We start from the raw sequence: 225,325 nt of genomic DNA on the forward strand, positions 1-225,325 counted from the left end.
CTTGATCGCGACGACCCGGTCCAGCGACGGCTGGCGACACCGGTAGACGACACCGAACCCACCGCGTCCGACGGGCTCGGCGCCGTAGAAGCCCTCGCCTTCGAGTTCCGCGACGATGCCGGTCGCGACGCCGCGTTGCGTTTCGTCGGGTTCTGACACGTCGGGGGCCTTCGGCTCGGTTGCTGTCGTCACCCTCAATTGTCGGCGCGGCAGGCCGGAATGGGGGCCACCCGCGGAAATTGATGTCCCTTTGTTCCTCAGAGACAACGATTCGGGGCGAGATCGCCAAAAGATTGTCTCGGCGGTACCTGGGTCGCCGCGCGCCCGCGCCGTACCGTTCTGGTATCAGCTTCCCGTTGCGAGAGCCCCAAATGCCAACGGAACAAATATCTTTCACCGACCACAGGAGTACTGCCATGTTCGAACCCAGCTTCATCATCGACGCTGTCGTCCTCTTCGCCATCGGCCTGTGGCCGCTGCTGCTGGTCGTCACCGCCGCGGGAGTCCGTTGGTTCAACGCCCGCCGCAGCGCCGCCGCTGCCGCCGTCCACTCGGCCGCGTTGCCGCACGTCGCGGTGCCGGCACGCGCGCGCACCCTGGCCTACGCCGCCGGCCAGTGACGAATTGACGATTCAGTCAGTCGCGGGTCGCACCCGCATTCGCAGATAGGCACGTCCGCGAAGCCATAGAGTCGGGCGATGTCGCGAAGCCACGACACCGGCACCCTCGCCACCGAAACCGCGGCCCTGATCATGGGCCGATTGAGCGACAAGCTGCCCGCCATGACCCGCTCCATCCAGGAGCTGCTCGCCCACGAGCGATCGGAAATGGCCGGCGACGGCGAGTTGATGGCCCTGCTCTACGACGCCGTGCAGGGCAATCTCGAAGCGTTCTTCCCCGCCATCCGCCACGGCATCCCCATCGAGCGCATCGCCCCACCCACGGCTGCGCTGGAGCACGCGCGCCGGATGGCCCAGCGCGGCACCGATGTCGACGAATTGGTGCGGGCGTACCGGCTCGGTCACCACAGTGTCCTCAAATTGGTCCTCGATGAGGTGCGGGCCGCAAAACTCGATGCTGAGCTGGGATTGCAGGTCTTCGAAGAGATCGCGGCCGGCTCATTCGCGTACATCGACCAGGTGTCGCACCAGGTGGTGACGGCCTACCAGGTCGAACGCGATCGATGGCTGTCCAACCGGAACCAGATGCGGGCACTGCGCGTGCGCGAGGTGCTCGACGGCGGCGATCTCGACATCGATGAGACGACCGACCTCATCCGCTACCCGCTCCGCCGGGTGCATCTCGCACTCATCGTGTGGTGCGCGGAGCATGCCGACGGCGACGAACTGGCCACCATGGAGCGGTTCGTCGCCGAGCTGGCAGTTGTTCTGGGCGCCCGTGAGCGCCCCTTGTTCGTCGCGTCGGACCGGACAACGGGATGGGCGTGGGTTCCGTTACCCGCTGACGCCGACGATCCTGTGGGCCGGATCCGTGCGGTCGTCCGGTCGCGCCGGGACGCGCCCTGGCTGGCCACGGGCAACCCGCTGGAGGGCCTCGCCGGATTCCGCGACTCACACCGCCAGGCCGTCACCGCCAGGGCGGTCGCGATGGCGCCGGGCGCACCGCCACGGCCGGTCACGGCCGCCAACGAACCGGGACTCATGGTCGCAGCACAGTTCGGCGCCGACCTCGAACATGCCCGCTCGTGGGTCGGCCAGGTCCTCGGCCCGCTGGCCGCCAACACCGACAACGACGAACGGCTACGGGAGACCCTGCGCGGGTTCCTGCGCAACAGCTCCAGCTTCAAATCCAGCGCCGACGAGCTGCACCTGCACGTCAACTCGGTGAAGTACCGCGTCCAGCGCGCCATCGAGCGCCGCGGCAGATCGATCGAAGAAGACCGCATCGACGTGGAAGTCGCACTGCTGCTTTGCCATTGGTTCGGCGCCGGCGTTCTCGCTCCTTAACGCAACCTGTGGATTCCGGCAAAGCCCGTACACCGGCGGGCTCGACAAGGGACGCTGTGGGGATAACGAGCAGCGCCACGGGGCGCTGCCGCAACCGAGGAGCGCTTGGTGTACGCACGCTCAACCACGTTTCAGGCCGAGCCGGCGTCGATCGACGCGGGCGTTGCGTACATGCGCGACACCGTGCTGCCGGCCCTGGAAGAACTAGGTGCGGCGGGGATGTCGCTGATGGTGGACCGGCGCCTGGGGCGGTGCATCGCCACCAGCGCCTGGGAGTCCGAAGCGGTGATGCACTTGACGGCGCACGCCGCGCGGCCGCTCGGGGAACGCGCCGCTGAGCTGCTGAACGGCACCCGCAAGGAGATCAACGAGTGGGAGGTCACGGCACTGCACCGCGACCACCGTTCGCCGGAAGGTGCCTGCCTCAGGGTCGCGTGGTTCTCGGTCGAACCGCATCAGGCCGACCTCCTCACCGACTTCTACCGCACGTTGGTGCTGCCGTCCCTGGAGAAGCTCGAGGGGTTCTGCAGTGCCAGCCTCCTGCTCGACAAGCCGTCCGGGCGTGCGGTGTCGTCCGTGACGTTCGACAACGCCGCGGCCCTGGACAACAACCGGGAACAGGCCAGCGCGCTACGCACCGAGAAGCTCGCCCAGCTGGGCGGCAGCTTGGTGGACATCTGCGAGTTCGAGCTGGCGATCGCTCACTTGAGGGTGCCCGAGCTGGTTTGATCGATCGCGCGATAGACCATCTGCTCGTACTCGTTGAAGACCCGGTTGAAGTCCTTGCGGGTCACCGGTGATCGCCACTGTTGTAACCCGACGAGCAGGGTGATGCCCATGATGGCGAGCGTCTCGGCATGCCGGCGGGTTGCGACGGCCGGTCGGTAGAGCTCCGTCAGGATTTCCACCCGTCGGGCATCGACGGCTTTCTGCGCCTCTGCGACTTGCGGATTCGCGTGCGCCCAGCCACGGATCGCCGCCTCGGCATCATGCGGCAGTTTGGCCGCGAGGGTTTTCAAGAGATGGACGCGCGCTGTCAGATCGCTTGGCACCTTGGACAATTCGGCGAGCCGTTCGGTCTGGGTGCGCTCCCAGAACACGAGGAACTCGGTCACGAAGCCGTCCATACTGCCGAAGTAACCGTAAAACGAACCCGACGTGACGTTGAGCGACTTGCACAGCGGCGCGATCTTCAGGCCGGACGGACCCGCGGAACCCAGGAGCTCCATGGCGGCGTTGAAGTAGTCATCGCGCGTCACCGACAGCCGCACTCGTTCCACCTTTCACTCGCCGGGCCACATCGTAATAGAACCTACATTTGGTAAACGTGAACCATGGTCGCGAACTCCTCGAACAGGCTGTCGCGCGCCGCTGCCCCGCCACCGGAGTACAGCTGTTGGTAGCCGATCAGCAGCGCCATCCCGACATCGGCGAGCCGGCCACAGTCATCGGCGGGCACGATCTTGTACAGGATCGATGCCAGCGCCGCTCCGCGTTCCTTGTCGAGCCGCCGCTGCAGCGCCGCGGCAGTGGCGCGACTGGAAGCCAAGGCGCGCAGCGCCGTCTCGGTGTCATGCGGGACGGCGTCGAGCAGCTCGCGTAGTCCGGCCAGGAGCGACTCCGGCGGCGCGTCGGAGTTCGCGAGTTCGAGCAGGCGCCGGTTCGGATGGGACAGACGGGAACTCAGAAGCCGGGCGACGAAGTCGTCCAGGCTGCCGAAGTAGCCGTAGAACGAGCCGGTGGTCACGCCGAGGGCAGCACACAATGCGCCGACCTTGATACCGCCGGGGCCTTGCGCCACCAGCAGCTTCAGCCCGGCGTCGAAGTAGTCTTCGACGCCGACGCGGCGTCTCATCGACGTCAGCCTGCCGGCGCCGCGGCATACTGCTGCACCAAGGTGCGCTTGACCAACTTGCCGGTCGGGGTGCGAGGGAGGCTGTCGACGAAGTCGACGGACTTGGGCGCCTTGAACGCCGCCACCTTCGTCCGGGCATGAGTGATGATCTGCTCGGCCAACTCCGCACTGGGTGCGACGCCATCACGAAGTTGGACAACGGCTTTCACCTGCTGACCCATGGCCGGGTCGGGAACGCCGATGACCGCGACGTCGAAAACCGCCGGGTGCAGGGCCAGGGCATCCTCCACTTCCTGTGGATAGATGTTGACGCCGCCGGCGATGATCATGAACGACTTCCGGTCCGTCAGAAAGAGATAACCGTCGGCATCGACGTAGCCGATGTCGCCGACCGTCGTCCAATTGCTGTGGTCCGGGTGCTCGGCTTCCTTGGTCTTCGCGGGGTCGTTGTGGTACTCGAAAGGCCGCACGTCGCGCTCGAAGTACACCAATCCTGCTTCACCGGTGGGCAATTCCGTGCCGTCGTCGCCGCAGATGTGCACCGGACCCAGCATGCTGCGACCCACCGAGCCGCGTTTGGTCAACCACTCCGCCGAGTTGATGACCGTGAACCCGCAGGCTTCCGTCGACGAGTAGTACTCGACGAGAATCGGTCCCCACCAGTCGATCATGGCCTGCTTCACATCGGGTGGGCAGGGTGCGGCGGCATGGATCGCCAAGCGCAGACTCGACACGTCGTAGGACGCCCGGGCCTCGGCCGACATCTGCAGCATCCGCACAAACATCGTGGGCACCACCTGAACGGCGGTGGCCCGATACTGCTGGATGGCATCGAGGGTGCTCTCGGCCTTGAATCGCTCGAGCACCACAACGGTGCCACCGATCGCCTGGACGGCACCGCACCACCGCAGGGGCGCGGCATGGTAGATCGGGGCGGGCGACAGGTATACGTCATCCGCCGTCATACCGAACGCCGTACCGAGCAATCCGGTGATGGGGTCACCGGGTTCGTCGACCTGGATCGGCAGCAGCGGTGGCTTGATCCCCTTGGGCCGGCCGGTCGTACCCGACGAGTACAGCATGTCACTGCCACGCGGTTGATCGGCCGGACGACGGTCCCCCGCGGAAGCCAAAAGGTCTGGGTACGAGGCGAATCCGTTCAGGACCGCACCAAAGCTGTAGGCATGCTCGACAGCGGGCACCCGAGCCCGCACCTGCTCTGCCAGTTCGCCCAGGCCGCCATCGGCGATCAGGACCTTGGCGCCGCAGTCGTCGACGATGTACGCGACTTCGGCAGCGGTGAGGTGGAAGTTCACCGCAGTCAGGTACAGACCCGACCGCAGTGCGGCCCAATAGATGACGAAACACTCCGCGTCGTTGTCGCTGAGCATCGCGATCACGTCGCCCTTGACCAGCCCGAGGTCCGCCAGCGCGACGGCGAGGCGCCGGGATCTGTCGTCGAGCTCACGGTAGGTCAGCTGCCGCCCCGAACCCGCCATGATGACGGCGGGTTTGTCGGGTGTGGTCAAGGCGTGGGTGCCAGGAAACATCTCAGTGCTCCACACTGCCGGGCGTGAAGGTGACCGGCATCGACGTCAGCTCGTTGGAAAAGCTGGACACCAGGCGAGTCACCGGACCGGTTATCTGCATGTCCGGAATCCGCCGGAGCAACTCTTCGAACAGCACCCGCAATTCCAGCCGGGCCAGCTGGTTTCCCAGGCAGAAGTGCGGGCCGCCACCACCGAAAGCCTGGTGTGCGGGCTTGCCGCGGGACACGTTGAACGTCTCGGGGTCGGCGTTCTTCTCCGGGTCACGCGAGCCGGCGCCGTACCACATGCACACGCGCTCACCTTCTTTCAGCGCGTGCCCGCCGACGACGGTGTCCGCGGTGACGGTGCGGGTGAAGTACGAGACGGGCGAGACCCAGCGCAGCATCTCCTCGACCGCGCCCGGAATGAGCTCCGGGTCGTCGATCAACTTCTGCCGTTCGGCCGGATTCTCGATGAGAGCCCGGAGGCCACCCGATGCGGTGTTGCGCGTGGTGTCGTTGCCGGCGAACATCAGAATCCCGAAGAAGAACGTGATCTCGGCTTCCGAGAGACGCTGTCCGTCCACCTCGGCCAGCAGCATGCGAGACAACAGGTCATCGCCGGGGTTCGCCTTGCGCTCGGCGGTCAGCCCGGTGAGATATCCGCCGATCTCCATCAGCGCGGCCAGACCCTGCTGGGTGTTGCCGGTTGCCGCCGCGTGGGACAGCTGGTTGGTCCACGCGAACAATTGCCGCCGCTCGTCCTGCGCCACGCCGAGCATGTCAGCGATGACGATCAGCGGCAGCTCGACGGCGATCTCATCGACGAAATCGCATGTCCCCCTCTCGATCACACTGTCGATCAGTGTGGTCACCGTCGCGCGGACGCCGTCCTCCATCTGCCGGATCATCCGCGGCGTGAAGACCGCCTGCACCACGCCGCGCTGATGGGTGTGCCGCGGCGGGTCCATGCCCAGGATGACTTCACGCAGCACCTCGACCGGCGCGGCGCCCATGGTGGCGGTGAAGAAGACCCCACCGCGGGCCGATGAAAACAGCTCCGGATTGCTGCTGATGGTCTGAATGTCATCGAATTTCGTGAAGGACCAGAAACCGGGCTCATCGGCGTCGGTCAGGGCATTCCAGTGCGGGCCCGGCGCTGTGCGCATGCGGGCGAAAATCTCGTGCGGCGGGCCGTCCTGGAAGTACGTCAGGTCGGTGAGATCGACGGTGGCCAGGTCGATGTCGGTGAAGCTCTCGGTGGTCATGGCGGACTCCTTTGTCTACTCGTGGGTCGATTGTTCGGTCACAGGTCCAGCACCAACTTCTCGGTTCGAGAGTGGGACACGCAGGGCAGAATCACGTCGCCGGATGCCCGTTCTTCGTCCGTCAGCAACGAATCACAGTGCGCCGGAATGCCTTCCAGCACCGTGGTACGGCAGGTGCCACAGACGCCCTCCCCGCAGGAGGACATGATCGGGATGCCTGCGTCCTCCAGGGCGTCCAGCATCGGCACGCCGCCTGCCACCTCGACGGTGACGCCCGAGCTTCGGCACACCACCTGGTAGCTGTCCAGCATCTCGGCGAGTTCCTCGGCACGGGGCGCCTTGGCGGCGAACCGCTCGATGTGCAGGCTGCCGTGCGGCCAATGGGCACAGGCGTTTTCGACGGCAGTCAGCAGCGGCTCCGGGCCACAGCTGTAGATCACGGTGCCGTCGATCGGCTCGGCGAGAACCGCGGTCAAGTCGAAGAAGCCGCCACGCTCGTCGTCGGCCCAGATCGTGACACGATCACCGAACGCGTCGGACAATTCCTGCTGGAACGCCATCGACGACCGGGTCCGGCCGAGGTAGACCATGCGCCATTCCCGGCCCGCACGCTCCGCGCTTTCGGCCATGGCCTTCATCGGGGTGATGCCGATGCCGCCGGCGATGAAGAGGTACTTGGTCGAGTCGACCAGCGGAAAGTTGTTGCGGGGGCCGCGAACCCGGACGGTTTCGCCTGTGCTCAGGTGTTCGTGCACGTGCCGTGAGCCACCGCGCGTGTTGGGATCCAGCAGCACACCGACGCGCCACATACCGCGGTCGCGCGGGTCGCCGCACAGCGAGTACTGCCGCACGAGGCCGTCGGCGAGCAGCAGGTCGATGTGGGCGCCCGGTTCCCAGGACGGCAGCGCACCGCCGGCCGGGTCGACCAGGTCGAGGGTTACCACGCCGTCGGCTGCGTCTCGGCGCCGCGCCACCACGAGGTCGGCGGTGAATTCAGTGACGACCGACATCAGTCAGTACTCCTTTCCATGTCAGCCAAGGCGGACAGCTCGTCCAGTTCCCGGCGGAAATCCGCCAACAGCTCCCACCCGTCCGGCAAAGCCTCTGCGTCGCCGACGATTCCGATGTCGAGGCCGTCCTGATAACTGACGACGGTGATGTTGAGGGCGAAGCCGTCGAACACGAGGCTCCCGGGGTACGTCGCCAGCAGCGGCGCACCGGAGCAGGCCATCTCGGTGGGCGAGCCCGGGACGTTCGAGATGACCACGTTGATCGGCGGCCGGGCGAATCGTGACGACGTCATCTCCATCAGGCCGCGGGCGGCGATGCCGAAGATCGGCACGGGGATCGGATCGTTGACATCGCTGAGCAGGGTGTCAGGCGCCGCGCTGGTACGGCGCTTGGCGTCCGCCATCGTCTGATGCGCAAATCGCAAGCGGTCAAGGGGTTTAGCCAGATGCGTCGGCACCGGCGCGATGATGGAGCTGATCGCGTTGCCGAAGCGATCCGGCGCGTCGGCCGACCGCTTCGAGACCGGGATATATGCCACCAGCGGACCGGCAGGAAGGTCTCCGGTCGCGGTCAGCCGGCGCCGCAGCGCACCTCCGCACAAGGCGATCACGACATCGTTGACCGTGATTCCATAGTGCGCCTTGAGCGCTTTGATGTCATCGAACGGAACCGTTCCGAAGGCCACCGTCCGCGCGCCGGATAGTTTCACGTTGAACCGCGTGCGCGGCGCCTTCAGCGGTTTCGCATCATTGTCGCGACGCACGGCCCGCGCCAAGGTGTGTACGCCCGGCAGCGCGCGGACGGCCGGTACCTGATCCAGGTGCGCCAGGGTTTGCGGGGCCGCCAGTAGGGCACGCGCGCCCCGGACCGGTAGGGCGGCAAGCCCACGCGCGGCCAGCCCCAACGGATTCGGCTCCGCGTCAACTCGAGCGGGCGTGGCCGCGTGCGGTTGAGAGCGATCGGTGTCGAGGATCGCGGCGAGGACTTCACTGGCCGCAATCCCGTCGGCGACAGCGTGATGCAGCGTGATGACCACCGCGGTCCGCCCCGGCAGCCCGTGGATCACGTCCAACCGCCACAAGGGCCTGTCGCGGTCCAGTCGCTTCGACAGGATGCCGGCCACTGCCTGCCCGAGCATGTCGTCGTCGGCCGGGGCCGGCAGCGTCGACTCGAAGATGTGATCATCGAGGTCGACCTCGGTTCGGACGAACACCGGATGGTCGAGCGACAGTGGTACCGTCACCACCTTCCAGTGCAGCGGTGGCAACCGGTCCACGCAGGCCGCCACCCGGCTGCGCATGGTCGCGGCGGTGATGGTGGTGCTGCCCTCGGTCTCGAACAGCGCCAGACCGCTGTAGTGCCCCCCGAAGTTGTCGTGTTCGGCCGCCAGGAACTGGGCATCAAGACTCGAAAGCCGCCGCATCAGAAGATCTTTCGCATCAGGGCGACCGCCAGGCGGGAGTACGGCGGGTAGAACAGCGTCGGGTCCGGCGTGGTGCGCTTGGCCAGCACCGCGCGGCGGTGGCTCAGCGCCTCGAACCCCCACCGGCCGTGGTAGGCGCCCATGCCGCTGGCGCCGACTCCCCCGAACGGCAGCTGAGCGACCAGGACGTGCATCGCGACGTGATTGACCACCGCGCCCCCGGACGGCACCACGTCGATGATGGCCCGCGCCAACTCGGTCGATTCGGTGAACACGTACAGCGCCAACGGCTTCGGTCCGGCGTTGACGTAGCGGATGGCGGCGTCGAGCGAGTCGACCGGGACCACCGGCAGGATGGGTCCGAAGATCTCCTGTGTCATGACCGGGTCGTCGGCTCCGGGGCCGACGATGACCGTGGGTTCCATGTGCAGCGTCGACCGGTCCGAGCCGCCACCGGCCACCACGGTGCCGGTGGTGGAGCTGATGAGCCCGGCCAGTCGGTCGAACTGGCGGTCGTTGACGATTCGTTGCGAAGCGGTCCGCTCGCCCGCACGGAAGCGCTCGAGGTTCTCGACGATTTTCGCCACGAGTGCGTCCGCGACGGCCCGGGCGGCGAGTACGTAGTCCGGGGCGATGCAGGTTTGGCCGGAATTCAGCAGTTTGACCCAAGCGATCCGGCGGGCGGCGACATCGAGGTCGGCATCCGCCGTCACGATGACCGGGCTCTTGCCGCCGAGTTCGAGGGTGACCGGGGTGAGCGTCGGGGCGGCGCCGGCCATGATCAACTTCCCGACCTCGGTGCCACCGGTGAACAGCGCGTGGTCGAACCCCTCGGCCAATAGCGCTTGCGTGGTGGCGCCGTCACCCTCGACGACCCGGACGGCCTCGGCGTCCAGGTATTGCGGCAGCAGGCGCGCCAGCAGCGACGAGGTCGCCGGAGCCAACTCGGATGGCTTCAGCACCGCACAGTTACCGGCGGCGAAGGCCGCAACCAGGGGCGCGACGCTGAGATAGAAGGGGTAGTTCCACGCACCGATGACCAGCACCACGCCGAGCGGGTCGTACTGCACCCAGCCCCGGGCCGGCCACTGGCTCAACGGCATTCCGATGCGCTTGCGACGCATCCACCGGTGCAGGTGCTTGCGGGCGTACGTGGCTTCGGCTTTCGTCGGGGCGACATCCGCCAGCCACGAGTCGAATGCCGGGCGTCCCAGATCCTGCGCAAGTGCGTCGGCGATCTCCCGCTCACGTTCGTCACACAGTCGTTCGATGCCGCGCAACTGTTCGAGCCGCCACTGCAGGTCGCGCGTGCGTCCGGTCGCGAACACGTCCCGGAGCCCGGCTGCCACGGCCGCTTCCCGTTGGGTTGTACCAGTCATGCGCTTCACCGTTTCCGTGTAATGAAAGGTCTTCGAGACTGCCGACGCGGCCGGCCCGTCATCGCGTGCCCTGATCGCCGCTGCGATTCAAACGTAACTTAGGTTATATCTGAGCGTCAAGGTCTCTTGCGGATCAAATGTATTTTGATCTACATTCGAAAATGCAACGAGGCATCCGAGGAGTCATATGAGCGCCCCCTCCCTACGCGGACAACGCATCGCCATCACCGGCGCCGGCCGAGGCATCGGCCTGGCCACCGCCATTGCGCTGCACCGCCGCGGCGCCACCGTCGTCATCGGCGACCTGGACATCGACTCCGCGACCGCAGCGGCCGCCACGGTCGGTCCCGGCACCGAGGCATACCCGGTCGACGTGTCCGACTACGAGTCCTTCGCCGCGTTCCACAAGGAAGCGACGGCCGCCGCCCCACTCGACGTCCTGATCAACAACGCGGGCATCATGCCCATCGGCCGGTTCCTCGACCAGCCGGCCGACAGACACCGCCGCGCCGTCGAGATCAACGTCATGGGGTGCATCTACGGAATGCACCTTGCGCTACCCGCAATGGTGGAACGCCGCCGCGGCCACGTCATCAACATCGCGTCGTCCGCCGGCAAGACTCCGGTGCCCGGCGGCCTCACCTACTGCGGCACCAAGGCTGCGGTCATCGCACTGACCGAGACTGCCCGCGTCGAATATGCCGACACCGGAGTGCACTTCACCTGCGTGATGCCGTCGTTCACCAACACCGAGCTCATCGCGGGGACCTCCGGCCTTCGGTTCATCCCGACAGCCCAGCCCGACGATGTCGCGCAGGCGATCGCGGACGCGGTGTCTCGTCCCACCGCAGATGTGTTCGTCCCCAAGATCATCGGGCCGATCCTGCGCACCCAACCCCTGATCGGGCGGCGACTGCGCGACGCCATCAACACACAGTTGGGCGCCTACAACACCTTCCTGAACTTCGACCCGCAAGCGCGCGCGGCATATCAACACCGCATCGACGAGTCGTAGCTGCCACGTCGACGGCATTGCCCCTGCGCCCACGGCACAAAACACCGAGTCGTGCAGGCCCCACCACAGAGTCAACGCAGGCCGGGGTCAACTCGCCGTCCGCCAGGCGGCACCGCGCAGCAGTCGCAGCCCGTTGAGCCCGACGATGATCGTCGAACCTTCGTGGCCCGCCACCCCCAACGGCAGCGGCAAGGTGCCGACCAGATCCCAGACCACCAGCACCGCAATGAAAGTCGCCGCGATCGCCAGGTTGGCCACCACCACGCGGCGGGCTCGTCGCGACAGCGCGATCACCGCGGGGATGGTGCGCAGGTCGTCACCGATGACGACGGCATCGGCAGTCTGCAGCGTGAGATCCGAACCGGCGCCGCCCATCGCGATACCCAGGTGCGCGGCCGCCAGCGCGGGTGCGTCGTTGATGCCGTCGCCGACCATGACCAGCCGACCGCCATCGACCTGCAGGTCCCGGACCGCAGCCACCTTGTCGTGCGGTAGCAGTGCGGCGCGCACCTCGGCGATACCCACCTGGTCGGCCAACTGCCTTGCCGCAGCGGCATTGTCACCCGTGAGCAGGACCGGGGCCTGCCCCGTCAGCATGGTGACGGCGGCGACCGCAGTGTCGGCATCGGGACGAAGTTGATCGGTCATGCCGAAAACTGCGACGACGCGACCGTCGACCGCCATGACGACGGCGGTGCAACCGCGCTGCTCCAGCTGCGCCGCGGCTTCGGCGCTCCCGGTCGACGGCGAGGACACGGTGACCGCGCGTCCTTCGACAGTGGCCCGCACACCGCGGCCGGGTTCGGCGACGAAGTCGGCGACGCGCGGCAGGGACAGTCGCCGCGCCTTCGCCGACCGAACGAGGGCCGCGCCCAGCGGGTGCTCGCTGGGGTGTTCGGCGGCCGCGGCCAGCGTCAGCGCCTGATCCTCTGTGAAATCGCCTGTCGGCAGCCGGATTCCCGCCAGTTCCGGGGTCCCGCGGGTCAATGTTCCGGTCTTGTCGAATGCCACGCGGGTGACGGCACCGAGCTGTTCCATCACCACTGCCGACTTGACGAGCACGCCGTGACGCCCGGCGTTCGCGATCGCCGCCAGCAACGGCGGCATCGTGGCAAGCACCACTGCGCACGGCGACGCGACGATCATGAACGTCATGGCCCGCAGCAGCGCCTCCCGCACGGAGTCGCCCGCGAGCAGCGGGATCACGAACACCGCGAGGGTGACGGCTACCATGCCGATCGAATAGCGCTGCTCGACCTTCTCGATGAACAGCTGTGTGCGGGCCTTGGTCTGCGACGCTTCTTCCACCAGCGCTGCGATGCGCGCCACGACCGAGTCGGCGGCCCGTCGGTCGACCCGGATCCGCAGTGCTCCGGTGCCGTTCAGCGTGCCGGCGAAGACCTCGTCGCCGACGGCCTTGGCGACCGGCAGCGGCTCCCCGGTGATTGTCGCCTGATCGACCTCACTGGCGCCGTCGATCACCGTGGCGTCCGCGGAGATGCGCTCGCCCGGCCGCACGAGCACGACGTCGCCGACCGCCAGCGCAGTGGCCGGCACCATGTGCTCGTCGCCGTCGGACAACCGCGTCGCGGTGTCGGGCGCCAGGTTCAGGAGCCCCCGCACCGAGTCCGCTGTCCGTGCGGTGGCCAGCGCTTCCAGCGCGCCGGAGGTCGCGAAGATGACGATCAACAGGGCACCGTCGGTGACCTGGCCGATCGAGGCCGCACCGATCGCGGCGACGACCATCAACAGATCCACGTCGAGCGTCTTCGCGCGCAGCGCCTGCAGCCCCGCCAGCGCCGGCCCCCAACCTCCGGTGACGTAGCACGCGAGGTACAGCGTCCACCATGCCCAGGCCGGTCCACCAGCCAGCTGCATCACCAATCCGGTCAGGAACAGCGCCAAAGCCGCTGCCGCCCAGCGCATCTCGGGCAGAGAGAACCACCCGCGGCGCGCTGGAGCCAGCGTCGCACCGGTCATCGCCGGCCGGGCGATTTGAGTCACCGTCGCCATGACGCACCTCCCAGACACATGCCGCCAACGTTATCAGAATAAATGAATACGTCTTCATGTGTATGCCCTAGTACACTAGGACCGTGGGACATGGTGTCGAGGGGCGTGACCGCCCCACCGGGCGGCTCGACGCTGACGCCGCGGCTCAGGTCGCCACAACTCTGCAGGCCCTCGCCACTCCGAGCCGGTTGATGATCCTCACCGAGCTACGCCAGGGCTCTCGCTCCGTCACCGACCTCGCCGACGCGATCGGACTGGAGCAGTCCCTCGTCTCCCACCAGCTCCGGCTGCTGCGCAATCTCGGACTGGTGACCGGCACCCGGAGCGGCCGCAGCATCGTCTACAGCCTGTACGACAACCACGTCGCCCAACTGCTCGACGAGGCCGTCTACCACAGCGAGCACCTCAGGCTGGGACTGGCGGACCGCACGGGCGACGTGGGCTAACCCTGCTTGACCGCCGTGAGGATCCGTGTCGCCGGCCGAATCAGGGCGGCCTCGATGTTCTGGAAGCCGCTGTCCGCCAGCATTTCCCGAAAAACAGCGCGGTCGTGATCCATGGCACACGCCAGATGGTCGCCGACATTCTCGCCGACGAACTGATGGACGAACCCGATGCAACGTTCCTATCGTGGGGATTGGTCGGGTTGCTCGGGGCGGTCGCCGAGGGGCGCATCACCGCCGATGCCGGCTACGCCGTCGTCCGATTGTCGTTGCGACGGCCGATGTAATCCGGAAAGGCGAGGTGAGCCAGTGTCCACGACACCCACGAGCACGAATGTCGCGACCTTCGAACGGTTCCACTGCAGTTGCAACAGCGGAGACATCGACGACATCGTGAGCACGATCGACGATGTCCTCCTGCCTGACGCCGTGGTCCACTCACCGCTCGCGGCAGGTTCGGGCCCCGACACCATGAAGCTCATCTGGACGCTGCTCCTGCGCGCCTTTCCCGACATCCATGTCATGGTCGATGACATGGTCGTCGACCATGACAAGATCGCCTCACGCCAGACGGTGACCGGGACGCATCTCGGCGAGTACCGCGGTCTGGCGCCGACCGGCAAAACCGTTGTGTACGAAGAGATTTTCATCATGCGCTTCGCCGATGGAAAGATCGCCGAAGTCTGGGGTGTGGTCGACACCCTGTCCCAGCTGCAGCAACTCGGCGCGGTCGGCAGGGTCTAGCGCGCAGGGTATGCGTGGATCAACGCGGTCGTCAGCTTGGGCACCGCGTGCACCAGATGATGCTCGGCGTCGTGGGCGATCTGATGGGCCTGCGCCAGGCTCAGCTCGGGATCGAGGTCGAGTTCGACATCGGCATGCAAGCGGTGTCCCATCCAGCGCATGCGCACACTGTGCACCGAGCGCACCCCCGGTTCGGCCGCCAGCGACTGCTCGGCGGTTTCGACGAGCGCCGGATCGACACCATCGAGCAAGCGGCGGAACACATCTCGCACCGCGGTGCGCAGCACCGCCAGGATCGCCACCGTGATGATCAACCCGACAATCGGATCGGCGAGCGGATATCCAAGGGCCACTCCCCCGGCGCCGAGCAATACCGCCAGTGACGTGAACCCGTCGGTGCGCGCGTGGACGCCGTCCGCGACCAACGCTGCCGACCCGATCTGCCGTCCCACGCGGATGCGGTAGACCGCCACCGTTTCGTTGCCGAGAAATCCGACCAGCCCGGCCAGCGCCACCCACCCCACGTGGTCGATGACGTGCGGGTGGACCAGCCGCTGCACCGCCTCGTATCCGGCGATGATCGCCGACAGCGTGATCATGCCGACCACGAACAACCCGGCCAGGTCTTCCACCCGGCCGAAGCCATAGGTGTAGCGGCGCGTTGCGGCCTTGGCGCCCATGGCAAAAGCGATCCACAGCGGCACCGCGGTCAGGGCGTCGGAGAAGTTGTGAATGGTGTCGGCCGCGAGGGCCACCGATCCGGACACCACCACGATGGCGATCTGCACCACCGTGGTGAGGCCCAGCACCAACAGGCTGATCTTCACCGCCCGGATACCGGCGGCGCTCGATTCGAGCGCGCCGTCCAGGCTGTCCGCCGCGTCATGAGAATGGGGAGCGAAAAGCCCTCTGACCGCGCCCCAGCCGCCGTGGGAGTGGCCGTGATCGTGCGCATGGCTGTGGTCGCCGTGGTGGTGGTGGTGGTGGTGCCCGCTCATCGCCGGCCGCCCTTGCTTACTGCGGTGTCGGCGTCGAGGCTCCGCACGCCCGGGTCCTGACGATGGTGAGCCGGCACCCCGGGACCCGCATGTTCAGCGTTGTGCACGGCGTCGACCACCAGCTGACGCACATGCTCGTTCTCGAGGCTGTAATAGATCGTCGTACCGGCACGGCGGGTCTGAACCAACCGCGCCATCCGTAGCTTCGCCAAATGCTGTGACACCGACGGCGCGGGCTTGCCGACGCGCTCGGCCAGTTCATTGACCGACAGCTCGCACGCGCTCAACGCCCACAACAGCTGGACGCGCGTCGGGTCGGCGAGCATCCGGAAGACTTCCACCACCAGACGCACCTGGTCGTCGGCGAGCGGTGCCGGCGCCTGGTTATCTGCATTCATACGCAGATAATAGACCGTCGGCCGCCGATCGATCTCGGGAGCGACGATCAGCTACCGCGGTCCACCATGTCGAAAACCTTGACCGCATGCGAAAAGGGCTGCGGGGTAACGCCTATCGGACCGAACGGATGGTCGAGGGTGTAGATGACGTACAGCAGCAGCGACAACAGGACGGCGACCGCGCCGACCAGGACCGCGTGGGCGCGGGCGTTCTCCAGCCGCATGAAGCAGGTCAACAGGATCAACACCGTCCCACCGAAGATCAGGGCACTCCACAGGAGCGCCGGGATGCGCTGGTGGGAATTGAGAATGCGCTCGCTGCGGTCCGAGGCGAGCACCGTCAGCTCACTGAGGAACTGCGAATCGATCGGGCTCGCGGTCGACGCCGAACTATGCGTTCCCACAATGCGATACATCTCGCTGAGCGCGGCGCGGCCGTTGTTGCCGATGTCGGCGAATTCGTCCGTGCCCCAGGCGGGCCCCTGCACCGCGGCGGCGTACTTGCGCAGTTGCTCGCGAACCTGCGCCTGCTCGGGTTGCGGCATCGCGACGGTCTGGCGGTACAGCGTCGTCAACGTCGACGCTTCGTTGGCGACGTTCGTCTCGGCACTGAGGAACTGCTGCCAGCCGACGACGACGGTGAATCCGAGGAGCGCCCCGTAGACCAGGCCGACCACGGTCAGGAACGGCGACAGGAAAGAGTTCTGTTCGGGGCGCGCATCGCGGGCGATCATGCGTCGCGTCACGAACACACAGCCGACCGCCACGCAGACCGCTCCGCCGACAACCATGGCCAGCAAGAGCCACGCGCCGAACACTCCGAGGTCACCCATAGTGGACCAAGCATGCCAATAGCCCCGAGCCGTTGCCAAGCATTCCGGCAAACTCCTTCGAGCACGAAACCGCACAACACCACTCGGTTGCCGGGTGCGCCGGCAACATCCGGCCCGGCCGGCACCACAGTCGACGCCGCAGCACAGAGCTGACGCCCCGTCGGCCCCAGCCTGAGCTACCCCAGAAAATGTCGGCGGGGTCAATCCGCCTGCTACAGTCCGGCTGTGTCCGATGGTCGATCGACCCGGATCCGGCACAGTGGAAAGGAATACGGCAATGGTCTTCACCAAATCGGTCGCCCAGCGGGCGGTCGTGGCTGCCGCAGGAGCCGCCGTGGCCGCCATGGCCGTCGCCCTGCCGACGTCAGGTCAGGCGCTGGCCGCCCCGGCGGCCCCCAACTGCACTCCCGCAGATCTGGCCGGCGTGGCTTCGGGTGTCGCCGCTGCCGCCTCGGCCTACCTGTTCACGCACCCGGACGTCAACGACTTCTACGGCAGCCTGCAGGGTAAGCCTCGCGATGAGGTCGCCAACGACGTGCGCACCTTCTTCGACGCAAACCCGCAGGCGCACAACGAACTTCGCGCGATCCGTCAGCCGATGACAGATTTCCGCGAGCGCTGTGGCCTCGAGCAGCCCGACCGTCCGCTGTTGGGCGACTGATGTCCGCCATCTCGCCACGCCCCCGCCGCCGGCTGCTCGCCGCCGCACTGGCCGCAGCCGCCGTACCCGGATTGATCGCGGTCGTTCCCGTCGGCACCGCAAACGCCGATGTCTGCTTCGGCGCCGGACGCCGCATCACGGTCAGCGGATGCACCGACTTCGGCGCAGTCGCGCCGTACGCTCCGCCGCCGGCCTACTACGCGCCACTGCCCGAGGACATGCCGCCGCCACCGCCGCCACCGCCGGTTCAGGGCTGCGTCGGCTGGAACGGCCGCTGGGTCAGCGCCAACACCTGCCGCTGAGCCCGCACCCGCCTCGGACCACGCCGGTCAGTACGCCCCTGCGGCGGCCGGCTGGTCCGCGGCGTCGGTGCGGCCACGCAAAGCCCAGTGCAAGCGCTTGGCCGCGGCCAGTGCGCCGCTGGGCGCGTGCGGCTGGCCGTAGTGAATGAGCAGCGTCACGCGCCGCTGACCCGAGGCGATCGGCATGTTGGCGTGCAGGCTCCGGTATCCCCAAAACAGGTACACGTCACCGACATTCATGTCGACGACGGTCGGGCCGCCGGCCCGGCCGAGGCTGTCCAGGATCCGCCGCCGGAACGTTGCGCTCTGGTGGACGATCTTGTCGAAGATGTTGACCAGCACCGAGCGGCGGAACGGCCGCTTGTTGAAGTACCCCACCAACTCTCCCGACCGGCCCGGTTCCGCTTCCGGGATGAACAGCGGGACCACCATCGTCACGACACTGGCGTCGTAGTGGAACCACCAGGCATCGCCGTCGGCATGCGGCCCGGCCACGATACGCACCGCGGTGCCGGCCATTTCATGCGCGCGGTCCGGGAACCGCCGGCGAACGACATTGTCGAGAAATGCGCGAACCGAATCGCTGGCCATGAAAGCGTGAATCGATTCCAGGTGCCCGTCCTGTGGCGCCAGGACGAAATGGTCTTGCTCGCCGTACTCGGCCAACCACCGGTCGATTTCGGCCCGGGAATCAATCACCCAATCCCATTGCAGAGCGTTTGCTACCCGAGCCACGCCGGTCGCGTCCAACTGCTGCGCCACATCGACGGGATCGCACGCGTTCATGTCAAATTCACACATTTGGACGGAAGTGTAGACAACCAGAGAACGTCATTACCACGATTGCTGCGATTTGACATTTGGCCGGTGATGGTCATGCAATTCGACCACCTCGACAAGGATTGGACAATTGCGTAAATATTGTTGATTTCTGCACTTCAGGAGCAGCCCCGAATCGATCTCATTCTCAGGAGTCCCTACGAATCTGCGGCGCCGCTCAACGGCGAGACCTGCCTACTCGATTGAATTCTTGCCACCTCCTGCCGCCACCCGCGGTTGCGAATCGCTGCGCTTGTGGCGTAGGACGGGCAAGTGACTGAAGCAGACCCAGCCCGACAACGTGCCACAACGGGAGCATCGTTGTTGGACGAGGACGGGCACGCAGCCACCGTTCTGCCACGTCACCGCCACGGACTCACCCGCGACGAGGTACGCCGGTCGCAGGAGACCCGGGTACGAGTGGCCACCGTGGAAGTGGTTGCCGAGCACGGATACGCCGGCGCCAGCGTTCGTCAAATCGCCTCGCGCGCAGGCATTTCCACCAAGACTTTCTACGAGCTGTACCCCGACAAGGAAGCCGCGTTCCTGGCCACCTACGCCGCGGTGGACCTGGTGGTCGAGTGGATGCGTGACGCCGCGGCCGGCGCCACCACTGCGGCAGAGGTGATCGAAGCGGGCGTGCGGACATACCTGGGAACACTCGCCTCCCAGCCCGCATTCACCCAGAGTCTGGTGATCGAGGCGGTCGCTTCCACGGACCGCGTCCGGGCGCGCCGGTCGCAGGGGCTGGCCGATTTCGCCGGCGTCATGGTGCAGCACCTGCGCCGCGTCCGAGGGGCGGCCGGCCCCGATCCCGTTCCGACGTCGTCCGACCACGCGCTCTTGGTCGGGGCGCTGGGCGGCGTCAACGAACTGGTCGTGCAACATCTCGGCGCAGCCCCGGCGGCCACCCTGCTCGACATCGTCGACCTGGCACGGACCCTGCTGGAGCGCATCGTCCTCACCTCTGCGGAGCGTTCGCCCTTCACCGCCTGAGAGCGGATCACTGCACTTCAATCCCCTTTTCGACCGCCGTGCGCCTCGGCAGGACTGGCCCGCAGCGCGCCGTCGTGTTAGCGTCCACCCAATTGAGAAGACGACCGTTTTCTCTATATTCGACGCCGACAAGGGAGTCCGTGCAATGACATCCACCCCCGCCGTTAGCACCGCGACCTCATCAGACGCCGCAGCCACAGCCGATCCGTTGGCGGCAGGCTCACTTGGACGCCATGTCGTCGGCCATCCGCTGGTGCTGCTGTATGCCAATGTGCCGGCGCTGATCATGCCGACCCTGCACCCGAAAATTGCCCACGTCCTCAGCGAGAAGGACCGCGCGCTCAACGGCAGCGAAGACCTGCCGACCCTGCAGGCCAACAGCCGCCGACTCATCAGCACCTACGAGATGGTGATGGGCATCGTGTTCGCCGGGCCGGAAGCCGACGAGGTCGCCCACGGCCTGTACGAACTGCACCGCCCCATCTCCGGTTCCATGCCCGACGGCAGCCCGTATCACGCGTGGAACAAGGACGTCTGGAACTGGACCTGGGGTTCCATCCTCAAGGGCGGACTCGACATCGCCGACGAGTTCGGCCTGTTCGCCGACGCCGACGAACGCGAACAGGCATACCGCGCCCTCAAGGAGATCGGCATCCGATACGGCGTCCGCGCCCTGCCCGACACCTATGCGGACTTCTGCGACTATTGGCAGCCGATCGTCGACGACACCCTCGAAGTCAATCCGCAGGTGCAGTTCATCGTCGACCATGCGCTGAACCTCGCGAAGCCGCGCGGCTGGGGACTGGTCCCGACGCCGCTGTGGCGACTGTTGTCACTACCGGTGACGCGCACCATCCGTGTCGGGGTACTTGCCGGCGTCCCGGAGAAGTTCCACGCCGGCCTCGGCCTGCGGACGACCGCAATCGATCGACTGGAGCGGCGCATCCACGCCGCCATCTGGCGTGCCATCCCCATGCCCATCGCGGGTCAGTTCGGGCCGGCCTACTTCGCGCTGCGCCGGCGCTTCGGACAGCCCGGCTGGCGCACCCACTATTCGCGCGCGCAGTTGGCGGCCAACCGCGCCGAGGCCGAGGCCAGCACCATCAACTCCACCGCCTAGCCACATATACCCCCTAGGGGTATGGTGAATGTTGACTCCGATCGAACTGAACGATGAGGAACGACACCATGGCCAACGAGTCCAACGACCATCACGCCAACCTCGGCGGACATGACCACAGCTCTCACATGGATCATGCGCATCACGGCGGCAACATCAACGCGATGGCAGTCAGCGCGACGCTGCATTGCCTCACCGGTTGCGCCATCGGCGAGATCGTCGGCCTGATCGTCGGCACCGCCCTTGGTTTGACGAATCTGGCCACCATCGGCCTGGCCATCGCGCTGGCCTTCGTCTTCGGCTACACCCTGTCGACACTGCCGCTGCTGAAAGCCGGCCTGGCAATAGGCACGGCGCTCAGCGTGGTGCTGGCCGCCGACACCCTCTCGATCGCGACCATGGAGATCGTCGACAACCTGGTCATGGCGGCGATCCCGGGCGCGATGAACGCGGGCCTGGTCAACCCGATCTTCTGGATCGGGATGATGATCGCGCTGACTGTCGCCTTCTTCGCCGCCTACCCGGTGAACCGCTACCTGCTGCAAAAAGGCAAAGGCCACGCACTGACGCACAAGTACCACGGGGGCGGCGGTCCCGACGTCGCGGGAGCTCGACGATTCATCCCCAGCCTGAGCACACCGACACTGACCGCGGCGATCACGGCGTTCATGCTCGGCGGCCTGGTTGTCGCCGTCGCAGATCAACTCGGCGCACCCGACACCGCGTCGCACAGTCAGACAGCACCGTCCGCACACGCGGCACCGTGACCGACATCAGAATCCCGATGCCACCGATAGGTCACCGACTCACTGCACGCCGCGCCGGCGGCGCCGATTTGACCTGACCTGACCCCGAAGACTCGGTCAAACATGTTCTGCAACAATGTTTTCAGCGGGACGTCGGTCTTCATTGCGGCGCGCGAGGATGGCAGCGGTTTGCGCATCGGCCGGCAGAAATGCTTCCAGGCGCAGTTCCGACACCGTGACATCGAGCGCGGTCACAAACGTCGCGATGGTCGCGATCAGCCGCACGTCACCGTCGGGCGAGGACAGGTGCAGTGGCACCGCGAAGCCAAGAGATTCGGCTGGCTGACTGCCCGACGCGGGCACGCCGTAGCTCTCCAGTTCCGCGATCAGCGCGTCGATTCGCGGGTGCGAGCCGCGCTCGCGTAGCGCGTGCAGGATGTGGCGCCGCCAATCGTCGAGATTCACGATCCGTGGTGCCATGCCCTCGGGATGCAAGGCCACCCGCAACACGTTCACCGCTGGTTCGAGCAACCAGTCCGCGACCTCGTCGGTCAGCAGGCCGAACGCGCTGTTGTTGGCGACCAGCTCGCCAATGCCGTTCATGACCAGGGCCGGGTACGGCAAGTGGCCGTCGAGAACATGCTGAAGTGCCTTGCGCACCGGTTCGAGCAGCGGCGCGTCAGGCGGTGACTCCGGATGCGACGGCGCGAAGCCGGCCACCGACAGCAGCGCATTGCGTTGCCGCAGCGTCAGTTTCAGCGAGTCGGCCAGTCGACTGACGATGTCGCGCCCGGGCGCTGAACGTCCCTGCTCCAGGAAACTCAGGTGTCGCTGGGTGGTGCCGGCATCGATCGCGAGGTCTATCTGGCTGAGCCGACGAAGATTGCGCCACTGTCGCAGCGTCGTACCGAAGTCACCGAGCGCGGAAGCGGTCATGCGACCAGTCAACCCAATTGCGGTGCCGGCCGCTATTCCCTGCGGGGAATTGTCGCGCAGCGACGCTGACGCGACGCTCGTGGCATGGATCAGTCAATCCGTCTTGGTGTCATGCCACCCCTGGCCGCCGAACCTTGGGCCGGCACCGATCTCCGCGAGCTCCTCGAGATGGCAAGGGCCGTCGAGGATTTGGGATTTGATTGGCTGTGGGCCAACGATTCGCTGGTGCGCCCACGGATCGAGGCGCTGACGTTCCTGTCGGCGGCCGCCGCTGTCACCGACCGGATCACGCTGGGTACCGCGGCGTTGCAGCCGGCGCTGCGTCGGCCTGTGCAGACGGCGCAGGTACTCGCGTCCATCGACCGGCTGTCGGGCGGACGCCTGACTGTGGCGGTGGGCGCAGGTTTTCCTGGACTGTCCGAGGTGGAGTACGCCGCCTCGGAGGTGCCCTGGCAGCGGCGTTTCGCACGCCTCGACGACACCGTCACACTGTGGCGTCAGCTCTGGAACTGTAAGGAACCCAGCTCATTTCACGGTTCAGTGCTGCACCTCGACGACATCCCGGCCGGCATCACGCCATTCAGCGAGTCAGGCCCGCCCGTGTGGCTCGCCGCCGACACCAGCGGCGCCCGGGCCCGCGCCGGCCGACTGTTCGACGGCTGGCTGCCGTATCCGCCGACGCCGCAGGTATATCGGTCAGGCCTGGCTGAGGTTCGGGCTGCGGCGCAGAGCGCCAGCCGTGCCGCCGACGCCGTCACGCCCGCGCTGTTTGTCACCGTGCTGGTCACCGACGACGCCGAGGGTGGCCGGGCCGCGCTGGATCATTTCGCCACCAACACCTACGGGGCCGGCATTGCTGTCCTCGAGCAGATCCAGACTTACGCGGCGGGGACGACCGATTCCGTCGCCGCCCAGTTGGCGAGCTTCATCGATGCCGGCGCGCAGCACCTGGTGTGCCGGATCGGCGTCCTCGGCCCCGACGGTTTCACCGAGCAACTGCGGCAATTGCAGGTAATCCATGCTCTGTTGCGATGAGGCGTTCGCCGTAGTGGGCATGCGGTCAGTAGATGAGATGTAGCAGACGATCCAGGCACCCGCGCCGCCCCGATACCGTCAGTCGGCCGATTGCCGATTACCATGAGGCGTCCCCGCCCCCGTAGCTCAGGGGATAGAGCACGGCTCTCCTAAAGCCGGTGTCGCAGGTTCGAATCCTGCCGGGGGCACTTTGCTGGTTGCGCATATGTGCATTTAGACAGCCATATTGGCGTTAGCTATGCAAATCAGTGTGCTTTGCACGTGCTTTCCGGTCCCCTGCTCTGACCTGGTGATCCGTTAGCCGTGCTGCCAGCTCCCCCGATTCATCTACCCTGTTTGGCCCGTAGCGCCCTCAACCCGTGCCATCTAGGCCAGGGACACCCCGAACCCCACAGAGCGGACGCTGGCCCGCTGTGTCCATTTTGACTAGATCGATCAATCTCGCTGATTCTCGCAATTGAGTAAAACTCGACACTTTAATTGAATTGGGCTAAAAGATAATTCGTGCCAGAGGGTGCAATTTCGTGTCAATACCTGTAATGTCGCTATTGCTCCCCCGTGAGTAGCGATATCACAATCACGCCATTGTCCGCCCGCGTGAGCCTGACAAGATATCAAATCACGCGCGAACGCTGGCAGCACCTAAAGCGTTCGTTATTCAAACATCACAAAACTACGCTCAAAAGGTTGAACCATGCCTCAAACTACCGCAACAGGATTCTTTGAACGTTCCACATGTTCACAACTTCGGAGCCTTGCTGATCATTTGGGTGTTGAAAAGCATTCACGATTGAGCAAGGCCGGTCTTATCAATGCAATTACCGCCGCCATGATTGACGTACTGATAGATCACGAGATTAGAGATTTCTTCAATGGCGATGGGCTCCAATTCAATGAAAACGAACTAAAGGTGATTGCTTTCGCGTTAGGTGACACGTACTACCAGCAAGATACAAAATCGTCTTTGGTCGAAGTCATCAAACAGTGTATCGAATCTGATTACGTCGTAACCAACGACGACGTAACTGCAAGGTGATCAAAATGCCTGAAAAACTAATGTCACTCAAGGAAACTGCCGAATATCTAGGCGTGTCTCCGAATTCCGTACGGAACTACATTGCCAAACAGGGGTTGAAATACCAGAGGGTCGGGCCAAAGCTGATCAAATTCCGCAAGTCTGATCTAGACAAGTTCATTGATCGGTAAATCCGACCGCGTAGGCGGCCATTCAGATTCCCAACCCGAATGGCCGCCCGCGTCCTACACTCCGAACATGGACACGGGATTTGAGGCGTGGCACCTCTACTCAGCGTGCAAGTTGACCATGAACTACCTTTACACGCATGGACAACAACGGAGCGAAGGTTTCGGCACTGGATTCATAGTTCAATTTCCACCAGGTGACCCCCGACTAGGGCTAGTGACCAATCGACATTTGGTTGATATCCCATGGAAAACGCCAAGTCGTGACGGAACAATTCTTGAATCTATACACGTAGAAGTGTGGCCGTACGACAGTCTCCGGGTTGAATTCACGATCCAGAATCCGCAAATTCTGCTTCACAATGACGATTCTATCGATGTTTCAGTTATACCGTTCGGTACAGACAAACCACTTGAACTAACCGGGTACCCATATGACAGGCTGGATAAAATCTTCAAGGAAGAAGACCCGTCGAAAATAAAGTTCACATTCGAACACGCGATGCCCTGGACATATCTTCTCGAATGCGAACAACTGTGGCCAGTCCTGCGCCCCGGTGAAATGGTGGTATTCCCTGGATACCCAATTTGGTACGACCGGCTCGAAACGAGGCCGATTTTCAGGTCGGGGGTAATCGCGAGCGATCCGCAGCGCGATTACCGTAAATACACCGGCCAAACCACGAACCAGGACGGTAACCAACAACTGCTGTTCGATGCTTTCTCGACCAACGGCAACTCGGGCAGTCCGGTTTTTGTCGCGCAGCGGGGCATCGCACCATTCAATCTAAAATTGAAACCGCAAAATGGCGGTCCAGCATCAGAGGTAGGCACCTTACTTCAATTCTCGCAATACCACAGGTCTTTTCTGATCGGCATCAATGCAGGTCACTTCAACGACACCGAAAGTGACAAGCCCCAAGATCATGCGGGTTTGTCCAGAATGCACAAGCTTTCGGCGATTCTGGACATACTGCGCTCTCACACGCGCCCATCAGAAGAAGCGCCCAACATGCAGATACGGATCAGTGCGGACCTCGTTGACGCGCTCGGAGGGCTCCCAGAGGGCCATCGCATAGCGGAGGGAGCCGACACACGTCCGCCGGAGACAGGGAATGCCCCCTGATCGGGCCACAGAGCCACGAACACCGCTGGCCGGTGCAAGTGCAGCGCGCCGAACCGCTATCGGCGCGCTGCTGAGCTGCGGTTTTGTTCTCGGGAGAACGATTCACCAAGTTGGCCGGCGATTGAGTAACCAACGCCGTTTTAGCAGGTCAGGCCGGTAAAATGGCCGTATGCAGTTCACGGGTCCAGAGGCCATGCCGACGTGTGAAGACAAACAGGCGTATTTCGAGCTGGCGCTAGCTGATGCCGTCGAACGCGGCCAGCGCCCCCGAAAGTCACAGATGCTCAGCATTGACGTTCTGTACGGGATGTTCGACATCTGCGACCGTTGGCCTGATGTAGACCCGAAGGCTGTTCAAGACATCAAAGAGCGCCAGGCCGTCCACATGGACTGGCTGACCACGCAGGAAGACAAAGACGGGTTCTTCGTCATGGCGTTCGCAGATGCGTACCAGCATGGCAAGCGTCCCAATGGCCCCCAGATGCTCGATGAAGGCGTCTTCCGCTTGATTCTGGACATGTGCGACCAATGGCCCAACTTGCACGATGACACGCTGTCAGCGGTTCTAGATGCCCAAGACGCCTACATGGAGAGAACAGCCCCCAAGCGCACCTAACCGCCCTGGCGAACCGTTCCAGTCCGTTCGCACGTGGTCTGAATCGCACGCATCTATAGTCAGCGCATGTTCAGCAAACGCACACCTAGGGCACAGCGCGCAGCCGGTTTGATTGTCGGGCTCGTTGCCACAGCCACCGCATTTGCCGGAACAGCCGGGGCCGACCAAACGGAGGTAGACCGGGAAATCCTCGTGAACGGTCAGAAGTTCGTCTGCGGGTTCTTTGACACCCAAGGGGTCAGTTCGGCCACTGTCAACCAAATCGGCAAGTACTACATCAACAAGGGCTACACCCCACAGGACGCGGGCACAATCGTCTACAAGTCCGTTCAGAACGGATGCAGCAAGTACCTGCCTGCGGTGCGTGTATCCGCCGAACCCAGCAACTCAGCGTCTAGCGGACTCAGCCCCAAAGTACAGCGATACATCAACGAGAACCGAGAAGGGGTGTGCTCGATCCTCACTGCTAACCCCGACGATCCCGAAATGCTCGGAATACTCGGGGCCGGGGCCGAAACATACGGTCTGACCCCAGATGAGAGGGTGCGGGCAATACTCATGATCGCGCGAGACAACTGCCCAAGCGTCTACCAGCACTGGCAGCAGACCCGTCAACTACCAACAGCGTGACACTAGATGCGGGAATCACGGCTTACGTGGATATGGGGAGTCTGTTCGGGCGTTTTTCCGTGGTGCTGCGTTGGGTCCACGTATCCGACGGGTAGACCAAACTCGCTCGCAACGTCGCACAACTCATCAGGCACGCGCCAATACGGGTCAACACCGGGAGGCGGTAGAGCGTCATACGGGCCGATACCTTGCGCACCGCTCACACCATGATTCGTCACGGTTGAACCCCTTCGTTCGTTCCCCTGTTCAAGATGATCAACCGATCAAGAGTGCTGGCCGTCTCACGGCTGCGTCGTTCTAGTGCTCTGGCACAACGGTATTCGTTGACCAGAACAATAACCACCGCGAGAACGGCCAACACTCCCAAGATGATCATTTTGCGTTAACTTAGCGGGCAATCTCAGGCGTGACGTATGGACCGGCTGCGCTCAGTTGCGTGCAAACACCCGCGCCCCTGTGTCTGACCCCAACACCAAAAGCACGGGAATAGAACGAATCCATAAGCGGGTAGTCAGGTTTCGTGCCAGGAATCTGGCGTAGACCTTGGTAGGCAGCAACGGGGTGCTGACGTACGCCGATGATATTTGACGTGTGTCCCGGTGCTGCGACCGAAACCACTGCAAAGTATCCGCTTGGGATAAAAGAACTTTCGACGATTGAAGCTGGCCCATAATCGCCCACACTCGGCAGAGTGCCAAAAACATTGCCCTCCGGTTGATTACCGACAAGTTGACCGCCACCCTGCAACACGAAGGTTGGTTGTGTCTTGGCCGGAATGAAGTCGTACTTTGCTTTGGCAGAGTTGAAGTTCTCTTGACCGGCGCGGAACGACTGAATCTTCTCGCTCTCAACTTCGTTGCACAGAACAACGATTCGCTCTTGGGAGTCGGTCAAACCGTAACCGTGAGAACGGATATCACGAATCGCGCTCTCAATGTCTTCGCTATCGATATCGGTATTGCCCGACACTCGGTAGTGCGAATGATTCGCAGGGAACGAATTGCCAAGAAATGAAGGCGGTTTCATGCCGTCAGTGCCGTTATAGAGGCCATACGCCGATTGGCCGTGCTCGTTCTCTTCGGCCACAGGATCGAACAGCCTCGAAAGTATGGTGCCAGTCACCAGCTTATTGTCGGCAGACAAAGCTTCGTCATGTGCGGCCAAAACTTGCCTTTGGTCCATGTCGCGCAACGCTTTCCAGGTGAATCGGGTTGCCCGGTCGTAATCCTCGAACGTGTAACCGGCAAGGAAATAGTTGTTTGGTACCCGAAGCGCTTCTGGCTCACCGTATTCAGAGGCCAGCTCGAAACCGCTAGGGTTGCCCGCTGCGGGAACTGCGTCTGCTGACACCGTATGCCAGTAAGAAATCAGGTCCACAAGGGCGGTTCGGTGGTCGTTCCACAGTTTGAGAGCTGCGCGCATCTGCTCAAATACAGTGTTTGGATCGGTTCCGTCCCCAAGAGTGATGATCCGATCGCCATCTGTGGCATAACCGCCCGAATCCGCGCCATAGATCGGGAAATCCAAGGCAGAGAGAAAAGTACGTGGTTGCGTGTAGATCGCAGTCATTCGACTACCTTTCGCGAGTATTGCGAGTCTGATGGAAAACCGTTTAGGCACTGGTGTTTTCAGATGGCACGGTACAAAGGTCGGAAAACACCAGTGCTACGGCGGCGCTCGCATGTCGCGGCTGGCCTTGGGGAGACTTACCCGGCCCACTGTCCGGTGCCCATCACTGCATTCTCGCTCAGGTGCTGTCAGCATGTCAACCAATGTCACGCGAGACACGTTGTTGCATAGTCACTTTCAGTGTATCGTGAGTGAGTCGGCGTGTATCGCCGCAGGTCAAGGGCGTTTCGCCCGTCTAACCCACTCAATTTGATTGGGTCATCTGCTATGCAAAAGGAATCGGGTCATGTCTACAGAAACCGTGGAAAAGATGAGCAAGCCACAAAAGCGTTTCTTCACCATGAAAGACGTTCTCGCACAGGTCGAATCAACAGGAATCGCAATCGATGAGAACACCTTTGACTATCACCTGTACACCACGCGCAAGATGCCGAAAGCCGCGAAAAAGGTTCAGCGCGAACGGTACTGGACACAGGACCAAATCGATCAGTTCATCGAAGCACTCTGATGCCCGACAACGTTCTGACCGTAGCTGTTCGATCGGTCACCTATAACGAGGATCAAAGCAGGACAGTCGAAATCTTATGCCCCGTATGCCGATCAGGCCATAAGCACAACTGGCCGCTGTCAGAGTCCGGAATCGGCTACAGAGCTGCCGGTTGCAATCCGTCAGTTGGTTACGTGGTCCAGATTCCAGAGTGGGCTAAGCACCGTGAGAACCGCCGTAGCTACGCGAAGTATGCAGACCGAACCATCGCGAAGGCCGGTTTGATTCGTTTGGATGACAACGCAATTGATGCTCCTGCAAACAACTGGGAGGAATGAGCACGTGACAACAGATTATGACCCGTTCGCCGGTTGGTCACCGAACCGTGAAGTACACCAACGGTTGAACCAAATCGCGAGCGTGATTGGTGCCCCTGCGATTCTGGACACCGCTGAGATTGATTTGATGGCAGAAGAGGCAGCTAACGCAGCGTTTTTGAAACTATCTGATCTTGACACGCTACCTATGGCGCAGGCCGTTGCTGCTGAGATGATTCAAGCCGCAAGTTGCCCAACGGAATTCGATGCATCAGACATCAGGACTGATACCCGATGGGCCGACGAATCGGCAACCTACAGAGCGTTGATTCGTGACGTGAACCTGAATCTCCCAGTATGGGTGCCACTTTCAAATCCGTGTCACTGGCGACAGGTCGCAGACGCCTACGCAGACCCCGAACAGAAGTGTGCTGCGCACAACCATCCTCTGTGCGAGTTCTACGACACTGACACCGTTTGGTCCGATCTTGCGTCGTATGCCATCAAGCGCGGCGAAATCATCTGCATTGTGCTCATGTGCGGTGTCTGCCGTGGTCGGCTCAATAACCGAGATTGGTACTCAGAGAGCTACATTCAGCACGGCGCGTTCCCATGGCACGACGACGGAAGGCGTTGGTTCAACGATGACGAATGGGACCGAAAGTGATTGATACACAGAGAAACCCCCGACGCTCTCGGTTCCCGCCGGGGGTTTCTCAGTTGTCCACTCGATGACTTCAACAGCGAAGGAACAGAACCGATGTTAACGCCGGAAAGTGCTGAACCGCAAGCCATTACGTCAGCGCAGTTCATCAAGCGTGCAAACTACCTGCTGGAACGCGGCTACTACCCGTTGCCAGTCGGCAAGCGTGTCGAAAAGCGCGACGGGTCAGTGAGCTACAAAGCACCCTGGCTTTCGGGTTGGAACGGCTATGACAGGCAGATTCCCACGGATGCGACGGTTTCGAGCTGGCTAGATGCAGTTGCCGCAGAACAGGCCAAAGGCAAGCAAGGGGTTCTTTCGCTAGGAATCGTGCTGCCTCCCAACGTGCTAGGCGTAGACGTTGACGACTACGGCGATAAGCACGGATTGCAGACCCTAGCCAGTTGGGCTGATCAGTTCGGCATGGAGCTGCCTGCAACGTGGACAATCACCGCCCGCCCCGGCGGGTCGGGAATTCGTTTGTACCGCAAGCATTCTCTTGACTACTACCCCAAAGAGATCAAAGGCTCAGACATTGAGTTCCTAGATTCAAACCACCGGTATGCCATGGCACCGGGTAGTTGGCACCATACAGCCGCTAGGTACTGCCTATACGGGCCAGATGGACAGCAGTGCAAGGAATTGCCCCTACCTGATCAGTTGCCGGCCTTTCCATCACAGTACGAAAGTAGCCTGCCATCAAACCCTTTCGGACACGAGGCAGGTTCAACGTCTGACGTTGAAGACTTCCTAGCCAATCACACCGCAGCGAACCGACCGGGCACGCTCAAGGGCGTTGAATCACTTTGGCGCAAAAAGCTTTCCGATGACGGACCACATGAAGCGCTCAAACACGCTGCATCAATGGGTTTCAACGATGCCGCTGCGGGTCTGCTCAATGCCAAGACGGTCTATGACGCTCTCAAATCACTATGGCGTGAAACGGGCAGAGCTAGAGCCGAATTCGATGATTTCGTCAAGTGGCAGGTAGTTCATTCGGAACGCAACGATCACGCCGTGACCATCACCAAGGCGGTTAGAGACTATGACAAGCCAATGAGTACAAGTGAATCGAATGATGACAGTTGGGCCGATGATGAAGCTACCGAACCATGGGAACGGTACCCGCTCACCTCTGCGCGAACGCTGGCAGCACCCATCAAACCGGTCAGATGGTTGGTGCAAGGTGTCTGGCCCGAACGGTCAGCCGGTGCCATAGCGGGCAAAAAGAAGACGTTCAAGACGTGGCAGATGCATTCACTTGCTGGCGCGGTATCGACGGGTTTGAGCTACCTAGACCGGTTCCCGGTCACTACGCCCGGTCCTGTGCTGTATCTGACCGGTGAAGGCGGGCAGGTTGAGTTTCAGAGCCGCCATCAGGCCATCATGAAGCGCTACAGCATGACACCACAGGACATGCAAGACGTGCCGTTTCACGCCATGTTCGACGTGGCACCGCTAGATGACAGAGAGGGTCTGCTGCACGAATAGGTGACATCTGAGTTGGCTTGCCCAGCATGGGCGGGCTGGAAGGATGTCCCCATGGCAAGGCCCTACCCCCGCGAGTTCCGCGACGACGTCGTCCGGGTCGCTCGCAACCGCGATGACGGTGTAACGATCGAGCAGATCGCCACCGATTTCGGAGTGCACCCGATGACGCTGCAGAAATGGCTCCGTCAGGCCGACATCGACGAAGGCACCAAGCCCGGCAAGAGCGCCAGCGAGTCCGGTGAGCTGCGCGAAGCCCGACGGCGGATCAAACTGCTAGAGCAAGAGAACGAGGTGCTGCGTCGGGCCGCAGCGTATTTATCGCAGGCCAATCTGCCGGGAAAAGGGTCTACCCGCTCGTGAAAGAGCTCGCCGCCGACGGGATCCCCGTCGCGGTGACGTGCCGGGTACTCAAGCTCTCCCGCCAACCGTATTACCGCTGGCTGGCCGACCCCATCACCGAGGCCGAACTCATCGAGGCCTACCGCGCCAATGCGCTGTTCGACGCGCACGCAGACGATCCGGAGTTCGGCTACCGCTACCTCGTGGAGGAGGCGCGCGATGCCGGCGAGCCGATGGCCGAGCGCACCGCATGGCGGATCTGCTCGCAGAATCGACTGTGGAGCGTGTTTGGTAAGAAACGCGGCAAGAACGGCAAAGTCGGGCCGCCGGTGCACGACGATCTTGTCGAGCGTGACTTCACCGCTGAAGGGCCAAATCAGTTGTGGCTCAGTGACATCACTGAGCACCGCACCGGTGAGGGCAAGCTCTACCTCTGTGCGATTAAGGACGTGTTCTCCAACCGGATCGTCGGCTACAGCATCGACTCCCGAATGAAGTCACAACTGGCCATCCGGGCACTACACAGCGCGGTAGCCCGACGCGGAGATGTCGCGGGGTGCATTCTGCACTCGGATCGCGGATCTCAGTTCCGGTCAAGGAAATTCGTACACGCCTTGAATCAACACGAGATGGTCGGCTCTATGGGCCGTGTCGGAGCCGCCGGCGACAACGCCGCCATGGAGAGCTTCTTTAGCCTGCTGCAGAAGAACGTGCTCGACCGCCGCCGCTGGGACACCCGAGAACAACTCCGCATCGCGATCGTCACCTGGATCGAGCGCACCTACCACCGGCGCCGCCGCCAGTCCGGCCTCGGGCGGTTGACCCCGATCGAATTCGAAGCAATCATGACCACACCGGCCAGTCAGGCCGCGTGACCGAAACTGTCACCTGATCGTGCAGCAGACCCAGATTTTCTCGATGCCCTACGGCACCATCTAGACGCAGTGCAGCCCGTTCTGACCGTGATTGACCCGCTGTACGCCTATCACCCGTCAGGCATGGACTCATCCAACCTGTATGAACGCGGCCAGATGTTGGCCCAAATCCGTAGCGAGATTGAGCCGTACGCTGCGTTGATCATTGGTGACCACATCAACAAATCTGCCGATGACAAGAACCTAGACCTAGATTTGATCGGCTACAGCGGTGTCAGTCAGTGGGCCGACTCTTGGAGCCTGCAGCGCCACAGGGAGCAGTTTTCCGGCACCCCAACATCAAGCACCGCCAAACTTGAAGTTGAGTTCGGCTCTCGGCGTGCGGGCTCCATGCGCTATGACATCGATTGGCACCTGGCGCGGGATATGTCGGACCCATCAGTCATCAAGTGGGCTAGCTGCAACTGGACCGTCTTGGAGCACAACAGTGCCGATGCACCCAATAATGCTGAAAAGAAACAGATTTCTAGCGCCGACGATGCTATCCGCGAGCTTCAGAACTACGTTGATGAACACCCGACCGCGAACAAGACCAACGTCATCAACGGCGTGCGAGATGTGTTCGATGGTTTCTCACGGGATCAATGGCGTGACTTGTGGGACAAGGCTATTCGCGATGAGAACATCATCGGCACGACCGTAGAGGTCGAAAAGGCTTGCGGCAAGTCCAAACGCCTGCACAGCGTAACGACATTCAAGCGTGGTGCCGAAGTGGGCAAGGTAGGCCAAAGGTGATGCCAGCAAACAGATTTGGCCTCAAATCCGCAGGTCAGCCGCACGGCATCCCGCAGCGCATCTTTCGGGTTTGCCAACATGCCGTGCGGGATAGTGTGCGGCCCGCACAGCATCTATCGGAAATGCCCATCTACCTGCGAAAAGATGCCGTGCGGCTTCCGCGGCGGATGTTTTTGGCGAGCATAGCTCAGCACAGCTGTATTGGCCGCCAGGCCATACAGTGCGAGTGCTTAGCCTCGATCCACCGATGAACTGACTGTTTGGTCGGGTGTCGTAACGAGGAAAGTGCCTTCTGAGCTGGGATGATGAGTGTTCTCTACGCACTTATCGGCACAACTCGGAAAGGCACTTCCAGTGCAAGTGTCCCACAGGTTCACCGCGTCGTCGGCGGTCTTTGATGATGAGCATCTCGTGTCGTGCGCGGGCCTGGTGCCGGTGATGACGTTGGCAGAGCAGAGTCGCCTTTCGGCGTTGTTGGAGCACAAGATTCGTTTCACCAGCGAGCGGATCAAGTCCGGGCGGCCAACCCGTCACCGAAGCTGGCGACGGTGATCGCCGGCATGTGCGTCGGCGCGGACAGTATCGATGACCTCGACGTGGTCCGCAGCGGTGGAATGAAAACACTCTTCGACGGGGTGTATGCGCCTTCGACGATCGGAACCCTGTTGCGGGAGTTCACCTTCGGGCATGCCCGTCAACTGGAGTCAGTTCTGGGTGCACATCTGGGTGCCCTGTGTGAACGCGTGCTGTTGCTGCCCGGCGCCGATCAGCGTGCGTTCATCGATATCGATTCGCTGCTGCGCCCGGTCTACGGACACGCCAAACAGGGCGCGAGCTACGGGCACACCAAGATCGCCGGCCGCCAGATCCTGCGCAAAGGTCTCTCGCCGCTGGTGACCACGATCAGCACCGAACACAGCGCCCCGGTGATCGCCGGAGCGCGGTTGCGCTCGGGCAAGGCCAACTCCGGCAAGGGAGCGGCCCGGATGATCGCGCAAGCGGTGGCTACCGCCCGTGCCGCCGGCGTCACTGGTCAGATCCTGGTGCGCGGCGACTCGGCCTATGGCAACAGCGCGGTGGTGTCCGCGTGCCGCCGTGCCGGGGCCCGGTTCTCGCTCGTGTTGACCAAGACCGCGGCGCTGACCGCCGCGATCGAGCAGATCGACCAGGACGCGTGGGTACCGGTGAACTATCCCGGTGCAGTGCGCGATCCCGATACCGGCGCGTGGATTTCTGATGCTGAAGTCGCCGAAACTACCTACACCGCTTTCACTTCCACGAAGACCCCGATCACCGCACGACTGGTGGTACGCCGGGTCAAAGATGCGCGCATGGCCGATGGGCTGTTTCCGGTGTGGCGGTATCACCCGTTCTTCACCGACATCGACCTACCGGTCGATCAAGCCGACATCACCCACCGTCGCCACGCGATCATCGAAACCGTGTTCGCCGACCTGATCGACGGACCCTGGCCCACATGCCCTCGGGGCGGTTCGGCGCCAACTCCGCCTGGATCCTCTGCGCGGCCATCGCCCACAACCTGCTGCGCGCCACCGGCGTCCTGGCCGGAGGCTCTCACGCCGTTGCCCGCGGTGCCACCCTGCGACGGCGCATCGTCAACATCGCGGCCCGACTGGCCCGACCACAACGCCGAGCAGTCCTGCACCTACCCGCCCACTGGCCCTGGGCCCGACACTGGCTTGCACTGTGGCACAACACGATCGGACGCCCACCCCCACAAACCGTGACATCCTGACCACCGCCGCAAGGCCCAACCCGAGGACACCACAGGAAAAGCTGGGCAGACCAGCAGCTAACTGCCGCCCACAGCAAAATGATCCCGACCAGAACCGAAAAGTCCTCACAGAATCAGTCAGTCCACGGATCGAGGCTTAGGGCACGGCATGTCCGCACGGCATGTCCGTAGCAAACGGGATCGGGCCGAAAGGCATAGTAAGGCAATGCAATTGAAGGAAGGAGATTGAACAATGAGTGAAGCCGTAGAGCAATCAAAAGCGAAGTGGCGCAAAGCTATATCGATCTTGCGTGATACTGGGATGACTGATGATGAGATTGCCGCTGAGCTAGGGTTGCCGGATTTGAAAGAGTTTGAAACGCAGCATGTTTCGACGTCTGCGGTTAGGCCGGCCAAATCAACCGCGATTGTGGTTCAACATGATTTATGCAGCGTGGATGACTCTGACGGGATTCTAGATGTAGAGGTGGTTGACCTATCGACGGATGGAGCCATGGGAGAGCCTCTGCCCCATCTACCGGTGCCGATCCCGGCTCGCGAATCCGATTCAAACCGCGAGCATGAACCGCGCGACTGGTCTAAATCGCCAGTACCCGAAAGACGCTGCAAGGCACACAAAAAGAACGGAGAGCGGTGCAAGAATGCCGCGATTGTCGGCGGCACTGTTTGCAGGTACCACGGCGGCGCATCTGCTCACGTACAACGCACCGCTAGAGCACGATTGGAGAATGCCGCCGACAGGATGGCAAAAGAGCTGTTAGGCATGGCAATTGACCCCAACGTTGCCGATTCAGTCAAGCTGGCCGCCATCAAAGACGCACTGGACCGGGGCGGTTTGAAAGCACCTAACCAAGTTGTTGTGTCCGCAGGTCAGACGACCGGATTCGATGAAATCTATACCGACGTGTTCACCGGTACCCGTGCAGAGTCGCGGAGAGCTAGAGGCATGGAACTTGGACCGAATGACGTTGATGCACTGGGCTATTCATCAAGCTCTAGCGAGCAATCAAGCGCGGCGGTCATTGATGCTGACGGTTTCGACGTGACCGATTCATTCCCGAATAATGAAGGGGTACAGCGGTTCTCCCCAGACACCGATATCTCTGCCGCTGCCAACCGCCCCGGCGGCGGGTTCGATCCGAGATACGGCGGCGTGGGTCCGAACAGCTATGCCGATTACGACCGGCTAGGCGCGACGGAGGAGCAATGATCAATACCTGTGGATGAGGCCCGAGGAGGCGGCCTGAAAGTGGGCGCACCTTCCCGAGGATGATCATCACGGAATCAGGTATTCGATCAAGACCGGCGTTGGCGCGCTGGTTGGGAAGGTACGCCCATGCTCACCGTAGTTCACGATGCCGAGGAGGCCAACGGCGGCGAGGCCGGCCGGTCGTTGTTGGACGAGATCGTCCGCGACGGAGCCCGGCAGATGTTGGCCGCTGCCCTGCAGGCCGAGGTCGCCGCGTACGTGGCCGCATTCGCTGATCAGCTCGACGAGAACGGTCACCGACTGGTGGTCCGCAACGGCTATCACCAGCCGCGTGAGGTGCTGACCGCGGCCGGTGCCGTGCAGGTGAAGGCGCCGCGGGTCAACGATCGCCGTGTCGACCCCGATTCTGGTGAGCGGCAGCGGTTTTCCTCGGCGATCCTGCCGGCCTGGGCACGCAAGTCCCCGCAGATGAGTGAGGTGCTGCCGCTGCTGTATCTGCACGGCCTATCGACCAGCGACTTCGGGCCCGCACTCGAGCAGTTCCTCGGCTCGGGTGCCGGGTTGTCGGCCACCACGATCACCCGTCTGACCGCGCAGTGGCAAGACGAAGCCCGTACGTTCGCTGCCCGGGACCTGTCCGGCAGCGACTACGTCTACCTGTGGGTCGACGGCATTCACCTCAAGGTCCGCCTGGACCAGGAGAAGCTGTGCCTGCTGGTGATGCTCGGCGTGCGCGCTGACGGCCGCAAAGAGCTCGTGGCGATCACCGACGGCTATCGGGAGTCATGCGAGTCGTGGGCGGATCTGCTGCGCGACTGCAAACGACGCGGCATGACCGCCCCAGTGCTGGCCGTCGGCGATGGCGCGCTCGGGTTCTGGAAGGCGGTGCGGGAGGTATTCCCGAAGACCCGAGAGCAGCGCTGCTGGTTCCACAAGCAGGCCAACGTCCTTTCCGCACTGCCGAAGTCAGCGCATCCGGCCGCGCTGGCGGCCATCAAGGACATCTACAACGCCGAAGACATCGACAAAGCTCAGGTCGCGGTCAAGGCCTTCGCGGTTGCCTTCGGCGCGAAGTACCCGAAAGTGGTCGCCAAGATCGTCGACGACCTCGATGTCCTGCTGGAGTTCTACCACTACCCCGCCGAGCACTGGATCCATCTGCGTACCACGAATCCGATCGAATCCACCTTCGCCACAGTGCGTTTGAGAACGAAGGTCACCAAGGGTCCGGGATCGCGGGCCGCTGGATTGGCCATGGCCTACAAGCTGATCGACGCCGCCCAAGCCCGTTGGCGGGCCGTCAACGCCCCACATCTGGTCGCCCTCGTCCGCGCCGGAGCGGTCTTCCACAAAGGCAAACTGCTCGAACGGCCCACCGACATCACCCCACCGACACCACCGTCAGACGGCGATCAACACACCGAAACGGAGGTCGCCTGAAACACCCCGATCCACAGGTATTGACAATTGCTCGCGACGGAGAGTCGCGAATACCCAACGGCTAGGCCAATACGCCACGTCACGGGAGAAGACGCCATAAGGATTGCCAGACAGCAGCGCGAGCTGACGGCGGGAGACTGACGCAAAGCACAGTGAAAGCACGCCAACACCTAAAAGCGCCGCTGATCAGGTATTACTGTCAGGTTGAATACCTGACACACCTATTCAGCGGTGCCTTTTGAACCAGGTCAGGCCGATTCGGCTAGTTCCGACATGCGCTGCGCTAGCAGCTCCCTACGTTCATCGGTGGCCGCTGTGTAGTGCAGGGCCATGTGCGGGTCAAGTCCAGGGACGTGGTGTATGACGTCGTCGTGTGATTCTTCGAGGTAGTTGGGTCAGGCGGGCAGTGCCGCGGGGGTAGCCTCCTGTTCGGTTGGGGTGTCGTTGACGGTGCGTGATTTGCTCAGAACGTCGAGGCCGAGGTAGCGCCGCGACTCGGCCCATTCGTCGTGTTGTTCGGCCAGCACTGCTCCGACGAGACGGATCAGGGCCGCGCGGTCGGGGAAGATGCCCACGACGTCGGTGCGCCGGCGGATCTCCTTGTTGAGTCGTTCCTGGGGATTGTTGCTCCAGATCTGGCGCCAGATCTGCTTGGGGAACGCGGTGAACGCCAGCAGATCCGGCCGCGCCGCTTCGAGGTGATCGGCGACATTGGGCAGCTTGTCGGACAATGCGTCGATGATCCGATCATATTGAGCAGCAACGGATTCAGCGTCAGGTTGGTCGAACACCGAGTGCAGCAGGGTGCGCACCCAGGGCCACGAACTCTTGGGAGTGACGGACATCAGGTTGGTCGTGTAGTGGGTTCTGCAGCGCTGCCACGCCGCTCCGGGCAGGGTGGCCCCGATGGCGGCGACCAGCCCGGCGTGGGCGTCGCTGGTGACCAGTTTGACCCCGGACAGGCCGCGGGCGGTCAACGACCGCCAGAACGTCAACCAGCCCGCCCCGTCCTCAGCGGTCGTGACATCGATTCCCAGGATCTCGCGGTAGCCCTCGGCGTTGACCCCGACGGCGATCAGGGCGTGCACGTTGACCACCCGGCCGGCTTCACGCACCTTGAGCACCAGAGCGTCCGCAGCGACGAACGTATACGGGCCGGCATCGAGCGGCCGGGTCCGGAACGCCTCCACGGCGGCGTCGAGTTCCTTGGCCATCACCGACACCTGCGACTTCGACAACGACGTGATGCCCAGGGTCTCGACCAGCTTGTCCATCCGCCGCGTCGAGACACCAAGCAGGTAACACGTCGCCACCACCGTGGTCAGGGCCCGCTCGGCGCGTTTACGGCGCTCCAGCAGCCAGTCCGGGAAGTAGGATCCTTGCCGCAGCTTCGGGATCGCAAGATCCAAAGTCCCTGCACGGGTGTCGAATTGACGGTGTCGGTAGCCGTTGCGGGAATTGGTGCGCTCAGCCGAGCGTTCGCCGTAGCCGGCACCGCATAGGGCGTCGGCTTCGGCGCCCATCAGGGTGTGGATGAACGTGGCCAGCAGCTCGCGCAGCACGTCGGGATGGGCAGTGGTGAGTCGTTCGGCCAGCACAGTGGGCAGATCGATATTGTGGGCAGTGGTCATCGCGTCGATTCCTTTGCTCGAGTGACTTTGGACGGTCTCTCGAAGAATCACGCGATGACCTTCAATCACTCGGCTACGACACGCCGGTACCGCTGATCAGGTCCGACTCGTACACCACCTTGATGGACGCAACCCATGTGCGGCGTGGCGTGGCCCAAGAATGCCTGTACCTCTGCGGTGGTTGCACCAACCTGTGAGAGCCAAGTTGCACCGGTATGGCGCAGGTCATGGAAATGGACGCCAGGACGATTGGCTTTCGAAAGCGCAGGCTTGTACCAGGTCTCAGCGAAAACCTGGTCATTCAGATGGCAACCGCCCTGTACAGGCACGAATAGCTGGCCCTTGCGTTCTGGGTCATCGCTGGCCCACAGGTTCAAATGCTCGCGAATCACAGGCCGAATCAGCTTCGGCACATTGAGCTTTCGAGTCTTGTCCGATTTGGTAGAGGTCACGCGGCAAATCGGCTTGTGAGTCACGCCGCGAGAGACAGTGAGAACGGACAGGTCAGCATTGAAATCGGTGCTCCGCAGCTCCGACACTTCTCCCCATCGCAGACCGCAGTACACCGCGAGCAGTACAACCACCTTCAAACGCTCCGGCATGGCGTCCACCACGGTATTCAGTTCTGCGAGCGTCAGAATCTCAGGCTCACGTTTCCGTCGCGTGGTCATCGCGCCGTTGATTTGGCACGGGTTGCGCTCTATCAGTTCATCTTTGAGGGCAGTTTTCACGATGGCGTGCAGCAATGCGTATGCGTGCTTGCGCTTGGTTTCCTGCTGTGCGTCAAAATCCGCGTACCAGCTCCGCACCGCTTGCGCCGACAGTTCTGCCAAGGCCACTTTGCCTAGCTTCGGTTCAATGTGGTTGGTCCATAGTCCGGTGTAGAGGTTGCGCGTTGATTCCTTGAGCTTTCGCTCCGCAATCCATTGCTTGCCGTAGTCACGGAGTAGCAGAACCGTCGCTCTACTCTCTTCGGCCCGCTGTGACGGCGATTTCCACACTTCGCCGGTCATCCGGCAACGGTCGGCATACGCCTTTTCGTTGGCTAACCAACCCTCTGCGTTGATTTTGTTGTCAAACGTGCTGTCTGCCTTGTGCCGTACCAAATCCTTGCCGATGTAGCTCGCTTGGTACTTACCGCTTGGCAGCTTCCGAACCGTTCCCCAAGCGCGATGGCCCTTTTTCGCGCCCTTGTAGTTGGGGTTCCGAACCTTGCCGGTTGAACCACTCCCTCCAACCGCCTTGGTGGCGAGTATTGCGCCGTCATCGTCCAGATTTTGAACAGTGCTGAATTCCAACACCTTTCGCCCCCATTTCTGTTGTCGCACCCTTTCGAGCGCGCAACTATTCAAATCCTGCATTTTGTTCCTGACACACTGCGTGCTGACCAGCGGGTTAGCTACCCGCGTGCTCTTAACGTGCTTTCCAGCCTAGCAGTAGGCGGCATCAGTTGAGCGTGTTGGTACCAAACGAAATGGGGTTAATCCGCTGTGCCACAACGTATTTGCTGGTCACCGGCGCGGTTGGCGTTCTCCACGCATCGCAGGTTCGAATCCTGCCGGGGGCACTTTTTCCGGGTCGCTGCGTCGAACGTGTCGCTTGCCGGGATTCCGCGTCGCGTGTCGCCTCGTCAACCGCCACGTTCGACGTAGGACGCTAGCCCGGTAGGTAGATCAGCCGAGCCATGACCACCGTGATCACCATGGTCAGCGCCAGCAGCGGCACACCGACTTTCGCGTAGTCCGAGAACCGGTAGCCGCCGGGCTCCATCACCAGCATGTTCGTCGGCGACGACACGGGCGTGACGAACGCGGCGGAGCAGGCGATGGCGACCGTCATCGCGAACCCCTGCGGCGAGACGTGCAATGCCTGGGCCGCTTCGATGGCCACCGGCGCGATGAGCACGGCGGTCGCGGAGTTCGAGATGAACAGGGCAACCACCGCGGTCACCAGGAACACCACCGCGAGCATGCCGGTCGGGCCGAGATCACCCAGCGTGTCGACGAGGTGACGGGCGATCAGCGTCGTCGTCCCGGTCTTGGCCAGCGCCGTGGCCAACGGCAACATCCCAGCGATCAGGACCAAGGTGCTCCAGCTGATCAGCCGGTAGATGCTGTCGACGCGGACGCACCCCGCGCCGACCATGGCGAGCGCACCGAGCAGCGCGGCGTCGGCGCTGGGCAGCCAGCCGAACGCCATGCACGTGACCATGGCGATGAGGATGAGCACCGCGGCACGGCCCCGTCCCGGCGCCACCAACCGCTGTTCGTATTCGGCGGGCAGGTTCAGCAGGATGAAGTTCCGGCGCGAATCACTGAGCCGCTCGATGTCGTCCCAGTTGCCGCCCACCAGCATCGCGTCGCCGAAGTCGAGCGTGCGGCTCGCAAGGTTCTCGGTGATGTTCTGACCGCGGTGCCGGACCGCCAGCACGGTCACGTTGTGGGCGGTCGCCAGATCGAGGTCGCCGAGCGTCATGCCGATCGACTTCGACTCCGGCGCCAGCATCACCTCGGCCACCCCGACGTTCTGCAGTACTTCGCGGCGCTCATCGTCGGCGCGCGGCCCGGTCACCTGGCACCGCAGGTCGACCGCCACCGCGGCGGTCTGCTGTTCGTCTACGAGCGTGAAGACCAGATCGCCCGCCTCGAATACGGCTTCCGGCCGCGCCGAGAGGTACTGCGCGGCGCCACGCGTGTGCTTCTCGAAGCCGAGAAGCTCGAGGCCGTAGCGGTCGCGCAGCGGTTGTCGTTGCGCGGCAACCGATTGCCCGACCAGTGGCGAGTCGGCGGACACGTGCAACAGGTGCCAGCGCGGCCGCAGACCGTAGGACGCGATGACGTCGAAGGTGGACAGCTCCTGCGCGTCGGCCGCGCCGGTCCGGTTGCGGCTCAACAGGTTACGTCCGATCACGAGCATGAACACGACGCTCACCGCGAGCGTGACGACACCGAACGGGGTGAAGCCGAAGAAGCCGAGCGTCGGTGTGATGCCGCGCTGGCTGAGGATGCCCTCGATGATGATGTTCGGCGATGACGCGATCGACGTCATCATGCCGCTGATCATCACCGCTACGCACAACGGCATCAGCATGCGCTTACGGTTCAAACCCGTTGCGGCCGTGACGGTGAGCACCACCGGAATGAGCATCGAGACGATCGCCGACGAGTTCATGACCGAGCCGATGCCGGCCGACAGCACCATGACCAACGCGATGAGCCGCGCTTCGCTACGGCCACCGACCCTGACGACGAATTCCCCGAGCCGCTGCGTGATCCCGGTGTTGACCAGACCCGCGCTGACGATGAATATGCCGGCCAGCAGAATCACCACCGGCGAGCCGAACCCCGCCAACGCTTCCGTGGGCGTCAGCACTCCGGTGCTCATCAACGCGACGACCACCAGCACCCCGACGATGTCGGCGCGCGGACGCCCCCACACGAACAGGCCGATGGCACCGGCCAGGATGCCGACGACGATCCACATCTGATGAGTCACTGGCGAACCTGAACGACGCCGACCGATACGAGCACCCTTGATCAATAACATTCGGCGCCGCGGATCGGTCGGAGATGCCCCGAATCCGGAGCGCACGTCGCCCGTGCGCCAATTGCCGCAGCACGCGTTCAAGCGTCGAAAAACTACGCATTGTTCAGGAATTTCCGCGGTCGTACAGTCAATCTGGCAACCACATTTCTGGAGGTCCAGACATGCCTGTGGATGAAGACAAGCTCAACGAGTTTCTCGGCATGGCGATCGGGGACATGGGTGCCGCGATGAGCGCCAGTCTGATCCTGTTGGGCGACCGCCTGGGGCTGTACAAAGCCCTGGCAGCCCAACCGCTCACGTCCACGCAGCTGGCCGAGAAGACCGGCACGGTGGAGCGCTACGTCCGCGAGTGGCTGGCCAACCAGGCGGCCGGTGGTTACGTCCAGTTCGACGCGGACGACGGCACCTGGTCCCTGAGCCCGGAACAGGCCGCGTGCCTCGCCGACCCGAACGGACCCGTCGACATCCCGGGCGCCTACAACATCATCGAGGCGGTGTTCCATGTCCTCGACCGCACGACCGAGAACTTCAGGACCGGCGCCGGCCTGGAATGGGGCGACCACCACCCGTGCCTGTTCGCCGGCACCGAGCGGTTCTTCCGCGCCGGCTACAACGCCAACCTCGTCGGCTCATGGCTACCGGCGCTCGACGGCGCGGTCGAGCGCCTCGAAGCCGGAGCCAAGGTCGCCGATGTCGGCTGCGGCCACGGTGCCAGCACCGTCCTGATGGCCCAGACCTACCCGAACTCGACGTTCATCGGCTACGACTATCACGCAGAGTCGGTCCGCGTCGCCGCAGAACGGGCTGCGGAGGCGGGCGTGCCCAACGCCAAGTTCGAGGTCGCCGACGCGACAAGCTACGCGGACAAGGATTTCGACCTGATCGCGTTCTTCGACTGCCTGCACGACATGGCTGATCCCGTCGGCGTCATGCAGCACACCCGCGCGGCGCTCACACCCGACGGCATCGCGATGATCGTCGAGCCCTTCGCCGGGGATCGGTTGCAGGACAACCTGAATCCGATCGGCCGCATGATGTACGGCGCCTCGTCGCAGATCTGCGTGCCGGTGTCACTCGCCCGCAATGGGCCGGCGCTCGGCGCGCAGGCCGGGGAGGCCAGGCTGCGCGACGTCGTCGTCGACGAAGGCGGTTTCACCCGGTTCCGGCGCGCCACCGAGACGCCGTTCAACCTCGTCTTCGAAGCGCGGCCGTAACGGCGTCAGGGAATCAGGATGTAGCTCATCCCGGGGATGTGCTGGGTGTCGCGGGTCCACCAGGCGAACGGCCCGCCGTGGGACTCGTTGTTCATCTCGGTGATGTTGATCCACCGGCCGGACACCGAATTCACCCAGGCCACATGGCCGTACTGGCTCACCCCGGGCAGTTCGGCCGGGTACACCGCGATGGACCGGGCCTGCGGTTCGTCCACGACGGTCCAGCCACGAGACCGGGCGGCGTCAGCCCAGACCCTGGCATTGCCGTGGATGTCCGGGTAGTAGCCCACGTTCTGGAAGGCCATTTGCAGCGCACCCCACGTGCACTGGCCCGGCCAGCCGGAGTTCGAGGCCTGGACCGCGCCCATGGTCCGGGCGGGGCCGGCGTACTGCTGACCGGCAGGCTGACCGGTCTGCTGACCGTAGGACATCGGGTCGACGTACGACGCCGAATCAGCGTTGCTCGCGGGCGCCGTCATCATCCCGCCGGCGGCGATCAACGCGGCCGCGAGCGCGACACCCGCATACGACTTGAAGCTCATTGCGTACATCCGTCCCCCCGATCAAGCGAACGAACCGATGCTTGGATCAAATCACAATTCGGTCACGATTAGACACGAATTCAAAAACATAGCTTGGCAAACTGTCAAGTTTTGCTCAAGAGATGCTGATCACCGGGGTGGGCGAAGTTACCGGTTCAGACGGAATTGCAGGTTGTTGCGCACTGCGGGCCATTCGACGTCGAGGATCGAATACACCACGGTGTCCCGGCGAGAACCGTCACTGAGCAACTGATGCGAGCGCAGCACCCCGTCGAGCTTGGCTCCGAGCCGCTCAATTGCCGCGCGACTCGCCGAGTTGAAGAAGTGGGTTCTGAACTCGACTGCTATACAGTCGAGCGCTTCAAAAGCGTGCCGGAGCAGCAGCAGCTTGGTTTCAGTGTTCACCCCGGTCCGCCGAACGGACTCCACATACCAGGTGGCACCGATCTCGAGGCGCCGGTTGGAGCCGTCCACATTGAGGTAGCTGGACGAGCCGATGAGCCGGCCGTCGAGCGCGCGCACGACGAACGTCAACCCGGTATCCGGGCGCTGCACCGCCAACCGGGCCTGCACCCACTCTGCCGCCGTCGTCGGCGAGGGCGCGGAGGTGAACCACAACCGGCCCGGGTCACCGTCGGCCGCCGCCTCGGCGATCTCTGGAATGTGATCGGTGGTCAGCGGTTCCAGCGTCACCCACCGCTGCCCCGTCAGCACGACGGGTTCGACGAACCCCATCACGACCGCCAGGCGACGACGGAGGCCAGCACCGACAGCACGATCGCCAGCGCAGCCGCCACCAGCCCGACATACAACCCGTACGACGCGACCACCGGGCTGTGCACGTACAGCACGTGATACCAGACGCCGAGCGCCGTCAGCCCGGCCGAAAGCACCAGGGCCACAACGGAAGCGACGCGCGACGACAGCCGGCGCGCGGCCATCGTGGCCGCCACGAGCAGGCATGAGGCCAGCAGCACCATCAGCTGCCCCACCCCGAAACCCGGTGGCGGAACAGTGATGTGCCCGACCTTGCCGCCGATGGCGTTCGCATGCCCCGCCGGGCTCGACAGCCACGGCAACCAGGCACTGACCAACAGCACCAGCGCGCACAGCGCGACGATCCAGGCGGGCCGCAACCGTTCCATGCCACGAGCGTATAGACCGTCCGGCAGGCCGACACAGCTGATCAGCCGTAGCCTCAAGTGCCATGACCGATCTCCCTGATTGGGCACAGCAGCTGGACCTGTCGCCGCATCCGGAAGGCGGCTGGTACCGCGAGACCTGGCGCAGCGACCTGACCGTCCCCCAATCCGCGCTGCCCGCGCAGTATTCCGGCCCGCGCAGCGCCGGGACCGCGATCCTGTTCCTGCTGATGCCCGGGCAGCAGTCCGCCTGGCACACCGTGCACAGCGCCGAACTGTGGTTCTTCCACCGCGGCAGTCCGCTGCTGCTGGAGGTCGGGGCCGACCGCGACACCGCCGGCACCGTCCTGCTCGGCGCCGACGTCGCGGCGGGCGAACAGCCGCAGGCGCTGGTGCCACCGGGGCACTGGCAGCGGGCGCGTCCCCGGGATGACGAGCCCACCCTGGTGAGCTGTGTCGTGGTGCCCGGCTTCGACTTCGCCGACTTCGCGCTGGTTGGTCGGTAGGGCACATGCAGGGGCACGTCATCGTCTGCGGCACCGACGCGCTGGCCAGCCGGATCACCGAGGGGCTGCAGGCGGCGGGTGCGACGGTGGTGACGATCCATGAACCGGCCGGCCTCAAGGCGGCCATCGTCACCAGCGCCGCGGCCATCGTGTGTGCCGGTGACGACGATGCCGTCAACCTCGAAATCGCCCTGTTGGCAAGGGAGCTCAACCCGACCGTCCGGGTGGTGACCCGGCTGGCCAACAGTGTGCTGCGCGCTGCGGTAGCCGAGGACAACGGCCCCGGCGCGGTCCTGGACGTCGCCGACCTGGCCGCGCCGTCGGTCGTCGAGGCCTGCCTGGCCCGCACCACCCACGCCATCTCGGTGGCCGGCGTGGACTACGTCATCTCCGGCACCGACGCCCCGCGTGACGCCACGCTGCGCGAGATGTTCGGCGATCTGGCGCCCGTCGCCGTCGTCCGTGGCGAGAACTCGGAGACACCCGGCGCGGTGACACCTTGTCCCGGTAGGGATTTCGAGGTTCGCGCCGGCGACTGGACCGCCATGATCGGCACCGCCGACGAACTCGCCGAAGCCGGCATCACGGTGCCGCGTCCGTTGAGCAACCGAACCCACCGCCCCTGGCCGCGGCGCGTGATCGACACGCTGCGCGTCATGCGCGACGACATCAACCCCATCTTCTGGTGGGCCCTCGGCACGTCGATGTCGCTACTGCTCGGGTCGACGGTGCTGCTGCGCTTCGCGTATCACAACCCGGCCGGCATGAGCTGGATCGATGCGCTGTACTTCTCCACCGAGACCATCGCCACGGTCGGCTACGGCGACTTCAGCTTCATGCATCAACCAACGTGGTTGCGGCTGTGGGGCATTGGACTCATGTTCGCCGGCGTCACCACCACCGCGATCCTGGTCGCGTTCGTCGCCGACGCGCTGCTGTCGCGTCGTCTGGGCAATTCTTCCGGACGCCGGCGCGTGCAACATCTGCGCAACCACATCGTCGTGGTGGGCCTCGGCTCATTCGGTATCCGCGTGGTCAGCGATCTGGCGGCGGCCGGCTACGACGTCGCCGTCATCGAACGTGACGAGTCCAACCGGTTCCTGGCGCAGGCCGCCCAGTTGGACGTCCCGGTGATCTTCGGCGACGCGACCCTGCGGCAGACGCTGGAGCTGGCGCGGCTGGACCGGGCGCGCGCCGTCGCCGTGCTGACCCAGGACGACATGGTCAACATCGAGACCGGCATCGTGCTGCGCGAGATGCTCAGCCCCCGGGTGCTGCCGGAGATCGACCGGCCCGACGTGCCACTGGTGTTGCGCATCTACGACCGCACGCTCGGAGCCGCGGTCGCGGGGCGCTTCGGCTTCGCCCACGTCCGGTCGACGGTCGAACTGGCCGCCCCGTGGTTCGTCGGCGCGGCGATGGGATTACAGGTGCTGGGCACCTTTTCGGTGGGACAGCAGTCGTTCACGGTGGGCGCCGTCCACGTCGACGCCGGCAGCGCCCTCGACGGCATGCAGATGGCAGAGGTGCGGACCCAGATCCGGGTCATCGCCTTCACCCGGGCAGGCACCACCCATCGGCGGCCGCGGCGCGACGCCCGGCTCTGTGCGGGCGACACCGCGTACCTGGTCGGCCCGTACCGCGAGCTGATCGAGACGCTGCTGACCGGTCAGCGGACGGCGTAGGGGCATCGTCACGCCGCGATCATGAGGTCGATCGACAGCTGATCGCAGATGGTGTGGGTGGTTGGCCAGTCGCCGCGCTGCGTCGCGCGGGCCAGTTCGTCGGTCAACGGGCTCTGCACATCCAGTTCGGCGAGCCAGCCGGCGACCGTCGCCGCCACGCGGTCTGCCGTGACGCCCACGGCGTGGCGATCGTGGAGCTGGTCGACGATCTCGTAGGTCGTCGTTGCCCGGTGCTGGTGCCGCCAATGGATGTTCATATCGGTAGGAGCACCGCGCCGGTCTGATCGGGACACTTTTTCGGGATCGAAAATGAGCTTGTGGCCGAAACCCCGCGCGACGTTCGGCCACAAGCTCGGGTCGGCGGTCAGCCCTTGATCGACGACAGGTTGAACGCGGCGCCCGTCGGATCGGTGACGGCCGCCAGCCGGCCGTAGGGCGTGTCCTCGGCGGCGCGCACGACAGAGCCGCCGTTGGCGGTGATCAGTTCGATGGTCTTGTCGACATCGTCGCTGCCGAGGAAGACGTTCCACGTGGAACGGTCCAGGCCGGGGATGACGGAGCCGTCCATCACGCCGATCAGCGGCTCGCCGTCGAAGATGGCGTTGCTGTAGCGGAACTCGGGGCTGTCGGCCTCGACCTGCAGCTGCCAGCCGAACACCGTCGTGTAGAACTCGGTGGCCTTGGCGAAGTCGGTTGTGGTCAGCTGGAACCACACCGGGGCACCCGCCTCTTCGTACGCCTCGAAGCCCTGGTGGCCGGTCGGCTGCCACAGGCCGAAGAACGCGCCCGTCGGGTCGGTCAGCATGGCCATCCAGCCCTTGTCGGGCACCTCCATGGCCGGAATGCAGGTGGTGGCGCCGGCGGCGACCGCGGCGTCGATCGTGGCCTGGATGTCAGCGGTGTGCAGATACACGGTCCAGGCGTCGGGGGCGTTCCACGCCGGGTCGCTCGCCATCATGCCGCCTACGTAGCGGCCGTCGCGCCGGGCGTTGAGGTAGCCGCCGTAACCGGGCCCGGGGTTTTCGTAGTCCCAGCCCAGCACTGTGCGGTAAAACGCCTGGGCGCCGGCCACATCCGAGGTGGCGAGGTCGATCCAGACGGGCGCGCCCAGCGGGGTTGCGGTACGAGTGGCCATGATGTTCTCCCTAGACGAGTGACGGAGTGGTCACCGGTACAGACAACGGCGCGGCCGAAAACTCATCGCGGCTTGGTCGACAGGAAAAAGGTGGCGAGAATCCGAAGATTCTCGCCACCTTGTGGCTGTTGCTTTTTCGGTGACTGATCAATCGCCTGCTATGTCCCTATTTGATGTGTCAGGCGATTGGTGGTCTGTACAGCACCCAGCTGGCCCTAGATGGCCGGTTGGGTGTTGTACAGACGATGGATGTTGATGACGGTGGCGGCGAGGTTAAGTTCAGCGGTCACCGCAGCCAGTCCGCGGCGGGCGAAGCGGCGGAGTTTGATCTGTTCTTTGAGGTGGGCGAAGACGGGCTCGACGGTAGCGCTGCGGCGTTTGTAGCGTTCGGCGTTGGCGGGATTGCGTAACCGGTAGCGCATCGCGTCTTGAGGATCGAGGTCCGGTGGTGGCTCCCCGCTGGTGGGGTCCTCACGTACGTCGGCGTACAGGTCACGGTTCTTGCCCGGGGCGATGAGCCGTTCGGGTCCAGTGGCGGTCAGGTTCTCGTCGGTGAAATAGCCCGAATCCATCAGCACCAGGCCGATCTTCTTGCCCAGCCCATCAGCCTGTGTGGTGGCTTCGGCGATGGCCGGCAGATAGCAGTGGGTGTCGTTGGCGTCCTGGCTGGTGTGTACGCCCAGCACGTAATGATCGTCGGTGACAATGAATTGGGCGTTGTAGGCCTGCACCGATCCGCCGCCGCTGCCTTCGGTCATCAACCGGGAGTCGGGGTCGGTGATGTTCACCGGATCGGCTACGGCACCGCGGGCATGCGCCCGGTCCGCACGCCGATCACGTGCTCGAGCGGCTTTACCGCGCAGGTCAGGCTGATGCCCGGCGGCGATGTCCGCCTGGACCTTGGCCAAGTCCTTCTGCGCGGCCTTGATCTTGCATCGGGCATCGCCGCGGGTCTTGGCCGCGGCAGCTCCTGGGACGCCTTCGACCTGATCAATATTGTTGCGGGCACGCTGAATTCGTGCCTGGTGGTAGCGCACCGGGTCCACATTGCCCGGGGGCCGCCCGACCGGGCCGCCAGCGGCGACCCGGGCCAGGTACTCCTCGGCGGCCTTCTGATCGTGCGCATCGGCTGCAGCGTCGGCGTCGCGGCGGCGCTGCAACTCAGAGACGGCTTTGGCGATGTTGGCCGCCCGGCCACTGTGACGGGCGAACTGCTCGGGCAGCCCCTGACCGCCGCCTGGCCCGTCGCCGGACTCGGCGTCTTCGGCGGCATCAGTGGCCACCGCCTCGTCGACCACGGTCTGCGCGATCTGGGCGCTGATCCGCTCGACCTCGCGTTGCACCGATTCCGATGACCGGTTGGCTCCTCGGGACGCGTTCGCGGCGATCTTGCTGCCGTCGATGGATACCACCCCGACCTTGACCATCCCCTGCGCCGAGCACAACGCCAACACCTGGGCGAACAGGCTTGTGAACGCGTCCTGATGCGTGGCGCGGAACCGGGCGATCGCGCTGTGATCGGGAGCGTCCTGGGCGCACAGCACCCGAAAAGCCACATGGTCGACACACAACTGCTCGATACGCCGCGATGAGCGTTCCCCACTGGCATAGGCATAGATCAGCAATGCCAGCAGCATGTCTGGGTCATACGCCCGCCGGCCGGCACCGCCCAGCTTGCGGTTAGCGTGGAACGCCGCGGTATCCAGCGCCTTCACGACCTCGATCACGAACCAGACCAGATGATCTTCCGGCAACCAGTCAATCATGTTGGGCGGCAACAGAAACTGCTGGTCACGTACCACCGGACGATACCCACGAGCCACACCCAAGTATCGCGAGAATGGCACCCTCAGTCACGCACCGCGGCCCGCGATTCTGCAACAGCCACCTTTTCTGACGGGTCTACACCGACGCGAACAGCTCCTTGAACTTGTCCAGCGAGCGGTGGATGTCGGACCGCAGCGCGGCCGCCACCACCATGCCGATGGGCCCGAACAGGGCCGGACCGCCGAGGTGGATGTCGAACGCCACGTTCGAACCCGCTTCGGCCGGCGTGATCTTGGCCATCAACTTGACCCGGACCCCACCCTTGCCGACACCGTTGAGAGTCAACGATCCCGGCGGGTTGTAGTGCACGATGGTCCAGTCGACCCGGTTCAGCATGCCCTTGACCTCGACGACGGACGAGATCTGCGTGCCCTTCCCCAAGGTCTCGGGCAACGGGCTGCGCCACATCCGGTGGATGGACAGCCAGTCGTCATACCGGGAGAGGTCCGACGCTGCCTCCCAGGCCTTTTCGGGCGACAGCGGTACTTCGATGGAACTTGCGAGTTTTGCCATGGCTACTGCTGTTCTTGCGTCCCCTCGGCAGGAGCCTCAGCGGCAGGCTGGTCCCCTGCGACGGCCTTCTTCGCCGCCTCCTGAGCGCTGTCGACAACGCCCTTGAACTTGCCTTCGGTCTTCTCGTCGACGATGTCGCCGACCTTCTCGATAGCGGCCTCGACCTTGTCGGCGTTCTGCGCCGCCAGGTCCTTCACCTTGTCCAGAAATCCCATGATTCCCACCCTATCTATTGCCGGATTGTCCGGTGAACGTGCTCATTCTTCATTGCTCATCGGTTCGCCACAACCGTCGCGGCTCGCCCAGCCAGCGACCCTGCAGCCACCACAGCACCTCGATCGCACCCGCGCCCACCAGCCCGATTCCGACGGCCGCCGAGGTCAGCGCCAGGTTCGACGGATCGAGCATGAACTGTTGCTGCGCCCAGGGAATCGAAAAAATCACCACATACGCCAACGCCGACGCCGCGACCAGCACAACGCGCCACCACTGGTACGGCCGTGCCACCACCGCCAGCACCCACACCGCCGACACCAGCAGCGTGATCAGCGCGGCGGTGGACGCCTGGTTCTGCTCGACCGCGTCCGCGTACTTCCCGTGATAGGCCAGCAGGTACGAGGCGAACGTCGCGGCACCCACCACCAGGCCCGACGGCAGCGCGGCCGTCATCACCCGGCGCACGAAACCGTGGTGGGCCCGTTCATTGTTCGGCGCCAGCGACAGGATGAATGCCGGAATGCCGATGGTGAACCACGCCGCGATGGTGACGTGAATGGGCTGGAACGGATAGAGCACCGGCTCGGTGCCGAAGAACCTGGCGGACAGGCCCGCCAGCCCCACGAGCACGGCGAGCAGCACCGAGTACACGGTCTTGGTGAGGAACAGGTTCGAGACCCGCTCGATATTGCCGATGACCCGGCGGCCCTCCCCCACCACGTAGGGCAGCGTGGCGAACTTGTTGTCCAGCAAGACGATCTGCGCGACAGCCCGCGTCGCCGAGCTGCCCGATCCCATCGCGACCCCGATGTCGGCGTCCTTGAGGGCCAGCACGTCGTTGACGCCGTCGCCCGTCATCGCGACGGTGTGGCCGCGGGACTGCAGGGCATGCACCATGGCACGCTTCTGGTCGGGCCGAACGCGGCCGAAAGTGGTGTATTCGCTGACGGTTTCGGCCAGCTGCTCGGGATCGTCGGGAAGCCGGCGGGCGTCCAGCGTCTCGCCATTGAGGCCGAGCGACCCGGCCACGGCGCCCACCGACACCGCGTTGTCACCGGAGATCACCTTGACCGAGACATGTTGCTGCGCAAAGTAGTCCAGCGTCTCGCCGGCATCGGGGCGGACGCGCTGCTCGAGGGTCACCAGTGCCGCGGGGGTCACTTCCCCGGGTGCGTCGGGGGCGTCGACGGGACGGTCCGAGGAACCGAGCAGCAGCACCCGCAGGCCCTGGGCGCCGATCTGTTCGGCTTGCTCGGCCTCGGGTGAACCGGCCGCGAGCAGGACGTCGGGCGCGCCGAGCACCCAGTTGCCGTGCTCGCCATAGGACACCCCGCTCCACTTGGTCGCCGATTTGAACGGCGCGTTCGCGGTCTGGGTCCAGCCCGGTGGCAGCTTGTAGGCCTCGGCGATGGCGGCCATGCTGGCGTTGGGCCGGACGTCGTCGGCCGCCATCTGGGCCAGCACCGCCGCGGCGTCGTCAGAGGTAAAGGTGCTCAGATTGCTTACCCGCATGCCGTTTTCGGTCAGCGTGCCGGTCTTGTCGGCGCACACCACGTCGACGCGGGCCAGGCCCTCGATGGCCGGCAGCTCCTGCACCAGGCATTGCCGCCGGCCCAGCCGGACCACCCCGACGGCGAATGCCAGCGACGTCATGAGCACCAGGCCTTCGGGCACCATCGGCACCAGCGCACCAACCGTCCGCAGTACCGACTCTTTCCAGCCCACGCCGGTGACGGTGAACAGCTGGGTGTAGATGATGAGCGCCCCGGCCGGCCAGAGCAGGTAGGTGATGAACCGCAGAATGGTGTTGATACCGCTGCGCAGCTCGGACTTCACCAGGGTGAATTTGCTTGCCTCGGCAGCCAATTGGGCCGCGTATGCCGCGCGACCCACTTTCGTGGCGCGGTAGGAACCGCTCCCGGCGACGACGAAGCTGCCCGACATCACGGTGTCGCCGACGGCCTTGTCGATGGCGTCGGCCTCACCGGTGAGCAGTGACTCGTCGACCTCGAGGTTGGCGGCTTCCAGCACGACGCCGTCGACCACGATCTGGTCGCCCGGGCCGAGCTCGATGACATCGTCGAGCACGACCTCGCCGGCGGGCCGCTCCTTCGTGCCGGACTGCCTGCGCACCAACGGTTTTGCCTGCCCGACGATGGCCAGCCGGTCCAGTGTCTGCTTGGCCCGCAGCTCCTGGATGATGCCGATGGCGCTGTTGGCGACGATCAGCAGCCCGAACAGTCCGTTGATCACCGAGCCCGTCGCCAGCACGATCAGGAACAGCGCCCCGAGGATCGCGTTGATCCGCGTGAAGACGTTGGCGCGGATGATCTCCGAGACGCTGCGGGCCGCCCGCGTCGGGACGTCGTTGGTGTGGCCGGCGGCGACGCGCTGGGCGACCTCGTCATCCGACAGTCCGCTGAGATCCGTCGTACGTTCCGGATCGTCGACAGTCACCCGTCATTCCCCCACCGAGTCGGGATTTGTGCACGAAAATCCGCGGCAGGCGCGGAAAATCGTGCACAAATCGCTATTGAGACGGCCGCCACCACTCATCCAGCCCCGGCAGCCGCGCCGGTTCCAGCCGTTGGCCCGGCATGGGCACGGCCACGTCCACCGATTCGTCGCGCGCGGCGACGATCATCCGCTCGACCGGCTCGGACCACGGGTGCGGCGCCAGCCGGAACGTCGCCCAGTGGATCGGCACCAGCAGGCCGCTGTCGGTCACATCACGATGCGCCCGGACCGCGAACTCCGGGTTCATGTGGATGTCCGGCCAGCCCGGGTGGTACGCGCCGATGGGCATGAGGGTCAGGTCGAACGGGCCGTAGTCGGCGCCGATGTCGCCGAAGCTCTTGGTGTAGCCGGTGTCGCCGCCGAAGAACGCGCGGTGCTGCGGGCCGATCAACGCCCACGACGCCCACAGGGTGGTGTTGCGGGTCAGGAAGCGTCCCGAGAAATGCCGGGCCGGGGTGCAGACCAGGGTCAGCTCGCCGAGCTTGGCGCTCTGGTTCCAGTCGAGTTCGACGATGCGCTCGGCCGGGATGCCCCACCAGCGCAGGTGCGCGCCGATACCCAGCGGCACGAAGAACTTGGCCCGCTGCATGCTCGCCAGCTGCGTGACGGTGTCGATGTCGAGGTGGTCGTAGTGATCGTGGCTGATGATCACCGCGTCGACGGCCGGCAGCGCCTCCAGCGGCGCCGGCACCTCGTGGAGCCGCTGCGGTCCGACCCGCCGGGACGGGGAGCATCGTCGGCTCCACACCGGGTCGGCCAGCACGCGGTAGCCGTCGATCTCGATCAGCGCCGAGGAGTGCCCGAACCAGGTGACCGCGAGGTCGCCCGCCGGGAGGCCCGGATCGGGCACCACCAGCGGGATGGGCATCGGCGGGCGCTGCAGCGCGCTGCTGGCCAGCAGGTCACGCACCAGCCCGGCCTGCTGTTCGCGGCTCAGTTCGGTGCCCGACGGCGGCTCGAGGTTGACGAACAACCCGTCGTGATAGTTGGGCGAGTTCGCCGCCACCGCGTTGATGTCCACGGGGCCGGCGCCGAGTGCGGCGGGCGCGCCATTGAGCGCCCGCAACACCCAGCCGCCGGCTGCCAGCGCCGCCGTTCCCCACATCAGCCGCAGTGCCCGTCGCAGCATCAGGCGCCCTGGAACCTCGGCGCCCGCTTCTCGAATCGGGCCACCTGCGCCTCGATCACGTCGGGGCTGGCCCAGGCCTTGTTGAACATGCGGGTGTGTTCGCCGCGGACGGTGTCGTAGGCACCGTCGTCGTTGAGGACGCGCTTCGAGTGCGCCAGCGACAGCGGCGCGTAGCCCGCGATCTCGGCGGCCCAGGCCTGCGCGTCGGCCAGCGTGCCGGTGCGGTTGATCATGCCGGTCTGCAGGGCGGTATCGAAGTCGAGGCGCTCGGCGGCGAGCAGCATGGCGCGGGCCCGGCCGTGGCCGACCAGCGACGTCAGCCGGCGGATGCTCCAGTTGTCCAGCGCCAGTCCGTATTTGGCGATCGGGAACTGGAAGTACACGCCCGGTGCGGCGACCCGCAGGTCGCAGATCATGGCCAGGATGACGCCCGCGCCGATCGCGGGACCGTTGAGCGCCGCGATGATCGGGATCGGGCTGGCGTCGATGGCCAGGTTCAGGGCCAGCGCCTTGTCCGGCAGTTCCCTGGCCACCCCCTCGGCGTCGGACAGGTCGGCGCCCGCGCTGAACACGGTGCCCTGCCCGGTCAGCACGATGGCGCGGGTGTCCGCCGGCGAGGCCTTCTCGATTTCTTCACGTACGCCGTCGACGAGCGCGGCGTTGAGCGCGTTGCGCCGCTCGGGGCGCTGCATTTCCAGGGTCAGGACATTGCCGTCCCGGGTCACTCCGATCATTGGGCCAGCCTAGGCGGTGCGCCGATCGAGCGCCGAGCCGCGTTGCGGAGTAGCGCCGGTGTTCAGGTGCGACGATTGGCGCGTGCCGCCCAGTCCACCCGAGCAACCCCGGGCGAATCAGTTCGCCCATCTGTTGACGCTGGTCGCGGCCAACGCGATCCCCGCGGTCGGCTGGTTCACGCAGGAGTGGTCCGCGGCGACGACGTTGATCGTCTACTGGTTCGAGACCGTCGCCGGATTGCTGTTCATCTACGCCCGCGGCGTCCTGCAGCAGCGGTGGAACCCGCGCCGCGGGCATTTCCGGTACGAAGCGCCGCAGTCGAAGGGGCCCCAAGGCAAGCCCGGTTCCTTCATCAAGGGGTTCTTCTTCATCAACGCGGTGTTCTGCGCGGCGCACGGCGTCTTCATCGCGGTGATCCTGCTGATCCTCACGCACAACGGGAACGCCGAGCTGGTCGGCCTGGACTGGCGCGCCGCGGGCATCGGCTGCCTGCAGATGCTCGTCATCGTCGCGGTCGATTTCCTGGTGGATGTGCCGTACCTGCGCCGCTGGTCGTTCGGGCTGCTCGAGCAGACCGCCAACCGGAGCTTCGGGCGGGTCGGCGTGGTGCATCTCGCGCTGATCTTCGGCATCTTCGCTGCCGCGGTGACCAATTCCCCCGCCCGGATGTTCGGGGTGTTCGTCGTGCTCAAGACGCTGTACTCCCTCGCCTCGGCGCTGCCGATGTACGAGCCGGCCACCCCGCCGAAGTGGCTGAGCCGGGCGATGAACCGCATTCGCCGCGAGCCGGAGGGGCAGCGGTTCGAAGACATGTGGGTGAAGGATCAGGCCGCCGAGGTCAGACGCCGGACGCGAAACGACGAAGTGTGGACCGGGGCGGGGCGGTAGCCGATTAGCCTGTCCGGGTGAGTCGGACCGGAGCCCGTCAGTTCTTCGACGCCATCCTCGACGACGGATCGTTCCGCAGCTGGGACGGCCCGCCACTGGAGGTGGCCGTCAGCGACGATTACCGCGCCGAGCTGGCCGACGCGACGTTGCGCACCGGGCTGGACGAGTCGGTCCTGACCGGTGAGGGCACCGTCTCCGGTCGGCGCGTGGCCGTGCTGGCCTGCGAGTTCGACTTCCTGGCCGGCTCGATCGGGGTGGCCGCCGCCGAGCGGATCACCGCTTCCGTGCAGCGCGCGACGGCCCTCGGCTTGCCGCTGATCGCGTCGCCATCCTCGGGCGGGACGCGCATGCAGGAGGGCACCGTCGCGTTCCTGCAGATGGTGAAGATCGCCGCGGCCGTCGAGCTGCACAAGAAGGCGCACCTGCCGTACCTGGTGTATCTGCGGCATCCGACGACCGGCGGGGTGTTTGCGTCGTGGGGATCGCTCGGGCACCTCACCGCGGCCGAACCGGGCGCGCTGATCGGGTTCCTCGGGCCGCGTGTCTACGAGCACCTGTACGGCGAGCCGTTCCCTGACGGCGTGCAGACCGCCGAGCACCTGTTCGCCCATGGCGTGATCGACAGCGTCGTCCCGCTCGACAAGCTGCGCGGCGTCGTGAATCGGGTTTTGACGGTGGTCGCGGACCCGCCCGACCCAGGGATTTGTGCACGAAAATCCGCGGTGGGCGCGGAAAATCGTGCACAAATCCCTGAAGTGCCGGCGTGGGAGTCGGTGGAGGCGTCGCGGCGCGCGGACCGGCCAGGGGTGGACTACCTGCTGGCGCACGGGGCGACGGACCGGGTGCTGCTGTCCGGGACCGGGCGCGGCGAATCGGGAACGACGCTGCTGGCGCTGGCCCGGTTCGGCGGGCAGCCCGCCGTGGTGGTCGGTCAGCGCCGCGTGATCGGCGGCCTCGTCGGGCCGCGCGCGTTGCGGGAGGCCCGTCGCGGCATGGCGCTGGCGGCCGGCTTGCAGCTGCCGCTGGTGCTGGTGATCGACACCGCCGGGCCCGCGCTGTCGCAGCAGGCCGAGGAGGACGGGCTCGCCGGGGAGATCGCGCTGTGCCTCGCCGAACTCGTCACGCTCGATACGCCGACGGTGTCGGTGCTGTTGGGTCAGGGCAGCGGCGGCCCGGCGCTGGCGATGGTCCCGGCCGACCGCGTGCTGGCCGCCCAGAACGGCTGGCTGGCTCCGCTGCCACCGGAAGGCGCCAGCGCCATCGTCTACCGCGACGTCGACCATGCCCCGGAACTTGCTGCCGCCCAAGGTGTTCGGTCGCTCGATCTACTCAAGGCCGGCATCGTCGACGTCATCGTGCCCGAGGAACCGGACGCCGCTGACAATCCCGCCGGGTTCACCGAGCGGCTGTCGGCCACCATCGCCGCCGAGCTGCACACGTTGCACACCGTCCCCGCGGCACAGCGGCTCGGGGTGCGGCTGCAGCGCTACCGGCGGATCGGCGTCCCCGACAGCTGATCACGCCTTGTCGAGATAGCGCTGCAGCGTCGGCGCGAGCCAGTGGACGAGGTCGTCGTCGCTCATCGCGACGATGGGCGGGAGCTTCAGCACGAACCGGCACATCGCCATCCCGAGCACCTGAGTGGCGATCAGCCCGGCGCACCGCGCGGGGTCGGCGGGCTCGAGCCGGGCGATGGCGGGCCCCAACTGCTCGGCGAAGATGCTCTGCATACGCCCCGCGGCGTCGGCATTCGTGGTCGACGAGCGCAGCAGCACGATCAGTCCGTCGTCCTGCGTCCAGCGGTCGAGGAAATGTGCGACCAGTGTGGCACCGACCTCTGCCTTCGGGACGCCGGACAGATCAGGGAAGCGCAGGTCGAATTCGGCTGCCGCGGCGAACAATTGGTCCTTGTTGCCGAAGTACCGCATCACCATCGACGGGTCGATGTGCGCGTCCGCGGCGATGGCCCTGATGGTGGCCGCCTGGTAGCCGGTCGTCGCGAACCGCTCCCGGGCGGCGGCGAGGATCACGGCCTTGGTCTCTTCTGACGATCTACGCATGCCAACAACTGTATGCCAACACTTGTTGACTTCAGCGCCGAAAGGCGCAACCATTGTTATGCCAACAACTGTTGGCATACGCGGAAGGAGACGCAGATGACCGACACCGATGTCCTGATCGTCGGAGCAGGCCCCACCGGATTGGCCCTCGCCGCCGCGCTACAGGCCCGCGGCGTCGACGCCCTGGTGGTCGACCGCCTGGCCGCGGGCGCCAACACCTCACGCGCGGCGGTGGTGAACGCCCGCACGCTGGAGGTGCTGGAAGACCTGGGCGTGTCCGAACGCCTGGTGGAACTCGGCATCGAGGCGCCCCGATTCACCATCCGCGATGGCCACAGGACCCTGATCCCGGTCGACTTCAGCACGCTGCCGACCCGCTACCCCTACAGCCTGATGGTGCCGCAGTGCACCACTGAGCAGGTGCTGCTCGACCGCCTGGCCGAGCTCGGCGGCAAGGTCATCCGGCCGAAGACCCTGACCGGCGTCACGCAGGACGACCACGGCGTCACGGCCCAGTTCGAGGATGGTGAGGTCATTCGGGCGCGGTACCTTGTCGGCGCCGACGGCATGCACAGCGTCGTGCGGGAGCAGGCCGGCATCGGGTTCAGCGGCGGGCAGTACGGGCAGTCGTTCGCGCTCGCCGATGTCCGCCTCAGTGGCGACGTCACCGATGACGAGGTGATCCTGTTCTGGGCGTCCACCGGGCTGACGGTCGTCGCGCCCCTACCCGGCGGCACCTACCGGATCGTGGCACCCGTCGACTCGGCGCCCGAGGAGCCGTCCGCCGCCTTCGTCCAGAATCTGCTCGACACCCGCGCCTTCGGGCCCGGCCGGGTGACGGTGACCGGCGTCGAGTGGGGCTCCCGGTTCCGGGTTCACCACCGGGTCGCCGACAGCTATCGCGCCGGACGGGTACTACTCGCCGGCGACGCCGCCCATGTCCACAGCCCCGCCGGCGGACAGGGCATGAACCTGGGCATCCAAGACGCCCTCGCGTTGAGTCAGGCGCTGGCAACGGCTTTGACGACGGGACGCGACGGCGTGCTCGACGAATACAGCGCGACCCGACGTCCCCTGGCACAGCAAGTGGTGGCCCTGACGGACCGGCTGACGCGGCTGGCCACCTTGCCGGCGCCGGTCCGCCCGATCCGCAACCTGGCGATCGGATTGGCGGGCCGCGTTCCCGCCGTGCGAAATCAGTTGGCGTGGCGGCTCTCCGGGCTGTCCAACCGCTGAGCAGTCGTCGACAGCGGAAAGCCGGGCCTGGTCTTCGGGGGTAACCAGGCCCGGCGGCTCATTTCCCGCTCAGCCGTTGCAGCAGTGCGACTTCTTTGGCGACGGCGGCACATTCAGCGCCGGGTTGCGATCGAAGAAGCTGACCGGCTTGAGCTTGAATCCGGCGTAATCCACCGGCATCACGGGCCAGTCCTCGGGCCGCGGGAAGTGCGTCAGCCCGAAGGTGTGCCAGACCACGATGTCCTCGCCCTCGATGTTGCGGTCCTGCGCGACGTACGACGGCAGGCCGGCATCCCCTGGGTGCTGGTTGACGAACTGGCCCGCCGGATACCGTTCGGCCGGATCGTATTTCGTCACCCACAGGTGCTTGGTCGCGAAGGCGGCGCGCTTGGCGATGGAGCTCGACGGGTCGGCCAGCAAGGTGGGCTGGCCCTCCGGGTGCAGCGCGTAGCCGACGTTCTGGCCCAGCCGGTTCTGCTTGGTGGGATTGGTGATGTGCCACACCCGGGCCTTGAGGTTGTCGGCGGTCCGCATGCCTTCGAGCTCGTGGGTCAGCTTGGTCTTCTGCGGGCGGAATGCGTTGCCCCACGGGTCCTCCGGGCCCATCGGGACACCGACGGCGTCGACTTCCTCGACGGTGTTGGTCAGCCCGTCGACCGCCATGTCCAGCCGCGCGGAGAACATGTGCTGGTGGAACGGCGCACCCAGGCCCGGCGCCATCTCGGTGGAAAAGCCTTCCGGCCCACGGTAGGCCGAGGCGAACACGATGCCGGTGGCCTTGGCTTCCAGCTCGATGGTGCCGTCGAGGTAGAGGTACCAGTAGAAGCCGTAGTCGTAGTTGCCGATGGTCAAGAAGAAGGAGATGACGAGTCGTCTTGACCGGCGCACCTCGGCCATGCCGTTGAACATGTCGGTGTGCTTCCACAGCACGCCGAAGTCCTCCTCGTGCAGGCAGATTGCGTTCTTCATCAGTTTGGGCTCGCCGTTCTCGTCGGCGATGGTGACGTCGAAGTACTTGATCTCACCGAGGCAGTCACAGCCCAGCTCGAGGGCGTTGGTGTACCGGCCGAACAGGTACTCCCCCTGGTCGAAGTAGTTCTGCCAGTAGCGCACCGGCGACGGATCGGCGTAGGGCACCACCATCTCGGCGATCGACGCGCGGTACACCACCGGCCGCCCGTCGATCGACAGCTGGTGCAGGGTGAGGCCCTCGCGGACGTCGAAGCCGAAGCGGAAAGACCAGTCGGCCCAGGTGATCTGGTTGCCGTCGACGGTGAAGCTCGCGCCCTCGGGCTGGGTGATCTCGATGGGCTTGAGGTCGGTGCGGGCCGGGACGGCATGCGGCGCGGCATCCCACTCACCGCGTTCGGTGGGCAGCGGCAGCTCGATCTCGTCGATCACCTTCACGACTTTGCGGCCCGTCAGGTCGACGTAGGCGACCACACCGTCGATCGGGTGCGCCCACGGCAGGTCCGCGGCGTCGTACTGGTAGAACGCCAGCACCCGGACGATGCGGCGGCCCACCTCGTCCTCGTGGCCGAACACGCCGGCCGACAGCGGAACCGCCCGCACGTCAGTCGGATTCAGCTTGCGCTTGGTCATGGCCTCGATCCATTCGGGGCAGTCGAGCAGGAACGCTTCGATGTCCTCGAACTCCTGGTCCAGGATCGGCACGTGGCCGTCGCGGGTGCTGTCGATCGTCACCTCGCTGACGACACGGCCCTCGGTCACGGACACCACCAGGTCGGAGCCCTGGCCGGTCGCCCGGTTCAGCAGCAGCACCCGGGCCCGGCGGTCCATGGCGTCGCCGGGACGGAAGGCCAGCACGTCACTCTTGTGCGGTTCCTCCAGCGCGACGAACACGAAGCGGACACTGTCGCCGAGCAGGCCGTGCGCGTCGACGATGCGGCGTGCCGCGCGAATCTCGTCGGCGCTCAGTGGGGTGAGCGGGTGGTCCGGGACTGTGGTCACCTGGGGTTCAATGGTGGCGGTCATCGTGCGATCTCCTTTGCGATATCAGGGTTTTCGTTCTGCCCCGCTCCGGCGTGCGGTCGCATCACCGCGACCGCGATGCCGCCGGCGAAGGCACCGACCAGCAGGACGCCGATGATCGCCGCCAGGGTTCCGGAGCCACCGACCAGCAGTGGCAGGTTGACCGCGGTCATCACCGACAGCACTGCCAGACCGGCGAAGCCGAGGCTCGGCGCGATGACGGTGTGCCACGGCCGGGTGTCGAGGCGGGTCCGGCGGAAGTAGACGACGACGGCCGCGGACGTCAGCGTCATCAGCACCACGATGCCCACCGACGCGGCGCCGACGAACCACGTGAACACCTGGGTCACGGGGTCCAGGCCGGCCAGGACCGCCGCCGCGACCAGCACCAGCGCCGAGAGGGTCTGGGCGAACGACGCGATGTGCGGGGAGTCGTGCCGCGGGTGCGAGCGGCCGCAGCGCTCGGGCAGCGCCCGGCTGTTGCCGAGGGAGAAGATGTAGCGGGCCAGCACGTTGTGGAAGGACAGCAGTGCCGCGAAAAGGCTTGTGATCAAGAAGATCTGGACCAGATCACCGGCCACCGCGCCGACGTAGCGGGTGGCGGTCTCGGTCAGCATGGTCGCGGGGTTCTTCGTCGCCTCGTCGACCGCGCCGGCGTCACCCCACGCGCTGACCAGCGCCCAGCTGCTGAGCGCGTAGAAGCCACCGATCAGCAACAGCGCGGCGTACGTCGCCCGCGGGATGGTCCGCACGGGGTCGCGGGCCTCGTCGCGGAACACCGCCGTCGCCTCGAAACCGATGTAGCCGGCCAGCGCGAAGATCAGGGCGATGCCCGGCGCGCCGGAGAAGAAGTTGCCCGAGTGCAGGACCGCCGTCGAGAGTCCTTGTGCGCCACCACGTCCGATGACGGCGGCGTTGATCACCAGCACGATGCCGACCTCGCAGACCAGCAGGACCCCGAGCACCTTGCCCGACAGCTCGATGTGCCGGTAACCCAGGAATCCGGTGACCGCCATCATCAGCAGCGCGTAGAGGTACCACGGCACGGCGGGTCCGCCGTGCGCGGTGACGAGCTCGTTGATGGACGCGCCGATGTAGCCGTACACCCCGACCTGGACGGCGGTGTAGGACAGCAGCGCCAGGTACGCGGCGCCGAGCCCGGCATGCCGGCCGAAGCCGTGCGCGATGTAGGTGTAGAACGCGCCGGCCCCCGTGATGTGCCGGGCCATGGCGGTGAAGCCGACCGCGAACAGCAGCAGCACCGCGGTGCAGACGACGTACGACCCCGGGTAGGCCGCCCCGTTGCCGGCGGCGATGCCGATCGGGAAGGTGCCGGCGACGACGGTCAGTGGAGCGGCGGCGGCGACGACCATGAACACGATGGCCACCGGGCCGAGCCGACCCGTCAATCGGTTGGGCTGAGCGCCGGTGCGTCGACCGGCATCGAGAACTGCGTCAGTTGTCATGACAGCACCTTCGCTGGAATTGAATGTGAATTGGTTGCGGTGCGGTAAGGCTTCGGTGAGTCCAAATGAGAATTGCCGAATCCGCGAATTCTCATTTGACGACGGAATTCACAGCGCGATGTTGATGGCTTTCGTCTGGGTGTATTCGGCAATGGCGCCCTCACCGAGTTCACGGCCCCAGCCCGATTGTTTGTAGCCGCCGAACGGCAGCGCGGTATCGAACGCGTTGTGGCAGTTGACCCACACCGTGCCGGCCTTGATCTGTTGCGCCGCCCGGTGCGCCGTCGAGACGTCGCGCGTCCACACGCTGGCGGCCAGTCCGTAGGGCGTGTCGTTGGCGGCTTCACGCACGCCGCGGTCGCGGTTGAACGGCACGGCCACGGCGACGGGCCCGAAGATCTCCTCCTGGTACACGGTGAAGTCGCGGTTCACGTCGACCAGCAGCGTGGGCTGCACGTAGAAGCCGCTGTCGCCGTGCCGGCCACCCCCGGCCAGGACCCGCGCGCCCTGCGCGATGCCGTCGTCGAGGTAGCCGGTGACCTTGGCGAGCTGCTCACGCGAGACCAGCGGGCCGATGTCGTTGGCGGGGTCCAGCCCGGGGCCGATCCGCAGGCCGGCGGCGTGCTCGGCGACGCCCTGGGTGAACTCGTCGAAGATGGTGTCCTCGACCAGCAGCCGGGTGCCGGCCGTGCAGGTCTGGCCGTGGTTGAAGAGGAATCCGCCGGCCACGCCCGGAATGGCGGCCTCGAGGTCGGCGTCGGCGAAGACCACTTGCGGGCTCTTGCCACCCAGTTCCAGCGAGACCTTCTTGAGGTTGCCCGACGCGGCGTTGACGATCTTCTTGCCCACCTCGGTGGACCCGGTGAAGGCGACCTTGTCGACGCCGTCGTGCGCCGACAGCGCGGCGCCGACGTCACCGAAACCGGTCAACAGGTTGAACACCCCGGCCGGGACGCCGGCTTCGGCGATGACCTCGGCGAGCAGCACCGCGGTCAGCGGTGTCTGCTCGGCGGGCTTGAGGATGACGGTGTTCCCGCAGGCCAGGGCCGGTGCGACTTTGAACGCGGCCATGACCAGCGGGAAGTTCCAGGGGGTGATCTGGGCGCAGACGCCGACGGGCTCACGCAGCGTGAAGGCGTGGAACTTGGCCCCCGGGGCCCACGGCACCGACACCGGGACGGTGCGGCCCTCGATCTTGGTGGCCCAGCCCGCGTAGTAATAGAAGATTTCCGCGGCCCAGGTGACGTCGACGGCCTTGGCGACCGCGACCGACTTGCCGTTGTCGATGCTTTCCAGCTCGGCGAACTGATCGGCCCGGGCCGTGATGCCCTCCGCGATGCGCCAGATCATGCGCTGCCGCTCGGCGGGCGTCATGGCCGGCCATGGGCCGTCCTCGAAAGCGCGGCGAGCTGCCCGCACCGCACGCTCGACGTCTTCGGCGTCGCTGTGCGGGACCGTCGTGATGACCTGTTCGGTGGCGGGTCGACGGTGTCGAACCGCCGGCCCGTCGCCGACTCGACCCACTGTCCGTCGACGTACATCTGCTGCGGGCGGGCGATGAATTCGGTGGTCCGCGGGTCCAGATCGGCGCTGAGCGTGGCTGTCATGGAAATCATGTCTACGCCTTGATGTGGTGCGCGTCACCACTAATTCGGAATGGGTATTTCGCGAATTCCGATTCTCATTTGAAATGGCTTCGGCATTCTCATTCGGGACCGTTGATAATCGCAGCTCGTCTCGATTTCCGGACGTGCCCTGGGCGCCACCGCGGCCCGCCGGGTCGCGGATTCTCATTTGAAGATTCTCGATGTTTACCCGACAACGCCGCCGAGGCCGGGGGCGATCGGCTACCTTCCGACAAATGGGCCACACCCGAACCATCCGGAGCCGCTCGCCGGTCGCCGGGCTTCAGCGCGCGCAGCTGACGTTCACCCAGGTTCTCGGGCAGTCTGTCTCGGCGGTGGCGCCGTCGGCGGTCATGGTCACGCTGCCCGCGCTGGTCCTGCCGGCGGCCGGACACACCACGATCGCCGTGTTCATCCTGACCGCGCTCATGATGACCGCGGTCGGGTACTGCATCACGCAGTTCTCCACCCGCATGGTCGCGGTGAGCGGGCTGTACAGCTACACCGTCAAGGGCCTCGGCCCGGTTCCGGGGATCGCGGCGGGCTGGTCGCTGGTCATCGGCTACGCCGCCGCCGCGATGGCGAGCGCGCTCGGCGCGGCCAGTTACCTCGCGACGCTGTTGGGCCGCGTCGGGGTGCCGGCAGGCAAACCCGTCATCGCCGGCCTGTCCGTGCTGGTCGGCGGTGCCGCGCTGATCCTCATGACGCGCGGCATCAGGCTGTCGGCGCGCATCTCGCTGGCCGTCGAACTGTTCGCGATCGTGGTGGCCGGGGTGGTGCTGATGATCGCCTTCGGCGGAGCCGTGACCGGTAGCGCCGCATCATCGAAAACCGTTGCGGATGCGCCACATTCCGCGCTGGGCTTCGCTCTGCTGCTCGCCATCACCTCGTACGTGGGCTTCGAGAGCGCCAGCACTGTGGCCCGCGAGGCGCAACGCCCGTTCGTCACCGTCACCCGGGCCATCCGCTGGACGCCGCTGGCGCTGGGAGCGCTGTACACCTTCGCCGCCGTCCTGCAGACCACGGGCACGATCCAGACCCGAACCGGGTCGACGCCGATCGTGCTCTCGCTCCCCGACTCTGCCGACACCTTGGCCGGCGCACTGTCCCTCGCAATGGAAGTCGGCATCACCGCGTCCTGGATCGCGTGCGTGATCGGTTCCACCACCGCCTTGTCCCGGACGCTGTTCGCGATGGGACGCGAGGGGCTGCTGCCGGCTGCCCTGGGCCATGCTCACCCGCGCTATCGCACACCGCACGTCGCACTCAGCGTCGCGATGCCGGTGATCGTCGCGGTGCCGGTCGCCTACCTGTTCGCCGCGGAGTCCAGCCGCGACGTCCTCATCGGGCTGCTGGCGGTGTCGGCCCACGGCTACATCGTGGCGTATCTACTGGTGTGCCTGGCCACGCCGGCATTCCTGCGCCGGATCGGCGAGCTGACCACGGTGCCCCTGATCGTCGGGCTGGCCACGGCCGCCACCATGATCGCGATCATCATCTGGGCCGCACTGTCGGTGGCGTCACCGGTGTGGATCGCCACCGCGGTCTACTCCGCGCTGCTGGCACTGGGGTTGGCGGCATTCCTGGTTCGCCGCCGCCGGGTGCCCGACCTCGCCGAACGGGTCGGGGTGTTCGACGAGACCGTCGCCGGCGACGTTTTCGCCGACTACAACCCGTGGGAGGTGCGCCGGTGAGCCCCGCCGACGGCGCGCTGTCGGGCCGGCAGCCCAAAGCTGTACAGAGCGCCCTCCAGGTGCTCGAGGCCGTGGCGCTGGCCGGCACGGGCGTCACCGCGAAGGACATCGCCGAGCACCTGTCCATGCCGTCGGCCACCACCTACCGGCTGCTGAATCTCCTTGTCGCCGATGGCTACATCGTGCGGCTGCCGGACCTGTCGGGGTTCGCGCTGGGCCCGCGGATGGGCCTGCTGATCGACGCCGCGGTCTCGCCCACCGTATGTACCAAGGCTCGCGAGACGCTGGCCGAGCTGCGGCTGTCGGTGCGCTTCGGGGTGCACCTGTTCTACTTCACCAACACCTCGGTGCGCCTTGCCGACGCCGACGGCGAATACCCGCCGCCCGCGGACGAATCGGTACTCAACCGCCACCTACACGCCAGTGCCGTCGGCAAGCTGCTGCTCGCCGAGAAGCGTGATGCCGACACGCTGCTGGCCTTGAGCCCGGCGGCGCTCACCGACCGCACCATCATCTCGAAATCCGCTCTGGCCGAACAGCTCGCCGAAGTCCGGGAGCGCGGCTACGCCACCCAGACCGGGGAGCTCCGGGCCGATTCGGCGTGCGTCGCGGTGCCGATCCGGTCCGCCGCCGCGACTCTGGTGGCCGCGGTGGCGATGTCCGCACGGGCCGAACAGGAACAGCTTCTGCAAAAGCAGGTTCCGGCGTTGCGGGACTGCGCGAGCCAGCTCGCGCCGCTGCTGGCGTGATGCCGCTCAGAAGGGAATCGAAGCGATCATCGCCCCGGCACCGGTGACCAGGCTCTCCCTCTTCAGCGTCGTGCCGAAGTACTTCGCGTGCGGGTCGACCACCACCCGCTGATCGTCGTGATGGAGCGCCAGCACCTCCCTGGCCAGCCTCGAAAACGGGAACTTCTCGGGTCCGCCGATGTTGATCACGTGGTTGCGCGGTGGCTCTATCGCGACCTCAGCCAGGTACGCCGCCACCTCGTCGGCCGCGATCGGCTGGATCAAGGCATCCGGCACCCGCACATCGTGCTCGTCACCTTCGTCGGTGTCGGCCTCGACCACCATCGAATCGACGATGGCGCTTGCGAACTCATGGAACTGCGTGGCACGCACGATCGTGTAGGGCAGCCCCGACGACGCGATGATCCGCTCTTGCGCGACCTTGGCCCGCAGGTAGCCGCTGTCCGGCAGCTCGTCGACGCCCACGATCGACAGTGCGACGTAATGGCCCACCCCGGCCGCCCGGGCCGCGGCCACCAGATTGGTAGTCGCCCCGACGAAGAAATCCATCACCTCTTCGTCTTCGAAGGACGGCGAGTTGGTGACGTCGACGAGGGCGTCCGCGCCCGCCAGGGCTTTGGCGAGGCCCACGCCGCTGCGCACGTCGACACCGGAGCGCCGGGACGCAGCGACCACGTCCTCGCCCTCCCGCGTCAAGAGGTCGACCAGTAGCTTTCCGATGAGGCCAGTGGCCCCCATAACTGTCACATTCACTGTGCCAACACCTTTCGCCGTCGCCACGCCGACTCGGGAGTCGGACACTCAGCCTATGTCGCCCGGCACGCCGAGGGGCGCGAATCCGACGGCCGCGGCGGAACATCCCGCACTGGCGAACCGCTGTCGCCAGGCGCCTCGACCCGGGACACACCGTTTGCGGTATTGACGCTCGCGTCGGTACTGTGCGACAGTCGGCGAGGACGAATCGGGATACGCACAGCAATGCAATGCATCGGACGGTCAGCGTGCTAAATCGGCTGCTTACAGTGCATCAATTGGTCCTTCTGCTGCAGTCCGCAAATCAAGTCGAGTTGCTGCTCACCGCAGCAGCGGGGACGGCCTCGATCGTCACTGCCGTGCGAGGCCCGGCAGCCGACGTTGCTGGCATCGATCCGGAGCGCCGGCACACGAACCTGTGCACCTGCGGGGACGGCGACCCCTCGCACTGTCCGGCACGCGACTCCCTGTGAAGGGTGCCGAAGGGGGCGCGGAGCCACCGGCACCGCGCCCCCTTTTCTTCAGCCGCTGATCGCCTCGGCGACCTTCACCCCGACCAGCACCACTGCCACCAGCAGGTAGCCACGCAGTGCGACCATGCCGGCCACCCGCAGCGGTGACCAGGCGGGCCGATCGAGCGTCTCCAGCGCCGGCGTGCGGAAGCTGTCGCGCTCCTGGCTCCGCAGCGCCTTGCGGACCTTGCGGTCGTCTGGCTCTTCGTCCAGATCCGCCACCTGCTCGGGATCCAGGCCACCCAACTCGGCGGCCACCTGGACAGCGTCCTGCTTCCGCTCCTGCCGCCGAGACCGCAGCGTCGCCCCCGCGATGGCGCCACCACCGAGCACGCCAACGGCAACCCCGGCCCCGAAACCCCATTCCAGCTGTCCGGCAGTCAGATTCGGGAAGAACGTCGCGGCCGTCAGCGCCAGCGACAACAGCACCAGGGCCCAGACGATCACGCCCGCCATGATGTTCTGCCGCATGGTGTTGACCCACGGCCCCAACACCGCCTTGTCGTTGCACAGCAGCACCAGGAACACCGTCGCCGACGGCAGCAGCACCCCGGCCAGCGCCTGCACGCCCTGGGTGAGCAGCCCCAGCACGTGGTCCGGGCTGAACGACACCGCGGCCGCCACCGCCAACAACGCGGCGTAACCCAGGTAGAAAGCGGGCGCCTCACTGACCTTCCAGTGCAACGAGTGCCGCTTGCCCAAAGTGTCACCCAGCGCGTACGTGGTGGCGAGGCCGACGGCGTTGGCCCCGATGAGCGAGGCGTCCAGCAGCAGGATGGCGAACAGCGCACCCGCAGTGGGCGAAACGTGCCGGCCCAGCTGGGTCGCCACGTCACCGGCATCGGTGAAGTTGCCGGCCGCCGCGGTGCCGCCCAGCCCGAACGCGGCGGCGGCCATGATCGCGACCGCGCCGACCATCACCACGACGATGCCGATCCACAGATCGATCCGCTCGTAACGAATCCACTTGGGGGTCAACCGCTTGTCGACGATGTTGGACTGCTGGAAGAACAATTGCCACGGCGCGACCGTGGTGCCGACGATGGCCACGATCAGTAGCAACAGCGTCGAGTTCAGGCCGCCCGGGAACGACGGGATCAATCCCTTCGCCGTTTCCGTCGCGGACGGGTGCACGATGAACGCCAGCGGGAAGATCACGATGTTGATCGCGATCAGCGCGAAAATGAAACGCTCCCAACGACGGAACGAACCGCCGGCCACGACGGCGAACAGCAGCACTGCCGCGAGCGGCACCGAGATCGCCTTGGGCAGCCCGAAGTAGTTCAACGCCATTGACACACCGACGAATTCGGTGACGATGGTCAGCGCATTGACGATGAACAGGTCGCCGACGCTGAAGGCGCCCCAGAACTTGCCGAATCGGGCGAAGATCAGGCGGGCGTGCCCCACTCCGGCGACGGCACCGAGCCGGACCACCATCTCCTGGTTGACGTACAGCACCGGAATCAGCAGTGCCAGTGTCCACATGAGCGCCATGCCGTAGTTCTGGCCGGCCTGCGCGTAGGTCGCGACACCGCCGGCGTCGTTGTCCCCGACCATGACGATGAGGCCGGGCCCCATCACCACGAGCAGCATCTTCAGTCGCTGCCACCGGTTGCGTCCCGTGGTGGTCTCGTCGGTGCAGATGGTGCCGAGCGCGCCGACGATGTCGCCGACGTGCGCGGAGTCGAGCACCGCGGTGCTCGGTGAATCATGTTGCCGTGCTGATGTTTCGCCGGCGGGGCGCGGGGTACGAGCGAACAGGGCCATGTCGAGATTCCTCTCGGGAGAAGGGCAGCGCAGCGGGGGTCCGCCCACCGGGATCGGTGGGCGGACCGTGCGGCCGGGCGGGTCAGAAGTGGGGATGCGCCCCGAGAGAGGCCGAGATCACCGCGAGCGGCGTCTGCGACATCCGAAGGTTGTGCCGTTCCTGCGGCGTCAGGTGCGTGCGGGTGTGCACCAGCCGAGCCAGACGGCGTACTGGGATAGCGCGGAATACGGTCATGACAGAGCTCCTGTCGGGTTCGGTCCCGCGGGCCTGCCTTGGGCAGCGTCGGTCAGACGGCCAAACCGCCAACAGATCGGCAGGGCAGCGGAGACTTCACGAAATGCTGAATGTTCTTGAAATGAAGACGTTCTCGTTCCGGGATGGAACTCGGACTATCGCCAGGTTTCATGTGTGTCCCTCACCTCCTTGCCGCCGGGCCTCCGCAGAGGCATCGCTGTCAATGACAACACAAAAGGGAGAAGGCGAGTACCCGCCAGGCCATCAAGAACCTGTCACGATTCGGCACCGCTCACACCCCTCTCGTCAGAGCTTCGGCACTGGACGACGTAATCCGCGGGCGGATAGCCACTTTGGGTAACCCCTTAATCCGGGGAGACCTGTCCTGACCCTGGGCGTCTCTCGACGTCGTCGGATCAGTGGCTTCTGTTCGTTCAGGAGCCTCGCCTAGCGAGGTGCTGACTTTTGGAAGATAGACCCGGCCATCGGGACTCGTCAAGTTGAATGATGGCCCCGGTGGCAGGGGACGACGGTCCGGATCAGTGACCGAGGTGCGCGCCGAGCGATGCCGAGATCACGGCAAGGGGCGTTTGCGACAGTTCGAGATTGTGGCGTTCCTGCGGGGTCAGATGGGCACGACGGCGGACGAATTTGGCTACTCGGCGGACGGCGCCGGTACGAAAGACGGTCATAGTGCGCTCCTGTCAGCTCCCGCCGGCCGGGGTGTGCGGCCGATGGTGAGACGCTTACCCACCCATGACAGCACGTAAACGTGGTCAGAGCACCTGATCAGGCCGTCAACACCGTGTTAAGAAATTCGGGATCGCGACAGCCGCACCCCCGCGAGGGGAGGTATCGCGCTAGGGCTGCTCCAGCCCGAAGATGCGGATGCTCTCGGCGCGCATGTCGACCTTGCGGACCTTGCCCGTGATCGTCATCGGGAACTCGTCGACGACGTGCACGTAGCGCGGAATCTTGAAGTGCGCCAGCCGATCCGCGGTGAATTCCCGGATGGCGGCGGCGTCCAGCGGTGCTGCACCCGGCCGCATCCGCAACCAGGCGCAGATCTCTTCGCCGTAGCGGGCGTCGGGCACGCCGATCACCTGGGCGTCTTCGATGTCCGGGTGGGTGTACAGGAACTCCTCGATCTCGCGCGGGTACACGTTCTCCCCGCCGCGGATCACCATGTCCTTGATGCGCCCGACGATGGCGCAGTAACCGTCCGACCGCATCACCGCGAGATCGCCGGTATGCATCCAGCCCTCGGAATCGATGGCCTCCCGGGTCTTTTCGTCGTTGTCCCAATAGCCCAACATCACCGAGTAACCACGAGTACAGAACTCCCCCGGCTCGCCACGCTCCACCGTCTCGCCGGTCTCCGGGTTGATGACCTTGACCTCCAGGTGCGGATGCGCCCGTCCGATGGTCGCGGTGCGGCGGTCCAGGTCGTCATCGATCAGCGTCTGGCAGGACACCGGTGACGTCTCCGTCATGCCGTACGCGATGGCCACCTCGGCCATGTGCATGTCGGAGACGCAGTGCTTCATCACCTCGACGGGGCATACCGAGCCGGCCATGATGCCGGTGCGCAGGCTCGACAGGTCCCGCCCGGCGAACGACGGGTGGTGCTGCATCGCGATGAACATCGTCGGCACCCCGTAGACGCCGGCGCACTGCTCGGCTTCGACGGCGTCGAGCGTCGCTGCCGGGTCGAATCCGGGAGCCGGAATCACCACGGCCGCACCATGAGCCATGCAGCCGAGCACGCCCATCACCATGCCGAAACAGTGGTAGAACGGCACCGGAACACACAACCGCTCGCCCGCTCGGAGGTTGATGCCTTCCGTCGTGAAGTAGCCGTTGTTCAGGATGTTGCGGTGCGACAGCGTCGCACCTTTCGGGAATCCGGTTGTGCCCGAGGTGTATTGGATGTTGATCGGGTCGGTGTTGGCCAGCGTGGCCTGCCGGGCCGCCAGGGCATCGGCGCCGACGGCCGCACTGTCCGCTCGCAACCGGTCCCAGTCCGCGCCGTCCAGGAAGACGACGTCACTCAGGCTGGGAACCTGCGGACGCACCTCGGCGATCATCGCCGCATAGTCGGATGTCTTGAACGACGTCGCCGAGACCAACACACGCATCCCGGATTGGTTGAGCGCGTAGGCAAGTTCGTGCACCCGGTACGCCGGATTCACGTTGACCAGGATGGCGCCGATCTTGGCCGTCGCGAGCTGCGTGACGATCCACTGCGCGCAGTTCGGTGACCAGACCCCGACACGGTCACCCTTGTCGACGCCGCGGGCCATCAGGCCGCGCGCGATCAGGTCGACCTCGGCGTTCAACTCGGCATACGTGTACCGCAGTCCCTGCCCGCGGTCGACCAACGCGAGAGTATCCGGATGGGCCGCGACGGTGCGCTCGAAGTTGGCCCCGATGGTCTCTTCGAGGATCGGGGTGTCGGTGGGCCCCGCGTCGTAGCTCAGCATCAGTTCACCAGGTCCTCATAGCGGTATTCCGATGCGATCGGGGTGCCGGCCGCATGCGCTTGATCTTCGCGCTTGCGCAGGTCAACGCGCCGGATCTTGCCGGAAATCGTCTTGGGGAGGTCACCGAACTCCACCCGGCGCACCTTGAGGTACGGCGCCAGGTGGTCACGGGCGAATTCCATGATGGACCGCGCCGTGTCCGCGTCGGCGTCCCAGCCCGTGGCCAGACAGACGTACGCCTTCGGCACGGCGAGCCGGGTGTCGTCGGGCTGCGGCACCACCGCGGCTTCCACCACCGCGGGATGCTCGATGAGCACGCTCTCCAGCTCGAACGGCGACACCTTGTAATCCGACGACTTGAACACGTCATCGGTGCGGCCGATGTACGTGATGTAGCCGTCGCTGTCACGGGAGGCGACGTCGCCGGTGTGGTAGTAACCGCCCGCCATGACGGCCGCATTGCGTTGCGGGTCAGCAAGATAACCGGTCATCAGGTTGAGCGGCTCGGCGTTCAGGTCCAGGCAGATCTCGCCTTCGTCGGTGCGCTCACCGGTCACCGGGTCGACCAGCACCACCGGCACGCCCGGCATCGGCCGGCCCATCGAGCCGGCCTTGACGGGCTGTCCCGGGGCGTTGCCGACCAGCAGGGTGGTCTCGGTCTGGCCGAAGCCATCGCGGATGGTCAGCCCCCAGGCGTCCTGCACCTTGGCGATGACATCGGGGTTCAGCGGTTCGCCGGCGCCCAGAATCTCGCGCAGCCCTTCGGGTTTGGCGCCGAGGTCGGCCTGGATCAGCATCCGCCACACGGTCGGTGGCGCGCAGAACGTGTTGACGCCGGCGCGACGCAATTGGCCCAGCAGCGCAGCGGCGTCGAAGCGGCTGTAGTTGTAGACGAAGATCGTCGCCTCGGCGATCCACGGCGCGAACACACAACTCCAGGCGTGCTTGGCCCAGCCCGGCGAGCTGATCGCCAGATGGACGTCGCCGGGCGTCACCCCGATCCAGGCCATCGTGGACAGATGGCCGACGGGGTACGAAATCTGCGAGTGCTCAACGAGTTTGGGCTTGCTGGTGGTGCCCGAGGTGAAGTAGACCAGCAGCGGGTCGTCTACCTCGGTGACCGCGGCGAACGGTCCCGCCGAAACCACGTCGTACGCGTCGGCGTAGCGGTGCCAGCCCGGTACCGGATCCCCGACGACGATCCCGACGTACTGCCCGTCCACGGACGCGAACTTGTCCGCATCGGCCGCATTGGTCACCACGAAGCCCGCCCCGCCACGGGTGATCCGGTCGGCCAGATCGGCCGAACCCAGCGCCCCGGTCGTCGGCATCACCACCGCGCCGAGCTTGGCGACCGCCAGCATCGACTCCCACAGCTCGACCTGGTTGCCCAGCATGACGATGACGCGGTCGCCCTTGCCCACGCCCAGCGCTCGCAGCCACGTCGCCACCTGGTCGGACCGGTCGGCCATCTCCGCGAAGGTGTACCGCTGCTCGTCGCCGCCTTCTTCGGTGATCCACAACGCCGCCTGCCCGGCCCGTTCGGGGCTGCGCGCGATGACGTCGAACCAGTCGGTGGCCCAGTTGAAGGCCCCGGTCAGCCGCGGCCAGCTGAACGAATCGACGGCCTGCGCGTAGTCACCGATCGATGCCACGAGGCGGTCCCGCGCCGCTCGGTACTGCTCGGTGTTGGTGGTGATCCCAGCGTCTGTCGCCATGAACGTAGGATCTACGTCACACCCCTCCGCCCGCTACCCCCGAAAGAGGGTACTGACCGTGACCACCGGCCCATCCGTGCTGCGCCCGCGCGACACCGACGCGGTGCGCGCTGAGCTGCGCCGTCTGGGCTCCGAGGGTGCGGTACCCGTGATGTTCGGCGGCGAGGTGCACGACGACGCGCTGCTGATCACCGAGTTCTACGGCACCCGCGGCGGTGGCCTCCGGGGGCTGACGGTGCGCTCGATGTGCGGGCTCGGCGGCGCCAGCATGGTCTCGGGTCAGCCGCTCGCGGTGGCCGACTACCGGCACGCGCCGTCCATCACGCACGACTACGACATGCCTGTGCTCTCTGAAGGCATCCGGTCGGTGCTGGCGGTGCCCGTCGTGGTCGACGGCCGCGCCCGGGCCGTGTTGTACGGCGCCTACCGGTCCAGCGCACCGTTCGGCGGCCGGGCCGTGGACCTGATGCTGGCCTCGGCGCAACGGCTGTCGGACGAGCTGACGATCCGCGACGAGGTGGACCGCCGGCTGCGGCTGCAACAGGCCCCCGCCGCCGACACCGCGGTGAACGCCGAACACATCCGCCAGGTGCACGCCGAGCTGCGCCGGCTGGCGGCCGGGGGCTCGCCCGTGGCGCCCGGCGATCTGGGCGGCCTCGCCGACCGGCTGGCAGAGGCCCTGGCCGGCGGGCCCGCGCCGGCCGGTCCGCTGAGCCCGCGCGAAGTCGACGTCCTCGCGCAGATCGCGCTGGGGTGCACCAATACCGAAGCCGCCCAGCGGCTTTCGCTGAAACCCGAGACCGTCAAGAGCTATCTGCGCAGTGCCGCAATGAAACTCGGCACCCACAGCCGGCGCGAGGCCGTGTCGAAGGCACGGCAGCTGCGGCTTATCCCCTGACCCGTCAGGCCAGCGAGTCGACCCAGGCGCGGTGCAGCGCCGCATACCGACCGTTCTGCGCGACCAGATCGTCGGGCGCGCCGTCCTCGACGATGCGCCCGCCGTCGAGCACCAGGACCCGGTCCGCGGACTGCACCGTGGAGAGTCGGTGCGCGATCACGAGCGCGGTCCGCCCGGCCAGCACGGTGGCCAGCGCGCGCTGCACCAGCCGCTCGGTCGGGATGTCCAGCGACGACGTCGCCTCGTCCAGGATCAGCACTTTGGGATCGGCCAGGAAGGCACGCGCGAACGCGACCAACTGGCGTTGGCCTGCCGACAACCGTCCGCCCCGGTTCGCGACGTCGGTGTCGTAGCCGTCCGGCAGGTTGTCGATGAACCGGTCCGCGCCAACGGCTTCCGCGGCCGCGCGGATCTCGGCGTCGGTGGCGCCGGGCCGCCCGAACCGGATGTTGTCGGCGACGGTGCCGGCGAACATGAAGTTCTCCTGCGTCACCATCACGACGTGCTGGCGCAGCTCGGTTTGGCCGATGGACCGCAGGTCGATGCCGTCGAGGGTGACCGTGCCGGTGACCGGGTCATAGAAGCGCGCGATGAGCTTGGCGATGGTCGTCTTGCCCGCACCGGTGGCACCGACGAGGGCGACGGTCTGCCCCGCGGGCACCGTCAGATTCAGTTCGGGCAGCACCGGACGGTCCGGGGTGTAGCCGAAGCTGACGCCGTGAAAAGCGATGTCGCCCTTGACCGTCGTCAGCTCGACCGGGTCGGTGGGGTCCATGATCGCCGGCTGCTGACCCAGCACGCCGGCCAGCTTCTCCAGCGCCGACGCCGCGGACTGGAAGCTGTTGAAGAACTGCGAAATCTCCTGCATCGGTTCGAAGAACATGCGCAGGTACAGCAGGAAGGCCGTCAGCGTGCCGATCGTCATCTGCCCGTGCAGCACCAGGTAGCCGCCGTACAGCAGCACCACCGCGGTGGTGACGTTGCCGACGAGTTTGACGCCGGGCATGAACACCGCGAGCAGGGTCATGGTGCGTTCGTTGATGACGCGGTAGTCGTCGACGACGTCGTCGAAGATCTCCTGATTGCGCGGCTCGCGCCGGTAGGCCTGCACGGCCTTGATGCCCGTCATGGTTTCGACGAACTGCACGATGACCAGCGCCGCGCGTTCCCGGACGGTGCGGTACGTCTTGGACGACTCGCGCCGGAACCAGGCGACCAGCAACACCAGGAGCGGGAATGCGGCCAGGCACATCAGCCCGAGGCGCACATCGAGCGTGACGAGCAGGACCGCGGTGCCGCCCAGGGTGAGGATTGCGGTGATGAGGCTGTCGAAACCCGTCGACAGCATGGTCTGGATGGCTTCGATGTCGTTGGTGGACCGGCTCACCACGCGGCCCGACGTGTAGCGGTCGTGGAAGGCGACGTCGAGCCGCTGGAACTGTCGATACACCCGGCGGCGCAGTTCGAGCAGCACCTTCTGCCCGATCCGGCCCGAACGGTTCAGGAAGAACAACCGGAAGGTGGCCTGCAGCACCACGACACCGCACAGGGCGGCGACGATCTGCAGCAGTTCGCGGGCCGGGCCACCCTGCACGATCGGTGGGATGCCGCGGTCGATGCCGCGCTGGACGAGCAGCGGAACAGACAGCCGCGCACCGTTTTCCACCACCACGACCAGGCCCAGCAGCAGGACTGCGAGCCGGTACGGCTTCAACAATGAACCCAGCAGCGCCCGCGCTTCACGGCGACGCGAGACGCTCTCGTCGATGGGCAGGTCCTCGGCCTTGTCGACCGTCTGGCCGCGCCAGCTCTCGGTGCTCATCGGCGGCGCACCTCTTCGGACTCATCGGTCTGCTCGAGATACAGCTGCTCGAGCCGCTCGCGTTCGGCGTCCTGCTCCCAATCGCAGCTGCGCTCGCAGCCGTCGTCGAGCTCGTCGTCGGCCGACAACAGATAGCGGTATTCGGGTGCCTCCGCCAGCAACTCGGCGTGCGTGCCGATGCGGGTGATCGTGCCGTCCTGGAGCAGTGCCACCCGATCGGCCAGCAGGACAGTCGACGCCCGGTGCGCCACCACGATGCCCGTCACCGACGTCAGCACCCGCCGGAGCGCGACGGTGACCTCCGCTTCGGTGTGCATGTCCAGGGCCGACAGGGTGTCATCGAGCACCAGCAGCGACGGCGCGGCGAGGATCGCGCGGGCCAGCGAAAGGCGTTGCCGCTGACCGCCGGACAGGCTCATCCCCTGCTCGCCGATGCGGGTGTCCAGCCCGAACGGCAGGTCGTAGACGAACTGGGCGGCGGCGATGTCGATGGCTTCGCGAATCTCGTCGTAGGTGGCGGGATTGTCGGCGCCACGACCGAGGGCGAGGTTCTCGGCGACGGACATCGAGAACAGCGTCGGATCTTCGAACGCGGTGGCCACGGCGGTCCGCAGGGCGGGCAGCGACAGCTCGCGGATGTCCCGGCCGTCGAGCAGGATCGCGCCCTCGGTGACGTCGTACAGCCGTGAGAACAACGCGGCCAGAACCGATTTCCCGGAGCCGGTGGCGCCGACCAACGCCAATGTCTGCCCGGGTTCGACCGTCACCGACACGTGGCGCAGCGCCCAGTCGTCGGGTGCGGCGTCGGGGAACCGGAAGCCGACGTCACGCAATTCGAGGTGTCCGCCGCGCGGCACGGTGGTGACCGGGCCGTCGGTGACATCCACTGGCGCGTCGAAGATCTCGGCGACGCGATCGGCCGCGGTCATCGACTCCTGCATCATCGACAGCAGGAAGCCCAGCGACGCGATGGGCCACACCAGCGACAGCATCATGGTGATGAACGCGACGAGCGTGCCCATGGTGACCAGGTCGTGGCCGACCGCGTACGCGCCGAATCCGAGCACCAGGATGAGCGTGAGATTCGGGATGACCTCGAGCAGCGTCCAGAACCGGGCCGATACCGCCACCTTGCCGACCTCGGCGTCGTAGAGGTCCGTCGCCCGCTCGTCGAACCGCTGGTAGACGTAGTCCTCCCGGCCGAACGACTTGATCACGCGCAGGCCCAGCGCCGACTCCTCGACATGCGTTGCGACATGGCCGGATTGGTCCTGCGCCAGCCGCGACAGCCGGCTGAACTGCCGTTCGAATCTGAAGACCGTCACCGACACCGGCACCACAGAGGCCAGGACCACCACACCCAGCGGCCAGTACATGGCGAGCAGGATGGCCGTGACCACGACGATCTGAATCGAGTTGAGCACCAGGAACAGCAGGCCGAACCCGAGAAATTGGCGAATGGTGCCAAGGTCGTTCATCACCCGGGACAGCAATTGCCCGGACTGCCACTGCCGGTGGAACGACATGGGCAGGATCTGCAGCCGCGCGTAGAGCTCTTTGCGGATGTCGGCCTCGACGCCCATGGTCGCCCGCGCCCCGAGCCAGCGCCGGATGAACCACAGCACCGCCTCGAGGAGGCCCAATGCGAGCGCCGCCGAACCGAGAACCCACAGGCCGTGCTGATCCTGATGCCGCACCGGACCGTCGATCACGGCCTTGGTCATCAGCGGAATCGCGACCGTCACGCCCAGACCGGCGCACGCGGTGAGCAGCATGGCGCCCCAGCGACCGCGGTAGGGGCCGAGGTACGGCAGCAGGCGCAGCAGGTCCGTCGACGCACGCCGACGCTGCGGCACCGGAGCGATCGCCGGGGCCGAGTGCAGGGGCTGGGCTACATCAGACACAACAACTTCAATGCTCGCACGTGCCACCGACAATCACCCGGCGCGACGGCGCGACCAGGTCAGATGAAGCCCAGGTACCCGACCAGACCGGCCGCGGCGACCACGATCAGCGGGTTGAGCTTGGTGAGCATGAAGATCACCGTGCAGACCGCCGTGACGGTGTAGGCCCGCCAGTCGTGGTCGGCGGCCCGGCTCATGACCAACGATGCCGCCAGGATCAGGCCCACCGTCAGCGGGGCGAAACCCTTTTCGACAGCGCGGCGGAGTTTGGAGCGTTCGGCCTTCTGCCAGATCAGCGTGATGACGTAGACGAAGCCCGCGGCCGGCACCACCATCGCGACCATCGAGACGACGCCGCCGATGATCGCGCCGGGAATGCCGCCCTCTTTCAGCCCGGCGCCGTAGCCGACCATCGACACGATGAGGATGCTCGGCCCCGGCGCGGTCTGCGAGATCGAGAACAGGTCGGCGAACTGGTTGTCGGTGAGCCAGTGCCTGCCGTTGACGGCGTTGATGTGCATCTCCGGCAGCACCACGTTGCCGCCGCCGATGGACAGCAGCGACAGCATGCCGAACAGCCCGATGAGTTGGATGTACGTCGAGAGCGCCGCTGTGCTCATGCGCGATCCGCCTCCGGCTTCTCGCTGACGCTCATGTCGACGCCGCGGTGCGCTCCCGCGGCCACGCCCAGATCAGACTGAGCGGGGCCAGAATCGCGAGCGTCCCCAGCAGCGGGAACCGCAGCACGCCGTTCAGCACGAAGGCGCCGGCGAACAGCAGCACCGGCACGACGCCCGTCAGGCACTTCTGGCCCGTCTTGAGCACCATCGTCAGGGTCAGGGCCACCGCGGCCGCCGACGCGCCGTGCAACACGCCCTTGACCGCGGGCACTTCCTTGAACCGGAAGTAGGCGAACGACAGCACCAGCACGATGACCAGAGGCATGGCGCACAAGCCGAATACCGCGGCGGCGGCACCGGGAAAGCCACGCATCTTGGTGCCGGCGAACACCGCCATGTTCACCTGGTTGGCGCCGGGCAGGATGCGGCACATCGTTGTGGCCGAGAGGAACTCGGCGTCCCCGAGCCAGCCCTTCTCGACGACCAGCACCTCGCGCGACCAGGCCGACAGCCCGCCGCCGAACGACGCCAGCGCGATGTGGTTGAACGTCAGGACCAACTCGAACAACGAAACCCGTTGGGCCGTCGAGTCGATCTGCTCACTCATGGACGAGCTCGGGGTCATGCGGGAAGTCGTCTTCGTGGTGCTGCGACGAATCCAGCGGATCCGGCGGCTCGTAGTGGTGCGAGGTCTCCCAGTCGGCGTCGAACACCTGCGACAGCTGCGCGACGGCGTCCGGGTCCTTGACCATCACGCCCAGCTCGCGGCGCAGGTCGAAGGCGCTGCGGTCGATGTTCATCGAGCCCACGAGGGCCTCATGGTCGTCGACGATGACCAACTTGGCGTGTACCCGCAGGTTCTTCTGCTTGCGCACCTTCGCGCCGAACCGGCGCAGGGTCCGCAGCGAGGCGAACGTGTCGAGGATGTCCCAGTCGCTGATGCCGTGCTTGCCACCGCACAGCACATGGACGTTCACGCCCCGGCCCACCGCCGCCGCGATGTGGTCGAGGATGACGGCGTCGACGTACTTCGGGTGCTGGATGCGCAGCCGGTGTTCGGCGGTGTCGATGAATTTCGCCATGTGGTAGCGGGAATTCGAGTTGCTCCACAACAGCCCGTGGTACTGCGACGGCTCCCAATCGGTGTGGGACCAGTCGGCGTCGAACACCTCGACGATCTGCGCGACGTGCTCCGCGTCGGTGGTGATGACGCCGTAGTCACGGGTGAGGGTGAAGTACTTCTCGCACAGGTTGAACGTGGCCACGAGTGCAGCCGTCTCGTCGACCACGATCGACTTCTCGTGCGTCACGTAGAACGTCGGATTGGACCACTGGACGTTGACACCGGCAGCCGAGAATTGTTCGAACGTCTCGTCATTGGCGCGGTCCCCGCCCGAGCGGGCCGGGTTCAGCATGACGCGCACCGCGACGCCCGCCCGATGCCGGTCGATCACCGCCGCCACGAGGGACGGCTCGGTGAACGTGAATTGCTTGATGAGCAACGACTTCTGCGCCGATGCGAGGAAATCCCGCACCGGCTGCACGCCATCATCGGGTTGGACGATGACTCGCGGCGACACAGGCCCCATAAGCGCCGGATGCTAGCACCGAATAGTGGCTGCCAGACGTGCCTCCGTCAATAACAGTGGGCCATCGGGCAAGATGAGGCACATGGATAGCGGAAGCGCCTCCCCCCGCCTGCTCGTAGTCGACGACGACCCGGACGTGCTGGCCTCACTGGAGCGTGGCCTGCGGCTGTCCGGCTTCGAGGTCTCGACCGCGGTCGACGGCGCCGAAGCCCTGCGCAGTGCCACCGAATTCCGGCCGGATGCCATCATTCTGGACATCAACATGCCGGTGCTCGACGGCGTCAGCGTCGTCACCGCGCTACGCGCCATGGACAACGACGTGCCGGTGTGTGTGCTCTCGGCCCGCAGCTCGGTCGACGACCGGGTGGCGGGCCTGGAAGCCGGCGCCGACGACTACCTGGTCAAGCCATTCGTGCTGGCCGAGCTGGTGGCGCGCGTCAAGGCGCTGTTGCGCCGCCGCGGCGCGACGGCGACGTTCTCGTCGGAGACCATCTCCGTCGGGCCGCTCGAAGTCGACATCCCGGGCCGGCGGGCCCGCGTCAACGGCGCCGACGTCGACCTCACCAAGCGCGAGTTCGACCTGCTGGCCGTGCTCGCCGAGCACAAGACCGCCGTGCTGTCCCGCGCCCAGCTGCTCGAGCTGGTGTGGGGCTACGACTTCGCCGCCGACACCAACGTCGTCGACGTGTTCATCGGCTACCTGCGCCGCAAGCTGGAGGCCAACGGTGCGCCGCGACTGTTGCACACGGTCCGCGGTGTGGGGTTCGTACTCAGGCAGCAGTAGCCCGTGAACATCCTGGCGCGCGTCTTCCGTCGCACCCCGTCGCTGCAGTCGCGCGTCGCGTTCGCCACCGGTATCGCCGCGGCCATCGTGGTCGGGATCGTCGGCACCATCGTGTGGATCGGCATCACCAACGACCGCAAGGAACGGCTGGACCGCCGCCTCGACGAGGCCGCCGGCTTCGCGATCCCGTTCCTGCCGCGCGGGCTGGACGAGATTCCGCGGCCACCGCACGACGAGAACGTCGTCATCACGGCCCGCCGCAGCGGCCAGGTCAGCTCGAACTCGAACGTCGTGCTGCCGGAGCTGCCGGTCGGTTACGCCGACACCGACGTCAACGGCGTCCGCTACCGGGTGCGCACGGTGCAGATCCACATGCCGGACCCGATGCTGGTGGCGGTCGGTGCCACGTATGACGCGACGATCATCGACACCAACAACCTGCATCGCCGGGTGATCGCGTTGTGCGCGTTCGCCATTGGCGCGGCCGCCGTCGCGGGCTGGGCGCTGGCCGCGTTCGCGGTGCGTCCGCTCAAACGGCTGGCGCAGCAGACGCGCGATATCGACCCCGAAGGCGACGCCCCGCACATCGACGTCCGCGGTGCCACCGAGGCCGTCGAAATCGCCGACGCGGTCAAAGGTCTGGTGGACCGCGTGTGGGAAGAGAAGGGCCGGACGAAGGCCGCGCTGGCGTCGGCGCGTGACTTCGCGGCGGTGTCGGCGCACGAGCTGCGCACGCCGCTGACGGCGATGCGCACCAACGTCGAAATCCTGAGCACGCTCGACCTTCCCGATGAGCAGCGCAAGGAAGTGCTGAGCGACGTGGTGCGCACCCAGTCGCGCATCGAGACCACGCTATGGGCACTGGAGCGCCTGGCACAGGGTGAGCTGTCCACCGTCGATGACCATGTGCCCGTGGACATCACCGAACTCCTGGATCGCGCCGCGCACGACGCCATGCGCGTGTACCCGGACCTGGAGGTTTCACTGGTACCGGCGCCGACCATCATCATCGTCGGACTGCCTGCCGGGCTGCGGCTTTCGGTCGACAACGCGATCGCCAACGCCGTCAAGCACGGCGGTGCGTCGAAAGTTCAGCTGTCCGCGGTCAGTTCGCGCGCCGGGGTCGAGATCGCCGTCGACGACGACGGCTGCGGCGTACCCGAAGACGAACGCCTGAAGGTCTTCGGCCGATTCAACCGGGGCTCCACGGCATCACACTCGGGCTCCGGGCTGGGCCTCGCGCTGGTGGCCCAGCAGGCCGAATTGCACGGCGGCACCGCGACATTGGAGACCAGCCCCCTTGGCGGGACGCGGCTGTTGCTGCGGCTGCCCGGACATCGCTGAGCCCGGCGCCGCCTCCACCGCGACTGTGCACACAGATGGCAAGATTCGCGGATCCCGGGCTCTCATTGCACACTCGCGGATGCATAGCCCGACGTCCTCACCACGAATGTGCAGTCAGATCGCAATTCTCCGAAAATTGCCGATCTGTGTGCACGCTCGCGGCGGCTCGGAGAGTTGCCGGCGCTACCGCTCAGCCGACGGTGATCTCGACCCGGCGGTTCTTCGCGCGGCCTTCCTCGGTGCTGTTGTCGGCGATCGGGTTGGCCGAACCGGCACCGCGGGCCGTCATCTTCGCCGCCAGCACGCCGTTCGAAACCAGCGCGGCGGCAACGGCTTTGGCCCGGGTGTCGCTCAGCTTGAGGTTGACGGCGTCGCTGCCCTGGTTGTCGGTGTAGCCGGTCACGGTGACCGCACCATTCGGGCAGCCCTTGATCTTGTCGGCGATCTGGACCAGCAGCCGGCGGGACTCCCCCGTCATCTGCGAGCCGCCGGTGACAAAACTGATCGGGGTCCGCAGCAGCTCTGTGACGTCCGTCTGCACCTTCGCGCAGGGGCCACCGGCCGGAGCAGGTGCGGGCCCGGGAGCGGGAGCTGACGAGGGTTCCGGCGCGGGCGGCGCCACGGGACCGCCAGGCGCCGGGATCTGAATGTTGTTGGCCAGCTTCGCACCCGGGAACGACAGGGCCGCGGCGCTCTGCACCTCACCGGCCACGTCGAGGTTGGGCGCCGTGCCCATCAGCGTGACGGTGGCGCCGTCGATGGACAGCCCGAAATCCGGGATGGCATCGGCCGCGGAGAACACGTTGCCGATGGCCGCCATGTCCGGAGTGCCGGCACCGTCAACGACGGTCGTCTTGTCGTCGAGGGTGGCATTCAGCCACTGCGCCTTGACCGCAGCGGCCAGTTCGGACTTCGACCGGGTGTTGGCCAGGCTGCCCGTCAGGGTGACGGTGTTGCCGTCGCGGGTCAGCGCGAACGGCGCGGAGGTCAGCTCGGGTTGCGCCTGCGTCGGTACCGCCGAGGCCGCGATGGAACTCGGAGCCCGGTGCTCGTCCGAGGTGCCGAACACCACCCAGCCGACGGCGGCGACGACGGCCACCACGACACCGACCGCAGCCACGATGCCGCGCGTGCCCAGCCGGCGCACGATGCCGGACGGCTCGGTGGTGACGTCAGCTGTGTCCGGCATGCAAAACCCTCCTGAAAACAATTCGAGCCTAGGGCCCGACGGCTGTGGAGACGGCACGTTGCCGCCATGACACGCCACAACCGCCGGGCCCTAAGCCCGACAAAAGTCGATCCGGGTCAGCGCACGCCGACGAGGTCGATGACGAAGATCAGCGTCTTGCCGGACAGGCGATGCCCACCACCGGCGGGGCCGTAGGCCTGTGCGGGCGGAATGGTCAGCTTGCGCCGGCCGCCCACGCGCATCCCGGGGATGCCGTCCTGCCAGCCCTGGATCAGGCCGCGCAGGGGGAATTCGATGGTCTCGCCGCGGTTCCAGGAGCTGTCGAACTCCTCACCGGTGTCGTACTCGACGCCGACGTAGTGCACCGTGACGTTGCCGCCGGGCACCGCCTCGGCACCGTCGCCGACGATGACGTCCTCGATCACCAGCGAGTCAGGTGCCGGGCCGTCCGGAAATTCGATCTCAGGTTTGGTGTTAGCCACGGGGACCACCGTAGTCGGGCACCCGACGCGGGTGGACAGGAACCGCACCCCTAGTGGCGGCGCAGCCGCCTCAGCAGGTCACGGAGCGTGGCGAGCTCGTCGGCGTCCAGCGTGGCAAACACGGGCGGGGCCGGGTCGTCGAGCTGGCCGATACCGCGCAGCACTGCGCCACCGGCGTCCGTCAGGGACACCAGTTTGCAGCGCCGGTTCTCCGGATCTGGTTGGCGCACAACCAATCCACGCTCTTCCAGATCGTTGATCGCGACGGTGGTGGCCGGCGCGTCCATGCCGGTCGCGGCGGCGATCTCTTTGGCCGTCATGGCCTTGGCATCGAGCCGGCGCAGAATCCGGGCACGGCTGAAGGGCAAGCCCGTCTGCTCGACCACCGCGCGTTTCCAGCTGTCACGGTTCTCGACCACGACGGCGGCCATGGTCTGCCAGACCTCGTCGGCCAGCGAATCAGAGGACACCGGCAGGCTCCGGCTTGCGGGAACCCGCGATGAGTGGAGCCAGCTGTTCGGCGGAACGCAGCGCCCGCGGCGAGGTCGAGACGAAGCCCAGCGTGGCGACCGCCACGCCGATCCCGACGCACATCCACCACAGCGGCCGCGCCTGCGTGGCGAAGTCGACGCCGCTGCCGGCCAGTGCCGAGCCGGCGATCGAACCGCACAGTGCCACACCGATACTCACGCCGACCTGGCGGCTGGTGGAGGTCACAGCCGCCGCGGCACCGGCACGGTCCACCGGCATGCCGCTCACGGCGGCGTTGGTCACTGGCGCATTCATCATCGCGAACCCTATGCCGTACACCGCGAATATGACGACTACTCGCCACATCGGCGTCGTCGCCGTCAGCGTCGTCAGCATCAGTGCCGCCGAGGCCATCAGAACGCCGGCGGCCATCAGTGACGGCCGGGCGCCGTAGCGCCCGACGATTCGTCCGGACAACGGTGAAAAGACAAGGGCACCAATGGCAATGGGCAGATAGATGATGCCGGTGTGCATCGCCGAGTAGTGCCGCTCGTTCTGCAGGTAGAACGACATCATGAACAGGAAGGCGCCCCAGCCTGTCAGCGCCATCACGGCGGTGACAGTGGCGCCGGCGAACGGGATGCTGCGGAAGAAGCGCAGATCGATGAACGGGTCGTGGCGCCGGCGCTCGTAGCGCAGGAAAGCCACGAGGGCCACCACGGCCAGCGCCGCAATGGCCAGTGTGCGGGGATGGGTCCAGCCCATACCGGGCCCCTCGATGAGGGTGAAGACCAGGCTGAACAGGAACAGCACTCCCAGGCCCTGACCGATCGGGTCGACGTCGCGCATGGTGCCCGACTTGCTCTCCGGGACGAAGATCGCGGTCAGCACGATGGCGGCCAGGCAGATCGGCAGGTTGATCCAAAACACCGACCGCCAGCCGACGGCCTGGATCAGCAGGCCACCGACCGTCGGTCCGAGTGCCATCGAGATACCGACCACGCCGCCCCAGAAACCGAGCGCGCGCGCACGTTCCACCCTTCCGGTGAATACCTGCGAAATGATCGACAGCGCAACAGGATTGAGCATGGAGCCGCCGATGCCCTGCACCAGGCGCGCACCGATCAACGCATCGGCGGTCGGCGCGAGGCTGCAGAGCAGCGAGCCGGACGCGAAGATCGTCAACCCGATCTGGAACACCCGCCGGCGGCCGAAGCGGTCACCGGCGGCGCCGGAGAGCATCAGCAGCGAGGCCAGCACCAGCGTGTAGACGTCGACGACCCACTGCATCTGGGTGGCGCTCGCGCCGAGGTCGCGGCGGATCGACGGGATGGCGACGTTGACGATGGTGGAGTCCATCGACACGATCAGCAGACTCAGGCAGCAGGAGATCAGGATGATCGTCTTGCGCCGCGAGTCGAGCGCGTCGATAGTTGTATTCACACAACCATTGTGAAACTACAACTGTCTTTGACGCAACGTCGTACCGGAGTGACATTGGCGACATGAGCAGAACGCGCGCGCTCGGCGCCCGCGAGCGGCCCCGAAGTGCACGTGAAAAGCGGCGTGTTGCCGTACAGACACGGCCACTCGCGGGAAAAGAGAAAGCCCCTCGCGCACAGTGCGCAAGGGGCCGTCTCGGTGAAACTCAGTGGTTGGGGTAGTCCCGCTCGGTGTAGCCGGTGTAGATCTGGCGCGGGCGGCCGATCTTGGTGCTCGGGTCGGCGCTCATCTCGCGCCAGTGCGCGATCCAGCCCGGCAGGCGGCCGAGCGCGAACAGCACCGTGAACATGCGGGTCGGGAAGCCCATGGCCCGGTAGATCACGCCGGTGTAGTAGTCGACGTTCGGGTACAGCTTGCGCTCGACGAAGAAGTCGTCGGTGAGGGCGATCTCCTCCAGCGACTTCGCGATGTCCAGCAGCTCGTCGTCGCCGCCGAGCTTGCCGAGGATCTTGTCGGCCTGCTCCTTGACGATGCGCGCACGCGGGTCGTAGTTCTTGTAGACCCGGTGGCCGAAGCCCATGAGCTTCACGCCGTCTTCGCGGTTCTTGACCTTCTTGACGAAGTCGCGGACGTCGCTGTGCTCGGTGCGGATCTTCTCCAGCATCTCCAGCACGGCCTGGTTGGCGCCGCCGTGCAGCGGGCCCCACAGCGCGTTGATGCCGCCGGAGATCGAGGTGAACAGGTTGGCCTGCGACGAGCCGACCAGGCGCACCGTCGACGTCGAGCAGTTCTGCTCGTGGTCGGCGTGCAGGATGAACAGCATGTCCAGGGCGCGGACCAGCTCGGGGTCCACCTGGTACGGCTCGGCCGGCAGACCGAACGTCATGCGCAGGAAGTTCTCGACCAGGTTCAGCGAGTTGTCCGGGTACAGGAACGGCTGCCCGACCGACTTCTTGTAGGCGTAGGCCGCGATGGTCGGCAGCTTGGCCAGCAGGCGGATGGTCGACAGCTCGACCTGCTCGGGATCCTTAGGGTCGAGCGAGTCCTGGTAGTAGGCGCTCAGCGCGTTGGCCGCCGACGACAGCACCGGCATCGGGTGCGCGTTGCGCGGGAAGCCGTCGAAGAACCGCTTCAGGTCCTCGTGCAGCAGGGTGTGCCGCTGAATCTTGGTGGTGAACGCCTCGAGTTCGGCGGCCGTCGGCAGCTCACCGTAGATCAGCAGGTAGCTGACCTCGATGAAGTTCGACTTCTCGGCGAGCTGCTCGATCGGGTACCCGCGGTAGCGCAGGATGCCCGCGTCACCGTCGATGTAGGTGATGGCGCTCTTGGTGGCCGAGGTATTGACGAAACCACCGTCGTACGTGGTGTAGCCGGTCTTGGCCAGCAGCGAGCCGAGCTCGATGCCGTCCGATCCCTCGGTGGCGCGCACGATCTTGAGATCGACCTCGCCCCCGGGATACCGGAGGTTGGCTACGTCGTCAGAGCTGGAGGTGTCGGCCACTTGAACCCCTTTTGCGGTGTCGACTTGCAGTGTCGGCAGGTGAAACGTCCGGGACTAGACGGTAGTCGTTAAGAGAACTATGTGCTTGCTCGGGTCGCCATAACCCCGCTGCCAAGCATCATTTGCGAGCCACCTGATAGCGCACGAACGCCGGTACCACCAGAACCGAGACGACGACGCCGACCACCACCAGGACGCCGCCGCCGGCCGCGGCCACCGTCGTCCCCACGACCGCGGCCGCCGCGCCGTGCACAGCGTCAGCAATCCGCGGCCCGCCCGCGACCACCACCGTGAACACGCCCTGCAAACGGCCACGCAGCTCGTCGGACGCGGCTTCCTGCAGGATCGTGCTCCGGAACACCGCCGAGACCATGTCCGCGGCGCCGCCGACGGCCAGCAGCACCAGGGCGATCCAGAGGAATCCGTCGGGCCGGCCGGTGGCGTGGCCGACCGCCAGCCCGAAACCGGCCATGGCCGCACCCCACACCACGATCGAGACCACGACCGCCAACCCCTGCCTGCGGACCCGGGGCAACCACCCCGAGAACACCCCGCCGGCCACCGCGCCGACCGCCATGGCCGCCGACAGCAGCGCCATCGCCGTCCCGCCCGCGACCGGTCCGCCGAAGTTCTCGTGGGCCATCTGCGGGAACAGCGCGCGCGGCATGCCGAGGATCATCGCGATGAGGTCGACCACAAAGGACATCAGGACGACGCGGTTGCCCGACAGATAGCGAAAACCGTCCAGCACGGCCGCGAAGCCCCAGCGTGAGGTGTCGTCGTCGGGCGAGTGCTCGGGTGGCATCGGGGTGAGCCGGAACGTGGCCCAGATCGGCGCGATCGTGGTGAGGGCGTCGATGAAATACAGCGTCGACAGGTCGACCCACCGCAGCAGCACACCGGCGAGCAGTGGGCCGATGATCGCGCCTGCCTGGAACACCGTCATGTTGAGCGAGTTGGCGGCGGGCAGTTGCTCGGCCGGCAGCATCCGCGGGATCGCAGCCGAGCGCGTCGGTGAGTTGATCGCGTAGAACGCCTGCTGCACCGACAGCAGGCACAGCACCAGCCAGACATTGTTGAGCCCGGCCGCGGCCTGCACCCACAACAGCACCGACGCGACTGCCAGCCCGCACGAGGCGATGATCAGCAGCCGCCGGCGGTCCATCGCGTCGGCCCAGGCGCCGCCCCACAGGCCGAACACGATGAGCGGCACCACGCTGAACACACCCGCCAACCCGACGTAGGCCGAGTTCTGCGTCAGCGCGTACAGCTGCACCGGCACCGCGAAGATCGTCAGGTTGGCCCCGATCACCGTGACGACGCTGGACCCCCACAAGCGGCGGTAGTCGGGGTTGCGCAGCGGTGTGGTGTCGGCGATCAGGCCTCTCATCGGCGGGCGAGCGAAGCGACGGGGAAATTCACGGCTGGAGCCGTTCGATGCGGTCGCCCGTGACGCGAATCCTGTTGTGCACCCGGTTCTCTCGGCCCTGCCAGAACTCGATCACTTCCGGGGCGATGAGGTAGCCGCCCCAGTTCGGCGGCACCGGCACCTCCGGCACGTCGGCGAATCGCTCGGTCACGTCACGCAACTGTTCCAGCAGCGCCGCCCGCGAGGCAATCGATTTTGACTGGTGCGACGCCCATGCCCCCAGCTGCGAACCCCGCGGCCGTTTGGACCAGTACTCGGCGGTGTGCTCGGCGTCGACCCTGGTCACCGCACCGCGGATATGGATCTGACGGCCCAGCAGGTACCAGGGGAACGTCGCCGACGCGTAGGGCACCGCCGCCAGCTGCTCACCCTTGTCGGAGTCGTAGTTGGTGTAGAAGGAGACGCCCGTCTCTTCGATCGATTTGCACAGCACCGAGCGCGTGACGGGATGGCCCTGCGCATCGACGGTGCCCAGCACCATGGCGTTGGGTTCGGAGACGCCGGCCTGCACGGCCTCGGCCATCCAGTCGCGGAACAGCGCCAGCCAGCCCCGGTTGAGCCAGTCGACGTCGAGGTCGACACTGCCGTCCTTCTCCGTCGAGCCGTATTCGACCCGCATCCGGGCGAGATGATCACTGTGGTCGGACACCATGATCGGCGACGGTACGCCCATACGGTGACACAATGCAGACATGGCGTCGGACGCACCGCGGGACCATTCAGTATTCGTCTCGGCGGCAACAGCTTTCGCGGACCTGGTGGCACTGATCCCGGCCACGGCATGGGACGGTCCCGGGCTGGGAGACTGGGACCTGCGGGCGCTGGTCGGGCACACCTCGCGGTCACTGATCACCGTCAGCAGCTACCTGCGCACGCCCGCCGACCGGGAGGACGTGACCGGACCGGCGCACTACTACGCGCTGATGCGCGGCTACGCGGCCGGCAGCCCCGATATCGTCGAGCGCGGCCGGGAAGCCGGACGCAATCTCGGGACGGACCCCGCTGCCACGGTCGCCGATCTCCTCCGCCAGGTGCTGACCGACCTGGACGGAGCGGGCGACCCGCTGATCGCCGTGATCGGCGGCCTGGGCATCCGGCTGAGCAACTACCTGCCGACCCGGGTGTTCGAGCTGACGGTGCACAGCCTCGACATCGCGCGCGCCACCGGAACCGATGTTGCCCTGCCTGACGAAGCGCTACGCGATGCCACCGTCCTGGCCGCGCAGATCGCGGCGCTGACCGGTCAGGCCGCAGAAGTGCTGCCGGCGCTCACTGGACGCGGTGGTCTACCTGCCGGTTTCTCCGTCGTCTGACCGCTTGTTACCGGCCGGTAGGCCCCGGCCCATCGGCTAGTGGAACAATTTCGGCATGACAGAGGCAACGTCAGTGTCGACGCCACAGGTCCCCGAGAACTTCGTCGCAGGCCTCGAAGGCGTCGTGGCCTTCACGACCGAGATCGCCGAACCGGACAAGGACGGCGGCGCCCTGCGCTACCGCGGCGTCGACATCGAGGATCTGGTGAGCCACCGCGTCACGTTCGGTGACGTCTGGGCGCTGTTGGTGGACGGCGAGTTCGGCCGCGGCCTGCCGGCCGCCGAGCCCTTCCCGCTGCACGTGCACTCGGGCGACGTCCGCGTCGACGTCCAGGCCGCGCTGCCCACGCTGGCCCCGATGTGGGGTTTCCAGCCGCTGCTCGACATCGACGACGACACCGCCCGCGACCAGCTGGCCCAGACGTCGGTGACGGCGCTGTCGTTCGTCGCGCAGTCGGCCCGCGGCATCTACCAGCCCGCGGTGCCGCAGCGCATCATCGACGAATGCCCCACTGTGACAGCACGTTTCATGACCCGCTGGCAGGGTGAGCCGGACCCGCGGCACATCGAGGCCATCGACGCCTACTGGGTGAGCGCCGCCGAGCACGGCATGAATGCGTCCACCTTCACCGCGCGCGTCATCGCGTCCACCGGGGCCGACGTGCCCGCGTCGCTGTCCGGCGCGATCGGCGCGATGAGCGGCCCGCTGCACGGCGGGGCCCCGGCCCGCGTGCTGCCGATGATCGAGGAGACCGAGCGCACCGGCGATGCCCGGGGCGTCGTCAAGGGCATCCTCGACCGCAAGGAAAAGCTCATGGGCTTCGGACACCGCGTGTACCGCGCCGAGGACCCACGCGCCCGCGTGCTGCGCGCCACCGCCAAGCGCCTCGCCGCCCCGCGCTTCGAGGCCGCCGCCGCGCTGGAGCAGGCCGCCCTCGCCGAGCTGCGCGAGCGCCGCCCCGACCGGGCCATCGAGACCAACGTCGAGTTCTGGGCCGCGGTGATCCTGGACTTCGCCCAGGTGCCCAGCGCGATGATGCCCGCGATGTTCACCTGCGGCCGCACCGCGGGCTGGTGCGCCCACATCCTGGAGCAGAAGCGCCTCGGCAAGCTGGTCCGTCCGGCCGCCATCTACGTCGGCCCGCAGCCCCGTAGCGCGGACTCGGTCGCCGGCTGGGACAGCATCACGCACAGCTGACACTTCGGGCTCGATTTCTTGTCACCGATGAGAAGTAGCGTTGGAGATGGTCATAACGAATGACCCCAATCCACGCAGTACCGCTCTGAGGAGAACACGATGACCGAGTCCCAGACCTTCCTCGCCCCGCACCTCGTCGTCGGCGACGGCGCCGCTGCAATCGACTTCTACGTCAAGGCTTTTGGCGCCACCGAGCTCGGCCGGGTGCCCGGCCCCGACGGCAAGCTCATGCACGCCGCACTGACCATCAACGGGTCCAACGTCTACCTCAACGACGACTTCCCGGAGATGTGTGGCGGCAAGTCGCAGACCCCGACGGCCTTCGGCGGCACCCCGGTGACCATCCACCTGCAGGTACCCGACGTCGATGCCGCCTACCAGCGCGCCATCGACGCCGGCGCGCGCGAACTGATGGCCCCGCAGGGCATGTTCTGGGGTGACCGCTACAGCCAGGTGGAAGACCCGTTCGGGCACCACTGGTCGCTGGCGCAGACCGTGCGCGTGGTCAGCCCCGAGGAGATCGCCGAGGCGATGGCGGCGCAGCAGGGCTGACGATTCAGCGGTCTACTGAGCCCCGGATGGTGTCATCGACCAGAATGTCGACGACACGATCCGGGAGAACCGCATGCTGCAATCGCTGACGACGCCGCTGTTCACGCTGGGCAACGACGCCGTCACCTGGGCCGAGCTGCTCGGGTTCATCACCGGCGGGCTGTGCGTCTTTCTCACCGTTCGCCGGCACGTGGCCAACTTCCCCGTCGGGATCGCGAATTCCGCCTTCTTCCTGGTGCTCTTTGTGTCCAGTCGGCTGTGGGCGGACGCCGGGCTGCAGGTCCTGTTCATCACGCTGGGCTTCATCGGGTGGTGGCAGTGGCTGTACGGGAATGCCGGGCGCACTCCGCTGACCGTCACGCGGGCTGGGCACCGCGAGATCGCCGGTTGTCTGGTGTTCGTGGTCGTCGGTACCGGAGCCCTGTTCGCGTTGCTGCGCGTCACGCACGACTCGGCACCGTTCCTGGATGCGCTCACCACCTGTCTGTCACTCGCGGCGCAATGGCTGCTCAATGCCAAACGTCTTGAGAATTGGTACTTCTGGATCGTGGCGGACTGCATCTACATACCGATGTACATCAGCAAGGGACTGAATCTCACCGCCATCATCTACGTCTTGTTCCTGGGCTTGTGCGTGGCCGGCTGGCGTTCGTGGCGGCGCAGTCTCGCACCCGAGACGCCTGCACTGGCGGCCGTGTGAACAAGCACGGACTGTTCATCGGCAAGTTCTATCCACCGCACCGGGGTCATCATGCGGTCATCCGGAGCGCGGCCACACAGTGCGAGCAAGTCACCGTTCTGGTGATGGCCGCCGCGGTGGAGACGCTGTCACTGGACGACCGTGTCGGCTGGCTGCAGGCGGAGCATGCGGCCGACGAGAACGTCCTGGTCACCGGAATCCGTTGCGACGCACCGATGGACCTGAACGACCACAACGTATGGGCCGCCCAGATCGCGGCGATGCGTGCGGGCATTCGCGCTGCCGGCGCACCATCCGGCGTCGACGTGGTGTTCTCCAACGACGACTACGGCTCCGAACTGGCCCGGTGGTTCGATGCGAAACATGTCCGGACGGCACGGGACGGATTCAACTCCACTGCGATCCGACAAGACTTGGCGGCGCACTGGGACTGGCTCGCGCCCGCAACCCGCGCTGGACTGACCACTCGAGTCGTCGTACTGGGTGCCGAATCAACCGGCACCACAACGGTTTCCACCCTGCTTGCGAAGCACTATGCGCAGCGCTGGCCGGCAACCGCGGTCGTGCCCGAATACGGGCGCGATTACACCTCGCTGAAATGGGCGCGCCATCCCGAGCTACCACTCGACGAATTGACCTGGACTGCCGAGGATTTCGATGCCGTCGCGGCCGAGCAGACCAGGCTGGAAGAGGCTGCGGCGGCAACGGGGTCGCCGGTTCTGATCTGCGACACCGATGCGTTCGCCACTGCGATTTGGGAACGTCGCTATCTCGGCGATGCGGCTCGCACTGCCCAGCCCTGGATCAGCGTGCCGCCCCGTGCCGTCTACCTTCTCACCGACCATGCCGGGGTGCCCTGGCATGACGACGGCATGCGCGAGGGCGATCTGACCGTGCGTGGGGAAATGACCGGATGGTTCGCGGACGCGCTCACGGCCGCCGGCCACTCCTGGGTGCTACTCACCGGCCCACTCGATGCGCGGGTCGACATCGCAGTCCGAACCGTCGACGCGCTCCTCACACATCGGATGACGTTCGGAGAACCCTTGACCGGACCGGGATTTGTGCACGATTTTCCGCGGTGAGCGCGGAAAATCGTGCACAAAACGCTGTCAGGAGAAGGCGCTGAGGAGCCGCTGACGGAGCGTCGGCTTGGGTGCGTTGGCGGCCGCGGCCAGCATGTCGGACACGTCGATGAACTTGTCCCTCGGCCGCTCGGCGCCGCCCCGCGCGATCTCGGCCGCGTCGATGGCCCGCCACCCCGCCATGTCGACCACGTCGGGTCGCCGGTCGCGGATGAGCTGATGCAGCGCACCGGCTTTCGCGGTCGGCTCACGCAGACGGCTGGCGTTGTAGTCCGCGACCAGCCGGTCGACGGTGTGCGCGGCGCACGACTTGTTGGTGCCGATGAAGCCCGTCGGCCCACGCTTGATCCAGCCCGCGACATAGCTGCCGCGGACCGGGTTGCCGGTGGCCGGATCGATGACGCGGCCCTCGTCGTTGGGGACCACGCCGGCCGCATCGTCGAACGGCAGACCACGAATTGCCTTGCCGTGGTAGCCGATTGACGTCAGCACCAGGCCCGCGTCGAGCTGACGGACCTCGTCGGTGCCGGTCACGGTGAACTCGATGCCGGTGACCTTGTCCGAGCCGAGCACCCGGGAAGGGGTCAGCTCATAGGCCAGCCGGATCCGCGGCCGGGTGGCCGGTGCGGAACTGTCGGGCAGCTTGGCGAGGATCTCGAGCTTGTGGCGCGTCAGCGCGTCCGCCTCTGCTTCGAGGTCCCGGCGGACCAGCTCGTGGTCGGCGACGTCGAGCACCACGTCGCACGTCGACGTCAGGCCGATCAGCTCCGGCAGGGTGAACGCCGAGTGAATCGGGCCACGACGGGCCACGACGACCACCTCGCGCACCTTCGAGGCGCGCAATGCGGTCAGCGCGTGATCCGAAATGTCGGTGCGCGCCAACACATCCGGGTCGGCGGTCAGGATGCGGGCCACGTCGAAGGCGACGTTGCCATTACCGATGATCACCGCCCGCTCGTGGCTCAGATCGACCGGCAGGTGCGAGAACTCGGGGTGCCCGTTGTACCAGGCCACCACCTCGGTGGCGGTTCCGGTTCCGGGCAGCTCCATGCCCTCGATGTCGAGACGCTTGTCGTTGGGCGCACCGACCGCGTACAGCACGGCATGGTGGTGCTCCAGCAGCTCGGCGTGCGTGACGTCCCGACCCACCTCGACATTGAGGTAGAAGTCGAGCCCGCGGCGCTTCGTGATCTGGTCGAACAACCGCGTCACACCCTTGGTGCTCTGGTGGTCGGGGGCAACCCCGGCACGCACCAGGCCGTAGGGCGTCGGCAGCTTCTCGAAGATGTTGACCCGGACCCCGCGCTGGGTCAACAACTCGTCAGCGGCATACATCGCGGCAGGCCCGGAGCCGACGATCGCGACGCGCAGCGGGCCGTGCGGCCGCTGGTCGACCGCCGGGGCATCGGGCACCGGCGCCAGCTTGGACGTCGGCGGCAGCTTGCCCTCGTACTTCGGATAGAAGGACGCGTTGAGCTCGATGAACGGCAGCTGCGCTTCGGTCAGCTTGGTGTCGGGCTTGATCGCGCCGACCGGGCAGGCCGTGATGCAGGCACCACAGTCCACACAGGCGGCGGGATCGATGAACAGCATTTCGGCGGTAGCGAAACCCGGCTCGTCCGGGGACGGGTGAATACAGTTCACCGGGCATGCGAAAACGCATGAACCATCGCTACAGCACGACTGGGTGATGACGTGCGGCATGAGTTACCTAAATGTTCAGGCGGCGACCACGACGTGCTGACGCTGCGGCTCGCTGCGGTACCGGCTCGGCGGGCCGTCGATCTTGCAGATCTTCCACATGAGCTTGGCCAGCGGGTTCATCAGACCGGTGTCGTACGCCAGCATGCGGACGTCGGAGAACATGTTGCGCAGGAACATGCGCGACTCGGGAGCGTCGAAGAACAGTTCGTCGCGCACCGAGCGCGGGATGTCGAAGGTCTTCCAGAAGACACGCGGCGGCACGATGATCGCCGAGCACAGGATGCGCATGGTCAGCGGCACGAACAGCGAGAGCCAGAACTTCTTCCAGCGGCTCAGTTCGGGGACGCGCTTGTGCAGGTACTCGTGCGCGAACGAGATGTGCCGGGCTTCCTCGGCCACGTGGATGGCCATGACCCGCTCCATGATCGGGTGCAGCTCCGAGCCCTCACGCAGGATGTTCTTCTGGGTGTGGTCGATGGGCTCCTCACCGGCGAGCACGCCGAAGAAGAACGGGATGGGCGCCGGGCCGGCGGCCAGCGGGATCAGCGGCTGAATCCACTTCAGCAGCTTGGGCATGCCCGGGACGTCAACCCCCATGTGGTTGACCATCTCCTGGAACATCAGGGTGTGGTTGCCCTCTTCGATGGCCTCGTGAGTGCAGTAGCGGAACTCGGGCGAGCCGTTCGGAACCCAGAACGCGTACTCCATCAGGCCGCGGATCAGGATGTTCTCGAAGTGCAGGCCGACCTTGGCAACGTTGGCCTGACGCCACATGCCGATTTCGATCTTGCGTTCCTCCGACTGCGCCTGGTACCACGGGTGGCCACCGAGAGGATCGGTGTCGGGGAGGATCCAGCGCGGGTCGTTGGGCACGACCGCGAACTCGGGAGAATCCCAGGCGATGTCCTGATACGGGTTGAAGTTGCGCCGCACCGACCCCTCGGACAGCGTGGCAAGCTTCTCCACGTAGACAGTGTCATCCAGCACGTCCATGTTCCGGCGCCAACGACGGATCATCCGGGTACGAGCCATTTTCGAGCCTCCCAAGGCTTTTCTGTCAGCTTTACATTCGGCTGTCTTGTGTCGAACGGTACCGGAGGTACCACCTAAAAACTAGTGCCCGTCGTCACACATCTACACACCTATTGTGACGGTGATCACACCTATGTGCAGAATCATCGGGCGGGCAGCCGGATCCCCACGACACCGGCCCGTCGACCTGCAACTACGCTGACACCCATGGCTGAGCTCACCATCCCCGCCGACATCAAGCCCGCCGACGGACGCTTCGGCTGCGGACCGTCCAAGGTTCGCCCCGAGCAGCTGACCGCGCTGGCCGCCGCCGGCGACCTGTTCGGCACCTCGCATCGCCAGGCCCCGGTCAAGAATCTGGTCGGCCGCGTGCGCGACGGCGTCAAGCAACTGTTCTCCACTCCGGACGGCTACGAGGTCATCCTCGGCAACGGCGGCTCGACCGCGTTCTGGGACGCCGCCGCGTTCGGCCTGATCGACAAGCGCTCGCTGCACCTCACCTACGGCGAATTCAGTAGCAAGTTCGCGTCGTGCGTCGCCAAGAACCCGTTCGTCGGCGACCCCATCATCATCAAGGCCGACGCCGGCAGTGCCCCTGCCGTGCAGTCGGACCCCGACGTCGACGTCGTGGCCTGGGCCCACAACGAGACCTCGACGGGTGTCGCGGTGCCGATCCAGCGTCCCGCCGGTGATGCCCTGGTCGCGATCGACGCCACCTCGGCCGCCGGCGGTCTGCCCGTCAACATCGCCGACACCGACGCCTACTACTTCGCACCGCAGAAGAACTTCGCCTCCGACGGCGGTCTCTGGCTCGCCGTGATGAGCCCCGCCGCGCTGGCCCGCGTCGAGCAGATCGCGGCCACCGACCGCTGGGTGCCCGACTTCCTGTCGCTGCCCATCGCGGTGGAGAACAGCCTCAAGAACCAGACCTACAACACGCCGGCGATCGCGACCCTGATCCTGCTCGCGGAGCAGCTGGACTGGCTCAACGGCAACGGCGGCCTGGACTGGGCCGTGAAGCGCACCGCCGACTCGTCGCAGCGGCTGTACTCGTGGGCCGAGTCGCGTCCGTTCACCACGCCGTTCGTCGCCGATCCGGCACTGCGGTCCCAGGTGGTCGGCACCATCGACTTCAACGACGACGTGGATGCCGCCGCGGTCGCAAAGGTGTTGCGCGCCAACGGCATCGTCGACACAGAGCCGTACCGCAAGCTGGGCCGCAACCAGCTGCGTGTGGCCATGTTCCCGGCCGTCGACCCCGACGACATCAGCGCGTTGACGGCGTGTGTCGACTGGGTCGTGGAACGCCTCTGACCGGCAACCTGAACGCAATCCGAGGCGCGCAGCTCACGAAGGGCTGTGCGCCTCGGTGTGTCAGAAGGGTTACGAGTCGATAACGCGCTAGGGTGAGCCGTTAAGCCGCGTCCTAGGAGGTCACCAATGAGGGAACTCAAGGTCGTCGGACTCGACGCCGACGGCAAGCGCATCATCTGCGAAGCCCCCAACGGTTCGACCACCGCAGACAAGTTTGTCCTGCGCGTCGATGATCGACTGAAGGCCGCCGTCCGTGGCGACCGGGCCGCCAGCAACCAGACGCAGATCGAAGTCGAGGTCGAGGTGCCCAACTCTTTGCGCCCCCGTGACATCCAGTCCCGCATCCGGGCCGGCGCCTCCGTCGAGCAGCTCGCCGCAGCCTCGGGTGTGAGCCCGGAGCGCATCATGCGCTTCGCCCACCCGGTGCTGCTGGAGCGGTCCCGCGCCGCCGAGCTCGCCAGCGCGTCGCACCCCATCCTGCCCGACGGCCCGTCGGTGCTGACCCTGCTCGAGACGGTGACCGGCGCCCTGATCTCCCGTGGCCTCGACCCCGAGGCCACCAAGTGGGACGCCTGGCGCAACGAGGACAGCCGGTGGACCGTGCAGTTCGGCTGGAAGGCCGGACGTTCGGACAACGTCGCGCACTTCCGGTTCAGCCCCGGCGCCCACGGCGGCACCACCACGGCATTCGACGACGCCGCGACCGAACTGATCGACCCGAACTACACCCGTCCGGCGCTGCGGTCGGTGGCGCCGCTCGCGCAACTGCACTTCGAGGAATCGGTCGCCGAGATCCCGATGCCCGCTCACCAGCCGGCACCCGAGCCCGCCCCGGAGCCTGCGCCCGCCCCGGTCGTCGTCATGACGCCGGCCCCGGCAGCTCCCCCTGTGCCCGCGGCGCCTGTTGCCCCGCCGGCACCCGAGCCCATCCCGGCGCCGGAGCCTGCGGCTGTCGTCGAGACCCCCGAGCCGGCTGGGCCCGCAGCGCGGCCGCGCAAGAAGAAGAAGGCCGAGATTCCGGCGTGGGAAGACGTCCTGCTGGGTGTGCGGGCCAACGGCCAGCGCTGACCCTGCGGTTCTCGACGGTTCTTGAGTTGACCCTGCCCTGAGGGCCTCGGCCACTCGCACTTCTGCGCGGTAGCCGCAGGGTCAACGGCGGTCGGGTCTACCGGCCAAGCGCAATCGCGAGCGTCGCGATCCAGCCGAGCGCCACGCCGACACCGGCGCCCCAGACGAACCACCGCCACACCGGGCGCACGCGCCAGGCCCACACCGTCGGGGCCAGACCGCCGACCGCGACCGCGTTCAACCCGACCGCCAGCAGCGGATGCACCCGCAGCAACCCGAGGGACAGGACGATGATGGCGGCGGCCGTCACGGCGGCGACGAACCCGGACACCGTCAGTCCGGTGCCCCAGGGCGTCTGCGACGGTGTCGTCATCTGAGCCAATCTAGCCCGCCGATCGGGCGCGTTCGTAGAACGCCAGCGCGGCGGCGGTGGCGACGTTCAGCGAGTCGGTACCCCGGGACATCGGGATGCGCGCCCGCACCTCGCAGGCCCGCATGGTGTGTTCGGTGAGCCCCGGGCCTTCCGCCCCGACCAGTACCCCGACCTTCTGCCCGGCCAGGGGCGCGAGGGCGTCGGCCAGCGGCACCGAGCCCTCCCCCGGCGTCATGGCGATCAAGTGAAAGCCGTTGTCCTGCATCAACTTCAGGTCGCCGGGCCAGGACTCCGCGCGGGCATACGGCACCAGCAGGGCATGGCCCATCGACACCCGGACCGCGCGTCGGTACAGCGGGTCGGCGCAGCCGGCGCCGAACACCACCGCGTCGACGTTCAGGCCGGCGGCGTTGCGGAAGATCGAGCCGAGGTTCTCGTGGTCGTTGACGCCCTCGAGCACCGCGACGGTCCGCGCCCCGTGCAGCACGTCGGGCACCGACAGTTCGGCGGGCCGGGGTGCCGCGGCCAGCACGCCGCGGTTGAGATGGAAGCCGACGACCTCGGCCATCACCTCGGCACTGGCGCGGTAATAGGGCACACCGCAGCCGGCCAGGTCGTCGGACAGTTCGCGAAGCCGGCGATCGGTGCCGAGGAACGCGCGCGGGCTGAACCGCGAAGCCAGCATGCGCTGCGCCACCAACACGCCTTCGGCGATCACCAGCCCCTTGCCCGACGGCAGATCGGGCCGGCGGTCCACGCTGTTGAGGTCGCGAAAATCGTCGAGCCGCGGATCGGCGGGGTCGGTGACGTCGACGACGATCAGATCGTCCTGCACATCGTCGAGGTCCGTCGCGGCGCTCACTGCGCTTCGTCGATGATCGCGAACATCAGGTCCGCCGCGGCCAGCAAGGTCGCGCGGTCCTCCTGCTTCAGCTTCTCGAGCCGGCCCTGCAGCCATTCCATGCCGGCGCGGCGCTCGGCCTCGAACAGCTCCTCGCCGGCGGGCGACACCGCGACCAGCACCTGGCGCCGGTCGTCCGGATGCGAGCTGCGTTCCACCAGCCCCAATTCGACCAGGGACGCGATGACGCGCGTCATCGACGGGGGCCGCACCCGCTCCCGGGTGGCCAGCGCACCGGGCGTCATGGGGCCGTCCTTCGCGAGCGTGGCCAGGGCCGACAGCTGCGTCAGGGACACCGGGGAATCGGGACGACGGAATCGCAACTGCCGCGCCAGCCGCACGACGGCCAGCGACAGGTCATTGGCCAAGCGGTCATCGGCGTCCGTCACGAGCAGATAGCGTACCGATGGATCGACTAGCGTTAGAGGAGATGGCCACGCCCGCGCACGAACATCCGGCGGAACCCGTTCCGCCGGACCTCCCCGACCGACTCCTCGACCCGGTTCCGGTGATCGTGGTGATCGCCATCGGCTGGCTGGTGGCGGTGGCGCTGGCCTTCACCGTCGCGGCCCTGCACACCTGGCGGCCGGTGACCGTCGCGGGCCTCGGCGTCGGCGTACTGGGCACCTCTATATTTCTGTGGCAACGCAGCGCGGCCCGTCGCGGCGCACGAGGCGCCCAACGCGGCCTGCGCTGACCATTCACATCTCGACAAGGAGAGCCCGATGGCTGGAGAAGCACCTCTGCTGCAGGCAGACGTCACCATCAACGCGCCGGTGGCCAAGGTCTGGGCCCTGGTCTCCGATCTCGGCAACATGCCCAAGTGGAGCCCGCAGTGTCGGGTGATGAAGGCGCTCGGCGCCGTCAAGGTCGGCGCCAAGACCGTCAACGTCAACCGTCGTGGTGTGCTCTTCTGGCCGACGACCTCGACCATCACCGCGCTCGACGCGCAGAAGAAGCTGTCGTTCCGGGTCAACACCAACAACACCGAGTGGACCTATGACCTCGAGCCTGCAGGCACCGGCACGAAGCTGACGGTGAGCCGGCACGCGGAGAACGGCGTCAAACCCATCTCGGGCGCGCTCGTCGACCGCTTCATGGGCGGCGTGCCCAACTTCGAAGTGGAACTGGTCGAGGGCATGAAGACCTCGCTCAGCCGCATCAAGGCCGCCGCCGAAGGCGCTTAGCCGAGGTCGAGCACGCCGTCGTCGAAGGGCTCGAAGGCCGGTGAGCCGATGGGCTCCGGCGGCGGCGTGTCCGAGTGGGCGCCACAGCCGTACTCCGCCGACACCACACGGCCGTCGGCGGACAACTCGTTGGCACACACGCCGAACACCAGGCCGAGCGACCCGGACAGCGGCACGTAGAAACCGCAGCCACGGCAGGTCCGGCGGGTGGCCCGAGCCATGGCGGCGTTCGGCCCGTAGTCGCCGTCCTGCCAGCGCTGCGCGGCATCCGTCCGGCCCCAGTCGCTGAGCACCTGCTTGCGGCCGAACCCGACCTCGGCAGCCACCTCGTCCCACTCGGGGTCACCGGAGGCCAGATAGCCCGGCACCAGCCGGGGGTCGTTGGGTGGCGGCGCCAGCAGATCGCCCGGACTCAGATCGCCCGGCTGCACGCGCTCGTTCCACGGCACCCACTGGGGGGCCAACAGCGCATCCGGTCCCGGCACGAGGACCACTTCGCTGACGGTGGTGTGGTCGGCGCCCGGGTAGGTCGCCAGGACCACTGCCCACTGCCAGCCGTGGTAGCCGGACATCGAAGCGAGGAATCGATGGGTCACCGACGCCGGGTCGTCGAAGCTGGCGCCCAGGTAGTCGCCGACGACGCCCTCGCCACTGAACTCGACGATCGCGGCGCGGGCCTGATCGACCGCACCCATCAGGATCGGGGTCAGGTCGGGCAGCTCGGCCTCTTCTTCGACAACCGTCTCGGCCGCAGGGGCCGCTTCGGCCTCTGGCGCGTCGTCGGTCTCGGCAGCCGGGGACTCGGCGGCGGCCTGCGGCTCGTCGACGGTCTCGGGCACTTCGGCCGATTCCGGTGCCTCGGCGGGAGCTTCGACGGCGTCGACGGATTCCGCGGCTGCTTCAGGGGTCGGCACCTCGACCGGCCCCTCGGTCGGCGTCGACTCGTCCGGCGTCACGGCTGCCGATTCGGTGTCATTGGGCATGTCCATCGTGATCAATACTGCCTGACCACCCAGGACAAGGCCACACCGCCTGCCTGCGCGCCGCCGTCGGCAGCATGGGGAACAATCGTGCCCATGAGTGGACCGCGGGATGCCGGGAGGTCGGGGGATCCCCGTTACTACCCGCCGCGCCCACCGCGCCGCGAGGACGAAGAGCATCCGGGCATGGCCAATTACCCGAGCGATCCTGGTCAAGCCCGCCGCAGGCCGCCGCCGCGGGGGTCCTCGTCGCACAGCGACAACCGCTGGCTGCCGCCGCTCGATGACGATCACCACGACGGCCATGGCTACGACCGTGGATACGACGACGGCTACGACGACCGGCGCCGCGATGACGACGACCGGCGCCGCGGTCCCGCGGGCGGCGAGAAGATCACCGTCACCCGTGCCGCCGCGCAGCGCAGCCGTGAGATGGGCACCAAGGTGTACGGGCTGGTGCACCGGGCCGCGACGGCCGACGGCGCCGACAAATCCGGTCTGACGGCACTGACGTGGCCTGTCGTCGCGAACAACGCGCTCGATGCGGCGATGGGCATCGCGCTGGCCAACACGCTGTTCTTCGCGGCGGCCTCGGGCGAGTCCAAGAGCAAGGTGGCGCTGTACCTGCTCATCACCATCGCGCCGTTCGCGGTGATCGCGCCGCTCATCGGGCCGGCGCTGGACCGCGTGCAGCACGGCCGGCGCGTCGCCCTGGCGGTGTCGTTCGCGCTGCGCGTGGTGCTGGCGCTGGTGCTGATCGGCAACTACGACGGCGCCACGGGCAGCTATCCACCGTGGGTGCTCTACCCCTGCGCGCTGGGCATGATGGTGCTGTCCAAGTCGTTCAGCGTGCTGCGCAGCGCCGTGACGCCACGTGTGCTGCCACCGACGATCGACCTGGTCCGGGTCAATTCCCGGCTCACCATGTTCGGCCTGCTCGGCGGAACCGGGCTGGGCGGTGGCGTCGCGGCCGCGTTCGAGTACACCTTCGGCCTGATGCATCTGCCGGGCGCGCTCTACGTCGTCGCCGTCGTGGCGGTCGCGGGCGCCGTCCTGACGATGCGCATCCCCAAGTGGGTCGAGGTCACCGAGGGTGAGGTGCCGGCGACGCTGTCGTATCACGCGCCGACCGAGCAGCTACGGCATCCGCATCACGACAAATCCCCGCGACAGCCGTTGGGCCGCAACATCATCACGTCGCTGTGGGGCAACTGCACCATCAAGGTGCTCGTCGGCTTCCTGTTCCTGTACCCCGCGTTCGTCGCCAAGTCGCATGACGCGGGTGCGTGGGAACAGCTGAAGATCCTCGGTCTCATCGGCGCCGCCGCGGGCATCGGGAACTTCGCCGGCAACATCGCCAGTGCCCGGCTCAAACTGGGACATCCCGCGCAGGTGGTCGTGCGCGCAACCGTCATCGTCACCGCTTCCGCCATCGCCGCCGCGGTGGCCGGCAATCTCATGGTGGCCGCGGCCGCCGCGCTGATTACCTCGGCCGCCACGGCGATCTCCAAGGCGTCGCTGGACGCGTCGCTTCAGCACGACCTGCCCGAGGCCTCCCGGGCGTCGGCGTTCGGCCGGTCCGAGTCGGTGCTGCAGTTGGCCTGGGTGGTCGGCGGCGCCGTCGGTGTGCTGATCTATACCGACCTCTGGGTCGGGTTCACCGCGGTCAGCGCCCTGCTGATCCCCGGGCTGGCCCAGACCCTCGTGAGCTACAACGGTGGCTCACTGATCCCGGGCTTCGGCGGCAACCGGCCCGTACTAGCCGAGCAGGAGGGCCCCGTGCCTCAACGACAGACCGATCCCACAGTGCCCCGCGGGGCGCGTCAAGGATGGATATGAAACGAGTTTTCGCGCTGTTGGCAGTGGTCGCGGTGCTGTCGGCGACGGCCACGGGTGTCCTGGTCTGGCGGCTGACGCGGCACCAGGGCCCCGACTTCCCCGAGATCAGCGCCTTCACCGACGGCCAGCTGACCCGCATCGGGCCGTACCGCTACTGCGACGTCCATCTGAAGGCGTGCGACGTCCCCGCGACGACGGGCGAACTGCACGTCACGGCGCGGCACCCCATTCAGCTGTCCGTGCCGCAGCCTGTGGCGCGGGCGCCGTGGGTGCTGCTGCTCGCCTATGAGGACGGCGGTTCCACGGTCAGCGAGTTCCGGCCGAACCAGCGGCTGGCCGTGACCATCCCGACCGTCGACCCCCATCACGGCAAGCTGCTCGGACTCGCCGTCCAACTGCCCACGCTGGCAAGGGATTCCGACGGCAACGAGTTCCCGCTGCCGCACGCCGAATGGTCCGTGCGGACCGTCTGGCCCTGACCTACTCAGCGCCGTGACCGGCCGGCACCCGCTCGCCTTCGCGAACCGGCCCGGGCGGCGTGCCGTCACCGAAAGGCCTGCCGCCCAACGCTTCCCGGCCGTGCGGCGTCAGCCAATTGGCCAACACGGGACCCTTCGGCACGATCTGCGTCGGATTGATGTCGGCGTGCACGATGTAGTAATGCTGCTTGATCTGCACGAAGTCGACGGTGTCACCGAAGCCGGGCGTCTGGAACAGGTCCCGGGCGTATGCCCACAGCACCGGCATCTCGGCGAGCTTGGACCGATTGCACTTGAAGTGCCCGTGATAGACGGGGTCGAACCGGGCCAGCGTGGTGAACAGCCGCACGTCGGCCTCGGTGATGGTGTCCCCCACCAGATACCTTTGGCCGCTGAGCCTTTCGGTCAGCCAGTCCAGCGCGGTGAACAGCCGGTCGTAGGCGGCGTCGTACGCCTCCTGTGACCCCGCGAACCCGCAACGGTAGACGCCGTTGTTGACCTCGGTGTAGACGCGCTTGGCAACGCTGTCGATCTCGTCGCGCAGGTGCTCCGGATACAGCTGCGGCGCACCTTCGCGGTGGTACTCCGTCCACTCGGTGGACAGATCCAGCGTCATCTGCGCGAAGTCGTTGGTCACGACGGCACCGGTGGGCACGTCGACGATCGCGGGCACCGTGATGCCCTTGGGGTAGTCCGGGTCGCGCTTGAAGTACGCGTCCTGCAGCCGCGGGATTTTCAGCACCGGGTCGACACCACCGGGGTCCAGGTCGAACGTCCAGCTGCGCTGATCGTGCGTCGGGCCGCAAAAGCCAATGGAGAGAACATCTTCCAGGCCCAGCAACCGGCGCACAATGATGGCGCGATTGGCCCAGGGACACGCCCTGGCGACGATCAACCGGTACCGGCCGGGTTCCACGGGAAACCCGTCACGGCCGTCGGCCGTTATCCGGGTGCTGATGTAGTTCGTGTCGCGGGTGAACTCAGAACCTGGGTTGACGTAGGTCACGTCCCCAGTCTGCCCGCCCAGAGTTGGCTTGTGTGCGAGAAATCAGCCGGCTCTCGAACACAAGCCAACGTTCGGCGCGTGGATCAGGCGTCGAGTTCGCGGGCGACGGCCTTGACCACCTCGGACACCTTGCGGGCGGTCTTGCGGTCGGGGTAACGACCCCGGCGCAGCTCGGACTGCACGACGTCCTCGAGGAGGGTGATCATGTCCGACACCATGCCGTGCAGCTCGTCGGGCGTGTGCTTGTGCTCCGGCGCCGCGGCCTCGCGACGGGTGCGCGACAGGCTCGGCGGCGGGTCGATCAGCTTGAGGCTCAGCGCCTGCGGACCGCGACGTCCGGCCGCGACACCGAACTCGACGCGCTGTCCGGCCTTGAGACCTTCAACCCCGGCGGGCAGCGCCGAAGACCGGACGTAGACGTCCTCGCCCTCTTCCTGGGAGAGGAAGCCGAAGCCCTTCTCCGTGTCGTACCACTTAACCCGGCCGCTTGGCACTGGTCTCACCTGCTCGTTCTCAACATACGGTTACATAACGAAAGCGCCCCACCTCCGCAGGACGCGTTGCCGTTGATTCTACTCGGCCACCTCAGATCGCAGCATCCCCATTACTCGGTAGGCTGAAGGTTCTATGTAGAGGAGGTGACATGCGCCTGATCCTGAACATCATCTGGCTGGTTTTCGGCGGCTTCTGGCTGGCGCTCGGCTACTTCCTTGCAGCCCTGATCTGCTTCGTTCTCATCGTCACCATCCCGTTCGGTGTCGCGGCGGCCCGCATCGGCGTCTACGCGCTGTGGCCGTTCGGCCAGACCGTCGTCGACAAGCCCGGCCCGCGCCCCGGGGCCTTGGTCGGCAACGTCATCTGGCTGGTGTTGTGCGGCTGGTGGCTGGTGCTCGGCCACATCGCCACCGCCATCGCGCAGGCCATCACCATCGTAGGTATCCCGCTAGCGCTGGCCAACCTCAAGCTGATCCCGGTGTCGCTGCTGCCCTTGGGCAAGCAGATCGTCCCGGTCGATCAGACGCACCCCGCACCAGCCTGGCAGCAATGACCCTCACGCCACTCGGCCTGCCCACCGTCACGCGGCCCGTCGGCCCGGCCCCGGCATCCGGGCCGCTGATCGACACGTACGGCCGCGTTGCCGCCGATCTGCGGGTATCGCTCACCGACCGCTGCAACCTGCGTTGCACCTATTGCATGCCGGCCGAGGGCCTGGACTGGTTGCCCGGCGCCGACCTGCTCACTCCCGAAGAGCTCACCCGGCTGATCCGGGTGGCCGTGACGCGCCTGGGCATCACGGGCGTGCGGTTCACCGGCGGTGAGCCGCTGCTGGTTCCACATCTGGAGGAAGTGGTCGCGGCGACAGCCGCGTTGCAGCCGCGGCCGGCCATGGCCGTGACGACCAACGGCATCGGACTCGCCAAACGCGCCGCAGCGCTGAAGAAGGCCGGCCTGAATCGCGTCAACGTCTCCCTCGACACCCTGGACCCGGACCGCTTCGCGGCCATCACGCGACGTCGGCGACTGCCCGAGGTGCTCGACGGCCTGGCCGCCGCGAAGGCGGCGGGGCTGAGTCCGGTCAAGGTCAACGCGGTGCTCGATCCGGAAACCGGCTTGGACGACGCCCCGGCGCTGTTGCGCTTCTGCCTCGAGCACGGATACCAGCTGCGCATCATCGAGCAGATGCCGCTCGACGCCGGGCATCACTGGCAGCGGGGTTCGGTCCTGCAGGCCGACCAGATTCTGGCGGCGCTGCGGCGCGAATTCAGCTTGCGCCCGGACCCGGCGCCGCGGGGTTCCGCCCCGGCCGAGCTGTGGCAGGTGCACGACAACGGCGCGGTGCTCGGCACCGTCGGCGTCATCGCGTCCGTCTCGGCCGCATTCTGCGGCACATGCGACCGCACCCGGCTCACGGCCGACGGTCAGGTGCGCAGCTGTCTGTTCTCACAGCAGGAGACGGATCTGCGGGCGTTGCTGCGCGGCGGCGCGGACGACGATGCGGTGGAGGCCGCCTGGCGGGCCGCGATGTGGGCCAAGCCGGCGGGCCATGGAATAAACGATCCGGGTTTCGTCCAGCCGGACCGCCCGATGAGCGCGATCGGCGGCTGACGGTGGCGGATTTGGTGGTGACGGTGCGCTATTTCGCCGCCGCGAAGGCCGCAACCGGAATCGAGACCGAAACGTTGCAGCTCAATGAGGGTGTAACCGTCCGCGATCTGGTGAACTCCATTGGTACACGTGGGGCAGATGTGGCAAAAGTGCTCTCACGCTGCTCATTTCTGCGCGACGGCGTCGCCGTGCGCGATCTGGACACCGCGCTCGCCACGGGCGGGACGCTCGATGTCCTACCCCCCTTCGCCGGCGGCTAATTGTGAAATGCCTCACATAACGAAACGGTAACGACCTGGCTGCGGCGCCCCTGACCGGCATCGATACCTGCGAAAACGCCGAATCAGCCAGCGGCTTTAAAGTCCTCTCATAATTTGCTCGGGCCCGAAACGCCCGAAATCGGTCGAGGTGACGGAACCCACCTGACCCGATACCGTCGTCTCTCAAGCCAGAGCGACCCTTTGGCACCCGCACTTGAAACGCCTAGCTCCATCCATCAGGTGCGGCCGACGACAACCCGTGGATGGAGGCGGGGGACCCAACCGGTCCACCGAGGAAATCAGGACCAGGAGCCTCGGCTCCTTGGGGTGAAGCCTGCTCTGCAGGCCGGGCAACCTCTCCAGCCCGAACCCGACAGCTGACCTCGCAGGCGTTGACGAGAGGACTGCTTTTTTCATGAGTGGACGCCACCGCAAACCGACCACGTCCAGCGTCTCTGTCGCCAAGATCGCCTTCACCGGCGCGGTTCTTGGTGGCGGCAGCATCGCCCTCGCCGCACAGGCCGCCGCCGCGACCGACGGCGAATGGGACAAGGTAGCCCGCTGCGAATCCGGCGGGAACTGGGCCATCAACACCGGCAACGGCTACCAGGGCGGGCTGCAGTTCTCGCCCAGCACCTGGAGCGCCCACGGCGGTGGCGAGTACGCGCCCGCCGCCAACATGGCCAGCAAGGACCAGCAGATCGCCGTCGCCGAGCGCGTCCTGGCGAGCCAGGGCCGTGGCGCCTGGCCGGTCTGCGGCACCGGCCTGTCCGGTTCCACCCCGCGCAACGTCGTGAAGAACAACCCGGCGCCGGCCCCGGCCGCCACGCTGGACAACCCCGAACTCAACGCCCCGGCCGATCCGGCTCCGGTGCAAGAGGCCGCCGCTCCGCTCGACGCGCCGCTGCCGGAGGCCCCCGAGGGCCCCGCGATCGTCAACGTCTCCAACGAGATCCCCGCCCCCGAGGCCCCCGTCCTGGACGCGCCCGAGGCTCCCGCGCCCGCCCCCGAGGCCCCCGCCCCGGCCCCTGAGGCTCCTGCCCCGGCTCCCGAGGCACCCGTCGTCGAAGCGCCCGCCCCGGAAGCTCCGGTCGAGGCCCCGGCGCCCGTGATCCAGGCCGCCAACTGGGACACCAGCGAGGCCCCCGCCGAGAACGGCGCGTGGGCCCTGCACGCGAAGCAGGACCTGCCGGCCGACCCGGCCCCCGTCGTCGACGCCCCGGCGCCGGCCCCCGCTCCGGTTGCCGATGCCGCGGCTCCCGCCCCGGCCGCCCCGGTCGCGCTGCAGACCCCGCCGGACGGCACGCCGCACCTCGCCAGCCCGACCAACCTGCCCCCGGGTTCGACCATGGATGCGCCCGAGACGGGTGACAGCGCCAACATGAGCTACCTGAAGCAGCTGTGGCACGCGGTCCAGAACAACGACATCTCCGGTCGTGACGCCCTGCTCGCCGTCGCCTCGACGCGGACCGGCGCACCGGGCGGCAGCATCTCGGCCCCGCCGAACGCTCCGGCGCCCGGCCCGGCCCCGATCGTCGACGCCCCTCCGGCTCCGTAATACGTACATAGAGAAATCGCCCCGGTCATTCGACCGGGGCGATTTTTTTCGTGGCCAGTCAGTGCAGGGCGCCGGCGAAAGTACGTGAGTGCAATCGGGGAGCGGTCAGACGGCGGTCATTGCGCTCAGGGACCGCCGACGGCCGAAACACGTACCTGGCTTCAGTCACGGCAGCTGCGCGCGCCTGGTGATTGAAGCCAGGTACTTGCGCGCCAGCCTTTCCTCGGCGAGCGAAGAGCAGGCCTCGGGGCTCAGGCCGAGCCGACCCATTCGTCGGTGCCGTCGGTGAAGAACTGGTGCTTCCAGACGGGCAGCCGCTCCTTGACGGTGTCGACCAGCAGCGCGCAGGTACGGAATGCCGCGGCGCGGTGATCGGCCGATACCGCCGCGACAAGGGCGGCGTCGCCGATGTTGAGCACCCCGATCCGGTGGCTGACCGCGATGGCGCGCACGCCTTCGGAGGCGGCGGCGACGTCGGCGGCGACCTCGGCCAGCACCGCCGCGGCCGACGGGTGCGCCGAGTACTCCAGCCGCGTCACCCCGCGGCCGCCGTCGTGGTTGCGCACGACACCCGCGAAGCTCACGACGGCTCCCGCGGCGCTGTGGTCGACCAGGGCCTCGTGGGACGCGACGTCGATCGGCGATTCACTGAGGTCGGCGCGCAGCACGCTCATCCGGCATGGTCCTTTCCGCCGAGCTGGTCGAGCGCGTGGTCCAGTACCCCGGCCAGCACCCCCAGCCCGTCCTTCACTCCTCCGGACGAACCCGGCAGGTTGACGATCAGCGTCCGGCCGGCGACGCCGCACACCCCGCGGGACAGCACCGAGGTCGGGACGTGCGGCAGCCCGGACCGACGGATCGCGTCGGCGAGCCCGGGGATCTGGTAGTCCAGCACCTCGAGCGTCGCCTGCGGCGTGGCGTCGGTCGGGGAGATTCCCGTACCGCCCGAGGTGAGGACGACGTCCACGTCGTCGGCGATGGCGCGGCGCAGTTCGGCGCCGACCGGCTCGCCGTCGGTGACGACGACCGGTGCGGGCACGTCGAACCCGCGTTCCGCGAACCAGGCGACGATGAGCGGGCCGGTGCGGTCCGCGTAGACGCCGGCAGCGGCGCGGGTGGAGGCGATGACGACGCGGGCGGTGCGGCTCACGACTGTTCCCGCTCCCAGAGGCCGGTCTTGCCGCCTTCCTTGCGCAGCACCCGGATGTCGTCGATGCGCGCGGCCGGGTCGACGGCCTTGATCATGTCGTACAGCGTCAGCGCCGCGACGCTGACCGCCGTGAGGGCTTCCATCTCGACGCCGGTGCGGTCGGTGGTGCGCACGGTCGCGGTGATGCCGATGGCGTCGCCGTCCGCACCGGTCTCGAAGGCCACCTCGACCTTGGTCAGTGCCAGCTGGTGGCACAGCGGGATCAGGTCGCTGGTGCGCTTGGCGGCCATGATGCCGGCGACGCGGGCGGTCGCGAGCGCGTCACCTTTGGGCAGTCCACCGCTGGTGATGAGGTCGACGACGTCAGCGCGGGTGCGCAGGACGCCCGCCGCGACGGCGGTGCGCCGGGTGGCGTCCTTGGCGGACACGTCCACCATGTGGGCCGCACCCGATTCGTCCAGGTGCGAGAGCTCCACGGCTACTTGTTGACGACGGTGACCGGGTGCATGTACGGCAGCTTCTCGGCCGGCAGCGGGAACTCCAGATCGCCGAACGGCGAGAGCGCGCCGGTACGGTCGGTTGCCAGCTCGCTCACGGCGTGGTCGTCGCCGGACACCTCGGGCCAGCCATTGTCGACGTACTGGTTCTTCTTCTTCTCAGCCACGGAGACATTGTGGCAGGCCCCGCGCCCGCTGGCGAGGCCGGGAGGCTGCTTTACGCTGGTCAGCAATGATCGACGATTCCCCGGGTGTGCCGCTGGGCTCCTGGCTGGCCGACATGTCGGACGCGCAGCTGGTGCAGCTGCTCAGCGTCCGGCCCGACCTCACGCAACCGCCGCCGGCGACCCTGTCCGCGCTGGCGGCCCGCGCCCAGTCCCGGCAATCGGTCAAGGCCGCGACCGACGATCTCGATTTTCTGCAGCTCGCCGTGCTGGACGCGCTGCTGACGCTGCAGGCCACCACCATCGCCGTGCCGACCGGCGCGCTGTTCCAGTTGCTGGCTGGGCGCGCCAACAAGAAGGTCGTCACCTCGGCGCTCGACGAGCTGCGCACCCGCGGGCTGGTGTGGGGCGCCGACACGGTGCGGGTGGTCTCGGAGGCGGCGTCGGTGCTGCCCTGGTATCCGGGGCAGGTCACCGTCGAGGACCCAGACGCCGACGGCATCGCCGCGAAGCTGGCCGCCATCGATACGCCGCAGCGGGACCTGCTCGAGCGGCTGGCCGACGGGTCGCCGATCGGCCGGACCAAGGATGCGGCGCCGGGGACCGCACCCGACCGTCCGGTGCCGCAGCTGATCGCGGCCGGACTGCTGCGCCCGATCGACGACGAGACGGTGATCCTGCCACGGCTCGTCGGCCAGGTCCTGCGGGGACAGGCGCCGGGGCCGACGACGCTGACGCCGCCGACACCCTCGACTCCGGTCTTGGCCGAGAAGGATGTCGACGCGGCCGCGGCCGGCTCGGCCATCGACCTGCTGCGTGAAGTCGAACTGGTTCTCGAAACCCTCTCGGCGACACCGGTTCCCGAGCTGCGCAGCGGCGGCCTCGGGGTGCGCGACGCCAAGCGGCTGACCAAGGTCACCGGGATCGACGAAGGCCGGCTCTCGCTGATCCTGGAACTGTGCGCGTCGGCGACGCTGATCGCATCGGGCATCCCCGACTCGGACGACTACGACGACGGCCCCTACTGGGCGCCGACCGTCGCCGCGGACCGATTCATCGAATCGAGTGCCGCCACGCGCTGGCACCTGCTGGCCACCACCTGGCTGGACCTGCCTTGCCGTCCCGGGCTGGTGGGTAAGCGCGGGCCCGACGGCAAGCCGTATGCCGCCCTGACCAATGCGCTGTATTCGTCGGCCGCGCCGCTGGACCGCCGGCTGCTGCTGACGGTGCTCGCCGAACTGCCGCCGGGCGGCACCATGGACACCGCCACCGCCTCGGCAGCGATGCTGTGGCGCCGGCCGCGCTGGACCGCCCGTCTGCAACCCGAGCCGACCGACGAATTGCTCACCGAGGCACACGCTTTGGGCATGGTCGGCCGCGGCGCGCTCGCCGGGCCGATCCGGATGCTGCTGGCCGGCGCACCCGAAGAGGACGTCGTTGCCGCGATGGCGGCGGCACTGCCCGACCCGATCGACCATTTCCTGCTGCAGGCCGATCTGACAGTCGTCGTCCCCGGGCCGCTCGAACGCGACCTCGCCGACCAGCTGGCGACCGTCGCCGACATCGAATCCGCCGGGGCCGCAACGGTTTACCGCATCAGCGAGCAGTCCATCCGGCGTGCCCTCGATACCGGCAGGACCGCCAGCGAGATCCACACCCTGTTCGCCCGGCACTCCAAGACGCCGGTGCCGCAGGGCCTCACCTATCTGATCGACGACGTCGCCCGCCGGCACGGACAGCTGCGGGTCGGCATGGCGTCGTCGTTCATCCGGTGTGAGGACCCGGCGCTGCTGGCACAGGCGCTGGCCTCCCCCACGCTCGAGCAGTTGAGCCTGCGGGCCCTGGCCCCCACCGTCGCGGTGTCACCAGCGCCGATCGCCGACGTGCTGGCCGGACTGCGCACCGCCGGCTTCGCGCCGGCCGCCGAGGACTGGTCGGGCACCATCGTCGACCTGCGCCCGCTCGGCGCGCGGGTGTCCACGCCGATCCACCGGCGCACCTTCCGGCACCCGCAGGCACCGAACGAGAAGACTCTCGGCGCCATCGTCGCCGTCCTGCGCCAGACCGGCCGCGGCGGCAACGGGGAGCGACTGGACCCGGCGGCCGCGATCTCGCTGCTGACCGACGCCGCGGTGACCCAGTCGTCGGTGGTGATCGGGTACGTCGACGCCGCCGGGGTGGCCACGCAGCGCGTGGTGGCGCCGGTGAACGTGCGCGGCGGCCAGCTGACTGCCTACGACCCGGCCGCCGGCCGGGTCCGCGAATTCGCGATCCACCGGGTGACCTCGGTGGTCGCGCCGGAATAGGGAGTTTCGGGTTCGCGTTTCCCTCGCGAGCGGTGGAAATGGACCACTCGCGCGCGTCTGGATAATGGATCGGATGGCCTGCGAGCAATTGATGGAGTGGATGGCGCATGACTGACGGACCCCTGATCGTCCAGTCGGACAAGACCGTGCTGCTCGAGGTCGACCACGAGCAGGCCGGGGCGGCACGCGCGGCGATCGCGCCGTTCGCCGAACTGGAGCGCGCGCCCGAGCACGTGCACACCTACCGCATCACGCCGCTGGCGCTGTGGAACGCGCGCGCCGCGGGCCACGACGCCGAGCAGGTGGTCGACGCGCTGGTGTCGCACTCGCGGTACGCGGTGCCGCAGCCGCTGCTGGTCGACATCGTCGACACGATGGGCCGCTACGGGCGGCTGCAGCTGGTGAAGCACCCGGCGCACGGGTTGACGCTCGTGAGCCTGGACCGGGCCGTGCTGGCCGAGGTGCTGCGCAACAAGAAGATCACCCCGATGCTGGGCGCCCAGATCGACGACGACACCGTCATCGTCCACCCGTCCGAGCGCGGCCGCGTCAAGCAGATGCTGCTCAAGATCGGTTGGCCCGCAGAGGATTTGGCGGGTTACGTCAACGGCGAGGCGCACCCGATCACGCTGGAGCAGGACACCTGGAAGCTGCGCGACTACCAGGAGCTGGCCGCGGATTCGTTCTGGGCCGGTGGGTCGGGCGTCGTGGTGCTCCCCTGTGGCGCGGGCAAGACGATGGTCGGCGCTGCGGCCATGGCCAAGGCGGGTGCGACGACGCTGATCCTGGTGACCAACACCGTCGCCGGACGCCAGTGGAAGCGCGAGCTGATCGCGCGCACCTCGTTGACCGAAGAGGAGATCGGCGAATACTCCGGCGAGCGCAAGGAGATTCGGCCCGTCACCATCGCGACGTATCAGGTGATCACCCGGCGCACCAAGGGTGAGTACAAGCACCTGGAGCTGTTCGACAGCCGCGACTGGGGGCTGATCATCTACGACGAGGTGCACCTGCTGCCCGCCCCGGTGTTCCGGATGACGGCCGATCTGCAGTCCCGCCGCCGACTCGGCTTGACCGCCACACTGATTCGCGAAGACGGTCGCGAGGGCGACGTGTTCTCACTCATCGGGCCAAAGCGGTACGACGCCCCGTGGAAGGACATCGAGGCACAGGGCTGGATCGCGCCGGCCGAGTGCGTCGAGGTCCGGGTCACCATGACCGAGAACGAGCGCATGACGTACGCGACGGCCGAGCCCGAGGAGCGCTACAAGCTGTGCTCGACGGCGCACACCAAGATCGCGGTGGTGAAGTCGATCCTGGCCCGGCATCCCGACGAGCCGACGCTGGTGATCGGCGCCTACCTGGACCAGCTGGAAGAGCTCGGCCAGGAGTTGGACGCCCCGGTGATCCAGGGCTCGACCAAGAACGCCGAACGCGAGGCACTGTTCGACCAGTTCCGGTCGGGCGAGATCCGCACCCTGGTGGTGTCGAAGGTCGCCAACTTCTCCATCGACCTGCCGGAAGCCTCTGTTGCCGTTCAGGTTTCGGGCACATTCGGATCGCGTCAGGAAGAGGCCCAGCGCCTGGGCCGGCTGCTGCGCCCGAAGGCCGACGGTGGCGGCGCGGTGTTCTACTCGGTGGTCTCGCGCGACAGCCTCGACGCCGAGTACGCCGCGCACCGGCAGCGCTTCCTGGCCGAGCAAGGCTACGGCTACGTCATCAAGGACGCCGACGACCTGTTGGGGCCGGCTATTTAGCCAGTCCCAGCAATCGGATGCGGCCGTGACCGCCGGGACATACGCTCTTCGCAGTTCGCCCACCTGCGGAGGTCACTGATGACGTACGACTATGACTGGCTGGTCATCGGCTCCGGCTTCGGCGGCAGCGTCTCGGCGCTGCGGCTGGCCGAAAAGGGTTATCGCGTAGCGGTTCTCGAATGCGGCCGCCGATTCGAGGACGCCGACTTCGCGGATGAGACCAAGGATGCCAAGAACTACTACTGGGCACCGCAGGTCGGGATGCGCGGCATCCTCCGGCTGACGCTGTTCAAGGACATCTTCATCGGCTCCGGCTGCGGTGTCGGCGGTGGCAGCCTGGGCTATGCGAACACGCTGTACCGGGCGTTCCCGAATTTCTACGAGAGCCCGCAGTGGAAGGGGCTGGCCGACTGGGAGACCGAACTAGCGCCGCACTACGACGAAGCCGAACGGATGCTCGGCGTCACCGAGTACGACGACGACGGCCCCGCGGACCTGCTGTTGAAGGAGTACAGCGAGTCGATCGGCGTCGGCGACACCTACCGCCGTACGCGGGTGGGGGTGTTCCTCGGCCAGCCCGGCAAGACGGTGGCCGACCCGTACTTCGACGGCGACGGACCCGACCGAACGGGCTGCATCAAGTGCGGGTCGTGCATGGTCGGCTGCCGCCACGGCGCCAAAAACACCCTGCGCAAGAACTACCTGTGGTTCGCCGAGAAGCTCGGCGTGAAGATTTTCAGCGAACGGTCGGTGACCGACATCAAGCCGCTCGACGCCCGTGGTGCCACGGGATACGAAGTGACACACCAGAAGAGCGGCGCGCTCGGCAAGCGGTCGGCCGAGAAACTGCGCGCCCGCGGGGTCGTCGTCGCAGCCGGGGCGCTGGGCACCAACCGCCTCCTGCAGCGCTGCAAGCTCGGCGGTTCGCTACCGAACATCTCCGACCGCCTCGGGTACGTGGTGCGCACCAACAGCGAATCGATCATGGCGGTGATGGCACCCAAGGACTACCCCGACGACTTCACCCACTCGATCGCGATCACGTCGAGCATCTACACCGACCCCGCCACCCACATCGAGGTCGTCACATACGGCAAGGGCGGCGACAGCCAGTCGCTGCTGTTCAACCTGATGATCGAGGCGGGCAAGCGCGGCACCCGGCCGCTTCACTTCCTGGCCGCCGCCGCGAAGAACCCGAAGGCAGCGCTGGCGGCCTGGAAGATCAAGGACACTTCGCGCCGCGTGATCATCCTGCTGGTCATGCAGTCCATCGACAATGCGATGCGCCTGAAGGTCAAGATGCGGCTCCCGAACGGCAACGTCGCCCTGACCACCGAGCAGGATCCCGACAACCCCAACCCGGACTTCGTGCCCGCCGCCTACGACGCGGCGAAATGGTTCGCGCGCCGCATGGGCGGCGTCGCCTATTCCGGTGTGACAGAAGGCATTTTCGCGATCCCGTCGACGGCGCACATCCTCGGCGGCGCGGTGATCGGCGCCTCTCCTGAGACCGGTGTCGTCGACAGCCGGAGCCACGTCTTCGGCTACGAGAACCTGCTGGTCACCGATGGCGCGGCAGTCCCGGCCAACGTCGGAGCCAATCCGAGCCTGACGATCACCGCGCTCGCCGAGCGCGCGATGACCTTCATTCCGGCTAACGCGCCGGCTGTTTGACCACGGTCAGCAGCACCACCGAGTCGGCGAGCGCCTTCAGGCTGTGCCGAGTGGGCGGGATGATGATGTGGTCGCCGGCCATGCCGTCCCAGCTGGCCTGTTCGGCGACGAGGCGCACCCGCCCCTGCAGCACCTGAAGCGTGGCCTCGCCGGGGCTCTCGTGTTCGCCCAACTCATTGCCGTCGGCGAGAGCGATCAGCGTCTGCCGCAACGCGTGCTCGTGGCCGCCGAAGACCGTGTGCGCGCTGCGCCCGCCATTCCCGTTCTTCGCGGCGTCCAGATGCTGACGGGCGAGCGCGGTCAAAGAGATCTTCTCCATGATCTGACTATCCGCCTCAGCAATGCCCGTGGCGACCCTTTGGCGGTTTAAATCACGCGCAGCGAATCCCCCTCGCCCGGGAAGCGACGACGCAGTGCGTCGAGCATCCGCTGCACCTCCAGGACCCTGCGGCGCAGCGCCAGCAGCGTCTCCGACGGGAGTTCGGCCGCCGACCCCGTGGCGGCTTGGGCGCGCCGGGATCGCCGCTCCGCCAACGTCATCTGGTCCTCCAGATCGGCGATCTCGTCCAGCAGCAGGGCCGCGAACAGGCGCGATTGCGCCAGGTCGGCCCGGTGCGCGGGAGCGGGACCGGCACTGACCCGCGGCCGGCCACTCACGACGCCGGGGCGCACCGTGCGCCGACTGGACACGGCGTTGGAAGGGATCGGCACCGCACCGGCTCGGAGTCCGGAATCACGCATCGTCGGCAACATGGCGCAATGATCAGCGAGACTGCACCTTTGCGCTACCAGCCGTTCATCTTCCGGACCGGAATCGGACACCTTCGAGTAAAGGCTCAACGAAGCGCGGTCGGCCGCCCGAAACGGGCCAGCACGCCCGGCGAGAACAGCGCGCGCAACGGCGGACCCACCGGCACCACCCCGCTGGCCGGCACCAGATCGTCGGTCAGCTCGACCACCTCGGCCTGTTGCAGCGGCCAGGTGGGATGTTCGTTGGGCACCCACCACGTCCGGCCGGCCTTGCGGGTGTGCGCGCCCCACCGAGCCGTCAGCCACACCTCCAAGGGCGAGGGTTCGACGGGCGCACCGATCGCGACGTCGGCCAGGGTGCGCAGGCCCCGCTCGGGCCACCGGCGCGTGCCCGAGTAGGTGATCCGGTCACCGGTGCGGGTGACGCGCAGTTTGGCCCAGGTGTAGGGCACACCCATGCCGAGCCGCGTCGCCCCCACGACCGCCAGCCGCGTCGTCTCCAGCGACCGGAACAGCACGCCGTGCCGGCCGGCGGCGTCGACCGAGTACAGCCGCACGTTGGTTTCGGCGAAGGTGCCGAAGTACGGCAACGGCACACCGCCGGCCACCGCCGAGCGGTGCATGACGAACGGCACCAGGCCGACGTACGTCAGCCCGTCGGAGAAGATGTCCGGCGCGGTGCCGGGCGGATACAGGTGCGCGACGCTCGCCGGGTCGACGGGCCAGTGCAGGAACGTGAGGTCACCCCAGAACTGCTGCACCCACACCGGCGGCCGCAGCGGCGGTGCGTCGACCAGAAATCCGTCCACGGTGGCTAGTCACTGAGCGCGGGAATGACCTCGCGCTCGAAAGCCTCGATGCTCGACCTGTCGTATGCGGCCTCAGGGAAGTACAGGATCGCGTACGCGCAGCCGAGATCCTTGATCTTCTGCAGCTTCGCGATGACCTGTTCGGTTGTGCCGCAAGCAGAATCGGGCGATGTCAGGTTTTTCACCATCGCGTCGACGGCGGCTTCGTGCGCGACGGTGACCTGGCGATCCCGGATGCGCGCGATGCGGGCCGCGACGTCGTCCTCGGACTCACCGATCACCACGTTGAAGTTGGCCGAGCGGACGATGCCGTCGTAGTCGGTGCCGACCTCACGGCAGTGCTGTTGCAGCACTTCGGATTTGTGCGCGAAGCCGTCGGGCTCAGAGGTGAAGTTGGTGTACTGCGCGTACTTCGCGGCGATCTTCAGCGTCACCTTCTCGCCGCCGCCCGCGATCCACAGCGGAATGCCGTTGTCCTGCAACGGCCTCGGTTGCACGATGGCGCCGTCGACCTGGTAGTGCCTGCCGTCGAAGCTCACCACCCCGTCGCGCCAGGCGGTGCGCATGATCTGTACGCCTTCGTCGAGCCGGGCCAGCCGCACACCGGCCGACGGGAAGCCGTAACCGTAAGCGCGCCATTCGTGTTCGTACCAGCCGCCACCGATGCCCATCTGGACCCGGCCACCGGAGATGATGTCGGTGGTCGCCGCGACCTTCGCCAGATACGCGGGGTTGCGGTAGCTGATCGCGGTACACATCTGACCGAGCTTGATCCGCGAGGTCGTCGCCGCGTAGGCCGCCATCAGCGTCCACGCCTCGTGCGTGGCCTCCGCGGTCGGCATCGGCACGGTGTGGAAATGGTCGTAGACCCACAGCGAATCCCAGGGTCCGCCGTCGGCGTGCGCGGCCAGATCGCGCATCACCTGCCAGTGGTCCTGCGGGGCGATCCCCACCAGATCGAGACGCCAACCTTGCGGGATGAACAATCCGAAGCGCATGGCCCCGACTTTAGGCCGAACGGCGATCGCACGGCCAGGCCCGAGCACGCCGCTCCACGAAACAGCGTCGGGAACCGTCGCGGTACGGGCTTAGGCTGAAGTCCATGGCCCCCGAATTGCACGTCGATCCGCAGGTGCTGACTGCCGCGGCGAGCACCATGACCTCGTGCGGCTCGGCCGTCGGCGAAGCCAAGCCGGGAGAACCCCTGAACTCGGCCGCGGCCGGCATGTCGGGGCTCGCCTCCGGCGCCGCCTGCCAGCGCGTCGCCCCGGTGCTGAACACCGACTGCCAGAACCTGGGCAAGGCCATCACGGGCTTCGCCGACTCACTGCGCACCGCGGCCACCAAGTACCAGAGCACCGACGCCGCGGCGGGCAACGCCATCGGCAAGACCATGCCGGGACGCTAAGGCGTCAACAGCATCTTGTACTGCGCCGCCGTCTCCTGGCGTGCACCGGTGGCATCGGCGTTGTGCACTGCGATGACGGTGTCGTTCAGCGCCGCAAAGCAATAGAACATCGAACCGTTGGTCATCGTCGGATCCATCTCGGATTGGACGCAGCGGCTGCCCGGCAGGAAGTCGACGGCATTGGCCGGCCGCGTCGACACCTCGGTGCGCCCGGTGAGATCGGCCAGGTCGTCAACCAACTTCTTGGCGGCCGCCGCGTCTTTCACGCGATAGAGGATCGTCTGGTCATACGTCATCTCCCGCAGCCCTGCGGCCTCCAACAGCGGTGCGGCCCCGGCCGGATCGTCCTGAAAATGGAGCGCGGCCCGCGGCAGGTAACCGCCGACCTTGGCGTCGGGCAGCCGGGAAGACGGCGGATCGGGAAAAGTCGGGGGCGGCATGGTGTGCGACAACATGCCCGACGGATCCACCGCCAGCGCCGCGAACTTCGCCGGATCGGTCGGCACGAATTGGTCGATGCGCGGCATCTGCGCGGTCAGCGCGGCGGCGACGGCCGTTGCCGCGGCGTCCTGGTCCGGCGCGTAGACCAACTGTGTCAGCACATACGGACCGTGCGGCGTGAACGCGTAGAGCGTGACCGGCTGATCCGGCCCGGCGTCAAGGTTCGAGCCGAGCGTGACGGCTCGCGCGTCCGGGTGCCCACTGATCGGCACCGGGTGATCCAAGGTCGGCGTCAGCCCGGCGACCGCGCCTGCCAGATCCGCGGCGGCCGCGCCTGCCGCGGCTGCGTCGGGGAACCGTAGGACGGCGTTCATCAACCGCCACCGGTCGGGGTCCTGCCGGTCGGACGCGAAGCCGTAGAGCATGTTGTGGGCGCCGGCGGTGCTCGCCACCGCGGCGGGCAGGATCGTGCCGAGGGCCGGCGCGCCGGGGATCACGACGGCCCGGGATTGGCCGGGCACCACCATCTGCGGATCGATCTCCCAGGGCCCCACGACGTCGTCGGCCAACCGGCGCGCATCGATCAAGGCCCCGGTCGACATGACACCCGCCGTGCCCAAGGGCGGCGTCGGAGTCACCGGGAAGTTCCCGCTGCCGAGCAGGCTCGCGTCAACGACGGACGACGGCGGCCCACCGGCCGGTTTCTCGGCCTGTCCCGGCTCGGAGTTGGCACAGCCGCCCACGACCACCGCTGCGAGTAGCACCGCGAGGTGCCGCCGGGACATGCGTCAGCCCGGCAGGCGGTTGTTGATCTTCAGGCCCGCGAACAGGGCCAGGACCAGCACGAAGAATCCGACGCGGGTCCAGCTGCCGCTGGCGTCGCCGCGGATGGTCTGGTAGCCGATCTGCTCCTGCAGGTTGGCGTACACGCGGGTCAGCTGGTCGAGGGTCTCGGCGCGGAACGACTCACCGCCGGTCACCTTCGCGATCTTCTGCAGCGACAGGTCATCGGTCGGGACCGGCACTTCCTGCCCCTCGTAGGTGATGACACCCGACGGCGTACCGAACGAGATGGTCGAGATCACGACGTCCTGGTCCTTGGCCGCGCGCGCCGCCGTCAGTGCGCCGCGCGGGTCGTTCGGATCCGCAGGCACGGTTTCCTTACCGTCCGACATCAGCACGATGTGCGCGGGCGGCGGACCGTCACCGCCGCCCATGACGGCGTCGAGGGTGGCGATGGCCTGCAGCGCCGTGAAGATGCCTTCGCCCGTCGCGGTGCGCGGGGACGGCTCCAGGGTGTCGATGGTCCGCGCGACGACGTCGTGGTCGCTCGTCGGCGCCACCAGCATCGTTGCGCTGGAAGAGAATTGGACCAGGCCGACGCTGATCCCGTTGGTCAGGCCCTTGACGAACGTCTTGCCGGCGCTCTTCGCCGCCTCGATGCGGCTGGGCTTGACGTCGGTGGCGATCATCGATTCGGAGACGTCGATGACGAGCATGACGACGGCGCGGTTACGCGGAATCCGGATGTCGTGGGTCGGTCCGGCCATTGCGGTGGTGAGAAAGACCAGCGAGACCACCAGCAGCACCGCAGGCAGGTGACGCCACCGCGACCGCGTCTTCGGACGAGCTGCGACAACCTGCTCCAGGAGCTCGGTGTTGGCGAACCGCAGGACGCGCTTGCGACGGGCCTTGCGCAGCAGCAGATAGATCGCGACGGCACCGACGACGGCAATCAGATACAGGAAGAACCAACCGCTCGAGAACCCGGACAGCGTCAGTGGCCCGATAAAGGGGATCTCCAACAGGCACTCTCCGTTGCGTTCGGCGTCTAGCGCTCAGACCGATATGCGGCAATCGTACCGACGCGGACGGGTGCGGCACCGGATGCGGCTGGTTCGGGACGCGAACGGCCCGTCACTCCGGCAGCCCGAGCGCGGCCATCGCACCGTCGACCGTCGCGCGTCTGAGTTGGTCGACCGGCACGTCCGGGAACTGCAGGCAGCAGTCCTGGAGACCACCGAACGCGATGACGGCCCGGGTGGACTGTTCGAGGGTGGGCCCGCGCCCGAAGACCAGCTTGCCGAGCCGCTCGCGCCAGGCCAGCATCCTGTCGATCAGCCCCAGGTCTGCCAGCGTGGTCAGCTCGGTGACGATCAGCAGCAGGTCGGCGCGGTGCCGGTAGTGGAAGTCGAAGTAGCCCTGCAGCAGCTCGCGCGGAGTGGCCCGCGCTGCGCCGCGCAACCGTTCCTGGGCAGCGACGAATTCCTCGCCTTCGTCGATCAACGGCTGCAGGATGCTGCGCACGAGGTCTTCACGCGAGCTGAAGTGGTAGTAGAGCGCGGGTTTACTGATGCCGAGCTCATCGGCGATGTCCTGCAGGCTCGTCCGCTGCACGCCCTTCTGGCTGAATAGCTCGCGCGCCACATTCTGGATGCGCGATCGAGTCTCGGACGGGGTTCTCGCCACGTAGCCACCCTAACTTACTTAACGGACGGTAAGCTGACCACACATCCACTTACCGACCGTTAAGTAAATGCGGAGGAATCCATGAAGGTGCTCATCTCCGGCGCCAGCATCGCCGGCCCGGTCCTGGCCTACTGGCTGTCCCGCAATGAATTCGACGTGACGGTGGTCGAACGCGCACCCGCCCTGCGCAAGACCGGCGGCCATGCCGTCGACCTGTTCCGTCCGGCCATGGAGATCTCCGAACGCATGGGCGTGTTGGACCGCATCGAGGCCCGGGCCACCGGAACGACCGCCCTCACCCTCAACCGTCCGCCCCGCACCCGATGGACCCACATCGACTACGTCAAGCTCATCGGGGCCATGTCCGACCGGCACGTCGAGATCATGCGTGACGACCTCAGCCAGGCGTACTACGACGCCGTACGCGACGACGCCGAGTTCCGCTTCGGGGACCAACTCACGTCGATCACCGACGCCGGTGAGGTGACGTTCGAGACCGGCGCCCCAGAGCGCTACGACCTGGTGATCGGCGCCGACGGCCTGCACTCGGGGGTCCGGCAACTGACCTTCGGCGACCAGGCCCGGGAACATTTCCTCGGTGGCTACCTGGCGGTGGTGTCGGTGCCGAAAATGCTTGCGCCCAAAGGTGAGATGAGCGGATACCTGGCACCGCGGAAGATCGCCATGGTGTACAGCGCCGACCACCTCGACGATGCCCGCGCGGTGTTCATGTTCCGCACCGATGAGCCCCTCGACTACCACTACCGCGACATCGACGCGCAAAAGCGCCACCTACGCGCGGCGTTCGAGGGCGTCGGTCCCGAGATCGACCACTGGCTCGGGGAACTCGACGACACCCCGTCGTTCTATTTCGACGCCATCACCCAACTGGAGATGAGCACCTGGTCCCGGGGCCGGGTGACGCTGGTCGGTGACGCCGGGTACTGCCCTGGCCCCGGCGTCGGCGGCAGCACCAGCCTGGCGGTATACGGCGCCTACGTGCTGGCGCATGCCTTGACGGCGCACCGCGGCGATCACACTGCCGCGTTCGCCGCCTACGAACGGACCATGGCCGCACCGGTGGACGGCAGCCGCGCCATGGCACGGTTCAACGCCAAGACCATCGTGCCCGAGTCTGCTTGGGGCGCAAGAACACTTCTCGGCGTCGGGCGGGCCATATCGGTGTTGCCACGTGGCCTGACCGGGCGACTGGCGCGGCTCAACGCGAAGGGCGTCCGGCTCTACGACACCATGCCGCTGCCCGACTGACGTCTGCGCGTGTGGCCGAAGCCGCTGCGGTGTCACCCTTTTTCGCTACGTTGGATTCATGGCCCTTTCCAAGGATGAACGCGAACAATTTCTGGCCGAACCACACATCGGGGCACTGTCCGTCAACGCCGGGCCGGACCGCGGTCCCCTGACGCTGCCGATCTGGTACCAGTACACCCCCGGCGGCAAACTGTGGCTGCTGACCGGTCTCGGCTCCCGTAAACACAAGCTGATCGAGGCGGCCGGACACCTGTCGCTGATGGCCGAGCGGCTGGAGCCGTCGGTCCGCTACGTCGCCGTCGACGGTCCGGTGCTCAGCATCGAGACGGGCACCGACGAGCAGCTGGTCGAGATGGCCGAGCGGTACCTCGGCAAAGAGAAGGCCCCGGCGTACCTCGAGATGGCCCGGCGCGAGCACGGCCCCAGCGTGACCGTCACCGTCGACCCGAAGCACTGGCTGTCGGCCGACCTCGGGGCGCTGTGATGCCATGTCGTCCCGACAACGCTTGTTCCGGGCCTTCTACCGGCTCGGCTTCACCCCGTGGGACGGGCATCCGCTAGCCACCAGCCTGCGTGAATTGGTCGAGGGCGACGGTGCCCTGACACCGGGGACCGCGCTCGACATCGGTTGCGGCACCGGCGACAACGCGTTGTACCTGGCCGGGCTCGGCTGGGACGTCACCGGCATCGACTACGTCGCGAAGGCAGTCGAGAAGGCGCGCGCCAAAGCCGCCAAGCGCGACGCCGCGGCGCCGGGCTCGGTGCGATTCGACCAGGCCGACGCCACCCGGCTCACCGGGCAGGGCATCGGCGCGGACTTCGCGCTCATCGTCGACAACGGCTGCCTGCACGGCATGAGTGCCGACGACCGCGACGCCTACGTGGGCGAGGTGACGGCGGTCGCGGCGCCGGACGCGCGTCTGCTGATCGTCGCGTTCGTCCCGGGTGCCTCGTTCGGCGTGCCCGGAATCGATCCGGCCGAGGTGGAGCGGCGCTTCGCGCTCGGGTGGACGCTGCTCGCCAGCGGTGACGAACCGGGGCTGGACCACAACGGCAAGAACCCGGCGCGCTACTACCTGTTCGCGCGGCGGCGCACCTGAGGCGTCGCGGTCAGTGACCGTCATCTGCTGGGCACTTGACAAGCAATCACCTTGCGCGCGTTGACATTGCGCCTACGCACACAAAGTGCGAGTAGACAAGTGCGTGGTTGCACAGTCAACGAGGGCCGCACATCGATCGTGCGGCTACGCACACAAAACCCGAGTACAGGTCTGCCTGGCCGCAGGTTCAATGGTGGGCAACGTCCACGCATGCGGGCGTAGCGTGGCCACATGGGCGAACTTTCAGACGACGTGATCGCATTTCTCTCCGAAGGCACGCGTACCGCCGTGCTCGGCTGGACAGCTGCCGACGGCCGGCCGCTGGCCGCGCCCGTGTGGTTCGTGGTGGATGACGGCGCGCTGGTGTTCAACACCGGCAAGGACACCGCCAAAGGACGGGCCCTGGCCCGTGATCCCCGGGTGGTGTTGTGCGTCGACGACACCACCCCGCCCTATGGGTTTGTCCAAGTTCAGGGAGTCGCCGAACTGAGCGAGGATCCCACCGAGCTTCTCGACATCGCCACGCGCACCGGCGGCCGCTACATGGGCGCCGACCGCGCCGAGGAATACGGTCGCCGCAACGGTGTTCCCGGCGAACTCGTGGTCCGGGTGAAACCGACGAAAGTCATTGCCGCATTTGACGTGGCGGAGTGAGAAAACATGACCGACCTTTCCGCATTCGCCGAGTTGTCCGCCCGCGATCACGGGCTGGTCGTGCTGAACACCCTGCGTGGTGACGGCAGCATCCAGTCCTCGGTGGTCAATGCCGGTGTGATGCCGCATCCGGAAACCGGGGAGCCGGTCGTCGCGCTGGTCGCGATCGGGTCCACCCGCAAGTTGCGCAATCTGCGAGCCGACCCGCGCACCTCGGTCGTCGCGCACGCGGGGTGGCAGTGGCTGACGACCGAGGGCACGGCCGAGGTCATCGGCCCCGACGACACTGACGCCGAGACACTGCGGGTGTTGTTGCGCAACGTCTTCACCGCTGCCGGCGGCACGCACGACGACTGGGACACCTATGACCGCGTCATGCGCGAAGAAGGTCGGGTGGCGGTGCTGATCTCACCCACGCGGGTGTACTCGAACCCGGCGCGCTGATCTCAGTACCCGCTCGTCGGGAGCGGCCCGTCGACGGCGCCGCGAGCTTGGGCCAGCAGCTGCCGACCGCCGCCGGCAAGCAGTCCGATATCAGTACCGACCGCGATGAAGCTGCACCCGTACTCCTCGGCGGACCGGGCAAGCGCCGGGCCGGCAGCAAGGGTCCCAACGGGTTTGCCGGCGCGACGGGCGCGGGCGACCACGTGGGCGAACGCATCCTGAACCTCAGGATGCGCGGGCTGACCGAGATGACCCATGGTGGCCGCGAGATCTGACAGGCCGACGAAGACGGCGTCGATCCCGTCGGTCCCGGCGATGGCGTCGACAGCAGCGACTGCCTCGGGAGTCTCGATCTGCGCGATCAGGCGAATGCCCGCATTCGCTGTCTCGAGGTAGTCGGCCCGCGTGCCCCACTGCGATGCGCGGGCCAGAGCGCTTCCCACGCCACGGGTGCCGTGCGGTGGGTATCGCGAGGCGGCGACGGCGTCGCGCGCCTGGTGGGCGCTCTCGATCATCGGCAGCAGCAGGTGCTGCGCACCGATGTCGAGGTAGCGCTTGATGGTGTCGGTATCGGTGGTCGACGGTCGCACCACGGCGGTGCTCGCGCTACCGGAGATGGCCTGCAACTGGTGCAGGACGGTCCGCACGGTGTTGGGCGCGTGCTCGGCGTCGATGAGCAGCCAGTCGAAACCGAGGGTTGCGCACAGCTCGGCGCTGTAGGCGTTGGCAAGCCCCAGCCACAAACCGATGGCCGGTCCCCCGTCGGCGTCACCGGTGAACCAATCAGCTTGCATGGCCTGCACTTTCGTCGAGCCGACCGAATCGGCAGGAGATCGATCCGAGCGGTCCGTAGTCGACGTGGAAGGTGTCGCCGGGGCGGGCTTGCACGGGACGAGTGAACGAACCGGAGAGGATGACATCGCCGGGTTGCAGGGTCACACCACGTGCCCCCAGCCGGTTGGCCAGCCAGGCAACCCCGACCGCCGGGTGGTTCAGGACGGCCGCGGCGACGCCGCTCTCCTCGATCACCGCGTTGCGATAGCACAGGGCACTGACCCAGCGCAGATCGATAGCGTTGGGGCGCACCGGCTTTCCACCGAGTACGACGGCCGCATTGGCGGCATTGTCGGAAATGGTGTCGAACACCGTCCGGGTGCGGCCGGTTTCGGGATCGACTTGTTCGATGCGGGCGTCGATGATCTCGAGTGCCGGCATGACATAGCGGGTGGCGTCCAGCACGTCGACGACGGAGCAACGCGGCCCGGAGAGCGCGCGATCGAGGATGAAGGCGAGTTCCACCTCGACGCGGGGGACGATGAAGCGGTCGGCCGGCAGCTCGGCGCCGTCGTGGAAGAACATGTCGTCGAGGAGCACACCGTAGTCGGGCTCGTCGATGTTCGACGAGCGTTGCATGGCCCGCGAGGTCAGACCGATCTTGTGCCCGCGTACCTCGCGGCCGGCGGCGATCTTGTGCCGCATCCAGGCCTGTTGAATGGCATACGCGTCGTCGAGATCCATCTGTGGGTAGACGCGGGACACCTGCGATATCTGTTGGCGGTTCACCTGGGCAGCCTCGAGTTGGGCTGCCACGGCCGCCACGGTATCGGTGTTCAGCATATGGAGCGCTTCCTCTGGTCGATTGTCGTGATGCCGCGTCGGCGATTCAGTTCGGTTGCCTTACTGTCTGGCTCATAGACTGTCGTCATGAGCCCGTCGTCGATCGGCAATGCCCGCGTCAAACTCACTGCGCTCGAGGCCATGCGGCCCGTGCTCAGCCTCATGAAGGGTGCCGATCCGTCGAAGGACGTCAGCGCCGCCCGGCTGGGACTGTCGCTGCTGTGGTTGGCCGACGACGTCATCGCCGCGGTCAATCGCAAGCTCGAACGCGTCAACATCTCGGAAGCCAAACTCGATGTGCTGATGATCTTCGCGGCACAGCTGGGCCGGCCCGAAGAGGAATGGGCCGTCCGCCAAACTCCCAGCGGACTTTCCGAGTACTTCGGCATCACGAAGGCCAGCGCCACGGGGCTCATCGACTGGCTGGAGAACCGCAAGCTCGTCACCCGGACCCGCCATGCCACCGACCGCCGCAGCACGCCGGTGCGGATCACCCCCGAAGGGGAAAAGCTGGTGGCCGAGGCCGTCCCGGTTTTCGAGCAGGCGTGTGGCGAGCTGGTCGACGTGCTCAGCGAGCGTGACCGCCGGGACCTGCAGCGCATCCTCGACAAACTGTGGATTCACGTCAAGGCGCCCGTGGCTCCAGCAGACGACTGAGACCTGCTGTCCGCCAGAGTGATCCGGTCGAGGCGAAACGGGGAGACCGTGGTGTACCAGCCACCACCGTGCATCCGCGCGACGACGTCCAGCCGGCTCGCGTCGACATGCCCGCGATGTTCCTCGATGACGACGTCGTCGCGGACATGCGCGTAGGAAACGGCGCCGACCACCATATTTCGGCCCTGCCCCAGGGGTACCGTTTGAGTGAAGTTGCACTCCAACGCCACTGGGCTCGCCGCGATCCGGGGTGGCGCCACGGCATGCGACGCCACCGTTTCCAGACCGGCCTCGCCGATTTCGTCGACGCCCGCGTCGAAGTCGATTGCGGTGATGTTCATGGCATCGAGCAGTTCGGCGGTCACGAGATTGATCACGAATTCACCTGTGGCGGCGATGTTCCGGGCAGTGTCCTTCGGTGCGCCATCCCGGTTGCCGATGCCGAGGACCACCACCGGCGGCGTTCCGGACATGAGATTGAAGAACGAGAACGGCGCGGCGTTGACGCGGCCGGCGGCGTCAACAGTGGTGACCCAGGCGATCGGACGCGGGACGATCAGCGACGACAGTAGGTTGTACCGCGGCTTCACGTCCATGGCGTCGATGTCGAACAGCATGTCGGTCTCCTGGCCTTTCTCGTAATCCCTTGGTGCCCAACCGGACTTGCTACCGCTGACTCTTGCGGCACCGGCAGTGGCCGATCTGATGGATCTCCACCAGGTTGTTCGCCGGGTCGCGCAGGAAGAGCTGCTTGAGCTCAGGGGCCGCGACGTTGTCGAGCACGAAATAGTCCACGCCCAAACGGTTCAGCTCCATCTCGGCTTCGGCGACGTCGTCCACCGCGAGGGCGATGTGGTTCTCGACAGGATCCTTGCCGGGCCCCTGGCTGTAGGGCGACGGCCCGTCGCTCCCCAGCAGATGAATCTGGACGTCGCTCGGGATATCCAGGAAGTAGCCGTGGATGCCCGGGATGTGCCACCGGCCGCCGTCCTGGGTCAGGTTCAGCACATCGCGGTAGTAGTCCTTGGCCTCGTCGGCCTTGGCACTACCCATGCCGAGGCCGATGTGGTGCAGTTCGCGGATCTGGACAGCCATCAGGTTAACTCCATATCAGTTTTAGTATGCCTGCCTTACTATCAGGCAGGCGTAACTATGCCCCTACTGAAGTCACGGTGTCAAGGTCGGGCGTCACCCACCAACGCAAAAACCCCCAAATCCCTTGGGATTTGGGGGTTTTTGTTGACGCTGGAAGGTCAGCTCTCCAGCGAGGCCGGCGGCAGGAAGCGGTCGCCGTACTTGGCGGCCAGTTCCTTGGCACGGGCCACGAAGGCCTCCTTGCCGACGCCGAGCTCGCCCTGGTAACCGACGATGAACTGCGCCGAACCACCGGTGTACGGCGGGAAGCCGATACCCATGATCGAGCCGATGTTCGCGTCCGCGGTCGAGGTCAGCACGCCCTCGTCGAGGCACTTCTGCGTCTCGAGCGCCTCAGCGAACAGCATGCGGTCGATCATGTCCTGCAGCGGCAGTTCGGTCGTACCCGAGTTGAAGGCTTCCTTCAGCCCCGGCCACAGCTGGGTGCGCTTGCCGTCGACGTACTCGTAGAAGCCCGCGCCCTTCAGACGCGACGGGCGACCGAGCTCGATCATCTTCTCGACGACAGCCTCGGCCGGGTGCGCGACGTGGGTGCCACCGGCAGCCTCGACGCCTTCCTTGGTGGCGACAGCGATCTTGTGCATGAGCTCCAGGTTGAGCTCATCCGAAAGCTGCAGCGGCGCAGCCGGGTAACCGGCCTGCGAACCGGCCTGCTCGATGGAGGCGGGCGCAACGCCCTCGCCCAGCATGGCCAGCGCCTCGTTGACGAAGGTGCCGATCACGCGCGAGGTGAAGAAGCCACGGCTGTCGTTGACGACGATCGGGGTCTTCTTGATGGCCAGGGTGTAGTCGAACACCCGGGCCAGCGCCTCGTCAGAGGTCTTCTCGCCCTTGATGATCTCGACCAGCGGCATCTTGTCGACAGGCGAGAAGAAGTGGATACCGATGAAGTCCTCCTGGCGCTTCACGCCGGTCGCCAGACCGGTGATCGGCAGCGTGGAGGTGTTCGAGCCGAGCAGCGCGTTGGGCTCGACGATGTCCTCGATCTCCTGGAACACCTTGTGCTTGAGTTCCTGGTTCTCGAACACGGCCTCGATGACGAAGTCGACGCCCTTGAGGTCCTGCGGATCGGCCGTCGGGGTGATCCGGGCCAGCAGCGCGTCGGACTTCTCCTGCGTGGTCTTGCCACGCTCGAGGGCCTTCGCCTCGATCTTCTCGGAGTAGTTCTTGCCCTTGTCGGCAGCTTCCTGCGTGACGTCCTTGAGGACAACCTCGTAGCCGGCCTTGGCCGAGACGTAGGCGATACCGGCGCCCATCATGCCCGCGCCCAGCACACCGATCTTCTTGATGTCCTGCTTGGCGATGCCCTCGGGACGCGAGGCGCCACCGTTGATGGCCTGCAGGTCCAGGAAGAACGCCTGGATCATGTTCTTCGCGGTCTGGCCGGTGACCAGGCTGGTGAAGTAGCGGCTCTCGATGCGCGACGCGGTGTCGAAGTCGACCTGCGCACCCTCGACGGCGGCATCCAGGATGGCGCGCGGCGCGGGCATCGGGGCGCCCTTGAGCTGCTTCTTCAGCAGTGCCGGGAACGACGGCAGGATGCCGGCCAGGCCCGGGCTCGACGGAGTGCCACCGGGCATCTTGTAGCCCTTGACGTCCCACGGCTGCACGCCACCCTCGGGGTTGGCCTTGATCCACGCCTTGGCGGCCGGGATCAGTTCCTCGACGGTGTCGACGAGCTCGTCGACCAGGCCGGTGGCCTGCGCCTTGGCCGGGGTGAAGCGGGTGCCCTGGCTCAGGACCTCCATGAAGGCCTTCTGGATGCCGAACATGCGCACGGTGCGGGCGACGCCGCCACCGCCGGGCAGCAGGCCCAGGGTGACCTCGGGCAGGCCGATCTGGCTGCCGCGGACGTCGGCCGCGATGCGGTGATGGCACGCGAGGGCGATCTCCAGGCCACCGCCGAGGGCGGCGCCGTTGATGGCGGCGACGACGGGCTTGCCCAGGGTCTCCAGGGCGCGCAGGTCGGCCTTGATGTCCTCGACCATGGCGAACGCCTCGCCGGCGTCGTCGGGGCCGATCTGCATCATGCCCTTGAGGTCACCGCCGGCGAAGAAGGTCTTCTTCGCGCTGGTGATGACGACACCGGTGATGGAGTCCTTCTCGGCAAGCAGGCTCTGCACCGCGTAGTGCATCGACTCCTTGTAGTGCTCGTTCATCACGTTGGCCGAACCCGTGGGGTCGTCCATGGTGAGGGTGACGATGCCGTCGGCATCCTTGTCCCACTGAATTGTCTTCTCAGCCATGTTCTTTCAATCTCCCTAGACGCGCTCGATGATGGTGGCCACGCCCATGCCGCCGCCGATACACAGCGTGACCAGCGCACGCTTCGCACCGCGGCGCTCGAGCTCGTCGACCATGGTTCCGGTGATCATGGCGCCGGTGGCGCCCAGCGGGTGGCCCATCGCGATGGCGCCACCGTTGACGTTCAGCTTCTCGTCCGGGATGTTCAGGTCCTTCTGGAACTTCAGGACGACCGAGGCGAAGGCCTCGTTGATCTCGAACAGGTCGATGTCGTCGACCGTCAGGCCGGCGCGGTCCAGCACCTTCTTGGTGGCCGGGGTCGGGCCGGTCAGCATGATGACCGGGTCGGCACCGCTGGTGGCGGTGGCCACGATGCGGGCGCGCGGGGTCAGGTTCTGCGACTTGCCGGCGGCCTCGCTACCGATCAGCACCAGCGCGGCGCCGTCGACGATGCCCGAGCTGTTGCCACCGTGGTGGACGTGGTCGATCTTCTCGACGTAGTGGTACTTCTGCAGCGCCACGTCGTCGAAGCCGCCCATGGCGCCCAGGCCCGCGAACGCCGAGTTCAGCTTGGCCAGGCTCTCCAGGGTGGTGCCCGGACGCATGTGCTCGTCGTGGTCCAGGATGGTCAGGCCGTTCTGGTCCTTGACCGGGATGACCGACTTGGCGAAGTAACCGCCCGACCACGCTGCGGCGGCCTTCTCCTGCGAGCGCACGGCGTAGGCGTCGACGTCCTCGCGCGAGAAGCCCTCGATGGTGGCGATCAGGTCGGCGCCGATGCCCTGCGGGACGAAGCCGATGCGGTAGTTGGTCTCGGGGTCACCGGCCCACGCGCCGCCGTCCGAACCCATCGGGACGCGGCTCATGGACTCGACACCACCGGCGTACACCAGGTCGTCCCAGCCGGAACGGACCTTCTGGGCCGCCAGGTTCACGGCCTCCAGTCCGGAAGCGCAGAAACGGTTGAGCTGGAAACCACCGGTGGTCTCGGGCAGCTTGGCCACGAGCGCGGCGGTGCGGGCGATGTCGCCGCCCTGGTCACCGACGGGCGAGACGACGCCCATGATGACGTCGCTGATCAGGTTCTCGTCCAGATCGGGATTGCGACGACGCATTTCGTCGATCAGGCCGACGATCAGGTTGACCGGCTTGACCTCGTTCAGTGCACCGTTGCGCTGCTTGCCACGGGGCGTGCGAATGGCCTCATAGATGAAGGCTTCTTCGGACATGTGTTTGCTCCAGGTCCTATTGAGATGGGGTTGTGGGTGCATCCACCGGCAGGTAGACGGTCCCCTGCCCGGAAGCGTAACAGGCCCTCCCAACCAGGTGGTTGGGAGGGTGCGGCCCATCACTCGCGAGCGGCCGCGTCTGTACGGCAACACGCCGTCTGCGGCGTGCAATATGCGCACGCTCGCGGGCCACGAAGGTGCGTTGAACTGGTAATTCTTCCGATTCGGCCGGCGTCGACCGGTACGCCCGCGCCAGTTCAGGGCCAGGTCTGTCACCGGGCGTCGACGCAAACCAGCGCCCGAACAGCGCCCTCAGTGCAGAGTCAACGCCGGCGCCGACCGGAACTCGTCGACCCTGAAACCAGGGCGCATTTGTGCGAGTAGGTACCGCCCAGATTGCAGAGTCAACGCCGGCGCCGACCGGAAACTCATTGACTCTGAAACCAGGGCGCATTTGTGCGAGAAGGTACCGCCCAGATTGCAGAGTCAACGCCGGCGCCGACCGGAATCCCGTTCACCCTGAAACCACGGCGAACTTTCGCGAGTAGAGAGCGCCCAGATTGCAGAGTCAACGCCGGCGCCGACCGGAAACTCGTTCACCCTGGAACCACGGCGAACTTTCGCGAGAAGGTACCGCCCAGGTTGCAGAGTCAACGCCACCGCCGACCGGGAACCCGTTGACCCTCATATGGGGGTAACCCTGTCAAGTGGCAGGGCGAAGCGGCGGCCGTAACCGTCGTTAGGGCCGCCGCTTCGTTGTTGCCAGCACGCACCCGTTCGGTTGGTGCGGCGTGTCGATGGTGTGGGTCGACGCGAGGGGGTCAAGTCTCATATGCGCGGGTTGGTTACCGCAGGACGGGACTTTCGGCAGAAGTGGACGCAAGTCTGAAAAGTACGAGCGTCAACCACAATTGCATAGCAATCATGTTGCGCAGCAATATGATTGGCTCAACAGGGTCATCGCGTGTCACTGGTGTCTTTCGCGTGCCGTGCACCATGATCGGGTGCGTGCTGGACGTGTTATCCGGCGATGGGCTTTAGTCGAGCACCGCCAGCGACCAGCACCAGGCGGCCAGCTCCCGGGCCACCGCTGCGTTGGCGATCACCGGCCGCTTCTTACGCTGATCGAAGCCCATCCACCGCTTGTGCAACCGCTGGTTGCCTTCGTGGCCCCGCGCCCGCGCCGCCGGGCTGGCCGCATCCCAGCGCCGACGCAACGTCACCCCGGGCCGGTAGGGCTTGCGGTGCTGCCAGGCCGCCTCGATCAGCAGCCGGCGCACATGGGTGTTGCCGGTGCGGGTGATCCCGCCCTGGCTGCGGCTGGCGCCTGAGGAGTATTCGGTGGGCACCAGGCCCAGGTAGTTGCCGATCGACCGGCCCGTCAAGCGGTGCCAGTCCCCGATCTCGGTGGCCATCCCGAATGCGGTCAGCGTGGAGATGCCCCGCAGGCATCCGAGCCGGGTGATCACCGGGGTGAACTCACAATCGGCGGCCATCGCCGCGATCGCGTCATCGAAGCGGTCCCGGCGGGCGGCGGCCACCAGCACCGCGTCGAACGCCTCATCGAAGGTGGTCTGCAGCGCCGGACGATCGAAGTGCTGTTGCCGAAGCCATATCCGGTGGTCACCGGTCCACGGGTGTCCGCCGTAATAGACGATGCCGCGGCGCAGCAACAGGTGCGTCAACCGGTGCTGGGCGGCCATCAAATCCCCACGACAGTCATCGCGGGCCCGCACCAGATCCCGGGCCGCTTCCTGACCCAGGCTCGGGACCGTCACCTCGACAATCTCGCCCAGATGCAGCAACCGGGCCAGATGACGGGCATCACGGGCATCGGTTTTGACCCGATCCCCGCTGGGGCGCACCAACTTTGACGGTGCCGCGACCACACACTCCACGCCGGCCGCGAGAAGAAACCGGGCCAGGGCATACCCGGTCGGGCCGGCCTCGTACACCACCTTCACCGGGCCCGGCAACGAAGCTATCCAGGCGGCGACCTCCCCGGGATCAGGGGTCAACCGCCGCTCACACAACTCACCGGTCTCGCTATCGAATCCACACCCGAACACCGATCGTGCGTGCACATCCAAACCAACACTCGTACGCTGACGTAACACTGGGGCCTCCCACATGGTTGTGGCTCTGCCGACCAGGACCACCCTGTCGGTAACCCACGTTCACATGCGAGCGAGGCCCCAGTCCCCCATACCGTCTGAAACCAGGGCGCATTTGTGCGAGAACACCGCGCCCTCACCACAGAGTCAACGCCGGCGACTGATCAACACCGGAGTCAACGCCTGAGTCAGGCGACGGCCTTCACGAACTCCGCGACCTCACCGACCGCACGACGGGCGTCGGGGTTCGAGAAGGCGAAGGCCTGGAAGACGTGGACGGCGCGGTCGAAGACCTGCAGCCGCACCGGCACTCCCGCTGCCGCGAGCCGCTCGGCCAGCAGCTCCGAGTCGGGGCGCAGCGCCTCTTCCGAACCCACCTGCAGCAGGAACGGGCCGAGGCCGCGCAGGTCGGCGTCGACGGGCGACGGGGTCGCCTCGCGCCCGCCGTTACGCAGCAGGAAGACCTCGTTGATCATCCGAAGGAAGTCGACCGGGAACATGGCGTCCGGAACGCGTGCGGCTGCTTCGTATTTCGGCGTCATGTTGCTGTCGGTGGCGGCGGACAGGAGCACACAGCCGGCGGGCGGCGCCATGCCCAGATCGCGCACGGTGACGGCTGTCATGGCCGCGATGAAGCCGCCGGCCGAATCGCCGGCCAACACGATGTTCTCGGGTTTCACGCCCTGCGCCAGCACGTAGCGGTAGGCGTCGACGCCGTCCTCGACCGCGTCCTCGACGAGGTTGCGCGGGCACAGCCGATACCCCACGCTCAGGGCCCGCGCGCGGCTGTCGCGGGCGATGTGGCTGACGAGTGGCCGGTGGCTGTTGATGCCGAGCGCGATGAACGCCGAGCCGTGGAAGTAGATGATGACGCGGCCGTCGACCGGCGGGGTGGTCTCGTTCCAGACCCATTCGGCCGGGCAGTTCGGCAGCTCGATCTTTTCGGTGCGCGATCCACGCACTGCGGGCATCCAGTTCGTCACCCGCTCGGAGCCGTCGTACGCGCGGCCCAGCAGGACCTGCGGGAATCGCGTGTTGATGGCCAGCATGAGCTTGGTCAGCAGGTACAGCAGCGGCTTCACAGCCCGCAGCAGGTAGGACTCGGCGACCGAGTGCCAGTTGGCCTTACCCATCCATTCCGGGCCCGCGTAGGTGACGGGCTCGGGCACAGAGTTATCGGCGGGATCGTCGATCCGTTCGGCACTGGTCATCGGGACTCCTTTTGCGACGTTGCAGTGCCAACACTAGATCAGCTAACCAAAACCGGCTCAGGCTCGACGTGCTGAGATCGAGTCAGCACGGCACGATAGGCAGGTGTCGGACCCCCACCATCGCATCCCGGCAGATGCCCTCGAGCGCATCGACACCCTGTTGTCCCGCGTCGACGCCGACCTCGCGGCACGGTTCCCGGGTGACGGCCCCGCCGCCCAGCCGATTCACACCGTCTATGTCAGCGCCGCTGACGCGACGCCCGATACTCCCGCGCAGTGGGGGCAGGCGGCGCTCGAGCTGCTGGACCGACACCCGGAGGTCTTCGCCGAACTGGGCGACCCGACCACGGTGGCGTTGGTGCGCGACCAGCTCACCGCCGCGCCGATAGCCGACCTGCGGCTGGATTTCGAGGACGGCTACGGCCACCGCGGTGACGACGTGGAGGACGACGACGCAGCGCGGGCCGCGGTGACACTGCCCGCACTCGGGTTGAGCCACAGCGGGATTCGGATCAAGGGGCTGACCACCGCCGAGCGCCGTCGCGCCCTGCGCACCCTCGAATTGGTACTCGACGCCGGCGCCATCGACGGATTCGTCTTCACGGTGCCCAAACTGCGTGCGGCAGAACAGGTCACGGCGGCGGTCTGGCTGTGCGAGGCGTTGGAGGCCGCACACGGCCTGGCCGATCACACGCTGCGCTTCGAGCTGCAGATCGAGAGCCCGCAGGCGGTCCTGGGCCCCGACGGCACCGCGACCCTCGCCCGCGCGATCCACCTGGCCGACGGTCGATGCAGCGGATTGCATTACGGCACCTACGATTACAGCGCCGCCTGCGGTATCGCGCCGCAGCATCAGGCACTCGATCACCCGGTGGCCGACCACGCCAAGTCGGTGATGCAGGCCGCCGCCGCGCAGACCGGCGTCTGGATCGCCGACGGCTCGACGCAGGTGGCGCCGGTCGGCACCGAAGATCAAGTGGTGCAGGCGATCCGGCGCCATCACCGGCTCGTCATCCGGTCCCTCGAGCGCGGTTTCTACCAGGGGTGGGACATGCACCCCGGCCATCTCGTGACGCGCTGGCTGGCCACGTTCACCTTCTTCCGGGCCGCCATGGCCGCCGCGGCGCCACGGCTGCAGGCTTACCTCGACCGCACCGGCGGTCCGATCGTCGACGAACCCGCGACCGCAGAGGCGTTGGCAGCCGTGGTGCTTCGCGGGCTGGACTGCGGCGCGTTCGGCGCCGAAGACGTCCTCGACGTCGCGCCTGGTGCCACCATCGACGTACTACGAAACCTCAAGAACCGAAAGCTGTCATGACTGAATCACTGCCCGACTTCACCTGGTTGCCGGACCTCGCGCTGCGGAGCCTCGGCGGCGCGGTCATCTGGGCGAACGACGAAGTGTTCGCCGAGAAGGAGAACCTCATCTCCCCCGGCCCCTCGCAATATCGGCCGGCATCGTTCGGACACAAGGGCCAGATCTACGACGGGTGGGAGACCCGGCGACGCCGCGACGCCGGCCACGACACTGCCATCGTGCGGCTCGGGGTGCCGGGTGTCATCCGCGGCGTCGTCGTCGACACCGCATGGTTCAAGGGCAACTACCCGCCGGCCATCTCGGTCGACGCCATCGAGGTCGACGGCTATCCCACAGCCGAACAACTGGCCGCGGACCCCGGCTGGGTTCCACTCATCGAGCGCTCGCGCGTGTATGGCGACACCCGCAACAATTTCGAGGTGTCCTCGGAACAGCGCTGGACGCATGTGCGGCTCAACATCTTTCCCGACGGCGGGGTGGCGCGACTCCGCGTGCACGGAGAAGGCCGCCCGGACAAGCGATTCCTCGGCGTCGGCCCCGTCGACCTGGCGGCGCTGGAGAACGGCGGTCTGGTGCTCGACGCCTCGAATCGGTTCTACAGTTCGCCGCAGAATCTGATCTTCCCCGGGCAGGCGCAGGTGATGGGCGATGGCTGGGAGACCGCGCGCCGTCGCGATGACGCCAACGACTGGGTACGCATCCGGCTGGCCGGGCCGGGCCGGGTGCGGCTCGCCGAGATCGACACGTCGTACTTCATCGGCAACAGCCCCGGGGCCGCGGCGCTGACCGGATTGCGCGCCGACGGGCAGTGGATCGATCTGCTGCCCCGCACCGAACTGCTGCCCGACACGCGGCACCGTTTCCTCATCGACTCCGCTGACGTGGTGTCCGAGGCGCGGCTGGACATCTACCCGGACGGCGGGCTGGCCCGGCTGCGGCTGTTCGGGGACCTCGCGTGAGTTACCCACGCGACCTGGTGGGTTATGGCCGCACCCCGCCGGACCCGCAGTGGCCGGGCGGCGCAGCCATTGCCGTGCAGTTCGTCCTCAATTACGAAGAGGGCGGTGAGAACAACGTGCTCGACGGGGATCCGGCCTCGGAGACGTTCCTGTCCGAGATGACGCCGGCCGAGGCGTTCCCCAACCGGCATATGAGCATGGAGTCGCTCTACGAGTACGGCTCGCGCGCCGGATTGTGGCGGATACTCCGGATTTTCGAGCGACGAGGTATCCCGCTGACCATCTTCGCGGTGGCGCGGGCACTGCAGCGCAACCCGGAGGCGCTGGCCGCGTTCGGTGAACTCGGGCACGAGATCGCCTGTCACGGGCTGCGGTGGAAGTCCTATCAGCTGATCGACCGCGACACCGAACGTGCACACATGGCGGAGGCGGTGCGCATCCTGACCGAGCTCACGGGCGCCCCGCCGCTGGGCTGGTACACCGGCCGGGACTCACCGCACACGCGGGAGCTGGTGGTCGAGCACGGCGGGTTCGTGTACGACTCGGACTCCTACGCCGACGATCTGCCGTACTGGGTGCGGGTGGCCGACACCGACCATCTGGTGGTGCCGTACACGCTCGACACCAACGACATGCGATTCGCTTCTCCCGCAGGCTTTTCCAACGGCGAGGAGTTCTTCGCCCATCTGCGTGACGCGTTCGACGTCCTCTATGCCGAGGGTCTGGGCGACAGCCCGAAGATGCTCTCGGTCGGGTTGCACTGCCGCCTGGTCGGTCGCCCGGCCCGCAGTGCGGCGCTGGAACGATTCCTGGACCACGTGCAGCGTCATGACCGGGTGTGGCTGGCCCGGCGCATCGACATCGCCGAGCATTGGCGCGCCGTGCACCCGGCCGGTTAGCCGTCGCGCCGGGCGGTGTACTGCTTGGCGGGCGGCGTCGCGAACTCGCCACGTTTGCCGGTGCGCAGACCCATCCGCACCAATGCCTGCACCGTCAACGTCGCGGCGCTCACCCCGTCGACCACCGGCACCCCGAGTTCTGCGGTGATCGCCGCGCACATCTCGGCCATGCCCGCGCACCCCAGGACGATGGCATCGGAGCCGTCGGACTCCAACGCATCCCGGCATGCCTCGGTGATGACCTTGCGTGCCGTCGGGTCTGTCTCGAGGTCGAGCACCGGAATGTCGCAGGCATGGATACCCAGGCAGAACCGTTGCATCCCATAGCGTTCCGCCAGATCGGCGGCGCGGCCCATGGTGCGCGACAACGTCGTCACCACCGAGAAACCCCGGCCGAGATGACTGGCGGTGTGCATGGCGGCCTCGGCGATGCCGATGACGGGCCCGGCCGCGACCTCCCGCGCCGCGTCCAGTCCCGGATCGCCGAAACACGCGATCACATATCCGTCGACCCCGGCCTGTTCGCCGCGCCGGATCGCCTCCAGCAGACCCGGCACGCTCATGGCCTCGTCGTAGTGGCTTTCGATCGAGGGCGGGCCGTGTTCGGACGTCACGGCAACCACATCGACGCCGGGACCGGCCACTGCCTGTGCGCAGCGGCCGATCCCAGCGGTCATCGATTCTGTGGTGTTGGGATTGATGACCCAGATCTGGCTCATCCCAAGGACTCCCGTGCGGTCACGACACCGACTCGGCGACGAACCGGTCGCGGACGGCCAGTAACCGGTAGATACCGAGGGCGACGCCGCAGCCGATGAACCAGCTGTACTGGGCCGCGGTGTGCATGCCGTACACGCTGCCCGCCAGTAGCACCGGCAGTGCCGCGAGCACCGCGCCGGCCACGGTCGCGATGACCGCGACCTTGTTGTAGCCCTTGGTGTACCAGTACTTTCCGGACTCGGCCATGGTGAACAGGTCGTCGACGACCACCTTCTGCTTACGCACCAGGTAGAAGTCGGCGAGCAGCACACCGAACAGCGGTCCGATGAAGGCGCCCAGGGTCTCCAGCGTGTAGTGGATCACCTCCGGGTTGTTGTAGAGGTTCCACGGCGTGATCAGCACCGAGCCGACCGCGGCGATCATGCCGCCGGCGCGCCAGCTGATGCGCTGCGGGCTGACGTTGGAGAAGTCGAACGCCGGGCTGATGAAGTTGGCGACGATGTTGATGCCGATGGTGGCGATGGTGAAGGTCAACGCGCCCAACACGATTGCGAAGGTGCTGTCGATGCGGGCCACGGTCTGCACGGGGTCGGTGAGCAGTTCGCCGAACACCGGCAGCGTCAGCGACGCGGTGACCACCACCAGCACGGAGAACACCAGGAAGTTGACCGGCAGCCCGAGGAAGTTGCCCTTCTTGACCGCGGCGAACGACTTGCCGTAGCGGGAGAAGTCGCCGAAGTTCAGCATCGGACCGGAGAAGTAGGACACCACCAGCGCGATGGCGCCGAGCATCACCGGAATCGAATCCAGGCCGGTGTACTTGACCTCGCCGAGGTTGAGATCGATTGCGCCCCAGCCGGCTTTGTAGATGAGGTAACCGCACAGGACGAACATGACGACGTAGACGGCGGGGCCGCAGAAGTCGATGAACCTGCGGATCGCCTCCATGCCGCGCCAGAAGACGCAGGCCTGCAACACCCACAGCAGCAGGAAGCTGGCCCAGCCCAGCACCGGCAGACCGAGGAAGCCGTGAGTGGCGAGATCCGCGTACGGGGCGAGCCCCGGAAACAGCTTGAGCAGCACGACATCCAGGGCGGCCGACGCCAGGTAGGTCTGAATGCCGTACCAGGCCACCGCGATCAGTCCACGGATGACGGCCGGGATGTTCGCCCCCAGCACGCCGAACGCGGTGCGACAGATCACCGGATAGGGCACGCCGGAAGCCTGGCTCGGCTTGGCGACCAGGTTGCACAGGAAGTAGACGAGCGTGATGCCGATCAGCAGCGCCACCAGAACCTGCCAACTGGCCAGCCCGAGGGCGAACAGGCTGCCCGCGGTCACATAGCCGCCGACGCTGTGCACGTCGGACATCCAGAACGCGAAGATGTTGTAGGAGCCCCAGCTCTGCTTGCCCAGCGGAGCCAGGTCCTCGTTGGTCAGTCGAGGGTCGTAATCCGGTTTGATGACGCCGCCACCGACGGGGTGGCCGGCGGCCTCGACGATGTCACCTGCGCCGATCACCGCGCCCGGTGGGGTCAGGTCCTTGGGAACGAGGGTGTCAGTCATGCTCGAAAACGCTAAAAAAGCAACGTTTCCCTGCTGTTTCCCCCGAGATATGCCGCAATTGCGGAAAAGATATATGTTCGCCGCTACGCCAGCAGCCCGGTGTCCGTGGGCAGTTTGGCGATCACCGCGTTGAGCCGAACGGCGTGATTCTCCGCGACAGTGATCAGACGCTCGGCGTCACCGGCGACGAAAGCGTCGACCATCGCGCAATGATCCGCATGCAGTTCCGCCCGGTCGTCACGGCTGACATGCAGCATCGACTGCACGGGTTCGGTGACATTCCACGCCGCCTCCAGCATGTGCAGCAGCCGATACATGCGCGACGGTCGGGTGAGCGCGGCATGCAGCTCCCGGCTCTGCCGGTGGTAAGCGCCCGCGTCATCGTCGCGAATCGCCTGCTGCAGACTGACATTGACCGCGACCGCGGCCGCGCGGTCGGCATCGGTGGCGTTGGCCACGGCAACGCCCAGCGACGCCGACTCCAGAGCCTCACGCACGATGTACATTTCGCGGAGTTCCTGCGGCGTCAACAGGGCCACGGTGTAACCGAAGTTGAGCCGGTGCTCCACCAGCCCCTCCCCGATGAGCGTCTTCAGCGCCTCCCGTACCGGAATCTGACTGACGCCGAACACGTCCGCCACGTCGGCCAAGGGGATCGGCGTACCGGGCGGCACGCCGCCGTCGAGGACAGCACGGCGCAGTTCGTTCAGCACCCCCTGCTGTGACGGCGCGGCCCGATCCGCCACCAGCTGTCCGAGCAGGACAGAACGCCGGTGGGGCCGCATACCCGCACACTAGGTCGGCGTTGTTGCCGAACCGGTTTCGGCGACGTTTCGGCGCGGTTAGCGAATCATGTGTTCAACACGGCGTGGGCGGCGTTGTAGCCCGGGATGAAGTTGACGGCCGGGCCACCGTGGCAGCCGGCGCCACCCAGGTAGACGCCCTCGACGGGCAGCTCCTGGTCGAGGTAGCCGCGCGGGCCGGGCCGGTTGGGCCCCATCTGTTCGGGGTGGATCAGCCCGTGGCAGTAGTCGCCGCCGGGAGCGCCGAACATCCGGTCCATGTGCCGCGGCGTGAACGTCGTGTGCCGCAGGATGAGCTTCTCGAAATTGGGTGCCACGCGGGTGATCTTGTCGATGACGCGTTGTCCCATCTCGCGTTTCATCGAGCCGTAGTCACCGCCACCTTCGACCGGGAACCACTGCGCGAACGCCGACGACGCGTGCTTGCCGGGCGGTGCCAGCTCGGGATCCAGCACCGAGGGAATCTGCCAGGCGATGGACGGATCGGCCGGCACGATACCCCGGCGGCTGTCCTCCCACTGCTGCTGCAATTCCTCGGGCGTGCTGAAAAGACCGATCGTGCCCTGCAATTCGGGATTGTTCAGGATTTCGTAGGGCTCGGCGAACTCCGGGGTGCCGTCGAGCGCGAAGTGCATCTGCAGGTAGCTGCCGCGGTGGTCGACGCGGGTGTACCGGGCCCGGACATCGTCGGGCACGGCGGCGCCGAGCAGCCGGTCCACGGTCAATGACGGTGCGAGTGACGAAACCACCACGGGTGCAGTGATTTCGGTGCCGTCGTCCAGACGTACGCCGGTGACCCGGCCGTCGGCGACCGTGATGGCCGCGACCGCACTGCGCAACCGGACCTCACCGCCATGAGCGACGAACGCGTCCTCGAGGTGCTTGGCCAGCGCACCGATGCCGCCCTTGAGCTTTCGCATCAACGACGCCCCATCGGTCGGGACGGCGAGGCCGAAGGCCAGCGCGGCGGCGCTGCCCGGGGTGGCGGGACCGCGGTACGTGGAGTTGCACGCCAGCACCGACAGCATCCCGCGGATGGCGCCGTACTTGTCCTTGTCCGGCAGGTAGCGGTCGAGGACGTCGGTCACCGAGCCGAACAGCATGTCGGTGATGGCCGACCGCTCGAATTCGTTTGTGGCGCAGGCATACATCTCGTCATAGGTCTTGGGCGGCAGCCCCGCGTCGAACCGGCCGAGGGCCCGCGCCGGCGCCATGCTCCAGGCCATCAGGCCGGCCATGCCGTTGACGGCTTCGGCGCCGTGCACCTCGTTCATGTGGGTGAGCAGCTTCATGGGGTCCGAGTAGAAGAGCAACGGCTCGTCGCCGATCCCCCGCATGTTGACCGACATGACTTCCTGCTCGACGCTCGGCACCTCGTCGAGGCCCAGCTCCTGACTCACCTTGAGCGCCGTCGGGAACTGCTCGGACCCGGCGATCTCGAACTTGAACCCGTCGAACAGCTCGACGGTCGAGGCCATGCCGCCGGAGTAGAGCTTGGCCTCCAGACACAGCGTGCGCAGGCCGGCCTTCTGCAGCATCACCGCCGAGGCCAACCCGTTGTGCCCTGCTCCCACCACGATCGCGTCGAATTGCGCCATTTCCGCAGAGTCGCACCCGTACATAGTTTTGTCAATAGTGACAAAACTATACCGACGAGGATCAGACGGGTCCGGCCGCCAGCTGGTCCAGCGCCTGGTGGCACATGCGCGCGAGATCGGCCAGCGACCGCTCGGCGCCCAGCATCCACACCTCCATGGCGCCGAACACCGCGGCAGCGATGGTCCGCGACGTCACCGCGACGCGCAGCCGGTCGTCAGGCCCGCCCCGCCGCTCGAGATACTCGGCGATGGCATCGGCGAAGTCGGCCTCGACCTGCCGGATATGACTGACGATCCGCTCGGCGTCGAGTTCCTGTTCGCGCAGCGCGGCGATCTTGGTGACCGCACCAAAGTCGTACGGAAAGGCGAAGATCGCGGCCTGTACCGCCGCCAGCACCGGTTCGTCGGCGGGCCGTCCGGCCAGCGCGGTGCGGAACCAGTGCAGACCCGCGTCGTAGTCGGCGAACAGCAGCTCATGCTTGGACGTGAAGTGCCGGTAGAACGTGCGCAGCGAGACCCCGGCGTCGGCGGCGATCTCCTCCGCCGTGGTGCCCTCGACACCCTGCGCCAGGAAACGGACCAGCGCCGCCTGTTGCAGCGCCTCGCGTGTGCGCTCACTACGTACGGTCTGCGGCGGCCGGGGCATCCCAGTACGGTACCGCAGAATGTTTTGTCATGATTGACAAAACATTTCGCGGCGAGCAGACTCCGCTGACATGGTCTCGCTCATCGTCCACGCCGTCCTCGGACTGATCGTCATCGCGTTCATCGTCAAGCTCAACCCCGCGGTCTTCCGCAAGCCGGCCGACGGACCCGCGTTCTCGGCACTCGAATCGGCCTACTACGTGATCGGCATCGCCTCGATAGCGCTCGGCTACTACTTCAACACCAAGTTCGTCATGGATTACCAACCGCCCGACGGCAATCCGATCACCGGGCCGGGCAGCTGGTCGGACTACATCCGCCTGATGTTCGTCAACCCCGCGGCGTCGTCGGCGGGCCAGGACTACACCATCATCAACGTCATCCTGCTACCGCTGTTCAGCATCGCCGACGGCCTGCGGCGCGGCATCCGGCACCCCTGGCTGTTCTTCGTCAGCAGCCTGTTCACCAGTTGCGCTTTCGCGCTGGCGTTCTACTTCGCCGTCGTCGCGCGGCAGCAGCGGCACGAGCGCGCCGTCGACCACGTCAGGAGTTCTGCGACAATCCAGGGGTGACGCCACCGAGGATGGTCGCCCGCCTGCGGCCTTACGCCTCCACCATCTTCGCCGAGATGTCGGCGCTGGCCGCACGGGTCGGCGCCGTCAACCTCGGCCAGGGCTTTCCCGACGAGGACGGCCCGGCACCGATGCTGGCGGTGGCGCAGCAGGCCATCGCGGACGGCGTCAACCAGTACCCGCCCGGCCCGGGCATCCCCGCGCTGCGCCAGGCCATCGCGGCCCAGCGCACACGGCACTACGGCATCGACTACGACCCGGACACCGAGGTGCTCGTCACCGTCGGCGGCACCGAGGCCATCGCCGCGGCCGTGATCGGCCTGGTCGAGCCGGGCAGTGACGTGCTGATCATCGCGCCGTTCTACGACTCCTACTCCCCGGTGATCGCCATGGCCGGCTGCCGGCGCGTCGTCGTCCCCCTCGCGCCGGACAACCACGGCTTCGCCATCGACATCGACCGGCTCCGCGCCGCAATCACGCCGCAAACCCGTGCGCTGATCCTCAACTCGCCGCACAACCCGACCGGCATGGTCGCGAGCCACGACGAGCTGACGGCCATCGCCGCCCTCGCCATCGAGCATGACCTGCTGGTCATCACCGACGAGGTCTACGAGCAGCTGACGTTCGACGGTCATCAGCACCGGCCGCTCGCCGGGTACCCCGGCATGGCCGAGCGCACCGTCACCATCTCCAGCGCCGCCAAGATGTTCAACTGCACCGGCTGGAAGATCGGTTGGGCATGTGGGCCGGCTGACCTGATCGCCGGGGTGCGCGCCGCCAAGCAGTACCTGACGTACGTCGGCGGCGCGCCGTTCCAGCCGGCCGTCGCGCACGCGCTGGACCACGAGGACGCCTGGGTCGCGGCGCTACGAAAGTCCTACCGCGGCAAGCGGGATCGATTGGCCGGCGCCCTCACCGACATCGGCTTCGACGTGCACGACAGCTTCGGCACCTACTTCCTGTGCGCCGATCCCCGCCCGCTGGGATATGACGACAGCACCGCGTTCTGCGCCGGCCTGCCAGAGCGGGTGGGCGTCGCCGCCATCCCGATGTCGGCGTTCCTGGATCCACACTCGCCTGACTCGGCCGGCTGGAACCACCTGGTGCGGTTCGCCTTCTGCAAGCGCGACGACACCCTCGACGAGGCGATCAGCCGGCTCCGCACCCTGTGATTTGTGCACGAAAATCCGCGCCCACCGCGGAAAATCGTGCACAAATCGCTAGGAATCCTGCGTGAGCAGCCCGGTGTCGGTGGGCAGGGTCCCGATCGCGACGTCGACGCTGTCGTTGTGGCGCTGCGCGATCGCACTGAGCCGCGCGGTGTCCCGGGCCAGGAACGCCTCGAGCATCTCCTCGTGGTCGCCGTTGAGCTTGGCCCGGTCGTCCGGCGTCACGTGCATCATGGCCTGCACGGGTTCGATCATGTTCCAGGACATTTCGAGGATGTGCAGCAGCCGATGCATGCCGGACGGGCGCACCAGCGCCATGTGGAAGTTGCGGCTCTCCCGCTGGAACGCCGCGCCGTCGGAGTCCCGAATCGCTTGCGCCATCCGGTCATTGGCCTCGATCGCGACGGCCCGCTCGTAGTCGGTGGCCTTTTCCGCGGCGATCGTGAGCGCCGCGCCCTCCAGCGCCGCGCGCACGACGTACATCTCGTGCAGTTCCTGCTTCGTCATCCGGGCGACGGTGTAGCCCGAGTTGGGCCGGTGTGTCACCAGGCCCTCGCTGATGAGCGTCTTGAGTGCCTCGCGGACGGGAATGTGGCTCACGCCGAACAGTTCGGCGACCTCGGTCAGCGGCACCGGGGTTCCGGGTGGCGCGTCACCGCGCAGGATCACCCGGCGCAACTCGGTCACCACGGTCTGCTGCGGCCCGCCGTTCCGCACCACCACCAGCTTCTCCAACAGCGGAGAAGGTGGGCGGTCGGTCATACGAACTCTCCCTGTCGACAGAGTGTGGACTAGCCGTAGAGACGAGTCACCCGGGCCCGCAGCCGGTCGACCGCAGCATCGAGCACCAGTTTGCGGGCTCGGCGCAACAGGAACTCGGGAATGGGGGCGACGAGGTCCACGATGATGTCGAATCGCACCCTGGTGTGGTCGCCCTCGCGAGTCAGTTTGTACTCGGCATGTTGCCCACGCTGTTGGAAGGTGTCGGCCGCGTCCCACACCATCCAGTCATCACCCCAGTGGTACTCCAGGAGTTCTTTGTCGGTGATGCCCATGATCTTCACGGTCGCTTTGACATGGTGCGGACGACCGTCGGGATACCGATCCAGTACCTGTAATTCCCGGTGCAAGCTGCGCCATTGCGACGCCTCGTCCATGTCGGCCAGCGCATCCATGATGGCTTCGGGCGAGGCGTCGATCACCAGCTCTCGGGACGCCATAACTGCCATAAGGGCAAATTTAGTCCTCTCCACCGGCCTCGGGTAGAGAATGCGTCAGCTAACTTCCAAAACCGCTACCAACCGACTTCGCCGATCGGCGTGGTCTGCTGCGGCGGAGCGCCGACGGGGCCCGACGGGGTCCGCGAGAAACGCGGTGCGGGCGCCGCCTGGTCGACGCCGTCGACGGTGACGATCGTCGACCTGGCCCGGAGGTGTTCGCCGGCGGCGGCCTCGGTCCAGGTGAGCACGGGAGTGACGCAGGCGTCGGTCCCGGCGAACGTCCCGGTCCACTCGACGCGGGTCCGGCTCGCGAACCGGGCAGCAAAGATGTCGCGCATTTCGTCGTAGCGCGCGAGGTCGAACTGGTTGGGCACCTCGGCGGGATCCAGGCCAAGGCCCACAAGTAGCTGAGCGAAGAACTGCGGTTCGATCGAGCCGACCGCCATGTAGCCGCCGTCGGAGGTCTCGTACACGCGGTAATACGGGGCGCCGCCGTCCAGGAGGAAGGACTCGCGCTGGTCCTTCATCACGCCGGTGGACTTCATGGTCCACATCATCTGGGCGAGCATGCTGACACCGTCGACCATCGCCGCGTCGACCACCTGGCCGCGGCCGGACTGTTCGCGTTCGTACAGCGCCGTGACGATGCCGATGAGCGTCAGCATCGACCCGCCGCCGAAGTCGGCGACCAGGTTCAGCGGCGCCACCGGCGGCCGGTCGCGGTAGCCGATGGCCGACAGCGCGCCGGTCTGCGACAGGTAGTTGATGTCGTGGCCCGCGGTCTGGGCGAGCGGGCCGTCCTGGCCCCAGCCGGTGATCCGGGCGAAGATCAGCCGCGGGTTGACGGCCTCGCACTCGGCCGGCCCGATGCCGAGGCGCTCGCAGGTGCCGGGACGGAAACAGTCAAGCAGCACATCGGCTTTCGCGGCCAGCGCGAGCAGCGCGGCCGGGTCGGACTTGACGTCCAGGTCGACGATCCGCTTGCCGCGGTGCAGCAGGTCGACGTTCTCGGCGGGCATCGTCAGCCCGCCGGGACGACGCACCCGCACCACATCGGCGCCGAGGTCCGCCAGCATCATGGCGGTGTGCGGCCCGGGGCCGATTCCGCCGAGTTCGATCACCTTGACTCCGGCCAGTGGCCCCGCATTCGTCATCCCGCGACGTTAGCCCATGGGTTGATGCGGCTGAATCCCGGTGTGCGTCAGCCCTTCTTGTTCTTGGCCATGAACTTTTTCAGCCCCTCGGTGGCAGTCTCAGCGCCACCGCTGACGCTGCGCTTGAGCAGGAAGCCTGGGATCGGCACCACGGGGTCGACGGTGATCTCGAACTTCACCTTGGTCTTGTTGCCGGCCGGGGTCAGCGTGTACTTGGCTTCCTGCTTCTTCAGCGACGACGACCTGATCAGCACCCAGCTGCCCGTGAGGTCGGTCCAGGTGTATTCGAGGATCTGGTCGTCGGCCATGCCGGCGGCCTTGATCGTCATCTTGGCCTGCTTCGGCCGGCCGTTCTCGTAGGTGTCCAGGACCTCGGCCTTGGTGTACTGCGGCGACCACACGGGTGTCTGCGCAAGGTCTGCGATGACATCCATGATCTCTTCAGGGGTTGCCTCGATGGTCACTTCGTGCGACGCGCTGACTGCCATGGCGCGACCATAGACCACGGGACCACGCGCCGTGAGCAGATGGTGCAACCAGCGGGACGACCCGTCAGTGGATGTTCGACTGGATCTTCGTGGCGATGTCGGCGGCCGCCGTCACCGGCGCCTTGGGGGTGCAGGCTTCGACATCGATGATCAGGTTCTCGACGCGCTGCAGAACGTGTTGGCACCAACGGGTTTCGGGCCCGGTGCCGCGCATGATGGGCATCGCGAGTTTGGTGTCGGAGCGCTCCAGATCTCCCGACAGCCACTTCGGTAGCGGCTTGTCGTTGAGCCGGATGTTGACATGGTGGTTGGTGCACTTGGCCCACCGCGCGGCCGACAGGTTGAAGAAGTTCCGGGCCGCATCGGATGTCGGGTAGTAGACGACCGACTGCGCTGCCAGATAGTCCCATTGGTCGCTGTCAGGGACCTGCAGCGTCTGCTGCCGCACGGCCTTCCAGTCCTGGCCGCTCTTGAGGTCCTTGCCATCCTTGGAGTAGATGACGGACTCGTCGATCTGCCAGACGCCGAGGCAGTTCAGGTTCGGCAGCAGGTTGCGGTGGTCGTCCATCCCGTCTTTCGGCGGACGGCCCACCATGCCGGTGACGCCCATCGTCTTGTTCATCTCGTCCGGCGTCAGCAGCAGGCTGTCAATGCTGGACTCGGCAACGACGGACGGGGTCGCGGGTGTCGGCGTACCGGTCTTGCCGCCGCAGGCGGCCAGCGCCAGGCACAGCACGGCGACGCCGAAGGCGTGTCGCTTCACGTGTTCCCTATATACCGGCGCGCTCAGGCGTGGGTACCGGCCGCGGCGCACTCGCGCTGGACGGCCTCGGCGTTGGTGTTGACCTGGGTTGCCGTGTCGTCGAGGCTGCCGCCCGTCATGCCGATGCCCATCTTCACCAGCAGCTTGGTCGCGCCGAATGACCAGGACCGCATGGGGTCGGCAATAGCCGGGTTCAAGCCGGGGGTGTTCGCGGCGTCCATCGCGACGGCGGCGGACTGCCGCAGGGTGGTGCGGCCGGCCACATTGCTCTGATGGACGTAGGGGTCGTTGGCGTCGAGGCTGTCGGCGAAGCCCTCGTAGCCGGAGGCGGCGCTGTCGAGCGCGTTGGCGAACTGCGAGCATGCCTGCACGGCGGCGGGGTCCGCGTTCGACGACGTGACACCCGTCGACTGCACGCCGGCACCGGCGTCGATCGGGCCGACCGGCCCGGCTTCATCGTCGGCCGCAGCGGTGGGCAGGTACATCGCCCCCGCGCCGAAGACAGCAGCAGATGCGACAACCAGACGTACCCAGGTGCGTGAAGACTTCACCGTTTTCCTCCAAGTCATTCGGTGCGATTGCCGCGTCCACCGGGCGTGGGACACCCGGCAATGACGGACGCTCGGCGTTCGACCCTCTCACGGTCAGGCGTGTACATGGCCAATTGGTGAACACAAGACAAACCGGCGCTTTCCAATCTCCGTCGGTTGTATGGCACCACCGGATGAATGACCCAGATCACACTCGCTGAACTGGGCATTCAATAGTCTGCTACCACGACAAATGACTCCAGCAATACACGCATATTCCTGTGTTGCCCACTGGTTGATAACGCAAGGGCAAGTTTTGCAGTCCGTTAACCGTCTGGCAACCCGGCCAGTAGATGCTCCGCAGCGACACAAATTCAGCAACGCACAGCGATCCGCAGCACTGCTGATTACCCGATACGAGAGGCGCACTCATCACCATGTCGAACCGTTATGCCATGTTGGCAGCCCTTTGCGTGGTGCTCCCGGTCGGCACCGCGCCGCTGGCACTCGCTGACCCGCCCGCCGATCCGGCTGTGCTGCCGGCCGGCAACCCGGCCCCGCCGCCTCCTGGCGAGGGCGCCGTGCCGTCGGGCCCCGCCGGCGTCCTGGACACCCCCGACGGCTGGCACATCGAGGTCACCGGCAGCAACGAGACCCAGCTTCCCGTCGCCCCCCTGACCACCGCGATCTCCTCGCGTGAGTACTGGGTCGCCGGTACCTTCACCGGCAAGATCACCGGTAGCGGAAAGACCAAACTGGCTGGTGGAACGCTGGAAGCCGGCGAGCAGATCGGTTGCGGCATCATCTCCGACGAGGCCGAGATCAACCCCGGTATCAGCTTCACGCCGGGTATCAGGATCCCGTTCGCGGGCACTGACCCCAGCCTCGGTACCGGCATCAGCCTGCAGGGCAAGGTCTACCTGAAGCCCGGCACCGTGACCACCGTCGCGATCGACAAGAAGTCGTTCAAGGGCACCACCGCCCGCGTGACCATCACGGGTGTTCGGATCAAGACCGACCAGTGCGCCGGTCAGTCGTTCATCCGGTCGTACGCCACCCTGACGAGCTCGACCGACAACACCGACGACGTCATCACCTACCTGGGTGTGACGAAGTCCGTCTGACCTGATGCCCGGTGCGGGCGAACAAGCTCTCCACGAGCCCGCCCGCACCGGCCACGGACACCGGCCGTGAATTTAATCAGTCAGACGAAAAATATTGTCACTGAATAAAGAATTTGATCCATCCACAAAACAAAGCCAGTTCCGAGTAATTGGCCAGCCGTTCACCAATTCGAAATCCGAATATTGAATGCTCCGAGAATCGAAAACAGTCTCATTCTCGGATTCCAACCCACGAGAGGCGCCGTAACCCCATGTTGAACCGACTTGCCACATTGGCTGCCGCAGCGGGCGTGCTGCTGTCGGCGACCGTTACGCCGCTCGCCCTGGCCGACCCGGTCGATCCCGCCGGCTTCGACGGCCCGCCGCCGGACAACGGCGTCGTGGCCTCCGACGAGCCGGCCCGCATCACCAGCCCGGACGGCTGGGTCCTCGAGGTCGTGGCCAAGAACGAGACCCAGCTGCCCGTCGCCCCGCTGACCACCGCGGTCAGCTCCCGCGAATACCTGGTGGGCGGCACGTTCACCGGCACCGTCACGGGCAACGGCAAGACCAAACTGAACGGCGGCACGCTGGAGGCCGGCTACCAGATCGGTTGCGGCATCGAGCTCGGCCAGGTGCGTCTGATCGGCCAGATCGGTCTGAGCACCTCGGGCTCCACCCTCGCCGGCCTGATCCCCACCGGTGTCAGCATGCCGATGTCGGGCACGCTGGAAATCCACGCCAAGCCGGGCACCGTGACCCAGGTGCCGGTCGACAAGAAGACCTTCAAGTCGGCTCCGGTCCGCGTGACGCTCAAGGACACCCACATCAAGATCGACGGTTGCGTCGGCCAGTCCTTCCTGCGGTCGTACGCGGTGCTGACCAGCTCCACCACCGACACCGACGACATCGTGGCCTACTACGGCATCACCAAGTCGGTCTGATGCATCGGGTTACCCGCGGAATTGTCACCGCCGCAGCGGTTTTCGCTGCGGCGGCGGCAATGACGCAAACTGACATCGCATCTGCCGATCCGGTCGTGCCCACGCCGGTTCCGGCACCTGGCCCCGCTCTGCCGCCACCGGCCCCGGTTGCGGCCGACGGTCCGGGCGCGAACCTGGCGGTCCCGATCGCGGGCGCCAATTTGGGTCCGCAAGGTCTGAACGTCCTGGGACAGACCAACGACGTCAATCCGCTGGCCGCCGCCCTCGGCGCGCCGTCGGACCTGACCGGTCTGGACCGCGGCTCCGTTCTCGGCCAGTACGCCGCGCCCTCGGCACCCGGTGCGGGTGGTCCGGTCACGGCACCCAATCTGCGCGCATTCAACAACGCCTACGGCCCGCAGCAGTGCATCAAGCCGTCGGCGCCCGGTAAGTGCGAGCAGTTCGGCGTCGAAGCCGGCCAGGAGAACGAGGACGTCACCGGCCGGCAGTGGCTGGGTCGCTACATCGACATGTACCGCGACGGTCGTCTGAAGGGCGGACTGCTCGGGCAGATGCCGCGCGAACAGCTCGGTGAATCCCTGCCCGGCACGGCACCGCCTCCCGGAACCAACATCCCGCCGGGCCTGGTGGAGTTCCGTCCGGACCCCGCCGATGTCCCGCCCCCGCCTGGGGCACCGGTTCCGCCGGTGCCGCCGGCACCCGCCAACTGAACACCTGATACGGGCCCGTCAACTCCGGTTGGCGGGTCCGAATCGTCTGCGCCGGTTGGTCGCCGGTCATGCTGAATTCAGACAGCCGCGCCATTTTGACCGCAGCGCATGGGCCCGTCACGTATACACAAGCAATGACGGTAAGCGCCGGCTGGTACGGCGTCGGCGGACTCGCGGCGGCCATCATCGGGGCAGCACTCACCACCGGGACCGCCGTCGCATGGGCCGACAACGAGTCCGGGCACGACGGCTCCGGCAGTCCCGCCGCCTCGGCGGCCAGTGCCGCGGCGCACGCCGGCAGCGACAGTTCAGCCCCGCCCACCGGTCGGCCGGCGCGTTCGGCACCGCCCCGATCGAGCGGCACCCGCTCCCCCGCCCGCACCAAACCTGCGGCGAGTTCGGCCGGTGAACGGTCGCACCGCACGGCCGCGCCGACCACCGGCGCGACGTCGCGACCCCAGACCCCGTCGAATCCCGTTGTCCCCAAGCCGAAGTCAGCAGCCAAGGCGGGGGCCGCAGCGCCTGCGGCGACCCCGCAAGCCACCAGCGCCAGCGCCACGACTGTCGCCGCGACGCTCCCCTCCGCGGCGACACAGGCGGCGCCGAGCGCCGTGCCGGCCCTACCCAACAATGCGGCCGGGTGGTTCCAGGCGGTGATCTACAACCCGCTGCACACCGGCATCCAAGGCTGGATCAACAGTCCGCTCGGGCAGGGCGTGGACGGCGTCATCAACAGGCTGGCCGGCACCTACGTGATCGGCAACGGCCGCACCGGCACCGCGACCGCACCCAATGGCACTGCGGGCGGGTGGCTGTTCGGCGACGGCGGCGCCGGCTGGGACAGCACCGAGGCCGCGGTCCGCGGCGGCAACGGCGGCGCGGCGGGCATGGTCGGCAACGGCGGGCGCGGCGGTTCCGGCGGTGCCGGGGCCTCAGGCGGCACCGGTGGCCCCGGCGGCGTGCTGATGGGCATCGGCGGCCATGGCGGTGCGGGCGGCGCCCAGGCCGGCGGCACCGGCGGGCCGGGCGGCAAGGGCGGAAACGGGCGCGGTCTGCTGTTCGGCGCCGGCGGCGGTGGTGGCCGCGGCGGCGACGGGGCCGACGGCGGACGCGGCGGGAACGGCGGTTCCGGCGCGTTCATCATGGGCATCGGCGGCGCCGGCGGGGATGCGGGAAACAGTGGCGTCGGCGGCGGCTCCACCGAACTGCCCGCGCTCGGTGGCGCGGGCGGCAACGCGGGTCTGCTGGGCAATCACGGCGCGGTCGGTAAGTCCGGGACGGGCACCACCCTCATCCAGACCGGCGCGAACACCTCCATGCTGTCCGTCACGCCGACCGGCGTCTGGCTCACCAACAGCGACGGGCAGGTCGTCCTGCTGCACGGCTTCAACGAGGTGTACAAGCTGGCGCCGTATGAACCGTCGGCGAGCGGATTCAGCGAGGACGACGCCGCATTCCTGGCGGCCAACGGTTTCAACGTGGTGCGGCTCGGGGTGATCTGGGCCGGCGTCGAGCCGCAGCCCGGTGTGTACGACGCCGCCTATGTCGACTCGATCCGGCAGACCGTCGACATGCTTGCGGCGCACGGCATCTACACCATCATCGACATGCACCAGGACCTGTACAGCGCATCGCTCGGCGGCGAGGGCGCGCCCGAGTGGGCCACCAAGACCGGCGGGCTGCCCAACCGCAGCTTCGGCTTCCCCGGCAGCTACTACCTGAACCCCGCCGAAACCGCGGCGTGGGATGGCTTCTGGAACAACGCCGAGGCCGCCAACGGAATCGGGCTCGAGGACAACTACGCCAAGGCCTGGGAGACGGTCGCCGCCGCGGTCGCGGGCAACAACAGCGTCATCGGCTACGACATCATGAACGAACCCTTCCCGGGCACCTCGTGGTTGCCGACGCTGCTGGGCAGCCCGTTCTACGCGACGCAACAGCTGACGCCGATGTACAACCAGGTGGCGGCTGCCATCCGGGCCGTCGATCCGAACACCGCGCTGTTCGTCGAACCCGCCAACCCCGCGGTGTCGGAGGTGCCCGCGATCCTCGGCCTACCTGTTCAGCTGGGCACCATCGACGACGCGAAAGTCGTTCTGGCGTTTCATGACTACTGCGCCGGTTCGGCCACCAGCAGCATCTGCGGGTGGCTGGCGATGCAGCAGGCCAGCACGGCACACGCCTACGGCAAGGCCAACAACATCCCGGTGTTCATGGACGAGTTCGGCGCCTCCCACCTGCCCTCGGATCTGAGAGCCGAGATGAACGCCGCAGACCGGTACCTGATGAGCTGGTCCGTATGGGCCTACTCCGGTGTCGGTGACATCACCACCAGCGGCAGCACCGACGGCGAGTCCGTCGTCTACGACCCGGCCCTGCCGCCCACTGGCGACAACGTCAACACCGGGAACCTTCAGGTGCTGGCCGGGCCGTACCCACAGGCGGTATCGGGCACACCACTCAAACTCTCAAATACCGACGGCGCCTTCACCTTCAACTACTCGACGGCCAAGGCCGACGGTTCGGGCAACTTCGCGGCCGGTTCGTTGAGCAGCGTGTCGGTGCCCGCCGTCGCCTACCCGAACGGGTACACGGTGACCGTCACCGGCGGCCACGTGGTCTCGGCCGCGAACGCACCGACATTGGTGATCGCATCAGACACCGACACCGGCGTCGTTCAGGTCGTGGTGACCGCCGCGCCGTAGCCCGAGGCCGGGCGTAGCGTGATCGACGTGTCGAACGAGCCGAACAACCACTATCACCACCTGGCATTCGGCCCTGACGCACTGAATCGTCAGCAGCGCAACGGCAGCTACCTGGCCTACGGTCGGCACACCGAACGGGCCGACGACGGCCCGCAGCGCCTCGACGACCGCGAGCTGCTGATGATCCGACGCGCCGATCAGTTCTGCCTGGCCACGGTCACGCCCAACGGTTGGCCCTACCTCCAATACCGCAGCGGCCCAGCCGGATTCGTCCGATACCTACCCGAGACCGACCGGCTGCGGTTCATCGATCTGCCGGGCAACAACCAGTTCGTCACCCTGGGCAATCTGGCCGCCGACGACCGGCTGGCGATGTTCTTCGTCGACTACCCGCGACGCACGCGCCTCAAGGTCTTCGGCCGCGGGACTGTCATCGAGGACGGGCCGCAGCGCGAGATCGAGATCGCGGTCGAGGCCTTCGACTGGAACTGCTCGCGCTCCATCATTCCGCGCTTCGACCGCGAGTACCTGCGCGAACTCGGCGAGGCGTACCAGGCCAAGTTCGACGGCCGCGAGGCCGAGCTGCAGGCCGAGATCGACGCACTCAAGGCACGGGTGGCGGAGTTGGAGAGGCGCTGACGGGGTCATTTCCGTTTGTCTACTCGGAGCCCGGGTACCCGCTCGTCATGACCCAACCAACGCCCCTCCGCGCGACCGCACTGATCTGCACTCTCAAGCCGGGCCCGGCACCGTCGAGCAGTGACCTCATCGCCGAGAATGTCCTGGCCGTGTTGCGGGATCAGGGCGTCGCGTGCGAAACCGTCCGGTGCGTCGACTTCAACATCGCTCCCGGAGTCGAGGCCGACATGGGCGACAGCGATCAGTGGCCACAGATCCGGGCCCAGGTCCTCGAGTCCGACATCCTGCTGATCAGCACGCCCATCTGGCTGGGGCACCCGTCATCGGTCGCGCAGCGGGTTCTCGAGCGCCTCGACGCTGAGCTGTCCAACAAGGACGATCAGGGCCGACCGGCCGTCTCGCAGAAAGTCGCGATCGTCAGCGTCGTCGGCAACGAGGACGGCGCCCACAAGACCGTCGCCGATATCTTCCAGGGGCTCAACATCTTCCAGGGGCTCAACGACATTGGCTTCAACATCCCCGCCCAGGGGTGCACGTACTGGAACGGCGCCGCGATGGAGTCGACGGACTACAACGACCTCGACGAGGTACCCGAAGCCGTGGCGTCGGCCACCGCGGCCGCGGCCCGCAACGCCGCACACCTGGCCCGCGTGCTGCACTCGGCGCCGTATCCGCCGTACAAGTAGTCAGTTGAAGACGCCGACGAGCTTCAGGATGAACAGGATCGCGATGGTGAGGAAGACGAGGACGTAGATCGCGATCACCACCGTCGGCGCGATCAGCTTTTTCGGGCCGCCGGCCGGTGGGGTCGGATCGGGATTGCTCGTCGCCGATTCCTGTCCGGAGTCGGGCGGCGTATCACCGGGTTCACTGCCGCCGCCGGGTGCCAGGCCCGGCGTCGTCGTCGGATCCGGGTCCGGTGGTGCCTGGTTCGGCTGTCTTTCGGAAGCCATGGCGGGTGGTTACCCGGGTGCCGCGCCGCCAAACGGTTCAGTGGCCCGCCACGGCCTGCCGGAACTCATCCGAGAGGTAGAACGGGATGAGCCGACGACGCAGGACCGACTCCAGATAGCCGCGCTCGTCGAGCAGTGCGATCACCGGAGGGCCGAAGCGCAGGGCCTCCTCGATCATGTCCTCACGGCCCACGCCGAGATCGAGCAGCAGATCGTAAAGGCTGACATCGCCGTATTTTTCGAAGACGTGGTCGATGCCCTCGTCGAGAAGCGTGCGGAAGTAGTCGGTGTCCCGGAATGTGCGCCAGAACTCGTAGATCGGCACGACCGCGTCCTCGACGTCGTCGGCGGAGATCACCGAAACCGCCGACGACAGCGGGCTGTCGAGGTTGCTGCGCCACAGCTCGTTGAGCGCCGCGGCGAGCACGTCTTCGTCCGCGTGCGTGTGGGCGAGCAGAAAGCGGGCGCCACGGCGCGCTAGATCTTCGGCGCGCAGCTCCAACCGTTCGACCGGGCCCTGCGGCATCCGGGCACCGACTGCGCCGAACACGCGGCCCAGTCGGCCACGGGCCAGCGACCTGCCGCCCTGCGTGACGGATTCGGCGAGCGAGTGCTGCACCAGAGTCACGCAGAATTCGGTGAACGCCTCGCTGTTCAGAATGCGTTCCAGGAGCCGCTGGGTGACGCCCATCTCGACCACCATCGCACTGAGCTCGCTGAACCGCCGGCCGTCGATGACGTCGCCGAAACGGGTATCCGAGGCGGCGGTGAGCCGAAACAGCCGGGTGGCGATCTCACTGACCAGTTCCGCGATGCCGCCCTCCACCGGCACCTGCACGGCGTACTTCGCGGCGACGTTCTTGATCATGGTGGGGGTCACCGCGTCGGACAGCGTGATCTCCGACGCCTCCAGCAGCGCGTGCTCGATCTCATCGAGGACCAGGCTGTGGTAGTTCTCGCCGCGCAGCTGCTGCATGGCGAACGCCACCTGCGCATCGAGGAGCCGGGCGGCGACCGGTTCGAGCTGCGGCTCGAGGTCGTCGGCCGGCTCCGGGAAATTGGTCATTGCGAGCACCTTACCCAGCGGGACTCATCGGCCGCGGGTTGTGCGTTTGGGCAGCTCGCAGCTCAGCGGCGCACCGTCGGACTGTGGCCCACACCGGACTGCGGCACCGACGTGGGCGGACGGTTCTGCGTCATGCTCAGGCAAGCACCCAGGCCGCCGCCGACACAGGGCACCCCATTGACCGTCGGTACCGGCCCACCTGATCGGTTCCCGGTCGGGTCGAAAGCAGCGTCGGCGCCGGCTGCCGGCGACAGGCCGATGGCCATAGCCCCGCACGCCGCCAGGTACGTGTCCATCCGAAGGAGACCGGCCATCATCGCCACGCTTTCACGCGTTCAATGGCCAACATAGCCCGATGCCCGCGGTTAGAAGTACACCCGCGAGTTGGCGGAGTGAGTGCGCGTGTTCCGTCCCGCGATCACCGCAGCGGGAGACGCCCAAATGTCCGCGGGAACCATGCCGGTGATCGCCTTATCCTTGGTTTCGGGGGCAGGGGGATGCGATGGACTACTTGGCGGGACAGCTGGTTTTCTTGGCGATCGTCGCGGGGCTGATCGGCGGCGTGATCTGGGCAGTGGTCGTGATGCTCAAGCCACGCCCGCGGCTTGAAGACGAAGACGACGAACTATGACTCGCTGCTTCATGCCGGCGCCACAGATCGGCCCGAACGGCGCGCCGGTATTCGGATGAGCTGCGTTGAACTCCACGGTCGGCGCTTCGTTACGGCTCGGATCGCTCACGTCACCGGGGCTGTGTCGTGGTGGGTGTTCGTCGTCGCTCGTCTCATGACAGAGATGAATTCAGCGCCAATGAACTTCGGCCTGCCGCGGCGGTACGCCGACTACGACGAGTCGATATTCGGAGTCGGGTTGGGGCACAAAGACTTTGGCTGGACAGCGTACGAGCCGCTGACCGGCCATCCGCCCTCGTCGCTGAACGATGGGTTCTTCATCATGAACGTCCTCTCGACCGTCGCGGTCGTGGCGCTGGCCATCACCGCGATAGCCGCCGTGGTCGAAGCGATATCCGTCGCGAGATGGCCGACAGGCATTGCCACGATTCTCGCGCCGATCACCGGCGGGGCCATCATCCTCAGTGCGCTCTACCACGGCACCGGATTCGGCGGTGGTCTCAAGTTGAACTTGCTGATCGTGTTCGCGCTGGTGCTGGTCGGCATTGCGATTCGTGAATTGTGGAGCCGGGTGTGGGCGCCTCGCCCGACCCGGGCCGAATGACCTCATCTGGAGAGCCCGGGCGCGGAGCGCAGGACACGTTGCGCGGCGAGATCCTGGACGCCGCAGCGTACGACTGGGTGCCCATGATCGAGGTCGATCAGATCGTGACCCAACAGCAGCTCGCGGCGAACGACGGCGAACGGTTCGACTTGGTGACGAGTGTGGTGCGCGCGCTACTCGAAGAGGGTCTGGTCAGCGTGGGGGATCTGCCGGGCGACGGAGCCGAGACCCCGGACTGGGGTCTATCCGCTGACGCCAGCGCCGAGCGAATCCGGGGCATGTACGTCGATCGCCACGGTGAGCCTGAGGAGTGGCAGTACCGCATCTGGTTCGGGCTCGCTCTGGGTGGTGATGCGCGAGCCATGTCCGCCGGCTGACGGCGATGAAGGTACGCGGCGGCCACGACACCGGAGTTGGGATCGGTAGCGCCGCGGTGATGGTCCGCTTCGTCCCGTAAGACGTACACGTGCGGAAGGACGCGATCATGTGGTGGACGATTCCGGTGGTGGTCATCGCGTTCGACGCGGCGATCATTTTGTTCTTCGCAGCCGTCAAGCGACGGGGGCTTCAGCGCCTTGGAACTACCCGCGGCGGAAGCTTCGGGCCTGGCGCCGACGCCGGAGCTGCCGGCTGGGCGGTCGGTGCCGACTTCTCCGGCTGCGGCGACGGAGGCCACGGGGCGCACTCAGGCTGCGGTGGTGGGCACAGCGGCTGCGGGGGTGGCGGTTGCGGCGGTGGGGGCGGCTGTGGCGGGGCTGCTGACGATCACGCTTGCTCGGGTCGATCACGACGGGCAAGAAGAAGGGCGCGTTGGGTGTGTCAGATTCGAGTCCGCGCGGCAGCACCCTAGAAACGAGAAAAACCACCCGTCAGCAGGTGGTTCTTGAAGTGGCCAGGGCCGGGATCGAACCGGCGACCTTCCGCTTTTCAGGCGGACGGGATAGCCGCTGACCTGCGGTTTATCTCCGTCTGTGCGTCATATGCGCGGCATTGAGCTGCGCTGACGTATTCGCTCTGTCCGACGAACGGACATAAACCGGACACGGTGCTTGCACTCCTGACCAGGAGCTTCGGCGCTGCCGCTTGCGTTGTGGGCAGCCTCCGGCTCCGGGGAGCAGGCATCCCGATGCCCAGATTCGCAACTCAAGCCACCGACTCGACATCACCGGCGGGCGGCTCGTCGGCACCTGATGGACCGCCATTCGGGCTCGGTTCAGCGGGTGCCGCGGTGGACGGGAGATCGCGAGCGCCCGAGGCCGCCAGGCCGCAGGGCGGGAGAGCGCCAGCGGTCGGCCGTACGTCCACCGCGGCACCCGGCCTCAACCCAGCCGCGGCCAGCGGGCTTGTTATATGTGCCGAAAATGTCCGCGACCCGGTTGTCGACGGGCTCGCGAACGGTGAGCTGCGGGCGTTCGACGCATTGGGGCTGCGGTTCCCGAGCCCCGAGATGGTCACCGCGGCTGCGGCATTGTTCGAACCAGCTTTGTCGTGGGCGAGCGGTCCCGGGCGTCGAGGTGTCGAGCCGGAGTCCGGACAGTTCCGCATCACCATCGGCCCTGGCGTCGTGCGGCTCGGATGGACGAACCCTGTCCGGGCCGAGAAAGCCGCTGAACGGGCCGTTGGCCATCACCAGCGCGACGTTGATGACGAGAAGCTGCGTGTCAAAACTGACCTCGAACTTGAAGCCAAGCACAGTAATCAGGCCGTCGCGTCTTCGACGCGGCGGAGCCCTACGTCAAGCGATGGGCACAGCACTGGCGGTGTCATCACCGAGTGGTCGCGCAAGTCTCGGTCGTCGATGTGCCGTACGTTCGCCGAACTCGACTACAGCCCGCTGGTGGAATCCGGCCGAATACCAGCGATGGTTACACTCACCTACCCCGGCGACTGGGAAGCCGTCGCACCCACCGGGACTAGCGCAAAACGACATATAATGCTGTGGCGCAAGCGCTTTCAACGCGAGTATGGCGAACCGGCCCGCTACATCTGGAAGTTGGAATTTCAACGACGGGGCGCGCCGCATGTTCATCTGTGGATGGCACCACCGATGTCACCCGGCCGCTCGGGTCTCAGCTTCGCCCAATGGCTTTCCGACACATGGGCTCAGGTCGTCGACCATCCCGACTCTGCGCAGAAGGCCCGACACCGACTGGCCGGCACCGCGATCGACGTGCTCAGCGGACTTAAAGCCTGTGACCCAAAGCGACTGGCAATCTACTTCACCAAACATTCGTCACCAAATATGCACGGCGACAAGGAATACCAGCACATTGTGCCCGAACTCTGGCAGCGGCCGGGGAACGGACCCGGCAGGTTCTGGGGCGTGTTCGGGCTCAAGAAAGCCCTCGTCGTAGTCGAGGTCGCACAAGATGCGTACGTGGCGGCTCGTCGTATCGTGCGGCGGTGGTCACGGAGTCAGGCTGTGTACGGCGATTCGGGCAGCCGCTTCCCCACTGCAGTGGCACCACGAATGGCAGTGCGGCTGGTTGCGCGCGTCGATCATGAGACCGGCGTGATCGCCCATCGGCGAGTTCGGCGACGACGAGCTCTCTGCAACCAAGGCGGCCTGGCCGGTGGGTACGCACTTGTTAACGACGGGCCGGCGTTCGCAGCTCAGCTTGCCCGTGCGATCTCGTAAACCTCACTTGCCCTGGCCAACTCGCTGCATTTCATCAGCCAACTCCTCGGCAAGTTCTCGATCGACCCGTCTGATTTCGTCGGGGATTTCGTCGACCATGCACCACCTCAGATCGTCGATTTTCGAGCGACGCGCCAAGTCGACGTGAGCGCTGATGTCTTCGGAGTGCAAGCCATATCCATGCAAATGGCAATGCCAGCGCAGAGATTCAGCCACGGTGTCAGCGAGATCATCAAAGCTGGTGGCCATCTCGTCGGCATCCCGGGATGCTCGGTCCTCGATGAACTCATTGCGCTGGCTCTCCGTCCATGCGCACGGAAACTCCAATCGGGACCCATACAGGGTTGCGATCGCCGCTTCCAGCTCCTGGTATCCGTATTCTGCGCCACACCGTCCCCACGAAGCGACAGCTTCGTCAGCAAATGCCTCGAACTCAGTGTCACTGGACATCATTCACGCTCCTCGTCGTTGGGTGCCGGCGGGTGTACCTATGCGGTCATCATCCGCCCAAGCACCGACATTCGTGGAAGCCAATGAGTGCGGGACGGAAATGTCGGACCCGGTCGCTATGGTCAGTTCCGCAGTGATGTGCTGCATGTATCGAGCTGGAGGCCATCGATGGCAAAGACCGTGTTCTACAGTTTCCATTACGAGCGCGATGTTCACCGCGTCCAGCTTGTCCGCAACATCGACGTCCTCGAAGGGCAACCTCTCCTGAACTCGCAAGACTGGGAGAAGGTGCGAGGTCGCGGCCAGCAGGCCATACAAAACTGGATCGACGAGCAGATGCGGTACAAGCGGGCGGTCGTCGTATTGGTCGGGCAGCAAACGGCCGGCCGACCATGGGTCAAGTACGAGATTCAGAAGGCCTGGCACGAACGCAAACCGCTGCTGGGTGTACGAATCCATGGCTTGTCGTCGATGGGCAACGTGGATCAGGCAGGCCCCGATCCCTTTGCGGCTACTGGGCTAGGTTCGGCTGGCATCCCGATTTTCGATCCGACCCGTACCGACTCGCAAAGCACGTACGCTACGCTGCGTCAGAACCTCGCTGCATGGTCTGACCAGGGAGTTAAGCGGCCGTGAGCCTCTACACGGAAGACTTTTTCCGCAACAGGGTCGGCGGTATAACTGCGAGTGCAGCCGAGACTTCCCTCCGGACCGCGTCGAAATCGGCAACTGGGATGTTCGACATCTTCCTCAGTCACAGCTTCCGCGATGCGCGGGTGATACTCGGCATTCGGGAATGGCTCACATCGCAGAACCTGCAGGTATACGTCGATTGGATCGATGATCCAGAGTTGGACCGGTCCGCGGTCTCTGCGGCGACGGCGGCGCGCCTTCGGGAGCAGATGGGGAACTCACGCAGCCTGATCTACGCGACGTCACGTGCTGCCAAAACATCACGCTGGATGCCGTGGGAACTGGGTTATTTCGACGGGTCCAAAGGCAGCTCGCGGGTTTCGATCATGCGGCTCGAAAGCTCCAGCAGCAACAGATTCGTCGGCGAGGAGTACCTCGGTCTGTACAAACAAATCGAGCAGGTCAGCTCAGACGGCAAATTGCAGCCCTACGCAGTACGCCCTTCAGGCAAGCGAGGCGAGTCACTGCGCTCGTTCAGCCAAGCAGCTGGCCGCTACGAAGACTTGGTATATCGATGACCGACGAAAATCAGATCGAGCCCTGCGATCTAGACCAGAGCGACCATCACAAACACATGGACTTCGTCCAGGCCATCATCACCAGGCTGGCGAACAACTCATTTCTCCTCAAGGGTTGGACGCTAACGTTGGCCTCCGCGGTATTGGGTCTTGCGATTACACAGAAGCATGCCGGTCTTGCGCTCGCAGCGCTCGTGCCGGTGGCAGCGTTCTGGCTACTCGATACTTACTATCTGCGTCAAGAGCGCGCCTTCCGCGACATGTATGTCGATATCGCTGCAAAACGCGTGCGCGACTTCAAAATTGAGTCGAAGCCCTATGCCGAAAAGCAGCCTTGGCGGAAAGCAGCGTTCTCCGTGAGTCTCGGCATCTACTACGGCACGATAACCGGAGTTACCGTCGTCGTAGCGGCAATTCTCGCCATCGTCACTGCAGCCCCGGACCAGCGCAATCAGCAGGCCCCTGCTAAGCCGCCACCTACCAGCAGTACCACTGGGTCGCCGTCACCAATCACTTCGCCGAGGCCGATTCCCCAGAGGCCTGACGAATCACCTCCGCATACTGGCGAACCGCCTGCCACGCCTGAGCCGAAAATCCAGGAAGCACCGACAGCAATTCGTTAGTGATGGTCCATTGCTGCGCGGATATCTTGCGCTGCTGAATCTAGTTGTGCGACTGACCATTCCGCGTCATCGGGCCACAAATCGGGCATCCGATCACCGTCTTTCCGAGGAACCAGATGAACATGCAGGTGGAAGACCGACTGACCTGCGGCCACTCCGTTGGACTGAATGATGTTCATGCCGTCAGCGTTCGTTGCTTCGACAACAGCCGCAGCAACTCGACGGGTTGCATCCGCCAGATCATGTGCCTCGCGCTCGCCAATCACCCAGATATTTGGTCGATGAGACGTTGGAACCACAAGCGTATGACCGAGCACTGCTGGAACGTCCGGCAGGAAAGCCACGACTTCGCCAGTGCGCCACACCTCACGAGCTGGCGCAGTGCCCGCAACGATCGCGCAGAAAGGGCACCCGGTCGGCGAGCTACTCATGCTCGTCAAGCCCCCGCGAGGTCCTAGTTGTTGGCAGGCGGTAGTCGCTCATTACGCAACTCTACGGGGCACTAGTAACAGGTAGTCGGGTGCGATCTCGCTCTGTCCAGCCTCCCGCGACCTCGCCATTGGCCATTTGCCTGATCGAGGCATCGCCTTGCGAAGCAAAGAACCCGGGTCGACCGCAGGGGCCGAATACCGGGCTCTTCTGAAATCTCAACCAGAACATCCGTTGGGATGCGACTCTGGCCTTTGTGTAGCTGAGTCTACACGGTGTCACTGTCGACCATCAACGTCGTGGTATGACTGCCCCATGGCGGTACCGTACGGACCTTGGGTCGAGAGCTGGCTGAGTTCCGAACGATTCGCAACCTACTTGAGAATGGCTGGCCACGACAGGTCGCGCGCCTTAGCTCTGTACGAGTGGAGCACAAGCCTCAACGCTGCCCTGCTCCATGACTTCGCCCACCTTGAGGTTGGGCTGCGCAACATGTACGACGCGGCGCTGATGGGCGCGGTTGCGGCTGGCGACAACCACTGGCTGGATGCCACTACAGCCGATCGCCTGTTCCCCAGGAGCGTGGCAGACAACCTGCGGACGCATCGCGATATCGCCACGGCGCGTCGGAACGCTGGCGGAAACGCGGCACCGACAGGCAAGGTGATCGCCGAGTTCACGTTCGGGTTCTGGGTCTTTCTGACTTCGCGCCGCCACGAACCACTCGTCTGGCTACCGCACCTGGCTCAGGCATACCCGCGCGCGACCAACCGCGGACAATTGCACAACAGTTTGGGCGACCTGCTGAACGCTCGGAATCGAGTTGCGCATCATGAGCCAGCGACCGTCAGTGCCGGGCGACAGATTATTCGCCGAATCCGCGGCCAGGCCAGATACATATCGCCGGAGCTCGCACAGCACATCGACGCAACGAGCACGGTCGAGACCATCATTCAAAGCCGCCCTTAAGCGTGGCGTCGGACCAGAGGCAAGCACCGCACCGCTCTGGCGGGAGCCTAGCCCGGGCGGCGCAACCAATCGCTCCGGCCTGCTCAGCCCGGCATTGGACCGCCGGCATCCCGACCTACTTATCCTCGAGCAGCGGCACCTGGTCTTTGTAGCGCGAGATACATTGCTTGACAAAGTCGAGGCGGACATCAATATCGTCAGGCCAGAGCACGGTCGCGACCACACCAATGAGGACAACCCAGTTGAGGGTGTCTGCCTGCTGCGAGTCTGCCTGCCGGTATACACGCAGCGATTCCAGCGAGCGCCAGTCACCCGCTGCAATCATTCCTTGGTTTCCGCCAGCGCGTCTGGCTAGATTTTCGGCGAGCCGTTCGCCAACGCGTACAGCTTCCGCCGCTTCGTTATGGTTGTTGCACGGTAGCCGACGCTCGTCATCGTTCGGGCCAGCTGCAAGCAGCATTCCCGCCCCTCTCGCGAACTCGCTGAACCCGCGCACTTGTCGGTATTGCCGAGCCTGCCGAGACAGATCGACCCGGCGAACGTTTTTTATCCAGTCCGGCATCAGCCACGGCGTCAATGGCCCGAAGGGTTCAGCGGGAACCCGGATAAGGGGCGAGTCAGTTGTCGGGCTTACCGCTGTCGATGCTTGTTCGCGTGCCGCTCGCAGGCCGTCGACGTAACCGCACACCTTGGCAAGGTCCGTGGTAGACAGACCCCCCAAGCCGCGCATGATATCGGCGGTGATGCGCATCCGGGGTACTGCCGCCCCTTTCTCGGGATGGGCTGCCAGAGCAGCAGTTTCGGCCCTCTGCGCCGTCACCAGCATGCCGCTCCACAATTCCAACGCACGTTGCATTGTGCCACCGTCATCGCCGGTGTCATCGATATGACTTATGGAGACAGCGTTTGGTGCATCGGCGTTACTGAAGGCAACGTGGACCCGATACGGGTTGGGCTCCAACGCATCCCGAACCTCACGCAGTCGAGCAGCCGACAGCCCGAGCGCAGGGGCCAGACGCTCAATGATGTCGTCACTGGCCCGGCGCCGTCCTGACTCGACATTGGCCAGCATCGGATAAGAGATACCGACTTGCTCGCCAAGAGCGGTCCGTGTCAACCCGAGATTCTCGCGAGCCTTCACCACCTCCTCGCCAAACAGGCGATGCGGGCGATCAACGTCACGACGGTCTTGCTTACTTGGTTCGTCTGCCATAGCCCAACCTTATACCGCTGATCGGTATAAATGAATGCTTGATGTTATCCCTGCATGGGTGTAACGTCTCGCGGTATAGGAAACCGCCAGCGCTATACCGATTGCGGGATAGCTCGGATCTAGGAGTTGCCGTGCGAAAGCAAGCTCGTTCCGGAATGCAGCGCCGACGCGCCCACCTGCAGAAATGCCCCGCGAGTGGCAAGGTTCGCTTCCGCGATCAACGTGAGGCCGTGCGCGCCCTGCAGTCCTGCGATAACGCACGCCAGCGTGCCGCGGAGCTCAGAGCCGAAAGCAGGCGCAGGGAGTGCCGGACCTACTACTGCGACGATTGCCGGGGCTGGCACACGACGAGTCAGGAGAACCGGCCGCGTCACCTGCACTTCGACGCGCCGCGCGCTATCGCGAACAACCACGTCGGCTTTGTCGGGCGCCGGGCCTAAAGTGACATCGAGAACGCGGTCCAGAAAACAGAAAGCACTCTGACCTGCAGATATTGTTTCACTGAACTGACACAATGCGAACCATCAGCAACAAGCGGTGACCCACCAAGGAGATAACCACCACATGGCGCGAGCCAAGACAACGAAGTCGAGCACAGCGACCAAGACGCTTGAACAGCGACTCTGGGACGCCGCTGATGCGCTCCGAGGCAACCAAGAGCCGTCCGAGTACAAGCACGTCGTCCTCGGCCTGGTCTTCCTCAAGTACATCTCCGACCGCTTCGAAGCGCGCTACCGCGACATCGAGACCGCGCTGTCTGACCCGGATTCCGACGACTACATCCCGAACGAGACGCGCCGCCTGACATTCCTCGAAGACCGAGACGAGTACCGCAGCCACAACGTGTTTTGGGTCCCGGTCGAGGCCCGGTGGGAGAACATCCAAGCCAAGGCCAAGCTGCCCGAAATCGGCCAGATCATCGACAACGCGATGGATTTGATCGAGAAGGAGAACCCATCGGTCAAGGGTGTCCTGCCGCGCAACTACGGCCGCGAGGGCCTCGACAAGGGGCGTTTGGGCCAGCTCGTCGACTTGATCGGATCAATCGGCTTCACCGAGTCCGACGACCACGGCTCCGATGACGTGCTGGGCCGCGTCTACGAATACTTCCTGGGTCAGTTCGCCGGCAAGGAGACTGGCAAGGACGCCGGTGCGTTCTACACGCCACGATCGGTAGTCAAGACGCTCGTCGAGATGCTGGAGCCTTACCACGGTCGTGTGTACGACCCGGCATGTGGCTCGGGTGGCATGTTCGTACAGTCAGCTGAATTCGTAAAAGCGCACGGCGGCAAGCGAACTGACATTTCAGTCTACGGACAAGAGTTCACCGACACCACGTGGAAGCTGGCCAAGATGAACCTCGCGCTGCGCGGCATCGAGGCAGACTTGGGCGATCGCTCGGCAGACTCGTTCAGCAGCGATCTGCACCCGGATCTACGCGCTGACTTCGTCATCGCGAATCCGCCGTTCAACGTGTCGAACTGGTGGGATGCCAAGCTGGCCGATGACCCGCGCTGGAAGTACGGGACACCGCCCGAGGGCAACGCCAACTTCGCGTGGGTGCAGCACTTCATTTATCACTTATCACCAAAGGGCACAGCAGGATTCGTACTCGCGAACGGATCACTAAGTTCAAAGTCGGGCGGGGAAGGTGAGATTCGCCGCAAGCTGGTCGAGGCGAACCTCGTCGACTGTGTGGTCGCGATGCCGGACAAACTGTTCTTCAACACCGGTATCCCGGTAAGCCTGTGGTTCGTGTCGAAGGATCGCTGCGGCAACGGGCACCGTAACCGCGAAGGCGAAGTGCTATTCGTCGACGCACGCAAACTGGGTCGCATGGAGACCCGCCGCCTGCGTACGCTCGACGATGCCGACATCGCGAAGATTGCCGATGCATACCACTCGTGGCGCAACCATGACGGTGGATTCGAAGACGTCGCAGGCTTCGCAAAAGCAGCTTCGCTCAGCGATATTGAACAGAACGACTTCGTCCTGACGCCTGGGCGCTACGTCGGAACCGAGGAAGCTGAAGCCGACGATGAGCCGATCACCGACAAGATCGAGCGGCTGACGAAGGAGTTGTTCGCGGAATTCGAACGAGGACGCGAACTCGAAACTGCGATTCGGTCAGGCTTGCGGGAGGTCGGGTATGGCAACTGAGTGTCGAATCGGTGACGTCGTCGACCTTCAACGGGGTACGACGTACAAGGGAACACTTGTCGGAGCAGCTGGTCCAGCCTTATTGGGACTGGGGTCGATCGTTCCTGGCGGAGGTTTCCGGAACGATTTCAAGACATACGGTGGTGACTGCCCACCTCAGCTAATGCTCAGGCCCGGTGACCTCTTCGTATCCCTCAAGGGCGCCACAAAGGATGGCGACATGATCGGCTCTGTCGCGCGTGTTCCCGATTCAGTCGCGATTGGCCGCCTGACGCAGGACACCGTAAAGCTCATCTTCCGCGATGTCGACAAGTCCTTCGAGCGTTACTTGTACTGGTTGCTCCGTACGCCTGACTACCGAATCTATTGCGCCGCAAGAGCATCGGGCAGCGCTGTCGCCGCGCTAAGTCGCGCGGATTTCCTCGCATATCCGGTTCCGCAGTTGACCAAATCACGAAGCGCGATCGTAGGGCTACTGGAGGTGATCGAAGACAAGATCGAGTCGAACCGCCGCCTCGCCACAAGCGCTTCCTCACTGGTCGATTCGATGGCTGCGCGTCTAACAATAGATACGGAAACGAAGCCGTACTCGCTGAGCGAACTGGTCGACTTCAACCGAGTGACATTGCGACCAGGCACGCCTAGCTCGACGATTCACTACGTCGACATTGCGTCGGTGACTCCCGGCGAGATCACGGAAGTATCTGGCACGACATGGGCACAAGCACCCAGCCGAGCGCGACGAGGCGTGGCAGATGGTGATGTCATCTATTCGACAGTCCGTCCGGGCCGCCGATCATTCGCACAAATTTTGGACCCGGATCCGCGCACTGTCGTCTCCACTGGATTCGCCGTAATGACACCATCGGACCGATTCGGTAGCTCACTGCTGACCACTATCGCCGGTTCGCCAGACTTCGCCTCATACTTGGAATCGGTCGCTCACGGAAGCGCGTATCCGGCAGTGAGTATTGCGGCGATGGGTAACTACCTGGTCAACGTGCCCATCGATGAGACGCTCGTTGCGGAGTTCGAGTCGGAGACGATGCCGCTCCGCCGAAAGGTTCACCAGGCTCGTCGTGAGTCGTCCCAGTTAGTGTGCCTTCGCGACGCCCTCCTCCCAGAGCTCCTCGCCGGCCGCATCCGCGTCCCCGCAGCCGCCCAGGCCATCGCATGACGATGTTCAACGAGTCCACCGTCGAGGACGCGGCACTCGATTACCTTCGCGCACTTGGATATTCGACGGCTTTCGGCCCCAACCTCGCTCCAGAAGGCAGTCAGCCAGAGCGGACCACGTTTGAGCAGATCTATCTGTACGACCGCCTGCGCGTCGCTGCAGGCCGGATCAACCCCGAGCACCGCGACCTTGTCGACGAAGCGATCAAACGCGTCGAACGTGCCGAGAGCCAGAGTGAGGTATCCGAGAATTCTCGCGTTCACAAGCTGCTAATCCATGGCATACCAATCGAATACCGCGACTCCGACGGTTCGGTGCGCACCATATCTATCAAGCTCATCGACTTCGACAACCCGGCGAACAACGATTGGCTGGCTGTCAACCAGTTCACGATTGTCGGCAATAAGAACCGCCGCCCAGACGTGCTGGTGTTTGTTAACGGCATACCGCTCGCGCTGCTTGAACTCAAGAACCTCGCCAACGAGCACGCCACACTCAGGAACGCCTGGAATCAGGTGCAGACCTACCGCAAAGACATTCCCGCTGTGTTCGTACCCAACGCCGTGACCGTCATCAGTGACGGCATCAGCGCAGCGATGAGTTCGTTCGCCGGCAGCTTCGAGCACTACGCACCCTGGAAGACGATCGACGGCCGTGAGGTGGTCTCCGGCGTTCCCGCGCTTGAAGTCCTCATCAAAGGCGTCTTTGAGCCGTCACGCTTCCTCGACATCGTGAAGAACTTCATCGTCTTCAGCGAAGAAACCGTCACCGACAAGAAGTCGGGCCAGAAGACGAGCGTCCTGATCAAGCGCGTGGCAAAGTACCACCAGTACTGGGCCGTGAACTCGGCAGTCGAGTCGACCGTCGAAGCCGCCGGTCCGGACGGTGACCGCCGCGGCGGCGTCGTCTGGCACACCCAGGGCTCGGGCAAGTCGATCGAGATGTTGCTCTACGCCGCCAAGATCATGCGCGATGAGCGGATGAGCAATCCGACACTCGTATTCCTCACAGACAGAAACGATCTCGATGACCAGCTGTTTGGAGAAGTGTTCGCGCCCGCCGACATCCTGCCTGAGAAACCCACCCAGGCCGATTCCCGCGCCGACCTGCGCACGCTGCTGCGCCGCGTCTCAGGCGGCATCATCTTCACCACGCTGCAGAAGTTCGCGCCCGAGCAGGGCGACGACGCCAACCCTGTCCTGACCGACCGGCGCAACGTCGTCGTGGTCGCCGACGAAGCACACCGCTCGCAATACGGTTTCAGCGAAACACTCTCGCGCGACGGCACTTTGAAGGCCGGCCTGGCCAAGCACATGCGCGATGCGCTGCCCGGTGCGACGTTCCTGGGCTTCACCGGCACGCCCATCGAGTCGACCGACAAGTCGACACGTGCCGTGTTCGGTGACTACATCGACGTCTACGACCTCACCCGCGCAGTCGAGGACGGCGCGACGGTCAAGATTTTCTACGAGTCACGCCTGGCCAAGGTCGCACTCAGCGACGACGATTTGGCCAGCCTCGACGAGCTGGCCGACGAAATCACCGAGAAGGTGGAACAAGACGTTGCCGACAAAGCAAAGTCACGCTGGGCCCGCCTCGAAGCGATCGTCGGTGCCGAAGAACGCCTCGACCTCATAGCCCGCGACATCGTCGAGCATTGGGAGAAGCGTCGAGAGGCAATGCTCGGCAAAGCCATGGTCGTCACCATGAGCCGACGTATCGCCGTGCGGCTATACGAGAAAATTGTTGCGCTGCACCCTGATTGGCACAATACCGACCCCGCCAAGGGCAAGATCAAAGTCGTCATGACCGGTTCGGCTGCAGACCCTGCCGAGTTCCAACCACACATCTACTCGAAGGACGTCCGCAAGGACCTCAAGGCACGCGCCAAGAATCCCGACGATCCGCTGGAACTCGTCATCGTCCGCGATATGTGGCTCACTGGGTTCGACGCCCCGTCGATGCACACCATGTACGTCGACAAGACCATGCAGGGCGCCGGGCTCATGCAGGCCATCGCCCGCGTCAACCGCACCTTTCGCGACAAGCCCGGCGGCTTGATCGTCGACTACATCGGCGTCTTCGCCAACCTGCAGCAGGCACTCGTTGAATACTCCCCCAGCGACCGCGATCAAGCTGGCGTGCCGATCGAGGAACTCGTCAATGTCATGCTTGAGAAGCACGATATTATTCGCGGCTTGCTGCACGGCTGCGACTTCAACTCCAGCCCGGAATTGTCAGCAGCGCAACGACTTTCCGAGCATGCTAAAGTCCTTGACTTCGTCATGGCCGACCCCGACCGTACCCAACGCTTCCTGGACCAGGTACTCGCGTTGGCCAAGGCGTACGCGCTCTGCGGCTCTCGCGACGAGGCGGCCGCGATCCGCAACGATGCGCGACTGTTTGCCGACGTGCGCGCCGCGATCCTGAAAATTCAGAACCCCGATGCCGGGCGTGGTGGATCGGGTGCCGTCGAAATCGACACGGCCATCGGGCAACTTGTGAACGAAGCCGTCGCCGCCGACGAGGTGGTCGACATCTACAAGCTCGCCGGCGTAGAGACTCCGGAGCTGTCAATCCTTTCCGATGAGTTCCTCGACTCGCTAGCCCACAAGGACAAGCCGAACCTCCAGATGGGTCTACTGCGGAGGCTGCTCAACGATCAGATCAAGACGATTTCGCGCACGAATCTCGTTCAGAGCCGCAAGTTCTCAGAGCAACTCGAAGAAGCGATCAATAAATATACGAACCGATCGTTGACGACGGCCGAGATCATCGCCGAGCTCGTGAAGCTCGCCAAGGAAATGCGCGACCAATCCCAACGCCACACCCAGCTCGGGCTCAGCGAGGCTGAGGCTGCGTTCTACGACGCGATCGTGCAGAACGATGCGGCCGTGCTGCAGATGGGAGACGACACCCTCAAGAAGATCGCCGTCGATATCGTCTGGTCCGTCCGCAACAGTGTGTCGATCGACTGGCAATACAAGGAATCGGTTCGCGCCGCGATGCGCACCAAAGTCCGTCGCCTTCTTGCGAAATACGACTATCCGCCTGACATGGAAGACAAGGCGATCGAGTTGGTTTTGGCGCAAGCGGAATTGTTCGCTGGTGCCGCCTAGCAGACATCTGGTGATCAAGCAGACCGAGGCAATACCCAGGGGAGGGACGAATGGCAGCGAGGTCAGTTCGACCGGAGACGATCAAGATTTCGGGGCGCACCCTGCGGCCTACTCCCGTATTCGATACCTACTGGCGATTTGCCTCTGAACGCCAAGCCATCTACGAGGCTCGCCTGGGAGAGCAAGGCGCTCCCTGGACAGCAGACCCGATCCTTACGAACTTTCGATTCACGAACTGTTACCGAGCCTCCGACCGCGTGAGCCAGTTCCTGATCCAACGCGTCGCCTACGCCGGCGACCAATCTGCCGACGAGACGACTTTCCGAGTTCTGCTCTTCAAGTTCTTCAACCGAATCAGCACTTGGGAGCTGCTGGAAAACGAACTAGACGACCTACGATGGAGCGACTTCGATCTCGATCATTTCGACCAGATCCTCAGCGACACGTTCGATCGCGGTCACCGCCTGTACTCGGCTGCCTATGTCATTCCGCCACCCCGTTTGGGAGCAAGCAGGAAGCACACCAATCACCTGCGTCTCCTCCAATCAATGATGGAAGACGACCTCCCAGCTCGGCTTCAGGACTCACCGTCCATGAGGCACGCATTCGATCTGCTCCGCTCATACCCCACCATGGGAGACTTCCTCGCCTTCCAGATGCTCATCGACCTCAACTATTCGACGTTGCTCGACTTTGACGAAATGGACTACGTCGTCGCTGGCCCGGGAGCTCGTGACGGCATTCGTAAATGCTTCGGCGCTGAGGCGCGGGGCGTCGAGCACGACGTCATCCGCTACATGGCAGACGCCCAACACGAGCACTTTGCTCGTCTCGGTCTTGACTTCGCCGGGCTCAACGGGCGCCCGTTACAACTCATCGACTGTCAGAACCTCTTCTGCGAGGTAGACAAGTACGCGCGAGTCGCACACCCAGAGTTTCAAGGTCTGAGCGGTCGATCCCGCATCAAGCAGAAGTTCGCGCCAGTCACGGATCGCCTGACTGCATGGTTTCCTCCCAAGTGGGGTATCAACGCACCCTCTGTGACCATCGCCCCTGTCTCACACCAAGAGCCAGCGTGGATCTGAACGACTACCAGGCGTTAGCGTTACAGACCGACGTCCGGCCACAGCGGGAACTCGAAGACACGGTCGTTCACCTGCTTGGCCTAGCAGGCGAAGCAGGCTCGGTCGCCGCCGAATACAAGAAGCATCTGCGCGACGGCAAGGCACATGGCGCCTGGCGCGAGCGCATGGCAGAGGAACTGGGCGATGTCCTGTGGTACCTCGCCGCAATCGCCGACCGGCTGGATCTGAGACTCGCCGACATAGCGGCGGCCAATCTCGCCAAGACTCGGGCACGTTGGATTCCTGGCTTCCCCGCTCCCTTCGACGAATCGTTCCCCGAGAACGAGCGACTTCCACGTTCGGGTGTCTACGAATTCCGGGCCGTGCCCGAGACTGAAGTCTCGCGCCCATCCGTTGATCTATTTTTCAACGGCCTGAAGGTCGGCGATCGACTTACTGATGCGTCGGATTCACCCGACGGATACAGGTTTCATGACGTATTCCACCTTGCTTTTGCCACATTCCTCGGCTGGTCACCGTTGACGCGCGCGCTGCTCGGCCGCAAACGTCGAAGTGATCGGATCGTCGATGAGAACCAAGACGGCGGACGTGCGGTGGTGTTGGAGGAGGGTATTTCCGCGCTTGCGTTTGCCTACGGCGCCGAACACGGACTGCTCGACGGCGTCGAACACGTAGACCAGTCGCTCATAGGCGCCATCGACAGCGCTTCAGCCAACGTCGAGGTTGCGGATAGAACTGGCGCCGACTGGGAACGAGCGATCCTGGCCGGCTTCAAGGTGTTTCGCGAATTGCTGGCTCATGACGGCGGCTTTGTAGCATTCGACGCCGACGCTGGCCAACTCGAGTTCATGTCCGAGAAGCCCGTGACCTCGGACTAAGAACTCAGTTTCGATAAACCCAAGATCGACAGAGTTGCCACGTCAGCCGGACGGTTGGTCTGAGCAAGCAACGCACGGTCGTCGCTCGTTAGGCCGTCGTCGGCGAACTCGCTCGGCAGGAGGTCGGACACAGAAGCCTCAACCTCGGTCGTGACGCCGGCCGGGAGTTCAGCAGGCAACCACTCGTACAGGTCAGGGTGGGCGATGCGTCCGACAAGGGTGGCTGCTCCCCCGAAGCCGCCGGCAATGAAAAGCGGCTTTCCCAGTGTTGCTGTCAGTGCAGCCTCTTCCGCTATACCGGGGAAGGCCCCAGCGAATCCGACGACTTTGCCACCTAAGACGACACGCGCATCGCTGACGTCAGACGTGACTTTGCGCATCGCAGTCAAAGCTTGGCCCGAATCGACTTCGCCACGAGCGAAACTGGCGGCAGATATGTCGGCAACTTCGCGCGCAACGCCGGTCGCGTCGATGAACCGAACGCGTGCCTTGACGCTCAGCCCGCCTACGTACTCAAGGAGATCGGTATCGGCAATTCCAGCGTGCTCGGTGTAGGGCACGTAGTGCTCGAATGCGCCTGCAGCAGCTCCGTAGCGCTCAGCGTCCGATCTGTAGCGCTCAGCTTCGTCGAGCACAATGTTTGTGAAGCCCCAGTTGATGCGGCCGCCATATACGACGGTGCCGCCGGCGATCAGAATTGCCCGCGTCAATTCGGCGACCGCGAGTTCGAGGTGCACATTGTAAAGGCCAAGCCGAGCGAGGTCGTCACTCTCGGAGACCGACAGCGCGATACGTTTGCCTTTCAATGCATTTCGAGGAACCAGCTCTGGATCATTGACCATACGACACCTCACCCCCGCGGAGCGCGAACGTTCTCGGAGTTAGCACGTCAACACGTCCGTCGAACCCGGCGAGTGTGCACATCTCATCAACGACGGCTCGCTCTTCTGCGCCGAGTGGCGGATCGGGGTGGATGATCCAGAGGTGCTCGTCATCGGCGTCTTCGGCTTTGTGGCGTGTCAGCCATTCGACAGCGGTGACCGGCTCGGGCGCATGTACTGGCAACCAGTCGAACCCGTGCGCACTGATGTACGAGGACTGCGCCGTCCACAAGGCGCGCTTGAGAACTTCGTCGACAAGCTTGTCGAGTGCCTTCTCGATTGATGCGGCTGAGTCAGCACGAGCAAGGGGCACGGTCGGAACGTGATCCATTAGAAAGGAGCCACGAGACTCACCATCAGAAAGCGCCATGAGGCCGACAATCGGTACATCATTACGCTTAGCCACCAAGACCTCACGCTGGGTCCACTCCCGACTCGCATACCTGTCCGTCCGGACCATCAGCAACGCGCATGACCGTGCCTCCCGCTTCAAGTCGGCCGCCCAATCGCTTCCAGGTTGCAGGTCGTGGGCGTCGAAGAATTCGGTGAGTTTGCTGTTGGCGATGATCGCACGGACCTGTTCAAATACCGGCGGCCCGGGTAGCGCATCCTCTCCCAACGAATTGTGCTTCGCATGGCTCACGAAAACTTTGATCCTGTTCGCTGTCCCAGCGGCCAATTGTGCGATGGCCTGGCCAACACTGCGTTCGAGGAGACCCGCAACGCTGGCTGATTCGTCCGGGAGGCGCATGATCGAGGACAAGGCCGTTCCAAGCACCGATCCATTCAAGTTGACGCCACCGGGCGCGAGCACCGGGAGAACCGCAACTTCAGATCCGTTGGCACCTACGCAAGCCCTGATGTAGTCGGCCCAAGTCTGGTCGGTTTCGGCCGCGTCCCTGAGAGCAAGGCCCACCACCGGAATCACTGCTGCAAACTGTGCCGGTTGGACAACTCCGGACGCGACGCCTGGCAACAGCAATGGACGTGGGGCCGACATACCGGGCTGCCAGCTGGCACTGCGCCCATACACCTCCACCGCACCGCCCGCGAGGCCGGAGTAGGTCGGGGAGTGGAAGTGGTCGTGCAGTCGCCGGAAGATGCCCTCGCCAGCCACGTCTCCTGGGTGCCAGACAACGTACACATCGAGGATTGGAGGCACCGGCATGCCCTGGAGCCTATGGGATCAGCGCGACGCGCACGGAGGACCCGAATTTGTCGGGGGTCGGCCGTACTCTCAAATAAGAAGGAGGCTCACATCATGGCCGATCAGCACAACGTATTCATCAGTCACCGTCACGAGGACGATGCCCTGGTCGGTCAGCTCAAGACCCTCCTATCGAAAAACGGGGCCGATGTCCGGGACTCCTCCGTCACGAGCAACACCCCGAACGACGCCAATTCAGAGTCCTACATCAAACAAATCCTCGCCGACCGCATCAAGTGGGCCGGGAAGATCATTGTGATCATCTCCCCGGACACCAAGAACCACGAATGGGTCAGCTGGGAGATCGAGTACGCCAACCGGTACCCCGACAAACGCATCATCGGTGTGTGGGCCCCGGGAGCCGCCGGAGCCGACATGCCGCCCGAGCTCGACGAGTACGCGGACGCCGTCGTCGGCTGGAACAGTGAGGCGATCATTGACGCGCTCAACGGCAATGACAACTGGCAGGGACCCGACGGCGCGACAGTGCCTCCCCGGTCTATCAAGCGGCTCGCCTGCTAACAACGACCTTGCGCCTCTTCAGTTACGTCGTCCGCTACGACTTCGGATTCGCTCCCAACCCATTCGAGGGGTGGTGCACCGTCGCGGCCTGCAAGCCCGACATTCGACGTGCTGCCAAGGTAGGCGACTGGGTAGTCGGGACAGGCTCGGCGCAGAAAAAGTTGGCCGGGAAGCTCGTGTACGCGATGCGGGTCGAGGAGGTCTTGACTTTCGACGACTACTGGAAGGACTCCCGGTTCTCCCGCAAGATTCCGACAGATCAAGGTGCAGTGAAGCGCGCCTACGGCGACAACATCTACCGCCACGCCGACGACGGTTCGTGGCTGCAGGCAGACTCACGGCACAGCCTTGATGGCGGCGTTCCAAATCCCGGACATATCGCCACTGACACCTCAGTTGACTCTGTTCTGATCTCATCGCACTTCACCTACTTCGGCGGCGACGGAATCGACGTTCCAACCCACCTACGCGAAAGCTTCGGTATTGATTTGGTCCAACGTGGACGCGGGCATCGTTGCAGGTTCCCCGACGAACTTGTTACAGCCGCCGTCTCTTGGCTCGACGGGCTCGATCGCGGCATTCTGGGCCGCCCAGCAGACTGGAAGCGATCAACCGGCGCCGTGACGGCCGCGGCACGTAGAGCGGCAGCTACGCCGACGTGACCGAATTGAACTGAGCGTTCCGGTCACGCCTATCCATACAAACACTGCGGACGTTTAATTCGTGGGGTGATTGCTAGGTAGAAAATAGACGGCAGCCGCTTCAGCCTTGCCGCCACTGTGCTCATGGCCAACCGTCCCGAGACGTTGATAACCGAGCTTCTCGTAGAGTCGGATTGCGTCGCGATCTTTGAGCATCACATCAAACGCCACCGCCAAATCATGTTCGTCGGCGAACGCACGCGCAGCCTTCATAAGAAGCGATCCAGCGCCAACATTGCGGTAGCGTGGATCAACGAAAAGCCTTGCGAGGATTGCTAATCGACTGATCTGCCCACCGGTGGCACGTTGCCAGAGCATCGCCGCATCGTCGGTGTCGCGTGCATTGGCCAACGCCACGTGGCCGATGACCTCCGCACCATACACAGCGACCCATGCGGCGAGTTCCGCCGGCGGCGCGATCCACGCTTCGGGATTGTCGACCCCTTCAACCGGATATCCGTCACGAGCATGGACGCGAACGAGAACGTCGGCGAGTGCGGCAAGGTCCGCCTGGCAGCGGCGACGGATGACTACGTCGTTCATTCATCCACCTTCATGGTGTAGTCGAGACCGGTGTAGTCGGCCCGCATGATGAATTCGGTGACCTCGAACGGTCGCTTGTCCTGATCAAGTCCGGTGTGCAACACCACGAGGACGGGGACACCCTCGGGCATCATCAGTCCCCGCGCTTCCTCTGGGGTCGGCATCCGAGCTGTCACTTCTTCGCGCGTGTAGGTGATGAGATGGCCCTTGTCCTCGAATCGCGCGTAGAGGTCGCCAACTCCGAGTTCATCGTTGCGCGCCAAGACAGAACCCTTGGCGACATCCCATGGGATGTACGTGATGCCGATCTGCATGGGTTCAGAGTCCGCGAAGTACCAATTCTCCCTTCGCACAGCACTTTTCGCGTCCGCACTGATCCGCAGACGTTCGGCAATCGCTTTCGGAGGCACAACGCGCTCGATATTGGCCAAGAACGCATTAGGCACACGGTCCTGCGCACGCACTTCGGCGTGGAACGGCGACAACCCTGTTTCTTCGCGCAACTTACGCGAGTAGCGTCGCTGCCCGAATCGCATCAGACGCGGCGCAGACCGGACGAATACACCCCGACCATGCTCGGCGGTGACCAAACCAGATTTTGCGAGCTGCCTGACGGCCTCGCGCGCCGTATTACGTGCCACGTCGTATGTCACTGCGAGCTGCCGCTCCGAAGGCAGCTTGTCCCCCGGCCCTAAATCTCCCGACTCAATCGCAGCACGCAGCGCCGCCTCCACCTGCCGGCTGGCGGTGGAGTCACCTTGCGGAGTTCTTTCTGCGTCAGCCACAGGGCAAGTGTAGAACAACTGGCTCAAGCCACCTATTGACAAGTGGCTTAAGCCAGTCTTACCGTGGCTTTACTGGCTCAAGCCAGTTGCGATGGGACCTCCAACGCACAAGGAAAACCACAACCAGGAGACGAAAACCCATGGATATCAAGGTGACTGGAGATGTTTACGCGTGGATCGTCAAGCCGGCCCGGCCGCGATCGATGTACTCCGGCCGAGGCGAAGGCCGCGTAGCAACTGGGCGTGAGTACGACGATGACGGTGCCCCACCCTCCGCAGCGGAGGTGCTGCTCATCAGCGATTCACTCGGCGTCACGCCCGGCGCCACCCTGGTCATGCCCGACAGCGTGGCTGCAGCAGTGCCGGTCGGGGCCATCGTGGCGGTCACCGGCCGCAACGAGTTGTCAGCACGAATCCTCGGAGGCGACTTCGGCAGCACCCGCGTCTCAATCCTCGGCATCACCGACGCCCGCATCATCGCCGACGGCGCACAACTGATCCGCGAAGCCGCCATCAGGAACAACACTGCTGGCCGAAGCGCCAGCGGAACCGCCGCACCGACGCCCGGGAAGGTGTCGGCATGAACCCCAATCCGTACGCACCCGTCGACCCCGACACGCCCCTGCGGTTCGACCACCTCCTACACCTGCTGACCACGGTCGCTATTTGGTGCGCCGTGTTCGTCGTCATCAGTGCCGCGACACTGTCGTATTGGCGGCTGCATTCACCCGAGACTTTCGAGCGCGACTTCGCGGCACCAGCCCGCAGGATGCGGTGGCGACTGTGGGCCATTCTCACCTGGGAGCGGTTGGCCAAGCGGTGCGGATTGTCCGCATCCGAGCACGTCACACGGAAGGACAACGAAGGCCGCCCAGTCACTGAGACGGTCTGGTTCCATCCAAAGTTGGTGCAGGTAAAGGCATCTGGTCACTGCCTGCATCTGACGGTACGAACCCGCACGGGACTGACGGTCGAAGACTTGGAGCGTGCCGTTCCCGCAATACGCGACGCAGCGCGAGCACACTCCGCACGCTCGGTCGTCATCGCGCCCGGCGCAGTTCAGATCGAGCTGGTGATGCGCGAACAGCTCGCCGCAGTCAACCACAGCGCACCATCGTCAGCGTTGGCCGTCCGCAATGTGCAGCTCGGCCGCTGCGAAAACGGCAACCCCTGGACCCTAACCATCACCGGCCGACATACCCTCACGGTCGGCTGCTCCGGCGCAGGCAAAGGATCAATCTTCTGGGGTATCGCAGGCGGCTACGGGCCAGCAGTCGCCGCTGGGTTGGTCCGGCTGGTTGGGATCGACCTCAAATACGGTATCGAATTGTCCGTCGGTGCAAACCTGTTCACCAAGATCGCCACCACGGAGTCCGAAGCAGTGAAAACCCTTGCCGCACTGGAAAAGCTGATGGACAAGCGCGGCCTTGCGATGGCAGGCAAGACCCGCGAACACACTCCCACCACATCAGCTCCCCTAACTGTCCTGCTGATCGACGAACTTGCCGGGGTCACGGCATACATGAGCGACCCGGCCCTACGCAAGGAAGCCGCAGCCTCGCTGTCCCGGATTCTCACCAAGGGCCGCGCATTGGGCATCGTCGTGGCGGCGTTCCTCCAGGACCCCCGCAAAGAGGTGCTCCCGATGCGCGGATTGTTCACCCAAACCATCGCGCTGCGGCTCCGGTCCCGCGAGGAAGTCACGATGGTGCTCGGTGACGGATTGGCCGACAAGGCACCTGCACACCGCATCAGCCCGGACGTGCCCGGCACAGGATACGTCGTCGCGGAAGACGGACAAGTCACCAGAGTGCGTTCCGACTACTGGAGCGATGACCAAATTCGCACGACAGCAAGGAAATACGGACGGTCAAACACCACCGGAGCGGGCCATGAATGACGATTGGCGCATCTTCGAACCGCCAGACCAGCACGAACTATCCAGACGAGCCGACGATCTCTTGCGCCGAGTCAGCCTCGTCCGCGCCCACGGCTGGGACCAGTACCGCCAACTCTGGTCCTGCGGCGAAGTCCTGGGACTTGCACTGCTCTTGGGCGACGGCTCAGAACTCCAACGGTCCGGCGAGACAATCGTTTCCGTACTGGAGCGGTGGGCGTTCGATCTCTGGGGAATCGTTTGCGGGCAAGAAGATACCGACGCCGGGCTCCCCCGTACGCGTGCCTGGTTCGACTCCCTACGAGCCGCCATCGGCGCCCCGGACATTCAGCAACCACCGGTGACAAGGTGAAGCGATGGTCATCCACGGCCTGCGGGACGCCCTCATCGCATCGGGCAACTTTCCAGAATTGCTTACCGCCGAACAAGTTTCAGCACTACTCGGAGTATCAGCCGCAACGCTGAACCGCTGGGCAGCGATCCGCGAAACCACCGGCCAACAGATCGGCCCACCGTGCTACACGTTGTCTGAGCGGGTGCGTCGCTGGGACTGCGCCGAAGTTCGGTCATGGCTCAAGCAGGTTCGCCAGTAATGGCCGGCAACACACCCCGCGGTATCCGAAAACGTCTCAACGCTGCCGGTGAACCCCGCTACCAAGTCCGCTACCTGGTCCGTGATCCCGACGCCTCGTCAGGCTGGGTTGAAACATCGGCGACGTTCCCAACGCTGCGCGAGGCCAAAGCATTCAAATCCGAACGCGATAACGAGGCCGCGCTCGGAGCCCGTCGATTCGACCCGCGCCTCGGCCGTACACCGCTGAACCGGATTTGGACACAGTTCTCCGACTCGAAGAAACCAGCGGTATCGCCGAAGACCTGGAGCGGCTACACCCAGCACTGGGACCTACGCATCGCCCCGAACTTCGGCCACGTACCCGTCGACGAAATCACCCGCGCCGACGTCCAACAGTTTGTCGATGAGCTGACCGTCGGACCGTGGGCCAAGGTGTCCACACTGCGACTCCTGCGATCGATCCTCGACGTCGCGCACCAGGACGGCCGTATCCACCGCAACCCCGCAACCGGAGTCTCAGCCGGACGCATCCCCGAACGCGAACGGCACCGATACCTCACCGCCCAGGAAGTCCAGACCCTCGCCGCGGCCTGCGGGAACGAGGGCGACGTCGTGATCGTCCTCGCCTACACTGGGCTGCGCTGGTCCGAACTCGTCGGCCTCCGCGTCAAAGACATCGACCTGACCGCCCGGCGTCTGTACATCCGGCGCGCCGCCCCCGAAGTCGAAGGCCGCATCGTCATCGGCCCGCCGAAGACCCGCGCCGGCATCCGAACCGTCCCACTCCCGCAAGTGGTGGTCGACATCCTCAAACGGCGCATCAGCGGCCGCGCTGCCGACGACCCGGCAATCACCTCACCCAACGGCAAAATGCTGCGATCCAACAATTGGCGCCGACACACGCATTGGAACAAGGCCCTCAAGAAGACCAGGCTAGCGCCACTGACCATTCACGACCTGCGCCACACCTACGCCAGCCTGGCCCGAAAATCAGGCGCCGATCTGCGCTACGTCCAGAAAACCATGGGCCACTCGACACCGACCGTCACCGCGAACATCTATAGCGACCTCTACGCGGACGAACTCGACCAGGTCGCGACCAACCTCGATCAGCTTCACACGACTGAGACTCAGACACCGAAGACCGGACAAGAACCGGACGAATCAGACCAACCACCGAGTGCATGACCCGTGTTTGTGCAGGTAAAGAATGGTGGCCAGGGCCGGGATCGAACCGGCGACCTTCCGCTTTTCAGGCGGACGCTCGTACCAACTGAGCTACCTGGCCGGAAGGGCAAGTTGCCTCGCCGTTCTGGCGACCCTGACGGGACTCGAACCCGCGACCTCCGCCGTGACAGGGCGGCGCGCTAACCAACTGCGCCACAGGGCCTTACATACTGCATTGCTTCGCTTTCGCGTTGCGTACCCCCAACGGGATTCGAACCCGTGCTACCGCCGTGAAAGGGCGGCGTCCTAGGCCACTAAACGATGGGGGCCAATCCGAATCTCTTCGGGGGCACTCTCAACGTTTCCGTTGGGAGCTTCGATAGCTTAGGGCACGACCGCCCCACGGCCCAAATCGGCACTTCAGGCCACCGACCGCCGCTCAACCACCTGCCCTGCGAAGCGGCCGGGCGGGACGCAGTATCCTGTGTCCCACGCCCCTATAGCTCAGTCGGTAGAGCTACGGACTTTTAATCCGCAGGTCCCAGGTTCGAGCCCTGGTGGGGGCACCAGAGTGTCAACCAATCGTCTCTCAACCGGTCGCCATCGCGGAGTTGGCCCCTGTCGTGTCGTCTCGGGTTCTGCAGTGATCGCATCCTTCGATGACCCAATGTCCAAGGCGCTGAACGCAAGGGCAGGCATCGCAGTCGATGTGCAACCGGCGACAAAGCCGGCACGTCGTGGAAAGTTCATCAAGGAGCTCGGACATGTCGGCGCCTCTCTGTAGGAGCTCTGGCTTGACGTAAGACTCACGCAGATCCGGCTCACGAGTATGAGTAGAGGGCTACTCGAAACGTGCTCTCAAACGATCGGCGACGCAGCGGTCGGTTGCGTGACTGAACCGCGTCTGTAAATCCGCAGGCCCCAGGTTCGAGTCCCGATGGGGCACCACAAGTCCGCCAATTCAGCAGCCGGACTAACCGTGGTGGATAGTCTGGCGACGTGACGAACAACGCCGACGCCGCCCAGCTCGAGTTCATGAACTCGATGTTCGCGACCACCATCCCGTCCGCCCACGGCCTGGGCGTCCGAGTCGTCGAAGTCCGCCGCGGATTCGCTGCCACCACGGCCCCAATCGCGGGCAACGGCAACCACTTTGGCGTCATGTACGCGGGCGTGCTGTTCACCGTCGCCGAGGTGCTCGGCGGGATTCTCGCGCTCACCGCGTTCGACCAGAGCCAGTTCTTCCCACTGGTCAAGGACATGTCGATCCAATACAAGGCGCCGGCGAAATCCGACGTGCGCGCGCAAGCCGAACTGAGCGACGAGGACATCGCCCGGATCGAGGCGGAGGCCGCACAGCACGGCAAGTCGGAGTACACCGTCGAGGCGGTCGTGACCGACGCCGACGGCACCGTCGTGGCCACCACTCAGGCGACCTGCCAGCTCCGCCGGAAGTAACCGCCGGCGGCCTATTTGGCCGGAATCTCCAATTCCGCCACGCGTTCCTGCACCGCCTGACTGATCGCGGCGGTGAACCGGTCGGCCATCATCTGCGCCGCCAGCGGCCGCAGGTTCGGCACCACTTTGGCGATCCGCCCGAGGTACACGTTGGGGTCGTCGGCCTCCCGAATCCGGCTGAAAACGACGTCCGTCACTTCGTTGGCGAGGGCGTCGATGTGCTTGTCGACGACGCCGGCCAGGCGGCGGACGTCCTCGGCCGGCACGTTGGTGTCGCGCAGGTTCATGGCCGCGCCCAGGACCGACTGCCGAACGCTGAAGGTGCCGTCGTCGAGACGGCGGATGGCGCCCAGCGCCTCGAGGGTCGCGAGGGCCCGGTCGTCGAGCGACAGACCGGCGCGTTGTTCGAGCTCTCGGAGGTCGACGGTCTCGTCCTCGGCCGGGCTCCACGGTGTGAGAAGTGCCGCACGCACCGCGAGGTCATGGGCCGTCGCGCCTTCGGGCAACCGGGCCAGCACCTTGGTGATGGCCGCGAGGGTGTAGCCGTGCTGTTGCAGCTGCTGCACCAACTCGAGCCGAATCCGATGCGGCGCACCGTAATACGCGAGACGGCCGCGCCGCTCGGCGGGCGGCAGCAGGCCGCTCTCGTTGTAGAAGCGAATGGTTCGCACGGTCGTGCCGGTGCGCGCGGCCAGTTCGTCGATGGTGAATTCCTCGACTGTGACATCTGTCATTCCACGAAGTATAGACACCAACATTCACACTGTGCCAGTGTTACTGGCACAGTCACACGTCACTAGGAAATGAGAGCCACATGACTCTGCCGAAGCCCTCTGGCACCACCGAGGTCGTCATCACTGGCGCCTCCTCCGGAATCGGAACCGAACTGGCCCGCGTGCTCGCCGCCCGCGGCTACAGCCTCTTCCTGGTCGCCCGTCGCCAGGACCGCCTCGACGCCCTCGCCGAGGAACTGCGCGCCGCGCACGGTGTCGGCGTCACCGTCCGCCCGTGCGACCTGGCCGACGCCGCACAGCGCCAGACCCTGATCGAGGAACTGCGCACCCGGCCCGTCGCCGGCCTCATCAACAACGCGGGTTTCGGCACCAGCGGCGCCTTCCACACCCTGCCGATGGACCGCGAGCGCGAGCAGGTTGAGCTCAATGTTGTTGCGGTGCAGGAACTCACGCACGCGGTCCTGCCCGGCATGGTCGAGCGCGGCGCCGGCGCCGTCCTCAACGTCGCCTCTGTCGTCGCGTTCCAGCCCATGCCGTCGATGGCGACCTACGGCGCGTCGAAGGCGTTCGTCAACTCGTTTTCCGAAGCCGTCCACGAAGAGCTGCGCGGCACCGGCGTCTCCTGCACCGCGCTGTGCCCCGGACCGGTCCCCACCGAGTGGGCCGAGATCGCCTCGGCACATGAGTTCAGCCTGCGACCGGCTCAGGTCTCCCCCGCAGACGTCGCCACCCAGGCCGTCGACGGCATGCAGGCCGGCGCCCGCCAGGTGATCCCCGGCACCGTCGTGAAGCTCATGGCCATCACCGGCTCCATCACTCCCCACGCCCTGCTGCTGCCCGCCCTGCGCCTGGCCCGCAAGGCCCTGGGCTGACAACCGACCACACTCAAGAACGGACCCCTGCCATGAATCTCTCCGACATCACCGCACTGGCGACCAAGCCCGTCGCCGCCATCAGCGCCAAGCCGCTCGCCGTGTTCGCCAGCGTCATGAACACACCGATCAAGACCCGGCCGATCTACCTGCAGACCGTGGTCGACGCCCTCACCGGCTACACCCTCGAAGACGCCGTCGCGGGCAAGGTCGTCGTGATCACCGGCGCCTCGGCCGGCATCGGTGAGACCACCGCCCGCCGCATCGGCGCGGCCGGCGGCGAGGTCGTGCTGGTGGCCCGCACCCGGGAGAACCTGGAACGCGTCGCCGACGACATCCGCGCCGACGGCGGCACCGCGCACGTCTACCCCTGCGACCTCAGCGACCTCGACGCCATCGGCGCCATGGCCGACCAGGTGCTGGCCGATCTGGGTCACGTCGACATCCTGATCAACAACGCCGGCCGTTCCATCCGCCGCTCGCTGGAGCTGTCCCACGACCGGATGCACGATTACCAGCGGACCATGCAGCTCAACTACTTCGCGCCGGTCCAGCTGATCCTCAAGTTCACGCCCGGCATGCGCGAACGCGGCTTCGGACACATCATCAACGTGTCCTCCATCGGCGTGCAGACCAAGCTGCCGCGCTTCGGCGCCTACATCGCCAGCAAGTCGGCACTGGACGGACTGTGCGACACGTTGCAAGGTGAGACGGTGTCGGAGAACATCACCTTCACGACGGTGCACATGCCGTTGGTGCGGACCGCGATGATCGCCCCGACAAAGATGTACGACCGCTTCCCCACCCTGACGCCCGAGCAGGCCGCGGCCACGCTGTGCGACGCGATCATGCACCGGCCGCGCCGGCTGAGCCCGCCGTCCGGACAGCTGACGGCCCTCACCGACGCCCTCAGCCCGCGTCCGTTCGACCTGGTGCGGAACAAGGTCTACTCGATGTTCGGCGAATCCGCCGCTGCCCAGGCGGCACCGGCTGAGACTGCCGAATCCGTTGTGGCCGAATAGAAGAGGACTTCGATGGACCTGAACTCACTGCTTGCCGAGCCCGCCCGGCGCGCCGGCCTCGAAACCCGCGCCCTCGTGGCATTGGTGCGGGCCGGCGCCATCGGCGTCGATCTGCCGCACCGGTTGGTGCAGGTCCTGGCGGCACTCGACACCTACGGGCCGTTCGGGGCTGCGCCGCGCATCGCGGCGATCCGGCACGGCGCGTATCCGGCGATCGCCGACGAACGAGGCGAACTCACCTACGCCGAGTTCGACGAGGCAGTCAACCGCATCGCCAACGCATTTCGCGCTCGCCTGGCCCCCGGCGACACCGTCGGCATCCTCTGTCGCAATCACCGCGGACCACTGATCGTGGCGTTCGCCGCGTCCCGCGCCGGCGTCAACGCGGTGTGGCTCAACACGGCGTTCTCGGCCCGCCAGGCGGCCGAGGTCGCGAACCGCGAAGGCGTCGACCTGCTGGTGCACGACGTCGAGTTCACCGATCTGGTCGCGGACATCGAAGCCAGGCACGGCACGTTCGTCGCCGACATCGACAGCGCGAGTGACGATCTCGACGCCCTGGCGGCCGATTCGTCACCCAAGGCACCGCCGGCGCCGGCCAAGCAGGGCCGGATCATCCTGCTGACCAGCGGGACGACGGGCACGCCCAAGGGCGCACCGCGCGCCGAGCCGCGCAGCTTCATCCTGCCTGGCGGACTGCTGGAGCGGCTGCCGATGCGGGCCCGCGAAGCCACCATCATCGGGCCGCCACTGTTCCACGGCACCGGCCTGCTGATCGCGATCATGACGATCGCTCTCGGCTCGAAGTTGGTGCTGCGCCGCAAGTTCGAGGCCGAGCAGCTGGTCGCCGACATCGAGCGCCACAAGGCCACCACGGTGTGCGTCGTGCCGGTCATGCTGCAGCGGGTGCTGGGCCTCGGCGACGACACCGTCCGCAGCTACGACACCACCAGCCTGCGCGCGATCTTCTGCGCCGGCTCCCAGCTGCCGGCCGCCGTCGCCACCGCGGCACAGGACCTGCTCGGTGATGTGGTCTACAACCTCTACGGCTCAACGGAAGTGGCGCTCGCGACCATGGCGACGCCGTCCGACATCCGCGAAGCGCCCACCTCGGTCGGCAAGCCGATGCTCGGTTGCCGGATCAAGATCTTCGACGACAACGGCCAGGAGGTGCCCACCCCCGGAACGGGCCGGATATTCGTCGGCGCGGCAACACAATTCGAGGGCTACACCGGCGGCGGCACCAAGGAGTTCATCGACGGCCTGATGGCCAGCGGCGACGTCGGGCACTTCGACGACGAGGGTCGGCTGTACATCGACGGCCGCGACGACGACATGATCGTCTCCGGCGGAGAGAACGTCTTCCCGGCCGAGGTCGAGGAACTGCTGGTCACCCACCCCGCCATCGTGGAAGCCTCTGCGATCGGCGTCGACGACGAGGAATTCGGAAAACGCCTGCGCGCCTTCGTCGTCACCGTCAAGGGCACCGAGGTGTCGGAGGCGGAGGTCAAGCAGTTCGTCAAGGACAACCTCGCCCGCTACAAGGTGCCGCGCGAGGTGGTGTTCCTCGACGAGCTGCCGCGTAACCCCACCGGCAAGGTGCTCAAGCGGGATCTGACGGCGCGGACCGACTGACCGTCGTCCGGCACGCAATGGGCGCTGGGCGTCCTGCGCCGCGACGGCTGATCCCGCCGTCAATGCTTGTTGTGGCCCTTGCCTTTTCCGTTGCCATGACCGTTGGGCGGCGGTGCATCGTCGACCGGAGACGGCGGCGGCGGTGTTGAAACCGGGGCCGACGTGGACGTCGGGGTCGACTCAGGCGTGCTCGTCCCGACCGGGGCCGGTGTCGACGGCCGTGACGCGGCGTCGACGATCACGGCGATGACCGTCACGGCAGCCACCAGAGCCGCCAAGGCCCACAACAGAATCCGCGACCGGCGCCGCGGCGCGGCGACCGGCAGTAGCGACGTCGTCGGGTCCGGTAGCGGCTGCCCGAGCACCAACGTCGGGGGACGACCGGCGGGGGCAACCCCGTGCAGGGCGGCGCGCATCTCCTCGGCACTGCCGAAGCGCGCCCGCGCGTCACGCACCATCGCGCGTTCGACGACGGTAGCCAGCGCCGGGTCGACGTCGGGCCGCAATACGTGCAGCGGTACCGGATGTCCCTCGGAGACAGCGCGGGCGAGCGCCACCAGATTGTCCTGTGGAAAAGGCCGCCGGCCGGTGAGCGCCTCGTAGCCGACGACACCGACGGCGTACAGATCATCGGCGACGGTCGCCGGATGCCCCGACAGGCGATCGGCGCTGAGATAACCCATCGTCCCCATGACCTGGCCGGCGATGGTGTGGCCGGATTCGGCGCTCTTGGCGATGCCGAAGTCGGCGATCTTCGCCGCTCCCGAATCGGCCAGCAGAATGTTGCCCGGCTTGATGTCGCGGTGCAGGATGCCTGCCGCGTGGGCCATCGCCAGTGCCGAGAGCACGTCGTCGAGCACCGACCGGACCTGCGGTAGCGGGAGCGGACCCGCGGCGATCGCGTCCGCCAGGGTGCGTCCCGGCAGCCGCTCCATGACGATGTACGGCGTGCCGTCCTGCTCGCCGTAGTCGTGGACGGCGACAACGTGCGGATGGTTCAGGCCGGCCGCGGCACGGGCCTCGACCTCGAAGCGGCGCCGAAAGTCTGGCTGTGCACTCAGCGGCGCATGAAGCAGTTTGACGGCCACCGGACGCTGCAATTGGGCATCCCAGGCGTCGCGGACCTCCGCCATCCCGCCGTGGCCCAGCGTCCCCCGCAATTGGTAGCGGTCGGCGAGAACCCCGGGATAAGGCATGACTCCACGCTAGCCCGCGTCGACCGACCCGCCGAGTCTGGTGCGGGCAGGGTCTGTCAGGCGCTCTTGGCGGTGACGATGTCGCCGGCCAGCGGCGCGATGGCGGCCATGATGCGCTGCACGGTCCGCGCCGGAACACCCGCAGCGGCCAGGCTTTCACTCAGATACGCGGCCACGAGATTGAAGTGCTGCCGGGAAATACCGCGGCCGCGGTGGATGTCCCGCATGGAAGCACCGGTGTAGGGCTGCGGACCACCCAGGGCCGCGGCGAAGAATTCCACCTGCCGGCCTTTGAGCCGTGACATGTTGGCGCCGGCGAAGAAGCCGGCGAGTTCGGGGTCGGCCAGCACACGCTCGTAGAAGTCCGCCACCACCTGCTCGAGCGCTTCGGCTCCTCCGATCTGCTCATAGATGCTCGTCATGCACCGAGCCAACACCCGCCGTGTTGCTTATCCATTGCCCGGCGGTGACCCAGCGACTAAATCGGCCTCACAGACCCCTCGAATTGCTGCGAGTACGCAAAGTGCTTGAGTCAGTCCACAATTGGGCAGTAGAACTGCGGCTGACCCCGATATTCGAGCGGCGGCAGGTTACGCGCGGGCGTCTCCACCAGCGGCGAGTCCATGGGCAGTCGGCCGGAGGCGCGGTCCATCGCCGACCGCTTGCGCGGATGCATCAGCCTGCGCTTCGGTCCGTATTTCGAGACCAAGGTGATGACCTGGCACAGCCGGTCGTGCACCCACTGCTGCCGCGCGGACCACGAGTAACCCATCAGCTCCCGCACCGGCGGGTCGTAGAGGGCCACCGTCATGAAAGTCAGGAAGCGCTGCATCACCTTGAGGTTCTGAGCCCACAACAAGTCCGGAATCCATTGCAGCGAGGGATGTTTGGGCATGGTGGACAAATCCATGACCTCGCGCGCCGCATAGTTGTTCTCCAACACGTTGCGGCACATGTGATCCCAGTAGACCTGGAAGTCCTCCCAGCTCTTCGGCACCGGCCGCATGCTCATCCCGTACATCCGGTACCAGGTGACGTGCTCGTCGAACAGTTGTCGCTTGTCCGCTTCGGAGATGCCGCCGCCGAATTTCTCGGCGGCCAGCAGGGTGGATTTGAAGAACGTCGCGTGGGCCCAGTAGAAGACGTCGGGGTTCAGCGCGCTGTAACGGCGTCCCTGCTTGTCGACGCCCTTGATCCCGATGTGATAGTCACGCACCTCGGCGCCGGTCTTGGGCGCGCGGTCACCGTCGAAGACGACGCCGCCGATCGGATAGATCGACCGCAGGAGCCGCGGAATCCGCTCCATGAAGAAGATCGAATGCTCCTCCACCGCCGCGCCGAGCTGCGGATGCATGTTCTGCATGGAGCCGGCCCACGTGCCCTGGAACAGCCCGGTCCACTGGCCGAAGTACTTCCACGTCAGCGAGTCAGGGCCCAGCGGCACCGCGTCATAGCCACCGGGCGAAGCCGGGCAGCCGGCCGCCACGGGGGCAGATTCGCTGGTCACGGGGCATGTGTCGGAAGTATTTTGGGTCACCGGCATTCTTTCCTGGATGTCAGCGGGTATCCTGACTACACGCGTTGTCAGCCACAGCTTAGGAGTCACGTGCCTTCCGGTCAACGACAGGGCCGCTGGTCCACCGTCCCACTGGCGGACCGCCCGACGCGGCGTCGCGAGGCGCTCATCGAAGCCGGCATCGCCGCCCTCGGCCATTCCGACGGCCCCGCGGCGACGGTGCGGACGGTGTGCCGCACCGCCGGTCTGACCGAGCGCTACTTCTACGAAAGCTTCACCGACCGCGAGGATTTCGTCCGCGCCGTGTACGACGAGGTGTGCACGACCGCCATGGCGGCACTGACCACATCACAAAGCCCCCGCGACGCCGTCGAACGGTTCGTCACGATGATGGTCGACGACCCCACTCGCGGCCGCGTCCTGCTCATCGCCCCCGCGCAGGAACCGGTACTCACCCGCTCGGGCGCGGACTGGATGCCGAGCTTCATCGAACTGCTGCAGCACAAGATGTTCCCCGACGGCGATCCCGCGCGGCGGGCACTCGAGGCCACCAGCCTGATCGGCGCCCTCACCGCACTGTTCACCGGATACCTGGGCGGGAAGCTGCCCGTCACCCGCGAGCAGTTCGTCGATTACTGCGTCGACATGCTGATGAGCCGGGTGCCGTCGCACCGGTAACACCTAAACAAGGCCGACATCACAGTTCAGAATCACCGATCGGACATGCGTCACAGCAACTTGATGTCACTACCCGACACAGATACTCTGACTGCTACCAACAGGTACAGATACATCGCACCGGGAGGCGCCATGACAGCCGACTACACCGACCTGCAGCTCCTGCACGAGCTGGAGCCGGTCGTCGAGACGCTCGTCGACCGCCACATGAGCATGCGGAAAGACTGGAACCCGCACGACTACATCCCCTGGAAAGAGGGCAAGAACTACTACGCCCTCGGCGGCCAGGACTGGGATCCGGATCAGGCCAAGCTCTCCGAGGTCGCCCAGACCGCCATGGTCCAGAACCTGCTGACCGAGGACAACCTGCCGTCCTACCACCGCGAGATCGCGATGAACATGGGCATGGACGGCGCGTGGGGCTACTGGGTGAACCGCTGGACCGCCGAGGAGAACCGCCACGGCATCGCCCTGCGCGACTACCTCGTCGTCACCCGCAACTGCGACCCGGTCGAGCTCGAGGAACTGCGCGTCGAGCAGGTCACCCGCGGCTTCTCGCCCGGCCAGAACATGCAGGGCGACCTGTTCGCCGAGAGCCTGTTCGACTCGGTCATGTACGTCTCGTTCCAGGAGCTGGCCACCCGCGTCTCGCACCGCAACACCGGCAAGGCCTGCAATGACCCCGTCGCCGACCAGCTGCTGCAGCGCATCTCGGGTGACGAGAACCTGCACATGATCTTCTACCGCGACGTCTCGGCCGCCGGCCTGGACATCAACCCGAACCAGGCGATGGCCTCGCTGCACCGCATCGTCGAGAACTTCAAGATGCCCGGGTACACCGTGCCCGACTTCCGCCGCAAGGCCGTCATCATCGCCGTCGGCGGCGTCTACGACCCGCGCATCCACCTCGACGACGTCCTCATGCCGGTGCTCAAGAAGTGGCGCATCTTCGAGCGTGAAGACTTCACCGGTGAAGGCGCACGACTGCGCGACGACCTGGGCCGGATCATCAACGAGCTCGAGGACACCTGCGCGAAGTTCGAGGTGGCCAAGGAACGTCGCCTGGAGCGCGAGCGCAAGGTCGCCGAGAAGAAGGCGATGAAGAACCTACTGGTGTCGACATCAGCGTCGTAAGTCCGGAACGAGACGCCACGCAGACGGCCCGATCTCTCCAGATCGGGCCGATCTCGTTGCGCTCCCCGGTCGTCCTCGCGCCCATGGCGGGTGTGACGAACGTCGCCTTCCGGACGTTGTGCCGCGAGCAGGAACTGGCCCGGGTGGGCACGGTCAGCGGCCTGTACGTCTGTGAGATGGTCACCGCGCGCGCCCTCGTCGAGCGCAATGCCGCGACCATGCACATGACGACGTTCGCGCCCGAGGAGTCGCCCCGCTCGCTGCAGCTTTACACCGTCGACCCGGCCACCACGTACGCTGCGGCCAAGATGATCGTCGACGAGAACATGGCCGACCACATCGACATGAACTTCGGCTGCCCGGTGCCCAAGGTGACGCGCCGCGGCGGCGGTTCGGCCCTGCCCTACAAACGCAAGCTGTTCGGCCAGATCGTCGCGGCCGCCGTGCGCGCGACCGAAAACACTGATATCCCGGTCACCGTGAAATTCCGGGTCGGAATCGACGACGCCCACCACACCCACCTCGATGCCGGCCGTATCGCCGCCGAGGAGGGCGCGGCGGCCGTCGCGCTGCATGCCCGCACCGCCGCGCAGCGTTACTCCGGCACCGCCGACTGGGACCAGATTGCCGCGCTGAAAGCCCACGTCAGCGGCATTCCCGTGCTGGGCAACGGCGACATCTTCGACGCCGATGACGCCCTGCGGATGATGGCCGAGACCGGCTGCGACGGCGTCGTCATCGGCCGCGGCTGCCTGGGCCGGCCCTGGCTGTTCGCCGAACTGTCGGCGGCCTTCAACGGCCAGCCGCGCCCCACCCCGCCGACGCTCGGCGAGATCGCGGACATCATCCGCCGGCACGGCCAACTCCTCGCCGACCACTTCGGCGAGGACAAGGGCATGCGCGACATCCGCAAGCACGTCGCCTGGTACCTGCACGGGCTGCCCGCCGGCGCCGATCTGCGCCGCGCCCTGGCTCTGGTGAAAACCCTGGCCGAGCTCGACGAGCTGCTCACCCAACTGGATTCCGATGTGCCGTTCCCGGACTGCGCAGAGGGCCCGCGAGGCCGGCAGGGGTCGCCGGGTTCCGTGGTGCTGCCCGAAGGCTGGCTGGACGACCCCGACGACTGCACGGTGCCGTTCGGCGCAGACGTGGTCAACTCCGGCGGGTAGACGTGAGCGACCGCGACCGGACCACCCCCGGTGAGGGTGACGGCGACAACCCCTGGGTAACGCGTACGACGCGCGCCTCGGGTCCGGTCCGGGCGCCTTGGGAACGGGCCGGTCGCCCAGCGGAACAGCCCGACGACGAGATCACCGGCAGCCACGGCGGCGGCGGCGTCACCGTCGCCGAACTCATCGCCCGGCTCTCCGGTGGCGCGGTTCCGCCGGCGACGGCCATCGAGGCACCAGCGCCATCAGCGCCCGCCGCGCCGGCCAAGCCCGCGCAGCCGCCGCGGGCCGCACGGGCGCCCGAGTCCGTCGCTCCGGAACCAATCCCGGCCCCGGCGGCTGAGGAGCCGGTGCGAACTGCCCGCCTTCGGCCCGAATCCGATCCCGTCACAGAGGTTTTCGGCGCGCCGCTGGCCGAACCCGTCGAGCTGCCCGAACGGCCGCGGGCCGTGGTCCGCACCGACGTCCGGAACTACATCGACCATCCGGAGCGGCCGACGCATGCCGACGCTCCCCCACCGGTCGATCACCACACCCGTCACCGCTTCGCGGTGGCCGGCCGCATCCTCATGGCGCTGGCGGCCGTCATCGCGCTGTCGATGACGGGTGCCGCCTGGCAGTGGCAGAACATCAAGAACAACAACATGAACCGGGTCTCCGCGCTGGACCTCAACTCCCGCGACATCGTCGACCCCAACGCCCAGTTCGGTGACGAGAACTTCCTGATCGTCGGCGTGGACAGCCGCTACGGCCAGAACGCCGACATGGGCGCCGGTACCACCGAAGACGCGGGCGGCACGCGCTCCGACACGATCATGCTGGTCAACATCCCGGCCAACCGCAAACGTGTTGTGGCAGTGTCGTTCCCGCGCGACCTGGCCATCAAGTCAACGCAGTGCGAAGCCTGGGATCCGAAGACCGGCGGCTACGGCCCCATCTACGACGAAGACACCAAAAGCTATGGGCCCGACCAGGTTTACACCGAGACCAAGCTGAACTCGGCCTACTCGTTCGGCGGGCCGAAGTGCCTGGTGAAGGTGATCCAGAAGCTGTCCGGCCTGTCGGTGAACCGTTTCATGGCAGTTGATTTCGCCGGCTTCTCCAAACTCGTCGATGCCCTCGGCGGCGTCGAGGTCTGCAGCAGCACGCCGCTCGAGGACTACGAGCTGGGCACCGTGCTGGAGCACTCCGGCCGTCAGGTCATCGACGGCCACACCGCGCTGCAATACGTCCGCGCCCGCCAGGTCACCACCGAGGTCAACGGCGACTACGGCCGGATCAAGCGCCAGCAGATGTTCCTGTCGTCGCTGCTGCGGTCGATGATCTCCAAGGACACGTTCTTCAACATCGGCAAGCTCAACAACGTCGTCAACCTGTTCATCAACGACTCCTCTGTCGACAACGTCACCACCAAGGACCTGGTGCAGTTGGGCCAGTCCATCCAGGGCGTCAGCGCCGGCCGCGTCACCTTCGTGACGGTGCCCACCGGCGTGACCGACTCCGAGGGCAACGAACCGCCGCGGGTCGACGACATGCGCGCACTGTTCGACGCGATCATCAACGACGATCCGCTGCCCGAGGAACGCAACGCCGACAAGACCCCGGTCCCGTCCACGTCGTCCGCGCCCAGCACGAACGCAGCCGCACCGGACGGCGAAGACGTCAACACCACGACGACCGATCCGAGCCAGGTGACGGTCCGGGTATCCAACTCGACCGGTCAGGACGGCCTGGCCGCGACCGCGACCAAGGAACTTGAGCAGCACGGCTTCACCGTCAACTCGCCGGACGACTACCAGGGCCAGGTGACGTCGACGACGGTGTTCTACTCACCGGGGCACGAACAGGCCGCCGCGACCGTGGCGTCCACGCTGCCGGGCGCCCACGTCGAGCGGGTGTCAGGCCTGGGAGACGTGGTGCGGGTGGTGCTGGGGACCGATTTCACCGCGGTGGGAAACCCGGCGGCCAGCGGCTCAGCCGCACAGATGCGGGTGACCCACGGCAGCCTGTCCGGAGAGCCCACCAAGCTGCCGGAAGATCTCAGCATCACCAATGCAGCCGACACCACCTGCAAATAGCATCTGACCTGTCCCATTCACCGGCCGTTCATTGCCAGATCACGGCATGTCCAAGGGCCAGAAAGTAGTCTGGAGCCCATGCGTACCGCGTACCACGAGCAGCTTGAAGGCCTGACCAACCGCCTGGGCGAGATGTGCGGACTGGCCGGCGTTGCCATGGAGCGCGCGACCCAGGCCCTGTTGCAGGCCGACCTGGTGCTGGCCGAACAGGTCATCTCCGATCACGAGCAGATCGCCACCCTGAGCGCCCACGCCGAGGAGCAGGCCTTCGTCCTGCTGGCCCTGCAGTCCCCGGTTGCCGGTGACCTGCGGTCCGTCGTCGGCTCCATCCAGATCGTCGCCGATGTCGACCGCATGGGCGCGCTGGCGCTGCACGTCGCCAAGATCGCCCGGCGCCGGCACCCGCAGCACGCGCTGCCCGAGGAGGTCAACGGCTACTTCGCCGAAATGGGCCGCCTGGCAGTCGAATTGGGCAACACCGCGCAAGAGGTGCTCCTCACCCAGGACCCCGAGCGCGCGGCCCGCATCCAGGAAGAAGACGACGCGATGGATGACCTGCACCGTCATCTGTTCAGCGTGATGATGGACCGCGAGTGGAAGCACGGCGTGACCGCGGCGGTCGACGTGACGCTGCTGAGCCGCTTCTACGAGCGCTTCGCCGACCACGCCGTCGAGGTCGCGCGCCGGGTGATCTTCCAGGTCACCGGCCGTTTCTCCGACGACGACGGCCTGCCGACCATCCACTAGCCCCGCTCGCGAGGCACCAGTCGCTTGCGGGCTGGGGGCACCTTCCACTCGCGAGCAGACGTAAAACTGTCGTTTTCACACGAAAATCGACAGTTTTACGTCTGTTCGCGAGCGTTTGGCACCCGACGCTCGGCGGGTACCAGTCGCACGCCGTCCCGATCGGCCGCCAGCAGGTCCTGCAGCATCTTCGCCAGTACCGACAGTTCCGCCGCCGGATAGCGCGACAGGAAGTCGTGTCGGCCGGCGTCCATCTCGTCGTGCATGCGCTGGTGTACCTCGATGAGGGTTTTTCCGTCCGGGGTGGGGCTCAGCTGCAGTTCTTTGCGGTTGCCCGGCACCGGTAAGCGGCTGACCAGACCGGCGTCGACCAGGCGCTGCACATGCTTGGACACCGTGCCCTTGAGCTGGTCGGCGCGCGCCGCGAGGCCAACCACGCTGATCGGCCCGTCGGCGAGCTCCGCCAGCAGATGCAGGCTGAGGGTGGGCAGCTCACGCACGGTGCGTTCCAGCCGCGCAGGGCAGTGTTCGGCGAGGAAGTCCCGTTCGGCATCGCTCTCGTCGGTGTCGAACTTGTCCCCGACCGCCGTCACCAGTGCACTGATCTCGGTGATCAGCGCTGACTTGGTTTTCACGGAAACCATCTTGCCATCCCGCCGGCACGCGGCATATAGTTTCCGTGGAAACCATTTTGATCTGAGGAGCGCACATGAAGGCAGCGGTCGTGCACGAGTGGGGCCAGGAGCCCCGGTATCTGGAATTCCCCGAACCCCAGCCACGCGAGGGTGCCGTCGTCGCCGACGTGGAGGCGTCGGCGCTGACCAACCTCAGCCGCATGGTGATCATGGGAAAGCACTACAGCAGCAAGGAAATTCAGCTCCCCGCCATCGCCGGAGTCGACGGTGTCGCCCGCCTCGATGACGGTTCCCGCGTCTACACCGCGTCGCTCGCCCCGTACGGACTGATGGCCGAACGCACCCTCGTCAACCCGGGTGACGCCGTCCCGGTGCCCGAACACGTCGACTCGGTCACCGCCGCCGCGGTGCCCAATCCCGGCATGTCGGCGTGGATGAGCCTCGACTACGCCGCCCAGACCAAACCCGGCGACCACGTGCTGGTCCTCGGCGCCACCGGCGTCACGGGATCGATTGCCGTGCAGTTGGCCAAGTTCGTGTTCGGGGCGGGACGCGTCGTGGTGGCCGGCCGCAACCCTGAGCGACTGGAGTGGCTCCGCACCGTCGGGGCCGACGACGTCATCGCGCTCGGAACCGACGATCTCACGGAAAGCGTTGTCGCCCAGCACTCCGCGCGGCCGTTCGACGCCGTCATCGACTACCTGTGGGGCACGTCCGCACAGCAGACGCTCGCCGCCCTGGCCGCCGCGCATCCGTCGGCCCATTTCCACGCCACGCGGTTCATCCAGGTCGGTTCGATGACCGGTGCGAGCATCCAGATCGACGCTGCGACCTTGCGCAGCACCGGAGTCACCCTCCAAGGCGTGGGTATCGGCAGCGTCCCGCCCGAGGCGCTGCAGCGCGCCCGCACCGAAGGTCTGCCCCGGATGTTCGCGATGCTCGACTCCGGCGAAATGCAGCTGACCACCGTTGCCCGCCCGCTCGCCGACATCGAAAACGTCTGGGCGGCAAAGGAACCCTCCGGCACCCGCGTCGTCATCACGCCCTAGGGGGCAGTTGGGTCACCTTCCCCTCGCGAGCAGACGCAAAACTGTCGTTTTTCAGGCGAAAATGACAGTTTTGCGTCTGCTCGCGAAGTTATCCACAGGGCTGGAGGCCGGATGGTGGCGGCGTTTGGGCGCGGCCGCCACCATCGACGCATGATGCTCGAAGACGTATTTGCCGTCCACAACGGCGTTGCGACCGCACGGCAGTTACTCGCGACGATGACCGATCGGGCACTCGCACGCAGAGTCCGGGCAGGAGAAGTCTTCCGGGTGTGCCACGGCGTCTATTCCGCGCGACCTCCAGACACAACAAGCCGGCTCCGAGCCCTGGACCTGCTGTCCGACGTCCCCATCGTCGCCTGTATGAACACTGCCGCCGCGATGTACGGCTTCGATACCGAACAGGACGACCGGACCCACATCCTCGACCCGGGCGTGCGCATCCGGACTTCGCTCGACCTCAGCGTGCACCAGCGAATTGGTGCGCCGCTCAAGAAACTTGATGGCCGACTCGCCACTGCACCCGCGTGGACAGCGATCGAAGTCGCCCGAGCGCTGAAACGTCCGCGGGTGCTGGCCACGCTGGATGCGGCACTTCGTAGCGGCACCTGCACGCGGACGGAGCTGGAGCAGGCTCTCGATGAACAGCGTGGTCGTCGCGGAGTCGTCGCTGTCCGGGAGCTGCTACCACTTGCCGATGCGAGAGCCGAGTCACCGATGGAATCAGAAATGCGGCTGGTCTTCATCGACTGGGAGCTTCCCACCCCAGAATTGCAGTACGAGATTCGCGATCTCCACGGCCAACTATGGCGACTCGATTTCGCCTGGCCGGAATACCGCGTGGCGGCCGAGTACGACAGCATGGAATGGCACGCGAATCCCGTTGCAGTTAAACATGATCGCATCAAGACGGCACGACTACAGGAAATGAACTGGACCAGCGTTCCGGCTGTCGTCGACGACATCAGGCAATATCCAGTCGAGCTGTGCACTCGAATCAGACGCCACTTCGACCGCGCGGCCTGACAGACCTCGCGAGCAGACGTAAAACTGTCGATCTCAAGCGAAAAACGACAGTTTTACGTCTGCTCGCGAGAGAAAGGTGACCCCCAGCCCGCGAAAAAGGCGACCTAACCGAAGCGACCGGAGATGTAGTCCTCGGTGGCCTTCTTGGTCGGGTTGGAGAAGATCTTCTCGGTGTCGTCGATCTCGATGAGCTGACCCGGCTTGCCGGTCGCCTCGAGGTTGAAGAACGCGGTCTGGTCGCTGACACGCGCCGCCTGCTGCATGTTGTGCGTGACGATGACAATCGTGAAGTCCTGCTTCAGTTCTGCGATCAGGTCCTCGATGGCGAGCGTCGAGATCGGATCCAGCGCTGAGCACGGCTCATCCATCAGCAGCACGTCGGGCTGCACCGCGATGGCGCGCGCGATGCACAGCCGCTGCTGCTGACCGCCGGACAGGCCACCGCCGGGCTTTTCCAGCCGGTCCTTGACCTCGTTCCACAGGTTGGCGCCCTTGAGCGACCGCTCGGCGACCTCGTCGAGCGTCTTCTTGTTGCGCACGCCCTGCAGCTTCAGGCCGGCCACCACGTTGTCGCGAATGGACATGGTGGGGAACGGGTTCGGGCGCTGGAATACCATGCCGATGGTCTTGCGCACGCCGACGGGGTCCACGCCGGGGGCATAGATGTCGTCACCGTCGAGCAGCACCGAGCCTGTGGCGCGAGCGCCCGGAATCACCTCGTGCATGCGGTTGAGGGTGCGCAGCACCGTCGACTTGCCGCAGCCCGACGGGCCGATGAACGCTGTCACACTGCGCGGCTCCACCGACAGGCTGACGCTCTGCACGGCATGGAAGGAGCCGTAGTAGATGTTGAGATCCTTGAGATCAAGTCGCTTGGCCATTAACCGCTACTCCTGCTCAAACTTTTTTCGGGGCAAAGATTTTGGCGCCGATGCGCGCGGCGATGTTCAACAGCGCGATCAACAACACCAGGGTCAGCGCGGCACCCCACATGCGGTCGGTGGGGACGACGTTGGCACCGGCACCGGCGCCGATCTGGTCGTACATCATGCCGGGCAGCGAGCCCATGAAGCCGCCGAACATGTCGAAGTTCATGGCCTGTGCGTAGCCCACCAGGACCAGCAGCGGGGCCGTCTCGCCCATGACGCGGGCCAGCGACAGCATGATGCCGGTCACGATGCCCGACAGCGCTGTCGGAATGACAATGCGCACAATGGTTTTCCACTTGGGAATGCCGAGCGCGTAGCTGGCCTCACGCAGGTCCATCGGGACGATGCGCAGCATCTCTTCTGTGGACCGCACGATGACCGGGATCATCAGCAACACCAGCGACAGCGACACCGCGAAACCGGTGCGCTGGAAGCCCAGGGTGGCCACCCACAGCGCGTAGATGAACAGTGCGGCGACGATCGACGGAACACCGGTGAGGATGTCGACCATGAAAGTGGTGACCTTGCCCAACCGGGTGCCGCCGCCGTACTCCACGAGGTACACCGCCACCATCACGCCGATCGGGATCGAGATGACAGCACAGACCAGCGCTTGCAGGACGGTGCCGACGATGGCGTGGTACGCACCACCGCCCGCCTCGAACGCCGTCATGCCAGACTGCGAGTTGGTGAACCACTGTGCCGATGTCAGCGCCTTATAACCCTTGGTGACAACGGAATACAGCACCCACACCAGCGGGATCAGCGCCACCAGCACCGATAGACTGACCAGCACCGTGGCCACCCAGTTCGTGGCCTTGCGGCGGAAACCGACGCCCTCGAAAGACTGGTGCTTGACCGGCCGTTCCAGCATCGCGGCCATCTTGGCGTTCATTTCGCGCCCCTTCCGGCCACGACGGCGCGTGCCGCGGAGTTCACCACGAAGGTGAGGATGAACAGCACCAGGCCGGCGGCGATGTAGGCGCCCGCCTTGTACTGGTCGTTGAATTCGCTTGCGGTCGCGGCGATCTTGCTCGCGAACGTATAGCCGCCGTCGAACAGGGTCCAGCTGAACTGGGTTTGCGTGCCGCGCAGGATGATCAGCAGCGCGATGGTCTCACCGAGTGCGCGGCCGAGGCCGAGCATGGCGCCGCTGATGTAGCCCGACAGCCCGAACGGCAGGACGGTGGTGCGCACGACTTCCCAGCGGGTGGCACCCAGCGCCAGTGCGGCCTCGATCTGACCGCGCGGCGTCTGCACGAAGACCTCACGGCTCACCGCCGTGATGATCGGCAGGATCATCACCGCGAGCACGATGCCCGCGGTGAAGACCGTGCCACCGCCGGCGACCGAGGCGTTGCCGGTCTTGAACAGGAACAGCCAGCCCAGATTCTCGTTGAGCCACAACGCAAACGGCTTGAGGACCGGGGCCAGGACGTACAGGCCCCACACGCCGTAGACGATCGACGGCACCGCGGCCAGCAGGTCCACCACGTAGGCCAGCGGGCCGGCGAGCCGGCGCGGCGCGTACTGCGTCTGGAAGATCGCGATACCCAGTGCGACCGGCATCGCGATCAGCAGCGCGAACACCGACACGAAGACGGTGACCTGCAGCAGATCGAGGATGCCGAAGTGCATCGCGGAGGTGTCGGTGGTGACCCAGTTGCCGCCGAAGGTGAAGAAGTTCTCCTTGTTGCGGGCCAGCGCCGGGACGGCGCGCCACAGCAGGAACACACCGATGGCCGCGATGAGCGCGACGATCAGTACGCCGGAACCCTCGGCGAGTAGGCGGAAAATCCGGTCGCCCAGGCGAACTTTCGAGCCCTTCGACGGGTCGAGAGACACCGGCGTCGGCTCGGGGAAGGGTGCGGCGATTGCCTCCCCCGACCCCGCGTCGGCTGGATTCGGTGTTGTCACTGTCATCCTGTCAGGAACCTAACGGTCGTGGGCTCCGGTTCCATCCTCGCTGCGATGGAACCGGAGCGCCAGCAGCACTGCTTAAGCGATTGCGTCGACCGACTGCAGCAGACGCGCCTTGAAGGCGTCGGGCAGCGGGATGTAGCCCGCCTTCGACAGGTTGGCCTGGCCCTGGTTGGCCGCGACCTTCAGGAACGACTTCACCGCGGCGGCGGTGTCGGCGTCGTAGCCCTTGGAGCAGACGATCTCGTAGGTGGCCAGCACCAGCGGGTAGGCGCCGGCTTCCTTGGTCGAGTACAACGACTTCAGGTCGAGGGCCAGGTCGTTGCCGTCCTTGGCGAACTTGGCGGAGGCGATGGCCTTCTTGGCGTTGTCGTCGGTCAGTTCGACTGCGCCCGAACCGGTGTCGATCTGCGCGAACGGCAGGCCGGCGGCTGCGGCCGGGCTCTTCTCGACGTAGCCGATGGCGCCCGGGGTGGCCTGGACGGCCTGCACGACGCCGGCCGACTTCTGCGCGCCCTCACCGGCGCCGCCCTGGAACTCGCTACCGGCGCCCTTCTTCCAGCTCTCGGGAGCCGCGGCGGCCAGGTACTTCTGGAAGTTGTCGGTGGTGCCCGACGAGTCCGAGCGGTAGACCGGCTTGATGTCGGTGTCCGGCAGGGTGGTGCCGGCGTTCAGCGCGGCGATGGCCGGGTCGTTCCACTTCTTGATCTCGCCCTGGAAGATCTTGGCCAGCACGTCGGCGTTGACGACGAGCTTGCTCACGCCCTCGAGGTGGTAGGCCATGGCGACGGGGCCGAAGACCAGCGGCAGGTTCCACGCCGGGTTGCCACCGCAGCGCTCGGCGGCCTTCTCGATCTGCTCCTTGGCCAGCGCCGAGTCGGAACCGGCGAAGTCGACCTGCTTGGCGATGAACTGCTGACGGCCGGCGCCCGAGCCGGTGCCGTTGTAGGACAGGTTCTTGCCGGCGCACGCCTGGCCCCAGGCCTTGTTGAACTCGGCGATCGCGTTCTGCTGCGCGGTCGAGCCCTCAGCGGTCAGCGCGTTCTTGCCGCCACACTCGGCAGACGAACCGGACGCCGACGACGACGTGCCGGAGGTGTTGTCGTTGCCACACGCGGTCATGCCGACGGCAAGCGACGCGGCCGCTGCGGTGACGACGAATGCTTTACCGATGCTGGTGAACTTCACGGGTCCTACTTTCGGTGTCGGCCGATGGTCGGCTTTCAAGGGTCGGCTTCCGACTCCCGCGCAACGTATGCGGCCGTAATGGACGAATCACTGATGCCGAATGAACACCGGGTGAACTCGATCAGCGACTTTTCAGCCAACTCGCCGTTTCAGCTAACGGTCGGGGCTGCCGCGTAGGCGACGTCGGCGCTGTACAGCTCGAACCCGAGACGTCGGTAGGTCTTCACCGCCGCGACGTTGTCTGCCTCGACATACAGCAGTACGGTCCCGGTCGTCCCCAACCGGTCCGCGAGGTGGTGCAGACCGGCCAGCGTCAGCAACGCCCCGAGACCGCGGCCCTGCGCGTCCGGCCCCACGCCGACGACGTACACCTCGCCCAGGCGGGAACCCGGGTGAATCTTCGTCCAGTGGAAGCCGAGCAACCGTTCCCCGGTCGCATCGTCGGCGTCATATGCCAGGAACAGCCCCGCCGGATCGAACCACGACTCAGCCCGGCGCTCGTCCACCTCGGCCTGCGTCCAGCCGCCCTGCTCGGGGTGCCAGTGGAACGCCGCGTTGTTGACGCGCAGCAGTTCAGCGTCGACTTCGGGACCCGGATACGTGGTCAGCCGAACGCCCGGTACATCGGCCAAAGGAGGCAACTCGGACAGCGAGCGACGCATCTGCCAGAGTTCGCGCACCGCGGTCAGGCCGAGTGCCGCAGCGGTGGCACGCGCGGCGTCGAGGTTGCCGTGCGCCCAGATTCGGGTCGCCGCGCCACCCGCGGCGAGGCCGGCACGGATCAGGTCGCTGCCGATGCCGCGGCGCCGAGCCTCGATGGCGACGACGGCCTCTGCCATGTCCGGCGCGAGATTCAGATAGCCGACCAACGCGCCCGAGTCATGCGCCAGCAGATGCCGGGTGCGGTCCAGCGGGAGTTCGCGCAGCACCTGGTCACCGACCGGGGCCACCCCGTCGGCGGCGGTCGCCACCGCGACGAGTTCACGGATGGCCGTCTGGTCGGCAGCACTCAGCGCGGTGTGCCAGGTCAGTTCCGTCACTGCGCGGGCTGGGTCTGACGCGCGCCGTTCTCGACGTCACCGGAGTCGCCGTCGTCCTCGTCGTCGACGTCGTCGACCGACTCGGCGGCACCGTTGGTGCGGCCGCGCGCGGGCCGGACCGCCTTGTAACCGACGTTGCGGACGGTGCCGATCAGCGACTCGTAGTCGGGGCCGAGCTTGGCGCGCAGGCGCCGGACGTGCACGTCGACGGTGCGGGTGCCACCGAAGAAGTCGTAGCCCCACACCTCCTGGAGCAGCTGGGCGCGGGTGAACACCCGGCCGGCGTGCTGCGCCAGGTACTTCAGCAGCTCGAATTCCTTGTAGGTCAGGTCAAGAGGCTTGCCACGCAACCGGGCGGTGTAGGTGCCCTCGTCGATGACGAGTTCGCCGAGCGTGATCTTGCCGGCGCTCTGCTGGTCGGCGACGCCGTTACGGCGTCCCACCAGCAGCCGCAGCCGCGCGTCGATCTCGGCGGGCCCGGTGCCGGGCAGCAGGATTTCGTCGATGCCCCATTCGACGTTGACGGCAACCAGGCCGCCTTCGTTGACCACGGCCACCACGGGTACGGAGGCACCGGTGCTGCCCAGCAGACGACAGAGTCCGCGGGCGGCCGCGAGATCAGTGCGCGCGTCGACGATCGCCACATCGGCGTTGCCGGCTTCCAGCAACGACGACACCTCGGTGGGTGCCGGCCGCACGCTGTGCGGCAGCAGCGCCAGCGCCGGGAGTACAGACTCCGGGTGCGGGTCGACGGTCAGTAGCAGAAGATCCAACGGGTCCTCCAGTACGTCCGGGGCCGCACCGGACGTTCCCCCGCGACGACGCTGTCGCAGTTCAATCCGATTCAACTCCGGAGAATCATGGCTGACACATGGCCGTTACCGGCCAAGATCATCTAACGATAGCTTGCCACCTGCGATTTAGCGGCTTGGAACGGCCGGTCGCGACGCTGCGTGCCTGGGCGTACGCCAGAATGTCCGGATGCGTAAGGTGCTGACCCGGCTGCTGATCCCAGCGGTCGTGCTGATCCTCGCGGTCGTGGGCACCGATTTCGGCTTCGCGATCTTCGCCGAATACCGCATGTCGCGCAGTGTCCGGACCGCCGCACACCTGCACTTCGATCCGTGGGTGTCGATCCTCGGTTTCCCCTTCGGCACCCAGGCGGCGCGGGGCCGCTACCAGCAGGTCGAGGTCAAAGCCGCCGCCGTCGCGCACCCCGTCGTGGGCAAGGCGTCCATCGAGGCGACGCTGTACGACATGGTCGCGACACCCAAGTCCTGGTTGATCGGGCCCGACGCCAAGTTGACCTCGACCAAGCTGGAGAGCCGCATCATCGTGGACTCGACCCACGTCGGCCGTTTCATGGGCATCAAGGACCTGCTGGTGGAAGCGCCCACCAACGATTCGAACGACGCCACCGGCGGCACCACCGAGTCCGGCATCTCCGAAAGCCACGGCCTCGTGTTCACCGGGACCCCGACCGCCGCCGGCCTGGACAAGCGCGTCAGCGTCTCGGTGGACCTGTCCATCACCGGCGCCGACCACACGAACCTGGTGTTCACCGCGACCGAGGTGCTCACCGGCCCGGGCACTGCGGAAGAAAAGGTGCCCGACGACAAGAAGGCCGCGGTGCTGCGGGCCTTCTCCACCACGATGCCGGGGATGAAGCTGCCGTTCGGGCTGACCCCGACCAGTGAGGGCGCGCGCGGCTCCGACGTCATCATCGAAGGCATCGCCACGGGAGTAACCGTGCCCCTCGATGGGTTCAGACAGTCATGAACTCCACAGTCGTGGTGCTGACGGTCCTGGTCGCCGCCCTCGGGATCGCGTACATCATCGGCCGGCTGCTGACCTTGCGTGCCGGCCTGATGAAGGAAGTGACGCCGGCCGAACCGTCCGCCGAAAACGACAACGCCGATCTCGGCCTGTCCACCACCGGCCCGACCGTCGTCCATTTCAGCGCAACGTGGTGCGGACCCTGCGCGGCCGTCCGCCGCGTCGTCGGCCAGGTGTGTGACGACCTCGGGGTCGCGCACGTCGAGCTGGACCTGGACGCCAATCCCGTTGCGGCCCGCCGCCTGTCGGTACTGTCGCTGCCGACGACGTTCATCTTCGACGCCGCGGGGCAGCAGCGGTACCGCACCGCGGGCGTCCCGAAATCCGCTGATCTGCGCGAGGCCCTGCTACCGCTGTTGGCCTGAGCACCCCGTTGTTGGGTAAGCTGTCTGCCGTGTTATCCCCCCGCGAGCTCCTGCTCACCAAACGTCGCGCAGTAGATCTGTGCCGCGTCGCGGGTTGTTGCTGTTGTTGTTGTAGCTGCTGAGTAGCCGCGCCGTCGTTTCGTGTTGCGCTCCGAGCAGCTTTCCGTGGCAGGTCCACGTCTTCCCAACAACAGGAGCTTTCCCATGTCAGACAATTCCATCGAAACCCCGCAGGTCGACGTGCGTGGACCCCGCTTCGCAGCCTGGGTCACCACCGGCGTGCTGATCGCTGCGCTGCTGGTCTCGGCCGCGAGCCCGATCGCCGCGGCCGTGATTCTCGGCGTGCAGGCCGTGGTGTTCGCGATCGGCGCCATCGGCGGACCGCGCAAGCACCCGTACGGCCGCATCTTCGCCACCTTCATCGCGCCGCGGCTGGCGCCGGTGACCGAGAAGGAACCGGTCGCGCCGCTGAAGTTCGCCCAACTCGTCGGGCTGCTGTTCGCGATCGCCGGATTCGCCGGCTTCGCAGCGGGTATCCCCGCGCTGGGCCTGGGTGCCACCGCGTTCGCGTTGATCGCCGCTTTCCTCAACGCTGCCTTCGGCATCTGCCTCGGCTGCCAGATCTACCCCCTGGTGGCGCGCCTGCGCCGCACCGGCATCCCCGCCACCTCCTGACCCGCTAGAGCTGATAAGCAACCGAAAGGAATTCGTACATGGCACGTTCCGACGTCCTGGTCTCGACCGAATGGGCCGAGAACAACCTCGACACCGCCGGCGTGGTGTTCGTCGAGGTCGACGAGAACACCAGCGCCTACGACGACGAGGGGCACATCCCCGGCGCCGTCAAGCTGGACTGGCGCGATGATCTGCAGGACTCGGTCAAGCGTGACTTCGTCGACCAGCAGCAGTTCTCGAAGCTGTTGTCCGACAAGGGCATCAGCAACGACGACACCGTCGTCCTGTACGGCGGCAACAACAACTGGTTCGCGGCCTACGCCTACTGGTACTTCAAGCTGTACGGCCATGGCGACGTCAAGCTGCTCGACGGTGGCCGCAAGCGCTGGGAGCTCGACGACCGCCCACTGGTCAAGGACGCCACCGTCCGCCCGGCGACCTCGTACGAGGCCAAGCCGATCGACAACAGCATCCGCGCGTTCCGCGACGAGGTGATCGCCGCGATCAACACCAAGAACCTGGTCGACGTGCGTTCGCCCGACGAGTTCTCCGGCAAGATTCTGGCTCCGGCGCACCTGCCGCAGGAGCAGAGCCAGCGCCCCGGCCACGTGCCGAGCGCCATCAACGTGCCGTGGAGCCGGGCCGCCAACGACGACGGCACCTTCAAGTCCGACGAGGAGCTGGCGAAGATCTACGCCGACGCCGGCCTCGACGGCGAGAAGGAGACCATCGCCTACTGCCGCATCGGTGAGCGTTCGTCGCACACCTGGTTCGTGCTGCAGGAATTGCTGGGCCACCGGAATGTAAAGAACTACGACGGCAGTTGGACCGAATACGGCTCCCTGGTGGGTGCCCCGATCGAGTTGGGAAACTGATTATGTGCTCTGCACCCAAGCAAGGCCTGACGCTGCCGGCCAGCGTTGACCTGGAGAAGGAAACCGTCATCACCGGCCGCGTCGTCGACGGTTCCGGCCAGCCGGTCGGTGGCGCGTTCGTGCGGCTGCTGGACAGCACCGACGAGTTCACCGCCGAGGTCGTCGCATCGGCCACCGGCGACTTCCGCTTCTTCGCCGCGCCCGGCACCTGGACGCTGCGTGCACTGTCCAAGGTCGGCAACGGCGACGCCGTGGTGGCGCCGACCGGGGCCGGTATCCACGAGGTCGACGTCAAGGTCGCATGACCTGAGTTAGTTCTCACTGCCGCGAGCGGCCGTGTTTGTACCCCGACACTCCGTGTCCGGACGTACAGATGCGGCCGCTCGTCGCATTTCCCGGCCGGTGCGGCGCACGTCACACCGGCATCGCGAGTAACCTGTCTGTCCGTGGTGCTTTTCTTCGAGATCCTGCTGGTCGCGGCCTCGCTGGCCATCACCTGGTTCGCGCTCTACGCGCTGTACCGCCTGATCACCGACGAGTCGTGACGTCCGACCAGGACCCCGACGGCTTGGGTGAACTCGGCGCGCTGGCCGGTTCCGGCGACCGTGCCATCGCCGCGGCTGCCGATCGTGCCAAGGCCACGGCCGCGCGCAACGTGCCCGGCTTCGACGATCTGCCGCTGCCCGCGGACACCGCCAATCTGCGCGAAGGCGCGGACTTCAACGACGCCCTGCTGGCCCTGCTGCCGCTTGTCGGCGTCTGGCGCGGCGAAGGCGAAGGCCGCGATTCCGCCGGCGACTACCGGTTCGGTCAGCAGATCATCGTGTCGCACAACGGCGGCGACTACCTCAACTGGGACGCCCGCTCCTGGCGGCTCGACGAGAACGGCGAATACGCCGGTCCGGGCCTGCGCGAGACCGGTTACTGGCGGTTCGTCAACGACCCGACCGATCCCCACGGGCAGGACGAGTCCCAGGCCATCGAGCTGCTGCTGGCGCATTCGGCCGGCTACGTCGAGCTGTTCTACGGCACCCCGCTGAACCAGGCCTCGTGGGAACTGGCGACCGACGCCCTGGCCCGCAGCAAGTCCGGCATGCTTGTCGGCGGCGCGAAGCGGCTCTACGGGATCATCGAGAACGGCGACCTGGCCTACGTCGAGGAGCGCGTGGACGCCGACGGCGGACTGACCCCGCACCTCTCCGCGCGCCTGTCGCGTTTCGTCGGCTGACGGTCCTTCAGCTCGCCCCGCCGATCTCGTCGATCTCGGCGCAGCCACTTCACAGGTGACGCCTAAATTCTCGATACAACTCCCCCATCGGCGCTCTCTAGCGTCTGCCTGGTCAGCAATTCGCAATCCAGATTTGGGGGAAACGTGGTTCCTTCCGCTATTCGTCTCGCCGTCTTGAGCGCAACCGCGGCCGCGCTGGTCGGTGGCGTCGTCGGGTGTTCGTCGAGCAGCGACTCGACGCCGAGCAGCTCGAGCACGGCGTCGTCGGCAGCCTCGTCAAGCAGCGCGGCACCGGCGTCCGGCTCGGAAGCTCCGGGCACGCCGCCCGGCGGTGACGCCTTCGCGCAGTGCCTGACCGAGCACGGCGTTCCCGCGCCGCCGCAGGGCCCGCCACCCGGCGCTCCGGGCAAGCATGAGGGTCACCAGGGTCCGCCGCCCAGCGGCGAGCCTGGCACCCCTCCGGCTCCTCCCGGGGTCGACGAGAACACCTGGAAGTCCGCGACGCAGGCGTGCAACTCGCTCGCGCCGACGCCTCCGCCGGCCGGCTGACCTACCCCGGACATGAGGCGGCCCCCGAGCCAAGGTTCCTGGTTGGACAAGACCGGGAGGCTCGGGGGCCGGGTGGCTGCGGGAATTCGCGAGTGCGCTCGGGAATTACCCGGCGCTACTAGCGGGCAGCCACCTCACATGTCCTCAAAGAATCAATCAATTTGTCGGACCACCTCCTTCCCTGTGTACGTGCGACCGTACTCCCGCCTCGGAGCCTCGACAACCGATTTTTCCGGCCTCAGATCTGGCCGTCGATCAGCTCGGCGATCAGCGGCGCAAAGGGCGACTCCGCCAGCGCCCGCCCGTCCAAGGTATGCACCCGCGCCGCCAGCGTGATGGCAGACAACAGCCAAACGCCTTGTGCGGCAAGCAAATCCGGCACGGTCACCCGCCGGTACACACACTCGGTGCCCTGTGCCGCGGCGGCCGCGAACAGCGCGCGCTGCGTGGTCGACGGCAGGATCGACGACGCATCGGGCGTCACCAGAACGGGTTCGCCGGCCGCGCCGCGAACCGCCAGTACGACGGCCGACCGCGGGCCTTCGAGCACCGCGCCCGTCGCGTCGACGAAGACGGCGTCGCCGGCGCCGGCCTGCTCGGCGTGGCGCAGCGCGGCCACGTTCGCCGCATAGGACAGCGACTTCGCGGCGGCGAGCGGCCAATGCGGACGCACCAGCGTCACCGCCGCGACGCCGTCCCGACGGGCCGCGGCGACGCGAGCCGGCACGGCGGATGCCATCACGAAGGCCACCACACCATCGACGCCGCGGCCGAGGACCAGCCGCAGCACGGCCTCCCCCTCGGGCCACTGGCCGATCGCGGTCGCCACCGCCGCCAGCCAACTGACGGCGTCAGGGCACGGCAGGCCCGCAAGCGACGCCGATCCCGCCAGCCGCGTCAGGTGCTCGTCGAGCAGGCCGACGACGCCGTCACGCACCAACGCCGTCTCGAAGACCCCGTCGCCGCGGAAGAACACCGGGTCGTCGCCGCGAATCACGGCCCGGCAGCCGTCCACCGCGACGACGACGGGCGGCGGGGCGGTCATGGCAGAAGGCTAGTCGGGGCGCTGGCTAGGCTCGAAGTATGAGCGCAGTTCCCGCACCCGAAACCGGACCCGACGCCGGCGCCGTCTGGCACTACGGCGACCCGCTCGGGGAGCAGCGTGCCGCCGCCACCGAGGCCGTCATCGTGGACCGCGGCCACCGCGCGACCATCGAGCTCACCGGCGACGACCGCCAGAGTTGGCTGCACACCATCTCGAGCCAGCACGTCAGCTCGCTTCCGGAGGGGTCCGTCGTCCAGAACCTCAGCCTGGACGGACAGGGCCGGGTCGAGGACCACTGGCTGCAGACCGAACTCGGCGGCGTCACCACGCTGGACACCGAGTCGTGGCGCGGGCAGCCGCTCGCCGACTTCCTGCGCAAGATGGTGTTCTGGTCGAAGGTCGAGGTGAATCCGGCCGACCTCGCGGTGCTGTCGCTCCTCGGCCCGGCCGTCAACGCCCTCGACCTGCCGGTCCCCGACACCGAGTGGACCGCGGCCCCGCTGCCCGACGGCGGTTTCGTGCGCCGCGTCGGCCCGCAGGACGCCGAGCTGGTGGTGCCACGGGCCGACGCCGCGGCGTGGCGGCAGCGGCTGGTCGACGCGGGCGTCCGGCCCGCCGGGCTGTGGGCCTACGAGGCGCTTCGGGTCGCGGCGCTGCGGCCGCGGCTGGGCGTCGACACCGATGAGCGCACGATCCCGCATGAGGTGGGCTGGATCGGCGGCCCGGGCGTCGGCGCCGTACATCTGGACAAGGGCTGCTACCGCGGCCAGGAGACCGTCGCGCGGGTCCACAATCTGGGCAAGCCGCCCCGCATGCTGGTGCTGCTGCATCTCGATGGCGGCGACGACCGTCCCGCGACGGGTGATCCGGTGCTGGCCGGTGGCCGGGCGATCGGCCGGGTGGGGACCGTCGCCGAGCATGTCGACCTGGGCCCGATCGCGCTGGCACTGCTCAAGCGCGGCGTGCCCGCCGACACCGAACTGACGACCGGCGGCGACGCCCAGGTGCCCGCCGCGATCGATGCGGATTCGCTGCCCGGGGCGGACACGTCCGCCGGCGCGGGCCGCGCCGCGGTGGACCGGCTGCGCGGCGGCGCCCGCTAGCGCGCGGAACTAGCTGTCTTTCGCCTGATTCGCTCCCCGGATCCCCGGTGAGGGTGGCCTGCCAGCATGAGACCGCCGGGCACGGTAAGCTAACGGCAGGACAATAAACACACTCAGATCGGAGCCGCCTGCACATCGGGCCGCTCCGTTATTGCGCGAGGGGGTCCCTTATGGGCCGCGGCCGGGCAAAGGCAAAGCAGACCAAGGTTGCTCGAGACCTTAAGTACAGCTCACCGCAGACCGATTTCACTCGGTTGCAGCGAGAGCTCTCGAACGACTCCGTTGGTTACAGCTCCAGTGCCATCGATGACGACCTGGACGACGACTCGGGCGACGAGCCCGCCGGTCGCTGGGCCGTACCCGAAGACGACTGGCGTCACTAGACCCCACGAGCGGCCCTGAGTCCCAGGGCCGCAGGCCCAGCCCCGCGCGCGACCCTAAGGTCAGAAGCGCGGGTGCTGGCCCACCAACTCGGCGCGAACGCTGCTCTTGCCACCCTTGTTGACGGTGCCCAGAGTCCAGCAGTCCAGGTGCCGGGCAGTCAGAATCGCCAGTGCGCGGTCGGTGTCCTCCGGCGCGACGACGGCGACCATGCCGACACCCATGTTGAACGTCTTCTCCATTTCGGCACGCTCCACGCGGCCGCGCTGGGCGATCATCTGGAACACCGGTGCCGGCGTCCAGGTACCGCGGTCCATCTCGGCGGTCAGGCCGTGCGGGATGACGCGTTCCAGGTTCCCGGCCAGCCCGCCGCCGGTGACGTGGCAGAAGGTGCGCACCTGGGTCTCGGCGGCCAGCGCGAGGCAGTCCTTGGCGTAGATCCGGGTCGGCTCCAGCAGCTCTTCACCGAGCGTGCGGCCGAACTCCTCGACGTGCCCGGACAGGCTCATGCGGTCGATCTCGAGCAGCACCTTGCGGGCCAGCGAGTAGCCGTTGGAGTGCAGGCCGGTGGCGGCCATGGCGATGATCACGTCGCCGGGGCGGACGTTCTCGGGGCCCAGCAGGTCGTCGGCCTCGACGACGCCGACGCCGGTCGCGGAGATGTCGTAGTGGTCGGGCTCCATCAGGCCCGGGTGCTCGGCGGTTTCCCCGCCCAGCAGCGCACAGCCGGCCTGCACACAGCCTTCGGCGATGCCCGAGACGATCTCGGCCACCCGCTCGGGCACAGTGCGGCCCACGGCGATGTAGTCCTGCAGGAACAGCGGCTCGGCGCCACACACCACGAGGTCGTCCACGACCATCGCGACGAGGTCGATGCCGACGGTGTCGTGCTTGTCCATGGCCTGCGCCACGGCGAGCTTGGTGCCCACACCGTCGGTCGACGAGGCCAGCAGCGGCTCGCGGTACCCGGCTTTCAGGCCGAACAGCCCGGCAAAACCTCCGAGACCACCCCGGACCTCGGGTCGGGTGGCCTTCTTGGCGTGGGGCTTGAACAATTCGACGGCGCGATCGCCTGCCTCGATGTCAACCCCCGCCGAAGCGTAGGAGGCGCCAATCGATTCAGCTCGCTCATCCTGGCTAGTCATCGGCCCCAAGGCTACCGGTCGCACCCTCGCGGATGCACGTCGCGCCTGTTGACGGCCGTCAGATCAGGGACGACGCAGGGCCGAGGCGTTGTCGTTGTCGGCGGTCAGCGGGAGCCCGGTGCGGGCCGCCGACGCCAGCATGTGCTCGACGACGTTCTTGCCGAGGGCAGCTTCACCTGGCAGTTCGATCGGGTAGTTGCCGTCGAAGCAGGCCGCGCACAGCCGGGTGGCGGGCTGCTCGGTGGCGGCGATCATGCCCTGGCGGCTGATGTAGCCCAGTGAATCGGCGCCGATCGCGTGCCGGACCGCCTCGAGCATCTCGTCTTCGCTCGCCTCGGTGCTCTTGGCGTTGGCGATGAGCTCGGCGGGGGTGGCGAAGTCGATGCCGTAGAAGCACGGCCACTTCACCGGCGGCGACGCGATGCGCACGTGCACCTCGACGGCGCCGGCCTCGCGCAGCATGCGGACCAGGGCGCGCTGGGTGTTGCCGCGGACGATCGAGTCGTCGACGACGATCAGCCGCTTGCCGCGGATGACTTCCTTCAGCGGGTTGAGCTTGAGCCGGATACCGAGCTGACGGATGGTCTGCGACGGCTGGATGAACGTGCGCCCGACGTAGGCGTTCTTCATGAGGCCCTGACCGAACGGGATCCCCGAGCCCTGCGCGTAGCCGACGGCCGCGGGCACGCCTGATTCGGGCACCCCGATGACCAGGTCGGCGTCGACGGGCTTCTCCTGGGCGAGCCGGCGGCCGATGTCGACGCGCGCGGCGTGGACCGAGCGGCCGGCGATGGTGCTGTCCGGGCGAGCCAGGTAGACGTACTCGAAGACGCAACTCTTGGGCTCGGGGTTGGCGAACCGGGTGGAGCGCACGCCGTCGGCGTCGATGGCCAGCAGCTCACCGGGCTCGATGTCGCGGACGAACGAGGCGCCGACGATGTCCAGCGCGGCGGTCTCGGAGGCGACGACCCAGCCGCGGTCCAGCCGGCCCAGGGACAGCGGACGCACGCCGTGCGGGTCGCGCGCGGCGTACAGGGTGTTCTCGTCCATGAAGGTCAGGCAGAACGCGCCACGGACCGTCGGCAGCAGTTCCAGAGCGGACTGTTCCAGCGTCGAGTCGGCAGCGCCGTGCGCCAGCAGGGCGCCCAGGATGTCAGAGTCGGTGGTGGCGGCGACATGGCCACGCGCGTTGATCAGTCCGGCTTCGCGGGCCCGGGCCGCCAGTTCGGCGGTGTTGACCAGGTTGCCGTTGTGGCCGAGCGCGACGCCGGTGCCGGCGGCGGTGTTGCGGAACACCGGCTGGGCGTTCTCCCACGTCGTGGAGCCGGTGGTGGAGTAGCGGCAGTGCCCGACGGCGACGTGGCCGTGCATGGCGGCCAGGGTCTGCTCGTCGAACACCTGACTGACCAGGCCGAGGTCCTTGAAGACCAGAATCTGCGATCCGTCAGCGACGGCGATGCCTGCCGCTTCCTGCCCTCTGTGCTGCAGGGCATAGAGACCGTAGTAAGTGAGCTTTGCCACATCCTCGCCAGGGGCCCAGACCCCGAATACGCCGCATTCCTCGCGTGGCTCGTTCTCGGTCTGTTCGGTCACGATAGGGCTGCTCCCGGGGAGGCGGTTGGTGACGGGTTCGAGTCTACGGTCCCGTTGGGCGCGAAACGGAATCGAATCTTCCTTCTGTTGGCGCGTCGTACACCTTTGGCGTGTCGGCCAGGCCGGCTTCCGGCTCGGCCAACGCGCCGCGGACGGCTTCGCGCGGGGCCGTCAGCCGTCTCATCAGCCCACTTCAATCCGGCTGTTTATATGGATTTCATGGCCAGCCAATTATCCGGGAGTCCCGCTACCGTTCTCGCCGATCCGGTCGCCGCCGACCCCACCCGGCCATGGTCGACCGTGACGAAGATCGCATTCAGATTCTGCTTTCTGTACTTCGGCCTGTTCTGTGTGTTGTTCGCGCAGATCACCTTTGCCTTCTTCGGGATCGTCGGCGAGTGGCTGCCCAAGCTCGCGGTGATGTGGCAGATGACGGTGCTCGGCCCGCCATTGAAGTGGGTTGGTCGCGCGGTCTTCGGCGTCGACGCCGTGCTCCATCAGGACTCCGGCAGCGGCGATCAGACCGTCGTCTGGGTGATGGTGTTCACCCTTGCGGTCTTCGCGGCCGTCGGCACCGCGGTGTGGACGCTCATGGACCGGCGCCGGCCCGACTACGCGCGGCTGTCGGCGTGGTTCCTGACGTTCCTGCGGTTGTGCATCGCCGGGCAGATGCTGTTCTACGGGTTCGCCAAACTGGTGCCCACCCAGATGCCGTCACCGCCGCCGTCCGCGCTGCTGCGGTCCTTCGGCGACTTGAGTCCGGCTTCGGTGCTGTGGCTGCAGGTGGGCAGCTCGCACCCGTACGAGATGACGCTCGGCGCCGTCGAGGTGCTGGCCGGGTTGCTGATGTTCCTGCCCCGCACCGCGACCCTGGGCACGCTGCTCGGGCTGGCCGGCATGGCCCAGGTGTTCCTGTTGAACATGACATTCGACGTGCCGGTCAAGATCCTGTCCGGACACCTGCTGCTGATGAGCCTGGTGCTGCTCGCCCCGCAGCTGCGCCGGCTGACGGACCTGTTCGTCCTGCAACGCCCGTCGGAGCCGGTGAGTCAACCCGCGCTGTTCAGCTCCGCGCGGGCCAATCGCCGAGCCGCCACCGCGCAGGCCGTGCTCGGGCTCTGGGTACTGGCCGGCTGCATCCTCGCCAGCTGGCAGGCGTGGCACGCCTACGGCGGCGGCAAGGCCAAGCCCGAGCTCTACGGAATCTGGTCGGTCCGGGAGTTCAGCGTGGACGGCAAGCCGCTGCCGCCGCTGACGACCGATCAAACCCGTTGGCAACGGCTGATTTTCGAGACGGACGGCGCGCTGACGTACCAGCGGATGAACGGCGAGCTCGTGGACACCCCCGCCACCATCACGTCCGACACCATCACCGCGACCGGACCCGGCGGCGCAGCGCTGGCCGAACTGAAGGTGTCACAGCCGGCGGCCCGGCAGCTGCAGCTGACCGGCACACTGCAGGGCCGTCCGGTGCAGATCACCCTCGATCAGGTCGACCTCGATCAATTCACGTTGCGCAACAGGGGCTTTCACTGGATTCAGGAGTACCCGTTCTTCAAGTGAGCGCTACAGGTCGACCAGTGGCAGCCACGGTCCGATCTCCGGTGCCCGCGATCCCGACAGCTCGACGGCGTCTGCGGCGTCGTCGAGCGACAGTAGTCCGGTCGTCAGCAGCAGCCAGGTCCGCGGGTCGGTCTCCACGACGTTGGGCGGGTTGCCGCGGGTGTGGCTGAGGCCCGAAATGCACTGCACGGCAACGAACGGCGGCACCCGCACCTCGACGCTGGCGCCGGGCGCGACGGCCGCCAGCGTGCGCGCCGTCAGCCGGACGGCCTCCGCGATCGCGGCGCGCGGCGGCGTTTCGGTCTGCTCGTCGCGCAGCCAGTCCGCGACGAGCAGCACCGCCGCCCGCGTCGCCGCCGGGTCGGGTGCCTTGCGCGTCACCATCTCAGGGATTTGTGCACGATTTTCCGCGGCCGGCGCGGGTTTTCGTGCACAAATCACTCATGGGAGAACAGGGCGGGCAGCACGCTCTCGGAGGTGGTGCGCAGCTCGTCCAGCGTGACGCTGAACTGGCCCTGCACCTCCACCGAGTCGCTGCCCGGATCCACCACGCCGATGCGCACGGCCGGCAGTTCGCGGGCCTCGCACATCGCCATGAAACGGCTCTCCTCGGTACGCGGCACCGCGACCAGCACGCGGCCCGACGACTCGGAGAACAGCTGCACGAACGGGTCGGCATCCTCGGGAAGCAGGACGCGGCAACCGGTTTCGCCGGCCAGGGCCGCCTCGACGACGGCCTGGATGAGCCCACCCTCGGAGAGGTCGTGCGCGGCCGAGATCAGGCCGTCGCGCGAACCGGCCGTCAGCACCTCGGACAGCAGCTGCTCACGGGCCAGGTCGACCTTGGGCGGCACGCCACCGAGGTGGTCTGCGGTGACCTGCGCCCAGACCGAGCCGTCGAACTCGTCGTGGGTGTCGCCCAGCAGGATCAGGGTCTCGCCGGGCTCCAGGCCAATGCCGGTCGGGATGCGGCGGTGCACGTCGTCGATGACGCCGAGCACACCGACCACCGGGGTCGGCAGGATCGCCGTGGAGCCGGTCTGGTTGTAGAAGCTGACGTTGCCGCCGGTGACCGGAATGCCAAGGGCCGCACAGCCATCGGCGAGGCCGCGCACGGCCTGCGAGAACTGCCACATGACGCCCGGGTCCTCCGGCGAACCGAAGTTGAGGCAGTTGGTGACGGCCACCGGGGTGGCGCCGGTGACGGCGACGTTGCGGTAGGCCTCGGCCAGTGCCAGCTGCGCGCCGGTGTATGGGTCCAGCTGGGTGTAGCGGCCCGACGCGTCGGTCGACACCGCGATGCCGCGACCGGTGGCCTCGTCGATGCGCAGCACGCCACCGTCGGCGTGCTCGGCCAGGACGGTGTTGCCGCGGACGTAGCGGTCGTACTGCTCGGTGATGAAGGCACGGCTGCACAGGTGCGGGCTGCCGAGCAGCTGCAGCAGCGTGGCGCGCAGCTCGTCGCCGGTCTTGGGCCGGGGCAAGTTGGCCGAGGTGTCCGCGATCAGCGCGTCCTGGGTGTCGGGGCGCTGGACGGGTCGGTTGTAGACGGGGCCCTCGTGGGCGACGGTGCGCGGCGGCACGTCGACGACGGTCTCGCCGTGCCAGTTGATCTTCAGCCGGTCACCGTCGGTTACCTCACCGATGACGGTGGCAAGCACGTCCCACTTGCGGCAGACGGCCATGAAGGCGTCGACGTTCTCCGGCGTCACGACGGCGCACATGCGCTCCTGCGACTCGCTGGAGAGCACCTCGGCCGGGGTCATGTTCGCCGCGCGCAGCGGCACCTTGTCGAGGTCGATGTGCATGCCGCCGTCGCCGGCCGAGGCCAGTTCCGATGTGGCACAGGACAATCCGGCGCCGCCGAGGTCCTGGATGCCGACCACGAGGTGCGCGGCGTACAGCTCGAGACAGCACTCGATGAGCACCTTCTCGGTGAAGGGGTCGCCCACCTGGACGCTCGGCAGCTTCTTGCGGCCGGCGCCGGACTCGTCGCCCGAGAAGGTGTCCGAGGCCAGGACCGAGACGCCGCCGATGCCGTCGAGGCCCGTGCGGGCGCCGAACAGGATGATCTTGTTGCCGGTGCCGGACGCGAAGGCCAGGTGCAGGTCCTCGACACGTAGGGCGCCGACGCAGAGGGCGTTCACCAGCGGGTTGCCGGCGTAGGAGGGGTCGAAGATGGTCTCGCCGCCGATGTTGGGCAGGCCCAGCGAGTTGCCGTAGCCACCGACACCGCGGACGACGCCGTCGAGCACGCGGCGGGTGTCGGGCGCGTCGGCCGCGCCGAAGCGAAGCTGATCCATGACGGCGACCGGGCGGGCGCCCATGGCCATGATGTCGCGGACGATGCCGCCGACGCCCGTGGCCGCGCCCTGGTACGGCTCGACGTACGACGGGTGGTTGTGCGATTCGACCTTGAAGGTGACGGCCCAGCCGTCACCGATGTCGACGACGCCGGCGTTCTCGCCGATACCGGCCAGCATGCCGGCGCGCATCTCGTCGGTGGTGGTCTCGCCGAAGTAGCGCAGATGCACCTTGGAGGACTTGTACGAGCAGTGCTCGCTCCACATCACCGAGTACATCGCCAGCTCGGCATCGGTGGGCCGACGGCCGAGGATCTCGCGGATGCGCTGGTACTCGTCATCCTTGAGACCGAGCTCGCGATACGGCTGCGGCTGATCGGGCGTGGTAGTCGCGTTATTGACGGTATCGACCGAGGACGTCACGCAGAGAGTCTACCGTTGCCGAACTGGCCCGCCCGCCACGGCGAACGCCGGCTACTCGTCGCCGGCGATCAGCACCTTGAGCAGCGCCGGAAGCCGCAGAATGAGCGCGCCCCAGATCAGCAGGCCGAAGGCCACCGCGAAGACGACCGGGAACCACGCCTCGTGGTGCATGTCGATGGTCACCGCGCCGCCGAGATAGGCCGTCAGCCCGACCGCGCCCAGCACGGCCGTGCGCGGGATCACCCAGGCGATGACACAGGCCAGCAGGACCCAGCCGATGACGTACGTCTGATACGGCGGGAAGCCGAGACCCTCGGTCGCGGTGCGCGCGAACTCCACCCCGAGGATCTTCGGGACGGCATCGGCCAGCAGGAACAGCAGGAGGAAGGCGCTCAGCGCGAGGCCGGCCTTCTGCGGTGTGGTGCGGCCGGCCAGTGCGGCCCGCGATTTCGATGCATCCTTGGCGTCGGCCATGGCGGACTCCGTTTCTCGATCGACGGTTCAACACTAAGTCGACTCGTGCGAGCGCGGGAACTCATCGCGAAGGCACTCATAGCGGGCTGCTAAGTAGGACCCATCGCGGCCTCATCCGGCGGTTTTAACGTGGCCGGATGAGACTCCACCTTGGCCTCAACCGGGGTGCGCTCGCGCTGTTTGCCGTGATCGCGACCCTGGTGTGTATCTGTGCCGGCGCGATCGTCGTCGCGTCCAAGGCGTGGCATGCCGCGTCTGAGCCGTTGGTCTCCACCAGCGTCGAACTGGTCGACGAGACCAGTCCCTAGCTCGTCAGGCCGCGCCCGCGATGCAGAACGCGTTGCCCTCCGGGTCGGCCAGCACCACCCAGCGGCCCACCTCGCCGAAGGCATGGCGTTCGGTTTCCGTCGCGCCCGCGGCTTTGAGCCGCTCGAGCTCGGGCTCGATGTCGCCTTCCAGATGGAAGTCCAGGTGCAGCCGGTTCTTGCCGGGCGTCGGATCGTCGACCTGCTGGAAGCCGAGGTTCGGCCCTTCGGCCAGGTTGACGACGAAGAACTCCCCCGGCATCAGGGTGTGCACCTTGCCGCCGAATTGTGCGGCCCACCAGTCGGCGAGCGCCTGCGCGTCGGTGCAGTCGAATGTGACCATCTCCACTTTGAGTGCCATGGCCCGACTGTAGGTCAGGCCGGTGACAGGAACGCCTGCAGCGCGGCGGCGTAGGCCGGCACGTCGAGCGCGCCCATCACCTCGCGCGCCGAGTGCATGGCCAGTTGCGCGGCGCCGACGTCGACGGTCGGGATACCGGTGCGCGCGGCCGTCATCGGGCCGATCGTCGATCCGCACGGCAGATCGGCGCGGTGCTCATAGCGCTGCATCGGCACGC

Annotated in this window: 231 protein-coding genes, 6 tRNA genes, 2 pseudogenes and 2 riboswitches (2 of these 241 cut by a window edge); of the genes and pseudogenes, 117 read left to right on the plus strand and 122 right to left on the minus strand. The window is 66.2% G+C overall.

What is annotated here, in order from left to right; translation table 11 throughout:
- Positions 1 to 192, minus strand: the start of a protein-coding gene (locus tag G6N46_RS14260) for a serine/threonine-protein kinase (protein WP_138248004.1). Its footprint begins 3,318 nt before the window's first position; only the first 192 of its 3,510 coding nucleotides appear in the window; it begins with the start codon at positions 190 to 192; its stop codon lies beyond the left edge, outside the window.
- 224 nt (positions 193 to 416) lie between these two features.
- Between G6N46_RS14260 and G6N46_RS14265 the strand changes: the two genes are divergently transcribed.
- The 3 genes from G6N46_RS14265 to G6N46_RS14275 all read left to right on the plus strand — a co-directional run bounded on the left by G6N46_RS14265 (position 417) and on the right by G6N46_RS14275 (position 2,696).
- Positions 417 to 620: a hypothetical protein gene (locus G6N46_RS14265; protein ID WP_138248003.1), complete on the plus strand. Its 204-nt coding sequence runs from the start codon at positions 417 to 419 to the stop codon at positions 618 to 620.
- A gap of 78 nt (positions 621 to 698) precedes the next feature.
- Complete coding sequence (locus G6N46_RS14270) at positions 699 to 1,967, plus strand: PucR family transcriptional regulator (RefSeq protein ID WP_138248002.1); 1,269 nt, start codon at positions 699 to 701, stop codon at positions 1,965 to 1,967.
- 108 nt (positions 1,968 to 2,075) lie between these two features.
- Positions 2,076 to 2,696, plus strand: coding sequence for a hypothetical protein (locus tag G6N46_RS14275; protein ID WP_138248001.1), 621 nt, complete (start codon positions 2,076 to 2,078; stop codon positions 2,694 to 2,696).
- Here the strand turns inward: G6N46_RS14275 and G6N46_RS14280 are convergent.
- The 7 genes from G6N46_RS14280 to G6N46_RS14310 are packed head-to-tail and all read right to left on the minus strand — an operon-like array spanning position 2,669 to position 10,431.
- Positions 2,669 to 3,238 carry a TetR/AcrR family transcriptional regulator gene (locus tag G6N46_RS14280; protein ID WP_138248000.1) on the minus strand — a complete coding sequence of 190 codons (570 nt, stop codon included), beginning with the start codon at positions 3,236 to 3,238 and terminating at the stop codon, positions 2,669 to 2,671. The two genes, G6N46_RS14275 and G6N46_RS14280, sit on opposite strands and share 28 nt — an antisense overlap.
- 41 nt (positions 3,239 to 3,279) lie before the next feature.
- Entirely contained in the window at positions 3,280 to 3,822 is a 543-nt protein-coding gene (locus G6N46_RS14285; protein WP_138247999.1) for a TetR/AcrR family transcriptional regulator, read from the minus strand.
- A 5-nt stretch (positions 3,823 to 3,827) separates the two neighbouring features.
- Positions 3,828 to 5,372: an acyl-CoA synthetase gene (locus G6N46_RS14290; RefSeq protein ID WP_138247998.1), complete on the minus strand. Its 1,545-nt coding sequence runs from the start codon at positions 5,370 to 5,372 to the stop codon at positions 3,828 to 3,830.
- Between the two features lies 1 nt (position 5,373).
- Entirely contained in the window at positions 5,374 to 6,618 is a 1,245-nt protein-coding gene (locus tag G6N46_RS14295; protein WP_138247997.1) for a cytochrome P450, read from the minus strand.
- A 38-nt stretch (positions 6,619 to 6,656) separates the two neighbouring features.
- On the minus strand, positions 6,657 to 7,628 hold the full coding sequence (locus tag G6N46_RS14300; RefSeq protein ID WP_138247996.1) for a PDR/VanB family oxidoreductase: 972 nt from the start codon (positions 7,626 to 7,628) through the stop codon (positions 6,657 to 6,659).
- On the minus strand, positions 7,628 to 9,052 hold the full coding sequence (locus tag G6N46_RS14305; protein ID WP_138247995.1) for a wax ester/triacylglycerol synthase family O-acyltransferase: 1,425 nt from the start codon (positions 9,050 to 9,052) through the stop codon (positions 7,628 to 7,630). Before G6N46_RS14305 ends, G6N46_RS14300 begins: the two co-directional genes overlap by 1 nt.
- Positions 9,052 to 10,431 (minus strand): aldehyde dehydrogenase family protein, encoded by a 1,380-nt coding sequence (locus G6N46_RS14310; protein ID WP_138247994.1) that lies wholly within the window; start codon positions 10,429 to 10,431, stop codon positions 9,052 to 9,054. The genes G6N46_RS14305 and G6N46_RS14310 overlap by 1 nt, the downstream gene beginning before the upstream one ends.
- Before the next feature lie 187 nt (positions 10,432 to 10,618).
- On the opposite strand from G6N46_RS14310, the gene G6N46_RS14315 reads away from it, so the two are divergent.
- Complete coding sequence (locus G6N46_RS14315; protein ID WP_138247993.1) at positions 10,619 to 11,446, plus strand: SDR family oxidoreductase; 828 nt, start codon at positions 10,619 to 10,621, stop codon at positions 11,444 to 11,446.
- A gap of 87 nt (positions 11,447 to 11,533) precedes the next feature.
- Here G6N46_RS14315 and G6N46_RS14320 read toward each other — a convergent pair whose 3' ends face one another.
- Positions 11,534 to 13,459, minus strand: a complete 1,926-nt coding sequence (locus tag G6N46_RS14320; protein ID WP_138247992.1) for a heavy metal translocating P-type ATPase — start codon at positions 13,457 to 13,459, stop codon at positions 11,534 to 11,536.
- An 83-nt stretch (positions 13,460 to 13,542) separates the two neighbouring features.
- Between G6N46_RS14320 and G6N46_RS14325 the strand changes: the two genes are divergently transcribed.
- The 3 genes from G6N46_RS14325 (at position 13,543) to G6N46_RS14335 (ending at position 14,646) form a co-directional block, all read left to right on the plus strand.
- Positions 13,543 to 13,905: an ArsR/SmtB family transcription factor gene (locus G6N46_RS14325; protein WP_138247991.1), complete on the plus strand. Its 363-nt coding sequence runs from the start codon at positions 13,543 to 13,545 to the stop codon at positions 13,903 to 13,905.
- A gap of 104 nt (positions 13,906 to 14,009) precedes the next feature.
- The gene (locus G6N46_RS14330; protein WP_138247990.1) at positions 14,010 to 14,189 is read left to right on the plus strand and encodes a hypothetical protein; all 180 of its coding nucleotides are present in this window, start codon (positions 14,010 to 14,012) and stop codon (positions 14,187 to 14,189) included.
- A gap of 22 nt (positions 14,190 to 14,211) precedes the next feature.
- On the plus strand, positions 14,212 to 14,646 hold the full coding sequence (locus G6N46_RS14335) for an ester cyclase (RefSeq protein WP_138247989.1): 435 nt from the start codon (positions 14,212 to 14,214) through the stop codon (positions 14,644 to 14,646).
- Here G6N46_RS14335 and G6N46_RS14340 read toward each other — a convergent pair.
- The 3 genes from G6N46_RS14340 to G6N46_RS14350 are packed head-to-tail and all read right to left on the minus strand — an operon-like array spanning position 14,643 to position 16,875.
- Entirely contained in the window at positions 14,643 to 15,644 is a 1,002-nt protein-coding gene (locus G6N46_RS14340; RefSeq protein ID WP_138247988.1) for a cation diffusion facilitator family transporter, read from the minus strand. The two genes, G6N46_RS14335 and G6N46_RS14340, sit on opposite strands and share 4 nt — an antisense overlap.
- Positions 15,641 to 16,042 (minus strand): ArsR/SmtB family transcription factor, encoded by a 402-nt coding sequence (locus G6N46_RS14345; protein ID WP_138247987.1) that lies wholly within the window; start codon positions 16,040 to 16,042, stop codon positions 15,641 to 15,643. The genes G6N46_RS14340 and G6N46_RS14345 overlap by 4 nt, the downstream gene beginning before the upstream one ends.
- A gap of 47 nt (positions 16,043 to 16,089) precedes the next feature.
- Positions 16,090 to 16,875 (minus strand): bestrophin-like domain, encoded by a 786-nt coding sequence (locus G6N46_RS14350; RefSeq protein ID WP_138247986.1) that lies wholly within the window; start codon positions 16,873 to 16,875, stop codon positions 16,090 to 16,092.
- A gap of 277 nt (positions 16,876 to 17,152) precedes the next feature.
- On the opposite strand from G6N46_RS14350, the gene G6N46_RS14355 reads away from it, so the two are divergent.
- The gene (locus tag G6N46_RS14355; RefSeq protein ID WP_138247985.1) at positions 17,153 to 17,536 is read left to right on the plus strand and encodes a heme-binding protein; all 384 of its coding nucleotides are present in this window, start codon (positions 17,153 to 17,155) and stop codon (positions 17,534 to 17,536) included.
- On the plus strand, positions 17,536 to 17,838 hold the full coding sequence (locus G6N46_RS14360) for a hypothetical protein (RefSeq protein WP_138247984.1): 303 nt from the start codon (positions 17,536 to 17,538) through the stop codon (positions 17,836 to 17,838). The genes G6N46_RS14355 and G6N46_RS14360 overlap by 1 nt, the downstream gene beginning before the upstream one ends.
- 27 nt (positions 17,839 to 17,865) lie before the next feature.
- Here G6N46_RS14360 and G6N46_RS14365 read toward each other — a convergent pair whose 3' ends face one another.
- Positions 17,866 to 18,639: a hypothetical protein gene (locus G6N46_RS14365; protein WP_138247983.1), complete on the minus strand. Its 774-nt coding sequence runs from the start codon at positions 18,637 to 18,639 to the stop codon at positions 17,866 to 17,868.
- A gap of 291 nt (positions 18,640 to 18,930) precedes the next feature.
- On the opposite strand from G6N46_RS14365, the gene G6N46_RS14370 reads away from it, so the two are divergent.
- The 3 genes from G6N46_RS14370 (at position 18,931) to G6N46_RS14380 (ending at position 21,540) form a co-directional block, all read left to right on the plus strand.
- Positions 18,931 to 19,653, plus strand: coding sequence for a TetR/AcrR family transcriptional regulator (locus tag G6N46_RS14370; protein WP_138247982.1), 723 nt, complete (start codon positions 18,931 to 18,933; stop codon positions 19,651 to 19,653).
- 145 nt (positions 19,654 to 19,798) lie between these two features.
- Positions 19,799 to 20,773 carry an oxygenase MpaB family protein gene (locus G6N46_RS14375; RefSeq protein ID WP_138247981.1) on the plus strand — a complete coding sequence of 325 codons (975 nt, stop codon included), beginning with the start codon at positions 19,799 to 19,801 and terminating at the stop codon, positions 20,771 to 20,773.
- 68 nt (positions 20,774 to 20,841) lie between these two features.
- Positions 20,842 to 21,540 (plus strand): DUF4396 domain-containing protein, encoded by a 699-nt coding sequence (locus G6N46_RS14380; RefSeq protein WP_226520675.1) that lies wholly within the window; start codon positions 20,842 to 20,844, stop codon positions 21,538 to 21,540.
- Between the two features lie 96 nt (positions 21,541 to 21,636).
- Here the strand turns inward: G6N46_RS14380 and G6N46_RS14385 are convergent, their stop codons facing one another.
- Positions 21,637 to 22,455: a helix-turn-helix domain-containing protein gene (locus G6N46_RS14385; protein WP_138247980.1), complete on the minus strand. Its 819-nt coding sequence runs from the start codon at positions 22,453 to 22,455 to the stop codon at positions 21,637 to 21,639.
- Between the two features lie 84 nt (positions 22,456 to 22,539).
- Here G6N46_RS14385 and G6N46_RS14390 point away from each other — a divergent pair, with 84 nt between their 5' ends.
- From G6N46_RS14390 to G6N46_RS14420, 7 genes are all read left to right on the plus strand, one after another.
- Positions 22,540 to 23,490: an LLM class flavin-dependent oxidoreductase gene (locus G6N46_RS14390; protein WP_138247979.1), complete on the plus strand. Its 951-nt coding sequence runs from the start codon at positions 22,540 to 22,542 to the stop codon at positions 23,488 to 23,490.
- A 115-nt stretch (positions 23,491 to 23,605) separates the two neighbouring features.
- Positions 23,606 to 23,678: transfer RNA gene (locus tag G6N46_RS14395), tRNA-Arg, on the plus strand.
- A gap of 506 nt (positions 23,679 to 24,184) precedes the next feature.
- A complete protein-coding gene (locus G6N46_RS14400) occupies positions 24,185 to 24,526 on the plus strand; it encodes a hypothetical protein (protein ID WP_138247978.1) in 342 nt (113 codons plus the stop codon).
- Between the two features lie 20 nt (positions 24,527 to 24,546).
- The gene (locus G6N46_RS14405) at positions 24,547 to 24,696 is read left to right on the plus strand and encodes a helix-turn-helix domain-containing protein (protein ID WP_234880538.1); all 150 of its coding nucleotides are present in this window, start codon (positions 24,547 to 24,549) and stop codon (positions 24,694 to 24,696) included.
- 67 nt (positions 24,697 to 24,763) lie between these two features.
- Positions 24,764 to 25,819 carry a S1 family serine peptidase gene (locus tag G6N46_RS14410; RefSeq protein WP_138247976.1) on the plus strand — a complete coding sequence of 352 codons (1,056 nt, stop codon included), beginning with the start codon at positions 24,764 to 24,766 and terminating at the stop codon, positions 25,817 to 25,819.
- Positions 25,820 to 25,988: 169 nt separating this feature from the next.
- Complete coding sequence (locus G6N46_RS14415) at positions 25,989 to 26,435, plus strand: hypothetical protein (protein ID WP_138247975.1); 447 nt, start codon at positions 25,989 to 25,991, stop codon at positions 26,433 to 26,435.
- Positions 26,436 to 26,501: 66 nt separating this feature from the next.
- Positions 26,502 to 27,065, plus strand: coding sequence for a hypothetical protein (locus G6N46_RS14420; RefSeq protein ID WP_138247974.1), 564 nt, complete (start codon positions 26,502 to 26,504; stop codon positions 27,063 to 27,065).
- Positions 27,066 to 27,452: 387 nt separating this feature from the next.
- Here the strand turns inward: G6N46_RS14420 and G6N46_RS14425 are convergent, their stop codons facing one another.
- Positions 27,453 to 28,634, minus strand: coding sequence for a hypothetical protein (locus G6N46_RS14425; RefSeq protein ID WP_138247973.1), 1,182 nt, complete (start codon positions 28,632 to 28,634; stop codon positions 27,453 to 27,455).
- Positions 28,635 to 28,980: 346 nt separating this feature from the next.
- Here G6N46_RS14425 and G6N46_RS14430 point away from each other — a divergent pair, with 346 nt between their 5' ends.
- From G6N46_RS14430 to G6N46_RS14465, 8 genes and pseudogenes are all read left to right on the plus strand, one after another.
- Positions 28,981 to 29,202 (plus strand): hypothetical protein, encoded by a 222-nt coding sequence (locus tag G6N46_RS14430; protein WP_138247972.1) that lies wholly within the window; start codon positions 28,981 to 28,983, stop codon positions 29,200 to 29,202.
- 273 nt (positions 29,203 to 29,475) lie between these two features.
- Positions 29,476 to 30,165, plus strand: coding sequence for a hypothetical protein (locus G6N46_RS14435; RefSeq protein ID WP_138247971.1), 690 nt, complete (start codon positions 29,476 to 29,478; stop codon positions 30,163 to 30,165).
- 93 nt (positions 30,166 to 30,258) lie between these two features.
- A complete protein-coding gene (locus tag G6N46_RS14440) occupies positions 30,259 to 31,692 on the plus strand; it encodes an AAA family ATPase (protein WP_138247970.1) in 1,434 nt (477 codons plus the stop codon).
- Between the two features lie 51 nt (positions 31,693 to 31,743).
- A protein-coding gene (locus G6N46_RS14445; RefSeq protein WP_099156389.1) for an IS3 family transposase occupies positions 31,744 to 32,906 on the plus strand; the annotation gives its coding sequence in 2 pieces (ribosomal slippage) (positions 31,744 to 32,028 and positions 32,031 to 32,906; 1,161 coding nt in all).
- A 69-nt stretch (positions 32,907 to 32,975) separates the two neighbouring features.
- On the plus strand, positions 32,976 to 33,701 hold the full coding sequence (locus tag G6N46_RS14450; protein ID WP_138247969.1) for a hypothetical protein: 726 nt from the start codon (positions 32,976 to 32,978) through the stop codon (positions 33,699 to 33,701).
- Between the two features lie 354 nt (positions 33,702 to 34,055).
- Positions 34,056 to 35,457: pseudogene (locus G6N46_RS14455) on the plus strand (IS1380 family transposase).
- Between the two features lie 232 nt (positions 35,458 to 35,689).
- On the plus strand, positions 35,690 to 36,667 hold the full coding sequence (locus G6N46_RS14460) for a putative phage terminase small subunit (RefSeq protein ID WP_138251367.1): 978 nt from the start codon (positions 35,690 to 35,692) through the stop codon (positions 36,665 to 36,667).
- A gap of 126 nt (positions 36,668 to 36,793) precedes the next feature.
- On the plus strand, positions 36,794 to 38,107 hold the full coding sequence (locus tag G6N46_RS14465; RefSeq protein WP_067990476.1) for an IS256 family transposase: 1,314 nt from the start codon (positions 36,794 to 36,796) through the stop codon (positions 38,105 to 38,107).
- 395 nt (positions 38,108 to 38,502) lie between these two features.
- Here the strand turns inward: G6N46_RS14465 and G6N46_RS14470 are convergent, their stop codons facing one another.
- The 3 genes from G6N46_RS14470 to G6N46_RS14480 form a co-directional block, all read right to left on the minus strand.
- Entirely contained in the window at positions 38,503 to 39,738 is a 1,236-nt protein-coding gene (locus tag G6N46_RS14470) for an IS256 family transposase (protein WP_041799755.1), read from the minus strand.
- A gap of 65 nt (positions 39,739 to 39,803) precedes the next feature.
- On the minus strand, positions 39,804 to 41,039 hold the full coding sequence (locus tag G6N46_RS14475; RefSeq protein ID WP_163692764.1) for a tyrosine-type recombinase/integrase: 1,236 nt from the start codon (positions 41,037 to 41,039) through the stop codon (positions 39,804 to 39,806).
- 355 nt (positions 41,040 to 41,394) lie between these two features.
- The gene (locus tag G6N46_RS14480; RefSeq protein WP_163692766.1) at positions 41,395 to 43,233 is read right to left on the minus strand and encodes an SLC13 family permease; all 1,839 of its coding nucleotides are present in this window, start codon (positions 43,231 to 43,233) and stop codon (positions 41,395 to 41,397) included.
- Between the two features lie 212 nt (positions 43,234 to 43,445).
- Here G6N46_RS14480 and G6N46_RS14485 point away from each other — a divergent pair, with 212 nt between their 5' ends.
- Positions 43,446 to 44,498: a class I SAM-dependent methyltransferase gene (locus G6N46_RS14485; RefSeq protein ID WP_138247955.1), complete on the plus strand. Its 1,053-nt coding sequence runs from the start codon at positions 43,446 to 43,448 to the stop codon at positions 44,496 to 44,498.
- 5 nt (positions 44,499 to 44,503) lie between these two features.
- On the opposite strand, the gene G6N46_RS14490 is transcribed toward G6N46_RS14485, so the two are convergent.
- From G6N46_RS14490 to G6N46_RS14500, 3 genes are all read right to left on the minus strand, one after another.
- The gene (locus G6N46_RS14490; protein ID WP_061004081.1) at positions 44,504 to 45,040 is read right to left on the minus strand and encodes a CHAP domain-containing protein; all 537 of its coding nucleotides are present in this window, start codon (positions 45,038 to 45,040) and stop codon (positions 44,504 to 44,506) included.
- 147 nt (positions 45,041 to 45,187) lie between these two features.
- On the minus strand, positions 45,188 to 45,778 hold the full coding sequence (locus tag G6N46_RS14495) for a GNAT family N-acetyltransferase (protein ID WP_138247954.1): 591 nt from the start codon (positions 45,776 to 45,778) through the stop codon (positions 45,188 to 45,190).
- Positions 45,775 to 46,185 carry a hypothetical protein gene (locus G6N46_RS14500; RefSeq protein ID WP_073697858.1) on the minus strand — a complete coding sequence of 137 codons (411 nt, stop codon included), beginning with the start codon at positions 46,183 to 46,185 and terminating at the stop codon, positions 45,775 to 45,777. Before G6N46_RS14500 ends, G6N46_RS14495 begins: the two co-directional genes overlap by 4 nt.
- 62 nt (positions 46,186 to 46,247) lie before the next feature.
- Between G6N46_RS14500 and G6N46_RS14505 the strand changes: the two genes are divergently transcribed.
- On the plus strand, positions 46,248 to 46,688 hold the full coding sequence (locus tag G6N46_RS14505) for a cupin domain-containing protein (RefSeq protein ID WP_061004088.1): 441 nt from the start codon (positions 46,248 to 46,250) through the stop codon (positions 46,686 to 46,688).
- A 5-nt stretch (positions 46,689 to 46,693) separates the two neighbouring features.
- A complete protein-coding gene (locus tag G6N46_RS14510) occupies positions 46,694 to 48,373 on the plus strand; it encodes an NAD-binding protein (RefSeq protein WP_138247953.1) in 1,680 nt (559 codons plus the stop codon).
- A gap of 8 nt (positions 48,374 to 48,381) precedes the next feature.
- On the opposite strand, the gene G6N46_RS14515 is transcribed toward G6N46_RS14510, so the two are convergent.
- The 8 genes from G6N46_RS14515 to G6N46_RS14550 all read right to left on the minus strand — a co-directional run bounded on the left by G6N46_RS14515 (position 48,382) and on the right by G6N46_RS14550 (position 56,444).
- Complete coding sequence (locus G6N46_RS14515; RefSeq protein ID WP_073697855.1) at positions 48,382 to 48,630, minus strand: Rv2628 protein family; 249 nt, start codon at positions 48,628 to 48,630, stop codon at positions 48,382 to 48,384.
- A 107-nt stretch (positions 48,631 to 48,737) separates the two neighbouring features.
- Positions 48,738 to 49,508: a VOC family protein gene (locus G6N46_RS14520; RefSeq protein ID WP_073697854.1), complete on the minus strand. Its 771-nt coding sequence runs from the start codon at positions 49,506 to 49,508 to the stop codon at positions 48,738 to 48,740.
- Between the two features lie 215 nt (positions 49,509 to 49,723).
- Positions 49,724 to 51,262 carry a transposase gene (locus tag G6N46_RS14525; RefSeq protein WP_234880534.1) on the minus strand — a complete coding sequence of 513 codons (1,539 nt, stop codon included), beginning with the start codon at positions 51,260 to 51,262 and terminating at the stop codon, positions 49,724 to 49,726.
- Positions 51,263 to 51,410: 148 nt separating this feature from the next.
- Positions 51,411 to 51,848, minus strand: a complete 438-nt coding sequence (locus G6N46_RS14530) for a type II toxin-antitoxin system Rv0910 family toxin (protein ID WP_073697853.1) — start codon at positions 51,846 to 51,848, stop codon at positions 51,411 to 51,413.
- Positions 51,849 to 51,850: 2 nt separating this feature from the next.
- On the minus strand, positions 51,851 to 52,063 hold the full coding sequence (locus G6N46_RS14535; protein WP_020098938.1) for an antitoxin: 213 nt from the start codon (positions 52,061 to 52,063) through the stop codon (positions 51,851 to 51,853).
- A gap of 49 nt (positions 52,064 to 52,112) precedes the next feature.
- Positions 52,113 to 54,521, minus strand: coding sequence for an HAD-IC family P-type ATPase (locus G6N46_RS14540; protein ID WP_138247951.1), 2,409 nt, complete (start codon positions 54,519 to 54,521; stop codon positions 52,113 to 52,115).
- A 73-nt stretch (positions 54,522 to 54,594) separates the two neighbouring features.
- Positions 54,595 to 55,710 carry an MBL fold metallo-hydrolase gene (locus G6N46_RS14545; protein WP_138247950.1) on the minus strand — a complete coding sequence of 372 codons (1,116 nt, stop codon included), beginning with the start codon at positions 55,708 to 55,710 and terminating at the stop codon, positions 54,595 to 54,597.
- Positions 55,710 to 56,444: an enoyl-CoA hydratase gene (locus G6N46_RS14550; RefSeq protein WP_061006583.1), complete on the minus strand. Its 735-nt coding sequence runs from the start codon at positions 56,442 to 56,444 to the stop codon at positions 55,710 to 55,712. Before G6N46_RS14550 ends, G6N46_RS14545 begins: the two co-directional genes overlap by 1 nt.
- Before the next feature lie 82 nt (positions 56,445 to 56,526).
- Between G6N46_RS14550 and G6N46_RS14555 the strand changes: the two genes are divergently transcribed.
- Positions 56,527 to 57,333 carry a DUF6498-containing protein gene (locus tag G6N46_RS14555; RefSeq protein WP_174814049.1) on the plus strand — a complete coding sequence of 269 codons (807 nt, stop codon included), beginning with the start codon at positions 56,527 to 56,529 and terminating at the stop codon, positions 57,331 to 57,333.
- Between the two features lie 17 nt (positions 57,334 to 57,350).
- A complete protein-coding gene (locus G6N46_RS14560; protein WP_138247949.1) occupies positions 57,351 to 58,850 on the plus strand; it encodes a carboxyl transferase domain-containing protein in 1,500 nt (499 codons plus the stop codon).
- Here the strand turns inward: G6N46_RS14560 and G6N46_RS14565 are convergent, their stop codons facing one another.
- Positions 58,851 to 59,393, minus strand: coding sequence for a TetR/AcrR family transcriptional regulator (locus tag G6N46_RS14565; protein ID WP_138247948.1), 543 nt, complete (start codon positions 59,391 to 59,393; stop codon positions 58,851 to 58,853).
- A gap of 96 nt (positions 59,394 to 59,489) precedes the next feature.
- Between G6N46_RS14565 and G6N46_RS14570 the strand changes: the two genes are divergently transcribed.
- Complete coding sequence (locus G6N46_RS14570) at positions 59,490 to 60,629, plus strand: FAD-dependent oxidoreductase (RefSeq protein ID WP_138247947.1); 1,140 nt, start codon at positions 59,490 to 59,492, stop codon at positions 60,627 to 60,629.
- Positions 60,630 to 60,698: 69 nt separating this feature from the next.
- Here the strand turns inward: G6N46_RS14570 and G6N46_RS14575 are convergent, their stop codons facing one another.
- The 3 genes and pseudogenes from G6N46_RS14575 to G6N46_RS14585 form a co-directional block, all read right to left on the minus strand.
- Positions 60,699 to 62,624: a primary-amine oxidase gene (locus G6N46_RS14575; protein ID WP_138247946.1), complete on the minus strand. Its 1,926-nt coding sequence runs from the start codon at positions 62,622 to 62,624 to the stop codon at positions 60,699 to 60,701.
- Positions 62,621 to 64,087, minus strand: coding sequence for an APC family permease (locus G6N46_RS14580; protein ID WP_138247945.1), 1,467 nt, complete (start codon positions 64,085 to 64,087; stop codon positions 62,621 to 62,623). Before G6N46_RS14580 ends, G6N46_RS14575 begins: the two co-directional genes overlap by 4 nt.
- Positions 64,088 to 64,195: 108 nt before the next feature.
- A pseudogene (locus tag G6N46_RS14585) lies at positions 64,196 to 65,694 on the minus strand (aldehyde dehydrogenase family protein).
- A 254-nt stretch (positions 65,695 to 65,948) separates the two neighbouring features.
- Between G6N46_RS14585 and G6N46_RS14590 the strand changes: the two are divergent.
- Positions 65,949 to 67,406, plus strand: a complete 1,458-nt coding sequence (locus tag G6N46_RS14590; RefSeq protein ID WP_138247944.1) for an APC family permease — start codon at positions 65,949 to 65,951, stop codon at positions 67,404 to 67,406.
- Positions 67,403 to 68,155 (plus strand): IclR family transcriptional regulator, encoded by a 753-nt coding sequence (locus G6N46_RS14595; RefSeq protein WP_138247943.1) that lies wholly within the window; start codon positions 67,403 to 67,405, stop codon positions 68,153 to 68,155. The genes G6N46_RS14590 and G6N46_RS14595 overlap by 4 nt, the downstream gene beginning before the upstream one ends.
- Before the next feature lie 6 nt (positions 68,156 to 68,161).
- On the opposite strand, the gene G6N46_RS14600 is transcribed toward G6N46_RS14595, so the two are convergent.
- The 6 genes from G6N46_RS14600 to G6N46_RS14615 form a co-directional block, all read right to left on the minus strand.
- Positions 68,162 to 68,893, minus strand: coding sequence for an SDR family oxidoreductase (locus tag G6N46_RS14600; protein ID WP_234880532.1), 732 nt, complete (start codon positions 68,891 to 68,893; stop codon positions 68,162 to 68,164).
- A 536-nt stretch (positions 68,894 to 69,429) separates the two neighbouring features.
- Positions 69,430 to 71,190, minus strand: a complete 1,761-nt coding sequence (locus tag G6N46_RS14605) for an NRAMP family divalent metal transporter (RefSeq protein ID WP_163692768.1) — start codon at positions 71,188 to 71,190, stop codon at positions 69,430 to 69,432.
- Between the two features lie 82 nt (positions 71,191 to 71,272).
- Positions 71,273 to 71,425, minus strand: coding sequence for a hypothetical protein (locus tag G6N46_RS28280; protein ID WP_167526412.1), 153 nt, complete (start codon positions 71,423 to 71,425; stop codon positions 71,273 to 71,275).
- 291 nt (positions 71,426 to 71,716) lie between these two features.
- Positions 71,717 to 71,887, minus strand: a riboswitch (M-box (ykoK) riboswitch).
- A 77-nt stretch (positions 71,888 to 71,964) separates the two neighbouring features.
- A complete protein-coding gene (locus G6N46_RS28285; RefSeq protein WP_167526413.1) occupies positions 71,965 to 72,117 on the minus strand; it encodes a hypothetical protein in 153 nt (50 codons plus the stop codon).
- Between the two features lie 168 nt (positions 72,118 to 72,285).
- Positions 72,286 to 73,908, minus strand: coding sequence for an AMP-binding protein (locus G6N46_RS14610; RefSeq protein ID WP_138247941.1), 1,623 nt, complete (start codon positions 73,906 to 73,908; stop codon positions 72,286 to 72,288).
- The gene (locus G6N46_RS14615) at positions 73,908 to 75,608 is read right to left on the minus strand and encodes an AMP-binding protein (RefSeq protein WP_138247965.1); all 1,701 of its coding nucleotides are present in this window, start codon (positions 75,606 to 75,608) and stop codon (positions 73,908 to 73,910) included. The genes G6N46_RS14610 and G6N46_RS14615 overlap by 1 nt, the downstream gene beginning before the upstream one ends.
- A gap of 76 nt (positions 75,609 to 75,684) precedes the next feature.
- Between G6N46_RS14615 and G6N46_RS14620 the strand changes: the two genes are divergently transcribed.
- Entirely contained in the window at positions 75,685 to 76,524 is an 840-nt protein-coding gene (locus tag G6N46_RS14620; protein WP_138247940.1) for a LuxR C-terminal-related transcriptional regulator, read from the plus strand.
- 4 nt (positions 76,525 to 76,528) lie between these two features.
- On the opposite strand, the gene G6N46_RS14625 is transcribed toward G6N46_RS14620, so the two are convergent.
- The 5 genes from G6N46_RS14625 to G6N46_RS14645 are packed head-to-tail and all read right to left on the minus strand — an operon-like array spanning position 76,529 to position 82,459.
- Positions 76,529 to 78,346, minus strand: coding sequence for an ABC transporter ATP-binding protein (locus G6N46_RS14625; protein WP_138247939.1), 1,818 nt, complete (start codon positions 78,344 to 78,346; stop codon positions 76,529 to 76,531).
- Entirely contained in the window at positions 78,343 to 80,250 is a 1,908-nt protein-coding gene (locus G6N46_RS14630; RefSeq protein WP_234880529.1) for an ABC transporter ATP-binding protein, read from the minus strand. Before G6N46_RS14630 ends, G6N46_RS14625 begins: the two co-directional genes overlap by 4 nt.
- Before the next feature lie 59 nt (positions 80,251 to 80,309).
- Positions 80,310 to 80,870 (minus strand): chromate transporter, encoded by a 561-nt coding sequence (locus G6N46_RS14635; RefSeq protein ID WP_138247938.1) that lies wholly within the window; start codon positions 80,868 to 80,870, stop codon positions 80,310 to 80,312.
- 31 nt (positions 80,871 to 80,901) lie between these two features.
- Positions 80,902 to 81,477, minus strand: a complete 576-nt coding sequence (locus G6N46_RS14640) for a chromate transporter (RefSeq protein WP_138247937.1) — start codon at positions 81,475 to 81,477, stop codon at positions 80,902 to 80,904.
- Entirely contained in the window at positions 81,470 to 82,459 is a 990-nt protein-coding gene (locus G6N46_RS14645; RefSeq protein ID WP_138247936.1) for a phospholipase D-like domain-containing protein, read from the minus strand. The genes G6N46_RS14640 and G6N46_RS14645 overlap by 8 nt, the downstream gene beginning before the upstream one ends.
- A gap of 82 nt (positions 82,460 to 82,541) precedes the next feature.
- On the opposite strand from G6N46_RS14645, the gene G6N46_RS14650 reads away from it, so the two are divergent.
- Entirely contained in the window at positions 82,542 to 83,243 is a 702-nt protein-coding gene (locus G6N46_RS14650) for a response regulator transcription factor (RefSeq protein WP_020098913.1), read from the plus strand.
- A 3-nt stretch (positions 83,244 to 83,246) separates the two neighbouring features.
- Positions 83,247 to 84,587: a sensor histidine kinase gene (locus tag G6N46_RS14655; RefSeq protein WP_061005594.1), complete on the plus strand. Its 1,341-nt coding sequence runs from the start codon at positions 83,247 to 83,249 to the stop codon at positions 84,585 to 84,587.
- Between the two features lie 190 nt (positions 84,588 to 84,777).
- On the opposite strand, the gene arfA is transcribed toward G6N46_RS14655, so the two are convergent.
- From arfA to pdxH, 7 genes are all read right to left on the minus strand, one after another.
- Positions 84,778 to 85,776: a channel-forming protein ArfA/OmpATb gene (arfA, locus tag G6N46_RS14660; protein ID WP_138247935.1), complete on the minus strand. Its 999-nt coding sequence runs from the start codon at positions 85,774 to 85,776 to the stop codon at positions 84,778 to 84,780.
- Between the two features lie 116 nt (positions 85,777 to 85,892).
- A complete protein-coding gene (locus tag G6N46_RS14665) occupies positions 85,893 to 86,258 on the minus strand; it encodes an FKBP-type peptidyl-prolyl cis-trans isomerase (RefSeq protein ID WP_061005607.1) in 366 nt (121 codons plus the stop codon).
- A 50-nt stretch (positions 86,259 to 86,308) separates the two neighbouring features.
- On the minus strand, positions 86,309 to 86,728 hold the full coding sequence (locus G6N46_RS14670; protein WP_138247934.1) for a MarR family winged helix-turn-helix transcriptional regulator: 420 nt from the start codon (positions 86,726 to 86,728) through the stop codon (positions 86,309 to 86,311).
- The gene (locus G6N46_RS14675; RefSeq protein ID WP_138247933.1) at positions 86,718 to 88,172 is read right to left on the minus strand and encodes an MFS transporter; all 1,455 of its coding nucleotides are present in this window, start codon (positions 88,170 to 88,172) and stop codon (positions 86,718 to 86,720) included. The genes G6N46_RS14670 and G6N46_RS14675 overlap by 11 nt, the downstream gene beginning before the upstream one ends.
- Positions 88,173 to 88,377: 205 nt before the next feature.
- Positions 88,378 to 89,673: a citrate synthase gene (locus G6N46_RS14680; protein WP_020098907.1), complete on the minus strand. Its 1,296-nt coding sequence runs from the start codon at positions 89,671 to 89,673 to the stop codon at positions 88,378 to 88,380.
- A gap of 118 nt (positions 89,674 to 89,791) precedes the next feature.
- Positions 89,792 to 91,063 (minus strand): MFS transporter, encoded by a 1,272-nt coding sequence (locus tag G6N46_RS14685; protein ID WP_133426548.1) that lies wholly within the window; start codon positions 91,061 to 91,063, stop codon positions 89,792 to 89,794.
- 28 nt (positions 91,064 to 91,091) lie between these two features.
- Positions 91,092 to 91,775 carry a pyridoxamine 5'-phosphate oxidase gene (gene pdxH / locus G6N46_RS14690; RefSeq protein WP_234880527.1) on the minus strand — a complete coding sequence of 228 codons (684 nt, stop codon included), beginning with the start codon at positions 91,773 to 91,775 and terminating at the stop codon, positions 91,092 to 91,094.
- Between the two features lie 19 nt (positions 91,776 to 91,794).
- Between pdxH and G6N46_RS14695 the strand changes: the two genes are divergently transcribed.
- The 5 genes from G6N46_RS14695 (at position 91,795) to G6N46_RS14715 (ending at position 95,950) form a co-directional block, all read left to right on the plus strand.
- Positions 91,795 to 92,415 (plus strand): maleylpyruvate isomerase N-terminal domain-containing protein, encoded by a 621-nt coding sequence (locus G6N46_RS14695; protein WP_138247932.1) that lies wholly within the window; start codon positions 91,795 to 91,797, stop codon positions 92,413 to 92,415.
- A gap of 55 nt (positions 92,416 to 92,470) precedes the next feature.
- On the plus strand, positions 92,471 to 93,613 hold the full coding sequence (locus tag G6N46_RS14700) for a citrate synthase 2 (RefSeq protein ID WP_138247931.1): 1,143 nt from the start codon (positions 92,471 to 92,473) through the stop codon (positions 93,611 to 93,613).
- A 99-nt stretch (positions 93,614 to 93,712) separates the two neighbouring features.
- A complete protein-coding gene (locus tag G6N46_RS14705; RefSeq protein WP_138247930.1) occupies positions 93,713 to 94,165 on the plus strand; it encodes a VOC family protein in 453 nt (150 codons plus the stop codon).
- A gap of 73 nt (positions 94,166 to 94,238) precedes the next feature.
- On the plus strand, positions 94,239 to 94,865 hold the full coding sequence (gene pnuC, locus G6N46_RS14710; protein WP_138247929.1) for a nicotinamide riboside transporter PnuC: 627 nt from the start codon (positions 94,239 to 94,241) through the stop codon (positions 94,863 to 94,865).
- Positions 94,862 to 95,950, plus strand: coding sequence for an AAA family ATPase (locus G6N46_RS14715; RefSeq protein WP_138247928.1), 1,089 nt, complete (start codon positions 94,862 to 94,864; stop codon positions 95,948 to 95,950). The genes pnuC and G6N46_RS14715 overlap by 4 nt, the downstream gene beginning before the upstream one ends.
- Positions 95,951 to 95,977: 27 nt before the next feature.
- Here G6N46_RS14715 and G6N46_RS14720 read toward each other — a convergent pair whose 3' ends face one another.
- Positions 95,978 to 97,654 (minus strand): FAD-dependent oxidoreductase, encoded by a 1,677-nt coding sequence (locus tag G6N46_RS14720; protein WP_138247927.1) that lies wholly within the window; start codon positions 97,652 to 97,654, stop codon positions 95,978 to 95,980.
- Between the two features lie 15 nt (positions 97,655 to 97,669).
- Complete coding sequence (locus G6N46_RS14725) at positions 97,670 to 98,686, minus strand: AurF N-oxygenase family protein (protein ID WP_138247926.1); 1,017 nt, start codon at positions 98,684 to 98,686, stop codon at positions 97,670 to 97,672.
- A gap of 207 nt (positions 98,687 to 98,893) precedes the next feature.
- Between G6N46_RS14725 and serC the strand changes: the two genes are divergently transcribed.
- Together serC and sepH are read left to right on the plus strand one after the other, a co-directional pair.
- Positions 98,894 to 100,000 carry a phosphoserine transaminase gene (gene serC / locus G6N46_RS14730; RefSeq protein ID WP_138247925.1) on the plus strand — a complete coding sequence of 369 codons (1,107 nt, stop codon included), beginning with the start codon at positions 98,894 to 98,896 and terminating at the stop codon, positions 99,998 to 100,000.
- Between the two features lie 126 nt (positions 100,001 to 100,126).
- The gene (gene sepH, locus G6N46_RS14735; protein ID WP_138247924.1) at positions 100,127 to 101,068 is read left to right on the plus strand and encodes a septation protein SepH; all 942 of its coding nucleotides are present in this window, start codon (positions 100,127 to 100,129) and stop codon (positions 101,066 to 101,068) included.
- Positions 101,069 to 101,165: 97 nt separating this feature from the next.
- Here sepH and G6N46_RS14740 read toward each other — a convergent pair whose 3' ends face one another.
- From G6N46_RS14740 to G6N46_RS14750, 3 genes are read right to left on the minus strand one after another with little or no spacing between them, the layout of a single operon-like run.
- The gene (locus G6N46_RS14740) at positions 101,166 to 101,441 is read right to left on the minus strand and encodes a DUF2537 domain-containing protein (protein WP_138247923.1); all 276 of its coding nucleotides are present in this window, start codon (positions 101,439 to 101,441) and stop codon (positions 101,166 to 101,168) included.
- 10 nt (positions 101,442 to 101,451) lie between these two features.
- On the minus strand, positions 101,452 to 102,303 hold the full coding sequence (locus tag G6N46_RS14745) for a TrmH family RNA methyltransferase (RefSeq protein ID WP_138247922.1): 852 nt from the start codon (positions 102,301 to 102,303) through the stop codon (positions 101,452 to 101,454).
- Complete coding sequence (locus G6N46_RS14750) at positions 102,300 to 102,731, minus strand: Rv0880 family HTH-type transcriptional regulator (protein ID WP_138247921.1); 432 nt, start codon at positions 102,729 to 102,731, stop codon at positions 102,300 to 102,302. The genes G6N46_RS14745 and G6N46_RS14750 overlap by 4 nt, the downstream gene beginning before the upstream one ends.
- Positions 102,732 to 102,772: 41 nt before the next feature.
- Between G6N46_RS14750 and G6N46_RS14755 the strand changes: the two genes are divergently transcribed.
- Entirely contained in the window at positions 102,773 to 103,039 is a 267-nt protein-coding gene (locus tag G6N46_RS14755) for a DUF2530 domain-containing protein (RefSeq protein ID WP_138247920.1), read from the plus strand.
- 28 nt (positions 103,040 to 103,067) lie between these two features.
- Positions 103,068 to 103,529 carry an SRPBCC family protein gene (locus G6N46_RS14760; protein WP_138247919.1) on the plus strand — a complete coding sequence of 154 codons (462 nt, stop codon included), beginning with the start codon at positions 103,068 to 103,070 and terminating at the stop codon, positions 103,527 to 103,529.
- Here G6N46_RS14760 and G6N46_RS14765 read toward each other — a convergent pair.
- The gene (locus G6N46_RS14765; protein ID WP_226522054.1) at positions 103,526 to 104,224 is read right to left on the minus strand and encodes a DUF3027 domain-containing protein; all 699 of its coding nucleotides are present in this window, start codon (positions 104,222 to 104,224) and stop codon (positions 103,526 to 103,528) included. The two genes, G6N46_RS14760 and G6N46_RS14765, sit on opposite strands and share 4 nt — an antisense overlap.
- A 381-nt stretch (positions 104,225 to 104,605) precedes the next feature.
- Here G6N46_RS14765 and G6N46_RS14770 point away from each other — a divergent pair, with 381 nt between their 5' ends.
- A complete protein-coding gene (locus tag G6N46_RS14770; protein ID WP_407665109.1) occupies positions 104,606 to 106,348 on the plus strand; it encodes an MFS transporter in 1,743 nt (580 codons plus the stop codon).
- A complete protein-coding gene (locus G6N46_RS14775) occupies positions 106,345 to 106,827 on the plus strand; it encodes a DUF2771 domain-containing protein (RefSeq protein ID WP_138247918.1) in 483 nt (160 codons plus the stop codon). Before G6N46_RS14770 ends, G6N46_RS14775 begins: the two co-directional genes overlap by 4 nt.
- 1 nt (position 106,828) lies before the next feature.
- Here the strand turns inward: G6N46_RS14775 and G6N46_RS14780 are convergent, their stop codons facing one another.
- Both G6N46_RS14780 and G6N46_RS14785 read right to left on the minus strand, forming a co-directional pair.
- On the minus strand, positions 106,829 to 107,833 hold the full coding sequence (locus G6N46_RS14780; protein WP_138247917.1) for a glutathione S-transferase family protein: 1,005 nt from the start codon (positions 107,831 to 107,833) through the stop codon (positions 106,829 to 106,831).
- A gap of 83 nt (positions 107,834 to 107,916) precedes the next feature.
- Positions 107,917 to 108,327 (minus strand): cold-shock protein, encoded by a 411-nt coding sequence (locus G6N46_RS14785; RefSeq protein WP_053854517.1) that lies wholly within the window; start codon positions 108,325 to 108,327, stop codon positions 107,917 to 107,919.
- A 149-nt stretch (positions 108,328 to 108,476) separates the two neighbouring features.
- Between G6N46_RS14785 and G6N46_RS14790 the strand changes: the two genes are divergently transcribed.
- The 4 genes from G6N46_RS14790 (at position 108,477) to G6N46_RS14805 (ending at position 111,757) form a co-directional block, all read left to right on the plus strand.
- On the plus strand, positions 108,477 to 108,881 hold the full coding sequence (locus tag G6N46_RS14790; protein ID WP_064859312.1) for a YccF domain-containing protein: 405 nt from the start codon (positions 108,477 to 108,479) through the stop codon (positions 108,879 to 108,881).
- Positions 108,878 to 109,939 carry a GTP 3',8-cyclase MoaA gene (gene moaA / locus G6N46_RS14795; protein ID WP_138247916.1) on the plus strand — a complete coding sequence of 354 codons (1,062 nt, stop codon included), beginning with the start codon at positions 108,878 to 108,880 and terminating at the stop codon, positions 109,937 to 109,939. Before G6N46_RS14790 ends, moaA begins: the two co-directional genes overlap by 4 nt.
- 2 nt (positions 109,940 to 109,941) lie before the next feature.
- Complete coding sequence (locus G6N46_RS14800; RefSeq protein ID WP_082934726.1) at positions 109,942 to 110,199, plus strand: MoaD/ThiS family protein; 258 nt, start codon at positions 109,942 to 109,944, stop codon at positions 110,197 to 110,199.
- Positions 110,200 to 110,433: 234 nt separating this feature from the next.
- Positions 110,434 to 110,606: riboswitch (cyclic di-AMP (ydaO/yuaA leader) on the plus strand.
- Between the two features lie 8 nt (positions 110,607 to 110,614).
- Positions 110,615 to 111,757, plus strand: a complete 1,143-nt coding sequence (locus G6N46_RS14805; RefSeq protein WP_138247915.1) for a transglycosylase family protein — start codon at positions 110,615 to 110,617, stop codon at positions 111,755 to 111,757.
- 251 nt (positions 111,758 to 112,008) lie between these two features.
- Here the strand turns inward: G6N46_RS14805 and G6N46_RS14810 are convergent, their stop codons facing one another.
- The 4 genes from G6N46_RS14810 to G6N46_RS14825 are packed head-to-tail and all read right to left on the minus strand — an operon-like array spanning position 112,009 to position 113,571.
- Positions 112,009 to 112,431 carry a molybdenum cofactor biosynthesis protein MoaE gene (locus tag G6N46_RS14810; protein ID WP_061006994.1) on the minus strand — a complete coding sequence of 141 codons (423 nt, stop codon included), beginning with the start codon at positions 112,429 to 112,431 and terminating at the stop codon, positions 112,009 to 112,011.
- Complete coding sequence (locus G6N46_RS14815; RefSeq protein WP_061006993.1) at positions 112,428 to 112,907, minus strand: MogA/MoaB family molybdenum cofactor biosynthesis protein; 480 nt, start codon at positions 112,905 to 112,907, stop codon at positions 112,428 to 112,430. The genes G6N46_RS14810 and G6N46_RS14815 overlap by 4 nt, the downstream gene beginning before the upstream one ends.
- Entirely contained in the window at positions 112,904 to 113,344 is a 441-nt protein-coding gene (moaC, locus tag G6N46_RS14820; protein ID WP_234880535.1) for a cyclic pyranopterin monophosphate synthase MoaC, read from the minus strand. Before moaC ends, G6N46_RS14815 begins: the two co-directional genes overlap by 4 nt.
- 41 nt (positions 113,345 to 113,385) lie before the next feature.
- On the minus strand, positions 113,386 to 113,571 hold the full coding sequence (locus G6N46_RS14825) for a hypothetical protein (protein WP_061006992.1): 186 nt from the start codon (positions 113,569 to 113,571) through the stop codon (positions 113,386 to 113,388).
- A 65-nt stretch (positions 113,572 to 113,636) separates the two neighbouring features.
- Here G6N46_RS14825 and G6N46_RS14830 point away from each other — a divergent pair, with 65 nt between their 5' ends.
- The 3 genes from G6N46_RS14830 to G6N46_RS14840 all read left to right on the plus strand — a co-directional run bounded on the left by G6N46_RS14830 (position 113,637) and on the right by G6N46_RS14840 (position 119,305).
- Positions 113,637 to 115,874, plus strand: coding sequence for a helicase-associated domain-containing protein (locus G6N46_RS14830; protein ID WP_138247913.1), 2,238 nt, complete (start codon positions 113,637 to 113,639; stop codon positions 115,872 to 115,874).
- 107 nt (positions 115,875 to 115,981) lie between these two features.
- Entirely contained in the window at positions 115,982 to 117,631 is a 1,650-nt protein-coding gene (locus tag G6N46_RS14835; protein ID WP_138247912.1) for a DNA repair helicase XPB, read from the plus strand.
- A 78-nt stretch (positions 117,632 to 117,709) separates the two neighbouring features.
- Positions 117,710 to 119,305 carry a GMC oxidoreductase gene (locus G6N46_RS14840; RefSeq protein WP_138247911.1) on the plus strand — a complete coding sequence of 532 codons (1,596 nt, stop codon included), beginning with the start codon at positions 117,710 to 117,712 and terminating at the stop codon, positions 119,303 to 119,305.
- Here the strand turns inward: G6N46_RS14840 and G6N46_RS14845 are convergent.
- The 4 genes from G6N46_RS14845 to G6N46_RS14860 form a co-directional block, all read right to left on the minus strand.
- The gene (locus tag G6N46_RS14845; protein WP_061006989.1) at positions 119,286 to 119,624 is read right to left on the minus strand and encodes a cupin domain-containing protein; all 339 of its coding nucleotides are present in this window, start codon (positions 119,622 to 119,624) and stop codon (positions 119,286 to 119,288) included. The genes G6N46_RS14840 and G6N46_RS14845 overlap by 20 nt on opposite strands.
- A gap of 47 nt (positions 119,625 to 119,671) precedes the next feature.
- Complete coding sequence (locus tag G6N46_RS14850; protein ID WP_131808797.1) at positions 119,672 to 120,046, minus strand: hypothetical protein; 375 nt, start codon at positions 120,044 to 120,046, stop codon at positions 119,672 to 119,674.
- A 95-nt stretch (positions 120,047 to 120,141) separates the two neighbouring features.
- A complete protein-coding gene (locus tag G6N46_RS14855; RefSeq protein WP_064859736.1) occupies positions 120,142 to 120,864 on the minus strand; it encodes a YqjF family protein in 723 nt (240 codons plus the stop codon).
- Positions 120,865 to 120,869: 5 nt separating this feature from the next.
- Positions 120,870 to 121,862, minus strand: coding sequence for an LLM class F420-dependent oxidoreductase (locus tag G6N46_RS14860; RefSeq protein WP_064859737.1), 993 nt, complete (start codon positions 121,860 to 121,862; stop codon positions 120,870 to 120,872).
- Between the two features lie 104 nt (positions 121,863 to 121,966).
- Between G6N46_RS14860 and G6N46_RS14865 the strand changes: the two genes are divergently transcribed.
- Positions 121,967 to 122,272 (plus strand): type VII secretion target, encoded by a 306-nt coding sequence (locus tag G6N46_RS14865; protein ID WP_061004862.1) that lies wholly within the window; start codon positions 121,967 to 121,969, stop codon positions 122,270 to 122,272.
- Here the strand turns inward: G6N46_RS14865 and G6N46_RS14870 are convergent.
- The 3 genes from G6N46_RS14870 to G6N46_RS14880 all read right to left on the minus strand — a co-directional run bounded on the left by G6N46_RS14870 (position 122,269) and on the right by G6N46_RS14880 (position 125,182).
- On the minus strand, positions 122,269 to 123,498 hold the full coding sequence (locus tag G6N46_RS14870) for a DUF7373 family lipoprotein (protein WP_138247910.1): 1,230 nt from the start codon (positions 123,496 to 123,498) through the stop codon (positions 122,269 to 122,271). The genes G6N46_RS14865 and G6N46_RS14870 overlap by 4 nt on opposite strands.
- 3 nt (positions 123,499 to 123,501) lie before the next feature.
- Positions 123,502 to 124,518 (minus strand): VWA domain-containing protein, encoded by a 1,017-nt coding sequence (locus tag G6N46_RS14875; RefSeq protein ID WP_138247909.1) that lies wholly within the window; start codon positions 124,516 to 124,518, stop codon positions 123,502 to 123,504.
- 112 nt (positions 124,519 to 124,630) lie between these two features.
- Complete coding sequence (locus G6N46_RS14880; protein ID WP_138247908.1) at positions 124,631 to 125,182, minus strand: TetR/AcrR family transcriptional regulator; 552 nt, start codon at positions 125,180 to 125,182, stop codon at positions 124,631 to 124,633.
- Between the two features lie 81 nt (positions 125,183 to 125,263).
- On the opposite strand from G6N46_RS14880, the gene G6N46_RS14885 reads away from it, so the two are divergent.
- The 5 genes from G6N46_RS14885 (at position 125,264) to G6N46_RS14905 (ending at position 128,649) form a co-directional block, all read left to right on the plus strand.
- Positions 125,264 to 126,451, plus strand: coding sequence for an FAD-dependent monooxygenase (locus G6N46_RS14885; protein ID WP_138247907.1), 1,188 nt, complete (start codon positions 125,264 to 125,266; stop codon positions 126,449 to 126,451).
- A gap of 58 nt (positions 126,452 to 126,509) precedes the next feature.
- On the plus strand, positions 126,510 to 126,935 hold the full coding sequence (locus G6N46_RS14890) for a pyridoxamine 5'-phosphate oxidase family protein (RefSeq protein ID WP_138247906.1): 426 nt from the start codon (positions 126,510 to 126,512) through the stop codon (positions 126,933 to 126,935).
- A 4-nt stretch (positions 126,936 to 126,939) separates the two neighbouring features.
- Positions 126,940 to 127,551, plus strand: coding sequence for a class I SAM-dependent methyltransferase (locus tag G6N46_RS14895; RefSeq protein ID WP_138247905.1), 612 nt, complete (start codon positions 126,940 to 126,942; stop codon positions 127,549 to 127,551).
- Between the two features lie 231 nt (positions 127,552 to 127,782).
- Positions 127,783 to 128,205: a PPOX class F420-dependent oxidoreductase gene (locus G6N46_RS14900; RefSeq protein WP_138247904.1), complete on the plus strand. Its 423-nt coding sequence runs from the start codon at positions 127,783 to 127,785 to the stop codon at positions 128,203 to 128,205.
- A 6-nt stretch (positions 128,206 to 128,211) separates the two neighbouring features.
- Positions 128,212 to 128,649, plus strand: a complete 438-nt coding sequence (locus G6N46_RS14905) for a TIGR03618 family F420-dependent PPOX class oxidoreductase (RefSeq protein WP_138247903.1) — start codon at positions 128,212 to 128,214, stop codon at positions 128,647 to 128,649.
- Positions 128,650 to 128,651: 2 nt separating this feature from the next.
- Here G6N46_RS14905 and G6N46_RS14910 read toward each other — a convergent pair whose 3' ends face one another.
- Both G6N46_RS14910 and hpaH read right to left on the minus strand, forming a co-directional pair.
- Positions 128,652 to 129,443, minus strand: a complete 792-nt coding sequence (locus tag G6N46_RS14910; RefSeq protein ID WP_138247902.1) for an HpcH/HpaI aldolase family protein — start codon at positions 129,441 to 129,443, stop codon at positions 128,652 to 128,654.
- A complete protein-coding gene (gene hpaH, locus G6N46_RS14915) occupies positions 129,433 to 130,266 on the minus strand; it encodes a 2-oxo-hept-4-ene-1,7-dioate hydratase (RefSeq protein ID WP_138247901.1) in 834 nt (277 codons plus the stop codon). The genes G6N46_RS14910 and hpaH overlap by 11 nt, the downstream gene beginning before the upstream one ends.
- Before the next feature lie 87 nt (positions 130,267 to 130,353).
- On the opposite strand from hpaH, the gene G6N46_RS14920 reads away from it, so the two are divergent.
- The gene (locus G6N46_RS14920; RefSeq protein ID WP_138247900.1) at positions 130,354 to 130,923 is read left to right on the plus strand and encodes a MarR family winged helix-turn-helix transcriptional regulator; all 570 of its coding nucleotides are present in this window, start codon (positions 130,354 to 130,356) and stop codon (positions 130,921 to 130,923) included.
- On the opposite strand, the gene G6N46_RS14925 is transcribed toward G6N46_RS14920, so the two are convergent.
- The 6 genes from G6N46_RS14925 to G6N46_RS14950 form a co-directional block, all read right to left on the minus strand.
- Positions 130,887 to 131,540 (minus strand): flavin reductase family protein, encoded by a 654-nt coding sequence (locus G6N46_RS14925; protein ID WP_234880526.1) that lies wholly within the window; start codon positions 131,538 to 131,540, stop codon positions 130,887 to 130,889. The two genes, G6N46_RS14920 and G6N46_RS14925, sit on opposite strands and share 37 nt — an antisense overlap.
- Positions 131,541 to 131,589: 49 nt before the next feature.
- Positions 131,590 to 132,018: a VOC family protein gene (locus tag G6N46_RS14930; protein ID WP_138247899.1), complete on the minus strand. Its 429-nt coding sequence runs from the start codon at positions 132,016 to 132,018 to the stop codon at positions 131,590 to 131,592.
- A gap of 158 nt (positions 132,019 to 132,176) precedes the next feature.
- Positions 132,177 to 134,324: a 3-hydroxyacyl-CoA dehydrogenase NAD-binding domain-containing protein gene (locus G6N46_RS14935; RefSeq protein WP_138247898.1), complete on the minus strand. Its 2,148-nt coding sequence runs from the start codon at positions 134,322 to 134,324 to the stop codon at positions 132,177 to 132,179.
- Positions 134,325 to 134,339: 15 nt separating this feature from the next.
- The gene (locus tag G6N46_RS14940; protein WP_138247897.1) at positions 134,340 to 135,551 is read right to left on the minus strand and encodes an acetyl-CoA C-acetyltransferase; all 1,212 of its coding nucleotides are present in this window, start codon (positions 135,549 to 135,551) and stop codon (positions 134,340 to 134,342) included.
- A gap of 1,037 nt (positions 135,552 to 136,588) precedes the next feature.
- A complete protein-coding gene (locus G6N46_RS14945) occupies positions 136,589 to 137,668 on the minus strand; it encodes an IS110 family RNA-guided transposase (protein ID WP_456093942.1) in 1,080 nt (359 codons plus the stop codon).
- Positions 137,669 to 137,853: 185 nt separating this feature from the next.
- Positions 137,854 to 138,876: an alpha/beta hydrolase gene (locus G6N46_RS14950; protein ID WP_138247895.1), complete on the minus strand. Its 1,023-nt coding sequence runs from the start codon at positions 138,874 to 138,876 to the stop codon at positions 137,854 to 137,856.
- 103 nt (positions 138,877 to 138,979) lie between these two features.
- Between G6N46_RS14950 and G6N46_RS14955 the strand changes: the two genes are divergently transcribed.
- From G6N46_RS14955 to puuE, 3 genes are read left to right on the plus strand one after another with little or no spacing between them, the layout of a single operon-like run.
- Entirely contained in the window at positions 138,980 to 140,194 is a 1,215-nt protein-coding gene (locus tag G6N46_RS14955) for a DUF6986 family protein (protein WP_138247894.1), read from the plus strand.
- The gene (alc, locus tag G6N46_RS14960) at positions 140,191 to 141,153 is read left to right on the plus strand and encodes an allantoicase (RefSeq protein ID WP_138247893.1); all 963 of its coding nucleotides are present in this window, start codon (positions 140,191 to 140,193) and stop codon (positions 141,151 to 141,153) included. The genes G6N46_RS14955 and alc overlap by 4 nt, the downstream gene beginning before the upstream one ends.
- Positions 141,150 to 142,052, plus strand: coding sequence for an allantoinase PuuE (puuE, locus tag G6N46_RS14965; protein ID WP_133426521.1), 903 nt, complete (start codon positions 141,150 to 141,152; stop codon positions 142,050 to 142,052). The genes alc and puuE overlap by 4 nt, the downstream gene beginning before the upstream one ends.
- Here puuE and G6N46_RS14970 read toward each other — a convergent pair.
- The 5 genes from G6N46_RS14970 to G6N46_RS14990 all read right to left on the minus strand — a co-directional run bounded on the left by G6N46_RS14970 (position 142,049) and on the right by G6N46_RS14990 (position 147,385).
- Positions 142,049 to 142,771: an aspartate/glutamate racemase family protein gene (locus tag G6N46_RS14970; RefSeq protein WP_133426520.1), complete on the minus strand. Its 723-nt coding sequence runs from the start codon at positions 142,769 to 142,771 to the stop codon at positions 142,049 to 142,051. The genes puuE and G6N46_RS14970 overlap by 4 nt on opposite strands.
- 19 nt (positions 142,772 to 142,790) lie before the next feature.
- Positions 142,791 to 144,338, minus strand: a complete 1,548-nt coding sequence (locus G6N46_RS14975; protein WP_138247892.1) for an NCS1 family nucleobase:cation symporter-1 — start codon at positions 144,336 to 144,338, stop codon at positions 142,791 to 142,793.
- A gap of 83 nt (positions 144,339 to 144,421) precedes the next feature.
- Positions 144,422 to 145,123: a GntR family transcriptional regulator gene (locus tag G6N46_RS14980; protein WP_133426518.1), complete on the minus strand. Its 702-nt coding sequence runs from the start codon at positions 145,121 to 145,123 to the stop codon at positions 144,422 to 144,424.
- A 65-nt stretch (positions 145,124 to 145,188) separates the two neighbouring features.
- Positions 145,189 to 146,739 carry a phytoene desaturase family protein gene (locus G6N46_RS14985; protein ID WP_133426517.1) on the minus strand — a complete coding sequence of 517 codons (1,551 nt, stop codon included), beginning with the start codon at positions 146,737 to 146,739 and terminating at the stop codon, positions 145,189 to 145,191.
- A gap of 61 nt (positions 146,740 to 146,800) precedes the next feature.
- Complete coding sequence (locus G6N46_RS14990; RefSeq protein WP_071286736.1) at positions 146,801 to 147,385, minus strand: TetR/AcrR family transcriptional regulator; 585 nt, start codon at positions 147,383 to 147,385, stop codon at positions 146,801 to 146,803.
- Between the two features lie 70 nt (positions 147,386 to 147,455).
- Here G6N46_RS14990 and G6N46_RS14995 point away from each other — a divergent pair, with 70 nt between their 5' ends.
- Both G6N46_RS14995 and G6N46_RS15000 read left to right on the plus strand, forming a co-directional pair.
- Complete coding sequence (locus G6N46_RS14995; protein ID WP_133426516.1) at positions 147,456 to 147,956, plus strand: DUF2834 domain-containing protein; 501 nt, start codon at positions 147,456 to 147,458, stop codon at positions 147,954 to 147,956.
- A gap of 11 nt (positions 147,957 to 147,967) precedes the next feature.
- Positions 147,968 to 149,128 (plus strand): pyridoxal phosphate-dependent aminotransferase, encoded by a 1,161-nt coding sequence (locus tag G6N46_RS15000; RefSeq protein WP_133426635.1) that lies wholly within the window; start codon positions 147,968 to 147,970, stop codon positions 149,126 to 149,128.
- 48 nt (positions 149,129 to 149,176) lie between these two features.
- On the opposite strand, the gene G6N46_RS15005 is transcribed toward G6N46_RS15000, so the two are convergent.
- The 6 genes from G6N46_RS15005 to G6N46_RS15030 all read right to left on the minus strand — a co-directional run bounded on the left by G6N46_RS15005 (position 149,177) and on the right by G6N46_RS15030 (position 153,301).
- Positions 149,177 to 149,887, minus strand: a complete 711-nt coding sequence (locus G6N46_RS15005; RefSeq protein WP_138247891.1) for a GntR family transcriptional regulator — start codon at positions 149,885 to 149,887, stop codon at positions 149,177 to 149,179.
- A 29-nt stretch (positions 149,888 to 149,916) separates the two neighbouring features.
- Complete coding sequence (locus G6N46_RS15010) at positions 149,917 to 150,354, minus strand: SRPBCC family protein (RefSeq protein WP_133426514.1); 438 nt, start codon at positions 150,352 to 150,354, stop codon at positions 149,917 to 149,919.
- Positions 150,355 to 150,419: 65 nt separating this feature from the next.
- Positions 150,420 to 151,499 (minus strand): CaiB/BaiF CoA transferase family protein, encoded by a 1,080-nt coding sequence (locus tag G6N46_RS15015; protein ID WP_133426513.1) that lies wholly within the window; start codon positions 151,497 to 151,499, stop codon positions 150,420 to 150,422.
- A gap of 47 nt (positions 151,500 to 151,546) precedes the next feature.
- Positions 151,547 to 151,987: an SRPBCC family protein gene (locus G6N46_RS15020; protein ID WP_133426512.1), complete on the minus strand. Its 441-nt coding sequence runs from the start codon at positions 151,985 to 151,987 to the stop codon at positions 151,547 to 151,549.
- A 64-nt stretch (positions 151,988 to 152,051) separates the two neighbouring features.
- Entirely contained in the window at positions 152,052 to 152,750 is a 699-nt protein-coding gene (locus G6N46_RS15025) for a sensor domain-containing protein (protein ID WP_234880525.1), read from the minus strand.
- A gap of 23 nt (positions 152,751 to 152,773) precedes the next feature.
- Positions 152,774 to 153,301, minus strand: a complete 528-nt coding sequence (locus tag G6N46_RS15030) for an Rv2240c family protein (protein ID WP_234880524.1) — start codon at positions 153,299 to 153,301, stop codon at positions 152,774 to 152,776.
- Between the two features lie 434 nt (positions 153,302 to 153,735).
- On the opposite strand from G6N46_RS15030, the gene G6N46_RS15035 reads away from it, so the two are divergent.
- The 6 genes from G6N46_RS15035 (at position 153,736) to G6N46_RS15060 (ending at position 160,067) form a co-directional block, all read left to right on the plus strand.
- Positions 153,736 to 154,404: an MspA family porin gene (locus tag G6N46_RS15035; RefSeq protein ID WP_234880522.1), complete on the plus strand. Its 669-nt coding sequence runs from the start codon at positions 153,736 to 153,738 to the stop codon at positions 154,402 to 154,404.
- Positions 154,405 to 154,655: 251 nt separating this feature from the next.
- Positions 154,656 to 155,327 (plus strand): MspA family porin, encoded by a 672-nt coding sequence (locus tag G6N46_RS15040; protein ID WP_133426510.1) that lies wholly within the window; start codon positions 154,656 to 154,658, stop codon positions 155,325 to 155,327.
- A gap of 59 nt (positions 155,328 to 155,386) precedes the next feature.
- A complete protein-coding gene (locus G6N46_RS15045; protein WP_138247889.1) occupies positions 155,387 to 156,037 on the plus strand; it encodes a hypothetical protein in 651 nt (216 codons plus the stop codon).
- Positions 156,038 to 156,171: 134 nt separating this feature from the next.
- Complete coding sequence (locus tag G6N46_RS28925; protein ID WP_163692770.1) at positions 156,172 to 158,742, plus strand: cellulase family glycosylhydrolase; 2,571 nt, start codon at positions 156,172 to 156,174, stop codon at positions 158,740 to 158,742.
- 27 nt (positions 158,743 to 158,769) lie between these two features.
- Positions 158,770 to 159,381: a pyridoxamine 5'-phosphate oxidase family protein gene (locus G6N46_RS15055; protein WP_061003913.1), complete on the plus strand. Its 612-nt coding sequence runs from the start codon at positions 158,770 to 158,772 to the stop codon at positions 159,379 to 159,381.
- Positions 159,382 to 159,428: 47 nt separating this feature from the next.
- Positions 159,429 to 160,067: a flavodoxin family protein gene (locus tag G6N46_RS15060; RefSeq protein WP_138247877.1), complete on the plus strand. Its 639-nt coding sequence runs from the start codon at positions 159,429 to 159,431 to the stop codon at positions 160,065 to 160,067.
- Here G6N46_RS15060 and G6N46_RS15065 read toward each other — a convergent pair whose 3' ends face one another.
- The 3 genes from G6N46_RS15065 to G6N46_RS15075 all read right to left on the minus strand — a co-directional run bounded on the left by G6N46_RS15065 (position 160,068) and on the right by G6N46_RS15075 (position 161,714).
- Complete coding sequence (locus G6N46_RS15065) at positions 160,068 to 160,334, minus strand: DUF6480 family protein (protein ID WP_133426504.1); 267 nt, start codon at positions 160,332 to 160,334, stop codon at positions 160,068 to 160,070.
- 37 nt (positions 160,335 to 160,371) lie between these two features.
- Entirely contained in the window at positions 160,372 to 161,400 is a 1,029-nt protein-coding gene (locus tag G6N46_RS15070; protein ID WP_138247876.1) for a hypothetical protein, read from the minus strand.
- A gap of 62 nt (positions 161,401 to 161,462) precedes the next feature.
- Positions 161,463 to 161,714: a hypothetical protein gene (locus G6N46_RS15075; protein WP_234880520.1), complete on the minus strand. Its 252-nt coding sequence runs from the start codon at positions 161,712 to 161,714 to the stop codon at positions 161,463 to 161,465.
- Positions 161,715 to 161,902: 188 nt separating this feature from the next.
- On the opposite strand from G6N46_RS15075, the gene G6N46_RS28930 reads away from it, so the two are divergent.
- From G6N46_RS28930 to G6N46_RS15085, 3 genes are read left to right on the plus strand one after another with little or no spacing between them, the layout of a single operon-like run.
- Complete coding sequence (locus tag G6N46_RS28930) at positions 161,903 to 162,031, plus strand: hypothetical protein (protein ID WP_268815721.1); 129 nt, start codon at positions 161,903 to 161,905, stop codon at positions 162,029 to 162,031.
- A gap of 55 nt (positions 162,032 to 162,086) precedes the next feature.
- Positions 162,087 to 162,635, plus strand: coding sequence for a hypothetical protein (locus tag G6N46_RS15080; protein WP_138247888.1), 549 nt, complete (start codon positions 162,087 to 162,089; stop codon positions 162,633 to 162,635).
- Positions 162,632 to 163,012 (plus strand): hypothetical protein, encoded by a 381-nt coding sequence (locus G6N46_RS15085; protein WP_234880517.1) that lies wholly within the window; start codon positions 162,632 to 162,634, stop codon positions 163,010 to 163,012. The genes G6N46_RS15080 and G6N46_RS15085 overlap by 4 nt, the downstream gene beginning before the upstream one ends.
- 512 nt (positions 163,013 to 163,524) lie before the next feature.
- Here the strand turns inward: G6N46_RS15085 and G6N46_RS15090 are convergent.
- Positions 163,525 to 163,589, minus strand: a tRNA-Phe gene (locus G6N46_RS15090).
- A gap of 172 nt (positions 163,590 to 163,761) precedes the next feature.
- On the opposite strand from G6N46_RS15090, the gene G6N46_RS15095 reads away from it, so the two are divergent.
- A complete protein-coding gene (locus G6N46_RS15095; protein WP_071289686.1) occupies positions 163,762 to 165,273 on the plus strand; it encodes a rolling circle replication-associated protein in 1,512 nt (503 codons plus the stop codon).
- Positions 165,274 to 165,276: 3 nt separating this feature from the next.
- On the opposite strand, the gene G6N46_RS15100 is transcribed toward G6N46_RS15095, so the two are convergent.
- The gene (locus G6N46_RS15100; protein WP_064858800.1) at positions 165,277 to 165,726 is read right to left on the minus strand and encodes a hypothetical protein; all 450 of its coding nucleotides are present in this window, start codon (positions 165,724 to 165,726) and stop codon (positions 165,277 to 165,279) included.
- 165 nt (positions 165,727 to 165,891) lie between these two features.
- Here G6N46_RS15100 and G6N46_RS15105 point away from each other — a divergent pair, with 165 nt between their 5' ends.
- Genes G6N46_RS15105 through G6N46_RS15115 form a run of 3 tightly spaced genes read left to right on the plus strand, consistent with a single transcriptional unit; the run spans position 165,892 to position 167,557 of the window.
- Entirely contained in the window at positions 165,892 to 166,359 is a 468-nt protein-coding gene (locus tag G6N46_RS15105; RefSeq protein WP_064858799.1) for a TIR domain-containing protein, read from the plus strand.
- The gene (locus tag G6N46_RS15110) at positions 166,356 to 166,934 is read left to right on the plus strand and encodes a TIR domain-containing protein (protein ID WP_131803677.1); all 579 of its coding nucleotides are present in this window, start codon (positions 166,356 to 166,358) and stop codon (positions 166,932 to 166,934) included. Before G6N46_RS15105 ends, G6N46_RS15110 begins: the two co-directional genes overlap by 4 nt.
- Positions 166,931 to 167,557 carry a hypothetical protein gene (locus G6N46_RS15115; protein WP_064858797.1) on the plus strand — a complete coding sequence of 209 codons (627 nt, stop codon included), beginning with the start codon at positions 166,931 to 166,933 and terminating at the stop codon, positions 167,555 to 167,557. The genes G6N46_RS15110 and G6N46_RS15115 overlap by 4 nt, the downstream gene beginning before the upstream one ends.
- On the opposite strand, the gene G6N46_RS15120 is transcribed toward G6N46_RS15115, so the two are convergent.
- Complete coding sequence (locus G6N46_RS15120) at positions 167,554 to 167,988, minus strand: HIT family protein (protein WP_052568725.1); 435 nt, start codon at positions 167,986 to 167,988, stop codon at positions 167,554 to 167,556. The two genes, G6N46_RS15115 and G6N46_RS15120, sit on opposite strands and share 4 nt — an antisense overlap.
- A gap of 382 nt (positions 167,989 to 168,370) precedes the next feature.
- On the opposite strand from G6N46_RS15120, the gene G6N46_RS15125 reads away from it, so the two are divergent.
- Positions 168,371 to 168,955: a CAAX protease gene (locus tag G6N46_RS15125; RefSeq protein WP_234789635.1), complete on the plus strand. Its 585-nt coding sequence runs from the start codon at positions 168,371 to 168,373 to the stop codon at positions 168,953 to 168,955.
- Positions 168,956 to 169,070: 115 nt separating this feature from the next.
- On the opposite strand, the gene G6N46_RS15130 is transcribed toward G6N46_RS15125, so the two are convergent.
- Positions 169,071 to 170,168, minus strand: a complete 1,098-nt coding sequence (locus G6N46_RS15130; RefSeq protein WP_064858795.1) for a helix-turn-helix domain-containing protein — start codon at positions 170,166 to 170,168, stop codon at positions 169,071 to 169,073.
- A gap of 564 nt (positions 170,169 to 170,732) precedes the next feature.
- Between G6N46_RS15130 and G6N46_RS15135 the strand changes: the two genes are divergently transcribed.
- The 5 genes from G6N46_RS15135 to G6N46_RS15155 all read left to right on the plus strand — a co-directional run bounded on the left by G6N46_RS15135 (position 170,733) and on the right by G6N46_RS15155 (position 178,587).
- Positions 170,733 to 172,328 (plus strand): class I SAM-dependent DNA methyltransferase, encoded by a 1,596-nt coding sequence (locus G6N46_RS15135; RefSeq protein ID WP_138247875.1) that lies wholly within the window; start codon positions 170,733 to 170,735, stop codon positions 172,326 to 172,328.
- Positions 172,329 to 172,548: 220 nt separating this feature from the next.
- On the plus strand, positions 172,549 to 173,505 hold the full coding sequence (locus G6N46_RS15140) for a restriction endonuclease subunit S (RefSeq protein WP_131723115.1): 957 nt from the start codon (positions 172,549 to 172,551) through the stop codon (positions 173,503 to 173,505).
- A complete protein-coding gene (locus tag G6N46_RS15145; protein WP_052568735.1) occupies positions 173,502 to 176,624 on the plus strand; it encodes a type I restriction endonuclease subunit R in 3,123 nt (1,040 codons plus the stop codon). The genes G6N46_RS15140 and G6N46_RS15145 overlap by 4 nt, the downstream gene beginning before the upstream one ends.
- Before the next feature lie 50 nt (positions 176,625 to 176,674).
- Positions 176,675 to 177,709, plus strand: coding sequence for a nucleotide kinase domain-containing protein (locus G6N46_RS15150; protein WP_197746726.1), 1,035 nt, complete (start codon positions 176,675 to 176,677; stop codon positions 177,707 to 177,709).
- Entirely contained in the window at positions 177,700 to 178,587 is an 888-nt protein-coding gene (locus tag G6N46_RS15155; RefSeq protein ID WP_052568738.1) for a nucleoside triphosphate pyrophosphohydrolase family protein, read from the plus strand. The genes G6N46_RS15150 and G6N46_RS15155 overlap by 10 nt, the downstream gene beginning before the upstream one ends.
- Here the strand turns inward: G6N46_RS15155 and G6N46_RS15160 are convergent.
- Both G6N46_RS15160 and G6N46_RS15165 read right to left on the minus strand, forming a co-directional pair.
- Entirely contained in the window at positions 178,584 to 179,429 is an 846-nt protein-coding gene (locus G6N46_RS15160) for a hypothetical protein (RefSeq protein ID WP_052568740.1), read from the minus strand. The genes G6N46_RS15155 and G6N46_RS15160 overlap by 4 nt on opposite strands.
- On the minus strand, positions 179,419 to 180,636 hold the full coding sequence (locus G6N46_RS15165) for a toll/interleukin-1 receptor domain-containing protein (protein WP_234880514.1): 1,218 nt from the start codon (positions 180,634 to 180,636) through the stop codon (positions 179,419 to 179,421). The genes G6N46_RS15160 and G6N46_RS15165 overlap by 11 nt, the downstream gene beginning before the upstream one ends.
- Positions 180,637 to 180,729: 93 nt before the next feature.
- On the opposite strand from G6N46_RS15165, the gene G6N46_RS15170 reads away from it, so the two are divergent.
- On the plus strand, positions 180,730 to 181,197 hold the full coding sequence (locus G6N46_RS15170) for a TIR domain-containing protein (RefSeq protein WP_138247874.1): 468 nt from the start codon (positions 180,730 to 180,732) through the stop codon (positions 181,195 to 181,197).
- Positions 181,198 to 181,205: 8 nt separating this feature from the next.
- Positions 181,206 to 181,859, plus strand: a complete 654-nt coding sequence (locus G6N46_RS15175) for an Nmad2 family putative nucleotide modification protein (protein WP_138247873.1) — start codon at positions 181,206 to 181,208, stop codon at positions 181,857 to 181,859.
- Positions 181,860 to 181,913: 54 nt separating this feature from the next.
- On the opposite strand, the gene G6N46_RS15180 is transcribed toward G6N46_RS15175, so the two are convergent.
- A complete protein-coding gene (locus G6N46_RS15180) occupies positions 181,914 to 182,441 on the minus strand; it encodes a GNAT family N-acetyltransferase (RefSeq protein WP_052568753.1) in 528 nt (175 codons plus the stop codon).
- On the minus strand, positions 182,438 to 183,226 hold the full coding sequence (locus G6N46_RS15185) for a GntR family transcriptional regulator (RefSeq protein WP_052568755.1): 789 nt from the start codon (positions 183,224 to 183,226) through the stop codon (positions 182,438 to 182,440). The genes G6N46_RS15180 and G6N46_RS15185 overlap by 4 nt, the downstream gene beginning before the upstream one ends.
- Before the next feature lie 152 nt (positions 183,227 to 183,378).
- Between G6N46_RS15185 and G6N46_RS15190 the strand changes: the two genes are divergently transcribed.
- From G6N46_RS15190 to G6N46_RS15205, 4 genes are all read left to right on the plus strand, one after another.
- Positions 183,379 to 183,810, plus strand: coding sequence for a hypothetical protein (locus G6N46_RS15190; protein WP_131808732.1), 432 nt, complete (start codon positions 183,379 to 183,381; stop codon positions 183,808 to 183,810).
- The gene (locus G6N46_RS15195) at positions 183,807 to 185,126 is read left to right on the plus strand and encodes an FtsK/SpoIIIE domain-containing protein (protein WP_064858787.1); all 1,320 of its coding nucleotides are present in this window, start codon (positions 183,807 to 183,809) and stop codon (positions 185,124 to 185,126) included. Before G6N46_RS15190 ends, G6N46_RS15195 begins: the two co-directional genes overlap by 4 nt.
- Before the next feature lie 353 nt (positions 185,127 to 185,479).
- Positions 185,480 to 185,716 (plus strand): helix-turn-helix transcriptional regulator, encoded by a 237-nt coding sequence (locus G6N46_RS15200; RefSeq protein ID WP_052568763.1) that lies wholly within the window; start codon positions 185,480 to 185,482, stop codon positions 185,714 to 185,716.
- Positions 185,716 to 186,885: a tyrosine-type recombinase/integrase gene (locus G6N46_RS15205; protein WP_064858785.1), complete on the plus strand. Its 1,170-nt coding sequence runs from the start codon at positions 185,716 to 185,718 to the stop codon at positions 186,883 to 186,885. Before G6N46_RS15200 ends, G6N46_RS15205 begins: the two co-directional genes overlap by 1 nt.
- Positions 186,886 to 186,908: 23 nt before the next feature.
- On the opposite strand, the gene G6N46_RS15210 is transcribed toward G6N46_RS15205, so the two are convergent.
- From G6N46_RS15210 to G6N46_RS15220, 3 genes are all read right to left on the minus strand, one after another.
- Positions 186,909 to 186,985, minus strand: a tRNA-Phe gene (locus G6N46_RS15210).
- Positions 186,986 to 187,010: 25 nt separating this feature from the next.
- Positions 187,011 to 187,087: transfer RNA gene (locus G6N46_RS15215), tRNA-Asp, on the minus strand.
- 33 nt (positions 187,088 to 187,120) lie between these two features.
- Positions 187,121 to 187,193, minus strand: a tRNA-Glu gene (locus G6N46_RS15220).
- A 164-nt stretch (positions 187,194 to 187,357) separates the two neighbouring features.
- Between G6N46_RS15220 and G6N46_RS15225 the strand changes: the two genes are divergently transcribed.
- Positions 187,358 to 187,433: transfer RNA gene (locus G6N46_RS15225), tRNA-Lys, on the plus strand.
- Positions 187,434 to 187,863: 430 nt separating this feature from the next.
- Positions 187,864 to 188,322, plus strand: a complete 459-nt coding sequence (locus tag G6N46_RS15230) for a PaaI family thioesterase (protein WP_226520593.1) — start codon at positions 187,864 to 187,866, stop codon at positions 188,320 to 188,322.
- 11 nt (positions 188,323 to 188,333) lie between these two features.
- Here the strand turns inward: G6N46_RS15230 and G6N46_RS15235 are convergent, their stop codons facing one another.
- A complete protein-coding gene (locus G6N46_RS15235) occupies positions 188,334 to 189,056 on the minus strand; it encodes a MerR family transcriptional regulator (RefSeq protein WP_163692772.1) in 723 nt (240 codons plus the stop codon).
- An 80-nt stretch (positions 189,057 to 189,136) separates the two neighbouring features.
- On the opposite strand from G6N46_RS15235, the gene G6N46_RS15240 reads away from it, so the two are divergent.
- The 3 genes from G6N46_RS15240 to G6N46_RS15250 are packed head-to-tail and all read left to right on the plus strand — an operon-like array spanning position 189,137 to position 192,585.
- Positions 189,137 to 189,928, plus strand: coding sequence for an SDR family NAD(P)-dependent oxidoreductase (locus G6N46_RS15240; RefSeq protein WP_138247871.1), 792 nt, complete (start codon positions 189,137 to 189,139; stop codon positions 189,926 to 189,928).
- A gap of 32 nt (positions 189,929 to 189,960) precedes the next feature.
- Positions 189,961 to 190,950, plus strand: a complete 990-nt coding sequence (locus G6N46_RS15245) for an SDR family NAD(P)-dependent oxidoreductase (RefSeq protein ID WP_138247870.1) — start codon at positions 189,961 to 189,963, stop codon at positions 190,948 to 190,950.
- A 12-nt stretch (positions 190,951 to 190,962) separates the two neighbouring features.
- Positions 190,963 to 192,585, plus strand: a complete 1,623-nt coding sequence (locus G6N46_RS15250; RefSeq protein ID WP_138247869.1) for an AMP-binding protein — start codon at positions 190,963 to 190,965, stop codon at positions 192,583 to 192,585.
- A gap of 59 nt (positions 192,586 to 192,644) precedes the next feature.
- Here the strand turns inward: G6N46_RS15250 and G6N46_RS15255 are convergent, their stop codons facing one another.
- The 3 genes from G6N46_RS15255 to G6N46_RS15265 form a co-directional block, all read right to left on the minus strand.
- Positions 192,645 to 193,781, minus strand: coding sequence for a serine/threonine-protein kinase (locus G6N46_RS15255; RefSeq protein WP_138247868.1), 1,137 nt, complete (start codon positions 193,779 to 193,781; stop codon positions 192,645 to 192,647).
- 56 nt (positions 193,782 to 193,837) lie between these two features.
- Entirely contained in the window at positions 193,838 to 194,203 is a 366-nt protein-coding gene (locus G6N46_RS15260; protein WP_138247867.1) for a group I truncated hemoglobin, read from the minus strand.
- Positions 194,204 to 194,313: 110 nt separating this feature from the next.
- Positions 194,314 to 195,324: an oxygenase MpaB family protein gene (locus G6N46_RS15265; protein ID WP_174814050.1), complete on the minus strand. Its 1,011-nt coding sequence runs from the start codon at positions 195,322 to 195,324 to the stop codon at positions 194,314 to 194,316.
- A gap of 63 nt (positions 195,325 to 195,387) precedes the next feature.
- On the opposite strand from G6N46_RS15265, the gene G6N46_RS15270 reads away from it, so the two are divergent.
- From G6N46_RS15270 to phoU, 5 genes are all read left to right on the plus strand, one after another.
- Positions 195,388 to 195,975, plus strand: a complete 588-nt coding sequence (locus tag G6N46_RS15270) for a TetR/AcrR family transcriptional regulator (RefSeq protein WP_138247865.1) — start codon at positions 195,388 to 195,390, stop codon at positions 195,973 to 195,975.
- A 132-nt stretch (positions 195,976 to 196,107) separates the two neighbouring features.
- Complete coding sequence (locus G6N46_RS15275; RefSeq protein ID WP_138247864.1) at positions 196,108 to 197,109, plus strand: acyl-ACP desaturase; 1,002 nt, start codon at positions 196,108 to 196,110, stop codon at positions 197,107 to 197,109.
- On the plus strand, positions 197,097 to 198,278 hold the full coding sequence (gene dusB, locus G6N46_RS15280) for a tRNA dihydrouridine synthase DusB (RefSeq protein ID WP_179967708.1): 1,182 nt from the start codon (positions 197,097 to 197,099) through the stop codon (positions 198,276 to 198,278). The genes G6N46_RS15275 and dusB overlap by 13 nt, the downstream gene beginning before the upstream one ends.
- Positions 198,279 to 198,280: 2 nt before the next feature.
- Positions 198,281 to 200,356 (plus strand): LCP family protein, encoded by a 2,076-nt coding sequence (locus G6N46_RS15285; protein ID WP_138247862.1) that lies wholly within the window; start codon positions 198,281 to 198,283, stop codon positions 200,354 to 200,356.
- Positions 200,357 to 200,434: 78 nt separating this feature from the next.
- Complete coding sequence (gene phoU / locus G6N46_RS15290) at positions 200,435 to 201,103, plus strand: phosphate signaling complex protein PhoU (RefSeq protein ID WP_061002051.1); 669 nt, start codon at positions 200,435 to 200,437, stop codon at positions 201,101 to 201,103.
- 95 nt (positions 201,104 to 201,198) lie between these two features.
- Here phoU and G6N46_RS15295 read toward each other — a convergent pair whose 3' ends face one another.
- Positions 201,199 to 201,735, minus strand: a complete 537-nt coding sequence (locus tag G6N46_RS15295) for a MarR family winged helix-turn-helix transcriptional regulator (RefSeq protein WP_163692774.1) — start codon at positions 201,733 to 201,735, stop codon at positions 201,199 to 201,201.
- Positions 201,736 to 201,809: 74 nt separating this feature from the next.
- Here G6N46_RS15295 and G6N46_RS15300 point away from each other — a divergent pair, with 74 nt between their 5' ends.
- The gene (locus G6N46_RS15300; RefSeq protein ID WP_138247860.1) at positions 201,810 to 202,784 is read left to right on the plus strand and encodes a quinone oxidoreductase family protein; all 975 of its coding nucleotides are present in this window, start codon (positions 201,810 to 201,812) and stop codon (positions 202,782 to 202,784) included.
- A 150-nt stretch (positions 202,785 to 202,934) separates the two neighbouring features.
- Positions 202,935 to 203,807, plus strand: coding sequence for a type IV toxin-antitoxin system AbiEi family antitoxin domain-containing protein (locus G6N46_RS15305; RefSeq protein ID WP_138247859.1), 873 nt, complete (start codon positions 202,935 to 202,937; stop codon positions 203,805 to 203,807).
- Between the two features lie 104 nt (positions 203,808 to 203,911).
- Here the strand turns inward: G6N46_RS15305 and pstB are convergent, their stop codons facing one another.
- From pstB to G6N46_RS15335, 6 genes are all read right to left on the minus strand, one after another.
- On the minus strand, positions 203,912 to 204,688 hold the full coding sequence (pstB, locus tag G6N46_RS15310) for a phosphate ABC transporter ATP-binding protein PstB (protein WP_138247858.1): 777 nt from the start codon (positions 204,686 to 204,688) through the stop codon (positions 203,912 to 203,914).
- 16 nt (positions 204,689 to 204,704) lie between these two features.
- The gene (gene pstA, locus G6N46_RS15315) at positions 204,705 to 205,619 is read right to left on the minus strand and encodes a phosphate ABC transporter permease PstA (protein WP_163693159.1); all 915 of its coding nucleotides are present in this window, start codon (positions 205,617 to 205,619) and stop codon (positions 204,705 to 204,707) included.
- A gap of 8 nt (positions 205,620 to 205,627) precedes the next feature.
- Entirely contained in the window at positions 205,628 to 206,659 is a 1,032-nt protein-coding gene (gene pstC, locus G6N46_RS15320; RefSeq protein WP_138247856.1) for a phosphate ABC transporter permease subunit PstC, read from the minus strand.
- A gap of 75 nt (positions 206,660 to 206,734) precedes the next feature.
- Positions 206,735 to 207,844 (minus strand): phosphate ABC transporter substrate-binding protein PstS, encoded by a 1,110-nt coding sequence (pstS, locus tag G6N46_RS15325; protein ID WP_138247855.1) that lies wholly within the window; start codon positions 207,842 to 207,844, stop codon positions 206,735 to 206,737.
- Positions 207,845 to 207,993: 149 nt separating this feature from the next.
- The gene (gene mshD, locus G6N46_RS15330) at positions 207,994 to 208,884 is read right to left on the minus strand and encodes a mycothiol synthase (protein ID WP_138247854.1); all 891 of its coding nucleotides are present in this window, start codon (positions 208,882 to 208,884) and stop codon (positions 207,994 to 207,996) included.
- Positions 208,881 to 209,657 carry a winged helix-turn-helix transcriptional regulator gene (locus G6N46_RS15335; protein ID WP_064858769.1) on the minus strand — a complete coding sequence of 259 codons (777 nt, stop codon included), beginning with the start codon at positions 209,655 to 209,657 and terminating at the stop codon, positions 208,881 to 208,883. The genes mshD and G6N46_RS15335 overlap by 4 nt, the downstream gene beginning before the upstream one ends.
- A gap of 208 nt (positions 209,658 to 209,865) precedes the next feature.
- Here G6N46_RS15335 and lmeA point away from each other — a divergent pair, with 208 nt between their 5' ends.
- From lmeA to G6N46_RS15370, 8 genes are all read left to right on the plus strand, one after another.
- Positions 209,866 to 210,663: a mannan chain length control protein LmeA gene (gene lmeA, locus G6N46_RS15340; RefSeq protein ID WP_138247853.1), complete on the plus strand. Its 798-nt coding sequence runs from the start codon at positions 209,866 to 209,868 to the stop codon at positions 210,661 to 210,663.
- Positions 210,660 to 211,085: a thioredoxin family protein gene (locus G6N46_RS15345; RefSeq protein ID WP_138247852.1), complete on the plus strand. Its 426-nt coding sequence runs from the start codon at positions 210,660 to 210,662 to the stop codon at positions 211,083 to 211,085. Before lmeA ends, G6N46_RS15345 begins: the two co-directional genes overlap by 4 nt.
- Positions 211,086 to 211,114: 29 nt before the next feature.
- The gene (locus G6N46_RS29075) at positions 211,115 to 211,207 is read left to right on the plus strand and encodes an Ms5788A family Cys-rich leader peptide (RefSeq protein ID WP_366663813.1); all 93 of its coding nucleotides are present in this window, start codon (positions 211,115 to 211,117) and stop codon (positions 211,205 to 211,207) included.
- An 82-nt stretch (positions 211,208 to 211,289) separates the two neighbouring features.
- A complete protein-coding gene (locus G6N46_RS15350; protein ID WP_138247851.1) occupies positions 211,290 to 211,760 on the plus strand; it encodes a DUF4395 domain-containing protein in 471 nt (156 codons plus the stop codon).
- 38 nt (positions 211,761 to 211,798) lie between these two features.
- Positions 211,799 to 212,635, plus strand: a complete 837-nt coding sequence (locus tag G6N46_RS15355; protein ID WP_135355857.1) for a sulfurtransferase — start codon at positions 211,799 to 211,801, stop codon at positions 212,633 to 212,635.
- Between the two features lie 2 nt (positions 212,636 to 212,637).
- Entirely contained in the window at positions 212,638 to 212,940 is a 303-nt protein-coding gene (locus tag G6N46_RS15360; protein WP_020098804.1) for a DUF1416 domain-containing protein, read from the plus strand.
- A gap of 236 nt (positions 212,941 to 213,176) precedes the next feature.
- Positions 213,177 to 213,863, plus strand: a complete 687-nt coding sequence (locus G6N46_RS15365) for a heme-binding beta-barrel domain-containing protein (RefSeq protein WP_061001505.1) — start codon at positions 213,177 to 213,179, stop codon at positions 213,861 to 213,863.
- Between the two features lie 174 nt (positions 213,864 to 214,037).
- A complete protein-coding gene (locus G6N46_RS15370) occupies positions 214,038 to 214,412 on the plus strand; it encodes a hypothetical protein (RefSeq protein ID WP_234880511.1) in 375 nt (124 codons plus the stop codon).
- Between the two features lie 238 nt (positions 214,413 to 214,650).
- Here the strand turns inward: G6N46_RS15370 and G6N46_RS15375 are convergent, their stop codons facing one another.
- Positions 214,651 to 215,457 carry an aminotransferase class IV gene (locus tag G6N46_RS15375; RefSeq protein ID WP_138247850.1) on the minus strand — a complete coding sequence of 269 codons (807 nt, stop codon included), beginning with the start codon at positions 215,455 to 215,457 and terminating at the stop codon, positions 214,651 to 214,653.
- A gap of 38 nt (positions 215,458 to 215,495) precedes the next feature.
- Here G6N46_RS15375 and ygfZ point away from each other — a divergent pair, with 38 nt between their 5' ends.
- Positions 215,496 to 216,560 (plus strand): CAF17-like 4Fe-4S cluster assembly/insertion protein YgfZ, encoded by a 1,065-nt coding sequence (ygfZ, locus tag G6N46_RS15380; RefSeq protein ID WP_138247849.1) that lies wholly within the window; start codon positions 215,496 to 215,498, stop codon positions 216,558 to 216,560.
- Positions 216,561 to 216,730: 170 nt separating this feature from the next.
- Complete coding sequence (locus G6N46_RS15385; protein ID WP_060998895.1) at positions 216,731 to 216,943, plus strand: DUF3073 domain-containing protein; 213 nt, start codon at positions 216,731 to 216,733, stop codon at positions 216,941 to 216,943.
- Between the two features lie 60 nt (positions 216,944 to 217,003).
- On the opposite strand, the gene purM is transcribed toward G6N46_RS15385, so the two are convergent.
- Positions 217,004 to 218,086, minus strand: coding sequence for a phosphoribosylformylglycinamidine cyclo-ligase (gene purM / locus G6N46_RS15390; protein ID WP_020098790.1), 1,083 nt, complete (start codon positions 218,084 to 218,086; stop codon positions 217,004 to 217,006).
- 63 nt (positions 218,087 to 218,149) lie between these two features.
- Positions 218,150 to 219,682, minus strand: a complete 1,533-nt coding sequence (gene purF, locus G6N46_RS15395; RefSeq protein ID WP_060998897.1) for an amidophosphoribosyltransferase — start codon at positions 219,680 to 219,682, stop codon at positions 218,150 to 218,152.
- A gap of 216 nt (positions 219,683 to 219,898) precedes the next feature.
- Here purF and G6N46_RS15400 point away from each other — a divergent pair, with 216 nt between their 5' ends.
- Positions 219,899 to 221,242, plus strand: coding sequence for a DoxX family protein (locus tag G6N46_RS15400; protein WP_234880510.1), 1,344 nt, complete (start codon positions 219,899 to 219,901; stop codon positions 221,240 to 221,242).
- Positions 221,243 to 221,245: 3 nt separating this feature from the next.
- Here G6N46_RS15400 and G6N46_RS15405 read toward each other — a convergent pair whose 3' ends face one another.
- Genes G6N46_RS15405 through G6N46_RS15415 form a run of 3 tightly spaced genes read right to left on the minus strand, consistent with a single transcriptional unit; the run spans position 221,246 to position 224,442 of the window.
- Complete coding sequence (locus tag G6N46_RS15405) at positions 221,246 to 221,626, minus strand: sterol carrier family protein (protein ID WP_138247848.1); 381 nt, start codon at positions 221,624 to 221,626, stop codon at positions 221,246 to 221,248.
- A 53-nt stretch (positions 221,627 to 221,679) separates the two neighbouring features.
- Positions 221,680 to 223,968 carry a phosphoribosylformylglycinamidine synthase subunit PurL gene (gene purL, locus G6N46_RS15410; protein WP_138247847.1) on the minus strand — a complete coding sequence of 763 codons (2,289 nt, stop codon included), beginning with the start codon at positions 223,966 to 223,968 and terminating at the stop codon, positions 221,680 to 221,682.
- Positions 223,969 to 224,019: 51 nt separating this feature from the next.
- Positions 224,020 to 224,442, minus strand: coding sequence for a DoxX family protein (locus G6N46_RS15415; RefSeq protein WP_138247846.1), 423 nt, complete (start codon positions 224,440 to 224,442; stop codon positions 224,020 to 224,022).
- A gap of 137 nt (positions 224,443 to 224,579) precedes the next feature.
- Here G6N46_RS15415 and G6N46_RS15420 point away from each other — a divergent pair, with 137 nt between their 5' ends.
- The gene (locus G6N46_RS15420) at positions 224,580 to 224,750 is read left to right on the plus strand and encodes a hypothetical protein (protein ID WP_163692779.1); all 171 of its coding nucleotides are present in this window, start codon (positions 224,580 to 224,582) and stop codon (positions 224,748 to 224,750) included.
- Between the two features lie 4 nt (positions 224,751 to 224,754).
- Here G6N46_RS15420 and G6N46_RS15425 read toward each other — a convergent pair whose 3' ends face one another.
- Entirely contained in the window at positions 224,755 to 225,108 is a 354-nt protein-coding gene (locus G6N46_RS15425) for a VOC family protein (protein ID WP_138247845.1), read from the minus strand.
- A gap of 14 nt (positions 225,109 to 225,122) precedes the next feature.
- On the minus strand, positions 225,123 to 225,325 hold the final stretch of the coding sequence (locus tag G6N46_RS15430; RefSeq protein WP_138247844.1) for a M18 family aminopeptidase. 1,057 nt of this gene lie beyond the right edge of the window; the window shows 203 of its 1,260 coding nt (coding positions 1,058–1,260); the start codon falls outside the window, past its right edge — the gene reads right to left on this strand; its stop codon occupies positions 225,123 to 225,125.

Source organism: Mycolicibacterium phocaicum (assembly GCF_010731115.1).
GTDB lineage: Bacteria > Actinomycetota > Actinomycetes > Mycobacteriales > Mycobacteriaceae > Mycobacterium > Mycobacterium phocaicum.

Coding starts and splice junctions, on each gene's coding strand:
- G6N46_RS14265 (WP_138248003.1), top strand. CDS start 417: ATGTTCGAACCCAGCTTCATCATCGACGCTGTCGTCCTCTTCGCCATC.
- G6N46_RS14270 (WP_138248002.1), top strand. CDS start 699: ATGTCGCGAAGCCACGACACCGGCACCCTCGCCACCGAAACCGCGGCC.
- G6N46_RS14285 (WP_138247999.1), bottom strand. CDS start 3,822: ATGAGACGCCGCGTCGGCGTCGAAGACTACTTCGACGCCGGGCTGAAG.
- G6N46_RS14290 (WP_138247998.1), bottom strand. CDS start 5,372: ATGTTTCCTGGCACCCACGCCTTGACCACACCCGACAAACCCGCCGTC.
- G6N46_RS14295 (WP_138247997.1), bottom strand. CDS start 6,618: ATGACCACCGAGAGCTTCACCGACATCGACCTGGCCACCGTCGATCTC.
- G6N46_RS14300 (WP_138247996.1), bottom strand. CDS start 7,628: ATGTCGGTCGTCACTGAATTCACCGCCGACCTCGTGGTGGCGCGGCGC.
- G6N46_RS14305 (WP_138247995.1), bottom strand. CDS start 9,052: ATGCGGCGGCTTTCGAGTCTTGATGCCCAGTTCCTGGCGGCCGAACAC.
- G6N46_RS14310 (WP_138247994.1), bottom strand. CDS start 10,431: ATGACTGGTACAACCCAACGGGAAGCGGCCGTGGCAGCCGGGCTCCGG.
- G6N46_RS14315 (WP_138247993.1), top strand. CDS start 10,619: ATGAGCGCCCCCTCCCTACGCGGACAACGCATCGCCATCACCGGCGCC.
- G6N46_RS14320 (WP_138247992.1), bottom strand. CDS start 13,459: ATGGCGACGGTGACTCAAATCGCCCGGCCGGCGATGACCGGTGCGACG.
- G6N46_RS14340 (WP_138247988.1), bottom strand. CDS start 15,644: ATGAGCGGGCACCACCACCACCACCACCACGGCGACCACAGCCATGCG.
- G6N46_RS14345 (WP_138247987.1), bottom strand. CDS start 16,042: ATGAATGCAGATAACCAGGCGCCGGCACCGCTCGCCGACGACCAGGTG.
- G6N46_RS14350 (WP_138247986.1), bottom strand. CDS start 16,875: ATGGGTGACCTCGGAGTGTTCGGCGCGTGGCTCTTGCTGGCCATGGTT.
- G6N46_RS14355 (WP_138247985.1), top strand. CDS start 17,153: ATGGTCTTCACCAAATCGGTCGCCCAGCGGGCGGTCGTGGCTGCCGCA.
- G6N46_RS14360 (WP_138247984.1), top strand. CDS start 17,536: ATGTCCGCCATCTCGCCACGCCCCCGCCGCCGGCTGCTCGCCGCCGCA.
- G6N46_RS14365 (WP_138247983.1), bottom strand. CDS start 18,639: ATGTGTGAATTTGACATGAACGCGTGCGATCCCGTCGATGTGGCGCAG.
- G6N46_RS14375 (WP_138247981.1), top strand. CDS start 19,799: ATGACATCCACCCCCGCCGTTAGCACCGCGACCTCATCAGACGCCGCA.
- G6N46_RS14380 (WP_226520675.1), top strand. CDS start 20,842: ATGGCCAACGAGTCCAACGACCATCACGCCAACCTCGGCGGACATGAC.
- G6N46_RS14385 (WP_138247980.1), bottom strand. CDS start 22,455: ATGACCGCTTCCGCGCTCGGTGACTTCGGTACGACGCTGCGACAGTGG.
- G6N46_RS14390 (WP_138247979.1), top strand. CDS start 22,540: ATGGATCAGTCAATCCGTCTTGGTGTCATGCCACCCCTGGCCGCCGAA.
- G6N46_RS14400 (WP_138247978.1), top strand. CDS start 24,185: ATGCCTCAAACTACCGCAACAGGATTCTTTGAACGTTCCACATGTTCA.
- G6N46_RS14405 (WP_234880538.1), top strand. CDS start 24,547: ATGTCACTCAAGGAAACTGCCGAATATCTAGGCGTGTCTCCGAATTCC.
- G6N46_RS14410 (WP_138247976.1), top strand. CDS start 24,764: ATGGACACGGGATTTGAGGCGTGGCACCTCTACTCAGCGTGCAAGTTG.
- G6N46_RS14415 (WP_138247975.1), top strand. CDS start 25,989: ATGCAGTTCACGGGTCCAGAGGCCATGCCGACGTGTGAAGACAAACAG.
- G6N46_RS14420 (WP_138247974.1), top strand. CDS start 26,502: ATGTTCAGCAAACGCACACCTAGGGCACAGCGCGCAGCCGGTTTGATT.
- G6N46_RS14425 (WP_138247973.1), bottom strand. CDS start 28,634: ATGACTGCGATCTACACGCAACCACGTACTTTTCTCTCTGCCTTGGAT.
- G6N46_RS14430 (WP_138247972.1), top strand. CDS start 28,981: ATGTCTACAGAAACCGTGGAAAAGATGAGCAAGCCACAAAAGCGTTTC.
- G6N46_RS14435 (WP_138247971.1), top strand. CDS start 29,476: ATGACAACGCAATTGATGCTCCTGCAAACAACTGGGAGGAATGAGCAC.
- G6N46_RS14440 (WP_138247970.1), top strand. CDS start 30,259: ATGTTAACGCCGGAAAGTGCTGAACCGCAAGCCATTACGTCAGCGCAG.
- G6N46_RS14460 (WP_138251367.1), top strand. CDS start 35,690: ATGAGTGAAGCCGTAGAGCAATCAAAAGCGAAGTGGCGCAAAGCTATA.
- G6N46_RS14465 (WP_067990476.1), top strand. CDS start 36,794: ATGCTCACCGTAGTTCACGATGCCGAGGAGGCCAACGGCGGCGAGGCC.
- G6N46_RS14470 (WP_041799755.1), bottom strand. CDS start 39,738: ATGACCACTGCCCACAATATCGATCTGCCCACTGTGCTGGCCGAACGA.
- G6N46_RS14485 (WP_138247955.1), top strand. CDS start 43,446: ATGCCTGTGGATGAAGACAAGCTCAACGAGTTTCTCGGCATGGCGATC.
- G6N46_RS14490 (WP_061004081.1), bottom strand. CDS start 45,040: ATGAGCTTCAAGTCGTATGCGGGTGTCGCGCTCGCGGCCGCGTTGATC.
- G6N46_RS14500 (WP_073697858.1), bottom strand. CDS start 46,185: ATGGAACGGTTGCGGCCCGCCTGGATCGTCGCGCTGTGCGCGCTGGTG.
- G6N46_RS14505 (WP_061004088.1), top strand. CDS start 46,248: ATGACCGATCTCCCTGATTGGGCACAGCAGCTGGACCTGTCGCCGCAT.
- G6N46_RS14510 (WP_138247953.1), top strand. CDS start 46,694: ATGCAGGGGCACGTCATCGTCTGCGGCACCGACGCGCTGGCCAGCCGG.
- G6N46_RS14515 (WP_073697855.1), bottom strand. CDS start 48,630: ATGAACATCCATTGGCGGCACCAGCACCGGGCAACGACGACCTACGAG.
- G6N46_RS14520 (WP_073697854.1), bottom strand. CDS start 49,508: ATGGCCACTCGTACCGCAACCCCGCTGGGCGCGCCCGTCTGGATCGAC.
- G6N46_RS14530 (WP_073697853.1), bottom strand. CDS start 51,848: ATGGCAAAACTCGCAAGTTCCATCGAAGTACCGCTGTCGCCCGAAAAG.
- G6N46_RS14535 (WP_020098938.1), bottom strand. CDS start 52,063: ATGGGATTTCTGGACAAGGTGAAGGACCTGGCGGCGCAGAACGCCGAC.
- G6N46_RS14545 (WP_138247950.1), bottom strand. CDS start 55,710: ATGCTGCGACGGGCACTGCGGCTGATGTGGGGAACGGCGGCGCTGGCA.
- G6N46_RS14550 (WP_061006583.1), bottom strand. CDS start 56,444: ATGATCGGAGTGACCCGGGACGGCAATGTCCTGACCCTGGAAATGCAG.
- G6N46_RS14565 (WP_138247948.1), bottom strand. CDS start 59,393: ATGCGTAGATCGTCAGAAGAGACCAAGGCCGTGATCCTCGCCGCCGCC.
- G6N46_RS14570 (WP_138247947.1), top strand. CDS start 59,490: ATGACCGACACCGATGTCCTGATCGTCGGAGCAGGCCCCACCGGATTG.
- G6N46_RS14575 (WP_138247946.1), bottom strand. CDS start 62,624: ATGACCGCCACCATTGAACCCCAGGTGACCACAGTCCCGGACCACCCG.
- G6N46_RS14580 (WP_138247945.1), bottom strand. CDS start 64,087: ATGACAACTGACGCAGTTCTCGATGCCGGTCGACGCACCGGCGCTCAG.
- G6N46_RS14590 (WP_138247944.1), top strand. CDS start 65,949: ATGGGCCACACCCGAACCATCCGGAGCCGCTCGCCGGTCGCCGGGCTT.
- G6N46_RS14600 (WP_234880532.1), bottom strand. CDS start 68,893: ATGGGGGCCACTGGCCTCATCGGAAAGCTACTGGTCGACCTCTTGACG.
- G6N46_RS14605 (WP_163692768.1), bottom strand. CDS start 71,190: ATGGCCCTGTTCGCTCGTACCCCGCGCCCCGCCGGCGAAACATCAGCA.
- G6N46_RS28280 (WP_167526412.1), bottom strand. CDS start 71,425: ATGACCGTATTCCGCGCTATCCCAGTACGCCGTCTGGCTCGGCTGGTG.
- G6N46_RS28285 (WP_167526413.1), bottom strand. CDS start 72,117: ATGACCGTCTTTCGTACCGGCGCCGTCCGCCGAGTAGCCAAATTCGTC.
- G6N46_RS14610 (WP_138247941.1), bottom strand. CDS start 73,908: ATGCTGAGCTACGACGCGGGGCCCACCGACACCCCGATCCTCGAAGAG.
- G6N46_RS14625 (WP_138247939.1), bottom strand. CDS start 78,346: ATGAGCACCGAGAGCTGGCGCGGCCAGACGGTCGACAAGGCCGAGGAC.
- G6N46_RS14635 (WP_138247938.1), bottom strand. CDS start 80,870: ATGAGCACAGCGGCGCTCTCGACGTACATCCAACTCATCGGGCTGTTC.
- G6N46_RS14640 (WP_138247937.1), bottom strand. CDS start 81,477: ATGAGTGAGCAGATCGACTCGACGGCCCAACGGGTTTCGTTGTTCGAG.
- G6N46_RS14645 (WP_138247936.1), bottom strand. CDS start 82,459: ATGGGGCCTGTGTCGCCGCGAGTCATCGTCCAACCCGATGATGGCGTG.
- G6N46_RS14650 (WP_020098913.1), top strand. CDS start 82,542: ATGGATAGCGGAAGCGCCTCCCCCCGCCTGCTCGTAGTCGACGACGAC.
- arfA (WP_138247935.1), bottom strand. CDS start 85,776: ATGCCGGACACAGCTGACGTCACCACCGAGCCGTCCGGCATCGTGCGC.
- G6N46_RS14685 (WP_133426548.1), bottom strand. CDS start 91,063: ATGAGAGGCCTGATCGCCGACACCACACCGCTGCGCAACCCCGACTAC.
- pdxH (WP_234880527.1), bottom strand. CDS start 91,775: ATGGGCGTACCGTCGCCGATCATGGTGTCCGACCACAGTGATCATCTC.
- G6N46_RS14695 (WP_138247932.1), top strand. CDS start 91,795: ATGGCGTCGGACGCACCGCGGGACCATTCAGTATTCGTCTCGGCGGCA.
- G6N46_RS14700 (WP_138247931.1), top strand. CDS start 92,471: ATGACAGAGGCAACGTCAGTGTCGACGCCACAGGTCCCCGAGAACTTC.
- G6N46_RS14705 (WP_138247930.1), top strand. CDS start 93,713: ATGACCGAGTCCCAGACCTTCCTCGCCCCGCACCTCGTCGTCGGCGAC.
- pnuC (WP_138247929.1), top strand. CDS start 94,239: ATGCTGCAATCGCTGACGACGCCGCTGTTCACGCTGGGCAACGACGCC.
- G6N46_RS14720 (WP_138247927.1), bottom strand. CDS start 97,654: ATGCCGCACGTCATCACCCAGTCGTGCTGTAGCGATGGTTCATGCGTT.
- G6N46_RS14725 (WP_138247926.1), bottom strand. CDS start 98,686: ATGGCTCGTACCCGGATGATCCGTCGTTGGCGCCGGAACATGGACGTG.
- serC (WP_138247925.1), top strand. CDS start 98,894: ATGGCTGAGCTCACCATCCCCGCCGACATCAAGCCCGCCGACGGACGC.
- sepH (WP_138247924.1), top strand. CDS start 100,127: ATGAGGGAACTCAAGGTCGTCGGACTCGACGCCGACGGCAAGCGCATC.
- G6N46_RS14740 (WP_138247923.1), bottom strand. CDS start 101,441: ATGACGACACCGTCGCAGACGCCCTGGGGCACCGGACTGACGGTGTCC.
- G6N46_RS14755 (WP_138247920.1), top strand. CDS start 102,773: ATGGCCACGCCCGCGCACGAACATCCGGCGGAACCCGTTCCGCCGGAC.
- G6N46_RS14760 (WP_138247919.1), top strand. CDS start 103,068: ATGGCTGGAGAAGCACCTCTGCTGCAGGCAGACGTCACCATCAACGCG.
- G6N46_RS14765 (WP_226522054.1), bottom strand. CDS start 104,224: ATGGGTGCGGTCGATCAGGCCCGCGCCGCGATCGTCGAGTTCAGTGGC.
- G6N46_RS14770 (WP_407665109.1), top strand. CDS start 104,606: ATGAGTGGACCGCGGGATGCCGGGAGGTCGGGGGATCCCCGTTACTAC.
- G6N46_RS14775 (WP_138247918.1), top strand. CDS start 106,345: ATGAAACGAGTTTTCGCGCTGTTGGCAGTGGTCGCGGTGCTGTCGGCG.
- G6N46_RS14790 (WP_064859312.1), top strand. CDS start 108,477: ATGCGCCTGATCCTGAACATCATCTGGCTGGTTTTCGGCGGCTTCTGG.
- moaA (WP_138247916.1), top strand. CDS start 108,878: ATGACCCTCACGCCACTCGGCCTGCCCACCGTCACGCGGCCCGTCGGC.
- G6N46_RS14805 (WP_138247915.1), top strand. CDS start 110,615: ATGAGTGGACGCCACCGCAAACCGACCACGTCCAGCGTCTCTGTCGCC.
- G6N46_RS14810 (WP_061006994.1), bottom strand. CDS start 112,431: ATGAGCGTGCTGCGCGCCGACCTCAGTGAATCGCCGATCGACGTCGCG.
- moaC (WP_234880535.1), bottom strand. CDS start 113,344: ATGGTGGACGTGTCCGCCAAGGACGCCACCCGGCGCACCGCCGTCGCG.
- G6N46_RS14830 (WP_138247913.1), top strand. CDS start 113,637: ATGATCGACGATTCCCCGGGTGTGCCGCTGGGCTCCTGGCTGGCCGAC.
- G6N46_RS14835 (WP_138247912.1), top strand. CDS start 115,982: ATGACTGACGGACCCCTGATCGTCCAGTCGGACAAGACCGTGCTGCTC.
- G6N46_RS14840 (WP_138247911.1), top strand. CDS start 117,710: ATGACGTACGACTATGACTGGCTGGTCATCGGCTCCGGCTTCGGCGGC.
- G6N46_RS14845 (WP_061006989.1), bottom strand. CDS start 119,624: ATGGAGAAGATCTCTTTGACCGCGCTCGCCCGTCAGCATCTGGACGCC.
- G6N46_RS14850 (WP_131808797.1), bottom strand. CDS start 120,046: ATGCGTGATTCCGGACTCCGAGCCGGTGCGGTGCCGATCCCTTCCAAC.
- G6N46_RS14860 (WP_064859737.1), bottom strand. CDS start 121,862: ATGCGCTTCGGATTGTTCATCCCGCAAGGTTGGCGTCTCGATCTGGTG.
- G6N46_RS14865 (WP_061004862.1), top strand. CDS start 121,967: ATGGCCCCCGAATTGCACGTCGATCCGCAGGTGCTGACTGCCGCGGCG.
- G6N46_RS14870 (WP_138247910.1), bottom strand. CDS start 123,498: ATGTCCCGGCGGCACCTCGCGGTGCTACTCGCAGCGGTGGTCGTGGGC.
- G6N46_RS14885 (WP_138247907.1), top strand. CDS start 125,264: ATGAAGGTGCTCATCTCCGGCGCCAGCATCGCCGGCCCGGTCCTGGCC.
- G6N46_RS14890 (WP_138247906.1), top strand. CDS start 126,510: ATGGCCCTTTCCAAGGATGAACGCGAACAATTTCTGGCCGAACCACAC.
- G6N46_RS14895 (WP_138247905.1), top strand. CDS start 126,940: ATGTCGTCCCGACAACGCTTGTTCCGGGCCTTCTACCGGCTCGGCTTC.
- G6N46_RS14900 (WP_138247904.1), top strand. CDS start 127,783: ATGGGCGAACTTTCAGACGACGTGATCGCATTTCTCTCCGAAGGCACG.
- G6N46_RS14905 (WP_138247903.1), top strand. CDS start 128,212: ATGACCGACCTTTCCGCATTCGCCGAGTTGTCCGCCCGCGATCACGGG.
- G6N46_RS14910 (WP_138247902.1), bottom strand. CDS start 129,443: ATGCAAGCTGATTGGTTCACCGGTGACGCCGACGGGGGACCGGCCATC.
- hpaH (WP_138247901.1), bottom strand. CDS start 130,266: ATGCTGAACACCGATACCGTGGCGGCCGTGGCAGCCCAACTCGAGGCT.
- G6N46_RS14920 (WP_138247900.1), top strand. CDS start 130,354: ATGAGCCCGTCGTCGATCGGCAATGCCCGCGTCAAACTCACTGCGCTC.
- G6N46_RS14925 (WP_234880526.1), bottom strand. CDS start 131,540: ATGCTGTTCGACATCGACGCCATGGACGTGAAGCCGCGGTACAACCTA.
- G6N46_RS14930 (WP_138247899.1), bottom strand. CDS start 132,018: ATGGCTGTCCAGATCCGCGAACTGCACCACATCGGCCTCGGCATGGGT.
- G6N46_RS14935 (WP_138247898.1), bottom strand. CDS start 134,324: ATGGCTGAGAAGACAATTCAGTGGGACAAGGATGCCGACGGCATCGTC.
- G6N46_RS14940 (WP_138247897.1), bottom strand. CDS start 135,551: ATGTCCGAAGAAGCCTTCATCTATGAGGCCATTCGCACGCCCCGTGGC.
- G6N46_RS14950 (WP_138247895.1), bottom strand. CDS start 138,876: ATGACCAGTGCCGAACGGATCGACGATCCCGCCGATAACTCTGTGCCC.
- alc (WP_138247893.1), top strand. CDS start 140,191: ATGACTGAATCACTGCCCGACTTCACCTGGTTGCCGGACCTCGCGCTG.
- G6N46_RS14970 (WP_133426520.1), bottom strand. CDS start 142,771: ATGAGCCAGATCTGGGTCATCAATCCCAACACCACAGAATCGATGACC.
- G6N46_RS14975 (WP_138247892.1), bottom strand. CDS start 144,338: ATGACTGACACCCTCGTTCCCAAGGACCTGACCCCACCGGGCGCGGTG.
- G6N46_RS14980 (WP_133426518.1), bottom strand. CDS start 145,123: ATGCGGCCCCACCGGCGTTCTGTCCTGCTCGGACAGCTGGTGGCGGAT.
- G6N46_RS14985 (WP_133426517.1), bottom strand. CDS start 146,739: ATGGCGCAATTCGACGCGATCGTGGTGGGAGCAGGGCACAACGGGTTG.
- G6N46_RS14990 (WP_071286736.1), bottom strand. CDS start 147,385: ATGCCCCGGCCGCCGCAGACCGTACGTAGTGAGCGCACACGCGAGGCG.
- G6N46_RS14995 (WP_133426516.1), top strand. CDS start 147,456: ATGGTCTCGCTCATCGTCCACGCCGTCCTCGGACTGATCGTCATCGCG.
- G6N46_RS15000 (WP_133426635.1), top strand. CDS start 147,968: ATGGTCGCCCGCCTGCGGCCTTACGCCTCCACCATCTTCGCCGAGATG.
- G6N46_RS15005 (WP_138247891.1), bottom strand. CDS start 149,887: ATGACCGACCGCCCACCTTCTCCGCTGTTGGAGAAGCTGGTGGTGGTG.
- G6N46_RS15010 (WP_133426514.1), bottom strand. CDS start 150,354: ATGGCAGTTATGGCGTCCCGAGAGCTGGTGATCGACGCCTCGCCCGAA.
- G6N46_RS15015 (WP_133426513.1), bottom strand. CDS start 151,499: ATGACGAATGCGGGGCCACTGGCCGGAGTCAAGGTGATCGAACTCGGC.
- G6N46_RS15020 (WP_133426512.1), bottom strand. CDS start 151,987: ATGGCAGTCAGCGCGTCGCACGAAGTGACCATCGAGGCAACCCCTGAA.
- G6N46_RS15035 (WP_234880522.1), top strand. CDS start 153,736: ATGTTGGCAGCCCTTTGCGTGGTGCTCCCGGTCGGCACCGCGCCGCTG.
- G6N46_RS15040 (WP_133426510.1), top strand. CDS start 154,656: ATGTTGAACCGACTTGCCACATTGGCTGCCGCAGCGGGCGTGCTGCTG.
- G6N46_RS15045 (WP_138247889.1), top strand. CDS start 155,387: ATGACGCAAACTGACATCGCATCTGCCGATCCGGTCGTGCCCACGCCG.
- G6N46_RS28925 (WP_163692770.1), top strand. CDS start 156,172: ATGACGGTAAGCGCCGGCTGGTACGGCGTCGGCGGACTCGCGGCGGCC.
- G6N46_RS15060 (WP_138247877.1), top strand. CDS start 159,429: ATGACCCAACCAACGCCCCTCCGCGCGACCGCACTGATCTGCACTCTC.
- G6N46_RS15065 (WP_133426504.1), bottom strand. CDS start 160,334: ATGGCTTCCGAAAGACAGCCGAACCAGGCACCACCGGACCCGGATCCG.
- G6N46_RS15070 (WP_138247876.1), bottom strand. CDS start 161,400: ATGACCAATTTCCCGGAGCCGGCCGACGACCTCGAGCCGCAGCTCGAA.
- G6N46_RS15075 (WP_234880520.1), bottom strand. CDS start 161,714: ATGGCCGGTCTCCTTCGGATGGACACGTACCTGGCGGCGTGCGGGGCT.
- G6N46_RS28930 (WP_268815721.1), top strand. CDS start 161,903: ATGGACTACTTGGCGGGACAGCTGGTTTTCTTGGCGATCGTCGCGGGG.
- G6N46_RS15080 (WP_138247888.1), top strand. CDS start 162,087: ATGAGCTGCGTTGAACTCCACGGTCGGCGCTTCGTTACGGCTCGGATC.
- G6N46_RS15085 (WP_234880517.1), top strand. CDS start 162,632: ATGACCTCATCTGGAGAGCCCGGGCGCGGAGCGCAGGACACGTTGCGC.
- G6N46_RS15095 (WP_071289686.1), top strand. CDS start 163,762: ATGCCCAGATTCGCAACTCAAGCCACCGACTCGACATCACCGGCGGGC.
- G6N46_RS15100 (WP_064858800.1), bottom strand. CDS start 165,726: ATGATGTCCAGTGACACTGAGTTCGAGGCATTTGCTGACGAAGCTGTC.
- G6N46_RS15105 (WP_064858799.1), top strand. CDS start 165,892: ATGGCAAAGACCGTGTTCTACAGTTTCCATTACGAGCGCGATGTTCAC.
- G6N46_RS15115 (WP_064858797.1), top strand. CDS start 166,931: ATGACCGACGAAAATCAGATCGAGCCCTGCGATCTAGACCAGAGCGAC.
- G6N46_RS15120 (WP_052568725.1), bottom strand. CDS start 167,988: ATGAGTAGCTCGCCGACCGGGTGCCCTTTCTGCGCGATCGTTGCGGGC.
- G6N46_RS15125 (WP_234789635.1), top strand. CDS start 168,371: ATGGCTGGCCACGACAGGTCGCGCGCCTTAGCTCTGTACGAGTGGAGC.
- G6N46_RS15130 (WP_064858795.1), bottom strand. CDS start 170,168: ATGGCAGACGAACCAAGTAAGCAAGACCGTCGTGACGTTGATCGCCCG.
- G6N46_RS15135 (WP_138247875.1), top strand. CDS start 170,733: ATGGCGCGAGCCAAGACAACGAAGTCGAGCACAGCGACCAAGACGCTT.
- G6N46_RS15140 (WP_131723115.1), top strand. CDS start 172,549: ATGATCGGCTCTGTCGCGCGTGTTCCCGATTCAGTCGCGATTGGCCGC.
- G6N46_RS15145 (WP_052568735.1), top strand. CDS start 173,502: ATGACGATGTTCAACGAGTCCACCGTCGAGGACGCGGCACTCGATTAC.
- G6N46_RS15150 (WP_197746726.1), top strand. CDS start 176,675: ATGGCAGCGAGGTCAGTTCGACCGGAGACGATCAAGATTTCGGGGCGC.
- G6N46_RS15160 (WP_052568740.1), bottom strand. CDS start 179,429: ATGGTCAATGATCCAGAGCTGGTTCCTCGAAATGCATTGAAAGGCAAA.
- G6N46_RS15165 (WP_234880514.1), bottom strand. CDS start 180,636: ATGCCGGTGCCTCCAATCCTCGATGTGTACGTTGTCTGGCACCCAGGA.
- G6N46_RS15170 (WP_138247874.1), top strand. CDS start 180,730: ATGGCCGATCAGCACAACGTATTCATCAGTCACCGTCACGAGGACGAT.
- G6N46_RS15180 (WP_052568753.1), bottom strand. CDS start 182,441: ATGAACGACGTAGTCATCCGTCGCCGCTGCCAGGCGGACCTTGCCGCA.
- G6N46_RS15195 (WP_064858787.1), top strand. CDS start 183,807: ATGAACCCCAATCCGTACGCACCCGTCGACCCCGACACGCCCCTGCGG.
- G6N46_RS15200 (WP_052568763.1), top strand. CDS start 185,480: ATGGTCATCCACGGCCTGCGGGACGCCCTCATCGCATCGGGCAACTTT.
- G6N46_RS15205 (WP_064858785.1), top strand. CDS start 185,716: ATGGCCGGCAACACACCCCGCGGTATCCGAAAACGTCTCAACGCTGCC.
- G6N46_RS15235 (WP_163692772.1), bottom strand. CDS start 189,056: ATGACAGATGTCACAGTCGAGGAATTCACCATCGACGAACTGGCCGCG.
- G6N46_RS15240 (WP_138247871.1), top strand. CDS start 189,137: ATGACTCTGCCGAAGCCCTCTGGCACCACCGAGGTCGTCATCACTGGC.
- G6N46_RS15245 (WP_138247870.1), top strand. CDS start 189,961: ATGAATCTCTCCGACATCACCGCACTGGCGACCAAGCCCGTCGCCGCC.
- G6N46_RS15250 (WP_138247869.1), top strand. CDS start 190,963: ATGGACCTGAACTCACTGCTTGCCGAGCCCGCCCGGCGCGCCGGCCTC.
- G6N46_RS15255 (WP_138247868.1), bottom strand. CDS start 193,781: ATGCCTTATCCCGGGGTTCTCGCCGACCGCTACCAATTGCGGGGGACG.
- G6N46_RS15260 (WP_138247867.1), bottom strand. CDS start 194,203: ATGACGAGCATCTATGAGCAGATCGGAGGAGCCGAAGCGCTCGAGCAG.
- G6N46_RS15265 (WP_174814050.1), bottom strand. CDS start 195,324: ATGCCGGTGACCCAAAATACTTCCGACACATGCCCCGTGACCAGCGAA.
- G6N46_RS15275 (WP_138247864.1), top strand. CDS start 196,108: ATGACAGCCGACTACACCGACCTGCAGCTCCTGCACGAGCTGGAGCCG.
- phoU (WP_061002051.1), top strand. CDS start 200,435: ATGCGTACCGCGTACCACGAGCAGCTTGAAGGCCTGACCAACCGCCTG.
- G6N46_RS15300 (WP_138247860.1), top strand. CDS start 201,810: ATGAAGGCAGCGGTCGTGCACGAGTGGGGCCAGGAGCCCCGGTATCTG.
- G6N46_RS15305 (WP_138247859.1), top strand. CDS start 202,935: ATGATGCTCGAAGACGTATTTGCCGTCCACAACGGCGTTGCGACCGCA.
- pstB (WP_138247858.1), bottom strand. CDS start 204,688: ATGGCCAAGCGACTTGATCTCAAGGATCTCAACATCTACTACGGCTCC.
- pstA (WP_163693159.1), bottom strand. CDS start 205,619: ATGGCCGCGATGCTGGAACGGCCGGTCAAGCACCAGTCTTTCGAGGGC.
- pstC (WP_138247856.1), bottom strand. CDS start 206,659: ATGACAGTGACAACACCGAATCCAGCCGACGCGGGGTCGGGGGAGGCA.
- lmeA (WP_138247853.1), top strand. CDS start 209,866: ATGCGTAAGGTGCTGACCCGGCTGCTGATCCCAGCGGTCGTGCTGATC.
- G6N46_RS15345 (WP_138247852.1), top strand. CDS start 210,660: ATGAACTCCACAGTCGTGGTGCTGACGGTCCTGGTCGCCGCCCTCGGG.
- G6N46_RS15350 (WP_138247851.1), top strand. CDS start 211,290: ATGTCAGACAATTCCATCGAAACCCCGCAGGTCGACGTGCGTGGACCC.
- G6N46_RS15355 (WP_135355857.1), top strand. CDS start 211,799: ATGGCACGTTCCGACGTCCTGGTCTCGACCGAATGGGCCGAGAACAAC.
- G6N46_RS15360 (WP_020098804.1), top strand. CDS start 212,638: ATGTGCTCTGCACCCAAGCAAGGCCTGACGCTGCCGGCCAGCGTTGAC.
- G6N46_RS15375 (WP_138247850.1), bottom strand. CDS start 215,457: ATGACCGCCCCGCCGCCCGTCGTCGTCGCGGTGGACGGCTGCCGGGCC.
- ygfZ (WP_138247849.1), top strand. CDS start 215,496: ATGAGCGCAGTTCCCGCACCCGAAACCGGACCCGACGCCGGCGCCGTC.
- G6N46_RS15385 (WP_060998895.1), top strand. CDS start 216,731: ATGGGCCGCGGCCGGGCAAAGGCAAAGCAGACCAAGGTTGCTCGAGAC.
- purM (WP_020098790.1), bottom strand. CDS start 218,086: ATGACTAGCCAGGATGAGCGAGCTGAATCGATTGGCGCCTCCTACGCT.
- G6N46_RS15400 (WP_234880510.1), top strand. CDS start 219,899: ATGGCCAGCCAATTATCCGGGAGTCCCGCTACCGTTCTCGCCGATCCG.
- G6N46_RS15405 (WP_138247848.1), bottom strand. CDS start 221,626: ATGGTGACGCGCAAGGCACCCGACCCGGCGGCGACGCGGGCGGCGGTG.
- G6N46_RS15415 (WP_138247846.1), bottom strand. CDS start 224,442: ATGGCCGACGCCAAGGATGCATCGAAATCGCGGGCCGCACTGGCCGGC.
- G6N46_RS15420 (WP_163692779.1), top strand. CDS start 224,580: ATGAGACTCCACCTTGGCCTCAACCGGGGTGCGCTCGCGCTGTTTGCC.
- G6N46_RS15425 (WP_138247845.1), bottom strand. CDS start 225,108: ATGGCACTCAAAGTGGAGATGGTCACATTCGACTGCACCGACGCGCAG.